This window comes from Chryseobacterium sp. POL2 (assembly GCF_011058315.1).
Classification (GTDB): Bacteria; Bacteroidota; Bacteroidia; order Flavobacteriales; family Weeksellaceae; genus Soonwooa.
Window position 1 is genome coordinate 1845305 of the sequence record NZ_CP049298.1, and the last position, 230686, is coordinate 2075990.

Annotated in this window: 228 protein-coding genes, 4 tRNA genes, 3 rRNA genes and 2 pseudogenes (2 of these 237 cut by a window edge); 120 read left to right on the plus strand and 117 right to left on the minus strand. The window is 35.1% G+C overall.

Features of this window, described 5'->3' with window-relative positions; translation table 11 throughout:
- The 3 genes from G6R40_RS08550 to G6R40_RS15165 all read right to left on the minus strand — a co-directional run.
- Positions 1–468, minus strand: partial view of an RteC domain-containing protein gene (locus G6R40_RS08550; RefSeq protein ID WP_165134111.1) — the 5' portion only. Its footprint begins 378 nt before the window's first position; the window shows 468 of its 846 coding nt (coding positions 1–468); it begins with the start codon at positions 466–468; the stop codon falls past the left edge of the window.
- A 362-nt stretch (positions 469–830) separates the two neighbouring features.
- Positions 831–1529, minus strand: coding sequence for an HlyD family efflux transporter periplasmic adaptor subunit (locus G6R40_RS15160; protein WP_228414506.1), 699 nt, complete (start codon positions 1527–1529; stop codon positions 831–833).
- On the minus strand, positions 1496–2134 hold the full coding sequence (locus G6R40_RS15165; protein WP_214649541.1) for a hypothetical protein: 639 nt from the start codon (positions 2132–2134) through the stop codon (positions 1496–1498). The genes G6R40_RS15160 and G6R40_RS15165 overlap by 34 nt, the downstream gene beginning before the upstream one ends.
- Positions 2135–2751: 617 nt before the next feature.
- On the opposite strand from G6R40_RS15165, the gene G6R40_RS08560 reads away from it, so the two are divergent.
- Positions 2752–3222, plus strand: coding sequence for a GNAT family N-acetyltransferase (locus G6R40_RS08560; RefSeq protein WP_024565583.1), 471 nt, complete (start codon positions 2752–2754; stop codon positions 3220–3222).
- Between the two features lie 30 nt (positions 3223–3252).
- Here G6R40_RS08560 and G6R40_RS08565 read toward each other — a convergent pair whose 3' ends face one another.
- The 3 genes from G6R40_RS08565 to mef(C) all read right to left on the minus strand — a co-directional run bounded on the left by G6R40_RS08565 (position 3253) and on the right by mef(C) (position 6726).
- Positions 3253–4323: a tyrosine-type recombinase/integrase gene (locus G6R40_RS08565; protein WP_024567409.1), complete on the minus strand. Its 1071-nt coding sequence runs from the start codon at positions 4321–4323 to the stop codon at positions 3253–3255.
- Between the two features lie 290 nt (positions 4324–4613).
- Positions 4614–5498: an Mph(E)/Mph(G) family macrolide 2'-phosphotransferase gene (gene mph / locus G6R40_RS08570; protein ID WP_078213155.1), complete on the minus strand. Its 885-nt coding sequence runs from the start codon at positions 5496–5498 to the stop codon at positions 4614–4616.
- A 4-nt stretch (positions 5499–5502) separates the two neighbouring features.
- Positions 5503–6726, minus strand: coding sequence for a macrolide efflux MFS transporter Mef(C) (mef(C), locus tag G6R40_RS08575; protein ID WP_085286200.1), 1224 nt, complete (start codon positions 6724–6726; stop codon positions 5503–5505).
- 376 nt (positions 6727–7102) lie between these two features.
- On the opposite strand from mef(C), the gene G6R40_RS08580 reads away from it, so the two are divergent.
- Genes G6R40_RS08580 through G6R40_RS08590 form a run of 3 tightly spaced genes read left to right on the plus strand, consistent with a single transcriptional unit; the run spans position 7103 to position 9322 of the window.
- Positions 7103–7681, plus strand: coding sequence for an HAD hydrolase-like protein (locus G6R40_RS08580; protein ID WP_165134114.1), 579 nt, complete (start codon positions 7103–7105; stop codon positions 7679–7681).
- 1 nt (position 7682) lies between these two features.
- Complete coding sequence (locus G6R40_RS08585) at positions 7683–8339, plus strand: amidophosphoribosyltransferase (RefSeq protein WP_165134117.1); 657 nt, start codon at positions 7683–7685, stop codon at positions 8337–8339.
- Positions 8336–9322 carry a DNA-processing protein DprA gene (locus G6R40_RS08590; protein ID WP_165134120.1) on the plus strand — a complete coding sequence of 329 codons (987 nt, stop codon included), beginning with the start codon at positions 8336–8338 and terminating at the stop codon, positions 9320–9322. Before G6R40_RS08585 ends, G6R40_RS08590 begins: the two co-directional genes overlap by 4 nt.
- 120 nt (positions 9323–9442) lie before the next feature.
- On the opposite strand, the gene G6R40_RS08595 is transcribed toward G6R40_RS08590, so the two are convergent.
- The gene (locus G6R40_RS08595; protein WP_165131100.1) at positions 9443–11017 is read right to left on the minus strand and encodes an IS1182 family transposase; all 1575 of its coding nucleotides are present in this window, start codon (positions 11015–11017) and stop codon (positions 9443–9445) included.
- A gap of 455 nt (positions 11018–11472) precedes the next feature.
- Here G6R40_RS08595 and G6R40_RS08600 point away from each other — a divergent pair, with 455 nt between their 5' ends.
- The 10 genes and pseudogenes from G6R40_RS08600 to G6R40_RS08645 all read left to right on the plus strand — a co-directional run bounded on the left by G6R40_RS08600 (position 11473) and on the right by G6R40_RS08645 (position 19204).
- Positions 11473–11721: a hypothetical protein gene (locus G6R40_RS08600; protein ID WP_165134123.1), complete on the plus strand. Its 249-nt coding sequence runs from the start codon at positions 11473–11475 to the stop codon at positions 11719–11721.
- A 229-nt stretch (positions 11722–11950) separates the two neighbouring features.
- Positions 11951–12814: an aminoglycoside 6-adenylyltransferase AadS gene (locus tag G6R40_RS08605; RefSeq protein ID WP_003013318.1), complete on the plus strand. Its 864-nt coding sequence runs from the start codon at positions 11951–11953 to the stop codon at positions 12812–12814.
- A 287-nt stretch (positions 12815–13101) separates the two neighbouring features.
- Complete coding sequence (gene lnu(H) / locus G6R40_RS08610) at positions 13102–13872, plus strand: lincosamide nucleotidyltransferase Lnu(H) (RefSeq protein ID WP_165134126.1); 771 nt, start codon at positions 13102–13104, stop codon at positions 13870–13872.
- A gap of 374 nt (positions 13873–14246) precedes the next feature.
- Positions 14247–14828 (plus strand): MliC family protein, encoded by a 582-nt coding sequence (locus tag G6R40_RS08615; RefSeq protein WP_165134129.1) that lies wholly within the window; start codon positions 14247–14249, stop codon positions 14826–14828.
- A 247-nt stretch (positions 14829–15075) separates the two neighbouring features.
- Positions 15076–15540 carry a GNAT family N-acetyltransferase gene (locus tag G6R40_RS08620; RefSeq protein WP_024568394.1) on the plus strand — a complete coding sequence of 155 codons (465 nt, stop codon included), beginning with the start codon at positions 15076–15078 and terminating at the stop codon, positions 15538–15540.
- Between the two features lie 599 nt (positions 15541–16139).
- The gene (aac(6'), locus tag G6R40_RS08625) at positions 16140–16562 is read left to right on the plus strand and encodes an aminoglycoside 6'-N-acetyltransferase (RefSeq protein WP_198923677.1); all 423 of its coding nucleotides are present in this window, start codon (positions 16140–16142) and stop codon (positions 16560–16562) included.
- A gap of 194 nt (positions 16563–16756) precedes the next feature.
- Positions 16757–17614 carry an OXA-1327 family class D beta-lactamase gene (gene blaOXA, locus G6R40_RS08630; protein WP_005938297.1) on the plus strand — a complete coding sequence of 286 codons (858 nt, stop codon included), beginning with the start codon at positions 16757–16759 and terminating at the stop codon, positions 17612–17614.
- Between the two features lie 318 nt (positions 17615–17932).
- Positions 17933–18187: pseudogene (locus G6R40_RS08635) on the plus strand (FAD-dependent oxidoreductase); the annotation flags it as partial.
- Between the two features lie 43 nt (positions 18188–18230).
- Complete coding sequence (locus tag G6R40_RS08640; RefSeq protein WP_165134132.1) at positions 18231–18704, plus strand: hypothetical protein; 474 nt, start codon at positions 18231–18233, stop codon at positions 18702–18704.
- On the plus strand, positions 18701–19204 hold the full coding sequence (locus G6R40_RS08645) for a trimethoprim-resistant dihydrofolate reductase DfrA49 (protein ID WP_038694170.1): 504 nt from the start codon (positions 18701–18703) through the stop codon (positions 19202–19204). Before G6R40_RS08640 ends, G6R40_RS08645 begins: the two co-directional genes overlap by 4 nt.
- 203 nt (positions 19205–19407) lie before the next feature.
- Here G6R40_RS08645 and catB read toward each other — a convergent pair whose 3' ends face one another.
- Entirely contained in the window at positions 19408–20037 is a 630-nt protein-coding gene (gene catB / locus G6R40_RS08650) for a type B chloramphenicol O-acetyltransferase (RefSeq protein WP_010256763.1), read from the minus strand.
- A gap of 240 nt (positions 20038–20277) precedes the next feature.
- On the opposite strand from catB, the gene estT reads away from it, so the two are divergent.
- The 6 genes and pseudogenes from estT to G6R40_RS08680 all read left to right on the plus strand — a co-directional run bounded on the left by estT (position 20278) and on the right by G6R40_RS08680 (position 24293).
- Positions 20278–21192, plus strand: coding sequence for a macrolide hydrolase EstT (gene estT, locus G6R40_RS08655; protein WP_165134135.1), 915 nt, complete (start codon positions 20278–20280; stop codon positions 21190–21192).
- The gene (gene floR / locus G6R40_RS08660) at positions 21185–22408 is read left to right on the plus strand and encodes a chloramphenicol/florfenicol efflux MFS transporter FloR (protein ID WP_165134138.1); all 1224 of its coding nucleotides are present in this window, start codon (positions 21185–21187) and stop codon (positions 22406–22408) included. Before estT ends, floR begins: the two co-directional genes overlap by 8 nt.
- Positions 22409–22435: 27 nt before the next feature.
- Positions 22436–22534 (plus strand): annotated as a pseudogene (locus G6R40_RS15170) (LysR family transcriptional regulator); the annotation flags it as partial.
- A gap of 209 nt (positions 22535–22743) precedes the next feature.
- Positions 22744–23250, plus strand: coding sequence for a DUF1648 domain-containing protein (locus G6R40_RS08670; protein ID WP_077564584.1), 507 nt, complete (start codon positions 22744–22746; stop codon positions 23248–23250).
- Positions 23247–23429, plus strand: a complete 183-nt coding sequence (locus G6R40_RS08675; protein WP_077564585.1) for a hypothetical protein — start codon at positions 23247–23249, stop codon at positions 23427–23429. Before G6R40_RS08670 ends, G6R40_RS08675 begins: the two co-directional genes overlap by 4 nt.
- Positions 23430–23441: 12 nt before the next feature.
- Entirely contained in the window at positions 23442–24293 is an 852-nt protein-coding gene (locus G6R40_RS08680; RefSeq protein WP_077564586.1) for a GNAT family N-acetyltransferase, read from the plus strand.
- Between the two features lie 222 nt (positions 24294–24515).
- Here G6R40_RS08680 and G6R40_RS08685 read toward each other — a convergent pair whose 3' ends face one another.
- The 10 genes from G6R40_RS08685 to G6R40_RS08730 all read right to left on the minus strand — a co-directional run bounded on the left by G6R40_RS08685 (position 24516) and on the right by G6R40_RS08730 (position 31384).
- Positions 24516–25694 carry an IS91 family transposase gene (locus G6R40_RS08685; protein ID WP_077564587.1) on the minus strand — a complete coding sequence of 393 codons (1179 nt, stop codon included), beginning with the start codon at positions 25692–25694 and terminating at the stop codon, positions 24516–24518.
- Positions 25679–26467: a tyrosine-type recombinase/integrase gene (locus tag G6R40_RS08690; protein WP_228455824.1), complete on the minus strand. Its 789-nt coding sequence runs from the start codon at positions 26465–26467 to the stop codon at positions 25679–25681. The genes G6R40_RS08685 and G6R40_RS08690 overlap by 16 nt, the downstream gene beginning before the upstream one ends.
- Before the next feature lie 326 nt (positions 26468–26793).
- Entirely contained in the window at positions 26794–26892 is a 99-nt protein-coding gene (locus G6R40_RS08695) for a single-stranded DNA-binding protein (protein ID WP_228460372.1), read from the minus strand.
- Between the two features lie 534 nt (positions 26893–27426).
- Positions 27427–28266 carry a toprim domain-containing protein gene (locus G6R40_RS08700; RefSeq protein WP_024564046.1) on the minus strand — a complete coding sequence of 280 codons (840 nt, stop codon included), beginning with the start codon at positions 28264–28266 and terminating at the stop codon, positions 27427–27429.
- Between the two features lie 115 nt (positions 28267–28381).
- Positions 28382–28618, minus strand: coding sequence for a hypothetical protein (locus tag G6R40_RS08705; RefSeq protein ID WP_123903502.1), 237 nt, complete (start codon positions 28616–28618; stop codon positions 28382–28384).
- A 63-nt stretch (positions 28619–28681) separates the two neighbouring features.
- Complete coding sequence (locus tag G6R40_RS08710; protein WP_024564044.1) at positions 28682–29806, minus strand: hypothetical protein; 1125 nt, start codon at positions 29804–29806, stop codon at positions 28682–28684.
- A 50-nt stretch (positions 29807–29856) separates the two neighbouring features.
- Entirely contained in the window at positions 29857–30084 is a 228-nt protein-coding gene (locus G6R40_RS08715; protein ID WP_024564043.1) for a hypothetical protein, read from the minus strand.
- Positions 30085–30135: 51 nt separating this feature from the next.
- Complete coding sequence (locus G6R40_RS08720) at positions 30136–30846, minus strand: hypothetical protein (RefSeq protein WP_024564042.1); 711 nt, start codon at positions 30844–30846, stop codon at positions 30136–30138.
- A gap of 2 nt (positions 30847–30848) precedes the next feature.
- Complete coding sequence (locus G6R40_RS08725; RefSeq protein WP_024564041.1) at positions 30849–31100, minus strand: DUF3853 family protein; 252 nt, start codon at positions 31098–31100, stop codon at positions 30849–30851.
- Positions 31100–31384, minus strand: a complete 285-nt coding sequence (locus G6R40_RS08730; RefSeq protein WP_024564040.1) for a DUF3853 family protein — start codon at positions 31382–31384, stop codon at positions 31100–31102. The genes G6R40_RS08725 and G6R40_RS08730 overlap by 1 nt, the downstream gene beginning before the upstream one ends.
- Before the next feature lie 134 nt (positions 31385–31518).
- Between G6R40_RS08730 and G6R40_RS08735 the strand changes: the two genes are divergently transcribed.
- The 6 genes from G6R40_RS08735 (at position 31519) to aroQ (ending at position 38493) form a co-directional block, all read left to right on the plus strand.
- Positions 31519–31968 (plus strand): hypothetical protein, encoded by a 450-nt coding sequence (locus G6R40_RS08735; RefSeq protein WP_133159943.1) that lies wholly within the window; start codon positions 31519–31521, stop codon positions 31966–31968.
- A 2-nt stretch (positions 31969–31970) separates the two neighbouring features.
- Entirely contained in the window at positions 31971–32660 is a 690-nt protein-coding gene (locus G6R40_RS08740) for a hypothetical protein (RefSeq protein ID WP_024564038.1), read from the plus strand.
- A 14-nt stretch (positions 32661–32674) separates the two neighbouring features.
- Positions 32675–33943, plus strand: a complete 1269-nt coding sequence (locus G6R40_RS08745) for a site-specific integrase (protein WP_024564037.1) — start codon at positions 32675–32677, stop codon at positions 33941–33943.
- A gap of 115 nt (positions 33944–34058) precedes the next feature.
- Entirely contained in the window at positions 34059–37082 is a 3024-nt protein-coding gene (locus G6R40_RS08750) for an Eco57I restriction-modification methylase domain-containing protein (RefSeq protein ID WP_228050545.1), read from the plus strand.
- A gap of 61 nt (positions 37083–37143) precedes the next feature.
- Entirely contained in the window at positions 37144–37806 is a 663-nt protein-coding gene (locus tag G6R40_RS08755; RefSeq protein ID WP_139351752.1) for a hypothetical protein, read from the plus strand.
- Between the two features lie 264 nt (positions 37807–38070).
- Positions 38071–38493 (plus strand): type II 3-dehydroquinate dehydratase, encoded by a 423-nt coding sequence (aroQ, locus tag G6R40_RS08760; RefSeq protein ID WP_165134141.1) that lies wholly within the window; start codon positions 38071–38073, stop codon positions 38491–38493.
- 59 nt (positions 38494–38552) lie between these two features.
- On the opposite strand, the gene G6R40_RS08765 is transcribed toward aroQ, so the two are convergent.
- The 6 genes from G6R40_RS08765 to G6R40_RS08790 all read right to left on the minus strand — a co-directional run bounded on the left by G6R40_RS08765 (position 38553) and on the right by G6R40_RS08790 (position 42964).
- A complete protein-coding gene (locus tag G6R40_RS08765) occupies positions 38553–39047 on the minus strand; it encodes a hypothetical protein (protein WP_165134144.1) in 495 nt (164 codons plus the stop codon).
- Complete coding sequence (locus G6R40_RS08770; RefSeq protein WP_165134147.1) at positions 39028–40386, minus strand: DUF4153 domain-containing protein; 1359 nt, start codon at positions 40384–40386, stop codon at positions 39028–39030. The genes G6R40_RS08765 and G6R40_RS08770 overlap by 20 nt, the downstream gene beginning before the upstream one ends.
- A 330-nt stretch (positions 40387–40716) precedes the next feature.
- Positions 40717–41007 (minus strand): winged helix-turn-helix domain-containing protein, encoded by a 291-nt coding sequence (locus tag G6R40_RS08775; protein ID WP_165134150.1) that lies wholly within the window; start codon positions 41005–41007, stop codon positions 40717–40719.
- Between the two features lie 24 nt (positions 41008–41031).
- Positions 41032–41658: a hypothetical protein gene (locus tag G6R40_RS08780; protein ID WP_165134153.1), complete on the minus strand. Its 627-nt coding sequence runs from the start codon at positions 41656–41658 to the stop codon at positions 41032–41034.
- Positions 41659–41743: 85 nt separating this feature from the next.
- Positions 41744–42163 carry a PaaI family thioesterase gene (locus G6R40_RS08785; protein ID WP_165134156.1) on the minus strand — a complete coding sequence of 140 codons (420 nt, stop codon included), beginning with the start codon at positions 42161–42163 and terminating at the stop codon, positions 41744–41746.
- Positions 42164–42964, minus strand: coding sequence for an enoyl-CoA hydratase/isomerase family protein (locus tag G6R40_RS08790; RefSeq protein WP_165134159.1), 801 nt, complete (start codon positions 42962–42964; stop codon positions 42164–42166).
- A gap of 295 nt (positions 42965–43259) precedes the next feature.
- Between G6R40_RS08790 and clpB the strand changes: the two genes are divergently transcribed.
- A complete protein-coding gene (clpB, locus tag G6R40_RS08795) occupies positions 43260–45851 on the plus strand; it encodes an ATP-dependent chaperone ClpB (protein ID WP_165134162.1) in 2592 nt (863 codons plus the stop codon).
- Between the two features lie 118 nt (positions 45852–45969).
- Here clpB and G6R40_RS08800 read toward each other — a convergent pair whose 3' ends face one another.
- From G6R40_RS08800 to G6R40_RS08805, 3 genes are all read right to left on the minus strand, one after another.
- Positions 45970–46815 carry an IS3 family transposase gene (locus G6R40_RS08800; protein WP_262887641.1) on the minus strand — a complete coding sequence of 282 codons (846 nt, stop codon included), beginning with the start codon at positions 46813–46815 and terminating at the stop codon, positions 45970–45972.
- A 14-nt stretch (positions 46816–46829) separates the two neighbouring features.
- Positions 46830–47258 (minus strand): helix-turn-helix domain-containing protein, encoded by a 429-nt coding sequence (locus G6R40_RS15175; protein WP_228455825.1) that lies wholly within the window; start codon positions 47256–47258, stop codon positions 46830–46832.
- A gap of 109 nt (positions 47259–47367) precedes the next feature.
- Positions 47368–48072: an FKBP-type peptidyl-prolyl cis-trans isomerase gene (locus G6R40_RS08805; protein ID WP_165134165.1), complete on the minus strand. Its 705-nt coding sequence runs from the start codon at positions 48070–48072 to the stop codon at positions 47368–47370.
- Between the two features lie 302 nt (positions 48073–48374).
- Here G6R40_RS08805 and G6R40_RS08810 point away from each other — a divergent pair, with 302 nt between their 5' ends.
- Entirely contained in the window at positions 48375–49745 is a 1371-nt protein-coding gene (locus tag G6R40_RS08810) for a phosphatase PAP2 family protein (protein WP_165134169.1), read from the plus strand.
- A gap of 116 nt (positions 49746–49861) precedes the next feature.
- Here G6R40_RS08810 and G6R40_RS08815 read toward each other — a convergent pair whose 3' ends face one another.
- The 8 genes from G6R40_RS08815 to G6R40_RS08850 all read right to left on the minus strand — a co-directional run bounded on the left by G6R40_RS08815 (position 49862) and on the right by G6R40_RS08850 (position 59860).
- On the minus strand, positions 49862–50575 hold the full coding sequence (locus tag G6R40_RS08815) for an AAA family ATPase (protein WP_165134172.1): 714 nt from the start codon (positions 50573–50575) through the stop codon (positions 49862–49864).
- A 96-nt stretch (positions 50576–50671) separates the two neighbouring features.
- Complete coding sequence (locus tag G6R40_RS08820) at positions 50672–52873, minus strand: M1 family metallopeptidase (protein ID WP_165134175.1); 2202 nt, start codon at positions 52871–52873, stop codon at positions 50672–50674.
- Between the two features lie 117 nt (positions 52874–52990).
- Entirely contained in the window at positions 52991–53872 is an 882-nt protein-coding gene (locus G6R40_RS08825) for an SDR family oxidoreductase (RefSeq protein WP_165134178.1), read from the minus strand.
- Positions 53873–53942: 70 nt separating this feature from the next.
- A complete protein-coding gene (locus tag G6R40_RS08830; protein ID WP_228455826.1) occupies positions 53943–54563 on the minus strand; it encodes a lysoplasmalogenase in 621 nt (206 codons plus the stop codon).
- A 202-nt stretch (positions 54564–54765) separates the two neighbouring features.
- Entirely contained in the window at positions 54766–55329 is a 564-nt protein-coding gene (locus G6R40_RS08835; protein WP_165134184.1) for a hypothetical protein, read from the minus strand.
- Between the two features lie 19 nt (positions 55330–55348).
- A complete protein-coding gene (locus tag G6R40_RS08840; RefSeq protein ID WP_165134187.1) occupies positions 55349–57559 on the minus strand; it encodes a hypothetical protein in 2211 nt (736 codons plus the stop codon).
- 120 nt (positions 57560–57679) lie between these two features.
- Positions 57680–58099 carry a hypothetical protein gene (locus G6R40_RS08845; protein ID WP_165134190.1) on the minus strand — a complete coding sequence of 140 codons (420 nt, stop codon included), beginning with the start codon at positions 58097–58099 and terminating at the stop codon, positions 57680–57682.
- Positions 58100–58513: 414 nt separating this feature from the next.
- Entirely contained in the window at positions 58514–59860 is a 1347-nt protein-coding gene (locus tag G6R40_RS08850) for a dihydroorotase (RefSeq protein WP_165134193.1), read from the minus strand.
- A 159-nt stretch (positions 59861–60019) separates the two neighbouring features.
- On the opposite strand from G6R40_RS08850, the gene G6R40_RS08855 reads away from it, so the two are divergent.
- The 8 genes from G6R40_RS08855 (at position 60020) to ribA (ending at position 67030) form a co-directional block, all read left to right on the plus strand.
- Positions 60020–61444, plus strand: a complete 1425-nt coding sequence (locus G6R40_RS08855) for an oligosaccharide flippase family protein (RefSeq protein WP_165134196.1) — start codon at positions 60020–60022, stop codon at positions 61442–61444.
- 148 nt (positions 61445–61592) lie between these two features.
- Positions 61593–62612, plus strand: coding sequence for a sugar phosphate nucleotidyltransferase (locus G6R40_RS08860; protein ID WP_165134199.1), 1020 nt, complete (start codon positions 61593–61595; stop codon positions 62610–62612).
- A gap of 114 nt (positions 62613–62726) precedes the next feature.
- Positions 62727–63536, plus strand: coding sequence for a DUF4292 domain-containing protein (locus tag G6R40_RS08865; protein WP_165134202.1), 810 nt, complete (start codon positions 62727–62729; stop codon positions 63534–63536).
- On the plus strand, positions 63533–65092 hold the full coding sequence (locus tag G6R40_RS08870) for a murein hydrolase activator EnvC family protein (RefSeq protein ID WP_165134204.1): 1560 nt from the start codon (positions 63533–63535) through the stop codon (positions 65090–65092). The genes G6R40_RS08865 and G6R40_RS08870 overlap by 4 nt, the downstream gene beginning before the upstream one ends.
- Before the next feature lie 38 nt (positions 65093–65130).
- Positions 65131–65331 carry a twin-arginine translocase TatA/TatE family subunit gene (gene tatA, locus G6R40_RS08875; protein WP_165134206.1) on the plus strand — a complete coding sequence of 67 codons (201 nt, stop codon included), beginning with the start codon at positions 65131–65133 and terminating at the stop codon, positions 65329–65331.
- A 3-nt stretch (positions 65332–65334) separates the two neighbouring features.
- The gene (locus tag G6R40_RS08880; RefSeq protein ID WP_165134208.1) at positions 65335–65949 is read left to right on the plus strand and encodes a DUF4254 domain-containing protein; all 615 of its coding nucleotides are present in this window, start codon (positions 65335–65337) and stop codon (positions 65947–65949) included.
- Positions 65946–66416, plus strand: a complete 471-nt coding sequence (locus tag G6R40_RS08885) for a hypothetical protein (protein WP_165134210.1) — start codon at positions 65946–65948, stop codon at positions 66414–66416. Before G6R40_RS08880 ends, G6R40_RS08885 begins: the two co-directional genes overlap by 4 nt.
- 17 nt (positions 66417–66433) lie before the next feature.
- Positions 66434–67030: a GTP cyclohydrolase II gene (gene ribA / locus G6R40_RS08890; protein WP_165134212.1), complete on the plus strand. Its 597-nt coding sequence runs from the start codon at positions 66434–66436 to the stop codon at positions 67028–67030.
- A gap of 56 nt (positions 67031–67086) precedes the next feature.
- Here the strand turns inward: ribA and G6R40_RS08895 are convergent, their stop codons facing one another.
- Positions 67087–67611: a hypothetical protein gene (locus tag G6R40_RS08895; protein ID WP_165134214.1), complete on the minus strand. Its 525-nt coding sequence runs from the start codon at positions 67609–67611 to the stop codon at positions 67087–67089.
- Positions 67612–67727: 116 nt separating this feature from the next.
- Between G6R40_RS08895 and G6R40_RS08900 the strand changes: the two genes are divergently transcribed.
- From G6R40_RS08900 to G6R40_RS08915, 4 genes are all read left to right on the plus strand, one after another.
- Positions 67728–69410: a glycoside hydrolase family 3 protein gene (locus G6R40_RS08900; protein ID WP_165134216.1), complete on the plus strand. Its 1683-nt coding sequence runs from the start codon at positions 67728–67730 to the stop codon at positions 69408–69410.
- Between the two features lie 100 nt (positions 69411–69510).
- A complete protein-coding gene (gene bshA / locus G6R40_RS08905) occupies positions 69511–70635 on the plus strand; it encodes an N-acetyl-alpha-D-glucosaminyl L-malate synthase BshA (RefSeq protein ID WP_165134218.1) in 1125 nt (374 codons plus the stop codon).
- 64 nt (positions 70636–70699) lie between these two features.
- Complete coding sequence (locus G6R40_RS08910; protein WP_228455827.1) at positions 70700–71971, plus strand: DUF2851 family protein; 1272 nt, start codon at positions 70700–70702, stop codon at positions 71969–71971.
- Entirely contained in the window at positions 71964–72185 is a 222-nt protein-coding gene (locus G6R40_RS08915) for a PspC family transcriptional regulator (protein WP_165134221.1), read from the plus strand. The genes G6R40_RS08910 and G6R40_RS08915 overlap by 8 nt, the downstream gene beginning before the upstream one ends.
- Before the next feature lie 72 nt (positions 72186–72257).
- Here G6R40_RS08915 and G6R40_RS08920 read toward each other — a convergent pair whose 3' ends face one another.
- The 5 genes from G6R40_RS08920 to lpxB form a co-directional block, all read right to left on the minus strand.
- Positions 72258–73025, minus strand: a complete 768-nt coding sequence (locus G6R40_RS08920) for a succinate dehydrogenase/fumarate reductase iron-sulfur subunit (protein ID WP_165134224.1) — start codon at positions 73023–73025, stop codon at positions 72258–72260.
- A 24-nt stretch (positions 73026–73049) separates the two neighbouring features.
- Positions 73050–75062, minus strand: coding sequence for a fumarate reductase/succinate dehydrogenase flavoprotein subunit (locus G6R40_RS08925; RefSeq protein WP_165134227.1), 2013 nt, complete (start codon positions 75060–75062; stop codon positions 73050–73052).
- Between the two features lie 13 nt (positions 75063–75075).
- Entirely contained in the window at positions 75076–75741 is a 666-nt protein-coding gene (locus tag G6R40_RS08930) for a succinate dehydrogenase cytochrome b subunit (RefSeq protein WP_165134230.1), read from the minus strand.
- A gap of 115 nt (positions 75742–75856) precedes the next feature.
- Complete coding sequence (locus G6R40_RS08935; protein WP_165134233.1) at positions 75857–77644, minus strand: ComEC/Rec2 family competence protein; 1788 nt, start codon at positions 77642–77644, stop codon at positions 75857–75859.
- A 61-nt stretch (positions 77645–77705) separates the two neighbouring features.
- Complete coding sequence (gene lpxB / locus G6R40_RS08940) at positions 77706–78812, minus strand: lipid-A-disaccharide synthase (protein ID WP_165134236.1); 1107 nt, start codon at positions 78810–78812, stop codon at positions 77706–77708.
- A gap of 99 nt (positions 78813–78911) precedes the next feature.
- Between lpxB and G6R40_RS08945 the strand changes: the two genes are divergently transcribed.
- Genes G6R40_RS08945 through G6R40_RS08955 form a run of 3 tightly spaced genes read left to right on the plus strand, consistent with a single transcriptional unit; the run spans position 78912 to position 80610 of the window.
- Positions 78912–79424, plus strand: a complete 513-nt coding sequence (locus tag G6R40_RS08945) for a DUF2480 family protein (RefSeq protein ID WP_165134239.1) — start codon at positions 78912–78914, stop codon at positions 79422–79424.
- 10 nt (positions 79425–79434) lie between these two features.
- Entirely contained in the window at positions 79435–79905 is a 471-nt protein-coding gene (locus tag G6R40_RS08950; protein ID WP_165134242.1) for a nucleoside deaminase, read from the plus strand.
- A gap of 51 nt (positions 79906–79956) precedes the next feature.
- Complete coding sequence (locus G6R40_RS08955; protein ID WP_165134245.1) at positions 79957–80610, plus strand: DUF937 domain-containing protein; 654 nt, start codon at positions 79957–79959, stop codon at positions 80608–80610.
- 29 nt (positions 80611–80639) lie between these two features.
- Here the strand turns inward: G6R40_RS08955 and G6R40_RS15375 are convergent, their stop codons facing one another.
- A complete protein-coding gene (locus G6R40_RS15375) occupies positions 80640–80870 on the minus strand; it encodes a 30S ribosomal protein THX (protein ID WP_165134248.1) in 231 nt (76 codons plus the stop codon).
- Positions 80871–81277: 407 nt separating this feature from the next.
- Here G6R40_RS15375 and aspS point away from each other — a divergent pair, with 407 nt between their 5' ends.
- Together aspS and G6R40_RS08970 are read left to right on the plus strand one after the other, a co-directional pair.
- Positions 81278–83032: an aspartate--tRNA ligase gene (aspS, locus tag G6R40_RS08965; protein ID WP_165134251.1), complete on the plus strand. Its 1755-nt coding sequence runs from the start codon at positions 81278–81280 to the stop codon at positions 83030–83032.
- A gap of 204 nt (positions 83033–83236) precedes the next feature.
- Positions 83237–84925, plus strand: coding sequence for a putative transporter (locus G6R40_RS08970; protein ID WP_165134254.1), 1689 nt, complete (start codon positions 83237–83239; stop codon positions 84923–84925).
- Between the two features lie 36 nt (positions 84926–84961).
- Here the strand turns inward: G6R40_RS08970 and G6R40_RS08975 are convergent, their stop codons facing one another.
- Positions 84962–85681 (minus strand): SDR family NAD(P)-dependent oxidoreductase, encoded by a 720-nt coding sequence (locus G6R40_RS08975; RefSeq protein WP_165134257.1) that lies wholly within the window; start codon positions 85679–85681, stop codon positions 84962–84964.
- A gap of 67 nt (positions 85682–85748) precedes the next feature.
- On the opposite strand from G6R40_RS08975, the gene aroC reads away from it, so the two are divergent.
- The 4 genes from aroC to G6R40_RS08995 all read left to right on the plus strand — a co-directional run bounded on the left by aroC (position 85749) and on the right by G6R40_RS08995 (position 88641).
- Positions 85749–86810 carry a chorismate synthase gene (gene aroC / locus G6R40_RS08980; RefSeq protein ID WP_165134259.1) on the plus strand — a complete coding sequence of 354 codons (1062 nt, stop codon included), beginning with the start codon at positions 85749–85751 and terminating at the stop codon, positions 86808–86810.
- Positions 86811–86876: 66 nt separating this feature from the next.
- On the plus strand, positions 86877–87452 hold the full coding sequence (locus tag G6R40_RS08985) for a thioredoxin family protein (RefSeq protein ID WP_165134262.1): 576 nt from the start codon (positions 86877–86879) through the stop codon (positions 87450–87452).
- A gap of 208 nt (positions 87453–87660) precedes the next feature.
- Positions 87661–88218, plus strand: a complete 558-nt coding sequence (locus G6R40_RS08990) for a TlpA disulfide reductase family protein (protein ID WP_228455828.1) — start codon at positions 87661–87663, stop codon at positions 88216–88218.
- A 90-nt stretch (positions 88219–88308) separates the two neighbouring features.
- Positions 88309–88641 (plus strand): YkvA family protein, encoded by a 333-nt coding sequence (locus G6R40_RS08995; protein WP_228455829.1) that lies wholly within the window; start codon positions 88309–88311, stop codon positions 88639–88641.
- A gap of 72 nt (positions 88642–88713) precedes the next feature.
- Here G6R40_RS08995 and G6R40_RS09000 read toward each other — a convergent pair whose 3' ends face one another.
- The 3 genes from G6R40_RS09000 to G6R40_RS09010 all read right to left on the minus strand — a co-directional run bounded on the left by G6R40_RS09000 (position 88714) and on the right by G6R40_RS09010 (position 91707).
- Positions 88714–88971, minus strand: a complete 258-nt coding sequence (locus G6R40_RS09000) for a NifU family protein (RefSeq protein ID WP_165134268.1) — start codon at positions 88969–88971, stop codon at positions 88714–88716.
- A 3-nt stretch (positions 88972–88974) separates the two neighbouring features.
- Positions 88975–90075, minus strand: coding sequence for an Mrp/NBP35 family ATP-binding protein (locus G6R40_RS09005; RefSeq protein WP_165134271.1), 1101 nt, complete (start codon positions 90073–90075; stop codon positions 88975–88977).
- A gap of 93 nt (positions 90076–90168) precedes the next feature.
- The gene (locus tag G6R40_RS09010; protein ID WP_165134274.1) at positions 90169–91707 is read right to left on the minus strand and encodes a dicarboxylate/amino acid:cation symporter; all 1539 of its coding nucleotides are present in this window, start codon (positions 91705–91707) and stop codon (positions 90169–90171) included.
- A 157-nt stretch (positions 91708–91864) separates the two neighbouring features.
- Here G6R40_RS09010 and G6R40_RS09015 point away from each other — a divergent pair, with 157 nt between their 5' ends.
- Positions 91865–92695: a UDP-2,3-diacylglucosamine diphosphatase gene (locus tag G6R40_RS09015; RefSeq protein ID WP_165134277.1), complete on the plus strand. Its 831-nt coding sequence runs from the start codon at positions 91865–91867 to the stop codon at positions 92693–92695.
- A complete protein-coding gene (locus G6R40_RS09020) occupies positions 92692–93672 on the plus strand; it encodes a glycosyltransferase family protein (protein WP_165134280.1) in 981 nt (326 codons plus the stop codon). Before G6R40_RS09015 ends, G6R40_RS09020 begins: the two co-directional genes overlap by 4 nt.
- 44 nt (positions 93673–93716) lie before the next feature.
- On the opposite strand, the gene G6R40_RS09025 is transcribed toward G6R40_RS09020, so the two are convergent.
- The 12 genes from G6R40_RS09025 to G6R40_RS09080 form a co-directional block, all read right to left on the minus strand.
- A complete protein-coding gene (locus G6R40_RS09025; RefSeq protein ID WP_165134283.1) occupies positions 93717–94133 on the minus strand; it encodes an SH3 domain-containing protein in 417 nt (138 codons plus the stop codon).
- Positions 94134–94138: 5 nt separating this feature from the next.
- Positions 94139–94609: a BON domain-containing protein gene (locus G6R40_RS09030; RefSeq protein WP_165134286.1), complete on the minus strand. Its 471-nt coding sequence runs from the start codon at positions 94607–94609 to the stop codon at positions 94139–94141.
- Between the two features lie 402 nt (positions 94610–95011).
- Positions 95012–95119 (minus strand): 5S ribosomal RNA (gene rrf / locus G6R40_RS09035).
- A 159-nt stretch (positions 95120–95278) separates the two neighbouring features.
- A 23S ribosomal RNA gene (locus tag G6R40_RS09040) occupies positions 95279–98030 on the minus strand.
- 157 nt (positions 98031–98187) lie between these two features.
- Positions 98188–98261: transfer RNA gene (locus G6R40_RS09045), tRNA-Ala, on the minus strand.
- A gap of 83 nt (positions 98262–98344) precedes the next feature.
- Positions 98345–98418, minus strand: a tRNA-Ile gene (locus tag G6R40_RS09050).
- A gap of 210 nt (positions 98419–98628) precedes the next feature.
- Positions 98629–100145 (minus strand): 16S ribosomal RNA (locus G6R40_RS09055).
- Together the 16S, 23S and 5S rRNA genes with 2 tRNA genes alongside form the textbook arrangement of a ribosomal RNA operon.
- Positions 100146–100915: 770 nt before the next feature.
- Positions 100916–101815 (minus strand): MBL fold metallo-hydrolase, encoded by a 900-nt coding sequence (locus G6R40_RS09060; protein WP_165134289.1) that lies wholly within the window; start codon positions 101813–101815, stop codon positions 100916–100918.
- Between the two features lie 89 nt (positions 101816–101904).
- Positions 101905–104463: a type I DNA topoisomerase gene (gene topA, locus G6R40_RS09065; protein WP_165134292.1), complete on the minus strand. Its 2559-nt coding sequence runs from the start codon at positions 104461–104463 to the stop codon at positions 101905–101907.
- A gap of 53 nt (positions 104464–104516) precedes the next feature.
- Positions 104517–105668 carry a hypothetical protein gene (locus tag G6R40_RS09070; RefSeq protein WP_165134295.1) on the minus strand — a complete coding sequence of 384 codons (1152 nt, stop codon included), beginning with the start codon at positions 105666–105668 and terminating at the stop codon, positions 104517–104519.
- A 5-nt stretch (positions 105669–105673) separates the two neighbouring features.
- The gene (locus G6R40_RS09075) at positions 105674–106810 is read right to left on the minus strand and encodes an EpsG family protein (protein ID WP_165134298.1); all 1137 of its coding nucleotides are present in this window, start codon (positions 106808–106810) and stop codon (positions 105674–105676) included.
- Between the two features lie 3 nt (positions 106811–106813).
- Positions 106814–107824, minus strand: coding sequence for a hypothetical protein (locus G6R40_RS09080; RefSeq protein WP_165134301.1), 1011 nt, complete (start codon positions 107822–107824; stop codon positions 106814–106816).
- Positions 107825–108123: 299 nt separating this feature from the next.
- On the opposite strand from G6R40_RS09080, the gene G6R40_RS09085 reads away from it, so the two are divergent.
- From G6R40_RS09085 to G6R40_RS09120, 8 genes are all read left to right on the plus strand, one after another.
- Positions 108124–109749, plus strand: coding sequence for a tetratricopeptide repeat protein (locus G6R40_RS09085; RefSeq protein WP_165134304.1), 1626 nt, complete (start codon positions 108124–108126; stop codon positions 109747–109749).
- Between the two features lie 156 nt (positions 109750–109905).
- Complete coding sequence (locus tag G6R40_RS09090) at positions 109906–111180, plus strand: T9SS type A sorting domain-containing protein (RefSeq protein WP_165134307.1); 1275 nt, start codon at positions 109906–109908, stop codon at positions 111178–111180.
- Positions 111181–111494: 314 nt separating this feature from the next.
- Positions 111495–114986, plus strand: coding sequence for an isoleucine--tRNA ligase (gene ileS / locus G6R40_RS09095; RefSeq protein WP_165134310.1), 3492 nt, complete (start codon positions 111495–111497; stop codon positions 114984–114986).
- Between the two features lie 96 nt (positions 114987–115082).
- Positions 115083–115469 (plus strand): TraR/DksA family transcriptional regulator, encoded by a 387-nt coding sequence (locus tag G6R40_RS09100; RefSeq protein ID WP_165134313.1) that lies wholly within the window; start codon positions 115083–115085, stop codon positions 115467–115469.
- 98 nt (positions 115470–115567) lie between these two features.
- Positions 115568–115810, plus strand: a complete 243-nt coding sequence (locus G6R40_RS15185) for a DUF6576 domain-containing protein (RefSeq protein ID WP_228455830.1) — start codon at positions 115568–115570, stop codon at positions 115808–115810.
- A 9-nt stretch (positions 115811–115819) separates the two neighbouring features.
- Positions 115820–116011, plus strand: coding sequence for a DUF2683 family protein (locus tag G6R40_RS09110; protein ID WP_165134316.1), 192 nt, complete (start codon positions 115820–115822; stop codon positions 116009–116011).
- Complete coding sequence (locus tag G6R40_RS09115; protein WP_165134319.1) at positions 116011–116655, plus strand: lipoprotein signal peptidase; 645 nt, start codon at positions 116011–116013, stop codon at positions 116653–116655. Before G6R40_RS09110 ends, G6R40_RS09115 begins: the two co-directional genes overlap by 1 nt.
- 70 nt (positions 116656–116725) lie before the next feature.
- Positions 116726–117367, plus strand: coding sequence for a vancomycin high temperature exclusion protein (locus G6R40_RS09120; RefSeq protein ID WP_165134322.1), 642 nt, complete (start codon positions 116726–116728; stop codon positions 117365–117367).
- Positions 117368–117478: 111 nt separating this feature from the next.
- Here the strand turns inward: G6R40_RS09120 and G6R40_RS09125 are convergent, their stop codons facing one another.
- Positions 117479–118744, minus strand: coding sequence for a T9SS type A sorting domain-containing protein (locus G6R40_RS09125; RefSeq protein ID WP_165134325.1), 1266 nt, complete (start codon positions 118742–118744; stop codon positions 117479–117481).
- Between the two features lie 200 nt (positions 118745–118944).
- Here G6R40_RS09125 and G6R40_RS09130 point away from each other — a divergent pair, with 200 nt between their 5' ends.
- Both G6R40_RS09130 and trpS read left to right on the plus strand, forming a co-directional pair.
- Complete coding sequence (locus G6R40_RS09130; protein WP_165134328.1) at positions 118945–120087, plus strand: tetratricopeptide repeat protein; 1143 nt, start codon at positions 118945–118947, stop codon at positions 120085–120087.
- 65 nt (positions 120088–120152) lie between these two features.
- Positions 120153–121121 carry a tryptophan--tRNA ligase gene (trpS, locus tag G6R40_RS09135; RefSeq protein ID WP_165134331.1) on the plus strand — a complete coding sequence of 323 codons (969 nt, stop codon included), beginning with the start codon at positions 120153–120155 and terminating at the stop codon, positions 121119–121121.
- A 43-nt stretch (positions 121122–121164) separates the two neighbouring features.
- On the opposite strand, the gene G6R40_RS09140 is transcribed toward trpS, so the two are convergent.
- Together G6R40_RS09140 and G6R40_RS09145 are read right to left on the minus strand one after the other, a co-directional pair.
- Positions 121165–121461 (minus strand): GNAT family N-acetyltransferase, encoded by a 297-nt coding sequence (locus tag G6R40_RS09140; protein ID WP_165134334.1) that lies wholly within the window; start codon positions 121459–121461, stop codon positions 121165–121167.
- Between the two features lie 186 nt (positions 121462–121647).
- Complete coding sequence (locus G6R40_RS09145; protein ID WP_165134337.1) at positions 121648–122859, minus strand: DUF5103 domain-containing protein; 1212 nt, start codon at positions 122857–122859, stop codon at positions 121648–121650.
- 58 nt (positions 122860–122917) lie between these two features.
- Between G6R40_RS09145 and G6R40_RS09150 the strand changes: the two genes are divergently transcribed.
- Complete coding sequence (locus G6R40_RS09150; RefSeq protein ID WP_165134340.1) at positions 122918–123556, plus strand: MBL fold metallo-hydrolase; 639 nt, start codon at positions 122918–122920, stop codon at positions 123554–123556.
- Positions 123557–123589: 33 nt separating this feature from the next.
- On the opposite strand, the gene G6R40_RS09155 is transcribed toward G6R40_RS09150, so the two are convergent.
- Entirely contained in the window at positions 123590–124150 is a 561-nt protein-coding gene (locus G6R40_RS09155) for a thioredoxin family protein (RefSeq protein ID WP_165134343.1), read from the minus strand.
- Positions 124151–124152: 2 nt separating this feature from the next.
- Entirely contained in the window at positions 124153–125055 is a 903-nt protein-coding gene (miaA, locus tag G6R40_RS09160) for a tRNA (adenosine(37)-N6)-dimethylallyltransferase MiaA (RefSeq protein WP_185670508.1), read from the minus strand.
- 67 nt (positions 125056–125122) lie between these two features.
- On the opposite strand from miaA, the gene G6R40_RS09165 reads away from it, so the two are divergent.
- Both G6R40_RS09165 and G6R40_RS09170 read left to right on the plus strand, forming a co-directional pair.
- A complete protein-coding gene (locus G6R40_RS09165; protein ID WP_165134349.1) occupies positions 125123–126277 on the plus strand; it encodes a methionine aminotransferase in 1155 nt (384 codons plus the stop codon).
- Positions 126274–126837 carry a DUF2911 domain-containing protein gene (locus G6R40_RS09170; RefSeq protein WP_165134352.1) on the plus strand — a complete coding sequence of 188 codons (564 nt, stop codon included), beginning with the start codon at positions 126274–126276 and terminating at the stop codon, positions 126835–126837. Before G6R40_RS09165 ends, G6R40_RS09170 begins: the two co-directional genes overlap by 4 nt.
- A gap of 206 nt (positions 126838–127043) precedes the next feature.
- On the opposite strand, the gene hutG is transcribed toward G6R40_RS09170, so the two are convergent.
- The 3 genes from hutG to G6R40_RS09185 form a co-directional block, all read right to left on the minus strand.
- Positions 127044–127961 carry a formimidoylglutamase gene (gene hutG, locus G6R40_RS09175; RefSeq protein WP_165134355.1) on the minus strand — a complete coding sequence of 306 codons (918 nt, stop codon included), beginning with the start codon at positions 127959–127961 and terminating at the stop codon, positions 127044–127046.
- Between the two features lie 2 nt (positions 127962–127963).
- Positions 127964–129187, minus strand: coding sequence for an imidazolonepropionase (gene hutI, locus G6R40_RS09180; RefSeq protein WP_165134358.1), 1224 nt, complete (start codon positions 129185–129187; stop codon positions 127964–127966).
- A gap of 142 nt (positions 129188–129329) precedes the next feature.
- The gene (locus G6R40_RS09185; protein WP_165134361.1) at positions 129330–130817 is read right to left on the minus strand and encodes a catalase; all 1488 of its coding nucleotides are present in this window, start codon (positions 130815–130817) and stop codon (positions 129330–129332) included.
- Between the two features lie 171 nt (positions 130818–130988).
- Between G6R40_RS09185 and G6R40_RS09190 the strand changes: the two genes are divergently transcribed.
- The 5 genes from G6R40_RS09190 to G6R40_RS09210 all read left to right on the plus strand — a co-directional run bounded on the left by G6R40_RS09190 (position 130989) and on the right by G6R40_RS09210 (position 135749).
- Entirely contained in the window at positions 130989–131942 is a 954-nt protein-coding gene (locus tag G6R40_RS09190) for a hydrogen peroxide-inducible genes activator (RefSeq protein WP_165134364.1), read from the plus strand.
- A gap of 189 nt (positions 131943–132131) precedes the next feature.
- Positions 132132–133412: a methionine adenosyltransferase gene (gene metK / locus G6R40_RS09195; protein WP_165134367.1), complete on the plus strand. Its 1281-nt coding sequence runs from the start codon at positions 132132–132134 to the stop codon at positions 133410–133412.
- An 84-nt stretch (positions 133413–133496) separates the two neighbouring features.
- Complete coding sequence (locus G6R40_RS09200; protein WP_165134370.1) at positions 133497–133994, plus strand: hypothetical protein; 498 nt, start codon at positions 133497–133499, stop codon at positions 133992–133994.
- Positions 133995–134173: 179 nt separating this feature from the next.
- Positions 134174–134764 (plus strand): RNA polymerase sigma factor, encoded by a 591-nt coding sequence (locus tag G6R40_RS09205; RefSeq protein ID WP_165134373.1) that lies wholly within the window; start codon positions 134174–134176, stop codon positions 134762–134764.
- 277 nt (positions 134765–135041) lie between these two features.
- Positions 135042–135749, plus strand: coding sequence for a YjjG family noncanonical pyrimidine nucleotidase (locus G6R40_RS09210; RefSeq protein ID WP_165134375.1), 708 nt, complete (start codon positions 135042–135044; stop codon positions 135747–135749).
- A gap of 28 nt (positions 135750–135777) precedes the next feature.
- Here G6R40_RS09210 and G6R40_RS09215 read toward each other — a convergent pair whose 3' ends face one another.
- The 3 genes from G6R40_RS09215 to smpB form a co-directional block, all read right to left on the minus strand.
- Positions 135778–136518: a YebC/PmpR family DNA-binding transcriptional regulator gene (locus G6R40_RS09215; RefSeq protein ID WP_165134378.1), complete on the minus strand. Its 741-nt coding sequence runs from the start codon at positions 136516–136518 to the stop codon at positions 135778–135780.
- 112 nt (positions 136519–136630) lie between these two features.
- Positions 136631–138118 (minus strand): OmpA family protein, encoded by a 1488-nt coding sequence (locus G6R40_RS09220; protein WP_165134381.1) that lies wholly within the window; start codon positions 138116–138118, stop codon positions 136631–136633.
- Positions 138119–138185: 67 nt separating this feature from the next.
- A complete protein-coding gene (gene smpB / locus G6R40_RS09225) occupies positions 138186–138644 on the minus strand; it encodes an SsrA-binding protein SmpB (protein ID WP_165134384.1) in 459 nt (152 codons plus the stop codon).
- 78 nt (positions 138645–138722) lie between these two features.
- Between smpB and G6R40_RS09230 the strand changes: the two genes are divergently transcribed.
- Positions 138723–140345: an ABC-F family ATP-binding cassette domain-containing protein gene (locus G6R40_RS09230; RefSeq protein ID WP_165134387.1), complete on the plus strand. Its 1623-nt coding sequence runs from the start codon at positions 138723–138725 to the stop codon at positions 140343–140345.
- Positions 140346–140400: 55 nt separating this feature from the next.
- Here G6R40_RS09230 and G6R40_RS09235 read toward each other — a convergent pair whose 3' ends face one another.
- The 3 genes from G6R40_RS09235 to G6R40_RS09245 form a co-directional block, all read right to left on the minus strand.
- Complete coding sequence (locus G6R40_RS09235; RefSeq protein WP_165134390.1) at positions 140401–141045, minus strand: response regulator; 645 nt, start codon at positions 141043–141045, stop codon at positions 140401–140403.
- A gap of 12 nt (positions 141046–141057) precedes the next feature.
- Positions 141058–141714, minus strand: a complete 657-nt coding sequence (locus G6R40_RS09240; protein ID WP_165134393.1) for a sensor histidine kinase — start codon at positions 141712–141714, stop codon at positions 141058–141060.
- A gap of 457 nt (positions 141715–142171) precedes the next feature.
- Positions 142172–142924 carry an RDD family protein gene (locus G6R40_RS09245; protein WP_165134396.1) on the minus strand — a complete coding sequence of 251 codons (753 nt, stop codon included), beginning with the start codon at positions 142922–142924 and terminating at the stop codon, positions 142172–142174.
- A 24-nt stretch (positions 142925–142948) separates the two neighbouring features.
- On the opposite strand from G6R40_RS09245, the gene G6R40_RS09250 reads away from it, so the two are divergent.
- From G6R40_RS09250 to G6R40_RS09280, 7 genes are read left to right on the plus strand one after another with little or no spacing between them, the layout of a single operon-like run.
- Complete coding sequence (locus G6R40_RS09250) at positions 142949–143941, plus strand: stage II sporulation protein M (RefSeq protein WP_165134399.1); 993 nt, start codon at positions 142949–142951, stop codon at positions 143939–143941.
- Complete coding sequence (locus G6R40_RS09255; RefSeq protein ID WP_165134402.1) at positions 143910–144878, plus strand: DUF4013 domain-containing protein; 969 nt, start codon at positions 143910–143912, stop codon at positions 144876–144878. The genes G6R40_RS09250 and G6R40_RS09255 overlap by 32 nt, the downstream gene beginning before the upstream one ends.
- A complete protein-coding gene (locus G6R40_RS09260) occupies positions 144871–145644 on the plus strand; it encodes a DUF4129 domain-containing protein (RefSeq protein WP_165134405.1) in 774 nt (257 codons plus the stop codon). The genes G6R40_RS09255 and G6R40_RS09260 overlap by 8 nt, the downstream gene beginning before the upstream one ends.
- Positions 145644–146816, plus strand: a complete 1173-nt coding sequence (locus G6R40_RS09265) for a hypothetical protein (RefSeq protein WP_165134408.1) — start codon at positions 145644–145646, stop codon at positions 146814–146816. Before G6R40_RS09260 ends, G6R40_RS09265 begins: the two co-directional genes overlap by 1 nt.
- A 19-nt stretch (positions 146817–146835) precedes the next feature.
- Positions 146836–147828, plus strand: coding sequence for an AAA family ATPase (locus G6R40_RS09270; protein WP_165134411.1), 993 nt, complete (start codon positions 146836–146838; stop codon positions 147826–147828).
- A 4-nt stretch (positions 147829–147832) separates the two neighbouring features.
- Positions 147833–149155, plus strand: coding sequence for a DUF58 domain-containing protein (locus G6R40_RS09275; protein ID WP_165134414.1), 1323 nt, complete (start codon positions 147833–147835; stop codon positions 149153–149155).
- 25 nt (positions 149156–149180) lie between these two features.
- Positions 149181–149600 carry an OsmC family protein gene (locus tag G6R40_RS09280; RefSeq protein ID WP_165134417.1) on the plus strand — a complete coding sequence of 140 codons (420 nt, stop codon included), beginning with the start codon at positions 149181–149183 and terminating at the stop codon, positions 149598–149600.
- An 87-nt stretch (positions 149601–149687) separates the two neighbouring features.
- On the opposite strand, the gene G6R40_RS09285 is transcribed toward G6R40_RS09280, so the two are convergent.
- Together G6R40_RS09285 and rho are read right to left on the minus strand one after the other, a co-directional pair.
- Positions 149688–150638 (minus strand): isopenicillin N synthase family dioxygenase, encoded by a 951-nt coding sequence (locus G6R40_RS09285; protein WP_165134420.1) that lies wholly within the window; start codon positions 150636–150638, stop codon positions 149688–149690.
- A gap of 103 nt (positions 150639–150741) precedes the next feature.
- A complete protein-coding gene (gene rho / locus G6R40_RS09290; protein WP_165134423.1) occupies positions 150742–152520 on the minus strand; it encodes a transcription termination factor Rho in 1779 nt (592 codons plus the stop codon).
- Positions 152521–152687: 167 nt separating this feature from the next.
- Here rho and G6R40_RS09295 point away from each other — a divergent pair, with 167 nt between their 5' ends.
- Both G6R40_RS09295 and G6R40_RS09300 read left to right on the plus strand, forming a co-directional pair.
- On the plus strand, positions 152688–153077 hold the full coding sequence (locus tag G6R40_RS09295) for a DUF4293 family protein (protein ID WP_165134426.1): 390 nt from the start codon (positions 152688–152690) through the stop codon (positions 153075–153077).
- Positions 153078–153181: 104 nt separating this feature from the next.
- Positions 153182–155020 carry an ABC transporter ATP-binding protein gene (locus tag G6R40_RS09300; RefSeq protein ID WP_165134429.1) on the plus strand — a complete coding sequence of 613 codons (1839 nt, stop codon included), beginning with the start codon at positions 153182–153184 and terminating at the stop codon, positions 155018–155020.
- Positions 155021–155032: 12 nt separating this feature from the next.
- Here G6R40_RS09300 and G6R40_RS09305 read toward each other — a convergent pair whose 3' ends face one another.
- From G6R40_RS09305 to G6R40_RS09345, 9 genes are all read right to left on the minus strand, one after another.
- Entirely contained in the window at positions 155033–155569 is a 537-nt protein-coding gene (locus tag G6R40_RS09305; RefSeq protein ID WP_165134432.1) for a hypothetical protein, read from the minus strand.
- Positions 155570–155601: 32 nt separating this feature from the next.
- A complete protein-coding gene (locus G6R40_RS09310) occupies positions 155602–156075 on the minus strand; it encodes a hypothetical protein (RefSeq protein WP_228455831.1) in 474 nt (157 codons plus the stop codon).
- Positions 156072–156623: a hypothetical protein gene (locus G6R40_RS09315; RefSeq protein ID WP_165134435.1), complete on the minus strand. Its 552-nt coding sequence runs from the start codon at positions 156621–156623 to the stop codon at positions 156072–156074. The genes G6R40_RS09310 and G6R40_RS09315 overlap by 4 nt, the downstream gene beginning before the upstream one ends.
- A 46-nt stretch (positions 156624–156669) precedes the next feature.
- Positions 156670–157977, minus strand: coding sequence for a Fe-S cluster assembly protein SufD (gene sufD / locus G6R40_RS09320; protein WP_165134438.1), 1308 nt, complete (start codon positions 157975–157977; stop codon positions 156670–156672).
- 50 nt (positions 157978–158027) lie between these two features.
- The gene (locus G6R40_RS09325; protein WP_165134441.1) at positions 158028–158402 is read right to left on the minus strand and encodes a four helix bundle protein; all 375 of its coding nucleotides are present in this window, start codon (positions 158400–158402) and stop codon (positions 158028–158030) included.
- 57 nt (positions 158403–158459) lie between these two features.
- Complete coding sequence (sufC, locus tag G6R40_RS09330) at positions 158460–159203, minus strand: Fe-S cluster assembly ATPase SufC (protein WP_165134444.1); 744 nt, start codon at positions 159201–159203, stop codon at positions 158460–158462.
- Between the two features lie 170 nt (positions 159204–159373).
- Entirely contained in the window at positions 159374–159661 is a 288-nt protein-coding gene (locus tag G6R40_RS09335; RefSeq protein WP_165134447.1) for a four helix bundle protein, read from the minus strand.
- A gap of 31 nt (positions 159662–159692) precedes the next feature.
- Positions 159693–161141: a Fe-S cluster assembly protein SufB gene (sufB, locus tag G6R40_RS09340; RefSeq protein ID WP_165134450.1), complete on the minus strand. Its 1449-nt coding sequence runs from the start codon at positions 161139–161141 to the stop codon at positions 159693–159695.
- Between the two features lie 78 nt (positions 161142–161219).
- Complete coding sequence (locus G6R40_RS09345) at positions 161220–161549, minus strand: HesB/IscA family protein (RefSeq protein WP_165134453.1); 330 nt, start codon at positions 161547–161549, stop codon at positions 161220–161222.
- A gap of 327 nt (positions 161550–161876) precedes the next feature.
- On the opposite strand from G6R40_RS09345, the gene G6R40_RS09350 reads away from it, so the two are divergent.
- The gene (locus G6R40_RS09350) at positions 161877–162677 is read left to right on the plus strand and encodes a GLPGLI family protein (RefSeq protein ID WP_165134456.1); all 801 of its coding nucleotides are present in this window, start codon (positions 161877–161879) and stop codon (positions 162675–162677) included.
- Positions 162678–162707: 30 nt separating this feature from the next.
- On the opposite strand, the gene G6R40_RS09355 is transcribed toward G6R40_RS09350, so the two are convergent.
- The 13 genes from G6R40_RS09355 to G6R40_RS09415 form a co-directional block, all read right to left on the minus strand.
- Positions 162708–164441, minus strand: a complete 1734-nt coding sequence (locus G6R40_RS09355; RefSeq protein WP_165134459.1) for a hypothetical protein — start codon at positions 164439–164441, stop codon at positions 162708–162710.
- Between the two features lies 1 nt (position 164442).
- Positions 164443–165009 carry an LPS assembly lipoprotein LptE gene (lptE, locus tag G6R40_RS09360; protein WP_228455832.1) on the minus strand — a complete coding sequence of 189 codons (567 nt, stop codon included), beginning with the start codon at positions 165007–165009 and terminating at the stop codon, positions 164443–164445.
- Position 165010: 1 nt separating this feature from the next.
- Positions 165011–166297: a sigma-54 interaction domain-containing protein gene (locus G6R40_RS09365; RefSeq protein ID WP_165134462.1), complete on the minus strand. Its 1287-nt coding sequence runs from the start codon at positions 166295–166297 to the stop codon at positions 165011–165013.
- 71 nt (positions 166298–166368) lie between these two features.
- Entirely contained in the window at positions 166369–166719 is a 351-nt protein-coding gene (locus G6R40_RS09370) for a hypothetical protein (RefSeq protein ID WP_165134465.1), read from the minus strand.
- A 7-nt stretch (positions 166720–166726) separates the two neighbouring features.
- Positions 166727–167797: a YhcG family protein gene (locus G6R40_RS09375; protein WP_165134468.1), complete on the minus strand. Its 1071-nt coding sequence runs from the start codon at positions 167795–167797 to the stop codon at positions 166727–166729.
- A 21-nt stretch (positions 167798–167818) separates the two neighbouring features.
- On the minus strand, positions 167819–169255 hold the full coding sequence (gene miaB, locus G6R40_RS09380) for a tRNA (N6-isopentenyl adenosine(37)-C2)-methylthiotransferase MiaB (protein ID WP_165134471.1): 1437 nt from the start codon (positions 169253–169255) through the stop codon (positions 167819–167821).
- Between the two features lie 264 nt (positions 169256–169519).
- Positions 169520–170284 carry a hypothetical protein gene (locus tag G6R40_RS09385; RefSeq protein ID WP_228455833.1) on the minus strand — a complete coding sequence of 255 codons (765 nt, stop codon included), beginning with the start codon at positions 170282–170284 and terminating at the stop codon, positions 169520–169522.
- A gap of 54 nt (positions 170285–170338) precedes the next feature.
- On the minus strand, positions 170339–171022 hold the full coding sequence (locus G6R40_RS09390; protein ID WP_165134477.1) for a M15 family metallopeptidase: 684 nt from the start codon (positions 171020–171022) through the stop codon (positions 170339–170341).
- Between the two features lie 29 nt (positions 171023–171051).
- Positions 171052–172281 carry a rod shape-determining protein RodA gene (gene rodA / locus G6R40_RS09395; protein ID WP_165134480.1) on the minus strand — a complete coding sequence of 410 codons (1230 nt, stop codon included), beginning with the start codon at positions 172279–172281 and terminating at the stop codon, positions 171052–171054.
- Positions 172278–174245 (minus strand): peptidoglycan D,D-transpeptidase FtsI family protein, encoded by a 1968-nt coding sequence (locus G6R40_RS09400; RefSeq protein ID WP_165134483.1) that lies wholly within the window; start codon positions 174243–174245, stop codon positions 172278–172280. Before G6R40_RS09400 ends, rodA begins: the two co-directional genes overlap by 4 nt.
- Complete coding sequence (locus tag G6R40_RS09405; protein WP_165134486.1) at positions 174242–174748, minus strand: rod shape-determining protein MreD; 507 nt, start codon at positions 174746–174748, stop codon at positions 174242–174244. The genes G6R40_RS09400 and G6R40_RS09405 overlap by 4 nt, the downstream gene beginning before the upstream one ends.
- Positions 174738–175592 carry a rod shape-determining protein MreC gene (mreC, locus tag G6R40_RS09410; protein ID WP_165134489.1) on the minus strand — a complete coding sequence of 285 codons (855 nt, stop codon included), beginning with the start codon at positions 175590–175592 and terminating at the stop codon, positions 174738–174740. Before mreC ends, G6R40_RS09405 begins: the two co-directional genes overlap by 11 nt.
- Before the next feature lie 26 nt (positions 175593–175618).
- The gene (locus G6R40_RS09415; RefSeq protein WP_165134492.1) at positions 175619–176644 is read right to left on the minus strand and encodes a rod shape-determining protein; all 1026 of its coding nucleotides are present in this window, start codon (positions 176642–176644) and stop codon (positions 175619–175621) included.
- 255 nt (positions 176645–176899) lie between these two features.
- Between G6R40_RS09415 and hemA the strand changes: the two genes are divergently transcribed.
- Genes hemA through hemE form a run of 4 tightly spaced genes read left to right on the plus strand, consistent with a single transcriptional unit; the run spans position 176900 to position 180792 of the window.
- Complete coding sequence (gene hemA, locus G6R40_RS09420) at positions 176900–178189, plus strand: glutamyl-tRNA reductase (RefSeq protein WP_165134495.1); 1290 nt, start codon at positions 176900–176902, stop codon at positions 178187–178189.
- Positions 178164–179078 (plus strand): hydroxymethylbilane synthase, encoded by a 915-nt coding sequence (gene hemC / locus G6R40_RS09425; RefSeq protein WP_165134498.1) that lies wholly within the window; start codon positions 178164–178166, stop codon positions 179076–179078. The genes hemA and hemC overlap by 26 nt, the downstream gene beginning before the upstream one ends.
- A gap of 15 nt (positions 179079–179093) precedes the next feature.
- A complete protein-coding gene (locus G6R40_RS09430) occupies positions 179094–179762 on the plus strand; it encodes a uroporphyrinogen-III synthase (RefSeq protein WP_165134501.1) in 669 nt (222 codons plus the stop codon).
- A 4-nt stretch (positions 179763–179766) separates the two neighbouring features.
- Entirely contained in the window at positions 179767–180792 is a 1026-nt protein-coding gene (gene hemE, locus G6R40_RS09435; RefSeq protein WP_165134504.1) for a uroporphyrinogen decarboxylase, read from the plus strand.
- Positions 180793–180828: 36 nt separating this feature from the next.
- Here the strand turns inward: hemE and G6R40_RS09440 are convergent, their stop codons facing one another.
- The 3 genes from G6R40_RS09440 to G6R40_RS09450 all read right to left on the minus strand — a co-directional run bounded on the left by G6R40_RS09440 (position 180829) and on the right by G6R40_RS09450 (position 182217).
- Complete coding sequence (locus G6R40_RS09440) at positions 180829–181089, minus strand: hypothetical protein (protein WP_165134507.1); 261 nt, start codon at positions 181087–181089, stop codon at positions 180829–180831.
- A 231-nt stretch (positions 181090–181320) separates the two neighbouring features.
- Entirely contained in the window at positions 181321–181620 is a 300-nt protein-coding gene (locus tag G6R40_RS09445) for a hypothetical protein (protein WP_165134510.1), read from the minus strand.
- Positions 181621–181731: 111 nt separating this feature from the next.
- Positions 181732–182217, minus strand: coding sequence for a YkgJ family cysteine cluster protein (locus G6R40_RS09450; RefSeq protein WP_410497360.1), 486 nt, complete (start codon positions 182215–182217; stop codon positions 181732–181734).
- Positions 182218–182447: 230 nt separating this feature from the next.
- Between G6R40_RS09450 and G6R40_RS09455 the strand changes: the two genes are divergently transcribed.
- Positions 182448–182825 carry a group III truncated hemoglobin gene (locus G6R40_RS09455; protein ID WP_165134516.1) on the plus strand — a complete coding sequence of 126 codons (378 nt, stop codon included), beginning with the start codon at positions 182448–182450 and terminating at the stop codon, positions 182823–182825.
- On the opposite strand, the gene G6R40_RS09460 is transcribed toward G6R40_RS09455, so the two are convergent.
- Genes G6R40_RS09460 through hflX form a run of 6 tightly spaced genes read right to left on the minus strand, consistent with a single transcriptional unit; the run spans position 182822 to position 187666 of the window.
- Entirely contained in the window at positions 182822–183148 is a 327-nt protein-coding gene (locus G6R40_RS09460; RefSeq protein ID WP_165134519.1) for a DUF6122 family protein, read from the minus strand. The genes G6R40_RS09455 and G6R40_RS09460 overlap by 4 nt on opposite strands.
- Positions 183148–183867, minus strand: a complete 720-nt coding sequence (locus tag G6R40_RS09465) for a DNA alkylation repair protein (RefSeq protein ID WP_165134522.1) — start codon at positions 183865–183867, stop codon at positions 183148–183150. Before G6R40_RS09465 ends, G6R40_RS09460 begins: the two co-directional genes overlap by 1 nt.
- Positions 183868–184500, minus strand: coding sequence for a chloramphenicol acetyltransferase (locus tag G6R40_RS09470; protein ID WP_165134525.1), 633 nt, complete (start codon positions 184498–184500; stop codon positions 183868–183870).
- Entirely contained in the window at positions 184500–185786 is a 1287-nt protein-coding gene (locus G6R40_RS09475; protein WP_165134528.1) for a cation:proton antiporter, read from the minus strand. Before G6R40_RS09475 ends, G6R40_RS09470 begins: the two co-directional genes overlap by 1 nt.
- A gap of 22 nt (positions 185787–185808) precedes the next feature.
- On the minus strand, positions 185809–186456 hold the full coding sequence (locus tag G6R40_RS09480) for a DUF4919 domain-containing protein (protein WP_165134531.1): 648 nt from the start codon (positions 186454–186456) through the stop codon (positions 185809–185811).
- Positions 186449–187666 (minus strand): GTPase HflX, encoded by a 1218-nt coding sequence (gene hflX, locus G6R40_RS09485; protein WP_165134534.1) that lies wholly within the window; start codon positions 187664–187666, stop codon positions 186449–186451. Before hflX ends, G6R40_RS09480 begins: the two co-directional genes overlap by 8 nt.
- A gap of 95 nt (positions 187667–187761) precedes the next feature.
- On the opposite strand from hflX, the gene G6R40_RS09490 reads away from it, so the two are divergent.
- Positions 187762–188040, plus strand: a complete 279-nt coding sequence (locus G6R40_RS09490) for a hypothetical protein (RefSeq protein ID WP_165134537.1) — start codon at positions 187762–187764, stop codon at positions 188038–188040.
- Positions 188041–188103: 63 nt separating this feature from the next.
- Here G6R40_RS09490 and G6R40_RS09495 read toward each other — a convergent pair whose 3' ends face one another.
- Positions 188104–188538: a hypothetical protein gene (locus G6R40_RS09495; RefSeq protein ID WP_165134540.1), complete on the minus strand. Its 435-nt coding sequence runs from the start codon at positions 188536–188538 to the stop codon at positions 188104–188106.
- Between the two features lie 93 nt (positions 188539–188631).
- Between G6R40_RS09495 and G6R40_RS09500 the strand changes: the two genes are divergently transcribed.
- The 3 genes from G6R40_RS09500 (at position 188632) to G6R40_RS09510 (ending at position 192449) form a co-directional block, all read left to right on the plus strand.
- Positions 188632–190764, plus strand: a complete 2133-nt coding sequence (locus tag G6R40_RS09500) for a S46 family peptidase (protein WP_165134543.1) — start codon at positions 188632–188634, stop codon at positions 190762–190764.
- A 100-nt stretch (positions 190765–190864) separates the two neighbouring features.
- Entirely contained in the window at positions 190865–191932 is a 1068-nt protein-coding gene (locus G6R40_RS09505) for a calcium:proton antiporter (RefSeq protein ID WP_165137617.1), read from the plus strand.
- 1 nt (position 191933) lies between these two features.
- Positions 191934–192449: a GNAT family N-acetyltransferase gene (locus G6R40_RS09510; protein ID WP_165134546.1), complete on the plus strand. Its 516-nt coding sequence runs from the start codon at positions 191934–191936 to the stop codon at positions 192447–192449.
- A gap of 258 nt (positions 192450–192707) precedes the next feature.
- Here G6R40_RS09510 and bcp read toward each other — a convergent pair whose 3' ends face one another.
- A complete protein-coding gene (gene bcp, locus G6R40_RS09515; protein WP_165137620.1) occupies positions 192708–193157 on the minus strand; it encodes a thioredoxin-dependent thiol peroxidase in 450 nt (149 codons plus the stop codon).
- A gap of 28 nt (positions 193158–193185) precedes the next feature.
- On the opposite strand from bcp, the gene nth reads away from it, so the two are divergent.
- Positions 193186–193806 carry an endonuclease III gene (nth, locus tag G6R40_RS09520; RefSeq protein WP_165134549.1) on the plus strand — a complete coding sequence of 207 codons (621 nt, stop codon included), beginning with the start codon at positions 193186–193188 and terminating at the stop codon, positions 193804–193806.
- A 47-nt stretch (positions 193807–193853) separates the two neighbouring features.
- Here nth and G6R40_RS09525 read toward each other — a convergent pair whose 3' ends face one another.
- Entirely contained in the window at positions 193854–195665 is a 1812-nt protein-coding gene (locus tag G6R40_RS09525) for a DUF885 domain-containing protein (RefSeq protein WP_165134552.1), read from the minus strand.
- A gap of 166 nt (positions 195666–195831) precedes the next feature.
- Between G6R40_RS09525 and G6R40_RS09530 the strand changes: the two genes are divergently transcribed.
- The 21 genes from G6R40_RS09530 to G6R40_RS09630 all read left to right on the plus strand — a co-directional run bounded on the left by G6R40_RS09530 (position 195832) and on the right by G6R40_RS09630 (position 217149).
- Positions 195832–196290 carry a hypothetical protein gene (locus G6R40_RS09530; protein WP_165134555.1) on the plus strand — a complete coding sequence of 153 codons (459 nt, stop codon included), beginning with the start codon at positions 195832–195834 and terminating at the stop codon, positions 196288–196290.
- Positions 196291–196387: 97 nt separating this feature from the next.
- Positions 196388–197320 (plus strand): ferric siderophore ABC transporter substrate-binding protein, encoded by a 933-nt coding sequence (locus G6R40_RS09535; protein ID WP_228455834.1) that lies wholly within the window; start codon positions 196388–196390, stop codon positions 197318–197320.
- Positions 197321–197374: 54 nt separating this feature from the next.
- Entirely contained in the window at positions 197375–198013 is a 639-nt protein-coding gene (locus tag G6R40_RS09540) for a MotA/TolQ/ExbB proton channel family protein (protein ID WP_165134558.1), read from the plus strand.
- A 1-nt stretch (position 198014) separates the two neighbouring features.
- A complete protein-coding gene (locus tag G6R40_RS09545) occupies positions 198015–198671 on the plus strand; it encodes a hypothetical protein (protein WP_165134561.1) in 657 nt (218 codons plus the stop codon).
- Positions 198672–198745: 74 nt separating this feature from the next.
- Complete coding sequence (locus tag G6R40_RS09550) at positions 198746–200014, plus strand: bifunctional folylpolyglutamate synthase/dihydrofolate synthase (protein WP_165134564.1); 1269 nt, start codon at positions 198746–198748, stop codon at positions 200012–200014.
- Positions 200015–200061: 47 nt separating this feature from the next.
- Positions 200062–200136, plus strand: a tRNA-Val gene (locus G6R40_RS09555).
- A gap of 32 nt (positions 200137–200168) precedes the next feature.
- Positions 200169–200243: transfer RNA gene (locus G6R40_RS09560), tRNA-Val, on the plus strand.
- Between the two features lie 241 nt (positions 200244–200484).
- Complete coding sequence (locus G6R40_RS09565; protein ID WP_317164499.1) at positions 200485–201735, plus strand: site-specific integrase; 1251 nt, start codon at positions 200485–200487, stop codon at positions 201733–201735.
- Positions 201736–201787: 52 nt separating this feature from the next.
- The gene (locus G6R40_RS09570; RefSeq protein ID WP_165134567.1) at positions 201788–204340 is read left to right on the plus strand and encodes a DEAD/DEAH box helicase family protein; all 2553 of its coding nucleotides are present in this window, start codon (positions 201788–201790) and stop codon (positions 204338–204340) included.
- A gap of 416 nt (positions 204341–204756) precedes the next feature.
- A complete protein-coding gene (locus G6R40_RS09575; protein ID WP_228455835.1) occupies positions 204757–205749 on the plus strand; it encodes an AAA family ATPase in 993 nt (330 codons plus the stop codon).
- Positions 205727–206830 carry a DUF3871 family protein gene (locus G6R40_RS09580; RefSeq protein ID WP_165134570.1) on the plus strand — a complete coding sequence of 368 codons (1104 nt, stop codon included), beginning with the start codon at positions 205727–205729 and terminating at the stop codon, positions 206828–206830. Before G6R40_RS09575 ends, G6R40_RS09580 begins: the two co-directional genes overlap by 23 nt.
- Before the next feature lie 88 nt (positions 206831–206918).
- Complete coding sequence (locus G6R40_RS09585; RefSeq protein ID WP_165134573.1) at positions 206919–207545, plus strand: hypothetical protein; 627 nt, start codon at positions 206919–206921, stop codon at positions 207543–207545.
- Positions 207546–207558: 13 nt separating this feature from the next.
- A complete protein-coding gene (locus tag G6R40_RS09590; protein WP_165134576.1) occupies positions 207559–207951 on the plus strand; it encodes a hypothetical protein in 393 nt (130 codons plus the stop codon).
- Between the two features lie 48 nt (positions 207952–207999).
- The gene (locus G6R40_RS09595) at positions 208000–209460 is read left to right on the plus strand and encodes a class I SAM-dependent DNA methyltransferase (protein ID WP_165134579.1); all 1461 of its coding nucleotides are present in this window, start codon (positions 208000–208002) and stop codon (positions 209458–209460) included.
- Positions 209457–210560 (plus strand): restriction endonuclease subunit S, encoded by a 1104-nt coding sequence (locus G6R40_RS09600; protein ID WP_165134582.1) that lies wholly within the window; start codon positions 209457–209459, stop codon positions 210558–210560. The genes G6R40_RS09595 and G6R40_RS09600 overlap by 4 nt, the downstream gene beginning before the upstream one ends.
- A gap of 19 nt (positions 210561–210579) precedes the next feature.
- Positions 210580–210885, plus strand: a complete 306-nt coding sequence (locus G6R40_RS09605; protein ID WP_165134585.1) for a hypothetical protein — start codon at positions 210580–210582, stop codon at positions 210883–210885.
- Between the two features lie 28 nt (positions 210886–210913).
- Positions 210914–214258 carry a DEAD/DEAH box helicase family protein gene (locus tag G6R40_RS09610; RefSeq protein WP_165134588.1) on the plus strand — a complete coding sequence of 1115 codons (3345 nt, stop codon included), beginning with the start codon at positions 210914–210916 and terminating at the stop codon, positions 214256–214258.
- A gap of 243 nt (positions 214259–214501) precedes the next feature.
- The gene (locus G6R40_RS09615) at positions 214502–214852 is read left to right on the plus strand and encodes a hypothetical protein (protein ID WP_165134591.1); all 351 of its coding nucleotides are present in this window, start codon (positions 214502–214504) and stop codon (positions 214850–214852) included.
- Positions 214853–214904: 52 nt separating this feature from the next.
- Entirely contained in the window at positions 214905–215339 is a 435-nt protein-coding gene (locus tag G6R40_RS09620) for a RadC family protein (protein ID WP_165134594.1), read from the plus strand.
- 229 nt (positions 215340–215568) lie between these two features.
- Entirely contained in the window at positions 215569–216741 is a 1173-nt protein-coding gene (locus G6R40_RS09625) for a hypothetical protein (protein WP_165134597.1), read from the plus strand.
- Between the two features lie 78 nt (positions 216742–216819).
- Positions 216820–217149 (plus strand): hypothetical protein, encoded by a 330-nt coding sequence (locus tag G6R40_RS09630; protein WP_165134600.1) that lies wholly within the window; start codon positions 216820–216822, stop codon positions 217147–217149.
- Here the strand turns inward: G6R40_RS09630 and G6R40_RS09635 are convergent, their stop codons facing one another.
- Complete coding sequence (locus G6R40_RS09635; RefSeq protein WP_165134603.1) at positions 217150–217371, minus strand: helix-turn-helix domain-containing protein; 222 nt, start codon at positions 217369–217371, stop codon at positions 217150–217152. It abuts the gene before it with no gap.
- 212 nt (positions 217372–217583) lie between these two features.
- Here G6R40_RS09635 and G6R40_RS09640 point away from each other — a divergent pair, with 212 nt between their 5' ends.
- The 7 genes from G6R40_RS09640 to G6R40_RS09670 all read left to right on the plus strand — a co-directional run bounded on the left by G6R40_RS09640 (position 217584) and on the right by G6R40_RS09670 (position 222702).
- The gene (locus G6R40_RS09640; protein ID WP_165134606.1) at positions 217584–217958 is read left to right on the plus strand and encodes a hypothetical protein; all 375 of its coding nucleotides are present in this window, start codon (positions 217584–217586) and stop codon (positions 217956–217958) included.
- 55 nt (positions 217959–218013) lie between these two features.
- A complete protein-coding gene (locus tag G6R40_RS09645) occupies positions 218014–218889 on the plus strand; it encodes a hypothetical protein (RefSeq protein WP_165134609.1) in 876 nt (291 codons plus the stop codon).
- Positions 218890–219116: 227 nt separating this feature from the next.
- Complete coding sequence (locus tag G6R40_RS09650) at positions 219117–219551, plus strand: hypothetical protein (RefSeq protein WP_165134612.1); 435 nt, start codon at positions 219117–219119, stop codon at positions 219549–219551.
- A gap of 2 nt (positions 219552–219553) precedes the next feature.
- Entirely contained in the window at positions 219554–219823 is a 270-nt protein-coding gene (locus G6R40_RS09655; protein ID WP_165134615.1) for a hypothetical protein, read from the plus strand.
- A 228-nt stretch (positions 219824–220051) separates the two neighbouring features.
- Entirely contained in the window at positions 220052–220339 is a 288-nt protein-coding gene (locus tag G6R40_RS09660; protein WP_165133128.1) for a transposase, read from the plus strand.
- Between the two features lie 5 nt (positions 220340–220344).
- Positions 220345–221157 carry an IS3 family transposase gene (locus G6R40_RS09665; RefSeq protein ID WP_262887642.1) on the plus strand — a complete coding sequence of 271 codons (813 nt, stop codon included), beginning with the start codon at positions 220345–220347 and terminating at the stop codon, positions 221155–221157.
- Between the two features lie 1098 nt (positions 221158–222255).
- The gene (locus tag G6R40_RS09670) at positions 222256–222702 is read left to right on the plus strand and encodes a VanZ family protein (RefSeq protein ID WP_165134621.1); all 447 of its coding nucleotides are present in this window, start codon (positions 222256–222258) and stop codon (positions 222700–222702) included.
- Here G6R40_RS09670 and G6R40_RS09675 read toward each other — a convergent pair.
- Genes G6R40_RS09675 through pepT form a run of 4 tightly spaced genes read right to left on the minus strand, consistent with a single transcriptional unit; the run spans position 222699 to position 226238 of the window.
- The gene (locus G6R40_RS09675; RefSeq protein WP_165134624.1) at positions 222699–223601 is read right to left on the minus strand and encodes a glycosyltransferase family 2 protein; all 903 of its coding nucleotides are present in this window, start codon (positions 223599–223601) and stop codon (positions 222699–222701) included. The two genes, G6R40_RS09670 and G6R40_RS09675, sit on opposite strands and share 4 nt — an antisense overlap.
- Positions 223598–224563, minus strand: a complete 966-nt coding sequence (locus G6R40_RS09680) for a glycosyltransferase family 9 protein (protein ID WP_228455836.1) — start codon at positions 224561–224563, stop codon at positions 223598–223600. The genes G6R40_RS09675 and G6R40_RS09680 overlap by 4 nt, the downstream gene beginning before the upstream one ends.
- Positions 224560–224979 (minus strand): SufE family protein, encoded by a 420-nt coding sequence (locus G6R40_RS09685; RefSeq protein WP_165134627.1) that lies wholly within the window; start codon positions 224977–224979, stop codon positions 224560–224562. Before G6R40_RS09685 ends, G6R40_RS09680 begins: the two co-directional genes overlap by 4 nt.
- Positions 224980–224987: 8 nt before the next feature.
- A complete protein-coding gene (pepT, locus tag G6R40_RS09690; protein ID WP_165134630.1) occupies positions 224988–226238 on the minus strand; it encodes a peptidase T in 1251 nt (416 codons plus the stop codon).
- A gap of 161 nt (positions 226239–226399) precedes the next feature.
- On the opposite strand from pepT, the gene G6R40_RS09695 reads away from it, so the two are divergent.
- Positions 226400–227248, plus strand: a complete 849-nt coding sequence (locus tag G6R40_RS09695) for a hydroxymethylglutaryl-CoA lyase (protein ID WP_165137631.1) — start codon at positions 226400–226402, stop codon at positions 227246–227248.
- A gap of 81 nt (positions 227249–227329) precedes the next feature.
- Positions 227330–227734 (plus strand): OsmC family protein, encoded by a 405-nt coding sequence (locus G6R40_RS09700; protein ID WP_165134633.1) that lies wholly within the window; start codon positions 227330–227332, stop codon positions 227732–227734.
- A 1-nt stretch (position 227735) separates the two neighbouring features.
- Here G6R40_RS09700 and G6R40_RS09705 read toward each other — a convergent pair whose 3' ends face one another.
- The 4 genes from G6R40_RS09705 to G6R40_RS09720 form a co-directional block, all read right to left on the minus strand.
- Positions 227736–228062, minus strand: a complete 327-nt coding sequence (locus G6R40_RS09705) for an SUF system Fe-S cluster assembly protein (RefSeq protein WP_165134636.1) — start codon at positions 228060–228062, stop codon at positions 227736–227738.
- Position 228063: 1 nt separating this feature from the next.
- On the minus strand, positions 228064–228756 hold the full coding sequence (locus G6R40_RS09710) for a 3'-5' exonuclease (protein WP_165137634.1): 693 nt from the start codon (positions 228754–228756) through the stop codon (positions 228064–228066).
- An 81-nt stretch (positions 228757–228837) separates the two neighbouring features.
- Positions 228838–230172 carry a quinol:cytochrome C oxidoreductase gene (locus G6R40_RS09715; RefSeq protein ID WP_165134639.1) on the minus strand — a complete coding sequence of 445 codons (1335 nt, stop codon included), beginning with the start codon at positions 230170–230172 and terminating at the stop codon, positions 228838–228840.
- 11 nt (positions 230173–230183) lie between these two features.
- A protein-coding gene (locus tag G6R40_RS09720) for a c-type cytochrome (RefSeq protein WP_165134642.1) crosses the window boundary here: on the minus strand, positions 230184–230686 show its 3' portion. 193 nt of this gene lie beyond the right edge of the window; the window shows 503 of its 696 coding nt (coding positions 194–696); its start codon lies beyond the right edge, outside the window; it ends in the stop codon at positions 230184–230186.

A 230686-nucleotide genomic window follows, 5' to 3' on the forward strand; every position in this document is an offset into this window, starting at 1 on the left:
TTCAGGGTCAATTTCAAATACGATACTATTTAATCCGTCGTGATAGTTTATGTTTCCACGTTTGAAATAGGTGTGGTCACGGTCAGTACGCCCCGAACGGTAGTACCTGTAAAAGTCAGAGTTACAAATATGCTCAACGTATTCTCTTTTCAGACTTGCTAATTGGTTTGAAAAATAGCTGTAATACATCTTACCATTGCTGACGGGACAGGTCGTTTCAATCCGATAAATCTTGTTGTAATAAATTAGCTTTCCAAGAATTTGAGGTTTAATGTTTCGGAAGAATTTTATTTCTTCCTCATCATTTTTAAAGCCATTTTCAATAACTTGTTTCTTGACCGAAAATAGGAGGTCTTGAAGATACAAGGTCATTTGATAAGCCTCATCAATTATCCTTTCGCTTTGCGCTGAAATCTTATCCTCCTTATTATGTATCTCTAAAATAATTGTGTGTAAAGAATGTCCCATAGCTAATAATGTTTGTGATGATTGGTAAATTTCAAATTTTGATTATTCCTATTTTACACACAAAAGTCATTAGTATAAATGATAATCTAACCCAAGTTTAACCCACCTGTGGAAATTATTTTATAAAATTTTAGTATGAAGTAGCTTCAAATTTCCATTTAAACACACACAAAATTTAACTGATAAAGGGAGGACTAAGTCTAATGGATTTATTATATTTGCTACTGATTTACAAGGTAATCAAATGAAAGTGAGTGCAGATAGCACCATAACTAAATCGTTACCGATAAGGTTTTCAATTCTTGTAAACTATTCTTTTTGAAATACTTTCAACCTTATTAATCTTTTTCCTAAAAAAAACATCAAGCTTGATACCCCAACAATTTCCTAATTTGATAGAAAAACCTTTCAATTAGCCTTAAATCCTCGGTGACAATCTCGGCACTTCCTTTGAGCTCTCTGTCAAATGGCAACTTTTTCCCAAAAGAAGTCCGCAATCCTTTTGGAAGCAAAACGTCAACATAATAGTTCCCTTTATCATCTGGAGTAAGAGAAATGTTTTGGACCTTGCCTTCAACGATTCCATATTCTTGGTATCGGTAATTATCAAGCTTTACTAAAACCTTTTGATTTGGTTTAACTTTACCGGAATTCACTGATGGAATCAACATCCGACCAACAACTAATTCCTTATCATTGGGTAGAACAGACATCACAATATCACCGGGTTTTACAAATTGGTTCTCGCCCCAAAATTGTTGGAAACTAACTACTCCTTCAGTAGAAGAAATAATGAGATAATTTTGTTCCCATTGTCTCAGTGATTTTCTTAGCTGTTCAAATAATTGGAGCGTTTGGGAGCTGTATGTAATCTTATCTTTCTCAGTATTTATTGATGCACCGCTTTTGGTTTTATTTAGATTTGAAACCGCTTCCTGCATCTGTGACAATGTTATATTGATATTTTTCAAATTTTGTTCTGCCTGTAGAAATTTTGTTTTTTCATTTTCTAGTTCCATCGCGGCAATTACACCTTGATTGAACAATTCTTGGGAGCGCAAGTATTTTTTTTGGTAAGGTCAAATTTTGTAACTTCTAAGTTCCGCTGCTGTTGTAATGTAGCAATCCTTGCCCTGTATTCCCCAAGACTTTGGTTTGCTGCAATATTTTCAGGAGCATAGGGCTTAAGACGAGTAAAAAGTTTTTCATCCTGCAATGCTTTTGCAAAACTATTGTATTCTCCCTGTATTTCGCCAAGTTTGAAGGTTGATGCCTGTTGAGTAGGGAAGTAGAGAACTTGTGATGATGACATTGAATCAACTATATCTTTTAGAGCTAGAATATCCTTGTAATCAGCAGCTGACTGAAGCACCATCATGACTTGATTTTTATTTACAGACTGATGATCTTTCACTAAAATTTTTTCAATTTTAGAATTTGTTCTTGCTTCAAGTTTTTCAGGTGGATTTTTGGAAGTTACGACTATGGGGGCAGGTATAAACTCAGGATATTTAATTACATAACTCATCAAGAGAACCATCAGGAGAATGACGAAAATTACCGTGTTTCCCCATCGAATCATCCAATGTGGCGGCTGCGTGAGAATATCCTGCACGTTTTCTGAACGTAGTTCAAGATTGTCTAATATGTCTTTTTCCTTTTCCAATTTATTATTAAATTTTAAAATGTCCCAAATACGTCATAACAATATCCAAACTCTTTGTATTAACTGTGGAGCCATCATGAATACAATTATCTGTTGGAGCTATATAGTTGGTCCTTAAATCCTCCGTAGATTTTTTTTTTTAGCCATTTCATGAGTTTTTAAAAGGTTAATAAAAACAAAGTTACTAAAACGGCAAATGGGAAAAGCTACCGGAGGTTTAGTTCAACAGCTAAGTTCTTGTTGCGTGCGAATAACGAACAGTGATACCCTATTTAACGGAAGCTTCGGGAGTTTTTTTTCAGCATTATGGGTTTATCGGCGAAGGATTTTAGAGATTTACAGGGGATTTCTGAAAGAGTCTCTTTTTTGGGCGGTTTACCCGTTTTTAGTTAATTTTACAAAGTTACAGATTTAGGCGGTTGTTAAAGCTGCCGAAGCTTTAGTTCAGCGGATCTTTAAGTTATTAATTTCTTTAAAAAAATAGAAAAATCTATAATAAATCTGTTATTTCTCCAATTTATTTTTGGTTTTAAATTGGATCTATACTGTGGAAGAAGTGATGTAAGCAGGGAAGAACAGTCGATTTAAAAAAATCTATAAATGTAATTGTCCGGCAAATGAGTAAAAAAAACTTGGTTGATATCATAGAATTTTCAGAAGAGTTATCTGAACCAATTAAGACACTGAATTACGAGTGGCTTGAAAAATATTTTCGTATAGAAGAAGGTGATGTTGCATCACTTTCAGATCCCCAAAAGCATATCATAGACAAAGGCGGCCATATTTATTATGCTAAACTCAATGGTGAAATTGTTGGTACAGCCTCACTGTTAAAGAAAAGTGAAACGGTTTACGAATTAGGTAAATTGGCTGTCAGCGACAAAGCACAGGGACACGGTATTGGGACAATATTGATTGAACATTGCTTAAATATTGCCAAACAAAAACAAATAACGATACTTATTTTATACTCAAACACAACGTTGCAATCGGCTATTCATTTATTTAGAAAATATGGGTTTGAAGAAGTTGAACTTGAAAGTGGAGTTTACGAAAGAGCAAATATCAAAATGGAGAAACACTTTTAAACAGGAAAGAACAGCCGTTTTAGAAAAAAATTATAAAGAATCCAGCGGACTTTTTATCCTGGACTTTGAAAGGTCTGTCACATGCGTGTAGATTTGGGTGGTTTTAATGGAATTATGCCCAAGGAGCTCCTGAATAAAGCGGATATCGGTTCCTGTTTCCATTAAGTGAGTGGCAAAACTGTGGCGCAATCCGTGAATACCGACTTTCTTGCGAATGCCTGCCTTTTCCATCGCCTTCCTAAATACCGCCTGCGCAGACCGTACAGAATATGCCTCGCCTTCTTTACCCTCGAAAAGGTAAACCTTTGGGCGGTAGCTCAGGTAATATTCCCGCAATTCGGGCAGTAAGCTTTGGGGAAGTACGGCGATGCGGTCTTTTTTACCTTTCCCCTGTTCGATGCGCACCAGCATTTCCGCACTGTCGATATCGGAAAGTTTTAACGCTACCACTTCACTCACACGGAGCCCCATGCCGTAACACACTTTCAGAACAAGTGAATGTTTGAGATTTAGTGTGGCAGCTATTATTTTCTTGATTTCAGCTTTGCTGAGCATTTTGGGAAGCAGCAGCTTTTTCTTTGGGCGCGGAATGTCGAAAAACATTTTTTGGCGGTGGAGCACTTGCTCAAAATAAAACTTTACGGCATTCATGCGGCTGTGGATTTCGCTTTCCGAGAGTTTCAGTTTTTCGTGGCAGTAGAGGAAATAAGACCGCAAACGTTCGGGAGAAAGCTCCTGCACGGGATAACTTTTTAGGATGTAGAGCAACTGTGCAAATTCTATGCTGTAAGTGCGTAAGGTATTTTGACTGTACCGCTTCAGCAGGAGATGTTCCTGGAAACGCTGGAACTCCGGCAAATTGACAAGGTGAATTTTGGAGAGTACTGCCTTGCCGGTTATTTTCTCGGGCAGCCCAAAAAGTTTGCGGTAGTGCCTGTTATCGGTAACATACCATTTTTTTTGTGAGGCGGACCACCGTGCTTTTGTGTGTTCGCGCAGAAAGGAAATGAGCTGCCGGTCTTTTTCAAACTGCACCCAAATAACGTTGGAGCCGTTGTGAGTTCCGGAGGAAAACTGAAATCTTTTGTCTGAAAAATCCATACCACCACTGCGTATTTTTTATATATTAAAAAAAGCTAAAATCAGATGGCGTTGGATGTTATCCGCCGCCAATAATTTAAAATACGCAATCCAAATATAGCTATAAAATATTAATATACAAATACTTAATAAAGATTCAAAAAAAATTACGATTTTATGATGCTTGATTCATAAATATTCATATATTTGAGTGTTAGCTGCAAGGCTACACAACAACGCTAATAGACAAACATCCCTTGAAATAATAGGGAGCTGACCCGATTAAGGTGTCAGCCCCTACTAAAAAAAATCTACTCAACACCTAACTGTAATTTTGCAGAACTAAGATGAATTTCATCTTGTGTTTCTAAAGCAAAATATCCATAAGCTAGAGGTGCGGCAGCAGCTCGTTCAACTGCTTGTTCAAACAGTTTATCCCATACTTCTCCACCTTGTTTTTCGTATGCCGAAATTAAATTTTTCAGACTTTCTTCACCGAAAACAGTAACGTGACCTGAAAAATCTTGTGCTATATCGCTGACTTGTGCAGTTGACCAATCAATAATTCCACAAACTTCTCCATTATGATGAGTAAGTGTATGACCTGCATACAAATCACCGTGAATGAATTTTGTAAAATTCGGCCATAAGGCATCATTATCCAGCCATTTTTGGTACCGAAGTTCTAATTCGGCATTTATCCCTAATTCAGATTTCACCAAAATCAATCTTTCAGAAATCTCATTTCTAACCTGTTCAGGTGTCAAAACTTTTAGATTATTACGAAGTACTTCTTCCGTAGGAATTGAATGAAGTTCTATAAGTGCTTTCGCTAATGATGGTATATAAAGGTCGTTTTCTTTAGACATATTCCAGGTTACTTCATAAGTCTCCGCATCATAAGTAAGTGCAGGTTTTCCATCGAGCAAAGGATAGGCTACCAGTTTTTCATTAGCTATACGCCAATCAGGAACTTGAACCGAAAGGTATTTCGACACCAATTGAAGAATGCGTTTCTCATTCGCAATCTGTTCGCCTAAGGTTGTTCTTCTTGGAATACGCAACAACCACTTTGTGCCATCCCTATCTGTAGCGAAACCAACCTTAAAATCAATTCCCATTTCATTAAAACTCATTTCATCCGAAAGAATTAACCCATTTCTTTCCGCTAATTTTTGAATATCTCTATTTTTCATTTTTTTAAATATTTTTGATTTTACCTAATTGCATTAAGTTGCGAGTGCTAAACGAAAGAATACCCACAAGGATTGCCAAACAACCGCTTATGATAAACGTAATGTTTACACCAATAACTTCTGCAATCAGGCCTGTGAATAATAAACCGATTACACTTGGCAAAACTGCCAAACTATAATAAAGTGAAAATACACGTCCTAATTTTTCAGGACTTACCTCTGTTTGTACAATTGCTGTAAAACAGCCATTGAAAACAGACAGGCTGATACCGCCAATGGCTGTTACCATCACAAATCCTACAAACCAACTTGCAGGTAATACACCACTCAAAATAAATGTAAGTCCCAATAATACATACATAACATTGACTGCGACTACTTTTGAGCCTTTCAATTTGAAAATACTCAGGATGACACCGCCAATAAGCATACCTCCGCCCCAAACCACTTCTACAATTCCTATCTCCCATTTTCCTCCTGCAAAATGCCCTGTTGTGAGCAACGGAAACATAATGGCAGCTGGCATTATAACAAAGGTTATCGCCATTGCATAAAGAAAAAGATAACGCAAACCTTTGTTTTTTGAAACAGTCTGAAACCCTTCCGAAAATTCTGTAGCAATAGAATGTGCAGACGATTTTGACTTCGCAACCACATTGGGAATTTTCACCATCACGAGTGAAAGAATAGCCAGCAATGCTCCAATCAAATCCAAGTACAATACTTTTGAAATAGGAAGATAAGCAATGGCTAATGTGCCAATGGCAGGACCACCAATACTGCAAACCGAATGTAACACCTGATTAATTCCTGCTACCTTTATCAATTCATTTTGGGGTACAATCAGCGGAGCAATTGCCTGTAGTGCCGGAGCGTGAAAAGCATTACCAACAGAGCGTAAACCCAATAAAATGTATATCCATATAAGATTAACATTTTCATTTTGTAAAATGACGAGTAACAAAAGGGCACAGAGAGCTATAAAAGCATCCGAAAAAATCATTACATATTTACGATTGAGACGGTCAACATATACACCTGCTATTAAGCCTATCAATGCTTGAGGCAACATAGCTGCTATTCCTGCGTAGGCTAAAACTTCGGCTGACTTGTACTCCAGACTAAGCCATATAACAATAGCAAACTGAACAGCATAACTTGTAAGCATTGAAGCAAACTGTCCAGCCCATATAAACATATAGGTCTTAAACCATTTACGGTTTTCCATAAAAACTTGATTAAATTATACAACAAAATAATTGTAGCATAATACTAATAGAGTACTATACCATAAAAGTGGGTTTTGAAGAGAATTACCCTAATAATTATTTAATCCAAGGCTTTGCCACGTGTTGTATACTTTTTGGAAGTGAAGCCACAAAAGTACAAATTATTATCTCAAAAAATAAGCTATTTTAGCAAAATTAAGCCCAGCAGCTAACAAGGGTTTTGCAATAGTGGGGCGAAACTGCAAAGTTCAACTGTTGTTCTTCGGTTCAACTTTTGTGCAAAATTGAAGATTTGTGCTTCGATTGCCCCACCATCGCAAAGCCCCAAAACGTTATGTGCAAGCGTATTGCGAAACCGCATAAAAACACGGAAAAATGAAAGAAGAAACGAATGAAATTATTCAAAAAATAAATAGCAACTCAATATTATTTTTTGATTTAGATGGCACTTTGATAGAAACAGATTACGCAAATTATTTATCTTATAAAGATGCTATTAAAAAAATTAAAGACATAGAAATTACTTTTAACGAAAATAAGAGATTTGACCGAAGTTGTTTATTTCAAGCAATTCCAAATTTATCAAACCTTGATGCTGAATTGATAATAAAATTAAAGGAAGAAAATTATCCTGAAAACTTATCGTTCACTAAATTAAATAGTATTCCTTTTGAGATATTAAAGAAATATTGTAAAACTAACACTACAGTTTTAGTAACAAATTGCCGAAAAGAAAGGGCTAAAATTACTCTTGAATATCATAATGTTTTGGATTGCTTTTCACACTTTTTCTATGGAACATTTCGTGATGAGAAAAAAATAAATAAATTTCAAACTACAATTGAAAATTTGAATATCTCACCAAAATCAGTAATTGTTTTTGAAAATGAGGAAAATGAAATCATTGATGCAATTTCTGTGGGAATACCAAAAGAAAATATAATATCTTTGTAATATGAACAGTTTTACAATTTTACCGAGTAAAGATTTTAGAACGGGTAAATTCTTTTTAGATAGAAGTATAGATGCCTTTTATCACACGGATTTTGGAGGTTTTCAACTTCCAAATAATCCAAATTATCTTTATAAATTCAAAAACGACCCACATCACAATTGGTCAGATTACAGACTGCAGGAAGCACAACAAGAATTGATGCAAGTGTTATTGTTAGATTTGCCTCAAATCAATATAAATATTAAGAAAACGCCCTTAACTGTTTGTGTTGTACCGAGGTCAAAAGCCGATAAGAATTATAATGCAAATCAATTATTATTCAAGGCAACAATAAAAAATGCTGTAAATAGATTAGGAAGCAACTATATTGATGGTACAGATTTTATTATAAGACATACGAATACTAAAACAACTCATTTACGAAAACCAATGGAAGGCTTTAATAATGACGGAGCCGAACCTTATGCAGGAATAAGTTTAGATACATGCAATTTTTCAAATCAAATTGCAGGAAAAGATATTTTATTAATTGACGACATTTACACAAAAACAGTGAATATAGATGAAGACATGATTCAAGCACTAATCAATCTTGGTGCTAATTCTGTTACATTTTATGCAATTGGAAATACAATTCAACAAAATATAAACTTATGAAATATACTGATAACGCATTAAATATACTTACTGCAAAAAGCTTTAAAGGAATTGGTAGAGCTTGGATTGTGAAAAATTTAAAAGGGAATGAATCTGTTAATGAAATAATTTCTTTATTAAACAATAACTCCAAACAAGAATCGCTAATATCTTTTGATGATTTTGAGTATAGCAAAAATAAGATTGTAAATAAACTAGATTTATTAGAAGATTGCTGTGATGGATTAACTGCGATTGGAGATAATAATTTCCCAAAATATCGTGGAAATGTTAAAGAAAGCGAACAACCAATATATTTATTTTACAAAGGAAATCTTGAGTTATTAAAATTAGATAATCCTAATATTTCTGTAATTGGACTTCTTAATCCTGATGAAGCGATTGAAAAAAGAGAAAGAAAAATAGTTTCTGAAATCGTAAAAAAAGGCGTTACGATTGTAAGTGGTTTAGCGTTAGGATGCGATAGTATAGCACATATAGAAGCATTAAATGGAGGAAAAACAGTTGCAATCTTACCAAGTGCTTTAAATAACATTATGCCTGCAAAAAATAGAGGTCTTGCTTTTGAAATAGTTGAAGAAGGAGGATTACTAATAACAGAATATTTTGAAGAACATAAATCTTCAATGGAATTAAGTAGTCGTTATAAGGAAAGAGATAGATTACAAGCATTATTTTGTGATGTAATTATTTTAGCAGCAAGTTACGCACAAGATACTGCAAATAGATGGAATTTACACGGACAAAAATTAGACAGCGGAGCAAGATTAGCAATGGAATTTGCAAAAGAATATGAAATTCCACGAGCGGTTATGTATGACGAAAATACGGACCTCAATAATCCGATGTTTGATTTGAATAGACAATTAATCAATGAAAAGAAAAATATTACAATTCTAACACAAAAGAATTTAGACATATTAATTAATCAAACAATGAAAAAAATTGACAACTTATATGTTCAAGCAAATCTTTTTGACTGAAAAAAAAAAACGCCTGCACATAACATGGGTAACTGTTGCACAACTCCTTTTTTTTAGAAAATAGTTTTCAAAAACATGAAATTTTGACCTCTTTAGAAGCAATTTTAGAGAGGTTTTTTTTTAGTTGTAGTTCAAAATTCTAGAATTTGAATAGCTTAAAATCGAGTTTTTATAGACTGAAAAGGCGCGTTTTGAAAAAGCAAAGTTCTTCCCTTGTTTTAGAGATAGAACTTGGGCTAAAATACTTGGTTTTTTAATGGTAAAACGCATGTATTTCTTCAAGTTGTAGGTTAAACTTGCCATCAGTACATGTTTGTTTGCGTTTTTGATGCCTCGAGTGTTGACTCGTTTCATGTTGGTAAAGTTGATCAACGTTCCAATGACGGGTTCTACCGTTTTGCTTCGCACTCTAACCATTTTCTTGGCATATTTCTCGTTTTGGGTGAGTTTTTGATGCATACGGTCGTAATGTTCTTTGTGGATGCTGTCGTCTAGCTTTTTAAACTTGGTGCTTTTGCCACAGCATTGTTCTCTTAGTGGACAGTTTTTGCAATCTGTTTCACTGCTTCGGTACGTTCGTTTGGTGTAGCCTTTACTATCCATTTTTTCGCCTTTGAAAAGCAGTTTAGCTTGCTTACCTTCGGGTTTTGTGCATTGATAATAGTTTTCTTCTTTGTGGTAAGTAAAACCTTCTCGCTCTGATTTGTATTGTCCGAAGTTAGGGATGTAGGCGTTGATGTTTTTTTCGTGCAAATACGCCAATGCTTCGCCACTGCTGTAACCACCATCGGCTAAAAGTTCTTGTAATTCTATTCCGTTTTCCTTTAGGTTTTCTTCTGTGAGTTCTACAATTTGTTCTAAACACTGACTGTCGCGTTTATCCGCAAAATCTGAACACGCTCCTGTAATGACATGGTGCGCATCGTCAACTGCGATTTGTCCAAAATAATTTAATTGTCGCGCTTTGCCGGGTTTTACACTCACTCTAGCATCGCTATCTGTGGGAGAATAATGGGTGTGATTAGATAGGTATTTGGGACGGATGAGATTGCCGTTTTCATCTATCTGTCTACTATTGCTATTTGCTGGCATTCCTTTATACGCTTCTGCTTTCCAATCATGGTGGCGTTCAACGAGTTTCTTGCGGGTGGTAGTTACTTTGTATTCGCTGTTTTCTTCTAGTTCGTTTACAAAAGCACTGGCGTCTTCTAAAACTTCTTTCTCTACCAAGCTATCCATAGAAGCATTAGCTTTGATGAAAACGCTGTCCACCGCTTGTCGTTTACCACGAACCATATTTTTAGAAACGCACATTCTCAAGACTTCTTTAAACAAGTTTAAAAAGACTTCTTCGCCATACAAACCGCGAGTTCGGCTAATGGTACTGTGCCAAGGAAGCTGCTCATGTACATCATAACCTAAAAACAATCTTATCGACAAGCTATCACTACAAAAAGCTATCAACTGTCTATCTGAATTGATATTGTTTAAATATCCCACCAATAATATCTTAAAGAAAACAACAGGATCTATACTCTCCTGTCCTTCCTTACCATAATACTTTTGAGTTGCTTTATAAATGAAATCTAAATTGAGTTCGGATAACATTTTTCTATAAAAATTATCCTCTGGAACTAGGTCTAATAAATTGACCGAAACAAATAATTGTGGTGTAAAACTCTTCTTTCCTTGCATACATCAATTTACGAAATATCCCGTTTTTATACAAGTTTATTTGTATATTTGAGTTGTGCAACAAGCACATGGGTTTGGCAAAAGCGGGGCGGAGAGTTATCATTTAGAAGACTTCAGCACTTTTCGCCGCAAAAAACCTTTTCGTTTTTTTATTTTTTGTAATTTTGAAAAAACGAAAATGGTTTTTGCTCGGTTCGGGTTTAGTTGGAATTTCCCTCTTTCTTATCCCCGCCTTCGCCAAGCCCTTTTCCGTTATGTGCAATGCTATCAAAACAGCGTCATAGAAAGAAAATTTTTATTATATTGCCAAAAAAATTAAAAAAATGAATGGAAAAATAAGATTGAAATTAAATGATAAATCTTCCTTTTTTCTTATTGCTGTTAATATATTCAACTTTGAGAAACCAGAAATTAAACTAAACTTAAAATAAAATAACCTTCAAAAAAAATAAAAAATGGATTTAAAAAAAGTATTTTTATATGTTGCTTGTTTTGTTCTTTTGATAAAAGGCGGAAAAACTATTTGGGAATTAATAAATTTTAATCAGATTATGGAATTAAACGACGTAGCAAATTCAACTGCCTACAAAATTGGCTTTGTTGTGGGAATGCTAGTCGAAGTAGTAGTGTTTTTTGGTCTTATTAAAATCATTTACGATTATTTTTTGAAAGAAAAAGAAATGACCTCAAATACTATAAATTAAAAAGCACTGCACATAACATTGTATTTGCAAAAGGCGGGGTTGAATATATAATAGAAAAACCCGATGCATTTAGTCGCAACTTGCTTTTCATATTACAATTTTTTGTAGATTAGTAATCTGAAAAAGCAATTTGCTTCGTTCGGTCGAAATTGAACTTTCAGTTAAATTTAGCCCGCCCTTCGCAAATACTTTTTCCGTTGTACGACATAGTAAAACCGAACCAAACAAAATGAAAGTCAGAGAAGAAAAGTTAAGAACAATTATAGAATGGTCGGAGAAAAACGAAGATGTAAGAGTTCTTCTTCTGACAAGTTCACTTGTAAATCCTTTAGCACTTGTTGACGAATTTAGTGATTTAGACATTGAATTTGTTTTTGAGGATAATACAAATTACATTTCAGACAAAAGCTGGACGCTTAAATTCGGAAATCCAATTGCTATGATTGAAGAAGACGAAAGTTGTTTTAACCATAAACACGCAATGAAAATGCTACTTTATGAAGACGGTGTGAAAGTAGATTTTAAACTTTACAGCAAATCAAAATTTATAAAGGAAACGCAAGAGAAAGAATTACCAGAAGATTGGGATATTGGTTATAAAATTTTAATTGATAAAGATGGTATTACAAAGCAAATGCTGAAACCAACTTATCAAATTTCCATTATCAAAAAACCGTCTGAAAAAGAGTTTCAAAATCTAATAAACGATTTTTGGTGGGACACAACTTACGTGGCAAAGTGTCTTGTGAGAGATGAAATATTCTATGCGAAATTTATGTCGGAAACCGTTATTCGCACAGAATATTTAATTCCTTTAATTGAATGGCACATTGCAAGTGAACACAATTGGAACATAACGACCAATAAATATGGACGACTTTTCAAAAAGTATCTTAACCAGGAAATGTGGGCTAAAACAGAACAAACATTTTCAGGGAGCGATATAAAGGAAAATTGGACTGCTCTATTTTCAATGACTGATTTAGTTTCAGAAATAGGAACTGAATTGTCAAAAAAATTAGAGTACAAATACCCGGATAAATTAGAAAATGACATACGAAAATATTTAGCTGGACTAAAACCCAAAACATAACTACGTCGTACAACATCGTATTGGCAATAGGCGGGCTGAACGGCTTCGTATCAACGGAAGTGCAAAATTCAACTTCTGTTCTTCGATTAAAGTTCAGTGCTAAAAATCCCGCCCATCGCCAATACGCGGCACGTTAGCGGTAATTTTACCAAACAGAATGTTGAACATAAAAAAATATAATCCGATGAAGCTATAAGTAACTGTCCAAAATATATAAACTTAAACCTTTTCATTGCTTTCAAAAAGTAATGGAATATTCTATTATTAACTTTTAAAAATTAGAAAAAATGACACAGTTACAAATGATTAACAAAACAAAATCTATAGCTCAACAAGACGAAAATATTTCCGCTGTTTTTATGTATGGTTCATTTACCAAAAACGAAGGAGACAAATATTCTGACATCGAATTTTACATCTTTGTAAAAAATAAAGAAAATTTCTCAGCAGAAAAATGGGTAAATCAAATTCATCCTGTGGCTTTATATTTTATAAATGAATATGGAACCGAAGTTGCTATTTTTGAGAATTTGGTCAGAGGAGAATTTCATTTTTTAAAAACAGAGGAAATTGAAATTATCAAATCTTGGGACGGAATAGTTACATTTAGCGATTTTGACCAAATGAACCTAATCGACAAAGACGGACATTTAACGAAAACGCTTAATCAAATCAAAACGAAATCGCCCGAAAGAATAACAAATGAAAATATTTTGTGGTTAAGCCAATCATTACTGAATGTTGTACTGACAACAAGCAACTTGATTAAACGAGAAGAATTTGCTCACGCTCATCACAGTTTATCAAATGTGCAGAAATACTTGCTTTGGCTTATAAGAGCAAGAACAAGCAAAACGCAACATTGGGAAAGTCCGACTAAAAGTCTCGAAAAGGACATTGACACGATTTGGTATTCAGAGTATAAAAAAGTAACATCAGATTTAAATCCCAAAAACATCGTTTTGGCTTTTGAGAACTCATTAAATTTATCGGAAAAACTATTTGATGAACTAAATATTGAACCCAAACTGAAAGAAATCCTACACAAAATAAGATAAAAAAACTACCGCCAACATCGGTTTTGCAAAAGAGCGGGTTAAGTGGTTAATTCAAGGTTTGTGCATTTAATCCGCAAAACCATTTTTTATTTGCTTTTAAAATGTAAATTAGCAAATAGAAAAAATGGTTTTGCTTAAGTTAGTTCAAAATTGAAAGTTTAGTCTTTCTAATCCGCTCCTTCGCAAAGCCGCAAAACGTTAGCGGTAATTTTACCGAGCCAATCGTGTATAAAGGAACACTAACGAATAAATAAATAAATGAAAATAATTAGACGACATTGGTATAATATTTGAAATTCTCTTGCAACAGCAGTTTAACAAAATAGCGACCCCGAAAAGTTTTACGAGTAGGATAATATAAATTTTTAAAAAAAATGAAAAAGCAGATTTTAATCATTACATCATTATCAGTAGGATTAATACTAAGCTCTTGTAATCAACAAACAAAACAAGAGGAAAAAGAAGAAACTAAAACTGAAACAACAGCATCTTCGCCAAATGAAATCGCCAACCAATCACTAACCGACAAACAAGGGAACAAACTTGATATGGTTTTTGATAATGCAAAAGATGTTGTAACTATTTCATTTAATGGTGAATCATCAGAACTTGCAAGTCAAAAACCTGCATCAGGAATTTGGTACAAAAACGACCATTACGAATTAAGTGGAAAAGGGAACGACATCCAACTCTTGAAAGATGACAAAGTAATTTTTGAACATCAAGACGATAAAGTCGAAATAGTTGCGAAGAATGACAAAGGAGATGTATTGAATTTGACGTTCAATAACACGGAAGGAACTGTAAAAGCGTATCTTAACGGAGGGGAACAAATTGATCTTGTAGAACAAAAATCTGCTTCGGGTATTTGGTATAAAAATGAGACCTATGAACTTTCAGGGAAAGGCGACAAATACCAACTAAAAAAGAGCGGAAAAACAGTATTTGAAAATTAAAACTACCGCTAACAAGGTATTGCCAAAAGCGGGGCTGAATGTTCAATACTCAACTTTTGTACCACAATTCCGCAAAAACCATTTTTTATTTGCTTCGAAAAATGTAAATTAGCAAACAAAAAAATGGTTTTGCTAACTGCGGTGCTGAACTCAACATTTGTTCCTTGATTTCCCCGCCTTCGGCAATACCCAAACCGTTAGCGGGCATTGTAAAGGACTACCTCTAAAAAAGAAAACTGAGAAATGTATGAACTTAGAATTGCAAATACTACAATCTGACAATATTAAAGAGTTCAAGGACTTAATAGTTATTTTTGAAAATGTATTTGAAATGAAAAATTTCAATTTGCCAAGTGAATTGCACTTACAGAAACTATTAAACCAAGAAACCTTTTATGTAGTTACGGCTAGGGCAAACAACAAAGTTATAGGTGGGCTGACAGTTTATGTGCTTGACCAGTACTATTCAGATAAACCATTAGCCTATATATATGACCTTGCAGTATTGACGAATTACCAAAGAAAAGGCGTGGGGCGAAAGTTAATAGCGTTTACAAATCAATATTTCAAAGAAAAGGGATTTGAAGAAGTTTTTGTGCAAGCAGATGAAGTTGACAATTATGCTCTTGATTTCTACCGTCTTACAAATCCGACAGAAGAAGAGAAAGTGCGACATTTCTATTACAAATTAACTCTTGACAGTGAAAAGTAAACAAGAACAACGACCCGCTAACACGGGTTTTGCGTCAGGCGGGGTGACGTATCACTTGGAGCTTTGTGCTTCTATTCAAGTTCAGTGCAGGTTGACAGTTTTGTGCTCCGAAACCCGCCCGAACGCAAAGCCCGAAAACGTTAAGCGAAAGACGTTCTAGCAACACTTAAATTTTTATTTGGCATATTATTTGAACAAAACCAAGATGGAAACCAAATTATGATTGATATTTTGAACTATTATAAGGAGTGAGCGTTTTGAAGTTAAGTATATTGGTTGCGTTGATTATTACTTCAATTATTCTCGCTTCAGTTGGAATCATATCAGTATATAGACCAAAGATAATCGGAACAGAATTTGTTTGGAATAAATCTAGCAGATTCTATGTGCTGAAGCCTATTGAGCCAACGAATAACTACTATCTCCGCTATATAAAGATAATCGGAGTCGGATTTATATTATCAGGTTTGATATTATTGATGATTTCAATAATCTATTTCTTTAATCCGTCTATACTAGAAATAACATGATTAAGATATAAAAAGGCTTCATATTTATAAGAGATCAGTACAAAGGTGGACGACAAAATGATAATACAGATGAATAAGGAAACTGTTGAAATAGTAAGCAAACTGGCAAATAAATTATGGTCAGAAGCTGACTATAATGATTTGTATGAGGATTTCCAAGAGATTATTGATAAAAATGATGAGATTTGCTTATTAATATATGAAAATGGAATTCCAGTTGGATTTATACATGCTTCAACGAGATATGATTATGTTGAGGGAAGCCAAGGTTCTCCTGTCGGATATATTGAAGGAATATATGTTGAAGACAACCATAGAAGAAAAGGGTATTCAAAAAGATTGGTAAAAGAAGTTGAAAAATGGGCAAAAAATAAAGGCTATTCCGAACTGGCATCAGATTGTGAACTGGAAAATGAGGACAGTATTGCATTCCATAAAGGTGTAGAATTTGCAGAAGCAAACCGGATAGTATGCTTTATTAAGGAAATATAGACAGCGGCGTTAAGGCGGGAACGTCCTTCGCTTAACTTCGAACTTACGCCATTGCCTAGTTGTCACGCCTTTTGCGGTGGAACTTTGCAAAAGTCCCGCCAAGTCCATTCCTTCGGAACTGGACAGGCAACGGCGTAAGTTCGCCTCTCGTTACCTGCAAGCATAAAAAACCAAACCGTAAATTCAAGAAACTAATGAAATCAAAAAGTTTATTTTCTTTTATTGTAACACTTTTCCTTATTTATGGATGTTCGTCTAACAGACAAGCAGATGGAAAATCAAATATTTTGGCTAAGAACGACATAAATATACGGGGCGACTTCCAAAATTATTTTGACAGTTGCGGAGTTGAAGGCACAATTGCTATTTATGACATTAGAAATGATAAATGGATTGTATCGGACACAGTTGGATTAGAAATTGAAACGCTTCCAGCATCTACATTCAAGATTATAAATTTATTGATTGCTCTTGAAACTAATACTATCAAAGATGAAAACGAAATAATAAAATGGGTTGGTAGTACAGATACAGTTAAGTATGGTTATAGACCCGAAATTTATCACGATATGCCAGTCAAAGAAGCCTTTGAATTATCAGCAGGTTGGGTTTTTGTAGAACTTGCAAAGAAAATCGGAAAAGATACCTATAGAAAACACCTCGCAGAGAGCAAGTATGGAAACAATAATTTATCCCAAACTGAAGCCGATTTTTGGAATTTTGGAGACTTTGCAATTTCGCCTAAAAATCAGGTCGAATTTGTAAAATCTTTTTATGAAGAAAAATTACCCTTTTCTAAGCGAAATATTGACATTGTTAAAAACGTAATGATTACGGAACAAAATGAAGAATATACTATAAGGGCTAAGACAGGTTGGACAAGGGAAAATAACATCAATACAGGTTGGTGGACAGGGTACATTGAGACCAAAAATGGGACTTATATTTTTGCAACAAGACTTTTACAAGACAGAAAAATGAAAAGGTCTGATTTCGGAAGTTGCAGAAAAGAAATTACCAAAAAAGTATTTAAAGACTTGAATATAATTTAAAAGAATGCCAGCAGGTAACAGGCGTTTGGCTCAATGGCGGGTGACGTGGTTAATTGAACATTCTACCTCGCATCAACTTTTGTGGTGTATTGACAGTTTTGTGCTCCAAAATCCGCCACTGCGCCAAGCGCCAAACCGTTGTTAGCAATCCGCTGCGCTCCTTGCTAACAATGGCTCGGCGACTTACGTCGCTTGCCGTAAGCCGCCGCTTCGCGGACTGCTTACAACAAGCGACTTGGCTAAATAGCTCCGCTTTTGTATCTTCGATACAGCTTCGCTACTTCGCCAATTCGCCGAGCCATTATGGGCCATTTTTGAATGACAATGCGAATAGATACAGACAAACAAATGAATTTACTTAGTGATAAGAACGTTGCAATAATTGGTGGTGGACCCGTTGGACTGACTATGGCAAAATTATTACAGCAAAACGGCATAGACGTTTCAGTTTACGAAAGAGACAACGACCGAGAGGCAAGAATTTTTGGTGGAACCCTTGACCTACACAAAGGTTCAGGTCAGGAAGCAATGAAAAAAGCGGGATCGTTACAAGGATGGCGGTATGATTTTGCGGGCTGATTTGGTAAAAAGTAGCGAGGCAGTCAACATTGAACACGTGACACATACCTTCACTTGGGTTTATCCGCGTCAAGAAGCTGCAGTGAAACCATTTTATATTCTACCGGAGTTTGATTATGGCATCCATCGTCCGGATTTTTTCACCCCTGAGGTACAAACCAAAAGCAACTTGTTTTACACCGATTCAAGAGCACTTTTTCAAAGTCATTCGAAAGGATCTGTTGAATATAAGGTAGATGCTGATTCCACGGTTGTGACTCATTACAAATTGCTTTTGTCAGGGTATTATGCCCAAGAGTATTCAGAAGGGATACTTCGCAATCCAATTAATTTCTCAAAAAAATTCACCCCAACGATCCACAAGGTGGTGGCTCCGGATGGAACCTATCATTGGGTAATTGGTTATTTTCTCACGGAAGAAGAGGCCAGGGGAACACAGGTTCACGATGCAGTAATTCCAAATCCCCGCATGGTGTTCATTTCACCTACAATTTACAAAGTACTTCCATGAAAGTAGCATTGATTGTTGCTGTTGATCAGCAATTCGGTATTGGAAAGAACAATGATTTGATGTGGCATTTGCCTGCAGATATGAAATTTTTCAAAGAAACAACCACGGGACATATTGTGGTTACAGGTAGAAAAAACTACGATTCCATTCCGGAACGTTTTCGGCCGTTGCCCAACCGCGAGAATGCGGTCTTAACACGCAATACCGAATATCATGCTCCTGGAGCAGTTGTTTTTTCTTCCTTGGAATCCTGTTTGGATCATTATAAAAATGAAGTGGAACGAACCGTTTTCATAATTGGAGGCGGACAAATTTACCGAGAAGCTTTAGCGCTTGATTGTGTTCAAGAGATGTTTATTACCCATGTGCAGGGCGAATTTGGTGCAGATACCTTCTTCCCGAAATTCGAAGCTGTCGCTTGGAATGTTGAAACGGTAGCAACCCAAGCAGTGGATGAGAAAAATGCCTATGCGTTTGAAGTGAAAAGGTATTGGAGGTAACGTGATTACTTGATGAGAAATAAGAAATCATTGTCTACCTACTTTCGTTATATTTGATCAAATAAAGAAACAAACCTGCACAAAAACATCAAGTATTATGCTGTTTTGTACAGAAAAGCCGTATCAATAAATAAGTTATGTGTAATTTTAGCCGCAAACGCAGTTAAAACAAAAAGGCTCCGAATTTCGGAACCTTCTTTTTATCATTTCATTTTTCTAAAAAACTTGTACAACAAATCGATTTTATTTGAACAAAGAATTGGCATTGCTTCAAAAAGGGTTTCTTCATCCCATTCCCACCATTTCATTTCCTGCAATTTTTGGATGTCATCATCACTAAATCTCTTTTTTATCAATTTGGCTGGATTTCCCCCTACAATTGAATAAGGTTCAACATCTTTTGTAACCAAAGCACGACTGCCAATAACAGCTCCATCTCCTATCTGAACTCCTGGCATTATCATAGCTTCACTACCAATCCAAACATCATTCCCAACAACTGTATCTCCTGCTTTTTGAAATCCATCTTGGCTTTTACTGAAAACATCAAATTCAGACATATAAAAAAATGGAAAACTGGAAATCCAATCATATTTATGACCTTGATTACCTGCCATTATGAAACTTGCACCGCTCCCTATTGAACAATAAGAACCGATAATTAGTTTATCGACATCATTCCTGTCCGGAAACAGATAACGAGCACAATCGTCAAATGAATGACCGTGATAATAACCAGAATAATAAGAATATTTACCCGAAATTATATTGGGATTAGTTATGTGGTCTTTGATTATTTTTCCTTTAAAAGGACTTTCGAAGTAATTTTTCATTATTTAACATATTTAATTTACAATAAGAGACAATAAGGAAACGAAGAATAATACTAAACTATTCTCTTCCTATACGTTGCGTAAAGTAAATTTGCTAATCTGATAATTTCATCTGACAAAGATACTAAAAAACTACACATAAAGGGTTGGTTAAGCGAAATTTTCCGTATATTCGTTTCGTTAAAACAGATGTTAGCGGGCATTGTGAAAGATACCAGCATAACAGTTAAACATTGATAAATGAAAAAAAAACTACTTTGGATATTAATTTTAGGACTGATAATAATCAGTTGCAAACAAAGGAAAACAGAAATGAAAGAGAAAATAATTAAAACAAACGGCATTGAACTCTGTACGGATAGTTTTGGAAATAAGAAAAATCCAGCAATCCTTTTGGTAGCAGGTGCAACCGTATCAATGCTGTATTGGGACACTGAATTTTGCCAACAATTATCTGAAAAAGGATTTTTTGTTATTCGTTACGACAACAGAGATGTAGGAAAATCCACTAATTATGAACCAGGTTCTACTCCATACGATATTGTTGACTTAACTAATGACGCTATTTCAATATTGGATGGCTACAAGATTGACAAAGCACATTTTGTGGGGATTTCTTTGGGCGGACTAATTTCTCAAATAGCATCAATAAAGTTTGCCGACAGAGTTAACTCCTTAACTCTTATGTCATCAGGCCCTTGGGGAGACTCAGACCCAACTATACCTGAAATGGACACGAGTATTTTAGATTTCCATAGTAAAGCAGGTACAGTCAATTGGACAAATGAAGACAGTGTGGTAAACTATTTAATTCAGGGTGCAGAATTAATGAGTGGCAAGAAACAATTTGACAAACAAAGAAGTGAAAAACTGATAAGAGCTGAGTTCAATAGAGCCAACAATTATATAAGTATGTTCAATCACGCTGCATTGCAAGGTGGTGAAGAATATTGGAACAGATTAAACGAAATCAAACAACCCACCTTAATTATCCACGGAACAGACGACAAAATTTGGCATTATAAGAATGCAGGTTTTTTACTAGAAAAAATAAAAGGTTCAAATCTAATCACCCTTGAAGGTACAGGACACGAATTACACGTTGATGATTGGAAATCAATAATTGATGGAATAGAAAAACACATAAATGACTGATAAACAAAAACAACGCCCCGCGTGGGCCTATACGCTGCCGGCAGCACTGCTGCTGATGGCTCCTTTCGACATCCTCGCTTCACTGGCGATGGATATTTATCTCCCTGTCGTTCCAGCGATGCCCGGCATCCTGAACACGACGCCCGCTATGATCCAACTCACGTTGAGCCTCTATATGGTGATGCTCGGCGTGGGCCAGGTGATTTTTGGTCCGCTCTCAGACAGAATCGGGCGACGGCCAATTCTACTTGCGGGCGCAACGGCTTTCGTCATTGCGTCTCTGGGAGCAGCTTGGTCTTCAACTGCACCGGCCTTTGTCGCTTTCCGTCTACTTCAAGCAGTGGGCGCGTCGGCCATGCTGGTGGCGACGTTCGCGACGGTTCGCGACGTTTATGCCAACCGTCCTGAGGGTGTCGTCATCTACGGCCTTTTCAGTTCGATGCTGGCGTTCGTGCCTGCGCTCGGCCCTATCGCCGGAGTATTGATCGGCGAGTTCTTGGGATGGCAGGCGATATTCATTACTTTGGCTATACTGGCGATGCTCGCACTCCTAAATGCGGGTTTCAGGTGGCACGAAACCCGCCCTCTGGATCAAGTCAAGACGCGCCGATCTGTCTTGCCGATCTTCGCGAGTCCGGCTTTTTGGGTTTACACTGTCGGCTTTAGCGCCGGTATGGGCACCTACTTCGTCTTCTTCTCGACGGCTCCCCGTGTGCTCATAGGCCAAGCGGAATATTCCGAGATCGGATTCAGCTTTGCCTTCGCCACTGTCGCGCTTGTAATGATCGTGACAACCCGTTTCGCGAAGTCCTTTATCGCCAGATGGGGCATCGCAGGATGCGTGGCGCGTGGGATGGCGTTGCTTGTTTGCGGAGCGGTCCTGTTGGGGATCGGCGAACTTTACGGCTCGCCGTCATTCCTCACCTTCATCCTACCGATGTGGGTTGTCGCGGTCGGTATTGTCTTCACGGTGTCCGTTACCGCGAACGGCGCTTTGGCAGAGTTCGACGACATCGCGGGATCAGCGGTCGCGTTCTACTTCTGCGTTCAAAGCCTGATAGTCAGCATTGTCGGGACATTGGCGGTGGCACTTTTAAACGGTGACACAGCGTGGCCCGTGATCTGTTACGCCACGGCGATGGCGGTACTGGTTTCGTTGGGGCTGGTGCTCCTTCGGCTCCGTGGGGCTGCCACCGAGAAGTCGCCAGTCGTCTAACCGACGACTGGTAGCAGGCCCGCTCCGATGCGGCGCACTAACCATCGAAACCTCGTGAATGTCGGTATCCTGTCTGGCAGGATACCGCTCATTTCCCTTGTTCAGTTCAACATCGCATTGGCAAAATGGCGGGTTAAGTTCAAAATTCAACTTTTGTGCTTTTTATTCCGCCGAATGTGTCCCACATTCAGCTTTTTTTTAATAATTTAGCTTCTGTGGAAACACATCGGCTACGTCACTGCTAAATTGAACTTTCGGTTCAATTTATCCGCCACTTCGCCAATGCGTTTCCCGTTATAGCCAATGCCACGACCGACCGTGCTAAATTGAAACATATGAACGAAAGACCAAAAATAGAATTAGAACTTACGACAACTGACAAGACATTTGAAATTCTTGGTTGGGTTTCCATTCTTGCGATTTGGGTTTTGACAATCACAAACTATACAAACCTGCCTGACACAATTCCTATACATTACAACAGTTCAGGAGAAGCAGACGGTTTTGGTGGAAAAGGTAATATCTTGACTTTGCCATTAATTGCGACAGTTCTCTTTGTAGGGATGACAATCTTAAACAAATTTCCACACGATTTTAATTATCCGACCAACATAACTGAAGACAACGCATTGCGACAATATACAAATGCGACAAGAATGATTAGATATTTAAAGTTCATTATTGTTGTAATCTTCGGACTAATTGCGTTTAAGACAATCAGAAATGTAAACGGACAAACAACGGGACTTGGTGTTTGGTTTTTACCATTAACATTAGGACTTATTTTTATTCCTATGACATACTTTATTGTGAAATCATTTAAAAAAACAAAAGGCAAATGACAAAAGGCACTGGCTATAACATCGTATTGGCAATAGGCGGGCTGAACGGCTTCGTATCAACGGAAGTGCAAAATTCAACTTCTGTTCTTCGATTAAAGTTCAGTGCTAAAAATCCCGCCCATCGCCAATACGCGGCACGTTATATGCCATTTGGCGACAATGCAGTAAGAACAAATTAAAAATAATACAGAATGGAAATTAAATCACTTGAAAAAACAGATTTTGAAACTATATTCAAAGCATTCAGTCAGTCGTTTGCTGACTATGAAATGCAGGTAAATGCAGAAGAGCTTAAAGCGATGTGGAAAAGGCGTGGTTTTAATCCCAATTTATCGTTTGCAGCATTTGAAGGAGAAAATATTGTAGCATTTACCTTAAACGGAATTGGAGATTTCAATGGGATAAAAATGGCTTATGATACAGGGACAGGAACGCTAAAAGAGTACAGAGGACAAGGCTTGGCAACAAAAATCTTTGAGTATTCAATCCCTTATTTGAAAGAGGCGAATATTAATCATTATCTTTTGGAAGTGTTGCAACATAACACAAAAGCCGTTTCTGTTTATCAAAATATCGGTTTTGAAGTAACACGCGAACTCAACTATTTTGTATGGAGCAATGAAAATTTCAATAATGAAATAAAAGACATTGACACGTCGTGTTTCATTGAAAAAATTGATATTAACAATTATCTTTTCGTTTCAGATTTTTGGGATTTTTATCCTTCGTGGCAGAATAGTTTTGAGTCAATCCAAAGAGCGAGTGAAGACTTTATCAGTCTTGGTGCATTTGTTGACAGGAAACTCGTAGGATATTGCATTTTTGAACCCAATTCGGGAGACATTACACAAATTGCAGTAGACAAACCTTTTAGGAGAAAGGGCATTGCTTCGTTGTTGTTTCACGAAACCAGCAAATTCAATAAGGTAACAAAAACAAAATTGGTAAATTCAGATATTTCCTGTAATTCGATTGTTGATTTTCTCAAATCGAAAGATATTGAATTGTCGGGGAAACAATTTGAAATGATAAAAAAGATATAAACGGCATATAATAACTAAGCTTTCGTCTTGCCCGGAGGGCATGAGATGAAAGCCCGTTGAACGGAACCGTAGGAAGCTAATAAAGTATTATGGAGTTTTCGAAGTGCAGCTTTAAGATATACAAGCAGTAATTTTACGATTACTGCTTTTTTTTGTGTTTGTTTTTACTTTTTAACACTGGTTTTCGATGCAAAAAAGCACAAGTTCCCTTACCCATAAAAGTTAATTCACAAGCGCAAGTTTGTTTTCGATAAGATAGGCTTTCGGTGGTCCTCTTTGTCCAAAAACATGCAGCGTTATTAGATTACCGACTTTACAACAATAGCATTTTTTATGTTGCGTTTTGGGTTCAATTTTGGGACGAACTATCTTTAACTCTTTTTGCAATTGTTGAAGTTTGCCACGTTTCCAACTGCTACTTACTATTCCGTAATGTCTGATGCGTACAAAACGTTTGGGTAAAATATGTAAGCTAAATCGTCTTGCAAATTCTTCGTTTTTTAAGGTAAGTTGCTTGGTTTTACTGCCGTCTTTATAATCTTTATACGCAATAGTAACCTCGTGATCGCTTACATTTTTTATCCGATGATTGCTTATCGCAACTTTGTGGGTGTATCTACCTAAATATTCGATCACTTGCTTGGGGCCACCAAAAGGTCGTTTGGCATAAACCACCCAATTCTTTTCAAACAAACTTTGTAAAACTTGAGCATCTGCCAACTTTTCTTTGCGCAACAAGGCTACATATTTAGCACGAAAAACCTTACTCAACGCTTTTACTGCAAACAAATATTTATCGGTTTTTATCTTGCGTTGCCAATTGCCTTTGCCATCTACACCTCCACCTGGAACAATGCAATGCAAATGCGGATGCAAACTCAAATTTTGTCCCCATGTATGCAGAATGGCGATCATTCCCATCTTTAAACCACGGTTATTTCCAAATGCTTGAAGCGTTTCCCAAGCCGATTCAAACAATATATCATACAACATCTTGGGCTCGTGAAGTACGGTTTTGTTCAATACATCCGGAAGCGTAAAAACCACGTGGAAATAAGGTACCGGAAGCAGTTCGTTTTCCCTCATCCCAATCCATTTTTCACGGTTTTTGCCCTGACATTTTGGGCAGTGACGGTTTCGGCAGGAGTTGTAACTGATGCTTACATTTCCACATTCATCACAAGCATCGATATGACCACCCAAAGCCGAAGTTCTGCACTTTTTTAAGGCAAATAAAGTTCTTAACTGCCAAGAATTAAGTTCTAAATTTTCCAATTTTGAACCTAAAATATTTAAAACATCGGCGACTTCGTATTTCGATTTTAAACTTTGATCCTCATTAAATTTAAACCTTAAATCCTGATTTTCAATAGACTTAAATTCAATCACTTCGACCGACATTCTTCAAACAAAGTATCGAGCGGAGAGAAGAGTTTTTGTGTGGAAAGTTGTGCAATTTGAAGATAAACCAGCGTCGTGTCAATACTTTCGTGACCGAGAAGATTTTTGATGCTCAAAATATCCATCCCATCTTCCAGAAGATGCGTCGCAAAACTGTGCCGAAGCGTATGGACACTCACATCTTTCAGGATGTTTGCCGTTTTTGATGCCTGCTTTACCGCCCACTGAACGCCGCGCTGGGAGTAACGGGAATCGAAATCGCCACCAGCACGCCCTCCACGAGGTTCTCCAAAGAGATAATCTTCCGGTTTTTCCGCTTCGATATACTTTTTGAGCCCACGAATCAGATGTTCGGAAAGTGGCAAATAACGGTCTTTTTTGCCTTTTCCCTGAACCACTTTGAGTTGTTTTCGATCAAAATCTAAGTCGCATAAACGGAGATTTCGAACTTCCATACATCGCAATCCGCAGCCGTAAAGAATGCCGATCAAAATTTTATGCTTTAAAAGCTTACACCCCCAAAGCATTTGCCAAACCTCCTGTTTACTAAGCACTACAGGCAGTTTTTTCTCTTTTTTAATTTCCGGAATACTCAAAAAATCATAACTTAAACCTTCCGATTTTAGCAGAAACCGAAGCCCGTAAACGGTGTGTTTAAAGTACGATTGTGATGGAGATTTAGATTTTTTCTGAAGGTAAAAAAGGTAATCGTGAATTTGCTCGGGATCCAATTCTGTAGGAATTTTTCCGAAATGTAGCGACACCGCAGCCACGTGTCTGGAGTAATTTTGAAAGGTACTTTGGCTTCTTCCCAATACAGAAACCGTACGTTCAAACCTATGCAAAAGCTCCGCAAATCCCGGAACTTCGCGCTTTGCCTGATTGATGATCTTGTTTTCTCTAAGCTCTTCTACACTCTTTTTTTTGTTGCCATTTTACTGATTTTTAATTAGTTTTACAAAGTAACTAAATATAGCGCTGAGAAAGCTACCGAAGGTTTAGTTCAACATTGTATTGGCAAAATGCGGGATGAAGTCTTGAATTGAAAAGCCTAAATATTTAGCCGCATATGCTTTTCAATTCCACTTTTTTTAGTAATTTAGTCATTGGGTGCTACCGAAAAGTTTACGACCTGTTTATCGTTTTTCAAGGTGTTGATTTCTGCATTTTTGGTAATTCTACCTACGATTGTGTTCATAATCTTAAATTTTAAAATGTTAATATTTTGTTAATTTTTGTTTTGTCAAAGGTCAAATGTTGGGAGTGAATTGATTTGGTATCGAGGACACTCGGCATTTTTCTTTTTTTATATTAAGTTAGAAAACAGTATTTTTTGCTGGATTTTTATTGTTTTTCCGTTGATTTCAAAGAACGTCTATGGTTGATTTGATTCGTACAACTGAGGTTCCGGCTTTTTCTTTGCCCATGAACATAGGACGGCACCATCCATACAAAACCCGATTCGGTTCCGCTGGATAAAGGCAGAAAATTCCGAATCGGGCTTGAAATCTTTTTGTCCGAAGGATTTAGGAGTGTCTGGAAAAATTGTTGGAGCTTGTGGAAAGAATTTTTTTAGAAACCCAAAAAGATTTTTTTGTGTGGGTGGTGCCGTCCTACATTTGCAAACGTAAAAGCCCAACCGCAGTTGGGAAACTTAATCAATGGACGTGGTTGTTAATGGAAAACTAAAGGAAATTCATTGGAAAATGGTTTCTCCAATGATTTAAACTGATCAAATATTACAAAACCACTCGTTCAAGTCCTTAAAATTATGATAAATTAAAGAGCAATCCTCTACATTTTTGTATTGACTTTTAATTTTTAATTTAACCGATTTCCCATTCTTATCATTGTCTAGAAAAAGTGAAATTTTCTCATATTGTTTCAGTTTTTCTTCCACCTTGAAAAACATTGCAGTTGAATTTAAAGTCAAGTAATCACAGTTTGAATTATCTGATTTGTCTAAATTTCGGTAGGTCAGATAATCGAAAAAGCCCTCAAATATGAGAATCTCGTTCTTGAGATTGTTATCATTAACAATCAACGTCACATCCTTTTTTCCCAAACATATTTTTGACTGTGGATTGCGAATCTCAAAACCTCCGGACTTATTCTGAAATCCAATTCCGAAATATTTTCTTCCTTTCAATTCGTAGTGAATTTCCTTAACCCTATGCTTTTGCTCAAAAACTCTTCGGGACTTCAGATACTGAATTAATGCAGGATGCTGGATTTCTTTGATTTCTAAAATCTGATTGCATGTTTGACCAGTAGTTTCGTGATATTTTATTTCATTTTGAACTCTAAAATCCAATGTTGAAAGGCATTTCAATGCTTCTGAAACGGAACATTTCTTTATCTGTTGGACAATTGAAATCACATCGTAACTTTTTCCATTTCCAAAATCGAACGCCTTGTTTTTGACAAAATCGACCGCCAGACTTGGAATTTTTTCCTCCCGGTCCAACGCAAAATAAAACGCAGTTTTCGGATTTTCTTTGACCGGAAACAGCCCGAACGACTCCAAAACCGCCCGAATTCCGACGTTTTGCTTGACTTTTTCGCAATTCATTTTTTTTCTTTTAATGCAAATTACTTATCCACATTTCCCTTTTAAATAAAAAAGACTTTTAATTTATTTTTATATTACTTTTAGCAAATGGCATTCTTCTTTTGCCACAAAGGATTTAATGGTGTTTTTCGGTGAGTTCAATTCCGAAAACTAGTGAGTTCAATTCCGAAATTTGGGTGAGTGCAATTCCGAAATAAAGCCTGTTTTGGGGTGAGTGCAATTCCGAATCGATTTTTCCATTTATTCTGATAACCGTAGTTATCCACAAAACAGCTAGGTTATCCACAATTTTTGTGTTTTCTAAATCTTCGGGTGAGTGCAATTCCGAATTCGATGCTGTTATTTTGTTCATTTTTAACATTTCTTTAACTTTAGTGAGTGCAATTCCGAATTGGTGGTGAGTGCAATTCCGAAATCAGACAATCATCGGATAGCCATTAGGGAATATTTCTCCCATTTTTGTATTTCTATACAAATGCTTGATGTGTGCCTGAATTTCAATAAGAAATTTTTGACCTTTAAAGTCGGTCGATGCTATCTTTCTCATTCTGCAGTTCCTAATAAATTCCTTGAAGGCTCTTTCAATCAGTTCCCTTGTCTGCGGTATATTTTCGTATTGATGGAAAAACTGGACTGTTTCGGCTTCGTCTAATCTATATCGTTTTTTGAAATAGAGCAATCTTCGGTTAATTTTATGACTTTGGTTAAAATTCTCTTGGTTTGATTCTATAAGTTTTTTTGCTTCTTCAAATGGATGAGAAAATCCTTTGGTTAAGATAGGAACAATAAATATGGAATCCTTTTCATACCTGTATTGGAAAGAAAAACTATTGTATCTGTCGAGATTGATTTTGATGGGCTTTAGAAATTTGAAGCAGAAATCTTTGGTATTTTTATAATTTAACCCAAACTTTTTATTGAAATTACCCAGCTTCAGCATTGTTCCCGATTCGGGAATTTTTGAAAGCCAGATGGAGAAAATAATGTGTTTGTTGTTTCTGATATTATACACCAGATGATAGAGTACATAATTATATTCGGGAATAACCAATAATTTTTTCAGCCAGTAACTGCTAATTAGAAATGTGGTAAAACCTCTTTGGTCATAGGTTGGCGTAGAAATAAGTCCGCCAAATGTTTTGATTTCTTTCCCTTTTGAATTAAGCGATTTGTACCATCCCATCTTAAATTTGGCGAGAAACTCATAGGCATCCACAACCTGCTTTGTGGAACCACTCGGAGAAATTTTACTGTTCCGGATTTTGATGGAGGCGAAAATGTTATTTTCTGTTTCAAATTCTTCATCAAATAGGGAAAGTTGCTTCGGACGGTCTTCGGGACGAAACTGTTCATTGCCGATAATTGCAACGATATTGAAAATGACTCGAAGCGCATTGATTGGGATGTCCGCCGCTTGTTGGTCATCAAAAATAAAGTCGTCCACGAAATGGTTTCCCAGCCGAATCTTGTCGGGAACTTTTTCTCCCTTGTCCTCAAACTTCTTTCGGACATGGCGCAAATCTTTTTCAGATAAAGACATTTTCTATTCTTAATGTTCCTGATTTCTTATTTCCTGATTTCAGATGGTAATTATTTGGTTCGAACAGTTTTCTTTACTAGTTTTATTTTCTCACTTTTCAGTGTTTTGTCTCCATCAATGAGATTGTAGTGTTTGTAGGAATCAACACCAGTTGCTTTGAACACCCTTTTTTCGGCTTCTCCTATATTGGGGATCCTCACTTTCTGGATACCCAGATATTCGTAAGATATTTTATTGATGGTTACTTTTTGACCAGGTTTTAAGTCAGATATTTTCATTGTTTTAAGTTTTTACGATTTGTTAGAAATGAAATCGACTTTTTATTGATTTCATGATGTTTTCGGTCGTTTGATATTTGGAATGGAATCGACGGAAACTGTATCATCATTTTGACTATTCTTCAAATAGGGCAGGATACTTTTTAATGAGGATTTCCAGTTGGAAATGGGTCTTCCAGAACTATTCCGCCAGTCGTTTTCTAACCACGAATGATATTTTTCTTCAATTACAGAGTCCAAAAGAGGCTGATAATCCTCTAAAGTTGTTGCAAACTGAATAAATTCTTCCAATTCGGGAATAATTTTTGACTTGCTGCTTTTGGAAGTATCAGTAATGGAAACTTTATCACTAGATTTACTGATTTTGGGAACAACTTCCTTGGACGAATCGCTTCTCTTTAAAGTTTCATGTTTTTCAACAATTTCCAAACTTGGTACTTTTTCGATTTTTTCCTTCTCTATTTTCTCCAGTATGGGAATATCAGATAAGTAATTTAACAGAATTCTGTAATTACAAGGAAATCCACTTTTGGACTCAAATTCAACAAGACCCAACTCGCGAAGTTTATCTTTGGTCGGTTTTACGGTTTTTCTAGTTATTCCCAATGCATTACCGAGTGCAACATCGGAAATAACGACCTTATAACTATCGTTGTCCTTTCCTAATTTCAAAAGGTACAGATAGAGCGAAATTGCCGAAGAGCCAAGTCTTGCCTTGTGATTGAAGTCCCAAAATCGGTCGATAAGTTCCAAGTAATACATTTCTAACTGCTTGCAAAAAGTTCTATAGCCTTTTTCTTGTCGATGATGATGATGTTTCCTTTCTGAATGATGGCTTCATCCAAAATTCCTGAAGATTTAATCTTGGATGCTTTTGAAATGGAACAGCCCAGAATTTTTGCCAAACCTTTTAAACCGTATTCATACATATTTTCAGAATTTAAATTTTTAGATATCTCTAAAAATTCTTTTACGGTCAGATTGCAAAGAGGTGTTTGTGGGGTTATGTTTTCCATCAGCTGTTATCTTTAAAAAGTTCTAATGCTTTTTCCGAATCAATGATAATTTTTCTCCCATTTTGAATGATGGCTTCATCAAAAATTCCCTTACTTTTCAATTTTCCTGCATGATTTTTAGAGCATCCCAATATTCTTGCTAATCCAGAAAGACCGTAAACATACTTTTCATTAAATACCTTTTCTTGTGTGGGGTTTTCTGATGATTCTTGTTTTCTGGCATCTAAAATTTCCACAAATTCACCTATGGTCAATTGCCAAATTGGTCTATTATAATCTTCCATTTTGAAATTTTTATTGTAATTTGTTCTAAAAAAATACTTATTTGTATATATTTTACTATATTTGTATTGCAAATATAAAATAAATATTGAAATATATCTATATTTTAATCTCAAAAACAAAAAAAAAATTAAAGATGACTATAACTGAAAGATTGCAAAGTTACATGACCTACAAAGGGTTAAACCCCAATAAAATCACTGTTGAAGCTGGTTTGTCTGTTGGTTTAATTGGCAGAGCTATAAAAAACAACTCGGGACTCAACTCAGATACTATTGAAAAAATACTATACACTTATACCGATTTGAATCCAGAGTGGTTTATTTCGGAATCAGGTGAAATGCTAAAAACCAACAACCAAAACATTAATAATAATGGCTCAGGAAATAATGTAAACAGCAACATTAATGGAAATATTAGTGGAAATGTTACTATTTCGCATAGCGAGTTTTCTAATATGATAGAACTTCAAAAAGGCTATCAAGAAATACAAAAAGAACTAACAGAAAGATTGAAAACCAGTCAAGAGCAACTATCGGATAGCATGAGACAGGTTACTATACTTCTTGAAATTTTAAAAAAATAACTATGAAAAGGATTTTGATAATTAGTGCTATTTTATTTGGGGGAATCGTGATTGCTCAGCAGAAGAAAAATGCTTTGAATAATTGGAAAAGTAGAGATGCAGAAATCGCACAAAAGGTTTTTTCAAAATATCAGGAAAAAGAAAATAAGAAATTAGAAGATGAAAAAGCAGATTTAATAAAAATTCAAAAAAAGTTGAAAATTGAGATAATAAACGAAGGGGACATTGAGAAATACAATCAAAATATATGGCTTCGTATTGTAAAAGTGAATAATGGAAATTTAGAACAGATTGTTGATACGAGAGATAAGGATATTTCAGTTGTTACAAATACAATGGGAACGAACAATTGGAAAGATGAAGCAGGAGGGTTTAATTATACATCTTTCACTGACTTAATGAAGATTTCCCAGGAGCTTACAAGTAATAGAAATGAAACAGGAATATTAGCAAACTCATTAAAGCCCATTGAATCTTTTGAAACCCGCGAACCTGTTTTATATTTTTCTTTAAAAATCTACACACATAAAAACAGTTCAGAACAAACAACTTTACCAACCTTGTCCAAAACAATAAATATTTATGCTGACAACCAACTGATAAAGACTTTAAAATACTCTTTAGATGACTTTATAAAAGCAGAAGGAGTGTCAATACGGGACTTTAAATTGGGTTCTATTGAAAATCGATAATCAATTTTTCTAATATGAATATAAAGTATCACGCTCAATTTCTTCTTGACAGGGAAAAAGACAATCCTACTGCAAAACTGCGATATCGCATTAAGTGGGATGGCAATATTGTGGCTTTCAATTTGGGATATAGAGTAGAAATACAAAAATGGAGCAAGGAAACACAACGCTGTAAGGCCAATACAACTCACGGCGATAAGAAAATTTTCGCAAGCATTATCAACAGGAAAATTCAAGAATTTGAATCGGCTTGTCAAAGAACTTTTCAAAAATTTGAAGTTGATGTAATGTCTCCATGCTCAAAACAATTCCGTGAATCTTTTAATTGCGAAGTTGGGAGAACTTCGAAAACTGAAATTGTAGAAGAAAAGTCTTTTTTTGATGTTTTTGACCTATTTACTCAAGAAGAATCAAGAAACTCATATTGGAAAGATAAAACCTTGATGAAGATGAATACGCTAAAAAACAAGTTAACAGAATTTAATCCCAATTTAAAATTTGACAACTTGGATGAGGAGGGCTATAACAAGTTCCAACATTTTTTGGAATCAAAAAATCATAAAAACTCTACTATTCTGAAAGAGTTTAAGTCTTTAAAGTGGTTTTTAAAATGGGCAAAAAGAAAAGGATATCAAACAAATTCCTATTTCGAACTATTTCAACCAAAACTAAAGAACATTCCGAAAAAAGTTATTTTTCTTTCACAGGATGAATTGAAGAGATTTCGTGAATATGTAATTCCCGAAAACAAAAAACATCTTGAAAAAATTCGGGACGTTTTCTTATTTCAATGCTTTACCGGTCTGCGATATTCTGATGTTTTTAATTTACGGAAATCGGACGTCAAAGAAAAACACATTGAAATAAATTCTATAAAAACATCTGATAATCTCACAATCGACCTTAATGCGCATAGTCGTGAAATTTTGTTAAAATACAAAGATGAAGATTTTGTGCAAAATAGAGCTTTACCCGTTATTAGCAATCAAAAAATGAATGACTACCTAAAGGAGTTGGCAGAGTTAGTAGAAATTGATGAACCTATTACGCAGACTTATTATATGGGAAAAAAAAGAATTGACGAAGTGTTACCGAAATATTCTTTACTTGGAACTCACTGCGGTAGAAGAACATTTATTTGCAATGCATTATCACTTGGGATTCCTCCGCAAGTAGTAATGAAGTGGACTGGACATAGTGATTACAGCGCCATGAAACCCTATATAGATATTGCTGATGAAATAAAAGCAACCGCAATGGAGAAATTTGATTTAATAATTTAAATATTGGGACAAGGGGATTTGGTAATGTTTTTTAATCGGCAAGAATTATATTTTATTGTAACTTTGCAATAAGGTGAAAAATTCTGAACTACATAAACTTCTGATTAAGTTAAACTTGGAAAATACTGTTTTTTATAAAAATGAACAGGATGGCTCTTATGATTTTGATTTTCATCCGGATATCCTAAATAAAATTAAAAGAATTTCTCCCGATGCAGTCTATGTATTCAATAACCAACCTTTATTACTGTTTTTTGATTTAACCAATTCTGATGATTTAAATAAAGAATCTGAGATACATAAAAAAGTTTGGTCTTTTGATAATTCCCCAATCGTTTTTATATTAAAAGACAAAGATATTTCTATCTATAATGCTTTAAATTATATCAAAAATAAAGATGGTAGAGGCGGTTATCTCCAAGAGGTTGAAATATCTGATGAAGAAAGAGACGAGAAATTTTCTTTTTGGAGTTTGCAGTCGGGGGAAACTTGGGCTTGGTTTCAAGATGAATACTTGTCTAAAAAAAACGAAAACCAAACACGGGTTAATCAGAGACTATTTCAAAACATTAAAGATGTACGAAATTATTTAACTGATAAAACAAAATCAAATTTTCTTGATGAGAAATCTGCCAATTCTTTGATTCTAAGATTAATTTTTATTCGATATTTAATTGATAGAGGTATCAAGATTGATGAGGCGTATATTTCAGGCGAATCACTTAATGAAAAAAGAAAAAACTTTATTCTTTTAATTTCAGAACCTGAAAAACTCAATCAATTATTTGAAAGACTTAATGATAATTTCAATGGTGTTCTTTTCAAAGAGACAGATATAAAGTTAAATCAAATTCAAGCAAATTATTTAGCTGATGTTTTTAAAGGAGAGCTTGAGCAACAAGGCTCTTTATTTGAAGGCTCTTTCTTTGAGATTTTTGATTTTTCAATTATTCCTGTTGAAGTAATATCGGGTATTTATGAATCTTTGATTGATGATGAGACTAAAGATTTAGATTCAGCAGTTTATACTCCGTCTTTTTTAGTTGATTATATTTTATCAGATACTGTTGATAAATATCTGAATCAAAATAATGTTTCAGAATGTAAAATTTTTGAGGTTGCAGTTGGCTCGGGAATATTCTTAGTTCAATCTTTGAGAAGAATGATTGAAAAAGAAATTGAACTTAATGGAGATTCAAATAAAAATGAATTTAGTAACAAAATTAGAGAAATTGCTAAAAATAATCTGTTTGGAATTGATATAAATGAAGAGGCTCTAAAAGTTACTTGTTTCTCAATTTATATAGCATTATTGGATTATCAACAGCCAAAAGACATTGATAAGTATCCATTCCCTAATCTTTTAGGGACTAATCTTTTCAAAGCTAATTTCTTTGATAAGTCACATGATTTTAATAAAGTAATAAAAAATAATCCACCAAAATTTATATTGGGGAATCCACCATGGAAAAGCAAAAAAGAAGATGTAGTTCATGTTAAATGGTTAAAGGACAATAAAAAAACAGTTGGCAGATTTGAAATTGCTCAGTCATTTCTTTTGAGAGCTAAAGATTTTATGAGTGATGAAACACAATCGGCACTCATTGTTACTAGTACAATTTTCTATAATGTTTCACAAAAAACTAAAGGATTTAAAAAGGATTTCTTAACTACATTTTGTGTAGAAAAGTTTTTTGATTTATCCCCAGTAAGAAGATTAATTTTTGAGAAGAAAAATAGTCCTGCTAGTATCGTTTATTTTAGACTATCAAAAGATAATGATTGCCAAAAGAATATAATTAATCATCAATCAGTTAAATTTAATCGTTTTATCAAATATTTCAAAATGTTAGTTATTGAAAGGTTTGATCAAAAAGCGTTACCACAGAAATATTTTTTAGAAAATGATTGGATGTTTAAGGTTGCCTTATATGGAAGTTATTTGGATTTTAATTTCTTGAAAGTATTACCTCAAAAAAATATTGGGTCAATTATCAATAATAACACTATCTATAAAGGGGCTGGTATAGAAAGAGGGAAAGATCCGAATTTTTTTCCAGAATTAATTGGAATGAAAATTTTAGAAAACTCTCAGATTGAACAGGGCTACACTAATACCAAAAATTACAAATCTCTAAATAAAGAAGACGTTTATTTGTCGAGGGGGAGAGATAAAAATATTTTTTTGGGCAATAAAGTTTTATTTAAAGAACAGGCTCTTAATGAATCAGAACCACTAATTTCTTTTTCAAGTGAGGATTTTGTTTTTAGAAAAGGGGTGTTTTCTATCTCTTCAAAAACTGAAAATATTATATTATTATTATATTCTTTACTTAAATCTGATTTAAGTCAATACTTTCTTTTTCTAATTTCTGGTGCCTGGGGAGTAGCAACTAGACCCGCTATAAGATTTGATGAAGAATTACTAAGGATGCCATTGCTTGATTTTGATAAATCAGTATTAGAAAAATTGGTTAATAATGCTAAATCAATTATTGAATATTATGCCACTTTTTATGACAAATTTAATCTTGGAAAGCCTTCTGTAAATCATTTTTTGCTCCAAAAAAATAATCAAATAATTAATGACTCTTATGGTGTCAAAGACTACGAGAAGGATTTAATTGATTATGCTTTAAATGTCTCTCGTTATCAGTTTCAACAAAGCAAACAGCATCTTGTTACTAATTTTAATGATTCTGACCACCGTAACCAAAAACAAGTTTTAGAGAAATATGCCGATGTTTACATAAAAGAATTTGAGGAAATATATTATGATGAGTTTGTAAAAGTTGAGATTTTTACAATGAGACATTTCATTGCAATGAATTTCATTATTACAGACAAAAAGCCAAAAGAAAAAATATCATATCCTAAAAATACTGATGAAAAAGATGTTTTGGAGAAACTGGCAAATAATTTGACTATTGAAAGAATAACAGATACCAGCGACCCATCAAAAAATCTATATATTCAAAAGGATATAAAAGGATTTGAAAGTGATTCTTTTTATATTATAAAGCCAAATGAATATAAATGTTGGCATCGTGCAATGGCATGGTATGATGTTGCAGAATTTAAGCAGGCTATTCAAGAAGCAGAATTAAAACGTCTTAATAACATTTCTGCCAATGATTAGTAACGCCGATAATTTTAAAAAGAATAGAAATCGGGTTATAGAATCTCATGTTAGGAAAATAATGAGATATGTAATTGACTGCTATCATCTTATTTTAAAGGATGGAAAGAAATATGATTATGCTACAAGGGGGAAAATAAAGCAAGAAGATTTTTTAAGAAATGGACTTGTTGATGATTATATGAGGGAAAATATCAATCTTTTAAATGACAGCCCCATTAATGAATATTCAATAGAGAATTTTATCAATAAGGAATCTGCTGAATCATATTATGATGCTAAGGATGGTTTAATGCATGACGATAAAATAGATATTAAAATTGATTATCCTTATTTGAAATTAGATTTAGAAGATAAGTTGACTTATTTTGCAATAGAATGTAAAAGAATTAAAACTAATACAGATTCTATTGCTTACATAGGTGATACTATAAAGTTTTCACAGAGAAGCTATGTAAAAGGACGAATACCTTATGAAGGGCAAATCGGATTTATTGAAAACCCCAAAATATCCCATTCTTCAATTTTTCCAATAATAAATAAAAAGTTAAAATCTAATAAAAATTTGACTACTATTAAAGATTTGCAGTCTGAGATTCTTGCACCAAACTTTGAAGGTTCTTACAGGTCTCTACACCAAAAATCAAATGAAACAAAAGACAAGTTTTCAGTCTTTCACTTATTGTTCGATTACTCCAAAATCGTTCTAAATAATTATGACTAAATTAAGAAGGTTGAACTGAATTGATTTTGGTCCCTACTTCAAAAATCAGGGACAAATTCAAGGGATGTTCAATATTGTTTATAACGCTTTAATGTTTCTTAAATATTTGTAAATTATTTAAAATCAACGAAATGAATATTTATTGTGTTTTATTGAAGTATATTAATATTCCCCTACGGGCTACTTAAAACCTTCATATTTTTATGAAGGTTTTTTTGTGTTTCGTACAAAGCTTCTTATCTTTATATCTCAATAATTTCTATAATGAATATTCTCATCATAAACGGTCCCAATCTTAATCTTCTTGGAACACGCGAACCAGAGATCTATGGATCACAAACAATGGATGCTTGCCTATCCGAATTAAAATCTAAACACGCTAACGGCAATATCGACTTTTACCAATCCAACATCGAAGGTGAAATCATCAACCGTTTGCAACAAGATAATTACGACGCACTCGTTATCAACCCTGGCGCATACACGCATTATTCTTACGCCATTGCTGATTGTTTAAAAAACATTTCTAAACCTAAAATTGAAATCCACATCAGTAATATTTACAAACGTGAAGAGTTTAGAAAAAAATCGGTCACGGCAGAGCAATGCGACGCTGTACTTAGCGGCTTCGGAATGTCTGGATATCATTTGGCGATTCAATTTATTTTAAAGCAAATTCAAGAATAAAAAAAACGGGTTCGGTAATAATTACCCAATCCGTTTTTATTTAAAATTAAATCAAAAACTTATTCAACTTTCAAGAAAAACTTGCCCAACGGATTTCCCGAAGCCATATTATTTTTTGAAAGCACCAACCAATATTCTCCTTTTTGTGGTGTTTTATAATCTATTGTTTGCGAGAATGGCCCATCAAAAGTATTATCTGGCATTCGGATCTGGTTAATCCTAATATTCATCTCTTTATCAGATTTAATAAAAGCCTTAAGATTAGATTTATCATAATTAAGAAGACGCACGATAATCTGCTGTTCTGGGTTTTTAATTTCTTCAACCAAACGAATTGGCAAGCTAGTACCATCCACATCCAGAATAAGTTGATTGGCTTCTGTTCTAGTAGCAAGTATCGCCGACAGTGTATCTGCAGGTTTTTCAACAGTTGTTATGGTATCCCGTTTTGTATCTGTGATAATTTTATCTGTTTCTTTTTTACAAGCTACTAAACTTAATATTCCAAATCCGACTAAAAGTAAATTCCATTTTTTATTGAGCATAGATTTCATAATATAATATTTTTGAAAGGAAGCTGGATTGCTTTGTTTCGGTTTTATAATAAATAAGATCTGGACTTTTATACTTCGGATTTTCTTTCGAGAGAATATGGTCGTTGAAATTCAAACTTTTCAAATAAGTCCAGTCCACTTTGTTATTTTTCAAATTGTAATACGTTGCCAAAGCGCCCCAATTGACAATACTGCATGCCAAAACCAGACCATAAACCGCCCAAAGCATTTTGTTAACTAAGAAAAGGTTGGTTTTTCTATTCTTGATTTTATAAAAAGCAAACGACAATCCCAACAAAGCCAAACCTAAAAATGCCAACACACCCAGCCTTTTGTAGGTCAAACCCAACTCGGATATATATTCCAAATTTTTGGTCGCCGCAGACAATACTAATAGCATATTAAGAACAATCCAAATGTAGGCAAGACGCCGAAGCCATGTGACCTTTTCATCAAAATTAAAATTAGATTTAAAATAAAACATAATCACTAAAATCGCCATCACAATACTCAAAATCACCGAATTAACACGCTCATGTGTTGCGCCAGAAAGCTCTTCGGGTGAAGATTCTCCCCGAAAAAATTGTTCATAATTAAAACTTATTAAAAAGAAAACTAGCATTAAATTAAGCACAAGCAAAGAAACAAAGCCACTTTGACGCTCGAGATTGATGTCCAAAAAGTTAAAACTTGCTTTTGCAACTTTGTCCTCGTTTACAAAATCGTCGCGAAAATGATGATTTGAACTAAAAATAAAAGATTCAATTTTAACATTCCAAAAATTAAAAGCGATAAAAAAACCTAAAAAAGAAAGCCCTACCAATTCATAGATATTGAAATCCCAAGAAATGCCACCCAAAAAACCAGCGAAAATATCGCTTCCATAAGTATATATTGCGAAAAAAGTCAAGAATAAAATAGCCGGAATCACAACAACCGCAAAAATCTTTTGTACCGATTTTTGGGCATTCGCCTTAGGAAGCCAATCATTGAATAAAAAAAACCGATACGGGAAACTTATGCCTTGCCATGCGGCCACAGGAAGCACTAGAATTGGTTTTAATTCTGTAGATAATGCAAACAATCGCAGTAATAACACCGAAATCACAATGGCTAAAAACGAAGAAAAATCACCATACCAAGCAAGGGCTAAACCCGAAACTATAGAAAAGAAAGTCATGAATTTAAAAGTCTTTGTCCGATGTAACTTCGGTGCCACAAAATAAGTTGAACACGTGTATAACAAAGCTAAAACAGCAAGATTGATCCCTGGCGTTTCACCATAAAATAAAAGAAGAAACGTTAAAGAAAAAATGAAAATTAATTGTGAAGTTTTCATAATAAAATAGTTATTGTAAAATAATTAGTATTGTCAGAACAAAAAACATGAACATTGGAAAGTTGAACATCAACAACAAGATTTGCTTTTGAAAGTAAAATTTTGCTTCCAAAAAAATCAATGAGTAAATAAAAAACACCATCATAAAAATGAAGTTGATTACGCCATTAAAAGCATGAAGCATTAACGAAACGAAAAAAGCGTCATCGTCACTTGTTAAAAAACAGTAGGCAAATGATAACAAACCACCAATCCAACTTAATATGAAATAAATCTTAAACATAAATCAAAGTACTTTGTATTTCAAAGTTTAAAAATAAAAAAATATAACTATTTCCCCAACATCAACTCCAATCCATCGATATGCTTTTGAAAAGCTTCTCTACCAACTTGAGTTACACGATAGGATGTTTTTGGACGTTTACCAACAAATTCTTTTTTGACTTCGATGTAAGCATTTTTCTCCAAAGCCGAACTATGACTCGCCAGATTCCCATCTGTAACCTTAAGAAGTGTTTTCATTTCATTAAAATCCACCCAATCATTAACCATCAACACCGACATAATGCCGAGCCTAACCCTACTTTCGAATTCCTTATTAAGCAAATTAATATTGAGCATATCTCTTTTACTAAACCAAAATAATTACTTATTGCTGTCGTATTTTTTATACATAATCAATCCATACACGATATGCAAAACTCCAAATCCTATCGCCCAAAATAACAAACCATAACCAAGAAAAAACAACGAAATCAATCCTAAAAAAACTTCAGAAATTCCTAAATATTTAACATCTGTCAAAGTATATTTCTCCGCATTAATCAAAGCCAAACCGTAGAAAACAAGTGTTGCTGGCGCAATCATGACATAGTAATGTTGATAGACCAGACCCATACAAAAAATACCTCCTGCAACCAAAGGAATCCCAAAATTGATTAACAAACGTTTGGTGGTAGCATCCCAAATTTTAAGATCATTTTGTTTACTTTTTCGAGCTGTAAAAAAGTAGCCTGAAAAAACAGCAACAAAAAGTATGATTAAACCAATACCTATTAACTTTTTAATGAAATCAATACTGTAAACTTTATCCGTATTATCAAAATAAAGAACACCTTCACTTTCAAAAACCCGATATACCACAAAAGCACCCACTAATGCAGTTATCCCTGCAAAAATCCCAGACAAACCACTCAGCGAAATAAATCTAGAACTTCGTTCCATCATTTGACGAATATGCTGCAGATCATTTTTAATATGTTTCGATTCCATAAAAGTACTTTGAAATACAAAGTTATAAATAAAAACGAAAGTCCAAAATAAATTTTGGACTTCTTTATTAAAGTTTTACAATCAACTACAAATCAGCAACTTTCTTTCCGATTTTATAAACTGTTCCACGAAAACTCGCCATCAACTCATCATCTTGATTTTTCACAGAAATCTCATAAACCGCTGTTTTTCTGGTTTCATTTAATAAAATACTTTCTGCTGTTAACACATCGCCCAACCGAACTGCTTTCATAAAATTGATGTAACAATTGAGCGCCACCGCTGCATCATCTTTTGTGTTCGAAGAAAATGCCAAAGCCGAATCCGCTAATGCAAACGTAACGCCGCCATGCACGGTTTTCAATCCATTAATCATTTCGTTCTTTATAGGCATTGTTATCAAACAATAATTTTCTTTCGCATCCAACAGCTCAACGCCCATCCATTGTGAAAACGCATCTTGGTTTAAAAGTTTTTGAGCTTCTACTAAATAAGAGTTCTCCATTTATTTCCCGATGTATTCTGGTTTGCGTTTTTCTAAGAAAGCGGTAATACCCTCGCGGAAATCATGAGATTGCGCTGCGGACTGTTGATAGATAGACTCGAGATCCAACTGCTCTTTCAAGGTGTGATGCTCGGACTCAACGAAAGCTTTTTTCGTCAATCCGATTGCTTTTGTCGCAGCGAAACTAAGATGGCTTAATATTTCAAATGATTTTTCAGCAAAATCAGCATCTGGGAAAACATCCGCAATCATACCTAATTTTTTAGCTTCTAAAGCAGGCACTTTTTTTCCAGTAAATGCTAGATAACTCGCTACTTGTCTACCCACCAACTTCGGCAGATAATAAGTTCCTGCGGTATCCGGAATCAAGCCTATATTAGCAAAACCTAAAGATAGATAAGCACTTTCTGTTGCCAATGCAAAATCCGTAATCATCGCCAACATCGCTCCTGCACCAACAGCTGGTCCATTAATTAACGCAACAATTGGTTTTTTAGAATGTGTAATCGCCTCAACCAAAGGATTATAATAATCAATAACAATTCTTTGGATTTCGCGGTCGTCATCAACATGATCTTTAAGATCAACAGCGTCTTTAAGGTTTTGTCCAGCACAGAAAGCCTTTCCCCTACCAGATATTGCAATACAACGCACCACTTCTTCTCTACCAAAGGCTTCAATAACATGTCTTAGCTCTTTGAGCATTGTTTTATTTAGACTGTTAAAAACTTCTGGTTGATTTAGAAATATTACTTTTAATCGTCCGTCAAAATGCGATTCTACTTCAAATTGTGTGTACATACTTATGGGTTTTCCCAAAGATAGGATTTCTCAAGCGAATTTTAAAATGAAGATGAATGCTAGGAATAAGATGCAAACGAGAAATTTTGTCACGTTAAATCTTGGTTAAATTTCAATAATTCGGAAATTTTGGCTTAATTTTTAATAAATTTAACAAATGTATAGTTTTTGAGAACTAAAATTCAGAATTAAATGATTAGATATTCAAGCTTTAGGTTTTGAGAAATAATGGTTTCAACTTAAAACCTGATACTTGAATTAAAAAAAAACTAAAATTTAAATACAATCACACAATATGAATTTAAACCAATATACCGTAAAATCACAAGAAGCCATCCAAGCTGCACAACAAGTCGCTATGGAATTTGGCAACCAACAGATTGAACCTCAACACTTAGTTGAAGGCATCTTTCAAGTGGATGAAAATATATCGCCGTTTTTATTGAAAAAATCGGAAGCAGATGCCAATTTAGTTAGAGAAAGAAACCGCGAATTGTTAGAAAAACTTCCAAAAGTGGAAGGCGGAAACATTTACCTTTCTCAATCGGCGAATAAAATTTTATTAGACGCACCCAATATCGCTAAAAAAATGGGTGACGAATATGTAACCATCGAGCATCTTTGGTTATCACTTCTGGAGATTTCTTCGCCAGTTTCTCAACTTTTGAAAGACATGGGCGTTACCAAGAAATTATTGGAAAGCGGAATTAATGAACTTCGAAAAGGTTCAAAAGCGACTTCGGCAAGTTCTGAGGAAACGTATCAATCTTTAAATAAATATGCTAAAAACTTCAATGAACTCGCTGCTGAAGGGAAGTTAGATCCCGTAATCGGTCGTGATGAAGAAATTAGAAGGGTTTTGCAAATTCTTTCGAGAAGAACTAAAAACAATCCGATTTTGATTGGTGAACCCGGAGTTGGTAAAACCGCCATCGCAGAAGGAATTGCCCATAGAATTATTTCCGGCGACGTTCCTGAAAATTTGATGGACAAAACGCTTTATTCCTTGGATATGGGCGCTTTGATTGCCGGTGCAAAATACAAAGGCGAGTTTGAAGAACGTTTAAAATCTGTTGTGAATGAAGTCACGAAATCCGACGGACAAATTATTCTTTTCATCGATGAAATTCACACTTTGGTAGGAGCTGGAGGTGGCGAAGGTGCGATGGATGCAGCCAATATTTTGAAACCTGCTTTGGCAAGAGGAGAATTAAGAGCAATTGGAGCAACCACTTTGAACGAATATCAAAAATATTTTGAAAAAGATAAAGCCCTAGAAAGACGTTTCCAAAAGGTGATGGTGGAAGAACCCGATACAGAATCGGCGATTTCCATCCTTCGTGGGATTAAAGACAAATACGAAGCTCACCACAAAGTGAGAATTAAAGATGAAGCAATTATCGCAGCGGTAGAAATGTCTCAACGTTATATTTCAGACCGATTTTTACCTGATAAAGCGATTGATTTAATTGATGAAGCATCTGCAAAATTGAGAATGGAAATTAATTCAAAGCCCGAAGAACTGGATGTTTTGGACAGAAAAATCATGCAGATGGAAATTGAATTGGCAGCTATTTCAAGAGAAGGCAATCAAACCAAAATTGATCATTTAAAAGAAGATTTAGCCAAAATCAATGAGCAAAGAAATGAAATCAATGCAAAATGGTTGAAGGAAAAGCAAAAATCTGAAGATTTAACTCAGATTAAAAAAGATATTGAAGCTTTAAAATTAGAAGCTGAACGTGCTTCCAGAGCTGGTGATTACGCGAAAGTGGCGGAAATTCAGTACGGAAAAATCAAGGAGAAGGAAGATGCTTTGCAAACCTTAGAATTGGAAATGCAAAACCATAAAAATGAATTGATTAAAGAAGAAGTGACTTCTGAAAACATCGCCGAAGTCATCGGAAAATGGACAGGAATTCCTGTAACCAAACTCATTCAATCTGAAAGAGAAAAATTATTGCATTTGGAAGACGAACTTCACAAACGTGTTGTTGGTCAAGAAGAAGCTATAGAAGCTGTTTCCGATGCGATTAGAAGAAACAGAGCAGGTTTGAGCGACGACAAAAAACCGATTGGTTCCTTCTTATTTTTAGGAACAACAGGAGTTGGTAAAACCGAGTTGGCAAAGGCTTTAGCAGAACTTCTTTTCGATGATGAAAATAATATGACGAGAATTGATATGAGCGAATATCAGGAAAGACATTCCGTTTCTCGTTTGGTGGGCGCGCCTCCGGGATATGTGGGTTACGATGAAGGCGGACAATTGACCGAAGCGGTGAGAAGAAGACCTTATTCTGTGGTGCTTTTGGACGAAATTGAAAAGGCTCATCCGGATGTTTTCAACACGTTGTTGCAGGTTTTAGATGATGGACGTTTAACCGATAACAAAGGTCGTGTGGTGAATTTCAAAAACTCAATTATCATTATGACTTCGAATTTGGGTTCGCATTTAATCCAGGAGAATTTTGAGAATTTAACGGAAGAAAATCATGACGAAATTGTAGATAAAACCAGAGAAGAAGTTTTTGATCTTTTGAAACAAAGTTTGAGACCAGAATTTTTGAACAGAATTGATGAAATTGTGCTTTTCCAACCTTTAACCAAAAAGAATATTGGAAAAATTGTACAATATCAGTTGCGAGGTTTGAATGAGCTTCTCGCTCAAAGAAATATTATGATGACGGCAACTCAAGACGCTTTGGATTATTTAATGAACAAAGGTTACGACCCCGTTTTTGGAGCAAGACCATTGAAAAGAGTAATTCAGCAAGATGTTTTGAACAAATTATCTAAAGAAATTCTGGCAGGAAACATCAACGATGGCGATAGAATTACGATGGATTATTTCCAAGAAACAGGTTTGGTTTTTAGACCAACAGAGTAATTTTTGAATTTGAGAATGAGATAATTTGAAAATTTAAAAAAGACAAAATACTACACTTTTTTCATATTATGTAACGTCCTGAAAAAATGATACAGGATTAGACCAATAAAATTTTATTTTAAACAGTACATATATTCGTATTTGTACTGTTTTTCTTTTTGTAAGATTTTGGTATTAATTCTTGTTGTTGGTGCATTTGCATCGGTGTTAAATAATAGTTTGACAAATGCGGTCTTAACTCATTATAGACCTTTACGGTTTGTTTGACCAAAATCTTTCTTGTATTCAAATCTACATTAAATTTATCAATATCATATTCCTGTTTTAAAATTCCATTGATTCTTTCGGCTATGGCATTCTCATAAGGATCTGATTCTTGTGTCATACTACAACGGATTTTATGCTTTTTCAATAGCTTTTGATAATCATCGGAACAATATTGTAAACCTTTGTCTGAGTGATGAATAAGACTCTTCGGGTTTTCTTTTTTCAATGCCATTTTTAGAGCATTTAAACAAGATGCTGTAGCCAAAGAATCCGACACATCAAAGCCTACGATTTTCTTAGAATAAGCATCGGTTATCAAGCTTAAATAGGCTGGGTTTTCTCTGTTTCCCAAGTAAGTTATGTCTGATACCCAAACATTATTAGGCTTTTTGTATTGATAATCTTTAATCAAATTTTTATGTTTTTTAAAACGATGATACGAATTGGTAGTTTTGTGATAACTTCTTTTGGGAATGATTAACAAATGGTTAGCCCTTAAGAAGTCAAAGAATTTGTCTCTGCCAATTCTTAAATTTTCAAGTTTCTCTTTCAAAAGAAAATACAACTTCTTTCCACCCATTTTTGGATGAATCATTCGCAGCTCTGCTACCCAATCCACAACCTGCTGTGCATTTTGTTGCCGCTTTGCTTTTCGTTTCAAATGACGATAATAAACCTGTCGGTCAACCCCGAACAATTCACAGGAGAAACTTATGGTTTCTTTTTGTTCCTTTCGGAAAGAGTCGATAGTTCGGGTGGTGAGTTTTTTCGTATATCAATTTGATATTCCTCTTCGGCAAGGTTAATCATCATATCGAAAATAATGGCTTTTTTATCAGCCACATAAGCCTGTTTCTCAAGAAAGGTCTTCTGCTTTTGCAAAAGCTTTACTTGGGCTTCAAGCTCCATGATCTTTTGTTCTGGTGACTTTGGCATATTCGATGGGGATTGGTTCTCCCAGTCAAAGGTACCAAATTTTCTGAGCCAACTCACAACTGTGCTTCGGGCTTGGATGCCATATTTTCGGCAAGCAACAGTGGTAGAGAGTTCTCCAGACTCGATTTCTTTTACAACGTTCAACTTAAAAGACATACTGTAATCGCGCTGAGTACGTTTTACATAATTGCTTCTTTCTTCCATAATAACGATTATTTTTTTTGTATCGCTATTTCAGGACGGGACATTATACTAAAAAAAAGCAACGAGAGAAATTCTTGTTGCTTTTTTAATTTTAAAGTTATAAGTAGGCTTATTTAATTCCCATCAATTCTACATCAAAAATAATGGTAGAACCGCCCGGAATTGCATCTCCAGCGCCTTGATCGCCATATGCCAATTCTGCAGGAATATAAAATCTGTATTTAGCCCCTTTACTCATCAATTGAATACCTTCTGTCCAACCTTTAATGACGGCTCCTAAATTAATATCCGCAGGTGCACCTCCGTTTTTATCCGTAGAATCGAAAACCGTTCCATCTAAAAGTTTTCCAGTATATTTTACTTGTACAACATCCGATGCTTTAGGTTTTGTTTTACCATCGCCTTCCTGCAAAACTTCATATTGCAAACCAGAAGCTGTAGTTTTCACGTTAGGATTTGTTTTATTCTTTGTAAGAAAATCAATTCCTTTTTTCTTATTTCCATCTGCATTCGCCAATGCAGCAGACTGTTTTTTCTCGTTTTGCTTCTGCATAAAGCTCATCATAAAAGCATCCATTTCTTCAGCTGGCAAAGTCTTCTCTTTACCATCCATTTCTTCTTTAATTGCTTTGGCTAAAAGGTCTGCATCTACTTTAAAACCCTCCTGCTTCATGTTTTGCGCAATACTCAAACCTATATAATAAGAAGCTTTTTGGTCATCTTTATATTTAGTGCCGTCTTGCTTATTACTTTCTTTATTACAAGAAACACTCAATAATGCTATGCAAAATAATGCGATAGTCTGTCTTTTCATATGATAATTTTATATTTTTATGATAACTGATTAAATAATGACCGCAAATTTATCATTTATTACAGAAACGGTCTTACTACAAATTTTAAAATTAAATTTTCTAGATTCTAAAGAATAGTTTTATTTTCAAACCTACAATACATTCCTTTAATTTTCATTCATATTCGGCCAAAGCTTAGGAGTTTCCATTTATCAGCACACTTTTTCTTTTATTTTTTTATAAATTCGCACCAACTAAATCATTTGAATTAATAATAATTCATTATTTTCAAATTATACTAAACTAAAACCCTGAAAACCTCATGAAAAAAGCAGTATTCTTTATTAGCTTTTGTCATTGTTTGCTATCGAACGCGCAAGTTAAAGACAGCATCAACAATTCTAATTTTTCAACAAAAAAATTTGATAATTCTTCTAAGAATTTTTTCGAAAACCCTTGGGTAAAACGTTCTATAGCCCCAACAATTTTATTTGTAGCCTCAGCTGCAACTTGGGATCAGCGAGAAAACATCCGCGAATACAGGAACCGCTATCTTCCCAATTTTAAAGTGCCTTATGATGATTATTTACAATACGCTCCTGCCGCAACAGTATATGGATTAAAACTTGCGGGCGTAAAAGGACGCAACAACATCGGTAGAGCTACAATTTCATACGCGACAAGTTTAGCCATTATGGGTGTTTTGGTGAATGCTATAAAATACACCGCGAAAGTAGAGCGTCCCGATGGTTCTAAAAACAACTCTTTCCCATCCGGACACACGGCTATGGCATTCACTAATGCAACTTTTCTACATAAAGAGTATGGACTGGCGAATCCCGCATACAGCATTGCTGGTTACAGCGCGGCAGCTTCAACAGGATTGGGCAGAAGCCTCAACAACCGCCATTGGCTTCCAGACATTCTCACTGGTGCAGGAATCGGAATTTTATCCTCGGAGCTAGCCTATTTTTTCATTAATAAAATTTATAAAAACGAAGGCGACAATATCGGTATCCTAAATCGTATTGAAGGCAATGACAATCCTTCATTTTTGGCTCTTAAATCGGGAGCGTCCATTTCTACCACAAAATTTTTAAAACAATCTGGCCTTAGTCAATCCAAGACAATTGGTTTTGAAGCCGGACTAGAAGGCGCTTATTTTTTTAATAAACATTGGGGTGTGGGTGGCGAAATGTCCTTCAACACATTTCCAGTACGCGCTGTAAGCCTTCCGACTGACGATCCTGACATACAAAACCTAAGCTTGACTACAGAGTCAATTGGTCTACTAAATTTTTCGGTTGGACCTTATTTCGCTTACGATATCAACAAGGATGTTCAGTTAAAACTAAAAGCCAACGCTGGTTATTCTAAAGCGGCAACTGGAAAAATCTATGCAGAGTTCAACGATATGGACGAAACGCCTGAAAAACAAAACCTCCATTTAGCAAGTTATATTCCCTCTAATGCATTTAGATTTGGGACTGGCATAGATTTGACCTATAAATTTAATTCTCAAATTGGTTTAACTGGCTATGCCGATTTTTATAGAACTTCCTCCAAAATCACTTATGAATTTGAAGAACCTGTTCTTGATGAAATTGAATTAGCGAATGAACTGAACAATTCTTCGTCAAGAGAAAATATTTCGTATGTAAGTTTGGGTTTAAAACTTACTGCATATTTTTAAAAATGAAATAAAATAAAGAAACTCGATCTGAATATGGATTGTGCTTCTTTATTAAAAAAACATATAACGCTATTTTTAGGTTAATCTCAACAAAAATCTTATTAACATTAACTTTTTTATTGCAAAATCTCATCTTCCAAATCTGCGATAAGCTTTGATTTTATCGACGTAAAAGTATAATCTTTGGCTTCTGCAAAAGAGATGTTGTATTTCCTGGAAATCTGTTGCAAGCTTTGTGGAAAACGCGCGATAAGCAAATCGTAATATTGATCCAAAACCTCATCAGTCGGCATGTCATACTCGATTCTCACTTGAAACCTTCTGAACAAAGCGATATCCAAAACCTCAACATGATTGGTCGCTGCCACAAGAATCGCCTTTTCTGGGAATTGATCGATCATCTGGATAAGCGCATTAACGAGGCGACGCATTTCGCCAACATCGTTATCATCGTTACCACGCATTTTCCCGACATAATCGAACTCATCCAAAAATAAAACAGCGCGTTCTCGCTCAGCTTTGTCAAAAACCATTTTAATATTTTTCGCGGTTTCGCCAATTCTTGCCGATACAAAAGTACTGAGATCTAAAATAAAAAGCGGCTTATTAAGTTTTGTGGCAATTGCTTTCGCAGTCATCGTCTTCCCACAACCAGAATGCCCATAAAGCAAAATTTTGTTATTGACAGGCAGATTGTATTGTTTAAGAACATCGATGTATCGAAACTCTTTCATCAATTGTTCGATTTCTTTTTTGTTGTCATCGTTCAAAATAACATCGTCCCAATCAATAGGTTCTCGGTCAACAATTAAAAGATCTAAAATGTTCATACGCGTTTTTAGTTTCACAAAATTAATCAATTCCTACAAAGGCTATACAAAAAAAGACAGCCGAAACTGTCTTTAAATATTTGGGGTTTAATCTTGTTAATTTTTAGTAAAAGTAAAAGCTTGGCCTGCCTGTGTGAGATCAAAACTTTTTTTGTCTTTCGCGAATTTAATTTTAATGTCTGCTTCATCAAAGACAAATACATTGTCGCCATCATAACTCAATGGAAAAGATTGTTGTTCTCCCATCTTCGCCGTCAACATATTATTTTGAGAACTCAACACAAATTTCACAGGAATCTGAGGGTTTGTAAAATCGCCAGTAAAATCATTAATATTAATTTTTTCACTAGCCATTTGGCTCATTCTAAAAACATTATTGCTAATATTAATATCTGGCAAAGTCCCGTCAGGGTCGATCGTTATGGAAGCAATTTCTTTTGTTGTAGGCGCTGTAAAAGTCCATTCCACATTTCTTCTCCAGATATCAACCGGCAAATTAATAGCTTCTTTTGTTCCATCTTTATATTTCACCTCCATAAAGACTGGCATCGGCATTTTTTCTAAATTGGCAATTGAAATAATTGCGCCGTTTTTAGCATCACCATTAACATATTTGACATTGGTAATCGCCTGATCCAATCTCCAATTATTCTGAATCCAACTTCTCCAAAACCAACCAAGATCTTCTCCTGATACATTTTCCATTGTCCTATAGAAATCATCTGGCACTGGATGTTTGAAAGCCCAACGATCAATATATTCTCTAAAAGCTTTGTCAAACCTTTCTGTCCCGAGGACACGTTCTCTAAGAACCGTCATTGCCGCGCCAGGTTTGTAATATGCCAAAGCGCCAATACTTGCTTCTTTCATGTTATCTGGCGGTGTTTCTACAGGCTCCAATTTATCACTGAAGAGATAAGACGCCATCGCTCTGAGAGGGCGTTCGCGATGGTATTCGCCTTTATTAAATTCTTTTGTCGAAATATCATTAATAAAGGTATTAAAACCTTCGTCCATCCAAGCGTGTTTTCTCTCATTAGATCCCACAATCATTGGAAACCAATTGTGTCCAAACTCATGATCGGTAACGCCCCAAAGCTCACTTCCTTTCGAGGTGAAATGACAAAATACAATGCCTGGATATTCCATTCCGCCTTCGTTACCCGCAACATTGGTTGCTGCTGGATATGTATATTCATACCATTGTTTAGAATAATGCTCGATAGATGCTTTTGTATATTCTGTAGAACGACTCCATGCTTCGCGCCCATCGCTTTCCACAGGATAAGCGGATATGGCTAAAGATTTTTTCCCGGAAGGCAAATTAATTTTTGCTGCATCAATAATAAACGATGCCGAAGCTGCCCAAGCAAAATCTCTGGTTTGATTAATTTTAAACTTCCACGTTTTGGTTCCTGAAGCTGTTTTAGAAGCAGAATTAACATCTGCTGCGGAACGTATCACCACTGTTTTGTCGCTATTCCTAGCTTGATCCCAAAGTTTATTTTGTTCCACTGAATAGACTTCTTTTTGATTCAGAAGTTCGCCAGAACCGACAACGTAAAAATTAGAAGGCACGGTGATATTCGCTTCCACATTTCCGTATTCTAAATAAAATTCTCCTGCGCCCAAATATGGCCAATTGTTCCAGCCCAAAATATCATCATAAACCGCCATTCTCGGAAACCATTGTGCCATGGTAAAGATTTTACCGTTTTTAGTCTCCAAAACGCCCATTCTGTCCGAGCCATAATCTGGTGAAACAAATGAATAATCGATTGCGATTTTTAATTTACCACCATGTCCTTTAAGATGTTTTGGCAAATCTATTTGCATTCTTGTGTCGGTGATATTGTACTTCACGACTTGCCCATCAACTTTCACAGATTTTATTGTATAACCGCCGTCAAAACTTTGACCTTTGTCGCCATAGCGGGAGTTACTCATCGGGATCATGGCACTTCCTCGCGAATCTTTTTTAAATAAATTTTGGTCTAGCTGCATCCAAACGAATTTCATCTCATCAGGACTGTTGTTAACATATGTTACTTCTTGTGAAGCTGTAATTTCTTTTTTCTCGGGATTGAGTGCAACATTGATGACATAATCTGCCGAATTCTGCCAATATTTCGGCCCAGGCTGTCCACTTGCCGAGCGGAAATCTGTTCCGGTGGATGTATAAAATGGTTCTTTAAAAGCTTCTTTGTAGTCGTAAATACTTTTGGTTTGCGCATTTGTATTAGAACAAATTAAAAAACCTGCAGCTAATACAAGTTTGGAAACAAATCTTATCTTCATATGATTATTTTAAAAAATTGGTCTGTAAAATTCTCTGAAAGTTACAGGAATAAAAGATAAAATAAAAACCTCTTCGTTTCTGAAAAGGTTTTTACTCTAAATTATTATAAATATAATCTAGTTACTTTTTTTAGCTTTAATCATTTGTTCTAACATATCCCACATTTCCGTAGGAATTTGATCGAGCATATTAAATTCACCTGCGCCCTGCAACCATTCGCCACCGTCGATAGTTACCACTTCCCCATTCATATAAGCCGAATAATCTGAGACCAAATAAGCCGCTAGATTGGCTAATTCCTGATGTTCTCCGACTCTTCTTAAAGGAACTTTCTTACGCATATCGAATTTTTCTTGCAAATCGCCAGGAAGAAGTCTATCCCAAGCTCCTTTTGTTGGGAAAGGTCCTGGAGCAATGGCATTAAAACGAATTCCATATTTTGCCCATTCCACTGCTAAACTTCTCGTCATAGCCAAAACACCTGCTTTTGCGCAGGCAGAAGGCACCACATACGCTGAGCCTGTCCAAGAATACGTAGTAACAATATTAAGAACCGTTCCTGGAGATTTGGTATCTATCCAATGTTTCCCGATAGAAAGCGTACAATTTTTGGTTCCTTTTAAAACGATATCCAAAATAGAATCAAAAGCGGAATGCGTTAATCTTTCAGTTGGTGAAATAAAGTTTCCTGCAGCATTATTTAATAGAATATCAATTTTACCAAATTCTTTTAGCGTAGCTTCTTTCATGGCTTCCACTTCGTCCCAATTTCGAACATCACAAGAAACACATAAAACTTTACCGCCCGTTTCTTCTTCTAATTCTTTAGCAGTGGCCTGTAATTTATCTAAATTTCTGGAAGTGATAACTACTTTTGCTCCTAACTGAAGGAAATATTTGGTCATCGCTTTGCCCAAACCGCTTCCACCACCTGTAACAATGGCTACTTTATCTTGTAACGCTCCTTCGCGAAGCATAGGTTGTGTGTATAAATTCATAAGAAAATGTTTTCAGTAAAAATACTTAGAATTTTTTGGAAAGTCCTATAAAATAGAATGTAATGAATATCTATTTTGTAGATTTTAACATTCCAAGAACCAAAAGAAACTGAGCGGCAACATAAGTAAGCATCACCAAAAGTTGGAGAACGACATTCGAATTCACAAATAAGGAAATAGAAAGAATTGAATCGGAAATGACAAACAGCAACGCACTAACTATCAGCAGTGATTTTCCTGTTCTAAGACTGGTAAAAAGCATTGCGGAGATGACGATTCCGTACAAGATAACGGGAATTTTCATTTCGTCTAAATGCGGAAACAAGTAGCAAAACAAACCTAATAAATAAGCGATTATAAATGGTAAAAATCCCCAAGCATTTTTGATTTTAAGCTTGATAAAACAAATCACATAAAATACATGAGCCAATAGAAAACTCCCTAATCCCAAAAGAAATCCCCATTTGAACAGCAGAAATAAATCGCCAAAAAAACTAAAGACTAATCCTGCTACAAACCATGTATTCGGCTTCATTTTTTGGGATTTAACTTCCAATACATAATATAAAGTAAGTAAAGGCAGCAGCATTATTTTGGTGAAAAACCTGAAATTCTCCTGATGTGATCCAACAAAATATAGATCAGCTAAGAAAAATACCAAAAGCAGTATGAGTAAAACCGTGCGCTTCATAATCCGTTTCGTTTCAAGTAAAAATACAAATTATAAACACTCTGTTTTCAATAGACCGAAAACTCCTCATCTTCAAGGATTAAAAAAGAAGCTGTCTCAAAAGGTAAACTAACGCTCTAAGAATCTCCTAAATGACAAAGTCTGTCAGACATGAGTCCAAGAGAAAGGATACTTTTGAGACAGCCTCTTTAAATAAATTTCATTAATATTTCATACGCCAGAAAGACCATACGCTTCCGTTATACACGGCAAGTCTCTTGGCACCTTGTTTTTTTACGTACACCATCATTCCGGGTGATGGACTTGGGATGTTATTCACATCTTCTACAATGGGAAGAATCATGGCTTGGGTATTGGATTCAAGAACAAAAGCCCCTTTTGCGGTGGTTTGGTTATTTCCTACAATTACTTTTGCATCTGCATTTTCGGATTTTCCGTTTTGGATATTTAGCAGAGATGTGATATTAGCATCTTTACCACTAAGATCCACCCATGCTGTTCCGTTATAGAACTTCATTCTGGATTTTGTGCCATTATCTTCAGCATGAAGAAGAATTGTACCTTCGGAAACATTGGTTCCTGTTGGTAGATTTTGTACATAAGGAAGAATCAATCCTTTATTATTTTGTTGCGTATCGCTGTTTTTTGCAAACTCTAACAATACAGATGTTTTGTCTGTAGTGGTTCCGGCATCATCTCCAATAATGACTTGCGCAAAAGCAGATGACGAACAAATTGCAAATAATGCTATAAATAAATTTTTCATTGTTAATTTAATTTAAAAATTAAGGACAAGAAGGTGTTGAAAAACAGCTCCATTTTGTACCATCATAAATTTTAAGACACTTATCTGTGGTATCATAAATCATCATTCCTTCTTGTGGATGCGTTATTTTACTTGGCGTACTTCCGCCATCACCTTCGATCTCAAGTTTGGTCATACGTGTTGGTACAAATCCTTTGTTATTGGACTCGACAACAGTGAAGCCAGAAGTTCTCACCATTGGCCAGTTATCATTTTCTGAACCAGCTCTGTTGAGCAATGTAATACCATGCTTGGTTGGGATACCCGGCGATACATTGACCACCTCGTTGTAACATGCAGTTTGATAGGTAATGATAATCTGTGCAATATTACTTTCGGATCCCGGATAAAACTCATCACCCTGATTGGATCCATTAAGCGCTAAGGTTTTGTCTAAAATAGTGTAGGTAACCGGCGTTGGATTTCCGGTAAATGTAGACAGTGGTGTAAAGGTTACAAAACTAGTTGCCCGATTGTAGCGCCACGTCCCTTCACCTGGAACTGTATAATATGGATCTGTATTTTGCGGGTTATCATATTGTCCCATAACATCTTTTATCCCAAAGAATCTGAAGATAACGTTTCCGGGTGTTGCAGGCGCTCCGTTGTGTAGTTTGTCATTTTCCAAAACATTGATGGTCACAGGACCAGAAGGCTGGTTGTATTTATAATCGGTAACGGCAATTGGTTCTGCTGTAGGATTACAATTCAACAAAACGGAATCGTTTTCATAATAAGAACAACCTAAGTCTTCAAACACAATATCATCAATAGCATAGTCATTATTAGTTGATCCTTTACGACCATTAACTAACGAAACATAATATTTTAGATCACCCGTTGTACATGTTGGTGGCACCCGAAATACCACTTCGTATTTCTTCCAAGTTCTGTCGCCATTACCTGTAAGTTCCATCATTTTTTGTCCAAGAACGGTATTTCCAGAACCGCTCATCATTTGAACATTGATAGAGGCACCATCATAACGTTCGTAAGCGTAGTAGCTCACCTTATAATAATTACCCGGAATAACATCTACTGTACTTTTTCTTTTATAAATAGGTGCGTAAATTTCTCCTGCATTGATAATCATGGCTGCCCCATCGGCATTTCCCGTATGATCGTTAAAGGTATCTCCATTAGCATCTGTCCCCCAAATACTAAATCCGTAATTAAAAATGGAATGCCCATCCTGAATTCTTTTCGGGGCTACTACGGCATAATATCCGTTTTCTATATAGCCCACAACATTAGCCAATTGTGTGTTATACTGACTTGGAGGAATCGCTAAATAATCTGCAAATGTAAAATGCCCAACACCATGAACCATATAGGGCGATGGCTGTCTAACTGTAGTTTGGCCGAAATCTTCGGTGAAGATTACTTCTTGCTTTTCGCAGGGTTTGTAATAAGGCACTGTTCCCAGATCAATATTTAAATAACCAAGACCTGAATACGTTCTTTCTAAAGTTACGATACCATCCGTCATTTTGAATCTTCGAATTTCGACATTACCAGCGTCATTAGTATTATTTAAAGTAGATAAATATACATAACCATTGAGATAGGCCATCCCTTGTATTGCACTTGGGATATCTCCCGAAAGGGTGAGTGCTTTGGAAGCAACTCGTGAAGTTAAATTAATTTTGTATAAATAGGTATTCCCACTTCTTTGGATGAATGTGTATATATTATTATCAACATCAAAAAAGGTATCAGTCCCAAAGATTGCTCCATCAGTCCAATCAGCATCTCCAGTAACGGCTTGAGATGGTGCACTAGGATGAATTCTATACAAGTTTTTTGAACCTGTAGCGAAACCATACACATACCCAAAGTAGGATCCAGGAGCATTGTTTACGGCAATCCCTCCAATTCCTGTAGGCAAGGTACTTCCTGAAGCTGTTCCCGAATAATATACAGCGCTATTATTTGTAGTATTAGAATGTACAAAATAGAGATTCGTATCTGTACTTGGAGCTGGTTTGTACCCAATTCCCAAATTTGAAATATGGTTAGCTGTTGTTTGTGAAAAAACTGATGTTGTAGGAAAAGTACTTGGCAATCCTGTTATATCATATACAGCTCCACGAGAAGCCAATGACAGGTATAATTTCCCATCTTGTTGTGCTGCTGCAAAAAAACACAGAAAGCACGCGACTATACTAGTAAATAGTTTAGTTATATTCATATTTAAATTTTTTGATTAATTAAAATTATTTCTATTTTTCATCATAAAAACGCATAACAAAACCTCGCATCTTGTTTTTGCGTAACTTAATTTATCTGTGTCTAAAACAAATTAAGACTATTATGAAAAGAAATAAGGAGGAGGTCTTACCGCAAAGAAATAGGATAATTTTTGTAAAATATGAAACGAATATTTACTATTTTGTATTTTCTTCTCCACAAAGATTTTTTTTGGAGAAAACGTAAATATAATCTTTGTACCCACTAAATCTTCCGTACGCGGCGAGAAGCTTAAAGATTTAACCTTGCCTCCGGCCGTCATTTGATCGTTAGACATCGGAAGTTTATTTTTAAAAACATATTCAACCGTTTTCGGTTGCTGGTTTTTTATCTTAGGAACTTTAGATTTGGCAAGCTCTTGAATGGTTTTTCCTGCTTGTTTTTCTATTTTCGATTCTTTCTTACTTCTTTCCTCAAAATCTTTAGAAACTATAGTGATGCGATTTCCTTCAGGCGAATCCATATCAGCTATCACAATCATAGCATCGCCCTTCACGTAAATAAAAGCAGAGTCCTTTAGCGTAATATCTTTAGAAAAAAGAAAAGAAAAATTAAAAAGAATAAAGAGCCAAAAAATGCGAAGGACAAAATTCTTCGGAAAAAATAAAGGATTTGCAATCGATAATTTTGGCAGGAAACAACAATATCTTAGCTGATGCTAATCTGCAAAATTACTAAAAAATTACAAATAAACTCATATTTAAAGTGAATAATTATTAATATTAAAATAGCAAAGCCAAATTTAACATATTAAACTCATTATATTATTCTTTTTCATAAAATTAATCAAAACCAAAAAAAACATTATATTTTCCCATCAAAATCTAGCTTTAAACAAAAGAACCACATCTTTTTGATGCGGTTCTTTATGATTTATCAATTCAACTGAGTCATGCTAAATATTTACATTTCTATCAAACAACAATCTTTCTCCATGTTTAATAAGAGAGAAATTACCATTATCGTAAGCTAAATGCCCATTAACAAATGTTTGAGTAATTTTAGATTTCAATTCTGTTCCTTCCAACGGACTCCAACCGCATTTGCTGATAATATTTTCCTTTGCTATTGTCCAAGGATTATCCAAATCTACCAACACCAAGTCTGCTTTATAACCTTCTTTAATAAAACCTCTTTTTTCTACTTGAAATAAAATAGCAGGATTGTGACACATTTTTTCTACAATTCTCTCCAAAGAAATTTTTCCGTTGTGGTAATTTTCCAACATCACCGCTAAAGAATGCTGCACCAAAGGCGCTCCAGAAGGACATTTTGTATAAACATTCTGTTTTTCTTCCCAAGTATGCGGCGCGTGATCTGTAGCCACAACATCTATCCTATCATCCAAAAGAGCTTCCCAAAGTCCATCCTTGTCTTTTTGCGTTTTCACCGCAGGATTCCATTTAATTAAACTTCCTTTGGTCTCGTAATCATCATTGGTAAATGTTAAATGATGAACGCAAACTTCAGCCGTAATTTTTTTGTCTTTTAAAGGAATATCGTTTCTGAACAAAGCCGTTTCCTTCGCTGTTGACAAATGGAAAATATGCAATCTAGCACCTGTTTTCTCCGCCAACTCAACTGCTTTTGAAGACGATTTATAACAAGCTTCTTCACTTCTAATTAAATGATGAAATTTCACTGGAATATCTTCACCATATTCAGCTTTATATTTTTCGGTATTGGCTTTTATAGTATCTTCATCTTCGCAATGAACACAAATCAGCATTTTGGTTTTGCTAAAAATATTCTCCAAAGTTTCGGGATTGTCCACTAGCATATTTCCAGTGGAAGAACCTAAAAACAGTTTAATTGCCGCCACATTTTTCGGATTGGTCTTTAAAACTTCCTCTAAATTATCATTGGTTCCGCCCATTGAGAAAGAATAATTCGCGTAAGATTTTTCTGCACCTAATTGATATTTCTCTTCCAATAATTCCTGAGTTACCGCATTCGGAACCGTGTTTGGTTGATCTATAAAACTGGTAACTCCACCTGCAATTGCTGCTTTAGATTCAGATTCAATATCGCCTTTATGGGTTAAACCTGGCTCACGAAAATGTACCTGATCATCGATAACACCTGGAAGTAAGAATTTTCCTGAAGCATCAATTATTTGTTCAATATTTTCCTCGGAAATATTTTCAGCAATTTTCGAAATAATATCATTTTCTATCAACAAATCGCTTTCGAAAATTTGACCTTCATTGACGATTTGAGCATTTTTAATTAGAATTTTCACTTTTATACTAAAAATTAAAGATTAGACTGAGAAATTAGAAAAACTGATTCCAAATTCTGATTTTCACATTTATTTCATTGCAAATTTAGAGTTTTAAAAAGACTAAAACCGATTTGCCACTATGAAAAACTAAATATTTACATTTGCAAAAAAACAATTTTGTATAAGAAACTTTTAACACAAACCCTCATATATGGTATTGGCGCAATTGCACCGAGAATTATTTTGTTCATCCTGAATCCGCTTCTTATTTACAAAATTCCGAACGAAGGATTTGCAATGTTCACACAGCTTTACGCTATTATTTCGTTTGTGAATATTGTGTTGTCTTTTGGTTTTGAAACGGCTTATTTTAGATTTTCTGCGGAGAAAGGTGAAGAGAAAAAAACATTCAACACCTCCTTTTGGTTTTTGTTTGCAACATCGAGTATGTTTTTAATTCTTTGTTATATTTTCAACCAACCTATTGCCGATTACTGGGGTTACAGCAACAATCCAGAATACATTAGATGGTTTGCCTTAATTGCATTTTTTGACACACTTCTAGTGATTCCTTTTGCTTGGTTAAGGTTTAACAATATGCCGATAAAATATTCGGTAGTGCGGGTTGTGCAATCTGTATTTCAAGCGGTTTTCACTGCGGCTTTATTTTTTTGGATTCCTGAAAGTTTTTCTAAAAGCATCGGGTTGAATAACAATGTTGACTTCCCTTTCTTTAGTAATTTAGCTGGAAGTTTTTTAGGCGTTTTACTCTTATTTCCTATTATTTTAAAAGTAAGATTTCAGTTCGTAGTTTCTTTATTTAAAAGAATGATTACATATTCTTTTCCATTGATGTTAGCTGGACTGGCTTTTATGGTGAACGAAAACTTTGACAAAACTATCCAAAGAAATCACATTTCGGACATGGAGGCTGGCGCTTATGGCGGGTGCTACAAATTAGCAGTTTTGATGACGCTTTTTGTAACCGCTTACAGAATGGGGATTGAACCTTTCTTTTTCAAACAAATGGACAAAGGCGATGCTACAAAAACTTATGCTAAAGTTGCGGAATATTTTGCGTTCTTCGCTTCTATTGTCGCCTTAGGCATCATCGCCAACATTTCTTGGTTGAAGACATTATTTATCCCAAATACCTCCTATTGGATTGCTATTGACATTATCCCGATTATTGTAATAGCTAATCTTTGTTTTGGGATATATTATAATTTTTCAACTTGGTACAAAGTAACTGACAGGACTAGCATGGGAACGATAATCTCTTGGACGGGCGCTGGGATTAATATTGGATTTAATTATTTAGCATTAGTCCATTACCAAAGTATGATTGGTTCTGCCTGGGCAACTTTCGGGGCATATCTTGTGATGATGATTACCTCCTACTTACTCGGTCAAAAATATTATCCAATCCCTTATCGCATAAAAAAAATGACATTATTTTTAGTTATGTTGGGCATTTTCAGTTTCATCATTGTTAAATACTTTGATTATAATGTATGGCTGAGCAATTTATTATTAATTATATTTATCACAAGCATTTTGGTTTCTGAAAAAAAAATGATTCTACAACTAATAAAAAGATAATTTTAATAATCACAATCAACACTTTACTAAATATTAAAGCCAATGATTTGCTTTACAAATCTTATATTTTTACATTTGAAAAATTATCTATTGTGTAAAAACATTTATTACACCTCATAACTTAAAAAAACAAAACACACCTTATATAATGAAAATTATAGTTCCTATGGCTGGACGCGGATCTAGACTTCGCCCACATACACTTACTGTTCCAAAACCATTAATTCCAATTGCAGGCAAGCCTATTGTACAAAGACTTGTTGAAGATATCACCAAAGTTGCTGGAGAATCTATTGATGAAATCGCTTTCATTATCGGCGATTTTGGCGACGAAGTAAAGGAATCATTAATAAAAATTGCCGAGAGCCTTGGCGCCAAAGGCAGCGTATATGTACAAGATGAACCTCTAGGAACGGCACATGCCATAAAATGTGCGGAAGCTTCTATGAAAGGCGATGTTGTCGTGGCTTTTGCAGACACTTTATTCCGTGCAGATTTTGTTTTAGATAAAAACTCGGACGGCGTTATTTGGGTGAAAAAAGTTGAAGACCCATCCGCATTTGGCGTTGTAAAATTGGACGAATATGGCTTCATCACAGATTTTGTAGAAAAACCAAAAGAATTTGTTTCTGACCTTGCGATCATTGGTATTTATTATTTTAGCAATGCTGAAAAGTTGATGGAAGAAATCAACTTCATCATGGATAATGATATAAAATTTGGTGGCGAATACCAATTAACAACTGCTTTGGAAAATCTCCGTCAAAAAGGCGCGAAATTCACGCTTGGGAAAGTTGACGATTGGATGGATTGTGGTAACAAAAACGCTACTGTAGAAACCAATAGCAAAATTCTTGAATACGAAAAAGAATGTATGGCGCAATATCCAAGCAGTGCCAAAATCGAAAACTCATTGATTATCCAACCTTGTTTCATTGGTGAGAATGTTGAGATCAGCAATTCTAAAATAGGCCCCAATGTATCTGTTGGAAATGGAACCAAAGTTATTAATTCCAATATAGACAATTCTTTAATACAAGAAAAAACAATTATCGATCACGGCAATCTTTCCAACTCGATGATTGGTAACTCGGCACAATATTTTGGTGTTGCCAGAGAGATTTCTTTGGGGGACTATTCCGTTTTGGATTTCTTTTCAAAAGATTAACAAAATCAACATTTTTATTATTTTGAGATTTAGTTTCTGAAAAACAAGAGACTGAATCTCAAAATATTTATCGCCATCTGGCGTTAATTTTGCAAAGCCTATTAAAAATTCAAAATGAAAAAGTTAGGAATTATCATACTTGCAGCTTCGGTATTATCCGCTTGCCATACTCAAAAAACGGCAACAGAGACGACAGCCACCACGCCCATAAGCACTACAAAACCTATTAAATCCAACAAAGTATTTTTCAATAAAATTGCTGAAAAACCCGCTTTTGAGCAAGTAAAAATTAATAGCAAAATTAATGTTGAAAACGGCAGTTTTATTCCACCAATTTCAGCAACTATTTATATCGAGAACGGGCAAAAAGTCTGGATGAATATGGCTGCACTTTTCATAAATGTTGCACGCGGTATAGCAACGCCCGATGGAGTCAAAGCCTACGAAAGTTATAATAAAACCTACATCGATTCGGATTTTTCGTATTTAAATGATTTATTAAAAGTCAACTTTATCGATTATACATCTCTGCAAAATTTATTAATTGGTAAAACCTTCACACCAATCAACGAACAAGATTTTGAACTAACTCAAAATGCAAAAGGTTTTAGCCTTAATTCAAAAAAAAATATCAAAATCGAGGTTGACGGTATCCTTAATGAATATGCTATCCAAAATGATTATTCCGAAGATTTGAATCTTATTAAAGTGAGTCTAAATAATCTAACGAATAAGGATCTATTAGAAGTTTATTATAATAACTGGGGAAAAGTTGAAGAAATCGCTTTCCCAAAAAATGTTAAAATAATTATAAAAGGAAAGAAAACCGACCAAATCTTAATCGAAAACACGAAATTTGATTTTTCCAAAATGGCAACGCCATATTCGGTGCCTAATAATTATAAAAAGACCGCGATTAAATGATAAAGAAGATTAGTTTTCTATTAAGCATCTTATTTTTCGGAAGCATTTTCGGCCAAAATACAAAAGAACAGCTACAAAAGCAAAACGCTGATATCAAAAAGCAAATTGCAAATATCAATGCAGATCTTGCTAAAACCAAAAACGAGTCCAAGCTGTCACTCGCATACCTCAATGCCGTTAATCAAAAAATTTCTTTACGAGAAAAATCTTATAACAATACCCAAAAAGAAAAACGTTTTATAGAAGACGACATCTATAGATCGCAACTCGAAATCAATAAAAACAAACGAGAACTTAGCAAACTTCGTAAAGATTATGCCGAAATTCTTGTTAAAGCCTATAAAAATAAAGGTGTACAAAATAAAGTTACTTTCATTTTGTCATCCAAAAACATTGGTGAAGCACTTCGTCGTATTCAGTATTTAAAACAATATTCTGAGTATCAAGATCGTAAAGCGGCAGAAATCACCAACAAAGCCACTGAAATTCAAAAAAACATTGCTAAAAAACAACAATCTGTAAACGAAAAAGACAAGCTTCTTATCAACCAGAAAAAAGAATTAGCAACCATCGAAGTGGAGCGTAAGCAAAAAGAAGATCTTTTGGTTGAGTTTAAGAAAAACGAAACGCAATTAACGACAGAACTAAAACAAAAACAAGCGCAACAACGTTCTTTGGAAGGGCAAATCCGTGCAATTATTAATGAAGAAATTCGCGCTGCTAAAGCCAAAGCCGAAGCTGAGAAAAAAGCCGAAGAAGAAAGAAAAAGACAAGCTCTAATTGCTGCAGCAAAAGAAAAAGCAAGAATCGATGCCGAAAATAAAGCTAAAGCCGAAGCCCTTGAAAAAGAGCGAAAAGCATTAGAAGAAGAAACACGAAAAGCCAGAGAACTCGCTGCAAAAAAAGCAGCTGATGAAAAAAAACGTGCTGATGAAGCTGCCAAAGCAGAAACAGATGCAAAAGCAGAAGCCAGAAGAATCCTTGCAGAAAGAGAATCGAACGATGCAAAAGCACGAGCAAAAGCCGCTGAAGAGCGTTTAGCCGCTGCCAAAGCCGCTGAAGCTGCATTAAATAAGAAAAAGGAAGAAGAGAAAAAAGAAGCAGAAACCAAAACCATGAAAGCTTTTGGAGTCGGAAGTGTAACCGCCGGCAGTAATTTTGCTGAAAGCAAAGGGCGAATCGGTTTCCCTGTAGAACGTGGAAATATCACCCACAGATTCGGACGTCAACAACACCCAGTTTTCAAAAATATTTGGGAAGAAAACAATGGTATCAAAATCGCTGTTAGCCCAGGTTCAAAAGCACGTTGTGTTTTCCCTGGCGTTGTATCAACAATTATCGTAGATGGCGGAACCAAAACAGTGATGGTAAAACATGGTAACTATTTTACAGTTTACTCTAATCTTTCTAACGTCAATGTAAAATCCAACCAAACGGTTTCTGCAGGAACTCAGATTGGCGAGATTACTACAAGTCTAGACGGTTCTTACACATTAGATTTTCAAATTTGGAATGGGACAAGTCCTGTTGATCCAATGGGTTGGGTTTCGTATTAAAAAATAATGTAACTTTGTCGAATTAAAAAATGTAAATAATGTATCAGTCATTAAGCATATTAGCAATTTCTTGGCAACATATTTTAATCGTTGCTTTAGTACTCTTATTATTATTTGGAGGTAAGAAAATCCCTGAGTTGATGAAAGGTTTGGGATCAGGCATCAAAGAATTTAAAGATGCTGTGAAAGAAGAAGATAAAAAGGGTGAAAACAACAATAACTCTTCTACCAACAATTAATAGATGGGTTTTACAGAACAGGCTTGGGATATCTTTAATCAGTCGATTGAAGACTATCATCAACTAGATCATGTCGACACTTTAGAAAATAATCCGTTCCAAACTAACAGCTTGGAACATTTTTTGTATAGAAAGAATTGGATTGACACCGTACAATGGCATTTGGAGGATATTATCCGTGATGAAAATATCAATCCGGCAGAAGCTCTTCAACTCAAACGTAGAATAGACTTATCCAATCAAAAAAGAACTGATTTGGTAGAAAATATTGACGATTGGTTTTTAGATAAATTCAAAAATATTACTCCAAAAGATAATGCTAGGATTAATTCTGAAACAATAGCTTGGGCAATTGACAGACTTTCAATTTTAGCTTTAAAAATATATCACATGAACCAAGAAGTTGTTCGTAAAGACGCTTCAGAAGAACATGTCGCCAAATGTTCTGTAAAGCTAAATGTACTTTTAGAACAGCAGAAAGATCTCATGACAGCGATTGACCAATTGATAATTGATATTGAAAACGGTAATGTTAAGATGAAAACGTATAAACAGATGAAAATGTATAATGACGAATCTCTTAACCCAATCCTTTATCAAAAAACGCAAAAAAAATGATTCGCTGGGCTGGAGTTAGACTTTTTATTTTTCTGTTAATACTTTCTTCTTTTGCATCTTGCACTACGGAGACAAGTTTTTATTCTGAAAATACTTTATCCAATGATTTTGCATTGGCAACGGAAAGAAATTTCTCTCCAGAAAGAATTTCTTATAGTTCTACTATTTCCAATTTGGTGTCAACTTTTCCTAAGTTCAAAAACGTTGCTGTTAACAATCAAGTCGCTGAACTGAAGCAAAACTTAACCAATTATCTGTATGCGATACAGTCTTCTAATGAGAAAGAAAAAAAGAAATCTTTTAAACAATTCGAAGACAGTTACAAAAATATCCAAAGACTTAGAAAATATCTGAAAAGTGATGACGACCAGGTCCTTAATCGCTATTTGGTAAATCTTAAAACCAATGTGAGCCTTTTGGAAGCGGTGGAAAAAAATGAATCCAAAAACATTATTAGTACCAAATAATTAATTTTCAAAATTTAATGCTCAAAATACAAGCTGAAGCCCATGTGCCAACAGAGTTGGGCAATTTCAGAATTATCGCTTTTTCTGACCGCGAAGACGACTGGATGCCTCACATGGCGATTATTGCAGAACATACGGATTTTTCAAAAGATGTCAACGTAAGATTCCATTCGGAGTGTATTACTGGAGAAGTTTTTCATTCCAAAAAGTGCGAGTGTGGTCCACAGCTAGATGCGGCCCTTTCTTACATTAACAACAATGGTGGCGTGGTTGTCTATCTTCGTCAAGAAGGTAGAAATATTGGCATTATTAACAAATTGAAAGCTTATTCTTTACAGGAAAAAGGCTTGGATACAGTTGAGGCTAATTTAAAATTAGGACTTCCTGCAGATGGAAGAAAATTCGATGTAGCTATTGATATTTTAAATATGTTAGGCGTTAAGGCAGTCAATTTGATGACCAATAATCCTGAAAAATTAAAATATGTTGAAAATAGCAATATCAAACTTAACTCCAGAATTCCTTTACAGATAAAAGCGACCGAAATAAGTTCGTCTTATCTTAAAACAAAAAAAGATTTTTTCGGTCATCTTCTAAACGACCAAGATTTATAACAAAAAAGCGAGAACATTTTCTCGCTTTTTTTATTTTATAAGTATTTTAATTTTCTCTATTTTAAAGATACTGGTTTAGAATCGTCGATTTTATAACGCTGGATAACTTCATCATAACTCATTTTTGACAAGTTAGAATTAACGCCTTTTCCAAATTCTGCAGGTACAAGAATTACTCTGAAAGTTTGGTTTTGAGAAAACTCTGGTGTTGTCGTCACATCATAAGTCCCTTGCAACGAAATGGAAAAATCTACCACCGAATAGTCATAGTCATAGTCAATCTCTTCGCCGTTATCTAAATAAATAGTTTTAGGAATCGGCTCCCATATTGGTTTACCATTGTTTAAGTTTCCTTTTTTTCTGTAAATCAATACAAAATCTTGATCCAGCAATGGCGCATTAAAGCCTTGAATATATGTAAAACTATTAGCAGGTGTAAAATTAACTCCTTTTAAATCATAAACTTGTGGATAATCTACTGGAGCAGGAACCTCATGGACAATCTCTCGATCTGTTGTACAACTAACAACAGCGCCCAGACCCAAGATTGCCATTGCTGATATAGTCAAATATTTTTTCATAGTTTTAAAATTTTATTTGTTAATCTTTTTGCGTTCAAAATATATACCACATTTCTTTTTTAATAAAAAATGAAGATATATCTTTATAGTCACTTAATATTTTAGATAAGTAAAACATGAAAAGGTTAATTCTGGCAGTTACAATTTTTAGCTCAATTTTCTATAAAGCACAATACACACCGAAAAACATTAGCGAAGAACAAACAAAAATTGCTAAAGAATGGGTTGATAAAACTTATAACGAACTCTCGGAAGATCAAAAGTTAGGACAACTTTTCATTGTTGCATTGTACACCAACAAAGGTATTGATCATATTAATGAAATTCGGAATTTAGTTTCGAAAGAGCAAATCGGTGGTTTAATTTTGATGCAAGATGATGCCGCTATGGAGGTAAACCTTGTCAACGAATTCCAGACGCGCTCTAAAGTTCCGATGATGATTGGTATGGACGCAGAATGGGGAATTTTCCAAAGAATTGCTAAAGCTTACAAATTTCCTTGGGCGATAACATTGGGTGCTATCCAAGACGAAAAACTCGTTTATGAGATGGCCACAAAAATTGCCGCAGACTGCAAAAGAATGGGCATCAATTGGGATTTTGCGCCAGTTGTCGATGTTAATACCAATCCTAATAATCCTATTATCGGGAATCGTTCTTTTGGATCCGATGTTCAAAATGTCATTTCTAAAGCAAATGCTTATTCTCAGGGTTTACAAGACAATAATATCTTGGCCGCCATCAAACATTTCCCAGGACATGGCGACACAAGCGCAGATTCTCATTATGATTTACCATTGGTAGACCACGATATAAAACGACTCAACGACATTGAATTAGCACCTTACAGAGCTTTAATAAAAGAAGGAATTGGTGGCGTAATGGTTGCGCATCTTTATGTCCCAACATTAGAAAAAGAACAAAATATTCCCGCTTCAATATCAAAAAGTATTATCACAGATTTACTAAAAAACCAATTGGGTTACAAAGGTTTGATTATCACAGATGCGCTGAATATGGGCGCAGTTGCCGATAGTTACCAACCTGGACAATTGGACGCTTTAGCCTTTAAAGCAGGCAATGACATTATGCTTTTCTCACAAGGTGTGAAAGAGGGCAAGAGATTAATTGCTGAAAGCATCAAAAAAGGTGATATATCTAATGAACGTTTGGAAGAAAGTGTGAAGAAAATTTTGCTTACCAAATATTATTTAGGTTTAAACAAATACGACAACAAAAACCCAAATAATATTCTTGAAGATATCAACAATGCATCGCATCAACAATTGGTACAAAAACTTTATGAAAATGCGTTGACATTATTAAAAGATGACAAAGCGCTACTTCCCCTAAACGCTCAAGAAAAAATATATTATTTAGGTCTTGAAGAAGCGCCCTATCAAACTTTTCAAAATCTATTGAAAAACAACTTAAATATTGAAATAATATCGTCAAAAGAACTTTCGAAACTTCCAAAAAATAGCAAATTGATTATCGGCGTTCATAAAGATAACAGTACCGCTTACAAGCCTTACAAAATTTCGGAAACATCAAAAAAAATAATTGCTGAGGCATCGAAAAAACACCAAGTTATTTTGAATATTTTTGGAAGTCCTTATGCACTTCGTGACCTGGACACCGATAATATTTCTACACTTTTGGTTTCCTATGAAAACAATGATGACTCTCAAAAAGCAACGGTGAATGGCTTAACAGGAAAAACAAAAATCTCTGGAAAGCTTCCAGTATTGGTAAATGATACTTGGCAATTTGGCGCCGGAAAAACATTAGACAAATAATAATTTTAAATGAAATTTAGAATTTTCAAATAATAGAAATTGTGTAAACCAATTATATTATGTTAATAAATTCAATAAATTGTCACCTCAAAATAATACAATGAAAATAGGAATTTTATGTTATCCAACTTACGGCGGAAGCGGCATTGTGGCCACAGAACTGGGAATGATTCTCGCAAATCAGGGTCATGAGGTTCATTTCATAAGTTCAAATCTTCCTGCAAGATTGGACATGACGCGCGCCAATATTTTCTTTCATAAAGTTCAGGTTGAGAATTATCCGCTTTTCAAATTTCCACCTTACGACATTGCATTATCATCGACGATTTACCAAGTTGTAAGTCTTTACAATCTGGATATTTTGCATGCACATTATGCCATTCCGTTTGCATATTCTGCGTTTTATGCCAAACAAATGCTGAAGGAAGACGGAAAAGATATTCCGTTGATTACCACACTCCACGGCACGGACATCACTTTGGTTGGGCAACATCCTAGTTATAACAAAGCAGTTGAATTTTCTATTAATCAATCCGATGCCATTACCTCGGTTTCGGAAAGTTTAAAACAAGATACCCTCAAAAATTTCAATATTAAAAAAGAAATCAAGGTTATCACCAACTTTATCGACAATCGTCTTTTTTTAGATAAAAACATTTGTTGTCGCGACCAATTTGCAGAGCCTCGCGAAAAGATTTTGATACATGTTTCCAACCTACGTTCGGTTAAAAGAATTCAAGATGTTTTGGCTGTTTTTAAAAATGTTCAAAAAGAAATTGACAGCAAGCTCATCATTATCGGGGAAGGGCCCGATATGGAAAAGATAAATTCGTTCTTGACAAAAAATCCAGAATTGATTAATAAGGTTCGGCTCCTCGGAAAAGTGGACGAGCTTTACAGAATTTTGAAACTGTCAGACGTTTTTTTACTTCCTTCCGAGCAAGAAAGTTTTGGTCTTGCGGCTTTGGAAGCTATGGCTGCCGGAACGCCTGTTATCAGCAGTAATGCCGGCGGAATCCCGGAAGTTAACATCCATGGAAAAACAGGATTTGTTGCCAATATCGGCGATGTTGATGCGATGACAACATATACCAAACAACTTCTTTCTGACGAAAAACTATTGGCAGAAATGAAACGCAATGCCAAAGAAAACGCGGAACTTTTTGACATCGACAAAATAATTCCCCAATATATAGAACTTTATAACGAGGTTTTAAAAAAATAAATTATTTCTGTGTTTAATTGATAATTAAATTTTAATTTTATTTATCAAACTAAAAAACACCGTGATGATTAAAGAAGATTTTCTACAATATTTGTGGAGTAAAAAGCTATTCGAAAATTATGACTTTGTTTCTACAAAAGGCTTTCCTATCGAAATTTTAAATTACGGACAGTGGAATCACAATCAAGGTCCAGATTTTCTATTTGCACAAATTAAATACCAAGACACAATTTTCGCGGGACATATTGAACTACATGTAAAGTCGTCTGATTGGTATTTTCACAAACATTCTCAGCAAGAAGATTATCAAAACATTATTCTGCATGTTGTTTACCAAGACGACTGCGACATCGATTTGTTAGTAGAAAAGAATATCCCAACTTTAGAAATAAAACAATATATCGATAATAAAAAATTAAGCACTTTCAATCAAATGGATTTGGAACATTTTAAATTCATTCCTTGTGAGGAGCTGATTACTCAGGAGAAAGTTCCACTGTTTTTTCATGAAGAAAAGCTTTTAGAAAAGCTTAGCCAAAAATCTGAATCGACAAAAAATCAACTTTCTGAAACCAAAAACGATTACGAAGCCGTGTTGTTCATCAATCTTGCTTACGCCTTCGGATTAAAAATAAATGCGGACATCTTCAAACAATTGGCTGAAAGTATCGATTATTCGGTTATAAAAAAAATACGGCAAAACCCAACGGCTTTAGAAGCTTTATTTTTCGGTCTTTGTGGCTGGTTGGAAAAGCCTAAAGATGAAATGATGACAACTTGGGCTCGTGAGTTTCAGTTTTTAAAATCTAAATTTGACATAGCAAATATTAGTTTAAATCCAAAGTTTTCAAAACTTCGTCCACCGAATTTCCCTAATATAAGATTATCCCAATTGGCGCAACTTCTTTCCCGAGAACCTCATCTTTTTTCAAAAATTAAAACCGCAAAAAACATTACGGAATTAAAGACTATTTTTTTGGATATAAAAGCCTCCGAGTATTGGGATACCCATTTCAACTTTGGGAAAATATCGTCAGAAAATTCATTGAAAAAACTAAGTGACGAATTTGTTGAACGCCTCCTTATTAATACTATTCTTCCTACAAAATACTGCTTGGAATTAGAATGTAACGAAAATATCAACGATGAAATTATTAAGTTTTACCAGGACTTAAAGGCTGAGAGAAATTCGGTTATCGACACTTGGGAAAGTTTCGGCATTATCTCGAAATCGGCTTTGGAAACCCAATCTTTGCTGCAACATTATAAAACTTTTTGCAACGAAAAAAAATGCCTAAATTGCGGCATTGGATATAATATTTTAAAACATGATTAACAATATACGTCACCGTTTTGAGAGAGAGTGGTTTGGAGTTTTGACGAGAATGGGAAGTAAGTTGGGGATACCCGTTTCGAAACTTCGCGTATTTTTTATATACTCAACTTTTGCAACGGCAGGAATATTTTTTCTATTCTATTTGGGTTTAGCTTTTACACTTTGGATAAAAGATTGTATCGTTGTTAAAAGACCGAATGTCTTTGATCTTTAAAAAAAAATAATTTTTAAAATAAAAAAAGCTTTCAGAAATTCTGAAAGCTTTTTATGTATATAAGATTTTGTCTTATCCTTTATCCGCAAAAGCAGACATATATTCTCTGTTCATTCTAGCGATCGTTTCTAGAGAAATACCTTTAGGACATTCTACTTCACAAGCACCAGTGTTGGAACAGTTCCCAAATCCTTCTTCGTCCATAGCTGCTACCATGTTCAGAACTCTTCTTTTAGCTTCTACTCTACCTTGTGGTAATAATGCATATTGAGAAACTTTTGCACCTACAAATAACATTGCAGATCCGTTTTTACACGTTGCTACACAAGCACCACAACCGATACAAGCCGCTGCATCCATTGCTCTGTCTGAATCTTCTTTTGGAACAAGGATATTGTTAGCGTCTGTTGTTCTCCCCGATGTATTTACAGAAATAAATCCACCTGCAGCCATTACTCTATCGAAAGCACTTCTATCCACAACCAAATCTTTGATTACAGGGAAAGCCGCACTTCTCCAAGGTTCGATAACGATAGTTTCTCCATCTTTGAAGTGACGCATGTGTAACTGACAAGTTGTGATACCTGTATCGGGACCGTGCGCACGACCGTTGATGTATAAAGAACACATTCCGCAAATCCCTTCACGACAGTCGTGATCGAAAGCGATAGGTTCTTTACCTTCGTTAATTAAGTTTTCGTTCAGAATGTCTAACATTTCTAAGAATGAAGAATCTGTAGAAACGTCAGATATTTTATAGGTCTCAAATTGACCTTTGGATTTATTATTTTTTTGTCTCCAAATTTTCAGCGTAAGATTTAAGCCTTTTTTTGCACTCATAATTATATATTTATTGGTTGGAGATTATTTGTAACTTCTTGTTTTAACTTCGATGTTATCGTACACAAGCTCTTCTTTGTGCATTACTTCTTGGTTTATATCGTTTCCTTTATATTCCCAAGCTGCAACATACTTGTAGTTAACATCATCACGTTCTGCTTCACCATCTGGCGTAGAGTGATCTTCACGGAAGTGACCTCCACAAGATTCGTTTCTGTTCAATGCATCAATTGCCATTAATTGACCTAATTCTAGGAAATCTGCTACACGAAGTGCTTTCTCCAATTCTGGATTCATTTCATCATTAGAACCAGGAACTTTTACATTCTTCCAGAAATCGTTTCTTACTTCTTCAATTTCTTTAATTGCTTCACTAAGACCTTCTGGTGTTCTTCCCATACCCACTTTGTTCCACATAATGTGACCCAATTTTTTATGGAAATAATCTACAGAATGCGTTCCTTTATTATTCAATAAATAGTCAATTCTATCTTTAACTTCTTTCTCAACCTGGTTGAAAGCTTCAGAATCTGTTGGAATCTGTCCTGTTCTAATATCAGCAGAAAGATAATCTGCAATAGTATAAGGAAGAACGAAATATCCGTCTGCTAAACCTTGCATCAAAGCAGAAGCACCCAGTCTGTTAGCGCCGTGATCTGAGAAGTTAGCTTCTCCAATTACGAAACATCCAGGGATTGTAGATTGTAAGTTATAATCTACCCAAACACCACCCATTGTGTAGTGAACAGCAGGGTAAATCTTCATTGGCGTTTCATAAGGATTGTCAGCAGTAATTTTCTCGTACATTACGAAAAGGTTACCATACTTCTCCTCAATCCAAGCTTTACCAAGATCGTAAATTTGTTGTTCTGTAGGATTGTGAATATGCTTTTCAATAGCAGCTTCTCTACCTTTTTTCATAATTTCTGTAGAGAAATCTAAGAACACACCTTCTTTAGTATCGTTATTTTCGATACCGAAACCAGCATCACATCTTTCTTTACCTGCTCTAGAAGCAACGTCTCTAGGAACTAGGTTACCGAAAGCTGGATATCTTCTTTCCAAATAGTAATCTCTATCGGCTTCAGGGATATCTTTTGCTTTTTTCTTACCTTCTCTAATTGCTACCGAATCTTCAATATTTTTAGGAACCCAGATTCTTCCAGAGTTTCTAAGAGATTCAGACATCAAAGTTAGTTTAGACTGTTGCGTTCCGTGAACTGGAATACAAGTTGGGTGAATCTGTACATAGCAAGGGTTTGCGAAATACGCTCCTTTTTTGTGAATTTTCCAAGCTGCAGAAACGTTAGATCCCATCGCGTTAGTCGATAAGAAATAAACATTTCCGTAACCTCCAGAAGCAATAACCACTGCGTGAGCAGAATGTCTTTCAATTTCTCCTGTTACAAGGTTTCTTGCGATGATTCCTCTTGCTTTTCCATCTACGATTACTAAATCTAGCATTTCGTGACGGTTGTACATTTTAATTCTACCTTTACCAATTTGGCGGCTCATTGCAGAATACGCCCCTAATAATAACTGTTGACCAGTTTGCCCTTTTGCGTAGAAAGTTCTTTTTACCTGAACCCCACCGAAAGAACGGTTATCTAACTGACCGCCGTAATCGCGCCCAAAAGGAACCCCTTGAGCAACACATTGGTCAATAATATTTGCTGAAACTTCCGCTAAACGATAAACGTTAGCCTCTCTTGCACGGTAATCTCCACCTTTAATAGTATCGTAAAACAATCTATAAGTTGAATCCCCATCTCCTTGATAATTTTTAGCAGCGTTAATACCTCCCTGAGCCGCAATAGAGTGCGCTCTTCTTGGAGAATCTTGATAACAAAATGCTTTTACGTTATAACCTTGCTCAGCTAAAGTAGCTGCAGCAGAACCACCCGCTAAACCTGTACCAACAACAATAATATCAATTTTATCACGGTTGTTAGGCGCAACAAGGTTCATGTGATCTTTATGATGACTCCATTTGTCCTTCAGTGGACCAGCTGGAATTTTAGAATCTAAATTACTCATTTTATTTATGATATTATTGAGTTATGAAATGATAAACCGCGATAAAAATAAATCCTAGCGGAATAAGAATTGAATACCAAGTTCCGAAAGCCTTAATAAAAGGCGTATACTTTGGATGTCTAGCTCCAACAGATTGGAATGCAGATTGGAAACCATGTGCTAAATGTAATCCTAACAAAACAAAAGCTACAACATATATTGCCACCTTAATAGGATCAGCAAATTTAGCATGTAGTTCTATCCAAAACCTGTCTGTACCCATAGCATCTACGTTCCCTTCGATGTATTTGAAATTCATTTCATGAACCCAAAAGTCATACATGTGAAGTCCTAAAAATGCTAAAATTACCAATCCAGAAATAATCATATTTCTAGACATCCATGAAGAATTTGCTGCAGCACCGCTAACATCGTACTTTACTGGTCTCGCCTTGTTATTTTTTGCTTCTAAAATGAATCCCATAATAAAATGGAAAAACACTGCAAAAATCAATACAGGTTGCATCAGATATTGGATAAATGGATTATAACCCATAAAATAAGATGCCTGATTAAACCCTGTCTCACTAAATACCGATAGCATATTAGTGAAAAGATGCATCACCAAGAAAACCAGCAAAAAAAACGCCGATAGTGCCATTGCATATTTTCTTCCTATTGAAGATGAAAATCCTGCCATAATCTAATTTTATTTTTTTTTGAATACGCACAAAGTTAAAAAAATGTTAATTGCAGTCCTCGTGAGATATGTCAGAATTTAGTAGTTTGTAATCTTTCTAAATAAATAAAAGATTTTATGGATCAATTTTATAATATTTCCCTTGATAATTAATTCCCGAAACCGCTTCAGAAATCATTATAATTTTACATTCTTTAATACGTCGAAATGACAAGTAAGGATTAACTAAAAACTTCTTAACAGACTCTATATCAGAACCTTCTTTTAACAAAACCAATACATTCGATTTTTCCTTTATGAGAACAATATTATTTTTAAACAACTCGATTTTTAAAACTTCATCCTTTTTAAAATGATAAAAATTAACACTTAAATTAATCAGCCAAAATAAAAGTATTGTAAAACCAAAATTCAAAAGATGTCTCAAATCTCTTTTAATCAAAACAAATCGTAAAAAATAGACTACAATTAATGCCAAAACAACTTCTAATAAGGAAAAACCAATGTTTTCAAACATTAAAAAATCTAAAGTGGCAAACCAATGAATAAACTTTAATAAAATATCGACAAAAGTATCATACAAGATATTTAGCCAAGAATATTCAAGATTAAAAGCAAATAAAACCACCATTAATAAGGAGAAAACAATAATAATTTCAGAAAACGGAATCACGCAAAGATTCGCAAAAATCGACACCAAAGAATATTGATGAAAATAATACAAAACAAGTGGTAAAGTTGCCAATTGTGCCGACATTGACAAGCTAAAAATCGCCACGATAAATTTGTAAATTTTATAATTCTTCTTTGGAAAACAATTTAAAATAGGTTGATACAGCCAATAAATCCCAAGCACTGCAACATAACTCAATTGGAAACCAACGTCAAATAATTGTTGCGTATCCCAACACAAAATAAGAAATGCTGAAACGGCTAAACTTTGCAACAAATGCGGTTTTCGATTGAGCAAACCCGAAATGTAATAAACGCTAATCATAATACAGGAACGCACAACCGAACTTCCGTAATCGATAAATATCGCAAAAGTCCAAATCGCAACTAGAGCAGTGACAACTCCAATTTTTCTGTATTTCACAGGGAAAGTTTTGTTTAAAACCAATAAAACCAACCAAAATATAATCAACATGTGAGATCCAGAAATCGCTAAAAGATGCACCAGGCCAGATCTATTAAAATCCGAAACTGTGACATCGTCCATGCCTGTGCGATCGGCAAGAATAATTCCTTTCAGAAATTCCTGATTTTTTGTTTGAAGATTCGATTGACCAATTCTTTGCAAAGTCTCTAATCGAAGTTGTTTGATTTGATATTTAAAAGAAATTTGAGGTTTTAGCGTTCCCAAAATCTCTGAATTTGCAAATGCCAAAGCCGAAACTTTTTGCCGTTCCAGATATTTTGGATAGTCAAACTGAAATGCGAATTTTGGTGATTTTAAACTAGAAAAATAAACTTCCGACTTGTAAATATGCCGAAAATCCAAGTCTGCTTTTTGTCTAGGAATTTGTAAAACAGCTTTGAATTGTGTGTCTTTATTATTAGAAACAGACAAGACATCGATTTGATATTTTTTATATTTTTCGTTGGAATTAAGCTTTTTATCAATTTTAAAAACAATATGTTTCTTTGTATCAAAATTGATTTTTTCAAAATCTTTAATATTAAAATCGTGAAATAGAAAGCCTAAACAAAAAAAGGCAAAACCCAACAACCATTGTCGCTTTTTGACAAAGAAATAGGTTTTAACCTTAAAAGAAAATCCAACAATTAGATTACAATATAAAAAAAGGAATAAGATAAACCCAAAATACAAATCAACATAATCTCGAAGAATAATTCCAAGACAAAATGTCGACAACATCACAAATAAAGGCTGGCGAGACATAAGGCACCATTTTAATGTTTTGCATTAAAAGTAATAAATTTTGGAATTACAAAAGACGATATTATATTATGTTAACTACCACATCAGCAGCGTGTTGACTCGCGCCTTTCCCACCAAGCTTTTCACGTAATTGGGAAAAATCATTCAACATTTTTTCTCGGTCAGTACCGGACAAAATCCTATTGAGTTCTTTCACTAAATTTTGGGTGTTCAACTCATCCTGAATCAATTCTGTAACAATTTCGCGATCCATAATTAGATTAACCAGAGAAATATATTTGATGTGTTTAACAAGACGTTTAGCAATTTCATAGGAAATCTTACTGCTTTTGTAGCACACAACTTCGGGTGTATTCAGCAATGCCGTTTCCAAAGTCGCCGTCCCAGAAGTCACCAAAGCTGCCCGAGAACATCTCAACAAATCGTAAGTTTTATTAGAAACGAAATGCACATTTTCATCCACATATTGCTCATAAAAATCTTTTACCAAACTTGGCGCACCAGCTATAACGAATTGATATTCTTTAAAATACGAGCGAACCGACAACATCAGTTCCAACATTTTTTTGACTTCCTGCTCGCGACTTCCTGGCAACAAAGCGATGATGGGCTGGCTATTAAGATTGTTTTCTTTTTTAAATAATTCTGCGTCGACGTTTGGCAAATCCGAAATCGCATCTAACAAAGGATGACCAACGAAATGTGCATCAACCTGATGTTTTTTATAGAAATCTTTCTCGAAAGGAAGAATTAAGAGCATGTCATCTACATATTTTTTAATCGTTTCTACACGACCTTCCTTCCAAGCCCAAAGTTGAGGCGAAATATAATAAACCACCCGAATACCCAAAGATTTTGCAAATTTTGCAATACGAAGATTAAACCCAGGATAATCTACAAGCACCAAAACATCAGGTTTGTAAGTCGCAATATCTTTTTTACACAACTTGATATTTTTAAGAATCGTTCCTAAATTCTGAACAACCTCAACAAATCCCATAAAAGCCAAATCACGATAATGCTTGACCATAGTTCCGCCTTGCGCCTGCATCAGATCGCCACCCCAAAACCGAAAATCAGCATTGGGATCTTTTTCTTTTATCGCTTTCATTAAGTTGCTTGCGTGGAGATCTCCAGAAGCTTCGCCTGCTATAATGTAATATTTCAAAATAAATTTGAGATTTGAGATTTGAGATTTGAGATTTTAAAATCCGCCACCAAATCAAATATTTGACTTAATTTTGTGTAAAGATAAATATTAATTGAAATGTCGGAAGAATTCGAAATTAGAAATAAAGTTGCAGAGAACACGAGTTTGGTAAATTTTGATTTGTCGAGTCTTATGCCGAGAGGGAAGAAACTGGGAATAGATTTAAAAGACTTCCTTTACCAAGGTCTTATTCTCCGCGAAAAGGAATATCGTGAGATGGTTGCCAATCTTAATCCTGAAGATTATCGCGATGCTTATGTCTATATCTATTGTTCGGAAGATGCGATTATTCCGTTATGGGCCTATTTTTTAATCACAGCAAAATTAACCGATGTTACCAAAAAAATCGTCTTTGGGAGCTTAGAAGATCTCAATATTCTTTTGATGCACAATGCGATTAAAACCTATGATTATTCTGAATTAAAGGACAAACGCGTCCTTGTAAAAGGCTGCTCAGATATAGAAATGCCCAATAACGCTTATATCGAACTTGTAGAACAACTGAAACCCATTGTCAAATCTTTGATGTTTGGGGAAGCTTGTAGCAACGTTCCTATTTTTAAAAACTAAACAAAATCCCATGTCGAATCACGAAAACTTTATGCAAAGAGCCATCGAGTGCTCTTGCGAAAATCTTGACTTAGGCGGTGGCCCTTTCGGTGCTGTCATTGTAAAAAACGGAAAAATAATTGCTGAAGGCAGCAACAAAGTAACTCTTAATAACGATCCTACAGCACATGCGGAAGTTGTTGCCATTAGAAATGCGGCGAAACATCTTGATGATTTTAATCTTTCTGGTTGCGAAATCTACACGTCGTGCGAACCTTGTCCTATGTGTTTAAGCGCCATCTATTGGGCTAGAATCGACAAAATATATTATGCCAACACCAGAAACGACGCCAAAGATATAGGTTTTGACGATTCTTTAATTTATGATGAAATACCTTTAGCTATTGAGGATCGAAAAATCCCGATGGTGCAACTTCTTCGTGATGAAGCGCAAAGCACCTTTCAAAAATGGACAAAAAAGGCAGATAAAACAGAATATTAATTACCAGAAAAAAACTATATTCGTTTAATCAAAAATAAATTTAAAAACACTATGAGCTTACTAGACCTATTAACAGGAAACACTAGCAACCAAGTTGCAGAACAGGCCGAAAACAAATTCGGAATCAGTAAAAATCAAATTATTGCATTACTTGCAGTAGCCACACCTTTGGTTATTTCTTATCTTAAAAACAAATCTCAAGACGCCAAAGAAGCAGAGGCGCTCAACAACGCACTAGACAAAGACCATGACGGAAGCATTCTTAACGACCCGTCTCAGGCCATCAACAGACAATCCGAAGGCAATTCAATACTTGATCACATTTTTGGAGGAAATAAAGCCAACGTCGAAAATCAGCTTTCTCAGAATACAGGGATTTCTATGGACAAAATTGGTCCTGTTCTAGCCATGTTAGCACCAATTATCATGGGATACATTGGAAAAGAAAAGCAAGCTAACAATGTAAACGCAGGTGGATTAGGCGATTTATTAGGAGGTATTCTTGGTGGTGCTTCTCAACAAGCCCAAACGCAACAATCCAATCCTTTGAATGATATTTTGGGAAGTGTATTAGGCGGCGGACAAAGTCAAGGTTCTGGAAACCCTCTTAACGACATTCTTGGAAGCGTTCTCGGCGGAGGCAATCAACAAAAATCTCAGCAAGGCGGCCTTGGAGGTTTGCTAGGAAGTATTTTTGGAAAATAAGCTTTTTTTAAAATATAAAAAACCGAAGATTATTCTTCGGTTTTTTTCTTTCTTGTGGTTTTGGGTTTTGCCTCAGCAACTTTAGTTTCTTCTTTCTCCACTTTCTTTTCTGCCTTAGGTTTTGTCGCTTTTACCTTGGTTTCTTTATCAGCATTTACTGTTGTTACAACTTTTGCAACATTGGATTTTTTAGGTCTTCTTTTTCCATAAGAACCATTTGTTATCTTGCCTCTGCGAGACTTCTGATCTCCTTTTCCCATATCAAAAAATATTAAGTATTTGGTTATTACGAATTTATGAAAATTTAATTTAACATTCAAAAGCACAATATTATTTTGGCGTGTCCCATTGTTCCTCCAAAACAAATTCCAAAGCGAAAAAAATGGGTCGCTACGTCCGCTTCTATCTTTGGGCTCGACGCTCGGATGGCTCCGCTATCGCTCCGCCACCTCGCGCCAAGCCCAAAGGATATCCGCTATCATCGCTCACGCAGATTCAGCAACAAACGAAAAATTGGCAAAAATTTGAACACAACCCAAATCCTATCTACACAAAAAATTTAAAACTAATATTAAGAACTATCATTGTAACAGATTTTTTATTCCAAATCAGTATCTTTGCACTTTGAAAATTTCAAATTTCAAACCTCAAATTTTAAATTAAAATTATGTTCCGTACACACACCAACGGCGAATTATCGCTGAAAAACCTTAATGAAGAAGTAACACTTTCAGGATGGGTACAAACCATTCGTGACAAAGGATTTATGATTTGGATCGATTTGCGAGATCGTTACGGAATTACACAGTTGATGTTCGACCAAGACCGTTCTTCGGTTGAATTAATGGAAAACGCTAAGAAATTAGGTCGTGAATTTGTAGTTCAGGTGAAAGGTCAGGTGATTGAAAGAGCATCCAAAAACCCCAATATTCCAACTGGAGAAATAGAAATTTTAGTAAAAGAATTAACGATTTTAAACGAATCTCAACTTCCTCCATTTACCATTGAAGACGAAACCGATGGGGGTGAAGAGCTGAGAATGAAATACAGATACTTGGACATCCGTAGAAATCCTGTGAAAGATAAACTGATCTTCCGTCATAAAATGGCACAAAAAGTGAGAAATTATCTTTCAGAAGAAGGTTTCATCGAGGTGGAAACGCCAGTTTTAATTAAATCTACGCCAGAAGGAGCTAGAGATTTTGTGGTGCCAAGCAGAATGAATCCTGGACAGTTTTATGCACTTCCTCAATCGCCACAAACCTTCAAACAATTATTGATGGTAGGTGGAATGGATAAATATTTCCAAATTGTGAAATGTTTCCGCGATGAGGATTTAAGAGCCGACAGACAGCCAGAATTCACGCAAATAGATTGCGAAATGGCTTTCGTAGAGCAAGAAGACATTATGAATGTTTTTGAAGGCATGACGAAAAACCTTTTGAAAGATATTACAGGAAAAGAATTCGGTGATTTCCCAAGAATGACTTTCGCAGATGCGATGCAAAAATATGGAAACGACAAACCAGACATTCGTTTCGGAATGGAGTTCGTGGAGCTGAATGATTTAGTGAAAGGAAAAGATTTCAAAATTTTCGACGAAGCTGAATTGGTAGTCGGAATTAGTGTTGAAGGCTGTGCAGACTACACCAGAAAACAAATTGATGAGTTAATTGACTGGGTAAAAAGACCACAAATTGGTGCAACAGGAATGGTTTGGGTGAAATTCCAAAACGATGGTATTGTCACTTCATCCGTGAATAAATTCTACAACGAGGAGGACTTAAAAGCCATTGCAGAGAAATTCGGAGCTAAAGCAGGTGATTTAATGTTGGTGATGAGCGGTAATGCTGATAAAGTAAGAACGCAACTTTCTGCTTTAAGAATGGAACTTGGGAACCGCTTAGGTTTAAGAAAAGGAAACGAATTTGCTCCACTTTGGGTAATCGACTTCCCACTTTTAGAATGGGACGAAGAAACAGGAAGATACCACGCAATGCACCACCCATTCACGTCTCCGAAAACCGAAGATTTTAGTTTATTGGAAACCGACCCTGGAAAAGCAAGAGCCAACGCTTACGATTTAGTTTTAAATGGTAACGAAATTGGGGGTGGTTCTATCAGAATTTTCGATAAAGATTTACAGTCAAAAATGTTTGATTTATTAGGATTCACAAAAGAAGAAGCGGAAGCGCAGTTCGGATTCTTAATGAACGCCTTTAAATACGGAGCGCCGCCACACGGAGGTTTGGCTTTCGGTTTTGATAGATTGGTAGCCATTTTAGATGGAAATGAAGTGATTAGAGATTATATCGCCTTCCCAAAAAATAATTCTGGGCGTGATGTAATGATTGATGCTCCTTCGCCAATCGCCAATGAGCAATTAGACGAACTGGAATTAAAACTGAATTTGAAAGACTAATTTTTCATTACAAAGAAAGTTAATCAAAAATTATAAAAATAAGCAAACTCCATTTTGAGTTTGCTTATTTTTTATGGATATGTCCAAACAGTTTTCGTACACAACTGATTTATCTCACCACGTAAAAAAAGAGATATTATCAACAAAATACCATGAATCCACATTCTTTGTTGTAGTTTTGAGAAAAACATTAAGAAATTAATTATGCTAGACTGGTTACACGCATTATTGCTGCCTGCGGAAAATCCAACAATTGTACAATCCATGATTAGCATCATGCTAGCAATAGGTGCTGGAGTTTTTTTTGGAAGATTAAAATTAGGAAAAATTACTTTCGGCGTTTCTGCGGTTATGTTTACGGGCTTATTATTAGGCCATTTAGGATATAGGATAAATCCAGAAATTCTGGATTTCATAAGAGATTTTGGTCTTATCTTATTCGTTTATGGGATTGGGCTTCAAGTAGGACCATCCTTCTTTTCATCTTTTCGAAGTGAAGGCATGAAATTTAACATTCTCGCCGTTTCTACAGTTTTGCTCGGCGGAGTTATCACCATTATTCTTCATAAATCGACAGGTCTTAGCATGGAAAATCTTGTCGGAATTATGAGTGGTTCCGTAACCAATACACCAGGATTAGGTGCTGCAAAAAACACCATCGAAGAGCTTGGTGCACAATTTCCTAGTAAAAAATTTGATGATCCAGCCATTGGTTATGCTATAACTTATCCTTTGGGCGTTTTCGGAATTATTCTTACTATAATTTTATCAAAAATATTTCTGAAAATCGATCCGCAAGAAGAAATGATTAAATTCAGAAAATCAAAAATCAACCGAGAACAACCTCTTATTCATAAAAAAATGAGAGTTACCAATCTTGATTTTGTTGGAATGCCTATCAAAAAAGTGATTAAAGAAATTAATCCGAATATTATCATCTCCAGACTAAAACACAGCGGAACCGAATCTGTATTTTCGCCAAGATTAGACACTTTACTCCAAGAGCGCGATGTGCTGATGATTGTAGGAACAGAAAATGATGTCGATGATTTTATCAAAAAATTGGGACGACCATCCACCGATCAATTCATTGAATCGGATGAAGAGATCCAAATAAGAAATATCTTTGTAACACGCCGTTCCGCAATGCGCAAAAAACTTTCAGAACTTGATCTATACAATATTTATGATTTAAAGGTCACCCGGATTTTTCGCGCTGGCAAAGAAATGATTCCTCGTCCGTCGTTGGAACTCTTTTATGGTGACAAACTAAGAATTATCGGCACAAAAGAAGCTTTGGATGAAGCAGAAAAAATCATTGGTAATCAAGAAAAAAAACTAATAGAACCCGATTTTTTATCATTGTTTGCCGGGATACTTTTAGGCGTCATCGTTGGATCTATACCCATTGCGCTTCCTGGACTTCCTATTCCTATTAAACTAGGTTTTGCAGCGGGACCATTAATCGTAGCATTACTAATTTCGAGATATGGCGGCATCGCTTTTATTCATTCGTATATTAATAATGGAGCGACTTATTTTATGAAAGACCTCGGCATTTGTTTGTTCTTTGCCGCGGTAGGAATACATGCTGGCGAAAATTTTTATGATAATTTTATTGAATATAATGGCTGGCTTTGGTTATTATATGGTTCTGCGATAACCTTTATTCCTTTAATTTTTATGCTAATCGTGGGACATTTTTTCATGAAAATCAACTTCTTGCAATTGGCTGGAATTATGAGCGGAAGTTATACCGATCCTGCGGCTTTATCTTTCAGCGAAAATTATTTAAAAAATGATGTTCCCATACAAAGTTATGCCCAAGTCTATCCTTTGGTTACGATTTTCAGAATTTTTGTTGCCAGTCTGTTGATTCTTATATTTGGATAAAGATATTTTCTAAGCGAGGTTTTCACTTCGCTTTTTTTATGGTAATTTAGAAACTAAAGACTCTGGAAGAACTTTAAGAATCTGATAAATAATTTTCCATTTCCAATTGGGAACAATTACGAAAGAATGTCCAGCATTTACAATACGTTTTGCAACATAATCGGGCTCCATAATAAGGTTTTTATTTAAGTCTAATCCCTCATTAATTTTGGTGTTAATGTAGCCAATCACCAAAACATTTACCTTAATATTCCGTTGAGAAAGTTCTTGCCGAAGTCCAGCCAGATATTGCGTGAAAGCCGATTTTGTACTTCCATAGATAAAGTTGGACTTTCTACCGCGCACGCCAGAAAGCGACGACAAACCGATAATTCTCTCCAAATTTTCATTCTCTTTATCAAAAGCAATAATATTGAGAATAGAAACTGCTCCTGCATAATTCACCTTCATCATTTGGAAGGTAGATTCAAAATCATAAAAAGCCTTTTCATTCTGAACCAAAAAACCTGCGGCATAAACAACAATGTTTGGTTTTTCAGGAAGATCATGATAAAATTTTTGATGAGAAGAAAAATCTGTTGCATCGAAATAAATCAATTTAACATTTGACTGCTCTATTCTATTTTCTTCAATAAAACTTTCTAATGACAATAAATCTCGGGAAGCCGCTACTACAAAATAGCCTTGTTGCACGTACAATTTTAAAGCTTGTTTTGCCACATCAGAATTGGCTCCAAGAATGAGAACATTTTTCATATGCCAAAGATAAAAAAGCCTATTTATTAAAGTATGAAAAGCCATTTAAAAATCTTAAATTTGTACTATGTTCAATGTCTTAGGAAATTTTTTGACGCTTTCCTCATTTGGAGAAAGTCATGGTGAAGCATACGGCGGTACGATAACCAACTTCCCGGCGGGATTAGATGTTAATCTGGAAGCAGTTCAACAAGATTTGGATCGTCGAAAACCTGGTCAATCTTCTATCGTTACACAACGTAAAGAAAGCGATACTGTCCGTTTCTTATCTGGAATTTTTGAGGGAAAATCAACAGGAACACCTATTGGTTTTATTGTAGAAAACGAAAACCAACGTTCCAAAGATTATGACCATATCTCTGGCGCCTATCGTCCTAGTCATGCCGATTACACTTACGATCAAAAATTTGGATTTCGTGATCACCGCGGTGGCGGAAAATCCTCTGCTCGAGAAACGCTCAACTGGGTTGTCGCAGGAAGTCTTGCCAAGCAACTTATTCCAGAAGTTGAAATTAATGCTTACGTATCCTCTGTTGGCGACATTTTTTGTAAAAAACCATATCAGGATTTAGATTTTACTAAAACCGAAACCAATATGGTGCGTTGTCCCGATGAGGAAACTGCAAAAAAAATGATTGAACGTATTAAAGAAATTAAAAAAGACGGCAACACCATAGGAGGAACCATAACGTGTGTTATCAAAAACGTTCCCGCCGGTTGGGGCGAACCTATATTTAACAAATTACATGCAGAGCTTGGAAAAGCCATGCTCAACATCAACGCTTGTAAAGCTTTTGAATATGGAAGTGGTTTTTGTGGTGCAAAGATGACTGGGAAAGAACACAATGACTTGTTCAATCCAGATGGCACAACCCAGTCCAATCTTTCGGGAGGCATACAAGGGGGAATTTCTAACGGGATGGATATCTATTTCCGTGTAGGTTTTAAGCCCATTGCTACCATTCTGCGCCCGCAAGAAAGTATTAACAAAGAAGGCGAAATAGTCATTGTAGAAGGCAAAGGCCGCCACGATCCATGCGTTTTGCCTCGTGCGGTTCCTGTTGTAGAAAGTTTGGCAGCCTTTGTATTGGCGGACATGTTTTTAATTAATAAAATAAGAAGAATATAATTGCTGATATGTAATATTTGTTACAGTCATTGATAATAAATAAACTGAGATTTGTAAAAAAAAGAAATGGAAATAAAAAAATTTTGGGATAACGGCGTAAGTTATCAAGACTATCTAAGCAATGCAGCGGAACGTCTAGAACATCCACAAACAGACGAAGACAAAGATTACGAGGAGTATTATAAATTAGGGATTCAGCGTATGAATCGTATGAATGAAAAATTTCATCCTAATGAGCAACAGCTTGAACGCTTGGCTCAAAAAAAATTTGATGGTAAAATATTAATTATTTCTGAAGCATGGTGTGGTGACGCAAGCCAAGTGGTGCCTGTTGTTTCTAATTTTTTTGGAACAGAAAAGGTTAAAATAAGTTATCGCGACCAAGACCCCTCTTTAATTGATGATTTTTTAACAAATGGAAGTAAATCTATTCCTGTTGTAATCATTTTGGATAAAGATTTTAATTACATTAACCATTGGGGACCGCGTCCTAAACATGGAAAAGAACTTTTAGAAATGCACAAAGCTGATCCAGAAGGATTTTCGAAAGAAGACTTCTATGTCAAGCTACAAACTTATTATGCAAAAAACAGAGGTCTTGATACCATTGAGGAGCTTTTGGAATTGATCCCAAATCAGTAACTTGCGTGAGGGCGCAGTGCATTGTCGGAGCTCGTTTTATCGGGCGGCGGAGCGAAGCGGAAGCCGTCCGATAAAACAGCGACTGCACGGAGACCGACCCGCTTGTTTTGACGTTGGAAAATGCGCGACGTTTTTTTAAAAAAACGTCGCGTATTATAGCAAAGGAAAACAAAGGGGCACGCCCAAAATAAATTTATAAATAAAAATTATGGCTTTTTTGAAAAAGAATTTGGTGTATGTCATTCTGTTGCTGGTTGTTTTGGCTTTTGCCTTGATAAAACCTTTGCGCGAATTCGTTAGTTCTCAGTTTGCGATGACTGCAACGGTGGACAAAGTGGTGGCGGAAAGCAGTTTCTCGGACGAAGATTTTGATATTGACCTAAAAGGGATTAATACGCCAAACGCTAAATTGAGCGACTTTAAAGGTCAAATTGTTTTTCTTAATTTTTGGGGAACTTGGTGCGCACCTTGCCGTACAGAATGGCCGAGTATCGAAGCTCTATACCAATCAAAAAATTCTAAAATGGCATTTGTACTAATTGCGATGCAAGATAAGGAAGATGATGTGAAAAGATTTGTTACCGAAAACCATTACACAGCTCCTGTCTATATTGCGGAAAGTCCTTTGACGTCCAAAATGTTGCCTAATGTTTTCCCTACAACTTATATTGTTGGTCGTAATTTGCAGATTTTGAAAAAGGAAGACAGTACACTGGACTGGAATTCTGACAGTAGCCAAGCTTTCGTTGATAGCGTAACTAAATAATTTATAATTTGTTAAGACAGTCTTGGAATGTTATTTGCAAACTGAATGATGAAAAAATTTTATTAGCACACACCGATGAAATATTCTAAAATGAAACTTGCACAAGAAGCCCTGAAGCACAAAGGCTTTATGCAAAAAATCCCAGCCGTCTATCGTATGATAAAAGCCTGGCGCTCTGGAAGCTATAGTATGAAATTAACGGACATTTTGTTCCCTGCCTTGGCATTAATCTACGTTTTGTCACCTATTGATATTATTCCTGATTTTGTACCTTTTGTTGGGGCTTTGGATGATTTAGCAATTTTAGCTTTTGCAATCCCCATGCTTTTGAAAGAGGTGGACAAATATCTGATTTGGGAGTTTCAACAGAAGAATCCCGATTCTCCAGAGAAAAAAATTATCGATGCTGAGATTGTAGAGTAAGATATAATTACATATAATTACGCCGGGCAACTTTGTTGCCCGGCGTAATTATTTACAAAAAGACGTAATGTCTTAGACCTCGTCTATATTAATAACTTCCAAAATTTCTGGAGCATATTGCTTAATGGTAGTTTCTACACCCAACTTCATCGTAGATTGGCTGATGTGACAACTAGAACATGTTCCTAACAATTTCACGTAAGCTTTGCTTTCTTTAACATCAATCAACTCTATATCGCCACCATCTTTATTCAAAAAAGGGCGAATACTTTCTAGAGCTTCCATAACCTTGGTTACCAATTCTTCATGTGTAAGATTTGTGTTTTCCATATTTTACTTTTTCTTTGGCGAACATCCCGCCATGGTTGTGATTTTTACAGCTTCTGTCGGTGGTAAATTTTTATTTCTTTCTACAAGACTTTCGATCATTCTTTGTGCCGTTTCTACATAGATAGCAGCAATTTTTGAATCTTCTTGCAAAGCTGCGGGACGTCCAACATCACCAGCTTCTCTGATGCTTTGGATCAACGGAATCTCTCCTAAAACAGGAATTCCTAAATCTTCTGCCATATATTGCGCACCTTGTTTTCCAAAGATATAATATTTGTTATCTGGCAATTCTTCTGGTGTAAAATACGCCATGTTTTCTATTAAACCAAGAACTGGAATATTAATACTTTCCATATTAAACATAGCGATTCCTTTTCTAACATCTGCCAAAGCAACATGTTGGGGCGTACTTACAATAACTGAACCTGTAACAGGAACTTCTTGGATAATGGACAAATGAATATCACCTGTGCCTGGAGGAAGATCGATTAATAAGAAATCCAATTCTCCCCAGTTAGCATCACGAAGCATTTGGTTAAGCGCCTTACTTGCCATTGGTCCTCTCCAAACTACCGCTTGATTAGCGCCAGAAAAATAACCTATGGACAACATTTTAACACCGTAATTTTCGACAGGCTGCATCAGGTTTTTTCCATTAACTTCTACAGAAATTGGTTTTTGACCTTCTGTATCAAACATAGTAGGAACAGATGGTCCATAGATATCTGCGTCCAACAATCCTACTTTGAATCCCATTTTTGCTAAAGTCACTGCCAAGTTAGCAGATACTGTTGATTTTCCTACGCCTCCTTTTCCAGAAGCAATTGCAATAATGTTTTGGATTCCGGGAATTTGTTTCCCTTTTATTTCGGGCTGAGCAGGTAACTCTGGAGAAGCAATTTTTAATTTCAACTGAATTTCTTCGCCAAATTCTGAAGCAAAAGCTTGCTTCATGGCTACTTCTAATTTTTTCTTCTCATGCATCGCAGGAGAATGTGCTATCATATCGATATATACGTCGTTACCGACAATCTGTAGATTGGTAACTAAATCGTCTACTTCTATTTCTTTTAAAAAGTCCTGAACTCTTTCTTTCGTCAACATAAAAATTTGATATCTTTTATAAATACAAAAATACGGAAATTAAACCAATTTCCGTATTCAAATAATGTTTGCTAACTATAAGTATTATAGAAATTAACTTTCTATGACAGCGCCTTCACCTTCCAATTGCCCTTCCCATTTGCTAACAGCTGAAGTTGCCAACGCATTTCCTAAAACATTGGTCATACTTCTTCCCATATCACAAAAATGGTCAATCGGCAAGATTAAAGCAATACCTTCTGGTGGAATCCCAAACATAGAACAAGTTGCAACGATAATCACTAAACTCGCTCTTGGCACTCCCGCAATTCCTTTACTGGTCAACATCAATACTAAAAGCATAATGACTTGTTGACCGATGCTCATTTCTATACCATAAATTTGGGCGATGAAAATAGAAGCAAATGTCATATACATCATACTTCCATCTAAATTGAATGAATAGCCTAATGGCAATATAAAAGATACAATTCTCTTATTACAACCAAAGCGTTCTAATTCTTCTACCAATTTTGGAAAAACAGCTTCCGAACTTGTCGTTGAAAATGCTATAAGTAATGGTTCTTTAATTCTTCTAATTAAACTAAATAATCGCTTTCCTAAAATAATATAGCCTACTAAAAGTAATACTAGCCAAAGCACAGCCAAGGCAAAGAAGAAATCCCGTAGATATATTGCATATACCAAAAATATCTCAAAACCATTGGTCGCAACAACAGCGGCAATAGCCCCGAGAACCCCTAGAGGTGCCACCCACATAATATATCCTACCATTTTTAAAATGGCATGAGCACAAATATCCAAAGCCTTTACAATTGGTTTGGTATAATCTTCACCCATCGCTGACAAAGCAATTCCGAACATTACTGAGAAGACGACAATCTGTAAAACCTCATTGGTTGCAAATGCTTCGAACAAACTTTTTGGGACCATATGATTAACAAATTGCTCTAGAGAAAGTCCACTATGCGCACTTTTCATCAGATCTCCGGCGGCTTCGGCAGCAGGCTTTTCTAGTTGCATAACTTTGCCAGGCTCCATCCAGTTCACTAAAACAAGACCTATGACTAAAGATACAAGTGACGCACTGATAAACCAAATCATCGCCTTACTACCAACACGACCAATCATCGCAATGTCGCTCATTTTCGCAATACCAACCACCAAAGTTGTGAATACCAAAGGCGCAATAATCATCTGTACCAGCCGGATAAAAATAGTTCCTAAAAGTTTTATCATGTCCGAAAACGAGGTGATATTGTCTAAAGAAGTTACACGCCCAGCATTAGACTTTTCAACTTTTTCGATTTGAATATCTTGGTGGGCTAGTTGTGTCGGTTCAAAAACAGTTTTTGCACTTTGTCCTATTACAAGAACATCTTGACCTTTGTAAAGACTGGTTAAAGAATCTTTTTTCTTATCATTTTCAGCAATTACAAATTTCTGACTCAAAGATTGACCATCACTTGTTGTGAATTTCACTTCGTCCAAAAGCGGATGTTTAGCATCTACAATTTCTGTATTAATACGAATACTGGTTCCTCTTTCAAATTTATTAACAACGCCGCCAAGCACAACACCGATTATTAAAGCAATAATAATGGCAATAAAAAGCTTATTCTGTCCTTTCATAATTTATTCTAATCTTGCAAATATAAAATTTTGAAACGAATAAATACGGATTATCACTTTCTTGTTAATCTTTAGGAAACAATTTCGTTCTAAACAAATAACAATCGCTTTACATCTACGTAAAACTAAAATGCGTTTTTTGTGAAAACCAAATCCTATGACAAGAAATCCTGAAATGGTCGTAATCTCTGACATCCATTTAGGCACTTACGGTTGCAAAGCCAAAGAATTGATGAAATATCTGCAAGTGATAAAACCAAAAGTTTTGATTCTTAATGGCGACATTATCGACGTTTGGCAATTTAAAAAAAGTTATTTCCCAAAATCGCATCTCAAAGTGGTGAAAAAACTCATCAACTTCGCTACCAAAGGAACAAAAGTCTATTACATCACGGGAAATCACGATGAAAGTTTTAGAAAATTTACAGATCTCGAATTAGGAAATTTGAAATTATGCAACAAACTCAATCTTGAAATCGATAACAAAAAAGCATGGTTTTTTCATGGCGATGTTTTTGATGCGTCGGTACAACACTCCAAATGGATTGCTAAACTTGGCGGAAAAGGCTATGATCTTTTGATTCAAATTAATAATGCTGTGAATTGGGTTTTAATAAAAATGGGACGCGAAAAATATTCGTTTTCAAAAAAAATTAAAAATAATGTCAAAAAAGCCGTTAAATATATTGGCGATTTTGAATTGACAGCCTCAGAATTAGCCATCGAAAATCAATACGATTACGTGATTTGTGGACACATCCATCAGCCACAAATCCGAAAAATAGAAACTAAAAAAGGAAGCTGTATGTATCTCAACTCTGGTGATTGGATAGAAAATCTGAGTGCGTTAGAATACGACAATGGTGTATGGAAAATCGTCTATTTTGACGAGATAAAAGACCAATTAGAAACTAATAACGAGGTAGAAGAAGAGCTTTTAGATCTAGAAATTAAAGATCTTTTCCTCATGAAAAATATCGTGTTATGAAACTATTGTATGCACTACAAGGCACTGGAAATGGCCATATTGCTCGAGCCCAAGAGATTGTTCCCATTCTTAAAAAGCATGCCTTAGTCGATGTTCTCATAAGCGGGCATCAAAGCCAGTTAAAGCCCAAAATTGATATTGATTTTAGGTTCGATGGCGTGTCATTACTTTATGATAACCATGGAGGTTTGTCGTATTGGGAAACCTTATTCAGAAACAATTATTGTAGCGCTTTACAACTTATCAATAATTTTGATTTAAGTAATTATGATCTCATTATCAATGATTTTGAACCCATAACAGCTTGGGCAGCAAAATTAAAAAACCATCCCATTATTGCATTGAGCCATCAGGCTGCATTATCTTTTCAAGGCGTTCCTAAACCCGATTCTAAAAATTGGTTGGGAGAACAGATTCTGAACTATTATGCACCTTGCAAAGACAAAATTGGTTTTCATTTTGAAACTTTTCATCCTAATATAAAAACGCCTGTTATTAGAAAAGAAATCAGAAACCTAGATGCAGTGCAAAAGGACTTCTATTTGGTATATTTACCTAGCTATTCGGATGAAAACATTTACGAAATATTATCTCAAATAGATGTTAATTGGAAAGTTTTTTCAAAAAAAGCAAATGAAACCTACCGCAAAAGCAATGTGGAATTTTATCCAATTGATCAAAATAAGTTTCTAGAAATTTTCGCTAACTGCGAAGGTGTTCTTTGTAATGCAGGTTTCGAAATGCCAGCAGAAGCTCTTTTCCTGCAAAAAAAATTGTTTGTAATTCCTATACAAAACCAATATGAACAGGCCTACAATACATCTTCTCTCAAAAATCTCGGCATTAATAGTTCTGATAAACTTGAAAAAAATCACATTCAAAATTGGGTTAATGATCCTTTTAATGTTAAAGTTAATTACCCAGATAATATCGAAAATATAATAAAAAATGATATTATTAAAAAGGTTAATAAATAAAAAAACCTCCAAAAAGGAGGTTATATAATATTCTTAATTAAAAATTAAGCTTTCAAATATCTTGCATAAGCATAACCTTCTACGCCATCAGCAGTTTTCACTTTCCACCATTCGTTCGAAGATTGTTCTAAAAGGCTCACGGAAGAACCTTTGGCAGCTTTTCCCACAATGGATGCGTCCGTTGAAGGCTCTTGACGGATATTAAGATTTGACTCTTCAGTAGCTACTATAAGATTAGCGCCAGCACCCAAACCTTTTACTTGTACATCGATATTAATATCAGAAGCTGTAAAAGAAGGATCAATCGCTCCTAATGCGTCCCAAACTTTATCTTTCGAAGCACTACTTGCTGCATCGCCAGTAATATAAAGAATACCATCTTGCTCTTGAACGTTAAGATTTCCTAACTCCGCAGAGTGTGCTGCAGAAATTACACCTGCATATTTATCCTGTAAACTCATAACTACTATTTTACAACTATTTTGTTATCGTATTTTCCAATTTTCAAAGCATCAACCGACTCTTTAACTTTTCTAGCGTCCGAAGCGGAAGCTGTCCCAGTCAAAGTTAATATACCGCCAATATCTTCAGCTTTTACACCTTTGATATCTTTAATAGCCTCGCCCACTTTTTGTAGAACTAAAGCGTCAACCATATTAACTTCTACAGGCGGAGCAACTGTTGCCATATCATGAACATCTTTAATTCCTTCAACAGTTTTTAAGCTAGCAATTGCGGCATCTTTATCTGCCTGTGATGCAAATACACCACTTAGGTGAGCTTGCCCATCTTTTACTTCAACAGAAGTTCCAGGATAAGTTGTTACAATAGTTGTAGCCTTACTTGTCAAATCTGCATCAGAAACTTTTTTCTTACAAGAAACTGCAGTCATTGAAATCATTAAAGCCAAAGCTGCCATCTTTAGTGTTTTTTTCATTTGTATAAATTATTTTATTTATCAAATGTAGAAAAAAGAAAACAAATGAGCCCCAGTTAAATCCTAAAATTTTCTTAAATAATCAATAAATACACTTCTTTATTAAAAATTAATCAGTTAAAACAAAATTTATTCTTCTTCAAATCAATAAAAGCAAAAATTTTAGATTAAATATAAAATATCAAGATTTCAATTTAAATAAAAGAAATAAGCAAGAAACAACTGGCTAAAATTTTGCCATAATAATACTTAATAAATGCTATTAAAATAAAACCAAATTTCAATTTTAATAGCATCAAAATTTTGTTTTTAAAGCAGCTTTGTTTTATTCACTTTCTCCATTTATATTATATTCTAAAACAAAAAAAGCTCATCAACAATGTTGATGAGCTTTCTAATAAAAACTGGCGGCGACCTACTCTCCCGCGTTAGCAGTACCATCGGCGCTAGAGGGCTTAACTTCTGTGTTCGGAATGGGAACAGGTGAGCCCCTCTGCTAAAACCACCCTAAATAAGGTATATAGCTGTAGGCAGTAGGCTATAAGCTCTAGGCTTACAGCGTAAAGCATACTGCTTTTTATCGGTAATATACATCACAAAGGCAAAACCTTTAGCGCACTTATAAGAACTTGTCTTTAAATATTAATTTTAAGATTATAGCAACCAATAGGCTATAAATCTACGGGTAATTAGTACTACTCGGCTATGACATTACTGCCTTTACACCTATAGCCTATCAACGTGGTCATCTCCCACGACCCTTAAAAGATGTCTAATCTTGCGGCGAGTTTCGCACTTATATGCTTTCAGTGCTTATCTCATCCAAACATAGCTACTCAGCGGTGCACCTGGCGGTACAACTGATACACCAGAGGTTTGTTCAACACGGTCCTCTCGTACTAGAGTCAACTCCGCGCAAACATCTAACGCCCGCAATAGATAGAGACCGAACTGTCTCACGACGTTCTGAACCCAGCTCGCGTGCCACTTTAATGGGCGAACAGCCCAACCCTTGGGACCTTCTCCAGCCCCAGGATGTGACGAGCCGACATCGAGGTGCCGAACCTCCCCGTCGATGTGAGCTCTTGGGGGAGACTAGCCTGTTATCCCCGGAGTACCTTTTATCCTATGAGCGATGGCCCTTCCATACGGAACCACCGGATCACTATGTCCTGCTTTCGCACCTGATCGACTTGTTGGTCTCACAGTCAAGCACCCTTATGCCATTACACTCTACGCACGGTTACCAAGCGTGCTGAGGGTACCTTTGAAAGCCTCCGTTACTCTTTTGGAGGCGACCACCCCAGTCAAACTACCCACCACGCAATGTCCTTCTAAAAGAAGTTAGGCTCCAAGTAAGTAAAGGGTGGTATTTCAACGTTGACTCCACAAACACTAGCGTGCCTGCTTCATAGTCTCCCACCTATCCTACACATTACTTACTCAAAGTCAATACGAAGTTATAGTAAAGGTTCACAGGGTCTTTTCGTCCCATTGCGGGTAATCGGCATCTTCACCGATACTACAATTTCACCGAGCTCGTGGCTGAGACAGTGCCCAGATCGTTACACCATTCGTGCAGGTCGGAACTTACCCGACAAGGAATTTCGCTACCTTAGGACCGTTATAGTTACGGCCGCCGTTTACTGGGGCTTCAGTTAATGCCTTCGAGTTACCTCTAAGCACCTTCCTTAACCTTCCAGCACCGGGCAGGTGTCAGACCCTATACAGCATCTTTCGATTTAGCAGAGTCCTGTGTTTTTGATAAACAGTCGCCTGGGCCTCTTCACTGCGGCCACCATTGCTGATGGCGTCTCTTCTTCCGAAGTTACGAGACTATTTTGCCTAGTTCCTTAGCCACGACTCACTCGAGCACCTTAGGATTCTCTCCTCGACTACCTGTGTCGGTTTTGGTACGGGTTGCTTCACTTCGGCTTTTCTTGGAACCGCTTTCCCTACAGCAGCTTCGCCCGAAGGCTAGGCCTTGACTATTCCGTCAGTCTCCAGTAAGTACGGCAATCCGTCCCCTTTTTAGTGTGAGCAAGTATGGGAATATTAACCCATTGTCCATCCACTTCCCCTTTCGGGTGCGCGTTAGGTCCCGACTAACCCTCAGCTGATTAGCATGGCTGAGGAAACCTTAGTCTTTCGGTGAGGGGGTTTCTCGCCCCCTTTATCGTTACTTATGCCTACATTTTCTTTTCTATCCGCTCCACAAAGCCTCACGACTCTGCTTCAGCGCAAATAGAATGCTCTCCTACCGATTATTAAATAATCCCATAGCTTCGGTACTATACTTATGCCCGATTATTATCCATGCCGGACCGCTCGACTAGTGAGCTGTTACGCACTCTTTAAATGAATGGCTGCTTCCAAGCCAACATCCTAGCTGTCAATGCAGTCCAACCGCGTTGTTTCAACTTAGTATAGATTTAGGGACCTTAGCTGTTGGTCCGGGTTCTTTCCCTCTCGGACATGGACCTTAGCACCCATGCCCTCACTGCCGTAAAACATTTATTAGCATTCGGAGTTTGTCAGGAATTGGTAGGATTTGACTCCCCCGCATCCAATCAGTAGCTCTACCTCTAATAAACTTATATACGACGCTGCACCTAAATGCATTTCGGAGAGTACGAGCTATCTCCCAGTTTGATTGGCCTTTCACCCCTACCCACAAGTCATCCCAAGACTTTTCAACGTCAACGGGTTCGGTCCTCCACTTTGTGTTACCAAAGCTTCAACCTGCCCATGGGTAGATCACAAGGTTTCGCGTCTAATCCTACTAACTAACCGCCCTATTCAGACTCGCTTTCGCTCCGGCTCCGGACCTGAAGTCCTTAACCTCGCTAGTAAAATTAACTCGTAGGCTCATTATGCAAAAGGCACGCCGTCACTGGACTTGCCAGCTCCGACCGCTTGTAGGCGTACGGTTTCAGGTTCTATTTCACCCTTCTATTCGAAGTGCTTTTCACCTTTCCTTCACAGTACTTGTTCACTATCGGTCTTTCAGGAGTATTTAGCCTTGGAGGATGGTCCCCCCATATTCAGACAGGATTTCACGTGTCCCGCCCTACTCATTTATCACTTAAATATGCCTTTCATATACCGGGCTATCACCGTCTATGGCTGTTCTTTCCAGAACATTCTATTAAACATATAAAAGCTTTTGGGCTAATCCGCTTTCGCTCGCCACTACTTACGGAATCTCTTCGATTTCTTTTCCTCCGGGTACTTAGATGTTTCAGTTCTCCGGGTTTGCTCCTCTTGCGAGGTGACATGTCTTCAACATGCCGGGTTGCCCCATTCGGACATCTCGGGATCAATTCGTGTGTGCCAATCCCCCGAGCTTTTCGCAGCTTACCACGTCCTTCGTCGCCTCTGAAAGCCTAGGCATCCGCCATACGCCCTTAACGATTTCTTTCCTATTTTTAGGTTACTCAAGCACTTATAAGTGCTCGGTTTTCTCTTTGTGATGTCTTTACCGTTAATGTCAATGATCTTTTGTCTTATTTATCCTCTGATGAACAGATATTGTTTTTGGCTCTATCCGTAACTTTTAAATCAAATTCAAAATACTGTGGAGAATAAGGGAGTCGAACCCTTGACCTCCTGCGTGCAAGGCAGGCGCTCTAGCCAGCTGAGCTAATTCCCCCTCTAGGTGCTGTACGCTATATGCTATATGCTTTAAGCTAAATGCTTACTGCCTATCGCTTAACAGCTTACCGCTTTAATTAGTAGTCTCGGGCAGGCTCGAACTGCCGACCTCTACATTATCAGTGTAGCGCTCTAACCAGCTGAGCTACGAGACTGTCTTTTTAGACTTATAGATTCAAGATCCTAGATACAAGACTTTCTTTCGTCTTGATTCTTGGCTCTCGGCTCTTGTATCTCTTCCCTGTACTAATTTCTAGTGGGTATATTTTAATATTTACAACCGAGTAAAAAAAACCAAAGCTATGCTTTGTTTAAGGTAAGTGTCATATAAATGACTTATTTGTTTTACGTTCTTCAACGCTCTAAAATGAGATGTTCCAGCCGCACCTTCCGGTACGGCTACCTTGTTACGACTTAGCCCTAGTTACTTGTTTTACCCTAGGCAGCTCCTGTTACGGTCACCGACTTCAGGTACCCCAAACTTCCATGGCTTGACGGGCGGTGTGTACAAGGCCCGGGAACGTATTCACCGCGCCATGGCTGATGCGCGATTACTAGCGATTCCAGCTTCATAGAGTCGAGTTGCAGACTCCAATCCGAACTGAGATAGGCTTTCGAGATTTGCATCACATCGCTGTGTAGCTGCCCTCTGTACCTACCATTGTAGCACGTGTGTGGCCCAAGGCGTAAGGGCCGTGATGATTTGACGTCATCCCCACCTTCCTCTCTACTTGCGTAGGCAGTCTCACTAGAGTCCTCAACTAAATGTTAGCAACTAGTGACAGGGGTTGCGCTCGTTGCAGGACTTAACCTAACACCTCACGGCACGAGCTGACGACAACCATGCAGCACCTTGAAAATTGTCCGAAGAAAAGTCTATTTCTAAACCTGTCAATTCCCATTTAAGCCTTGGTAAGGTTCCTCGCGTATCATCGAATTAAACCACATGCTCCACCGCTTGTGCGGGCCCCCGTCAATTCCTTTGAGTTTCATTCTTGCGAACGTACTCCCCAGGTGGATTACTTATCACTTTCGCTTAGTCTCTGAAGATAAATCCCCAAAAACGAGTAATCATCGTTTACGGCGTGGACTACCAGGGTATCTAATCCTGTTCGCTACCCACGCTTTCGTCCATCAGCGTCAGTTAAAACATAGTGACCTGCCTTCGCAATTGGTGTTCTAAGTAATATCTATGCATTTCACCGCTACACTACTTATTCCAGCCACTTCTACTTTACTCAAGACTTGCAGTATCAATGGCAGTTCGACAGTTGAGCTGCCGGATTTCACCACTGACTTACAAGCCCGCCTACGGACCCTTTAAACCCAATAAATCCGGATAACGCTTGCACCCTCCGTATTACCGCGGCTGCTGGCACGGAGTTAGCCGGTGCTTATTCATATAGTACCTTCAGCTACTCTCACGAGAGTAGGTTTATCCCTATATAAAAGAAGTTTACAATCCATAGAACCGTCGTCCTTCACGCGGGATGGCTGGATCAGGCGCTAACCCATTGTCCAATATTCCTCACTGCTGCCTCCCGTAGGAGTCTGGTCCGTGTCTCAGTACCAGTGTGGGGGATCACCCTCTCAGGCCCCCTAAAGATCATCGGCTTGGTAGGCCGTTACCCTACCAACTACCTAATCTTGCGCGTGCCCATCCTTATCCGATAAATCTTTCAATATAAACTGAGGCCAGTCAATATATTATAGAGTATTAATCCGAATTTCTCCGGGCTATCCTCTTGATAAGGGCAGGTTGCACACGTGTTACGCACCCGTACGCCGCTCTCAAAATCCCGAAAGATTTCTACCGCTCAGCTTGCATGTGTTAGGCCTCCCGCTAGCGTTCATCCTGAGCCAGGATCAAACTCTCCATTGTATGTTTGTTTGTCCTTAAACTCTAACTCAATTTAAAATTGACGCTTTGGTTTTTTTCCTTACTTGGTTGTTATATTTATGTCAATGAACTTCGTTCTTTTCGCATAAATCAGCATACTGTTTTCTGTCATCTTTCAGCCGATTTGCGAGTGCAAAAGTAAAAACTTTTTCCAAACTGACCAAATGTTTTTGAAAGTTTTTTTAAAATTTTTTTCAAAAACCTATAATCAATCTATTAATTTATTTCTATCCCTCTTCTGCGCTGCAAAACACTTCTGATTTGCGAGTGCAAAAGTAGAGGCTTTTTTATTATCACACAAACTTATCGGAACTTATTTTTTAATTATATCCTAACTTGCTTGTTTTCAAGTTCGTTTTTTTTTAGAATCAAGAACCGAAAACAAAGAATAAACATGAAACAATGGTATAAAAGGATTTAATGAACAATTGAACGGTTGAACGGTTGAACGGTTGAACGGTTGAACAATTGTACGATTAAACGATTAAACAATTCAACAATTATACAGCTTAACAATTGAACGTTTTTAAAAATTTTAAATTCATAGAAGTCCTTATCATTCATAATCTACAAATCTCTCCCATCGCAATAGGGATGGAAGCGGCATCCTTGCCGAGCGCAGCGAGGCGACCGTCTTCGAAAGGCGAAGCCTTGAGAAGATAGACGTCCGAGCGAAGCAAGCAAGATACAGCGAACAGCCCGGCCGCCGAAAAGAATTAGAAAAGGAGGCGGATTGCCAGGAAAAAGAAAAACTATATTCTTCCTTGTTGTTTTAGCTTCCAATATCTTAAAAGTCCAGAAACCGACATCCAAGAAGGATTAGCGTATTCATAAACTTGAATTTCATCGGCAGATAAACCTTTTTCCTGAAGTTGTTGTTTGGTATAAGCCATAAATTTTGGAACAATTTCCTCAGCTGGAACATTCTCATCAAAATAAGGTTGAATCCAATTTGCCCAATCGTCCAAAATTAATCTAAGTTCATGGGTAAGTTGCTTAACGTTTTCTTGTCGACCGAAATGCGTCAAATAAAAAGCTTCGGCGTTTTCAGCATCCAATTTATCCAAAGAAGATTTCCATAATTCTATATTGATATCTGGCGGCGGACAAGGCGGAACAACAGGATGATTCCCGATTTTAACACCACCAACATCTCCCGTGAATATAACATTTCCTAATTTATAAGAATTGTGATGAACAGCGTGTCCAGGTGTATAAATGGTTTTAAACTCATGCTCACCAATTTTAATGATATCGTTATCATCCACTTTTACAAGCAGGTTTTCTGGAATGGGTTTCATCTCACCCCAAAGTCGATCCATATCGTCTCCATAAATCATTTTTGCGGAGTTCCAAAGTTTTTCTGGGTTCAGCATATGTGGATAACCGATAGGATGAACGTAAATTTTCGCTCCAAGTTCTGCAAACTTCCAAGCTGCACCAGCATGATCAAAGTGAATATGCGTTAACAAAACGTGTTTTATATCTTCAATTTTGAAACCTGCATTTTCGATAGCAGATTTTAAATGAAGAAAGGTAGATTCTGGACCAGATTCAATAAGCAGCAAACCATCCTTACTTGGAATTAAAAAGGAACCTATCGCATGTGGTGTATCTTGAAATTGTAAATCAAGGATTTTGATTTCGGACATAATTGAGATTTTTTTGAACAAGACAATTTACAATAAAAAAGCCATCTACAAAATCTTGCAGAGGGCTGAATTTATATTTTCAAGAAAAATTATTTCTTTTTCGTGGTTGTCGTTTTTTTAGCTGCTGGCTTTTTTGCGGCAGCTTTTTTAGCAGGAGCTTTTTTCTTTTCTTCAAAAGCTTTTGGATCTTGTTCTTTAATCCATGCTTTTACAGTTTCCAAATCAATTTCTTTAAGCTCTTCGGCGTCGTATTTTTCGCCATCGGCTCTTTTCGGAATTTTAAGATTGGTTTTTCCGAATTTAATAAATGGTCCCCAACGTCCGTTTTCAAGAGCGATTTTCTCTTTTTCCCATTGTTGAATATAACGGTTGGCTTCTTTTTCAAGTTTAGCTTCTATTAATTCAACAATATCGTTTTGAGAAAGATTATTGAAATCATATTTCTTAGGAACATTAATGAAAATGGATTGGTATTTGATAAATGGACCAAATCTTCCCGTTCCTTTGGTTACAGGTTCTCCTTTATAACTCGCAATTGGCGCATCGGCTTTTTGCTTTTCTCTAATAATTTCTTCGGCACGCTCCTGATTTACAGATAGTGGATCTTCACCTTTTGGAATTGAAATATAAGTTTCGCCCCATTTCACGTAAGGCCCAAAACGTCCAACACCGATAGTTACACCTTGACCTTCAAAATCATTAAGATCAAAAGGAAGTTTGAACAATTCCAAAGCCTCTTCTAAAGTAATGGTTGCGATATTTTGACCACTCATCAATGAGGCGAAAATTGGTTTTTCTTCATCTTCCACTTCACCAATTTGAATCATCGCTCCAAAACGGCCAATTCTTGCGTGAACATTTTTACCCGATTTAGGATCAATTCCTAACAAACGGTCTCCAGTAGCGCGTTCTGCATGTTCTTCAACATCTTCAATTCTCGGATGGAAAACACCGTAGAAATCTGTCATTAAGTTTTTCCATTCTTTTCCGCCATTGGCAACATCATCAAATTCTTGCTCCACTCTTGCTGTAAAACCAAAATCTAGGATTTCTGCAAAATTAGACGTCAGGAAATCATTCACCACTTCACCAATATCTGTAGGAACGAATTTATTTTTATCGCCACCGAATTTTTCGTCAAGAACTTCTTTTTTAATATTTCCTTTCGCTAAAGAAATACGTACAACTTCTCTAGTTTGTGGCTCTATCTCACGCTTGTCAACATATTCACGATTCTGAATCGTTTGTATAGTTGGTGCATAAGTAGAAGGACGACCGATGCCCAATTCCTCCAGTTTTCTTACCAAACCCGCTTCCGTGTATCTTGCAGAAGGTCTTGTAAATTTCTCCGAAGCAACAATTGATTTATACTCTAAAACTTCACCAACTTTTACTTTTGGAAGCAGTTTTTCGTTGTTTTCTTCGTCATCATCCTCCGTTTTTACAATGCCGTAAGCTTTTAAGAAACCATCAAAAATAATAACTTCTCCTTGAGCTTCAAAATGTTGTGGCAAACTTGGATTTCCGATTTCGATAACCGTTTTCTCAATTTTAGCATTCGCCATCTGAGAGGCTAAAGTTCTACGGTAAATCAATTGATATAATTTATTAAGCTGTGCATCGCCAATACTTTTCACAGAAAAATCTGTTGGACGAATAGCTTCGTGAGCTTCCTGTGCAGAAGCAGATTTTGTAGTATAATTTCTTGGAGAAGAATATTCTTTTCCGTATTCTGATAGAATTTGAGATTTAGCGCCTTCGATAGCTTCTTGAGATAAATTCACGGAGTCGGTTCTCATATAGGTTATAAAACCTTCTTCGTAAAGTCGTTGCGCTAAACGCATGGTTGTGGTTACATTATAACCCAATCTTGAAGACGCTTCCTGCTGAAGTGTAGATGTTGTAAAAGGTGCCGAAGCCGAACGCGTACCTGGTTTTGTTTCTACATTTAGAACTTTAAACTCGGTGTTTTTTGCTTGTTCTAAAAATTGTTCTGCTTCAGATTCTTTAGCGAAATCTTTTTTAAGTCTTGCTGCAATATCCTGTTTTGAATCATTCAAAAAAACAGCATCTACTTTGAAACTCGCCGTTGGAGTAAAATTTCGGATTTCCTTTTCTCTTTCCACAACAAGTCTTACGGCAACCGATTGTACTCTACCCGCAGAAAGTCCTGGTTTTACTTTTTTCCAAAGAACGGGTGACATTTCGAAACCTACAATTCTATCCAAAACACGTCTTGCTTGTTGTGCATCGACTAAATTTTGATCGATATCGCGTGGATTTTCAATAGCTTTTAAAATTGCATTCTTGGTAATTTCATGAAAAACAATTCTTTTTCTGTTTTCGGGCTTCAATTTTAATTCTTGAGCCAAATGCCATGCAATAGCTTCTCCTTCGCGGTCTTCATCGGAAGCCAACCAAACCATTTCGGCTTTTTTAACTGCGGCTTTCAGTTCTGTTACCAATTTCTTTTTATCGGCAGAAACTTCGTAATCTGGCGTAAAATTACTCAAATCTATCCCCATCCCTTTTTTAGGCAAATCCCTTATGTGACCGAAGCTAGATTTAACTTCGAAATCTTTCCCCAGATATTTCTGGATGGTTTTTGCTTTTGCAGGTGACTCTACGATAACTAGATTTTTGGACATTCTGAAATTTTCTGCAAAAGTAGAGGTTTTTTTTTAAAATGAAATTTATTGCATCAAATCATTTTATGAATCAGCTCAAGAGGAACAAAAAACAATCTGTAAAACAAGCCTTCGCAGGTGAAGCCTTTTCCGGACATTTCTACTCTATATATTAATGATATAAGAATTATTAGCACACTTATTATATGGGTTTTGTTCAACTGAATCGGAGTATATTCCCAAATAGATTTTGTGGTCTTTTGAAACATTGGAAAAAGGATAATTAAAAACATCATGTGGATGTACATCCATCTACCCCAGTCGATTGCTAAAACAAATAGTGGCAACGAAAACAAAAAGGTACCGAGTAGTAAATAGGATAAAATCTTCTTAAAGTTTTCGACTTTTAAATAAAATAAAATATGGAAAACACTAATAGCAAAACTTAAAAAATACCATCGATAATCATCAAAAGCATTTTTGATATAGTCTCTTTCGTTGATATCCCAAAAGAAAATACCACGCGTCATAACAACGTCACGCTCTTTGAGAATCACCAAAGACTGTCCTTCGTTGATATTTCCGCCAAACACGACAATCAGAATTGCGGGAACAAAAACTGCAACAAAAAATTTAAAATAGCGTCTATATTCAAATTTACCTTCCTTTAGATACAAGGCCATTACAAAATAAGGAACAAAGAACAAGGTAACTTCATGCAAAAACATGGTCACAAATAATCCCAATGTTATCAGCCACTCTTTAGGTCGTGTTAATCTATTGTTAATTAAGAAATAAACCAGAAAAGAAAACAAAAGAAAGACAATAAATTCTTTTTTTCCGGCATAATCAACAGTGTTAAAGAGCCCAACAAAGCCGACCGATGATAACATCAGCGATATATATGGCAAGTCGATTTTCTTATGTTTTATAATTTTAAAATAATTAAAAAAGAATAAGAAAATGATAACAAACTGAAATCCAAAAACGATAAAGTTTAGTTTTAACCCTGTAATATCTTGGATCAAAAAAAAGAAACTTCCGGATAATCCACGTCTTTTGAAACCGCCATCTTGATAGTTAATCAACCAATCTCCGAGAATATAACCATCGAATTTAGCATTATGAAACCACGTAAAAACCAAAGTATAAAGTGCCGTCGCTAGCGTAATAATATAGGCTAACGCTTTGAGATTTATTTTTTCTAAAGCTTTTTCCAGTTTCATTAACTTTAAGGAAGGATCCAGTTTTTATAGGTATCAATTGTAAATCGCCCTTTAATAATATTATTAAAAGTCGAGAAAACGAAAAAGTTGAACACCACCAGAAATAAAATAAACAAATGGATTAATCTTTTAGTCCCCTCATTAACAACATACATCGCATTTGGGATAAGAATGTAAGCAAATCCCACAAATACACCTGCTAATCTAGACGAGAAAATCGGATTATTTCTGAATATAAAATAGAAACAAATTCCGATTACAGCATAATTCCGATGGTATTCGTAATAAGGATATTTCTTTTTCATCGGCGTGTCAAAAACAAACAAAAAGAAGGTAATAATAAGCATCATGGCTTCTGGAATTCCAAAACCTCCTCTTTGGCGGACAATCTCTTCATTCATATAACCATTAAAACCTACAACCATGGAAATATCCGTTGTCATAGAATCTAGCCAACTTCCAAAAATTCTGTACACTTCAAAAGGCGAAGCAATAATGGATGCGATAATTAATAATATCATCCACATTTTGTTGAGCGGAATTCTTGCCACCCAATACATTGGCAATAGAATATAACAAACATTGTGTATGCCTCCAGCAATATGAATGAATAGCAAGTACATCCAAACTCTACGTTCTTTGATATATCGAATCGCAAAATAAGCGATGAAAGAACCTAAATTTTGTCGCATTTGACCACTTTCTCCAATAAAATATCCTGGAATAAATAGTAATAGTAACAACGTGAAAGGATAAACGGTATTTTCCTCCACAAATTTATTTTTGAAGGTAATAGCCAATATCGCAACGACAAAGGTCAACATATAAAATGGTGCCTTAAATCCTACTATTATTTTGTTAATCAAAACATAACCCCATTCCAACTCAACAGGCGTGGGCGGATCCAAGGTCAAAGCTTTAAGAAAAATACTCCAATAGTCTTTTGAAGCAGACCAATAGTAAATCCCCATATAACTTCCATAATCGGCACCTACATTATTTCTAAAACCTGCTAATACAATAAGATAAGCACCAAAATAATACAGATATTTTCGATTAACTTTTCCAGCATAGACTTCATGAAAACTAAAAATTATCATGATAATCAGCGCTACGATAAAATACGGATGCAGAATACTCATATCTTATACGGATAGTTTTAGATCGGTTTTAGAACTAGATGCTAAGCAAATGGCAGCTACGAAAATCGGCAAAAATAGTCTTGTTTCCCAAAACAAACCTACCAACACAATCATTAAAAAATAAGGCAAAGATAAAATCAAAAACCGATTAAAAATATCTTTCCGACTTTTATCCACAACTAATTTCCTAAGAATCCCTATCCCAATTATACCGAACAATAATCCCAGCAAATTAAATGGACTTGTGAAATTCTGTCTCAGATACACACCTTCAAAGAAAGTTGTTTCTTGTTGTATAATAACTGTTCTTAACAAAATATAAGGAATGATAAAGGCCAAAACTAAAATGATAAGATTGGTAAAATCCTTTGTTTTTAAAGATTTTAAACTTTTAAAATCGATAAATAAAGCACCGAAAAACGCAATATTAAGACAGGCTGTTTCCCGAACAAAGGTTGAAATAAAAATAACAAAAGCCGTTAAAAAAACATAATTTAACTTTCTTGATTCCTGATGTTTTAAACTAAAAAAAATACCCATCAAAAAAAACATCAACGCGATAGAATCGCCATTTGTAGGAACATATTGCGTCATGCAAACCAACAATACACCAACCAAAAACAACAACAAATTCTTCTGATTGGAAAAACCTAAATTCTTACTCAGTAGATTAATAACCCGTTCAAAAAGAACAAATGAAACACCAAAGAATATCGCATTAGTAAGGAAAATACTATGATAATACACCGTCCCGCTTTTCAGCAAAATAGGTTTTAGCATCAATAGATAATTTTCAATAATATAATGGAGGCCGTTGTTCATCTCAACACTGACATAGTTGGGAATAATGCGATAAGCATAGACCGACGAAAAAATAAAATCGGGCGGTTCTTCCAGATATTTTATTTTGACGTAAGATGACTCAAAGCCATAATAGGTCATGAAAAGCAAAAGAAAAGGAAAGACAATCACTATCAAAAAATAATTCAGGCTTCCTTTCAGTAGATCAGGCATGGGGATTTTGTGTTTTTAACTTTTGCAAAATAATTATATATTTTGACATTAATGCAAATGTAAAAGTTTTTTTAGTCTTAGGAAAAATATACAAAAATAAACTGCCAACACTCCTAATATAAAAATACCTATTAAACAAAGTAAAATTTTAGGATTGAGAATAATTTAATGATAAAATCTACCAACGTGCTAAAAATTAGATTTTTTATTTCAAAAGCTTTCAACATTCAGCAATATTCAATATTATTGTTAATAATTTAATAATTATAGACTATCAACATCAAATCACCACTTTGTACATGTCAAAATTTATATTTTTAGTAAAGAAAAGCATTTATATCGGCATGCTTTTCATTTCTGCATCATTATTTTCTCAAGACAAAGTGGCTGTTCTTACCGACAGCCTACTCCAAAGTAAAGATCCCCAAAAAAATGTTGAACTGAGCCTTAAAATTGCTGACCAACTCAAATTTAAAAATTTTGAAAGAGCCAAATATTACATCAACCTGTCCAAAGACAACACCCAAAAAATTGATACCGACGAGGCCTGGATCAACTTTTATAAAAAATCAGGGAAAATTTATTTTGATGTTGACGCGCTCGATCTCTTTGGAGAATCTCTTCTCAAACAATACGAATATTATAAAAATACCACACACGAGCGGCGCTATAAGCTAGAAAACCAACTTGCTATTTTGTACGCAAGACTCAACGACAAAGATTTGGCATTGTATTATTTCAATAAACTTTGGGAACATTATAAGAAACAGAAAAACTACCCAATGATGGCACAGACGAAAACCAATATTGGAAATCTGCATCTTAATTATGACTTTCCCAAAAAAGCTTTATCCTACTTCGAAGAAGCTTTGGTGTATTTAGAAAAAAGCCAGGACAAAAGTTTAGAACAAGAACTCTTAACCAACATTGGCAGAACATATACCAAGCTCTCCCAAAATGAAAAAGCACTTGATTTTCTTACAAAAGCAAAATCAAAAACCAACGATACAACAGATAAAGAAACACAAAGCTGGATAAGCCAAAACATTGCCGATGTCTATATCCAAATGAAAAATGCCGACCAAGCTATTCTCTATGCGCGCCACGCCGAAAAACTAGACAACACCCAGAATACTTTTTCACAAAGAGATCTTTTAGAAACACTTTACAAAGCTTATCTTCTTAAAAAGAATTACAAAACCGCCTCGGAATATTTTGTAAAATATGACAATGCCAGGAAAAACCTCAACATAGAATCGAAAGCTGTGAATGTTGAAAAAATAAAGATTGATTACAACAATAAAATAAAAAACCAAGAACTAGAAATCGCCAACAACAAAAAACGCTCATCACTCATCATTGCCATTTGCAGTCTTGTAATATTATTGCTCATCTTTTTCATCATTATTATTAAATACAAAAACAAATTGCTAAAAGCAAAACTAGACAACCAACTGAAAGAATATAAAGAAACACAACTGAAACAAGAACTCGAAATCCGAAATAAAGAACTGACCATAAAAACCATTAAAGAAACAGAGCAAAAAGAACTTTATCAATTTCTGATGAACGACCTCAAAAAAATACAATCCGACGCTGTAAAAACCGACGTAAAAAACACTTTAAACCATGTCATTAAAACAATGACACAAAACGACGCCTATAATAATTGGGAAGAATTTGAACTTAGATTTTCTAATGTATATGAATCTTTTTATAAAAAACTAGACGCATTACATCCTAATCTCAGCGCACTAGACAAAAGAATTTGCGCACTCATAAAACTTAACCTTTCTACCAAAGAAATTGCAAATATTACCAAATCTTCTATTCGATCAATAGAAAATATCCGAACCAGATTGAGAAAAAAAATAGGATTAACCAATAGCAAAACCGATCTCAACAAATATTTGTTAGAATTATAAACACCATACAAAACCCTGATTTACAACAAAGTAAAACCAAATGAGTATATAATGAGTACTCACAAATCTCGAGTTGAGCATATATAACGCACCATAAAGTTTGCCCGAATTTTTCATAATCCTAAAATTTGCCGAACAATCATTAAAATTTTAAACATGAAAAAAATCGCTCTTTTAGGCTTGCTCTTTCTCTCACAATTGAGCTTCTCTCAAAAAGCCCAAAACTTTGAAAGCAAAATCACCTTTCAAAAAACAAATCCAGAAGGTTGTCTCAATTTTTATTATGGCCCTTTCCCCGAAGAAACTTTCACCCCAGAATGTCGAGGAAGAGAAGAACAAATCTTCACAGCCTCGCGCTACAACACGTACTCCAACGTCAATGTTAGCGCAGGAGTAGCCTACACTTTCATTACATATTCCGAATACAACAGTGTAAAAAAGGCTTTCATAACAATTTCCAACGAAGAAGGAACCGAAGTCTATGCTTCAGGAACAGACAGAATAACTTGGACCTCAACAAAAGATGAAGTTGTAAGATTTTATGTGCACCCAGATAATCAATGTGGAGATTCTGACGAAAGCGTGAAAAAATATATCCTCTGCGGCGCTGTTCCTCCAGAACCCACATACGGTTGCGACCAATCTTACAATGGCCCGTTCTGGGTCGCGTGCTCGGTAAGCGGAGAAGCTGGATACTTAACAGCTGATGACTTTTTTGTCCCGAAAGATTCTGAGGCTTTCAAATTAAACTCTTTAAAATTTCTTTTGGTGCCTTTAGCCGGAACAGAAGATTTTCTAAAATATAAAATCGAAATCCGAAAAGACAACAATAATTCTCCAGGTGATGTGATAATAGCCTACGACAATCCCGATGTAGAAGTTATACAAAACACAGAAGAAATTATGGGATTCCCAACTTATTGGGCTAATGTCACAATCCCTAACAATGGACTAGAACTTCCTGTAAACCAACAAGAAAACACCAGATATTGGGTAACTATACAAGTTTGGTCCAAGTCCAACAATAACATTGGAATCCTAAATTTCCACCGAATCAACGGATGGCTTACCTCTCCAACTTTTCAAAGTCTGGACGATAGAGCAACATGGATTACCACAACTTGGCAAGAAGATCCAGGCTTAGAAAGCATTTGGTCTTTTGATGCGGATTGTAGCTTGATGGCTGTCGACGACGCCAATGCTGACAAAATCACATTTTATCCAAATCCTGTAAAACACATCCTGAATATTTCTTCTACAAAATCAATTAAAGAAGTCAATATCCTTAGTTATACAGGACAAAAACTGATGACCATTAAAGATGTGAAAAACAATCAAATCAACATTTCTTCTTTAACATCAGGAAATTATTTAGTAAACATTAAACTGGAAAGCGGAAGTATCAAAACTTTCAAAATACAAAAAAAATAAAATCATTTACAGAAGAATTTTAAAGGCGACTAGGCAACTAAGTCGTCTTTTGTTTTCAGAAATACTAACATCGTTTTTTTCTAAATCTCAATATCATTTACTTTAATTTTTCCTATAAAAACAAAACCAGAGCTAGTCTCTCTCCTTTTAAAATTTCTATTCCCAGCTTATAGATTTTTAAATATTTTAATTTCTCAGCACATTTTTATATTTAGGTGCAACAATTCTCAGCATACATCTCACAATTTTCTCCTATATTTTCACTAAATTCGCAAACTTAATCATTTAGTATAAAAGAACTTGAGACTAAGAAAATGAGTCAATTTAAAGAATATAAAAACCTCAATCTCACCCAAGTTGCAGAAAATATCGCTGCCAATTGGAAAGATAACGATACATTCAAAAAATCTGTGGAAATCCGCCAAGGGCATCCAGAATTTGTATTTTATGAAGGACCGCCTTCTGCAAATGGATTACCAGGAATTCACCACGTTATGGCGAGAGCAATTAAGGATATTTTTTGTCGTTTTCAAACTCAAAACGGGAAACAAGTTTTCCGTAAAGCAGGTTGGGACACACACGGACTTCCCGTAGAATTGGGCGTTGAAAAAGAACTAGACATCACCAAAGAAGATATCGGCAGAAAAATTACGATTGAAGATTACAACAAAGCCTGTCGCGAAGCGGTAATGCGCTACACCGATGTGTGGAATGACCTTACCGAAAAAATTGGTTATTGGGTAGATCTTGAAGATCCGTACATCACCTACAAACCAAAATACATGGAAACAGTTTGGTGGTTATTGAAACAATTGCACAACAAAGAACTTTTGTACAAAGGTTACACCATTCAGCCGTATTCGCCAAAAGCGGGAACAGGTTTATCTTCTCACGAATTGAACCAACCCGGAACTTATCGTGATGTTTCGGATACGACGATTGTTGCTCAGTTTAAAGTAAAAAATCTTTCTGAAAAAACCGCTTCTAAAATTGCTGGCATTTCAAAAATTGAAAGTTGCGATATTGCCGAAAACACTTGCGGAGGCGCTTTACATTGGGCTGAATTCGATAATGAAAAACAAGCACCTATCTACATTTTAGCTTGGACGACAACGCCTTGGACTTTACCTTCCAACACGGCGTTAACGGTTGGTCCAAAAATCGATTATGTTTTAGTAAAAACTTTCAATCAATATACTTTTGAACCGATTAATATTATCTTGGCGAAAGCTTTGGTAACAAAACAATTCGGGAAAAAATTTGTGGAAGGAACCGATGAAGATTTTGCGAATTACACTTCAGAATCCAAAACCATTCCTTATCAAATTTTAGCAGAATTTAAAGGTTCAGATTTGGTGGGAACAACTTATGAACAGCTTGTTCCTTGGTTTTTACCTGCTGAAAATCCTGAAGAAGCTTTCCGTGTAATTCCTGGAGATTTCGTAACGACGGAAGACGGAACAGGAATTGTACACACGGCGCCAACTTTTGGTGCAGATGATGCGAAAGTAGCTAAAGATGCTGGCGTTCCGCCAATGTTGGTGAAAGACGAGCACGACAATTTAGTTCCTTTGGTGGATTTGCAAGGAAAATTCATTCATGGAGCAAATGTTCCTGAAGTTTTCGCTGGAAAATATATTAAAAACGAATATTACGACGAAGGAAAAGCACCAGAAAAATCTTGGGATGTTCATTTGGCGATTCAGCTGAAAGAAGAAAACAGAGCTTTCAAGGTGGAAAAATACGTTCACTCCTATCCGCATTGCTGGAGAACCGACAAACCGGTTTTATATTATCCTTTGGATTCTTGGTTTGTGAAAATGTCTCAAGTGAAAAACCGTTTGGTAGAGCTGAACGAAACCATCAATTGGAAACCAAAATCTACTGGAGAAGGGCGTTTTGCGAATTGGTTAGAAAACGTAAACGATTGGAATCTTTCCCGTTCAAGATATTGGGGAATTCCGTTGCCAATTTGGCGTACCGACCCTTCCACAAGCTCAGGACAGGTTGAAGAAAAAGTTATTGGTTCTGTTGAAGAATTATACAACGAAATCGAAAAATCTATTGCTGCAGGACAAATGCACGAAAATCCGTTCAAAGGATTTGAAATCGGGAATATGTCCGAAGAAAATTATGACTTAATCGATCTTCATAAAAATGTGGTGGATAAAATTGTCTTGGTTTCCGATTCTGGAAAACCAATGAAGCGTGAAAGCGACTTGATCGACGTTTGGTTCGATTCGGGCTCTATGCCTTACGCACAGCTGCATTATCCGTTTGAAAACAAAGAATTAATCGACGATAAAAAAGCATATCCTGCGGATTTCATTGCGGAAGGCGTTGACCAAACTCGTGGGTGGTTCTATACGCTTCATGCGATTGCGACGACGGTTTTCGATTCTGTGGCGTACAAAAATGTGGTTTCTAACGGTTTGGTTTTGGACAAAAATGGCCAAAAAATGTCTAAACGTCTCGGAAATGCGGTCGATCCTTTCGAAACGCTTTCTGTGTACGGTCCAGACGCTACGCGTTGGTATATGATTTCAAATGCGAATCCTTGGGAAAACTTGAAATTTGATATTGAAGGAATTGATGAAGTTCGTAGAAAATTCTTCGGAACGCTTTACAACACCTATTCTTTCTTCGCTTTGTACGCGAATGTTGACGGTTTCAACTATTCAGAAGCGGAAGTTAAAAACAGACCAGAAATCGACAGATGGATTTTATCTGAATTGAATCTTCTCATTAAAGATGTAAAAGCATTCTACGAAGATTATGAACCAACGAAAGTGGCAAGAGCCATCAATACTTTTGTGAACGATAATTTGTCAAACTGGTACGTTCGACTTTGTCGCCGAAGATTTTGGAAAGGCGATTACAGCGAAGATAAAATTTCGGCTTACCAAACTTTATACACTTGTTTGGAAACAGTGGCGAAACTTTCCGCTCCAATTGCGCCATTCTTCATGGATCAGTTGTATCAGGATTTGAACGCTATTACCGGAAAAAACAATGCAAATTCAATTCACTTAACAGACTTCCCAGTTGCAGATGAAAGCTTAATCGATACCGATTTGGTGGAAAAAACGCATTTGGCTCAAAATATTACGTCGATGGTTTTCTCATTGAGAAAAAAGGAAAACGTAAAAGTTCGTCAACCGCTTCAAAAAGTGATGATTCCTGTTTTGGATAAGAAAACCGAGGAGCAAATTTTAGCGGTTTCGGAACTCATTAAGCAAGAAGTAAACGTAAAAGAACTTCAATTGATTAACGCTGAAGAAGCTTCACATCTCATTGTGAAACAAATCAAGCCGAATTTCAAAGCTTTAGGTTCTAAGCTTGGAAAAGACATGAAAACTGTCGCTGGAGCAATTTCTCAATTAAGTTCAGAGCAAATTACCCAGTTGGAAAAAGACGGAAAAATGACGATTGCAGGTTATGAAATCGGAATTGAAGATGTTGAAATTTCCACCAAAGACATTCCGGGTTGGACAGTGGCAAGCGACGGAAAAACAACTGTGGCATTAGATTTGACGCTAACGGAAGAATTAAAATCCGAAGGAGTTGCCAGAGAATTCATCAATAGAATTCAGAATCTTAGAAAAGAAAAAGATTTCGAATTAACGGATAAAATCTCAATTGGTTTAGAAAACAACAATCCTTTCGCAGAGGACATCAATAAAAATAAAAATTATATCACGGCAGAAGTTTTGGCAGAAGAAATTGCGATTGTAGAAAGCCTTGATAGTTTTGATGAAATCGAAATAGAAGAAGTGACATTTAAAGTAAAAGTTAAGAAAGCTTAAATAAAAATTAAAATTTGTTGATTTTTTTTCATCATCATATCGATTTTTTTTTCTTATCTTTAAATTTATATATCAAATCAAACAATAAACATAGTTATGAATACAGCAGAAGAAAAGTTGCGTTATAGTGATGCCGAGTTGCAGGAATTTAGAGAATTAATCCAAGAAAAAATCAATAAAGCCGAAAAAGACTTATTACTTATAAAAGAGAGTTTTATCAATGACCAAAACAATGGTACAGACGACACTTCACCAACCTTTAAGGCTTTTGAAGAAGGTGCTGAAACCTTGAGCAAAGAGCAAAATGCTTTGTTGGCTGGGCGTCAAGAAAAATTTATTCGTGATCTAAAAAATGCATTGATCAGAATACAAAACAAAACCTACGGCATCTGTCGTGTTACAGGAAAGTTAATCTCAAAAGAAAGGCTGAAAGCTGTACCACACGCCACATTAAGCATTGAAGCTAAAAATATGCAACGATAAAATTAAAATCTATATTATGTAAATTGTACAGCCTACAATTTTCAATAACCAATCAAAAGGTTTACAAAAATTTGTAAACCTTTTTTTGAATATAAGTTATGACAATAGTTAGCATCATTCTCATTATTATCGTTATTTTTGCCTTTGTTTTTAGAAAGAAAATAACATCGACGGTTTCGTCTCAGGAAGAAAAATATATCAGTATTGACGATAGGTTCAACGAGAGAAAACGAGAACGCGAAAAAGAAATCGACCAACTTCTCAGCAAAATGGGAAAAAACGGCATCGATGATTTGAGTTCTAAAGACCGAAAAAGATTAGAAGAATTGTCCAAAAATTAAATTAAAATTATGGAATCTATTATTGTACATACAAAAAATACAACAGAATTGGCCGCACTGAAAAGTGTGCTAAAAGATATGAATATCGAGTTCGAAAAATTTCATACCAGAAACCATTTTCACAACAAAAAAACGATTACAAAAATCAATGATAAAACGTCGGAAAAAATTAATCGACCGTCAAAACCTAAAGGCTTATAATGAAGAAGATTGCTTTAATAACGTTTTTAATTTTATTAATTGATCAAGCGTCAAAAATCTATATTAAAACCCATTTTCATCTTGGTGAAAGCGTTGAAGTTTTCGGTCTTAGCTGGTTCCGATTAACATTTGTTGAAAATCCAGGCATGGCGTACGGACTACATTTTGGCGGACTTTGGGGCAAATATATTTTGATTATTCTGAGAGTTGCTCTCGCCATCGGTATGGTGGTGCTTTTCAAAAAATGGTTAAAAGAAGGTGCTTCCAATTACCTCATCATCCCGATGGCGATGATCTTTGCTGGCGCGCTTGGAAATGTTATCGATGGCATGTTCTACGGAATGATTTTCGATTCTGGAACCATGTATGAAGAAAGCATTGGACGTTGGATCGATTATGATGGTATTTCCCAGTTGACACCTTTGGGACAAGGTTATTCGCAGTTTATGCGTGGTTGCGTGGTTGACATGCTACATTTCCCTTTGGTTGATACAACTTGGCCAGATTGGGTTCCTATTTTTGGAGGAAAACATATTGAGTTTTTCAAGTATATTTTTAATGTTGCGGATTCTGCAATTACGGTAGGCGCTTTATTCTTGTATATTTTCAGAAAAAAAGCATTCCCTAATGGTTTAGATTTTTAGATTAAAACCTTGACAAGCCAGAAATAAATATTATTTTTAAAATTCAATAAAAAACTCGCGAATTTTAGAAATGAAAATATTCAAAAAAATATTGATAATTGGACTGATACTCGCAGTAGTGTCAGCCTTTTTTGTTTGGGGTAGCAATTTTAAAATAGAAAAGGATACCAAGGATTTTGTAACATCCGATCTCTCAAAAATTCCTAATGAAAAAGTAGGTTTGGTTTTGGGCACTGGAAAAACATTAGCCAATGGAACACCCAACTTGTACTTTACTTATAGGATGGATGCTGCGGCAGAATTATACCACGCTGGAAAAATCAAATATCTTATTGTAAGTGGCGACAACTCTCGAAAAAATTACAATGAACCCGAAGATATGAAGCTTGCACTTATTGAAAAAGGAATTCCTGAACATCACATTTTTGAGGATTTTGCAGGATTCCGCACATTAGATTCGGTGGTACGCGCAAAGGAGATTTTCGGTCAGTCTTCTTACATTATCATTTCGCAGCGTTTCCATAACGAGCGTGCTGTATTTTTAGCGCAACAAAACGGCATCGACGCTTTTGGCTATAATGCAAAAGATGTCAATAGAGCTGCTGGCTTCAAAACCAATCTACGAGAGAAGTTTGCAAGAGCCAAAGTTTATTTGGATTTATGGTTTGGTATAGAGCCGAAATTTGGTGGCGAAAAGATTTCGATTTTTTAATTCTATTTAAAAAAAAATCTTTTTTTACTTTAAAATTACATTCTGTTTATAAAAAAAGAAAACCGTCGCAATGACGGTTTTCTCTTTCATTAACCTAACTTAATATAGAAATTACTCTTTTACAAATTTGATGCTTTCTGTTACACCATTCTTTGTTACTTTAAGAATGTATGCACCTTTCGCTAATTGAGAAACGTTCAGCTTATTATCTTTAATTGTTTTTGTTGCTAGAACTTTTTGACCTGCAAAATTGTAAACTTCAAGATTTTCCAATTTGTCTGCATTGGTAATATTCAATACGTCAACAACAGGGTTTGGATAGATTGCAGATTTTGAAACTTTAACATTATTTGTGGCTAATGCTGAGTCTGGTAATTTGATTACGAAACCTAAATTTTCATCATTTTTAGTCCCAATTCCTACGATATATTTTCCGTTTGGCGACATACCTAATGGTAATGAAAATGTCATTCCTTCGGCATCGACTCCTAGACTTTGTACATAATCATTAAGATCAACAACTCCATTTTCTTTAGTCCAGATAAATCCGTTTCCAGAAAATGCGCTTTGTCCCCAAGGTCTATAGAAACCTAGCACTTTTTTTCCATCGTCTGTAACAGCAATAGAGCCACCAATATACATTGGGTCTTCGTGTGGTAATTCTAGATAACCGTCTGTCTCTTTCCAGATATAGGGCCAGTCATAGTTGGCACCAATCATGGTTTTACCATCTGGCGTTACAGCGAAGATTTCTCCAACATTTTCGCCATCGTTATTTTTCAATAAATGTTGCACGCCATTTTTCCAATAAGCACCAAAACGATCAAAATCGTCATCTTGACATCCTACGATAATTGTCCCATCATCATTAATTCCGTTAGCTCTAGAACTCGTTTCTGGAAAAGTACTTCCCAAATCAACAAGGCCACCTTCTTGTGTCCATTTAACAGCGTGAGCTTCCATGTCGCTAACAAATCCAAGTCCTACAACAGTAGAGCCATCGCTAGTCATTCCCCACGCTGACACCTCTTGTCCGGGAACTAGTGCGCCTAGGTATTTCCATTGTCCTGTTTCAACGTTACAGAGCGCCATTTCTTCTACCATTGTGTTAGTGTTGGTCACGGTACCAGAGATGAATTTTCCATCGATTGTTACATTTGTCGTCCCACCTATTTGCGCTCCACTTGCTGGCTCGCCAATTACAACTGTACCTCCAGCCTCTCTCCACATAATATGACTGCCGTACATTATATTTCCAACAGCTACGCCATTGTTAGATACGTCTGTCATAAATCCCATATCTACCGTTTCATAAACTTGAGATTTTGCTAATCCTAAACTACAAATTACAAGTGCTGCTGTGTAAATTTTCTTCATAATAATAATTAATTGCTCACTAAACATAGTGTAAAAATTGTAGAAACAAAGCATATATGATTTTGGATATTCGAGAAAAAAGAAAATTTTATTTTACAAAAAACTCATTGTCAAATAATTACAAATTATAACATTTTAAAACCAACAAGATTTATTTTTAGTAAAATCTTCAATAGATGAAAAAACGTAAAATTTTGTAGATGATGACCAAGCTGCTTTACATCTTACTTATTTTTCCACTAATGCTTTTATCGCAGAGTATTAGCGATGATTCTTTGTTGAAACGCGCTCATGCGGTAATGTATGACAGTCCCGAAGAAACGATAAAAATTACAAAAGGTCTAACAAAAAAAACAAAAAGCAGCGAAAAAACAGCCCATTATTATATGTTGCTGTCCAATGCCTATATTGCTAAACGCGACATCGATAGCTCGTTATATTATATTAACCAGACCAGCAACCTCATCAACAATTCGGATATAAAAATAGCTACAAAAGTTAGAATTCTCAATCATATTGCGGTACAATATCAGCAAATGGAATTGTATGACAAAGCTTTGGAAACGCTGGATCGTTCTCAGGAATTATGCAACCAAATTCCGGCTGGTCGATACCATCGAAATTATTATTGGGAATTTATCAATATTGTGCGAGGCATGGTTTATCGTGCCCAGTCCAATCCAGAGATGGCTTTAGAAAAATTCAAATCTGCTTTAAAATATTACAAAACTATACCTGCCGACAAAAGCCTTCTGGCCAACATGAGCGTCATCGCTTACAATATTGGGAATTGTTATTTAGATCTCAAACAATTTGGTCCAGCAGAAATTTATTTTAACGAGTCAACAGACTACGCCAAAAAAGCGCAAAGTAAAAGCTTAGAATCTTTCGCTTACAAAGGTATGGCTGAAAAATTCTATCTCATTCACCAATACGACAAATCTTTAGAACTCCTAAAAAAAGCTGAAGATTTGGCGATTCCTGTTGGCGATTTAACACTCAAAGAAGGCATCTACAAGCTAATGTCCGATAATTATTTAGTATTAAATGATTGGCAAGATTACCAAACTTACAATCAAAAATACCAAGAAGTTCGACAAACAAAAGAAGCGTCTGAGTTGAAGTCGCTCAACCGCTACATCAATCTTCACAGTGATGAAATTTCGAAAAAAAAGGAAGAAACTTCAAAGCGTTTTGGTATTTATCAAATTATCTTAGTTGCTACAAGTCTTATTCTGTTGTTGTTTTTAATTAACCTGATAAAAAAAACGCGACAAATCAATAAGTATCAGCAAGAAAAAATTTCTGAATTTTTAAATACTGACCGCGAAACAAAAATCTAAAAAGCATCATTCTAAAAGTCTTGTGTAATGCTGATTCTTTCGTAATTTTGTAACAAATCAAAATAATGTCAAGAATTTTAACAGGTATACAAGCTACAGGAACTCCACATTTGGGAAATCTTTTAGGAGCGATTATTCCCGCAATCGAATTGTCAAAAAAAGAAGAAAACGAATCTTTTTTATTTATTGCTAATCTCCACACGTTAACATTGATAAAAGATGCGGAAACCTTACGACAAAACACTTACGAGATTGCAGCGGCCTGGCTGGCTTGTGGCTTGGACACAGAGAAAACTTTTTTCTACAGACAAAGCGACATTCCTGAAACTTGTGAATTAACTTGGTATCTTGATTGTTTCTTTCCTTTCCAAAGACTACAATTGGCCCATTCTTTCAAAGATAAATCGGATAGGCTTGCAGATGTTAACGTAGGACTTTTCAATTATCCGATTTTGATGGCGGCTGATATTTTATTGTACGATGCAGAGATTGTTCCTGTTGGGAAAGATCAGCTTCAGCATTTAGAAATTACAAGAGATGTCGCAGAAAAATTCAACCGTCAAATGGGTGATGTCTTGACTTTACCATCAGCAGAACTACAAAAAGACACCATGTATGTTCCCGGTACCGATGGTCGAAAAATGTCAAAATCTATTGGAAACATCATCAATGTTTTTGCACCTCAAAAAGAACTAAAAAAACAAATAATGTCTATCGAAACTGATTCTAAATCTTTGGAAGAACCAAAAGATCCAGAAACCGACAAAGTATTTGCAATATATCAATTGATTGCTACACCAGAACAAACTGAAGAATTAAGAGCCAAATATTTGGCGGGAAATTTTGGTTATGGTCATGCAAAAACAGAATTGCTAAATCTTATCTTAAATCGTTTTGAAAAAGAAAGAGAACTTTTCGATTATTATATGACGCATCTCGACGAATTGGAAGCCAAGCTCCAAGAAGGTGCAGCCAAAACAAAACCTATTGCGCAAGCGACATTAGCAAAAGTGAGACAAAGCCTCGGCTTTTAACAACAGAAGCGACTCGTTTGAGTCGCTTCTGTTGTTATAAAAATTAAGATTTCAAAAGGAGATCTTGTACATCGTCCATTTTTGTCATCACAGTTCTGGCATAAGAGCAATGTGGATAGACCTTCCAATTGTTTTGCCTTGCAAAATCGATGGCTTCTTTTACCATGAGTTTTCCTAAACCTTGACCTTCGAATTTCGGGTAAATATTAACAAAAGAAATGACAAACCGACTTTCTTCTGGCATAATGGTGTAAGTGAGTCGTCCAACTTCTTCGGTATCATTTTGCATGGTGAAAAAACCGCCGTTTCCGGATTGTTGATTTTGGTATGTATAAGTCATATCTAAATATTTTTGTTTGGTTGTCAAAATTTGTTCCAAATATTCTTTGGTTAGCGATAGGGATAGTAGCGGATATCCTTTTGCAATGCGGCTGAGCGGAGCCGAAGCCCATTGTAAAAGATAGAAGCGGATAGCCCGGTCCCGAACGCTTTGGCAAAAAGCCTGGCTCGGGAATCGCCCAAAATATTACCTTACAGGGGTACGATATTCGCCGTAACCCAATAATCCATCATAGTTTCTGCCAAATGGTCTGTAATAAATCATGGCTTGATAGAGGTTTTCGGTTTGCCAAAAATTACCATTAATTTCTCCATAGTTTAAGCTTCCATCGGGATTTTTTGTAGCCAACATGTAGTTGTAAAAACCTTGTTTTAGAAAGATATCCGCAATATACATTTTGTTGGCGTCGTCATATTTCATGATGCTTTTATCATCGGCTTTGTAATCGTTAAACATTCCTAAAACATAGATGTCTTTGTCCATTTTCAGACTTTCTAAAGCGAAATGTACCCAAGAATAATCGCCTTCTTTGTTGGCATCTCTTTCAATTCCTAAGTCGTTTCTTCGGAAATAATACGCGCCATTGACATCGGGATAGGGTTGATAAGTGTCTGGATAGGCCCATACTGGGAAAAGATAAGTTTGATTTTGTCCATTCTCGGTGCTGACATTGGCGACCATATCATAAGCCTGGTTGAGGACTTTGTTATCGAAATAATAAAATTCACTATTTCCCGGAAAGGCTAAACTGAGTTGTTGAAAGAGCATTTTGTTTCCCAAAGTTGACGTTGGTCTTTGGTTCGACATAAGGCTGTTCCAATTGTTATTTTGCATGAGAGAAAGTGTGATCGACGTAATATTATTGGTCACACTGGTTCCGCTACCAACCGCCTGAACCTCGATGCGTTGACGCAAATCTGGTTTTTTAGCATCTTGAAATCTTGAGAGTTGCAAACCGACATTCGCACCTTCTTCATACATCATAAATCTTTTGGTAAATAATGGTTTCTCAGCCGAGTCTTTGTAAACTATCAATTCAAAATTCCCAGAAATTTTAGGACTTATTTTTTCATTTGGAAAAGTCAAAGTATAATGGGTATAAGCCTGAACTGTGTTAAAAGAATATTGGAAATTGTCGATTAATCCATTGAGACTTCCATTGGCATATTCTGTAAAAAATAAGCCGTCGTCTTGCCAATTGCGGTCATAATGTTTGATGGTATAGCGATAAACCTGGCTGCTATTCGTTAAATCATCAAATCTTAAAATAAGTTGTTGATTAAAACCTATTATGGGAGTCTCATCGTTGGTCTGAGGATTAAACAATTGTATGCCAGCAATCTTTTGGGCTTGAAAATTGATGATTATCAAAAGGAAAACAAAACTTAATTTCTTCATTTCACGAATATAAGAAATTAGAATCGATTTGGTATTTTTGTAGGACTAAGAATTAAATATGTTACACATCAAGAATTTTGCTTTCAATCCGTTTTCGGAGAATACTTATGTTATTTATAATGACGACAAAGAAGCATTCATCATCGACCCTGGCAACTTCCAAGTTCATGAAACGCAACAAATAGAAAGTTTTATCACAGAACAACAATTAAAAATTAAGAATATACTTCTAACACATGCACATATCGATCATGTTTTGGGATTGCAATGGGCATTTGACAAATACAATGTTCCTGTGTTGTTACATAAAAATGATAAAGAACTACTTGACCGTGCACCACTTAGCGCCATGCAATTTGGATTTCAGTTCACGCCATTTGTTGGAAATTTAGAATTTTTGAATGAAGGCGACATTCTAAAATTAGGCGAGGAAGAATTTAAAATTTTGTTTGTTCCTGGGCATTCGCCGGGAAGTATTGCTTTTTATAATGAAAAGGAAAAATTTGTGATTTCTGGAGATGTTTTATTTTATGGAAGTATCGGAAGAACAGATTTGTACAAAGCCAATTACGAGCAACTTATCGATAGCATCAAAACAAAGCTTCTGATAATGGATCCTGCAACGCAAGTCTATAGCGGACATGGCAATCCTACAAGTATCGGTTTTGAAAAAGACTACAATCCATTTTTGAAATAAAAAACGCTCTCAGTTTTGAGAGCGTTTATATTTTTAAGCTTTCCATTTGATATTGCAACCCATACTAGGCATTTGCATATCTTCTTGAGGTTGATCTGCTAAAAGGTTTTCAAAAGCTATAATCAAATCTTCACCCGTAACTTCTTTATGATTTCCTGGTCGAGAGTCGTCCATTTGTCCGCGATATACGAGTTTCAGATCTTTATCAAATAAGAAGAAATCTGGCGTGCATGCTGCTTGATAAGCTTTAGCAATCTCTTGCGATTCGTCATAAAGGTATGAAAAATTAACACCGTGTTCGTCAGCAAAATCCGCCATTAGCTCTGGACTATCAGCAGGATAAGCTACGGCATCGTTGGCGCTTATCGCAACGAATTCGATACCTTGAGTTTTGTAATCGTCATACAGTTCTGCAATTTTTTCAATAACATTTAATACAAATGGGCAATGGTTACAGATAAACATTACCAAAGTCGCTTTTTCGCCTTTAAGAGTATTTAGCGTTTCTATTTTATTTTCTTTAGACGGATTAGGAAGTGCAAAATCTGGAGCAAGAGTTCCTAAAGCCAACATATTAGAAGGTGTATTAGACATAATTATAAAATTTGTTGTAGCAAAGATAAGCTTTCTTCGACAGAATTTTCGTAGTTAACCCAATTAAGCTGTTGTAGTTTTTTGTTCCAAGTTACTTGACGTTTGGCATAGCGTCGCGAATTTTTCTTGATTTCCTCAATTGCAAAATCCAAAGTCCATTCGCCGTCCATATATCGAAACAACTCGGTGTAACCTACGGTTTGCAAAGCCACTTTATCACGATGAGCAAGCAGACCAGTTGCTTCTTGCAAGAGACCTTGTGCCATCATAATATCGACACGCTGGTTGATACGGTCATAGATAACTTCTCTCGGCGCATCTATGCCTATTCGGAAAGTTTCAAAATTCCGTTTGTCTTTGGGAGAAACCAGATTTTCGGTATAAGATTTTCCAGTTTGAAAAATGATATCCAAAGACCTGAAAAGACGTCTTGGATTTTCGAGATCGACATTCGAATAATATTCTGGATCTAAATTTTTTAAAAGATGTTGAAGCGGCTCAATACCTTCATGTTCAAAAATATATTGTAAGAGTTTTTGGTGTTCTTCATCTGCTTCGGGCAAGTCGTTCATACCTTCGACCACTGCTTTTTCGTACATTCCGCTTCCTCCCACCATGACAACATAATCATGATCCACAAACAATTCGTCCAATTTTACAAGCGCTTCTTTCTCAAATTGCCCAATTGAATAGTAATCGTCAATGCTTAAGTTCCCGATAAAATGATGCGGCACGGCAGCTAATTCTTCATCAGAAGGCACGGCAGTTCCTATTTTCATTTCTTTGTAAAACTGTCGAGAGTCACAAGAAATGATTTCGGTTTTCAGAAACTTTGCAATTTCGATTGCCAATTTTGTTTTTCCGATTCCCGTAGGTCCTACAACAGAGATAAGCCGCTTCACAATTTTATTTTTTTGCTAAAATACAAAATCGAATAATTATTATTAATTTTATTCAACTTTCAAAATATTTATGACTCCAAAAATCAAATCCAAATTGCCAAAAGTTGGGGTGAGCATTTTCACAGAAATGAGCGCCTTGGCAGCCAAAGAAAATGCGGTTAACCTTTCACAAGGATTCCCAGATTTCCCAATCGATCCAAAACTCACACAATATCTCGAAGAAGCTTCAGCAAAAGGTTTTAACCAATATCTTCCCATGGCTGGTTTTATAGATCTAAGAGAAGCTATTGCCAAAAAAATAATCGACGCGCATGATTCGGAATATGATATTGACACCGAAATAACTGTAACTTCTGGCGCTACCCAAGCTATTTTTACAACAATCGCTACTTTAATAAGCCCCGGCGACGAAGTGATTATTATAGAGCCCGCATACGATTGTTACGAACCAGCAATTGAGCTTTTCGGTGGAATTGTTAAACGATTGAGTCTTCATAAACCTGATTATAAAATAGATTGGCAGCAACTCAAGAATTTGATTTCGAGCAAAACCAAATTGATGATTTTTAACAATCCAAATAATCCTTCGGGGCAGATCCTAAGAGAAACTGACATCCAAGAACTTATCAAATTGATAAAAGACACCAATATTATTTTGTTAAGTGATGAAGTTTACGAAAATATCACTTTTGATAATCAACAACATTTAAGTTTTGTACGATATCCCGAACTTAAAGAACGAAGTTTCGTTATCGCTTCTTTTGGGAAATTGCTTCATATTACAGGTTGGAAACTCGGATATATTTTGGCTCCCAAAAACCTAATGACCGAATACAACAAAGCTCACCAATTCAATGTTTTTTGTGCCAATGCTCCAGCACAATACGCTGTTGCAAAATATATGAAACAAACAACAGATTATACCGAAATCGCGACAATGTATCAATCCAAACGCGATTATTTTAGAAAAGCAATTTCAGAAACTGGATTCAAATTATTAAACTGTGAATCCACCTACTTCCAGTCGGTAGATTTTTCTGCAATATCAGATCTAGGCGATAAGGAATTTTGTTATAATTTAACACAAAATTATAATGTTGCGGGTATTCCTTTCTCGGCCTTTTATCATAATTTTATAGACGAAAAGGTCATCCGTTTTTGTTTTGCCAAAAAACAAGAAACTTTAGACCAAGCAATCGAAAATTTACTTAAACTTAAAATATGAAAAAATTAATTGGTATTAGCTTTTTATGCGTTGGACTATTAGGAATTGCCCAAACCAAACAAGATCCAAAAGAATTAAAATTTGCAAAAGTAGATGTTAGCCCTTTAGATATTGTGTATTATCCTCTGGATGCAGCAACTGGGAAAAATGTAAATCCAGTGATGAAGGTTATCTATTCTAGACCACAAAGTAAAGGACGCTCCATCTTCGGAAACCTTATCAAATACAACGAAGTTTGGCGTTTTGGCGCCAACGAAAATACAGAACTCAAAGTTTACAAACCAATCAACATTGACGGAAAAGAAGTTTCTGTTGGGACATATAGTATTTTTGCAATTCCTGGAGAAACCGAATGGACCATAATCATCAACAAAACAACCGACGTCTGGGGCGCTTATAGTTACAATTCCGCTAACGACGTTGTTCGCATGAAAGTTCCTGCTACAAAATTGGCAGCTCCTATCGAGAACTTTTCGATTAGCTTTGTAAAAACCGATAATGGCGCGAATATGGTGGCCGCTTGGGATACAGCACAAGTAAGCCTTCCTGTTAGTTTTTAAAATATGGGCGTGTCCCAACACCCCGCCTGAAAAATATTTTTGGATTTCTAAGAAATAGTCTAGCAGTCGGGGCGCTGGGTCGGTCTTCTACGGACTACACTTCGTTTCGGTCCACAATATAAGGCGAAGCCTGCGGCTTCGCCTTATATTGTGGACTTTGTCTTTCAGACAAATCCTTCGTCCACCTCACGCACCACAACAGTCCATTATACCATAAACACTTCATTAACAAGACAAGCAGCCAATCTCGCGGTACGCTCCTGAATATCAAATTCAGGATTCACCTCTGCAACATCCAAAGCTTTCAATTTTTGACTCGCCAAAATATGACGATACAAACTCATAAAAGCAGGATCAGCAAAAATACCGTTATAAGCCGCAGCGCTCACGCCTGGCGCAATCGCCACATTAAAAACATCCATACAAATCGTAACATACAAGACATCTATACTTTCTAAAAACCGATTAACCTCGATATAAAGTCTTGGAAGGTTTTCAAAAAACAATTCTTCTGCCAAGATATAATTCATTCCGAGTTGGTGTGCGGTATCAAAAAGTTTTAACGTATTGCTATTCCTTTGTATCCCAATATGCAAACTATTAAGCACTCCTTCTTGAGCAATTTGCCAAAATCCAGTCCCGGAAGTTGCTAATCCATTTTCAGGTTCTCTATTATCAAAATGAGCATCAAAATTTATAATACCAATTTTGGCATCAGGAAAAGCCTTTCTCATGCCAGAATAATGCGCAAAAGTAATTTCGTGTCCACCGCCCAATCCAATTGACTTTCCACCAGATTTTAAAATATCAGAAACATTTTCCGCAAAATTATCTTGTGCCAATTCTAAATTCCCATCTAGACATTCTAAATTCCCAAAATCCAACAAGTTAAAATCGGCTTGTACAACAGGAAAATTTGCCATATTTTTTCTAATAACATCGGGCGCTTTCGAAGCGCCAACTCTACCTTTGTTACGCTTTACACCTTCGTCAACAGCAAAACCTTGTAAAGCAAAATCCCCTTCTTTAATATCAGAAAATTGTGTCCCACTTTTAACTTTTTGAAAAATTCTCTGGTACAAAGCCTCATCGCCATCGTAACGTCCTTGCCAATCAAAATTCATATTTAAACTATTTCTGCATTTATAAAAGTGTGTTTTGCTGTCAATCGACCTTGATAATACAAAACATTCTGGAAATTATCCGTTTCGAAACTTACAAAGTCAGCTCTTTTGCCAATGGCAATTTGGCCACGATCTTCAAAACCTAGTGCGTAAGCGGCACGATAAGTCAAAGCTGCCAAGACTTCTGCACTTGTTAATTTCTGGAAAGTTGCTAAAATTGAAGCTTGTGTTATCAAATTCCCCATTGGCGCAGATCCCGGATTCCAATCGCTGGCAATTGCAAAAATGGCTCCCGCATCTAGTAGTTTTCTTGCTGGCGCAAAACGATCCCCCAAGCCAATGCTTGCCCCTGGAAGTGCAATGGCAACAGTATTTGATTTTGCAAGGAAGTCTATGTCTTCATCTGCTGTAGCTTCTAGATGATCTGCGGATTGCGCACCAACCTCTACTGCGACACGAGAACTTCCTGGCGTAAACTGATCAGCATGAACTGTTAACAAAAAGCCCATTGTTTTTGCTTTTTCTAAAAACTCTTTAGATTCCTCTGGTTGAAATGCTGATTTCTCAATAAAAACATCTACGCGTTTGGCTAAATTTTCTTCTTTAACTCTCGGTAGAATTTCATTTAAAATATAATCAAGATAAGCCTTATTATCTCCAACGAAATCTTTCGGTTTAAGATGTGCTGCTAGACAAGTAGGGACTAAAGTAGCTTTGGTTTTAGCTTGAGCTTTTTTAATAATTCTAAGCATTTTTAATTCTTCATCAACATTAAGCCCATAGCCACTTTTAATCTCAATCGTAGTGATACCAAGGCTTAAGAGGTAATTAATCCGCTCCAATGTCAACTCCAACAACGCGTTTTCCGAAGCATCTCTTGTATGTTGTACACTACTCCAAATGCCCCCTCCCGCTTCTGCTATTTCAAGATAAGTCTTGCCTGCATTTCTCATAGCAAAGTCGTTGGCTCTGTTCCCCCCAAAACAGATATGTGTATGTGCATCTACAAAAGCTGGCAACAAAACTTGTGTGCCTTCAATTTTTTGGGTAGCGATGTCTTTATACTTTATGCTTAAATCATCAAAACTTCCAAGATCAACAATCTTGTCATGATTTACAACAACGGCTGCATCTTCAAGAATTTCTAAAGCCTCATCCTGGATTTTTCCTCTAAGAGGCATTTTATTTAAAGTGACAATTTGTTTAAATGGTCCTATTAATTTCATGTAAAAAATTTTGTGCAATAAAATTAAGAATAATGTTTCATCTTGTAATTGTAAAAAGCGAAAAGTATTTTGGACATAATAAAAAATGCAGTTTTCCCATTTGTGAAGAACTGCATTTTTTATTTTTTAAAATTTACTAAACCTACTTTGCGTGGGTCATCATATTGGCGTCAATATTAACATTAAGGCTTTGTGCGATTTTCATTCCCAACTCAATATTTGCTCTGAAAAAATGACAAAGTTGACGGTTGATGATTGTGGCACGCATTGGCCCATCAATAGCACGCATCGAAGAAACAATATTATTAACCAAAGCAGAGCGATCATCATCGTTCATCGCTTTTGTATATAAAAGTCCTGGCTGCGTGTAATGGTCGTCATCATTTTCGTTTCGATCAAAATTTGAAATACGCGTGTTATCCAAATCATATTCAAAACTTCTGTATGCTGGATCTGGTTTTATATTATCAAAACTATTTGGGTAATAATTGGGTTTGTCCTGATATTGGCTAGAATCCGCCATACGGCCATCTCGTTGATAATTGTTAGCGGCAAAAGGACATCTGTTAACCTCCAAAAGATGCGAGTTAGTGCCTAGTCTATAACGATGTGCATCAGGATAAGAAAATAATCTGCCTTGCAACATTTTATCTGGCGAAAAACTAATTCCGTCAACTAAATTGCTCGGTGAAAAAGCTGCTTGTTCTACATGTGCAAAGTAATTGATAGGAATTTCATTAAGTTCCATCTCACCGACTTCCAAAAGGGGAAATTCTGAATGTGGCCAAATTTTAGTTACGTCAAAAGGATTCCAACGAAACGCTTTGGCTTCATCATCTGTCATCACTTGGATGTATAGTGTCCATTTCGGAAAATCTCCATTCTCAATAGCTTTTACCAAATCTTCTTGCGCAAAATCAGGATTTTCTCCTTTCATTTTGTTGGCATCTTCTTGGTTAAAATTTTTAATGCCTTGTTTGGTTTTAAAATGAAACTTAACCCAAACCCTTTCATTATTTGCATTTATCATTGAAAACGTGTGTGATCCAAAACCGTGCATGTGTCGATAACCATAAGGCGTGCCACGATCTGACATCAAAATCATAACTTGATGCAATGACTCTGGATTAAGACTCCAAAAATCCCACATCATGGTTGCGCTTTTCAGATTGGTTTTGGGTTGACGCTTTTGAGTATGAATAAAATCTGGAAATTTTTTTGAATCTTTTATAAAAAAAACAGGCGTATTATTACCTACCAAATCCCAATTCCCGTCTTCTGTATAAAATTTCAATGCGAATCCGCGTGGATCCCTTTCGGTATCTGCACTTCCTTTCTCGCCTCCAACCGTCGAAAAACGAGCAAACATACGGCATGAATTTCCAAGTTTTGAAAACAATTTCGCACGGGTATATTGGCTAATATCATTTGTGACCGTGAATTTCCCATAGGCCCCCGTGCCTTTCGCATGCACGACACGTTCGGGAATACGTTCCCGCACGAAATGAGCCAAGTTCTCCTGAAGAATAAAATCTTGCAATAAAACAGGCCCTCGCGGCCCAACTGTTTGAGAATCTTGGTGATTATAATAAGGTGAACCTACAGCATTGGTTAACTTTTCCGAACTCATAAAAGCTACATTTTTGAACTATAAAGTTACGCATTATCCTTGATAATTTTTAGCTTAAAAACATAATTATTCGTTAAAAAGATTATTATATTTTGACACTTAATACATTTGAAAAAATATATTTATGATACAAATTAATAGCTATATTTGTAATAGATAAAGTATATTAAAGTGAACATTCAACAACTCGAATATCTTATTGCTGTCGATAAGTATAAACATTTTGGAAAAGCTGCACAAGCTTGTTTCATTACACAACCTACGCTGAGTGCAATGATTCAGAAATTTGAGGAGGAACTTGACCTTAAAATTTTTGACCGTACAACCCATCCGATACGTACAACAGATGCAGGAAGTGTTATTATTGATCAAGCTAAAGAAATTGTTGACGCTGTCAACGAATTAAGAAATAAAGCGCATCAACTCAACAATATTTTAGCTGGGAAAATTAATATCGGGATAATACCAACTGTTGCTGGGTATATTCTTCCAAACGAAATTTTTAGTTTTATATCCAAAAATCAACAAATTGATTTAAATATCAAAGAAATGACGACGGACAATATCATAAAAGCTTTGAAATCGGGAGAGCTTGACGCTGGCATTATCTCCACACCTTATGATGCTGCCAATGAATTTTATCACGACTTCCTATTTAATGAAGAACTAATGCTTTATATTTCTGATGAAGATTGCCAAAAGAAGGAAGAGCGTTTTGTTGTCCCAGAAGAAATCGATGTTAACAAAGTGTGGTTGCTAGAAGAAGGCAACTGTCTGAGAACGCAATTTGAAAACATTTGCCATCTTAAAGAGAACAAATTAAAGCCTAAAAATTTGGATTTTGCAGCTTCTAATGTTTCAACTTTAATCCAAATGGTTGATAAGTTAGGCGGTATCAGTATTATTCCAGAAATGGGTGTTGACCAACTAGCACCAGAACAAAAATGCAAGGTTTCCCGTTTTAGAAAACCCTTCCCTTATCGTGAAGTTAGTTTAATTTATTATAAACCGACTTACAAACAGAGAATTATTGATGAACTTATCGTACAAATAAAAACATCGATAGAAAAAAAACTTAATTTTTATAAAGCTCCCAACGATTATAACAATGTAAAACCTCAGTAAATGAGGTTTTTATTTTTATTGGATACATTATTTTGATTTAATAAAAATACTTAATAACTTTGCATAATTAAATCTGAGGAAAAATTTGTAACTGATTGCAACCTCCATAAAAAATGCTAAAACAGAAATTTCTTTTTAGTTCCTTTATGTGTTGACCACAATTTTTTTCTAATTAAAAAAAGGAATATTATGCCATATTTATTTACATCCGAATCCGTTTCGGAAGGACATCCTGACAAAGTTGCAGATCAAATTTCTGACGCCCTAATAGACAATTTTTTAGCTAATGACAAAGACTCTAAAGTAGCTTGCGAAACACTAGTAACAACCGGTCAAGTCGTGTTAGCTGGTGAAGTTAAATCTAAAGCTTATCTTGATGTACAATCTATTGCTAGAGATATTATCAACCGTATTGGTTATACGAAAAGCGAATACATGTTCAATGGAGACTCTTGTGGAGTTATCTCTGCAATCCACGAACAATCTTCTGATATTAACCAAGGTGTCGATCGCGCCGTTTCAGCAGGCGATTTTGATTCTAAAGCCAATGCACAAGGCGCTGGCGACCAAGGTATGATGTTTGGTTACGCGACTAACGAGACCGAAAACTACATGCCTTTGGCTCTAGATCTAGCGCATCAAATCCTTAAAGAACTTGCAGTTCTCAGAAGAGAAAATGATGCGATCAAATATCTAAGACCCGACGCAAAAAGCCAAGTCACTATTGAATATTCTGATGACCACAAACCTATTAGAATTGACAGTATTGTTGTATCGACACAACACGATGATTTCGGGTCAGAAGAAGCAATGCTTGCCAAAATCAAAAAAGACATCATCGAAATTTTGATTCCAAAGGTTCGAGAAACTCAAAAACCAGAAATTCAGGCTTTATTTAATGATAAAATCAAATACCACATCAACCCAACTGGGAAATTTGTAATTGGTGGACCACATGGTGATACAGGTCTTACAGGAAGAAAAATTATCGTGGACACTTATGGGGGAAAAGGTGCACATGGTGGTGGCGCTTTCTCTGGAAAAGACCCTTCAAAAGTTGACCGTAGCGCAGCTTATGCTACAAGACATATTGCTAAAAACCTTGTTGCAGCAGGCGTTGCTGACGAAGTTTTGGTACAAGTTTCTTATGCTATTGGTGTGGCGGAACCTTGTGGACTATACATCAATACGTATGGAACATCAAAAGTTAACCTTCATGATGGAGAAATCGCAAATCGTGTATCAAAATTATTTGATTTGAGACCTTATGCGATTGAGCAAAATCTTAAACTGCGCAACCCAATTTATCAAGAAACAGCCGCCTATGGCCACATGGGACGTGAGCATTATATTGGCTCAAAAACATTCAAAAAATCCGATGGCAGTACAAAAACCATCGACAACTTAGAATTCTTCACTTGGGAAAAACTTGACCGAGTAGATGATATTAAAAAAGAATTCGGTTTATAATCGAAACTTTAAAATCTTTAGCAGCTTTATTCGTTTGGATAAAGCTGTTTTTATTTAATTTTGACATTCATTAAAACTATTTAAATGAAATTAAAAGCCATAATACTAACGCTTACAATTGTATGCATCACCCAAATTTCGACGAGCCTAAAAGCGCAATCAACCACACATACTTTGCTAAATATCGGTTATGCATATCAAAACCAAAGTTTTGCAGATGTTGGGCTTAAGTTTTTATTTTTAAAGAATGATGATGTATTGTATCGCGTTGGTGCTTCCGCCCTGATGGGATCTACTAATAACGACTTCGCAATTATGCCAAAGCTACAGGCTGATATATTACTAAACTTTCAAAAAGATGTCGATCTATTCCATTCCCATTATTTCTTAATTGGTGCGGAAGCGACAAGCAAGTACATAGCTCCAAAAGTCGGTGTTAGTCTTTTGGGAATTATAGACCTGACTGCAGGATACGGATTTGGGTTTTCAGGACAAGATCTCAATGGCAAAAGCTTAAAAGGTTTCAACTTAAATTTTGGCATCAACCTACCTTTCGTAATGATTAATGATTTTTTGAAATAGTTGGAGTCTTCAAAAGTGTTAAAATTTAAAATTTAAGACTTCATTAACTTTTTTTTAGTATATTTACCAACACCAAATTACTAATCTATCGACAAAAATTTTATCTCTTTTTTAGACAAACATCGTTGAAATTACGAAATGCACAAGCATTTTGCCGAATCCATGTGAGAGATAAAGTTATGAAAACACAAACCGATAGTCAACTAATCAGCTATTACCAAAACGGCTGCGAAGGGTCTTTATCAAGACTTATACAACGCCATCAAAAAGAATTATTTAGCTTTATATTTTATAAAGTTCTGGATGAAGAGCTAGCCAATGACCTTTTCCAAGAGACTTTTATGAAAATAATTGTTACCCTTAAAGAAGGGCGTTATAAGGAGGAAAATAAGTTTATCCTTTGGGCGAAACGAATTGCCCACAATCTAATAATCGATCATTATCGCTTAAAGGCAAAACACATTAAGGTTTCCGAATCTTCCTATCAAGATGAAGAATTCAGCATTTTTGATATCATTAAAGAACCCGAAGACAATATCGAAGACTTTTTGATTAATCAACAAATAAACACTGATTTATTCAGAATACTTGGGATGCTTCCAGAGAATCAGCAAGAAGTTATCAAACTAAGATTTTTTGATGGTTTAAGTTTTAAAGAAATTGCTGAACACACAAACTCTAGTATTAATACGACTTTGGGACGTGTTCGATATGCGCTAATTAATCTTCGTAAAATAATGGAAGACAATAACATAATTTTAACAAAATAATAAATAATAAATAGAGACTGAATTGCGTTCTGTAGGTATAAGATAAATCGCCTATGAAAAAAAACGACACTTTAGCACTTAAAACATTGAAGCCTAAAAAGGAAACTATCGCATTTTTACTAAATTTTTCCAAGACTTTGGAAATAGTAAGATTAAAAGATAAAAGTCCAATTAGGATTATCAAGAATTAAGATAAAACCTTTTCAAATACTATTAAAGTTTTAGATTAATGATTACAGTCATTTTGTATGGTTAAAATTGATTATTTTTGTGCCTTATGAACAATATAAGGCACATTTTTTTTGATTTAGATAATACATTGTGGGACCATCGTAAAAACGCCTACCTTACTATAAAAGATTTATTCATCAAAACGAATATTTCTGAAGAATACAACATCGACTTCGAAATTTTCCACAAGACTTATAACCGAATTAACGAAAATCTTTGGGAATTAATTCGTGACGAAAAAATTGATAAAGAATATTTGCGCAAACACAGATTTTATGATACTTTTTTAGAATTTGGAATTGACAATTATAATCTTTCACAATATTTTGAAGCCCATTTTCTTGACCAAATATTGTCTTACAACCATTTAATGGATGGCACTCAAGAATGTCTTGATTATTTAAAATCCAAAGAATATAAACTTCACATCATATCCAACGGCTTTCAAGAGGTTACAGAACGAAAATGCATATTGTCTGGAATTTCAAACTATTTTGAAAGCATAACCAGCGCAGATTCTATCGGTAAAAGAAAACCAAACACCGAAATTTTTGCTTATGCTTTAGATAAAGAGAATGCAAATATTGGAAATAGTTTAATGATTGGTGACGACTGGATTGCCGATATAATAGGTGCGACAAATTACGGAATGAAAGCAATCTATTTCAATGTTCTTGATGAAGACATTCCCTATTCTGAAAATCTAGACTTTAAAACGATTTCTAACCTAAAAGAACTTCAAAATATCTTATAAAAAAAGCCGCAAATGCGGCTTTTTAATTTTATAAAGATTCTAAGTGTTCATCTGTAATTTCCATATTATGGAAAACATTTTGCACATCATCATCATCTTCAAAACGTTCTAGCATTTTCATATTGGTAGCAAATTGCTCAGCTGTAACTTCCTTAGTATTATTCGGGATACGCTGTAATTCGGCACTTTTAACCTCAATGTTGATTTCATCTAATTTGTGAGACAACATTCCAAAATCTTCAAAAGCTGTGGTAACAATAACCTCCGTTTCATCTTGGTCAATATCTTCTGCCCCACCATCAATCAATTCCATCTCAAAATCATCCCAAGGCATAGAAATATTAACCTTATCAATAGTGAAGATTCCTTTTCTATCAAATAAAAAAGACAACTCTCCATTTTTTCCTAAGTTTCCATCGAACTTATTAAAAATAGCACGAACATTTGCAACCGTTCTTGTAGAATTATTGGTTGTACATTCCACAAAAAATGCTACACCACCCTGTCCATAGCCTTCATAAGTAATCTCTTCATAGTTTTCTGCCTCTGCCCCCGAAGCTTTCTTAATGGCTCTTTCGACATTATCTTTCGGCATATTAGCACCTTTAGCATTCTGAATGCAACGACGTAATGCTGGATTAGATTCTGGATCTGGACCTCCAGCTTTTACAGCTAAAGCTATATCTTTCCCTATTTTCGAAAAGGTTTTGGCCATCTTATCCCAGCGTGCCATTTTCGAAGCTTTTCTATATTCAAATGCTCTTCCCATTGTGTATTGAAAATTTATTTACAAAAGTACTTTCAATTCGTGAAATATGAAAGTATTTAAATAAAAAACACCCTCAAAAATGAGGGTGTTTATATTTAGAAAAATAAGTTAATTATTTTTTCTTTTTAGCTGGAGCTTTTTTCTTAGCTGGCGCTTTTTTAACTACCTTCTTAGTTACTACTGGAAGGTCAGATTTTTGCATTGACTGCCAAGCATCTTTATTAACAGCTGTAACAACTACAACTCTGTCAACTTGTCTATCTGCATCTGAAGCTTTTTCATCAACAGTAGCTTTTTGCTCACCAACACCAATTGATTTCAATTGATTATCGCTAACACCTCTAGCCTCTAAAGCTCTTACTACTGAAGCAGCTCTTTCTCTAGAAAGTTTTAAGTTGTAAGCCTCAGAACCTTTCTTATCTGTACGACCTTCTACTAAGAATAATCCGTCTTTAGCATCTTTAATGATTGTAGCAGCTTGGTCTAATTTAGCATTAGATTCAGCTTTTATAGTTGATTTGTTGAAATCAAATAAGATTCCTTTAAGAGCACCTGTAGCTTCTAAAGCATAAGCTTCAGCTGGTTTTGGACAACCGTTGTATTCTTTAAGACCGAATACTGTAGGACAAGCATCGTCTTTGTCTAATACACCGTCACCATCCGTATCTGGCCAAGGACAACCGTTGTTTTCAGCTGGACCAGGAACAGTAGGACATTGATCATCTTTATCTAATACACCATCTCCGTCAGTATCTGGCCAAGGACAACCGTTGTTCTCTTTTGGACCAGCAACATCTGGACATTGGTCATCAATATCAGGAATACCGTCTCCATCTGTATCAGGACAACCTTGGAATTCTGCTAAACCTGGAGTATCTGGACATCTGTCTTCTTTATCAGGGATACCATCTTTATCTCTATCCGTGTTACCAAATCTAAATAAAATTGAAGCAGAAGCTTGCCAGAAGTTAGCAATGTTAGATTTGTCTCCAGGTGTAGAAACATAATCACCCTGAACACCTAAACCGAAGTTTTTAGTCACCCAAAGATTAAGACCTGCACCCGTAGCAACTGTGAAGTGATTAGCTTTTCCATCTCCTCCTTCATTATCCCAACCATTATAAGTTGCACCACCACGTCCTCCAGACACTGCAGGGAAATTCATTCCACTATAATCATGTCTTAGGTAGTTAGCACCAACTCTTAAGTAAGGATCAAACCAAGACTCTTCATTCCAAAGACCATTGAATTTGAATTGTAAACCAAGACCTGTTTGTAAGAAGAATTCTTTATCAAGACCAAATCTCTTGTTATCAACATTACCTACAGTTGTTTGCCAGTCTAATACCAAATACTTGTTTAAGTTTCTAGCAACTGTTAATTTAGATAATGGTGGAGTAATTGAGTATTTTGAAACTCCGAATAAATTTTGTTTAAAATTCCACGCAGAGAACGTACCACTAAACTGGCTTCTTTGCGCTACGTGGTTTACGCCATGCATACCTACACCGATAACCCATGGGTTACTTGTAGTCTGCGCGAAAACAGTAGAGGCAATAGTAAGTGCCAATGCTGAAATTCCTAATTTTAGATTTTTCATAGAATTAAATGATTAAATAATTGATAATGCAAAATAAATATAATTTTTCGTTATAAACAAAGTTTTTTTAACTTTTCTTTAATAGTCTTTGAAGGTTAACTTTATTCTCTCGGTCTTTAATTGCCTCTCTTTTATCATAAAGTTTTTTTCCTCTAGCCGATGCAATCAGGAGTTTTGCTTTTCCTCTATCGTTAATATATAACTTTAAAGGTATTATCGTATTACCAACATCCTTTAACTTTTTTTTAAGTTTTTGCAATTCGTATTTATGCAGTAACAACTTCCGTGCCCTTTTAACTTGATGATTATAAAAAGTCCCGAGTTTATATTCATCTATCTGCATATTAATAATATAAAGTTCATCACCCTGGAATTCACAAAAACTTTCTGTGATGGAAGCTTTTGAAGATCGTAAGGATTTAATTTCTGTACCAGTCAAGACAATACCAGCCTCATACTCATCAAGAATCTCGTACTCAAAACGAGCGCGCTTGTTAAAAATATTAACTGTTTTTTCTATTTTCATAGGCTTTTATATAGAGTAACGGAGACAATTTATTATCCCAACTAAATTTCGTATTTTTGCACAAATTTACAAAACTCTATGTTAACAGTATCTAATTTATCACTTCAGTTCGGAAAAAGAGTACTTTTCGATGAAGTCAACATAAAATTCACTAAAGGAAATTGCTACGGAATTATTGGTGCAAATGGCGCTGGAAAATCTACTTTTTTGAAAATACTTAGTGGAAAACAAGACGCAACAACAGGGAATGTATCGCTAGAAACAGGTAAAAGAATGTCCGTTCTTGAGCAGGATCACTTTGCTTATGATAATTTCACCGTTTTGGAAACAGTTCTTCGTGGAAACAAAAAACTTTTCGAAATCAAAGAAGAGATGGATGCGCTTTATGCAAAACCAGATTTCTCTGATGAAGACGGCATCAAAGCTGGAGAGCTAGGGGTTATATATGATGAAATGGGTGGTTGGAATGCCGAGTCTGATGCGCAAACTATGTTGTCAAACGTGGGCATCAAAGATGAAATACACTACCAAATGATGTCCGAATTAGAAAACAAAGACAAGGTAAGAGTTTTGCTTGCGCAGGCTTTGTTTGGAAATCCAGATGTTTTGATTCTCGATGAGCCTACCAACGATTTGGACATAGACACTATTGCTTGGTTAGAAGACTTCTTAGCAGGTTATGAAAATACAGTTATTGTAGTGTCGCACGACCGCCACTTCTTAGATGCTGTTTGTACACACATCGGTGACTTAGATTATTCTAAACTTAACCTATATACAGGTAATTATAGCTTTTGGTATCAAGCTTCACAATTAGCAACAAGACAAAGAGCACAAGCTAACAAAAAAGCAGAGGAAAAGAAAAAAGAGCTCCAAGACTTTATCGCAAGATTTAGTTCTAACGTCGCAAAAGCGAAACAAGCGACTGCACGTAAGAAGATGATTGACAAATTAAACATTGAGGACATCAAACCTTCTTCTCGTCGTTATCCAGCAATTATTTTTGACCAAGAAAGAGAAGTTGGAGATCAAATTCTTGAAGTTAAAAATCTTGAAAAAACAAAAGACGGCGAATTATTATTCTCAAATATTGACATCAACCTTAAAAAGAATGACAAGGTAGCTATCATTTCGAAAAGCTCATTAGCAATTACTGAGTTTTTCCAAATTATCACAGGAAATACAGAAGCCGATAAAGGATCTTTCCAATGGGGTGTGACGACAAAACAAAGTTATATGCCTCTTGATAATGCCACTTTCTTCCAAGATGATATTAATCTAGTAGACTGGCTGCGTCAATTCGTTTTAACAGACGAAGAAAGACACGAAGAGTATGTAAGAGGCTTCTTAGGCAGAATGCTTTTCTCAGGCGATGAAGCTTTGAAATCTTGTACAGTCCTTTCTGGAGGAGAAAAAATGCGTTGCATGTTCTCTAGAATGATGTTGCAAAAAGCCAATGTTTTAGTATTAGACGAACCAACCAACCACTTAGACTTGGAAAGCATTACAACTCTGAATAACTCTTTATCGAACTTCAAAGGGAATATTTTATTATCTTCTCATGACCACGAAATGTTACAAACAGTCTGTAACCGTATTATCGAATTAACACCAAAAGGTGTCATTGATAGAGATATGTCATACGATGAGTATCTTGAAGATAAAAAGATCAAAGAATTAAGAGATCAAATGTATTCTTAAAATAAACAAAGACCACTGATTTTCGGTGGTCTTTGCTTTTATTAACAATTAAAATTTAGTTTACTTCTATCAATTTATGCTTAATCGCATATATAACCAGTCCTATTCTTGTTTTAACATCTAGCTTTTGAAAGATATTTTCTCTATACCCATCAATAGTTTTGGGACTTAGGCACATTTCATCAGCAATTTCTTTGTAGGTTTTTTCTGTACAAGCTAATTTAATAAATTCGAGTTCTTTGTCTTTTAGAACAATCGTTTCGTTGCTTTTATTAAGAGAATGAATCAAAAAATTGGAGACCATTTCAGAGTAATAGAAGCCTTTTTCATAGACCTCATCTAGTGCTTGTTTAAAAAGATTCGGACTTGTATCTTTTAATATGTAGCCTTTGGCACCATTGGTCAACATTTTCAAAACTGTTTCTTCCTCATTATTAACGGACAATGCCAAGACTTTAACATCAAAATAGTTAACATTAAGATACTTCATCGTTTCCACACCGTTCATTATCGGCATATTGACATCCAGCAATACCAAATCTGGTTTTTCCATATCATTATCCAAAGCATTGATAAAATCTTTCCCATTTACAAAATGTCCAACTACGGCATAATTTCCAAAAGTCCCTATTAAATAACTTAAGGATTGTGCAAACAATTGGTGATCATCAACAATTACTATCTTCAGCTTTTCTTTCATAAAATAATCTACTTATAAATATGGATAATCGATTGTCATCAAAGTTCCTTCTCCTAATTTCGAATCAATCGCATATTTAGCATTAATAAGCTTGGCTCTGGTTTTGATGGTTTTAAGACCAGCTCCAGACATTTCTTTACCTTTTACAACAAAACCTTTACCGTAATCTCGCACGCTTATAAAGCAGTTTTGAAGGTTATTTTTAATTTCAAGTTCAATTTTTACACTTTGCGAATGTTTCAAAATATTGTTAATAATCTCTTGAAGCATTCTGTATATAATAACCTGATGCGCTATGGAAATATTGTTCGGGGCACTTCCAATTAGCTTAAAATCGCATTTTATGTTTTTTAGAAATTCTATTCTTTGCAAGTCCTTTTCTAATAAATCTGTGAAAACTACTTCGTTTTGCACTTCAGAAAGACTGGCTTTGGAAATATAGCGTATTTCTTCCAAAGACTTTTCTATTAATTTTTTTACGGCAAGACTATTTTCTTTTTCGGTTTCGTTGTCTTGACAACTAATTTGCATATTAAGTTGCATAAGCGCAGCGGAAAGAATTTGCCCGACATTGTCATACAATTCTCGGGTAAAGGCCAAAGTTCTTTCTTCTTTTATCTCCAGCAAAGAATTTTGTAAAGCGGATTGAAATTTAATTTTTCTTTCCAATTGTTTAATACGCAATTTGGCTTTTCTTCTTTTAAAAAAAACCAATACCATGATAAGCAAAATCAAAAAAAACAAAATGCCAGTAAGCCAATTAACCAGCTGCAAATTAATCCAAAGCATGTCTAAAATTTAAGAAATTGATTTTACACAATCTACAACAACTATTTTAAGCCTTATTTTAAGAAATATGAATGTTTCCCATAAAACAATCCAACAAAAGTAATCCCTCGTCCAAACATACAAAAGGGGAAATTTCCCCTTAATTTTTAAGGCATTTTCCTGATTGACTTTATATAAATATATTCTACATTTGTTCCAACAAAAACACTAATTATATAAAACCAATAACCATTAAGACCAAAAAAGAGACTACCAAAAATGATAGTCTCTTTCTTATGGAAGAATTCTTCATCATTCACTTTTTCGAAAAACTCTGAAGATTAATTAGACATAAATTTTAAGATATTTTCCCAGTGTAGAAATTATAATCTTTAATTACAATATTAATGAATTGCAAATCGGTATAGGTAAGATTATCCGCATCCAGCTTGATAGTTTGTTTTATTTTATCTGCTAATTTTTTAACAAGCATTGTATCTTTAGCTTTTATAGCACGTTGATAATTTTCTTTAATAATTCGGATATCATTGTCATTCAACAAAATAACTTGAGGAAATACCGGAATATAATCCTCCTTTAACTCCTCCAAAATGGTATGCGACATATTAACATCACTTTTTAAAGAAATAACCGCGCATCCGGCAACTACATCGCCCAAACGTTGATTGTATTTTGAAGTCACCATACTTATCAAACCAACCACGCCAAAATTAGAATAAACATCAATAAGTCGCATAAACCAACGCATGAGATAATCTCCAAAGCTTGCTTGGTAACCATCTATTTTGACCACACGAATTTTCATTAATTTTTTACCAGGTGTTTGGCCTTCGAAAAAACTTTCCAGAACAAAAGTATAAACAATCGCTGGCAAATACATAATTGCCATAAAAGCACCATAGGACCAATTATCCCACCCGCTCATAAAACTACCAATACGCAAAACATCAAAAAGAATCCAAGCTGCTGCAAAAGCATACGCTAGCTTTATCAACACATCAATTACAAAAGCAAAAAACCGCTCTCCAACGCTTGCAATTTTGAAATCGATGTTGACATTTTGAGATGTATTGATACCTATTTGATTCATTTTTTTTGTTACATTAGCAAAATCATGAGAGAAATCGCTTTCATTAAGCAAAATAAAGAAAAATGGTTGGAAATCGACCAAGTCATTCAGGGAAAAGTCAAAAAAAATCCTGATGATTTGTCATCTTTATATATTAGCATTGTTAACGACCTCTCTTTTGCACAAACTTATTATCCTAAAAGTAAGACGACGGTTTATCTTAATTTTTTGTCCTCTCAAATATTTCAAAAAATCTATAAGACCAAACGTGTAGAAGACAATAAAATTAAATCTTTTTTTTTAGCAGAAGTTCCTCTTATTGCCTATCAATACAGAAGATACTTGTTATATTCGATTTGTTTTTTCTTAATATTCACGGGTATTGGCGTTTTATCATCAATTTATGATAAAGAATTTGCTCGACTTATTTTGGGTGATGATTACATTAACCAAACTTTAGAAAACATCAAAAAAGGCGATCCCACCGCGATCTATGGACAAGGCTCAACTTGGGGAACCTCGCTTGTTATTATTCTGAACAACATCTATGTCGGTGCCAGATTGTATGTTTACGGAATATTCGGTGGTGTCGGAACTATTTATGCTTTATTTCAAAATAGTGTTATGCTAGGTGCTTTTCAGTATTTTTTTAAAGACCAAAGTGTTTTATTAGAAAGTGCAAAAGGCATATGGCTCCACGGTACTTTTGAGATTATAGCTATGATTATCGAAGCTGCTGCAGGACTTATTTTAGGCGCTTCTATTCTGTTTCCAAAAACCTATTCGAGATTTGAGTCTTTCAAGTTTGGTTTTAAAACGAGTATGAAGCTTTTCCTAAGCACACTACCTTTTACAATTGTCGCAGGAATCATCGAAGGTTATGTTACAAGGCACGCGCAGGTAATGCCCACCTGGATCAACTTATTAATCATAATTATTAGTCTATCTACAATAGGATTCTATTACGGAATTTATCCAAGAATAATTTATAAAAAACACATAAACGATGCAAATTTTCCAGGAGCGAAACTTTGGTAATTTGGTAAGCGATACTTTTAATTTTTTCCGAATTTATGGTAAAGATTATTTCAAAAGCTACTTCATTATCAACGGAGCTTTATTGCTCATCATGACCTTGTTGTCGATCTTTTTTTATCGTGAATTTTTCATGCAGATTTTCGTTGCTAATGCTGGTGGCGAAAGCTATCTGTTCGAAAGTTATTTTAGCAACAACTGGCCAATTTTGGTTTTGGTGGGCGGCATCGCTTTTATTTTATTATTCATAATCGCTGTCGTTGTTTATACTTTTCCAATTTTCTATATGAAACGACTTGGTGAAAATCAAACCAAAATATCAACAGACAATCTCCTGACGGATATGCGAAAAAATGTGGGGAAGTTTTTCATGTTCTGTTTGCTTACGGTAATTATTGTAATGCCTGTGATGATGATTTTTATAGCGATATCATCTTTTTTGATGATGATTCTCATTGGATTCTTCTTATTCATTTTAATGATGCCTGCTTTTTATAATGTTTTATATTTGACGTTATACGATTATATGAGCACCGACAAAGGCTACTTCGCAGCTTTGAGCTATTCGGCAAGAAGCGTTTTTGGAAATATGTTCGATAGTTCACGGACTAGGTTTTGGAAATATTGGGGATCAACTTTAGTTCTTGGGATTATCATTTATATCATCAGTATGGCCTTTTCGATGATTCCGTATTTTATGATAATCGGCAATATGAGTCTTAATCCAAACTATGACCAAATCAACGATCCGAGTACTATTTTTTCGGGCGTTATGGGTATTGTATTTTTTGTCTCTTATGGCATTTCGGTTTTAATAAGCTCCATTGTCTACAATCTTATGGCTGTTAACGCAGGATTTATGTATTATGATAGCAGAAAAGACCTTCATCGCGAATTGGATATTAACGAAATTGATACAATTGGACAAGTTGATGCGTAATCTGTTTTCTATATTTATATTTTTAGTTGTCACACCGATTTTCGCTCAAGAACAATCGCCTGTTGTTGCGGAAAAATTGGTGATGGAATCCAACGAAAAATTAGTAGAAACCGATTCTATCCTTAAAACAAATTATCAAACCGAAAACCAAATTACACCGCGAAAATTTAGCCCAAACTACCAGAAAAAATACCGTGATGAAGATTTTGATTATCGTTTGACAAAACCGCGAGAATCGATTTTTGCAAAATTCGAAAGATGGCTTTCCAAAATCCTTCAAACGCTTTTTGGAGAATTTGACACCAATAAAACAGGTAAATACACCAGCCTTGTTATCCGAATTTTTGTGATTTTACTCGTTGGATTTTTACTGTATTTTATCATCACCAAATTCTTTTTGAAAGAAGGCAATTTCTTCTTCAGCAAAAAGAATGAAAAACTGAAAATCGCCACCGAAGATCTTCATGAAAACATCCATGAAATTAATTTTGAAAAAAGCATTTCCGAGTTTGAGTTGCAACAGAATTACCGTTCGGCGATACGCTATCAGTTTTTGTATTTGCTAAAAAAACTTTCTGATCAAAAACGTATCGATTGGAACATCGAAAAAACCAACCGAGATTACAGCCGCGAGTTGAAAAATAAAGACCAAAAAACACAGTTCGATCGATTGACTTATATTTTTGAAAATGTTTGGTACGGCGAAATCAATCTGGATCACAATCGATATAACAGTTTCAAAACCTATTTTAATAACTTTAAATAATGAGCAAGAATTTCAAAATATATCTTGGTGTTTTTCTCGTTATTTTGGTGATAATGGGAGTTTTCCAAATCAATAAAAAACCTTTGTTGGATTGGCGAAAAAACTTCGATCCCAATTCCAAAACGCCTTTCGGATTATTTGTTTTCAACTCAGAAGCGGATCAACTTTTTGGCAATCAATTAAAACGTATTGACCAATCGCCTTACGATTATTATACTTCGAAAAAAGAAAATAGAAATCACAATATTTTAGTCATCGAAAAAAGCTTGGACCAAGAATCTTGGAACCAAATTTTTGACCAAGTAAAAGCTGGATCCAACGCAATTTTTATTGGACGAAGCTTACCAAACAACATCGAAGACAGTCTCAAAATTAGACTTTGGAATATTAATTCTGATGATACTTACACCTTAGAATTTACGGATAAAAATCTAGCCAAAGACACCTTGTACATCAACAGACTTCCTGACAGAAAAGGTTTTACAAGGATTGATCCCAAACACGAAATTCTCGGCTATAACAAGACCACAGATTTTCAGAACAATTATTACAAAAATGCCAACTTTATAAAAATCAATTTTGGAAAAGGTCATTTCTACTTTTATTCGGAACCCATAGCCATTTCCAATTATTATTTGCTAAAAAGCAGATCCAATTATCCTGCTAAGTTATTTTCGTTCTTACCTCAACAAAAAACCATTTGGTTTACCGAAAGCCAATCGGTGGGCAATTCGCAATCTAACATGCGTTTTATACTGGCGAATCCGGCCTTGCGTTATGCACTTTATCTCGCAATAATTGGTCTTGCTTTATTTATGTTTTTCAATGCAAAACGCAAGCAACGCATCGTTCCAATTATTGAACCTCTGAAAAACACCTCTTTGGATTTCGTAAAAAGCATCGGAAACCTATATCTCCAAGAAGGCGATTTCCATGATATGATGGCGAAAAAAGCACAATATTTTTTAAATAAAGTTAGACTGGACTTACTCATCGATACGCACAAATTGGATGAGGATTTCATCAAAAAATTACAATTAAAAACAGGTGTTCCTGTAGAACATATTCAAGAAGCGGTATCTTTAATCAAGAAAGCACAAGATCCTTATTCTAGCGTTATGAAAGAAGATTTTATAAAAATGAATAGCCTACTCAACAACATCATCAAATAGATTTTGAAAATTAAAAATTATGGAAAACCAAGAGCAACAAAGCAACGACTTCCAATCCAGAATCGACATGTCAGAGCTTAGCAATAGTTTGCACAATATAAAACGAGAAATTTCTAAAGTTATCGTGGGGCAAGACAAAATGATCGAACATCTTTTGGCGGCACTATTGTCCAACGGTCATGTTTTGATAGAAGGTGTGCCAGGCGTTGCCAAGACAATTACGTCGAAACTTCTCGCCAAAACCATCGATGTCGATTTCAGCAGAATACAATTTACGCCCGATTTGATGCCTTCCGACATTTTGGGGACTTCCGTTTTCAATGTCAAAGACTCGGATTTTAATTTTAAAAAAGGACCCATCTTCTCAAATTTTGTTTTGATTGATGAGATCAACCGTTCACCAGCTAAGACACAATCGGCACTTTTCGAAGTTATGGAAGAACGCCAGATAACAATGGACGGCCTAACCTATCCTATGGAAGAGCCTTTTCTGGTAATCGCCACTCAAAACCCAATAGAACACGAAGGCACTTATCGTCTTCCGGAAGCGCAACTCGATCGTTTTTTATTCAAAATTGAAGTTGGCTATCCAGAACTTGCTCAAGAGATCGAAATTATTAAAAACCAACATTATAGTAAAGTTGATGACAAAACCGAAGTTGTAAATCCTGTGGTTTCTGGCGCACAACTGAAAAGTTACCAAACTTTAGTAAAATCCGTCGTGGTTGAAGAAAATCTTCTAGAATATATTGCTAAAATTATTGTTAACACAAGAGAAAACCAATTCTTATATCTTGGCGCTTCACCAAGAGCGAGTTTGGCGTTATTAACGGCGAGTAAAGCTTTTGCTGCCATCCGAGGACGCGATTTTGTTACGCCTGACGATATTAAAGAAGCCGCTTTTGCAGTTTTGCGTCACCGAGTTATTGTTGCGCCAGAACGCGAAATGGAAGGCTTTACTGCTGACGAAATTATCAAACAAATTCTCGATACGATAGAAATCCCTCGATAGATCCATGAAAAATCTACATCTTAACAACCGATTTTTTTTCGCGCTAATCCTAGCGGGCGTTGTCTATGTGTTAGCATTTTTCTTCCCGATTTTGATGTGGTTAGCGCATCTTATTTTAATTGCAATTTTAGTTTTAATTTTTTCGGATTATCTCATTTTATTCAAAGTTAAAGATGGAATAAAAGCCAACAGAATCCTTCCCGAAAAATTATCGAATGGCGATCAAAATCCTGTAAAACTCAATATTAAAAGCAATTTCCCATTCAAAACGAATATTAAAATTATTGACGAAATTCCATTTCAGTTTCAAAAAAGAGATTTTTTTATTTCTAAAAAACTTCAGGCTAAAGGCGATTTGTCATTACAATACAAGCTTGAGCCGAAAGAACGCGGTGAATATAATTTCGGAAACCTCAATATTTTTGTGAGTTCAGTTATAGGATTTGTGTCAAAGCATTTCCAATTTCAAAACGGAGCAACTTTGCCAAGTTATCCATCTTTTATACATCTAAGAAAATATGAATTGATGGCACTTCAAAACGAATTTCTTCTAGGTGGAATTAAAAAAATTCGGAAATTGGGACATACGATGGAGTTTGAACAAATCCGAGAATATGTACAAGGCGACGACATCCGAAGCATCAATTGGAAAGCCACATCCAAGACCAATCGTCTTATGATTAATCAATATCAAGATGAAAAATCGCAACGCATTGTCATGCTTATCGACAAAGGTCGCACGATGAAAATGCCGTTCAATGGATTGAGTCTTTTAGATTACTCGATTAATGCGACGATGGCGCTTTCTCATATTATTCTTAAAAAGGGGGATCGCGCAGGAATGATGTCATTTTCTAAAAAAATGGAAAATCGTGTGGCGCCAGATAACAAATCGGGACAACTTCGTAAGATATCAGAAGCTCTATACAACATTCAAACTAATTTTTTCGAGAGCGATTTTAATCGATTATATCAAGACGTAAAATTTAGTCTTAATCAACGAAGTCTAATTCTGTTATTTACAAATTTCGAGACTTTAGACGCGCTAAATCGTCAAATAAAATATCTACGAGGAATCGCCAAACAGCATTTGTTGGTCGTGGTTTTCTTTAAAAACTCAGAAATTCATAGCTTGTTAAAAACGAATCCTGAAAACATACAAGAAATTTATGATGAAATCATCGCTGAAAAATTCGAGTATGAAAAAAAATTGATTATCCAAGAACTTAAAAAGTATGGAATCTTTTCGGTTTATACACTTCCTGAAAATCTCAACATTGATGTTATCAATAAATATTTGGAAATAAAAGCACGAGGAATTTTGTAATTTTACTTGGTAAAATAAATTTAAAATGAATATACAACTTAATAGAATTAACGACGATTATTTATTCGAATGCACGAATCAAAATGGACATTCGATTTTGCTTGACAACACTTCAAAAGAAGGCGCAACAGGCGTTTCTCCAATGGAGACCATCTTGATGGCGGTTGCTGGTTGTAGTGGAATCGACGTTGTTTCTATTCTAAAAAAACAACGTCAGACGATAACCGATTTCAAAGCGGAAGTGGAAGGCGATCGTATACAGGTTGAAGATGCTAAACCTTTTAAACACATCAAAGTGATCTTCAAACTCGAAGGCGATATAGATCCTAAAAAAGCACAAAAAGCCGCCGAATTATCTTTTGAAAAATATTGTTCTGTTTCTAAAACTTTGGAACCAAATGTTGAAGTGACTTACGAAGTTTTTGTAAATGGTGAAAAAGCTTAATCCAAAACTTAACTAAATAATTAAACAAAATAAAAGTCAGCAAAATTTGCTGACTTTCTTTTAATCAAATGAGAATTTGTACAAATTTTATTTTTTTATCAAGCCCAATTCTATCAATCTTTCTGTTAAAAATTCTCCTGCTGTAATGTCTTCGTAAGCTTTTGGATGATCTTCATCAATTGTGTTCTCTAATACATTAAGAGGCATTTCGCTAATGGGATGCATAAAAAATGGAATAGAAAAACGTGATGTTCCCCACAATTCTCTCGGCGGATTTACCACTTGATGAATCGTCGATTTCAGTTTGTTGTTAGAATGTCTGGACAACATATCACCTACGTTAATTACCAATTCGTCATCTTCTGCAATCGCGTCAATCCATTCACCATTATGGTTTTGGACTTGCAGCCCTTTGCCTTGTGCCCCCATCAACAATGTAATCAAATTAATATCGCCGTGTGCCGCTGCTCTTACCGCATCTTTTGGCTCTTCGGTAATTGGCGGATAATGGATTGGTCGAAGAATAGAGTTTCCGTTTTTCGCATACTTGTCAAAATAGAACTCATCCAAACCAAGATAAATCGCTAATGCGCGAAGCACATATACGCCTGTTTTTTCCAACATTTGGTAAGCTTCTTTACCGACGTCGTTGAACTTTGGAAGTTCTTCAACAATAACATTTTCTGGGTATTCAGCTTTTAATTTCGGATCATCTTCAACATATTGCCCGAAGTGCCAAAACTCTTTTAGGTCGCCCGTTGTACGTCCTTTTGCAGATTCTTTACCAAACGAAACATAACCACGTTGTCCACCGATACCGGGAATTTCGTATTTAGCTTTAGTTTCTAAAGGAAGATTGAAAAAGCTACGAACTTCGCCGTAAAGATCTTCAACCAATTGGTCAGCAAGAAAGTGACCTTTGAGTGCTACAAAGCCGATGTCTTCGTAGGCTTTTCCGATTTCATTTACAAATTTTTGTTTACGTACCGGATCATCCGATAGGAAATCACGCAAGTCAACACTAGGAATGTTTTGCATTTTTGTAATTTTTAATACGGTTTAAAATTAATAAAATTTGAGAAACAAAATTACTTTTCATAAAAAAAGCAGAACTTTTTCGGTTCTGCTTTTAATACTCAAATTATTTATTCATGGACATCAAGAATTCTTCATTATTTCTTGTGTTTTTAATATTCTTCATAACGAACTCCATGGCTTCCATAGGATTCATATCTGACAAATACTTTCTCATAATCCACATTCTTTGTTGTGTGACCTCATCTTGAAGAAGATCATCACGACGCGTACTAGATGCAACTAGATCTACTGCTGGATAAATACGTTTGTTTGCAATTTTTCTATCCAATTGCAATTCCATATTACCTGTTCCTTTAAATTCTTCGAAAATCACTTCGTCCATTTTGGAACCTGTATCGATCAAGGCTGTTGCTATAATAGTTAAAGAACCGCCTCCTTCAATTTTTCTGGCCGCTCCGAAGAAACGTTTTGGCTTATGAAGCGCATTGGCATCAACACCACCAGAAAGAATTTTTCCCGAAGCGGGCGTTACGGTATTATAAGCTCTCGCCAAACGCGTAATGGAATCTAACAAAATAACAACATCATGACCACATTCTACCATACGTTGTGCTTTTGACAAGACCAAATTGGCAACTTTAACATGTTTTTCCGCTGCTTCGTCAAATGTGGATGCGATAACTTCTGCATTCACGCTACGTTGCATGTCAGTAACTTCTTCTGGGCGCTCGTCAATTAAAAGTACTATCATGTAAGCTTCTGGATGATTGGCAGAGATAGCATTGGCGATATCTTTTAACAAAATCGTTTTACCCGTTTTGGGTTGTGCCACAATCATCGCACGTTGTCCTTTACCAATGGGCGCAAAAAGATCCACAATTCTTGTTGAAATGGTTGAATTTCGTCCAGCCAAATTAAACTTCTCTTGTGGGAAAAGTGGCGTGAGATATTCGAATGCTACACGATCTTTAATAAATTCTAAATCGCGACCATTGACTTCTGTCGGTTTTTGAAGTGAGAAATATTTTTCACCTTCTTTTGGAAGTCTTACAATACCTTTTACAGAATCTCCCGTTTTCAAACCATAATTACGAATTTGATTGGTCGAAACGTAAACATCATCTGGTGAAGAAATATAACTAAAATCCGATGAACGTAGGAATCCGTAATTGTCTGGGAGTATTTCCAAAACCCCCTCTATTGTTACCAAACCATCAAAATTGAACTCTTTCTTCGCTGGCACTTCTTCCTGCTGAGTATTTTGTTCTTTATTTTGATTGTTGTTATTATTTTGTTGTTGGCTACCGCGATTCTGGTGTTGTTGACCTTGGGAATTTTTGTGTTGATTTTGCGGTTTTGGAGTATGTTGTTGTTTTGGAGTAACCTCTTCAGTAGGCTTATCCGTTGGAGTAGCTTCTATACTACTCTCTTCTTTTACTAGCTCTTCAGATTGGTTCTCTGTAGGTTTTGCCATTCTCTTGCGAGGTTTTTTATCTTGCAGGTTTGCATTTCCTTCTGCTTTTGGCTTTGTTTCGGCAACAACCTCTTCTTTGGAAGCTTCTGGGGCTAATTCTATCTTCACCTCTTCTTTTGAAAGCTCTTCAGAAGCTAGTACATCTGGTTTTGCTTTGGGCTTTCTACCAGGCTTTTTTGCTGCTGGCTTTTGTTCTGGTTGTATTTCTTTATTTTCCACTTCCTTCATTGGTTGGTTGTTGGCTTCTAGATAAGATTTTATTTCGTTGGGATGGGTCGACTGATAATCTAAAATCGCAAAAACCACTTGTTCGTGTTCTGGTTTTCTACCGATTTTAACGCCTAACTCTTTAGAAATATGAGTCAATTCGTCGAGCGACTTTGACTTCAGCGTATCAATGTTAAACATAAATGTTGTAAAAAATTGTATTTTAAAACTTTGTAAGTAAGACAGTTAAACCAGGTGGTTTATGATTTTCTGAATGATTACTATGCAAATCTACATTAATTTTTGAAATACGCAAAAATTATTTTAAATTTGCCTAATCTTTTAAAGATAAAGTAGATACTAAAAGTATGATCCAAAGAATACAGTCTGTAACAATGTTCTTTGCTGTGTTATCAGCAGTCTTTTTATTTATAACATCTCAAGATGTTATTCTTATTGAAGGCATCCCTGTGATGATGTTAATATGTATCGCACTAGTCCTTCTAGGACTTCTAAGCATTTTTAGCTTTAAAAATAGAAAAAGACAAATACTGCTGAATAACGTCAGTATGATTATAAACGCTTTGTTGATCGGTTTATTAGGGTATTGGTTACTAAGTTTATCCGGAGGAATTAACTTTCCTGAGAAGGGTATTGAGCCTATTTTTCCAATCATGGATATTGTATTTTTGCTCATGAGCAATTTATACATTCGTCGCGATGAGAAGCTCGTAAAATCTGTAGACAGACTTCGATAGACGTAACAACGATTTTTTTGAGTTTGAAACAGTTCCTTTTTTTTAAGGAGCTGTTTTTTTGTTATTGGTGAAATACATTACATTTGTAGCTTAATATAATATTAATGAATTTATATCGACGAATTCTAAAATTTGCCGCTCCTCATCAAAAATACATCTACGCGAGTTTATTTTTTAACATTCTATATTCATTATTCCAGATTGCATCACTAGGAACAATCCTTCCAGTTTTGGGTATGCTTTTCGGAACAATCAAAATGGATAAGGTCTTAGACAAGCCAATATACGACGGCCATATTACGCATTATTTTGGTTATCTTAAAGATTATTCTTATTACTTTATTCAATCTCAAGTTATAGAAAAAGGTGCGCTCCAAGTATTATTTTGGCTGTGTATTATCACAGCATTTATGTTTTTGCTAAGAAACATTTTCCGTTATCTAGGCGCTTTTACATTAATCTACTACAGAGTTGGCGTTACCAAAGATTTGCGAAGTGCGATGTATAATAAAGTCTTGGCTTTACCAGTTTCCTTTTTTACAGAACAAAGAAAAGGCGACATGATGTCGAGAATGTCCAATGATGTTGGCGAAGTTGAAAACAACATTCTTGGAAGTTTGGTAGATCTCATCAACTCACCATTTATGCTAATTAGCACTTTGGTAACATTGTTTTATCTAAGTCCGCAATTAACTTTATTTAGTCTCATTGTCCTTCCTATCATGGGAACTTTGATATCTTTTCTTGGTAAAAGTCTTAAAAGACATTCTCATGACGCACAAAACGAATTAGGGAATATCTTTTCTATCGTTGATGAAACTTTAAAATCTTCAAAAATCATTAAAATTTTCAATGCTGACAAGCTGCTGAGTTCCCGTTTCTCCAACTCGATGACCAATTGGATCAACTACTCTGTAAAACTCGGACGCAAAAAAGAACTAGCGTCACCAATGAGTGAATTTTTAGGCGCCGTAACTTTTCTTATTATCACTTGGTATGGGGGAAAAGAAATTATTGTTAACAAAAGCATCAGCCCAGAAGATTTCTTAGTTTTCTTGGGAATATTCTTCCAAATTTTAGCGCCTATCAAAAGTCTTTCTTCATCTATATCGAATGTACAAAAAGCAGAAGCTTCTCTGGTGCGCGTTATGGATATTTTGGATGCCGATGTTAAGGTTGATGAAATCCCAAATCCAGTTCCTATTTCTGAACTTAAACATAAAATCTCTTTTGAAAATGTTGGCTTTTACTACAACCAAGAACATTTAATTTTAAAGAATTTCAACCTCGAAATTAAGAAAGGACAAACCGTCGCTTTGGTCGGACAAAGTGGAAGCGGGAAAACAACTATTGCTAACTTGTTAACGCGATTCTATGACGTTTCTGAAGGCAGTATTAATATTGATGATGTTAATATTAAAAACCTCAATCTCAAACAATACCGCTCCATTCTCGGTATGGTCACACAAGAGTCGGTTTTGTTTAACGATAGTATTTACAACAATATCGCGATGGGCAAAGAAAACGCCACGCGAGAAGAAATTATCGAAGCTGCAAAAATTGCCAATGCCCATAACTTCATAGAAAGCCTCCCAAATGGCTACGAAACCAATATTGGCGATGATGGCAACAAACTATCAGGTGGCCAAAAACAACGTGTGTCTATCGCGCGTGCCGTTCTTAAAAACCCACCAATTATGATTCTCGATGAAGCAACTTCTGCTTTGGATACCGAGTCTGAGCGTTTTGTACAAGATGCTTTAGAAAAAATGATGGAAAACCGAACTTCATTGGTTATTGCGCACAGACTATCAACCATCCAAAAAGCAGATCACATCGTCGTTATGGAAAAAGGAGAAATTGTGGAGCAAGGCACCCACCACGATCTTATGGAAAAAAATGGCGTCTATCACAAGTTGGTAGAACTACAAAATTTTGAGTAAGATTTTTCAAAGCTACTTAGGCCCTATTATTTTTTCTGTATTATCTAAAACTTTTAAAAAATCTAAAAGACGTTCTTTTTCTTCAGCATATTTTAGTTGAAGTACAGATCCATCGCCCATTCTTTTATAATATTCTAAAGCTTTTTCGCCAAAGAATTTTTTGTGATAGTCGCTAACATCGGGGACATTGGGGAAGTTCGTATGAAATAACATTTCGTTATAAGCTTGCCATTCGCGTTCGTTTTTGTCCTCGAGTTTTACTTCTGGTGATTTTTGTCGAACATGCAACATCTCATGCGCTAACATATTAATCACCAAATTAAAATCAAAATCAAATAAATTGCGAGGTATCATCACCATTTGACGCTCACCAATATCGCCGTTTGCCGTTAGTAAAATTGAATTTTTCTCCAACTCATCTCGAAAACCAAAACCTTCTAAATTAGGATGATCTAAGCCAAATTCATACACCAGAAAATTAGCCAAATCCAGAATTTGATTATTCGATTTATAAGCATTAATATTGAACATAAGCTGATCGTGGGTCATCTCAAAATTTTCACTAAAATAAAAAACTTCGTTTACAATTTGGATTTTTTGTAAGTTTTAAAAATTCTCTCTCTCCGTAACGTCATCACTTTAACTTTTCGAAAAGGTTTAATCACTCTTTTAACTGGACTTAGCGTTCGTAGATAGATTGTAACCACCAAAGAAATGCAGGCTGCAGTTCCCAAAGCGCCACCAAAGCCTTTAAACTCTTTGGAAATGTTATTGTAAATTAATACAAATAAAATAGGCGCAATAAAAAGATTGAAATTTTTATAATGTTTGCGCGACGAAATCATCCCAATGAAGCTTGATCCAATCACGATAAAAGGAATATCTTTCGGAAAATCAAAATGCCAAAACCAAGTATTGAGTTGGTAAATTCCGCCCGTAATGGTTGCAATTAAACCTGATGCTCGAACGGGGCCTAATTTCAAATTCTTATTCAGAAAATAAGTTAGCCAAGTGGCAGAAATTGCCAAAATAATACTGAAAACAAGCAACATCATGGCAAAATCAGTTTATAGATTAAATAAGCATAAAAAACGCCCATAAAAGCTAATGTTCCCAGTTTTCCGCCAATTCCGTGAAAATAATGTTGCGAAAAAGAGTAAAAAATTCCCGTTAAAAAAGTGGCTAAAAAAATAAAAACATATCCATACGGAAGTTGCGTCATCCCAATGAAAGCACCACAATAAATGACAATTGGCCAATGCGAAGCAGATTCGAATTTCTTATTGAGATTTCTCGTGAAACTTCCCACAAAACCCACCAAACCTGCCGACAAAACGGTATTGAAGCCTAATTGAGATTGTAGAAAATAAGTCGTACAACTTCCTATTAAAAACCAAATAAAAATAACAAAATGAAAATCATTTTTCTGAGAAATGTGAAGGCGATGCCTTTTTCTGTACGATAAAAACATTCCCAAAACGACTAATGAAAAAGCAATGACAAACCACGATTTCAATGGTTTTTCCTTGATAATAGCTACCACAAAATACACTTGGGCAGCAACAAAAAGCAATAGTAATATTCGAGGTAAAAGCTTCTTCAATTTATTTAATAAAAAAAGGGCGAAAATGCCCTTTCAAATTTTTATGTTATTCAACAACCAAATCCACTCCCAATTTCTCTGCTAAAAGCGAGGAAACCTTTTGTTTCAATGGCTCTATGTCGATATTTTGCATGGCATCATGAGCAAAAGCATATAACAATAAAGCTCTAGCTTCTTTCTCAGAAATTCCACGTGCACGAAGATAAAATAAAGCTTCACTATCCAATTGTCCAACTGTGCAACCGTGAGAACATTTTACATCATCTGCGAAAATTTCCAATTGCGGTTTGGTATCAATTGTTGCACCTTCGTTCAACAAAACATTGTTATTTTGCTGATAAGCATTGGTTTTTTGAGCAATTTTATCAACAAAAACTTTTCCGTTGAAAACACCATGAGATTTCCCACCAAAAATTCCTTTATAGTTTTGGTAAGACTCACAATGAGGGGTTTTGTGATGAACAGCGGTGTGATGATCCACCAACTGCTCGTGATCAATCACCGTAATTCCGTTCATAAAAGAATTGATATTTTCTCCATTATGAATGAAATCTAAGTTATTACGAACCAATTTTCCACCAAAAGAAAACGTATTTACCGTCGCTAAACTGTCTCTTTCTTGTTTTGCGTAAGTGCTATCAATTAAATACGATGTATCGCTATCATTTTGAAGTTTATGCCAATCCGCTTTTGCATTTGAATATGCAAAAATCTCAGTTACTGAATTCGTGAACACAAAACTTTCATCAAAATTATGGTGACTTTCAATGATTTCTACTTTTGAACCTTCTTCAACAATTAATAAATTTCGCGTGTTGTAAAATGTATTTTCTTGCTGATTTTGAGAAAGATAAAACACATGAATTGGCCTTTCAATCACCGTATTTTTGGGAACATGAAGGAAGAATCCGAATTTGCAATACGCTTCATTCAAATCCACAAAAGGATTGTTTTCTAAAGCGATGGTATTGAAATATTTTTCGAAAACGCTCTTATGTTTTTCGTCATTCAAAGCATAATTGAAAGAAAGCATCTCTACATTTCCGATGGAAATTTTAGACAGTTCCTTATGCAATTCACCATTTACAAAAACGATGTAATCGAAATTTTCTTCCCCCAAATGCAACTCATCAATCTGTTCTTTGGCGATATGATGCTCTTTGGTTGCGAAAAAATTGTAGTTTTTTTCGGTAATTTCCTTAAGGTTGGTATATTTATATTCTTCGTCTTTCTTCGTTGGAAAGCCAATTTCCTCAAACTTTTTCAAAGCCTGAATTCTGTTGTCATCCAAAAAACGATGACTTAGAGTTCCTAAAAAATCCGAATGATTATTTGTAATTTGTTCTAATATCATATTTGAAATTTGAGGTTTGAGATTTGAAATTCATGATGTTAAACCTTAGTTTATTCACCATTATTACTATTGAATTTATTTCCTTTATGAGTTGAATTTTTCAGATAGTTAATAAATCCCGAAAGTTTTTTTGAAATCTCTAAACTCTCATTTTTTAGTTTTAAATAAGTTTCTTCGTCTAAATATTTTCTATCAAATGTTCTTATAAGTTGCGATCGAACTTCTCCCGCAGACCCTTTGGATATTGCTAAAAAATTAACAAATTCACGATTGCCTTCTCTTTCGAAACCTTCAGCGATATTATCCATTATCGACCAAGAAGCTCTGTCAATTTGTGTTTTATCATACCTTTGAAATCTATCATTGAGCAAACAATTTTGATGAATAGACTCGCAAAATTTTCTAGCATTTTGCCAAATTTCCAAATCTTAAAAATTATTTATCGTTCCCACAATTTCAAATTTCAAATATCGAATCTCGAATTATTTTAGTAGCCAATCGTAGCCTTTATCTTCTAATTCTAAAGCCAAAGATTTGTCGCCTGTTTTAATGATTTTCCCGTCCGCTAAAACGTGTACAAAATCTGGTTGTATATAATTCAAAAGTCTTTGATAATGCGTAATCAAAAGGACTGCATTGCCTTCGTTTCTGAATTTATTCACGCCATCAGCAACAATTCTTAAGGCGTCGATATCCAAACCTGAATCGGTTTCGTCCAAAATAGCTAATTTCGGATTGAGCATCATCATTTGGAAAATCTCGTTTCTTTTCTTTTCACCACCCGAAAAACCTTCGTTTAATGAACGAGAAAGGAAATCTTTTTTAATTTCCAAAAGCTCAGATTTTTCACGAATTAAAGCCAACATTTCTTTTGCAGGCATTTCTTCTAATCCGTTTGCTTTACGAGTTTCATTCAAAGCTGCTTTGATGAAATTGGTCACCGAAACTCCCGGAATTTCCACTGGATATTGGAAAGACAAGAAAATTCCTTTGTGAGCTCTTTCTTCGGGAGCATCTTCGTTGATGTTTTCACCTTCGAAAAGGATTTCACCATCGGTCACTTCATAATCTTCTTTCCCTGCAATTACAGACGAAAGTGTAGATTTACCAGCGCCGTTCGGGCCCATAATAGCGTGAACTTCACCTGGTTTTATTTCTAAATTAATTCCTTTTAAAATTTCTGCGCCATCTTCAATTTTGGCGTGGAGATTATTTATTTTTAACATAATTCTAATGTGGTAATTTGAGAATGTGATAATGTGGTAATTTGAGAATGTGGTAATTATTGATTTGAGATTTAAAAAAAATATCTCGCTATTTAATTACCTGATTATCTCATTATTCTATCTCATTTTAGATGTTATAATTATTTTATTTATAATATTTTCTATTTCTTTTAATTCTGAATTAAATCCTCACAATTGGGATAACTTTCAGAATGTTGACAAAGCAAAAGCCAATAATTAGTTTCTTCTATTTCTTTCGCAGCGATTTTAAATTTATGTATAAAATCGTTTTTACTTTCAGAGTTCTGAGCTTCTCGGGTATTCGCTCCAATCGAAGTTCCAGATCTGAGAAGTTGATTGGAAATCACAAATTTCTTTTGTCCATGTAGTAATTCGCAATATTTGATAACATTTAATGAAAAATCAAAAGTCTTTTTTAATATAACATTCTCTTTCATTATCTAATTATCACATTTTCAAATTAACTAATTATCCTACCGATCCCTCAAGTGAAATTTCTAATAATTTCTGAGCTTCGATGGCGAATTCCATTGGCAGTTTGTTTAAAACTTCTTTTGAGAATCCGTTAACGATTAATGCAATAGCTCTTTCGGTATCAATTCCTCTTTGGTTACAATAGAAAATTTGATCTTCACCAATTTTTGAAGTCGTTGCTTCGTGTTCCAATTGTGCTGAAGGATCTTTTATTTCAATATAGGGGAAAGTATGCGCTCCACAATCATTACCCATCAACAAAGAGTCACACTGAGAGAAATTTCTCGCTCCTTTTGCAGAAGGCATCACTTTTACCAATCCACGATAAGAATTGTTAGATTTTCCAGCAGAAATACCTTTCGAAATAATCGTCGATTTGGTATTTTTTCCGATGTGAATCATTTTCGTTCCTGTATCGGCGTATTGGTGATTATTGGTCACCGCAATCGAATAAAATTCGCCTACAGAATTGTCACCTTTCAAAATACATGAAGGATATTTCCACGTTACTGCAGAACCGGTTTCTACTTGTGTCCAAGAGATTTTTGCATTTTTCTCGCACATTCCTCTTTTGGTTACAAAATTGAAAACACCTCCTTTTCCTTCTTCATTTCCTGGATACCAGTTTTGAACCGTAGAATATTTAATTTCTGCACCATCCATTGCAATAAGCTCTACAACGGCTGCATGAAGCTGATTTTCATCTCTTGAAGGCGCTGTGCAACCTTCCAAATAAGAAACGTAAGAACCTTCATCAGCAATTAACAGCGTTCTTTCGAACTGACCAGTTCCTGCCTGATTGATACGGAAATAAGTAGAAAGTTCCATTGGACATCTCACGCCTTTTGGAATATAACAGAATGATCCATCAGAAAATACCGCTGAATTTAAAGCTGCATAAAAATTATCACCTCTCGGAACCACTGTTCCCAAGTATTTTTTAACTAAATCTGGGTGATTTTTGATGGCTTCCGAAATGGAACAGAAAATAATTCCTTTTTCCATCAAGGTTTCTTGGAAAGTGGTTTTCACAGAAACCGAATCCATTACGATATCTACCGCAACACCTGTTAAACGCTTCTGTTCTTCGATATTAATACCTAACTTTTCGAAAGTTTTCAAAAGTTCAGGATCCACCTCATCCAAACTTGCCAATTCTGGTTTTACTTTTGGAGCAGCATAATAACGAATCGCCTGAAAATCTGGCTTTTCGTATTTGATATTTGCCCATGTTGGTTCTTCCATTTTTTGCCAAATTCTGAAAGATTCCAAACGCCAATTGGTCATCCATTCTGGCTCTTCTTTCTTTTCAGAAATTGCACGAACGATATCTTCATTCAGTCCAGTAGGGAAATCTTCATAATCGATTTTGGTTTCCCAACCGAATTCGTATTTTTTATTTTCTAGATCAACCCTTAGGTCGTCTTCTGTATATTTATTCATATTTTTTTTAGATTTCAGATTTCAGATTTCAGATTTTCAGACCAAAAAGTCTAGAATCTAATGTCTTTAATCTAGTGTCTATAAAGAAAAACTCTCTCCGCAACCGCAAGTTCTTGCAGCATTTGGATTATTAAAAACGAAACCTTTACCGTTCAAACCTCCAGAATACTCCAAAATGGTTCCCGCTAGATAAAGAATAGATTTTTTATCGATTATGACTTTAACGCCATTATCTTCAAAAACCTGATCGGCTTCTTCTTTTTTGTCATCAAACTTTAGGACATATTCAAGTCCAGAGCAACCTCCACTCTTAACGCCCACTCTTATATAATCGGTTTCAGGATTGAAGCCTTCCTCAGTCATTAACTGTGCCGCTTTGGCTTTTGCCTGATCTGAAACTTTAATCATTTTTATTTAGAATTAATTTAGACTACAAAAATACAACATATATTCCGCAATCTCAAATCGATAGATTCTATTTTAATAATTTAAGATTTACTTAAAGAATTAAACGAAACCTTCAAGTCATTTAACCTATTCAATTCTAAGGTAAAATTAACAATAAATGATTATTCTGATAAAAACATCAAAATAAATCACTTTAAAATATTGAATTAAAAATAAATCTATTTTTGTATGGCTTGTAAAATGGAAACTTAAAAATCATCATTCTTTACATGTTAATAATACAGATTTAACTTTTCAAATTTTAACTTGTCTAAAACAAAAAACAATATGAAATATATTTTTAGCATACTATGCTTTACTATTTTCCAATTTGGATATTCTCAAGCAACACGATTTATTTATCAGGCTACCATGACACCCGATTCTACTAATGTTTCAAAAAAAACCGAACGTGTTTATCTTGATATTGACGGACAAAACTCTACTTTTTACTCAGAAAATCGTGCAAAGCGAGATTCCGTAATGAATCGTATGCGACAAACTCGGAATTTCGATCGTAGCCAAATGCAAGATTTAAGATCGGGTATCGATTTTACAGTTGAAAAAAATCTAGTACAGCAGAATATAAATTTTAAACAACGCCTTGGCAGAGATCAATATACATACACCGAAAACATCCCTAATAATTGGACAATTTTATCAGAAACTATAAAGATTGGAAATTATCAAACGCAAAAGGCCCAAATCCAATATGGTGGCCGAATTTGGTATGCGTGGTTCACGCCAGAAGTGCCTTTGCAAGATGGTCCGTATAAATTTGGTGGATTACCTGGTTTGATTATAAAACTCGAAGACAGCAAAGGCGATTACAGTTTTGATTTGATGGAAAGCAAGAAAATCCCAAACCTACAATCACCACAAAGTCGAAGTCAAGACATCAGAATTACTAAAGAAAAATTCATGGTGACGCAGAAAAAATTCATGGAAGACCCAAGTAGCTTTATGGGTAATATGACCGGAAACAATCGTCGGTCTGCGCAAGGTACAAATCCTCGCCAAATGCAAGATGCACAAAAAAAACGACTAGAAGAATTGGCATCACGCAATAATCCTATTGAACTAAAATAAAAATAACCGAGTGACAAACTCGGTTATTTTTTATGCTTTTCTTTGTTCTTTAATATCTTTAATTTTGGCTTCAAAGTAGTCTGTTTTTTCAGGATATTTTAATTTCAAAATTTCAAAAGCTTTAATGGCTTTGGAATACAGTTTTTGCTCCAAATAAAGATTCGCCAAAGTCTCGGTCATCAGATGCGAGATATCTTCTTTTTTCTCTTTTATTATGAAATTCGGTTCATCTTTCAACTGCGAAATCTTTGGTTGATTTTCGATAAATTGGTCAATCGCTTTTTGCTTTTTAATTTCTTTATCTTTTTCAATTTCTTCTGAGCGATCGATCTTTAACCAACTTTGCCACGTATTGATAAACTGACTAACATTACTTTTTTCTGTTTTATTTTCTAAAACATTTTCCTCAATATTATCCTCAGAGACTAAAATTTGTTCTGGAGTTATTTCTTCTTTATCTTGTAAAACTTCTTTTACACCAGAATCTTCATCTTTCACAATAGAAACCGATTCTCCAAAAAATGACACATTGAAAATAGGACGTTTGTCCTCCATAATTTCTGTTGATTCTTCTAGATTTGAATGGTCTGTTTCTAAAATCTCAGCCGCTTGATTTTCCTGCAAGTGAGCCACTTCCTCAGTTTGTATGGTTTCCGTTTTATCTAAAACTTGTTGTGAAACTGGATCGGAAACCACTTTCCCAATTAAAGCATCGGGCTGATGTGTATCGATTGACATTGGCTTCCAAGTTGAATTTTCTATTTTTTCAATAATTTCTGGAACTGTATTATCTTCTTGAACGCTTGTTTCAACGACTGTTTTTTCAGCATTTTCTATTTTAGACCCTTCTAATGCTGACACATCAACTTCTTCGTTGAAAGGTCCAAAGTCCAGATTTTTTTCAGAAGTTTCTTCAACTTCGTCTAGAACAGGAAGATTTTGTTTTTGAGTTTTTTTCCCAAAAGCAATATCAACATCTTTGTGCTCCTTAACTTCAAACTTTGGTGGATTCAGAAATTGATGATGATTTTTAGGAACCGAAAATTTAACTTCTGGCAGAAAGTCATCAATTGCTTCAAAACTTACATCTTTGTTAACTTCTTCTTTAATTTCGGGCACAGTCAGCTCTTCAGTAATAGTATCTTCTTTAGAAGTTTCCTCGACAATTATTTCAGTTTCTTCTGTTGATGTTTGTATGCTAGACGGATTAGAGTTATCAATAAATTCTTTTTGATTGTCGTTGAAGACATCTTTTTCCTTTTGAGATAGAGTTTCTTTTTCGTCATTATTAACAACGACATCACTACTATCTTCCTTAGTCGAATCCCGCTTTATGTGCTGTTCAAGATTTTCTTCAATCGGTTTGTCTGTCTTGATAATTTCTGTTAGAAGAGTTCCTTCATCTTGTGTTTCAGCAGGATCGCTAGCTTTTACTTCTTCAATTTTATCTTCAGAAATGGGCTTCATGATTTCTGAAGCTTTCTCTTTTTCATCTTCTAAAATAGGTGCCGAAATCGCCTGAGATTCTTCTAGACTTTTTTTATTAATAAATTGATACAGAATTTTCTTGTCCGTTGTATAGGCTGCCGTTGTTGTCAAAACGTCCTTATAACGCTCTGGCATGTAAAGATGAATCCCATACAAATAAAGCGCTCGTACATTTTGGATGTACGGCGTATGTTCGATTTGTTTTTCGAGAAGTTGAAGGTCTGTATTCTGTATCAGCGACGGTTGCTGAAGAAGTTCTATAATTCTTGCATTCATATTACCAATCTGCTACAATATCATTAAAAATTTTGGTGATAATTCTGTCTGTCACAATCTTGACTTGCGAAGATTCTATCGTCATCAAATCCATATCGCTATTGAAAGTTACCTCATCTGTATAAGTTCTGTCAAAACTTTTTTTCTCTTCGCCCACGACGTGATTTTCATAATGCACTTTCACTGTCATTGTAAGTTTGTTTTGCGCCGCTTGTATCATATTTCCTGTAGAGCTGCTTTCTATCGGCGACGAAATCGTGGTGGGCGTTATGTTATAATCTATAATCTCTCCTTCAATAAGAATATCTGGTTTTTCAACAGCCCCCTTCAAAGTAGTTCTTTGCAAAAAACGATTCTGAATTGCCACAGTAAAATCCTGACTCAAATTCGGGTTATTGTTCGCTGCATTATTTGGGAAAGAGCGGATAAGAATGGTTTGTGTCTCTGGACTCAATGACGAGCCAGTAAAACTATAACAACTTTGCATCATTAAAAATGCTGCAAAAAGTGAAAAGAAAAACAAGTTTTTCAAGCTTGAGATTCTGGTATTTGAAGTTCGAAATTTCATTTTAATCCTCTAGATTATACTGTTTTATTTTTCTATAAAGTGTACGTTGCGAAATTCCCAATTCATCCGCTGCTTTGTTACGTCTGCCGCGATGCTTTTCCAAAGCCTTTATAATCAAATCTTTTTCATTGTTTTGAAGCGACAAAGATTCTGGTTTAGATTCTTCAACTTCAATATCCAAAACATCTTCGTAAGGATTATCGTCCTCAACATTCATCACATTTGCAGATTGTACATTGGGTTGATCCTTGGATTCAAAATACAAAAGTGAGTTCGGGTTATGTACAGGTGTGGGTTCTGGCGTATAAATTCTATTAATTAAATTCTTTTCCTGATTGCTCAAATCACCATTTCCACGGTTTTTTATCAACTCCGAAGTTAAAGATTTTAAATCATTTATATCGTTTCGCATATCGAAAAGTACTTTGTACATAATCTCTCTTTCGGAACCAAAATCAGCAGAATTTCCGCTTCCACTTTTCTGAATAACCGCTGGAAGGTGCGTTTGTGTCGGAATATATTCGGCAAGTTTTACAGAATTTATTTCTCTATTTTGCTCTACAACCGTCATTTGTTCTACCAAATTTCTGAGCTGACGAACGTTTCCAGGAAATGGATAATTTTCCAAATACTGAACAGCATCGTCTGTTAATTTCAGTTCTGGCATTCTGTATTTTTCAGCGAAATCGATGGCAAATTTCCTGAAAAGCAAATGAATATCACCTTTTCTTTCTCTCAAAGCAGGCATATCGATTTGCACCGTATTCAGACGATAATATAAATCTTCACGAAAACGCCCATCTTGGATCGCGTTCATCATATTCACGTTGGTTGCGGCAACAATTCTTACATTGGTTTTCTGAATTTGAGAAGATCCCACTTTCATAAATTCACCACTTTCTAAAACTCTTAGTAATCTAACCTGCGTTTGCAAAGGCAATTCACCCACTTCATCCAAGAAAATAGTTCCACCATCAGCGACTTCAAAATAACCTTTTCTGGTAGCTGTTGCGCCGGTAAAAGCGCCTTTTTCGTGACCGAAAAGCTCAGAATCTATTGTTCCTTCCGGAATTGCACCGCAGTTCACTACAATATAAGGTTGGTGTTTTCTTTTAGATTCGGCATGAATAATTTTCGGAATATGTTCTTTCCCAACACCAGATTCTCCGATGACAAGCACGGAAATATCGGTGGGAGCGACTTGTATGGCTTTTTCGATGGCGCGGTTAAGTGCAGGGAAATTCCCGATGATGCCGAAGCGGTTTTTTATGTTTTGTAATTCGTTCATTTGAATGATTTAATTTAAAGATTAAGAAATTGAGAGATTAAGAAATTATTTGAATTTATTAATCATCATTATTAAGCTAAAAATCTTATTTCTAAATCGTCTTTATTACGAACTTTTGAAGTTTTTTTCTGAATTTTTGAAACCTCATCAAAAGACCAGTTTTCAAATTGGTTTTTAGGTTGCGGAAAAGAAATCGTTTTTGAAAAAGATTCTACAAAAACATGCTGTTTCTTAAACTTCTGATTGTATTTGGAAATAAAGTGTCCAAAGTCTTTTAGAAGCTGTTTTGCGTCTTCATTAGAAACTTTATCAACCGATTTTTCTGAACAGAAATTCAGTTTATTTTCGACACAAAAAACCTTTCCTGATTGGGAATTTCCAATCAAGCTCATTAAAATAATGATGTACGAAAGACTTTTCATCTTTGTTTTATTCTTTCAATAAATTCTTAAATTCTTCTTTTGACGGAAGAACGGTTTTATATTTACTGGCAAAAATTTGGTCGTTATTTTCTGGCAAAGTATATTCTACTAAAGCTTCATTTTTGTCTTGACAAAGAATAATTCCAATGGTTTTATTCTCATCTTCTAAACGTTTTTCACGATCAAAATAATTAACATACATCTGCATTTGACCGATATCTTGATGTTTCAATTCGCCGATTTTTAAGTCAATTAATACAAAACATTTTAAAATTCGGTTATAAAAAACCAAATCTACACGAAAATGCTTTTCATCAAAGGAAATTCTTTCTTGTCGAGCCACAAAAGTAAATCCTGTCCCCAATTCAAGAAGAAAATGCTCTAACTTATTGATTAATGCAGTTTCTAAATCGTTTTCAGAATAATTTGACTTCTCTTCTAACCCCAAAAACTCTAAAATATAAGGATCTTTTACAGCATCTTGGGGTTTTTCAAAAACTTGCCCTTTTTCTGAAAGTTTCAAAATTTCTTCCTTATCCTTACTTAAACTCAATCTCGAATACAATGCAGAATCGTATTGTCTTTGCAGTTCTCTTAAGCTCCAATTGTTTTTAAAAGATTCTATTTCGTAAAATTTTCTTTCATTAAGATCATTAATTCTCATTAATTTGAGATAATGTGACCATGAAAGATAAAAATTTATTTCATGATTTTTTGATTTTGAATCTTCAGTTTTCCCAAGCTCTGTTTGTTCTTTCGATAACTTTTTATTTTCTAAAAGGACAGACAGTGTTTGTCCTTTTGAATAAGCCAAAAAAAACTGTCGTATTTGTTTTAAATTTGAATAAGAAAAACCTTTTCCAAATTTTTCAGTTAACAAAATAGACAAATCTTTCAAAATAGCTTTTCCGTATTCTGCTCGGTTTTCTCCTTTTTGTTCATCTTCTACAATCATCCTTCCGATTTCAAAATAAGTTAGAACCATCGCTTGGTTAACAGTTGCGACAACTCTTTTTCTTGAATTCTCGAGTAATTCAGAAATATTTTGAAATAATATGTGAGATTGCAAATCGTTCATACAACTAAAAAAGAAGAATTTCTATTTCGCTGTTTCTCCCAAAAGCGTTCCTTGCGTATTTCCGTGAACAAAAACAGACACAATGTCGCCAATTTTTTGTCCGTCTAACTTATCGAAAACGCAAACAGCATTCTGAGAATTACGCCCTTTCCATTGATTTTCGTTCTTTTTGGAAGTTCCTTCAATTAAAATTTCATGAACCCTTCCCACATAACCTGCCATTCTTTTTCGGGATAGTTCACCTTGCAGAGCGATAATTTCCGCTAAACGTCTTTGCTTAACATCTGCAGGAATATCGTCTTCCATTTTTTTGTGCGCTGGTGTTCCTGGTCTTTCAGAATACGCAAACATATAACCGTAATCGTACTCCACTTCACGCATTAACGATAAAGTATCTTGGTGATCTTCTTCAGTTTCTGTACAGAAACCAACAATCATATCTTGAGAAAATGCCACTTCGGGAACAATTTCTTTGGCTTTTTTAATCAGATCCAAATATTCTTCACGAGTGTGTTGACGGTTCATTAATTCTAAAACTCTGTTGCTTCCACTTTGCACCGGAAGGTGAACATATTTGCAGATATTATCGTGTTTCGCCATCATTTCGAACACGGAAGTCGTCATGTCATGCGGATTGGAAGTCGAGAAACGAATTCTCATTTCCGGAACAGCTTTCGCCACCAAATCCAACAATTGCGCAAAATCTACAGCCGTTGCTTTCTGCATTTCACTTGCTTTGGCGAAATCTTTTTTCGGACCGCCACCGTACCATAAATACGAATCTACATTCTGGCCTAAAAGCGTGATTTCTTTATAACCATTTGCAGCTAATTCTTTACATTCTTCAAGAATAGAATGCGGATCACGACTTCTCTCGCGACCTCTAGTAAATGGAACTACGCAAAATGTACACATATTATCGCAACCTCTGGTGATGGTTACAAACGCGGTAACGCCGTTTCCGCCCAAACGAACTGGATTGATATCGGCATAAGTTTCTTCCTTAGACAAAATCACGTTGATGGCATCTCTACCGTCTTCGGTTTCTTTTAAAAGATTGGGTAAATCTCTGTAAGCATCGGGACCAACGACCAAATCCACCAAATGCTCTTCTTCTAAAAATTTGGTTTTCAAACGTTCAGCCATACAGCCCAAAACGCCAACGGTAAGACTGGGATTGGATTTTTTCTGGTTTTTGAATTGCGAAAGTCGCATTCTCACGGTTTGTTCCGCTTTTTCACGAATGGAGCAAGTATTTAAGAGAATTAAATCCGCTTCTTCCACATTTAAAGTGGTGTTGTAACCTTGTTCATTAAGAATGGAAGCTACAATTTCAGAATCGGAAAAGTTCATTTGGCAGCCATAACTTTCCAGGAATAATTTCTTAGAATTTTCTGGTTTTTCGGCTATTGCAAAAGCTTCTCCTTGTTTGGTTTCGTCTATATATTTTTCTTGCACGGTCTCGGGATTTAAGATTCGAGATTTGAGATTCGATTCTTCGACTTCGCTCAGAATGAAGACAGTCAAATACCGAAAATTAAATTTCAAATCAGTTTAGTGTGCAAAGATACGAATTTTGATGACAGAATGGCAGATAAAACCACAGCATTGTACAACTAATTAAATATACGGTTCTAGAACCACACCTCCTTTTACCCTTGTTTTTAAAGGGATTCTGTTAAATGTAGCAGGTTTCCATTTCTTTTATAAATCTCTTTAAAATCATTCAAAAGATAGCGTGATTGGTAAAGTATAAAAAGATTTTTTAGGTACTCCTTTCTTTGTTGCAGATGTAAATTTATTCAGTTTTTTTATATTTCGAAACAATTGCTCAACTTGGGAAGTGCTTAGTTGATAATTCGCTTCAATAATACTCAGGTTTTGAATACTACCTAATTCATCAACATCGAATTTTATTTTAAAAAAATAAGTTCCATCCTGCATCGATTTTTTACTTACTATTTTCATTAACACATTGGCAACATCTATACGAAATTTACTTAGCCCTCCTGGATATTGAGGTTCGGTAAGGTTTCTATTCGTGAACATTTTAACACCAGCCGGACTGGTTTTAAATTCGTAATCTAGAATGTCACTTGGATTAATCTCTGCGCTTGCCACGGCAGGAACAATAGTGTTATTATATACAGCAGGATTCCAATTTTTTAATTTTGGGAAAACTTTCTTAATAATATCATAAGCACATTGGTTGTTTTTAATACTTAAAGTATCAAAATCTTTAACATATTTAACTTTTTTATCAGGATAAACAATAAATCCAATTTTGTATTTTTCCTCTGGATTTTCACAGGCTTTAATATTATCCTCTAACATCATTTTTTGAAAATCCTCAAAAAAATCAGCTACTCCATTTTGATAAAAAAATTGGTTGGCAGGGTAAGCCTCTAAAACCTGAGCTTGTATAGCTTGGGATTTAAAGTTTACAAAAAAGAAAAATAATGATACTATTAATAATCGATTTATCATATAAATTTAATATTTGCAAAAATGCATTAAAATTTTTAAATTCCTAAAAAAACATTATTTAATCACAAAATCAAAATAAGTCTCAGGAAAAGGCTCGTCTTTCAGCGTAAAATGCCACCATTCTTCTTGATATTCTTTAAAATTAAATTGCAACATCGCTTGTTTAAGTATCAATCGATTGGCTTGCTGTTGTACGGTAATTTGTGAAGCATCTTGATGCGAAATCGTTCCAAAAAAATCAAACGGACTTCCCATATCCACGTCTTTTCCTGTTATAAGATCGACCAAACTCAAATCGATTGTGCTTCCTCGCGTGTGTCCAGATTTGGAAGCAATATATCCTAATGTGAAAAGATCACGTTTGTCAACTTGTGGATAGAATTCGGCTTTGGCAATCGTGTCGTTAATATCTTTTGCCCACACTTCAAAACTCGTCACCGACCGTTGTGGTCGATAAGCATCAAAAACCTTTAGAGCATAGCCTTTTTTCTTTAGTTCTTTTTGAACTTTCGCTAAAGCTTGAGTTGCTTTTTTGCTCATTATTAAAACAGGTTTCTCGTAACCGACAACAGGACGCCCCGTGAAATTATTGGACCCAAAATAACGCAAATCCACGATAATATCAGGAATTTCTCGTTGTACATAAACAAAAGATTCTGGTAAATTTTCTTCTCGCGAAGTACAAGAATTTAGTCCTAAAAAAAAGATGAAACAATAGAAAATAATTTTGAAATTCATGGTTTTAATTTGACCACAAATTACAACATCTAAACAAGACTGTTTTTATCAGCGTAATTAAGTTTGAAAAAAATAAAAGTCATTATTGAAAAGGCCAACAACGAACTTCCACCATAACTAAAATAAGGCAACGGAATCCCAACAGTCGGGAACAAGCCCATAACCATCCCAATATTCATACAAAAATGCATCAACAAAATGGAGGCGAAACAATAGCCAAAAACCCTGTTGAAAGTGGATTTTTGATTTTCTGCGAGATAATAAATCCGTCCTATATATAAGGCATAGCACAAGACCAAAAGTGTACTTCCTACAAAGCCCCATTCCTCGCCAACGGTACAGAAAATATAATCTGTACTTTGCTCCGGAACGAATTTTCCTTGTGTAACCGAACCTTCTTTATAGCCTTTTCCTAAAAGTCCTCCCGAGCCAATGGCTGTTTTGGAATATAATAAATTGTAGCCCGATGTATCACGAAAAGCACGTTCGCCTTTATACAAAACCTCGATTCTTTCGCGTTGGTGTTTGGGAAGTTTTTCTAAAACCATTGGCGTTACATACGAAAAAGCCGACAACACACCGACTATTAAAACCACTGCGGAAATACTCATGACATTCCAATGGATTCGATAAAAATTAAAGAAAATATAAATGGCTGTTATTAAGACAATTCCTCCAATAACATACAAAGGATTAATAGCTATCGAAATAAGAAAAACAGCGATAAAGACAAACATTATGCTAAAGAATTTCCCCGAAAAACCTTCTCTATAAATCGCAATAATAAACGCCAAAAACACCATAAGAGATCCCACATCAGGAATCATCAAAACAACAATTCCTGGAATGCCGATAATTGCCAAACAAGTGATTACATCGCGCTGACGTTTGATATCAAAATCAGGATTAGAAACATAATTGGCTAACATCAAAGAAACAGCAATTTTTGCAAACTCTACTGGTTGCAAACTGATTGGCCCGAATTTGTACCAATTTTTTTGGCCCATAATTTCTTTTCCGAAAGGAAATAACCCAACCAAAAGTAACACGCCCATCACATAAAAAACGAAAGACATATTCTCAAAAAATTTGGTTCTCATTACGAAAATAACAAGTCCTACAAAAACACTTATCCCGAACCACATCAACTGTCGCGCACCACTATCTGGATCCACACTCCCAATATTGAGAATTGCGAATATACAAATCACAAAATAAAGACCAAGCCCTAGTTTGTCTATGCCTTCTGCCCACTTCATGGTTTTGCTGTTTTTTTAGTTGAAGTATTTATGCTCGTTTGCTTTTTAGCATTTAGATTTTTTAAACTGTCTTTTATTTTTTGAAGTTTAATAGAATCTGGTTTTGGCGGCACATACTTTCCTATTTTTTTTAGATACTCGTTCCATTGGCGGCGATATTCTGGTTGAAAACTAGACGTTACCATCTTTTTATAAAGATGTTCTCTTTTAATCTCTCCTAGCAAATAACGCTCAGCAATAACTGTACAAGCTGGCCCTGCCCAAGTCGCACCAAAACCGGCATGTTCCATAACAGATGCTACAACAATTTTGGGCTTGTCAGCCGGAGCAATTAATACGAAAATAGAATTATCTTTCCCTTGCGGGACTTGTGCCGTACCTGTTTTTGCCAATTGTGTAAAGTCATTAGATTTCAATCCGCGTCCTGTACCACGAAGCATTACTGCTTCCATACCTTGAATAACTGGATCGAAATATTTCTTATCGACTTTCGTGTATTTTTTTTGTTTAAATAAAGGATTAGGGTTTGGCTTTCCATCAATATTTTTCACGATGTGAGGCGTAATATACCAACCACGATTGGCAATTGCCGCTGTAAAATTTGCTAACTGCATCGGCGTTGTCAAAATATCTCCTTGTCCCATTCCGTTAAAAACAGCATTAATTGGTTTCCAATTTTTACCATTTCTACGGAGGTAAGTTTCCTCACTCGGCATATAACCTTTGCTACCTGTTGCAAGATCATTGTTCATATAAACGCCAAGTCCAAAACTCGCCATGATGTCTTTCCACTCATGCATTCCTTTGGATGGATTGCCCGGATATTTATTTAAAATCGCTAAATAAGCATATGAAAAATAGCAGTTACTCGACACTTGGATAGAAGGAATTAAAGGATCTGCACCACCGTGGCCTTTGATACGAACGCCCATATAACTAAAACCACCACCGCAAGGAAAGATGGTCTTTTCCGTCATTACACCCATTTCCATTGCAGCAAGTGCCGTTACCAATTTGAATGTGGAGCCTGGAGGATAAGCCGCCTGGATAGACCTATCGAACATGGGTTGATTGATACTGTCATTAACCAAGCGATAGATATTTTTCATCTTATCTGGACCTGTGAAAAGATTGGGGTCAACATCTGGACCTGTTGCCATCGTCAAAATCTCACCATTATTAGGATCCAAGGCTACAATAGCGCCACGTTTGTTCACCAACATTTCTTCAGCGATACGTTGTAAATCGTAATCAATGGTAAGTGTTAAATCCTTTCCTGTGACAACATCCTTGTCCAACTCTCCATTTTTGTAAGAACCAATGCTACGCTGACGAATATCTTTCTGAATGTACTTAATACCTTTTTCGCCTCTTAATTCTTTTTCATAAGATTTTTCAACACCACTTTTCCCAATGATATCCCCTGGAAGATAATACAAAGAATCTTTTTTAATATCCGCATCGTTCACCTGATTGGTATAGCCTAAAAGATTGCCCGAAGTATTGATTTCATATTGTCTTTGTGGACGCGAAACAATATTAAATGCAGGGAACTTAAACAAAATCTCTTGTATGCGCGCCATATCTTCACGGCTCAGATTTTTCATAAAAGTCATTGGCGTCAGACGAGAATAGTATTTTTCTTTTTTAAGCGCATCTATCGTTTGGACGAACTGTGGTTTTGTCATTTTCATCAAATTACAAAAACCAATTGTATCAAAGTCTGGACGCATCAAAGCTGCGGTGTAAGAAATTTCAAAAGACGGTTGGTTGCCCACCAAGATTTTTCCATTTCGGTCAAAAATAACCCCACGTTGCGGAATTTCGTATTCGATTTTAATAGAAGTATTTGCAGCATTTAGCGCATATCTGTCAGTAAACAATTGCAAATAAGCTAGCCTAGCAATAAAAATTATTGCCACCACAAACAACACGACAATGAGTTTGAGATACTGAGGCTTCAAATTTTCTGTTTAATTTTAAATGCTAATGCGTAAGCAATGATGAATACAAAGGATATAAGACTGGTAAATACTACATTGAGTAAAATTTCAAAAAAACGATCGAATTTAAAAAACTCAACATACTGAACGATTAACTGATGTATGAAAATACTTGTTAATATAAAGACTACAAACTGTAACCATTGCAAAGATTGGAACGAAAAGAAATCCGTAGATGTATCGGTTGATGTTCTGAAAATTATCATTCTAAAATAGGCAATCGTAGTTGTCGCCAAAGCATTAATCCCCCAAGTACCAAGAAATGCATCAATGGACAAACCTAGCAGAAAACTTAGTGCTAAAAAATGAAAATTATTTCTAAAAAAGGGATAGAACAACACAAAAACAGGATACAAAACTGGAATATATTTCCCAAAAAGCGTAATGCGATTCAGTAAAAATACCTGAACCGCAACCAAAATTGCAATCAATGCGATATCGGAAAATACGTTTCTACTGACCATCTTTATTAATCTGTACTTGTAATGTATCTTGGATTTTCTGTACTTCCACTTTTTTAAGGTTTTTCACAACGTAGACTTTACTCAGAGGACCCATTTTTTCATTTAACTCAACCGAAATATCCCAAAATCCTGTTTTGGTATCAACTTCATAACCTGCAATTTTTCCCACCATAATACCTTTCGGGAAAATCGCCGAACGACCATCTGTAATAACTGTGTCGCCAACTTTTAATGGTACATATTTCGGAATGTCTGAAAGATGCATCATACGAGAGTCGTCACCACGCCAGCTAAGCGTTCCGAAATATCCGGAATTTTTTAGCGCGGCACTTATTTTAATTTTATTCACACTTAATACAGATTGTACCAATGCATAATGATCGGTTGTATTAATAACGATTCCCGCAATACCATTAGGCGCTATAACGCCCATTTTTGTAGCAACACCTTGGAGTTTTCCTCGGTTAATAGTGAAGTAATTATTCTGACGGTTGATACTGTTATAAACAATTTCTCCGTCTACAAAAGTGTAAATCTGGCCACCACCAATTGTATCATGCACTCTACGGAACTGTGGATTTTCAGCACCTTCCTTCCCATAAAGTTGTTGAAGCAGTGCCTTATTTTGCACGACAAGATTTTCATTAATCTGCTTTAACTTAAGATACGAAGTTCCCTCATCGATGTAACCAGACACCCAAGCATTGAACGCGGTTGTCTGTGCAGCTAAAAAAGATTGCTGCATGGCGTTTTTCGAGAAAATTAATACTACTGCAATGATTTGCAAGAATATAAAGAAGACGAACAAAGCGTTCTTCGAAAATAATCTCAGCAAATATCCCATCCGTTATGTTACCTGAAAATTAGTAATTACTTAATTAAGAAATTGAATTTATCCATGTTTTTTAGCGCGATACCTGTACCACGAACAACTGCTCTCAACGGGTCTTCTGCTACAAAAACTGGCAATCCTGTTTTTCTGTGAATACGATCTGCCAAGCCTCTCAACAAAGCACCACCACCAGCCAGATAAATACCTGTTTTGTAGATATCCGCGGCCAATTCTGGAGGTGTCAAAGAAAGTGTTTCCATCACCGCATCTTCAATACGGATAATCGACTTGTCTAAGGCTTTAGCAATTTCTTTATAATTCACCATAATTTCTTTTGGCTTACCCGTAATCAAATCACGACCTTGAACTGGAATATCTTCAATATCAACATCCAGTTCTTCCACAGCTGAGCCAACTTCGATTTTCACACGTTCCGCAGTTCTTTCACCAATATATAAATTATGATGTGTTCGTAAATAATATGCTATATCACCCGTGAAAACATCACCCGCAATTTTTACAGATTTATCACAAACGATACCTCCTAAGGCCACAACCGCAATTTCTGTAGTCCCACCTCCTATGTCAATCACCATATTACCTTCTGGCTTCTGAACATCAATACCAACACCAATAGCAGCTGCCATTGGCTCATATATCAGTCGAACTTCTTTTGCATTTACTTTTTGCGCCGAGTCGCGCACCGCTCTTTTTTCTACTTCCGTAATTCCTGAAGGAATACAAATCACAATTCTCAAAGCTGGCTGAAACAATTTCCCTTTAATCCCAGGAATTTGTTTGATGAATTCTTTAATCATATGCTCGGAAGCATGAAAATCTGCAATAACCCCATCCTTCAAAGGACGGATTGTTTTGATATCCTCATGGGTTTTCCCTTGCATGTGTTTCGCTTGCTCTCCAACAGCAATCGGCTTTCCACTTTGTCTTTCAATCGCCACGATAGATGGCTGATCTATAACAATTTTATTATTGTGAATTATTAATGTATTGGCAGTACCTAAGTCAATCGCAATTTCTTGCGTGAACATATCTAATAAACCCATTTTTACCTGTCTATTTTAATTTACAAAGATATAAATTAAACGCAGAATTTTAGATTTTATCTATTAGCAAAAAGGTTAAATTTTTATTAAAATCTAAAAACTTATCCACAAGCACACCTCCAAATAAAAACAAGTTTCACTAAAGTCTGACTACTAAAAAGTTAAGCCATTTCAAAACTGAGCATTATCATAGAACAAGTCACAGCTTGAATCTGTCAAAATTCATTTTAAAAGCTTAACTTTGTGCTTGCAAAAATGAGTCATAACAACGATATTTTGAAGACGTCTAATTTCGCTGTACTTAGCATCAGTTACGAGAAAGCCGATGCCGAAGTTCGGGGAAAATTTGCGTTTTTTGATGAACATATCAAATCTTTTGTTAACCAAATTCACGACAAGGAATTTGGTGATGCTTTCGTTGTGTCCACTTGTAACAGGACGGAAATCTACACCACGACTTCCAATTATTTATTAATTGCAGAGCAATATTGCAAAACTATCGGCGTTAACTTATCAGAATTTTTACAATATGTTAACATTATCAAACGAGAAGACGCTGTACTGCATCTTTTCCGCGTTGCTGCTGGATTAGAAAGTCAAATCATTGGTGATTTCGAAATTGTCTCTCAAATTAAAAATGCTTACAACCGTTTCAAAAAACATAAAGAAAGCTCGAATCCATATTTGGAACGCGCTATCAACTCAGCGATTCAAATTTCGAAAAGAATTAAAACAGAAACTAGCATTAGCAATGGTGCCGCGTCTGTTTCTTATGCCGCTGTTCATTATATTTTAAACAATGTCAAAGCTGTTTCTGACAAAAACATTCTGTTGCTTGGCGTTGGCGAAATTGGACAAAACACAATCGAAAATCTCGTAAAACATGTTTATCAACCAAAGATAAAAATTGCGAACCGCTCTTTTGAGAAAGCTGAGAAAATTGCTGAAAAGTATAACATTCAACAAATTGCTTTTGAAGATTTCCCCGAAGAACTGAAACAAACCGATATTTTGATTGTTGCAACTGGCGCACAAAAATTCATTGTAAATCCAGAAAACTTCCCCGCGGACAAAGAAATGTTGGTTATAGATCTGTCAATTCCCAATAACGTCGCAAAAGAAATTGGAAATCTCAACAGCGTGGATCTTATCGATGTGGATGAACTTTCTCAGCAAATTTCGGAAACCATGGAACAACGCAAACGCGAAATTCCAAAAGCCGAAGCCATCATCAAAGAGATGAGCAAAGATTTTACAGAGTGGGAACGAAAAAGAAAATTTGCACCGAGTATTACCAATTTTAAAAACTCATTAAAAAACATAGAAGCCCACGAGCTCCACAACATACACAAGCGTCATCAATACGCTAAAGTTGAAGACATGGAACTTTCTGATAAATTAATACAGAAAATAACCAACCGCTTTGCAAAATACATTCTTGAAAACCCTTGGAAAGCAGAGGAAGTTTCAAAATTAATGGAAGACATCTTAGTGCTTCACCAACCCAAAAAGACCGATAATGAAGACGATAAAAATAGGAACTAGAAACAGTCCATTAGCATTATGGCAAGCTAACGAAGTTGCTTCAAAACTACAAACGGCTGGCAAACTAACCGAAATCGTCCCAATCGTGTCGTCTGGTGACAAAAACCTTACGCAACCACTTTACGCAATGGGCATTACAGGTGTTTTCACCAAAGATCTTGACATAGCTTTGCTTAACAAAGAGATTGACATCGCCGTACATTCTTTAAAAGATGTCCCTACGCAATTACCAACAGGCGTACAGATAAGTGCCGTTTTGGAAAGAGATTTCCCACAAGACGTATTGGTTAGAAAAAGTGATGCCAAAAACAAAGACTTTAAAGATTTAAAAATAGCAACAAGTAGCTTGAGAAGACGCGCATTTTGGTCGCACACTTTCCCTAACACTGACTTTGCGGACATTAGAGGAAACGTACAAACAAGACTTAGAAAATTGGAAGAAGGCGTTGCGGATGCGACACTTTTCTCTTTGGCAGGTCTTAAACGCATGAATCTTAACATCAGCTACGAAGAAGTTGACTTCCTTTTGCAAGCTCCATCACAAGGGGTTGTTGGTATCGCGAGCCTTTCTGAAAATGCGGAACTTAATGAGATTTTAAATCAGATTAACCATGCAGAAACTCAAAAATGCATCCATATCGAAAGAGAATTTCTAAAAACTTTGGAAGGTGGTTGTACAGCGCCAATTGGTGCCCACGCCGAATTTATTGGTGACAAAATCCGTTTCTTAGGAAGACTATGTTCTTTGGACGGAAAAGACTGCATCAACGTTGATGAGACAATAGACTGGAACCCAGAACAAAACTTCGGCGCAGAGTTAGCACAACAAGTTCTGAAGCGTGGCGGCAAAGACATGATGGCTCTCATAAAATATCAAATAAACTCCTAATTAAAACCTTCAAAAATGCGCCTATTGTTAACCAAACATCTCAATGACGCAGACATTTCCAAATTGGGAAGTGATATTGTCGTGGATTTTGTAGAAGTCATTTCGATTGAGAAAATTGCGTTTAAAATTCAGGATTTAAAAAATAAATCTTTGATTTTTACAAGCATTAATGCCGTTAAGAGTTTTTTTGAAAACGACACTTCTCACCAATTAACAAAACTACACCCAATCTATTGTGTTGGAGAACAGTCTGAAAAATTTTTAAACCAAAAAGGCTTCGAAGTTCTTGCTACAAAAAAGAATGCTGAAGAACTTTCCAAGTATTTTATAGAACAAAGTAAAGACGAAGATTATCTTCATTTCTGTGGCGATATCGCTTTAGAAACTTTAGGGAAAACTTTTACTAAACTTGGAAAAAATTACACTAAAGTCGTTTCTTACGCCACCAATTTGACTTATCCAAAGTTTAATAAAGAATATGATGCTGTGGCATTCTTCAGTCCTAGTGGCGTTAGAAGTTTTACTAAATTCAATTCTTTAGAAGCGAAAATTATTTTTTCAATTGGACAAACAACCACCAATGAAATCCTTAATTCAACAAAGAAATCCGCTATAACGAGTGCGGAGAATACAACCGAAGATTTACTAAATCTGATTCGTCAGCACGCGTCAGAAAAAAAATAAGAATATGATTAAAAACGATTTATATCTAAGAGCTTTGCGCGGCGAGATTGTGGAAAGACCTCCTGTGTGGATGATGAGACAAGCTGGGCGCTATTTACCAGAGTTTATTGAACTTCGCAATCAATATGATTTTTTCACACGTTGCCAAACGCCAGAGTTAGCTGCTGAAATTACCGTTCAGCCAATTCGCAGATTCCCTTTAGACGCAGCGATTTTGTTTTCAGACATTTTGGTGGTTCCGCAGGCCATGGGTATTGATTTTAAAATGAAAGAATCCGTTGGTCCTTGGCTAGACAATCCTATACGAACTAAAGAACAAGTTGACGCCATCGAAGTTCCGAATGTTGACGATACGCTAAGCTATGTTTTTGACGCCATCGAATTGACCCTTCAAAAGCTCGATAACGACATTCCATTGATTGGTTTTGCAGGAAGCCCATGGACAATACTTTGCTATTGTGTGGAAGGCAAAGGCTCTAAAGCTTTTGATATTGCTAAGTCATTTTGTTTTACACATCCTGAAGCAGCACACTCATTGTTGCAAAAAATCACCGATACCACCATTGCTTATCTAAAACGAAAAGTTGAAAAAGGCGTTTCTGCGGTACAGATTTTTGACTCTTGGGGAGGCATGTTGTCACCAACAGACTATCAGGAATTTTCTTGGCAATACATCAACCAAATTGTTGAAGCACTAAGTCTGGTTTCCCCAGTTGTTGTTTTCGGAAAAGGATGCTGGTTTGCGCTTGAAGAAATGTCAAAATCCAAAGTTTCCGCTTTGGGGGTTGACTGGACTATTACACCAGAATTTGCAAGACAATTGACAAATAACAACATCACACTTCAAGGAAATTTTGATCCCGCAAGACTACATTCTTCACCGGAAGTTATCCGAAAAATGGTTCACGAAATGATTAATCGTTTTGGAAAAGACAAATATATCGCCAACCTCGGCCATGGTATCCTTCCAAACATTCCAGTAGAAAATGCGGAAGCATTTATCCGCGCTGTTGTTGAGTGGAAAGCATAAAAAAACAAACCCCAAGTTTTAACTTGGGGTTTGTTTTTAATTTTTCTTTCTTGCGTGAGCCGCTGGTACTGCTTCGCCATTTTCACGCTTTCTTTGTAGCGTTTTTTCTTGCTCTACAGTTTTTGCATCAACCTCTTGCATTTTGACAGCGCCCATCTGGACTTGCTGTTTTGGTGCTTCTGCTTTTGGTTTAATACGTTCTGTTTTTGCTTTTCCTGTATTCGCTTTTGAAGACTGAGCACTCATCATTGCAGCACCTCCAACAAAGAAAACTGCGCATAGTAAAACTTTTTTCATAACAATATTTGGATTTAGTGAACACTAATTAACGAATATTATTCCATTAAAAAATCAATTTATATGTTTTTTAACATTTTTTAACGTTTTTAAATCAAAAATGTATTATTTTTTATTTAAACAAAACGCCTAATATAACAAATTATTAGTTATTTCATTTTAAATAATAAAACCTAATATCCAATCACATTAGGTTTTAATACTATTCTACTATTAATTCTATAAAATAATCTATTCTACTTTTGGCATTTTTTTCTTTGGTTCTTCAGTTTTTACAGCTTTGTTTTCTTGAAGTACAGCAGAATGATTCATATTTTCTTTTGCTAATTTAGCCTGCACCTTTTTATCATTAGCAATAATTTCTGATTTTTCTGTAGTCGCATTCTCTTTCTTTGTTAGCTTTTCAGCTTTCGGCGCCACTTCCATAGTTTCGGTTTTAGCAGACATTGTCTTTTTAGCCTCTGTGGTTTGCGCTGTTGCAACTACAAATCCCGCCGTTATAAATAGTGTTGCAAATATTAACTTTTTCATAATAATAATTTTAATGTTACATAGCTAAAACGCTAAAAAACAATTGCTATTATAAAAAATTAAAAACTTTAATAGACTTTAAAACACTTTATGAAAGCTTTTGATTTTCAACTACTTCTCCAAATTTTTTCTTAATTTTTCAACAAAAACATAAGCCGCTGGACAAATCAAGGTATTCTTCAAAGTCAGGTTATTAATCTGATAAATTTTCTTGCGATCTGTGTGTGGATACTCGCGACAGGCTTTTGGACGTACATCATAAATATTACATTTGTTATCATTTGGATCCAAAAAGAAACATGGCGTCGATTGCAAGACCCAGTCATTATCTTCGTCTAGTCGCAAAAATTTAGTCTCAAAATCCGAAATTTTCATCCGTAGATGCTTGGCTATGCGTTCTTTATCTTTCTCTGTAAATAGCGGCCCTGTCGTCTTACAGCAATTTGCACAAGCTAAACAGTCGATTTCTTCAAAAGTCTCCTCATGCAGATCTTCCACCAAATAATCGAGATTTTTGGGTGGTTTCTTTTTTATTTGCTCCAAAAATTTTTGATGTTCTTTCGATTTTTGTTGCGCTTGTTGATTATAATGATTGATATCCAAAACTAAATTTTTAAGAATGCAAATTTACATTTTTTGGGCGCCATTTCCAGCTTTCGCTACTCGCAGTCTTTGGTTTGGGTTGCGCTTCGCGCAACCCAAACCAAAGACGAGCTCAAACACGCCGCTCTATCTGGGGCGCAATTTCCCCTATCGAAAGAAACAAAATGACAAATATCAAAATTCCATTTAACAATCAATAAGTTATAAAGCTTAACTTTGTTAGCATGAAAAATCTAGAAAGCAGAACTGATATTGAAGAACTCGTAAACAAATTTTATGATAAAGTCATCAAAGACGATATTATTGGCTTTTTCTTTACTGATATTGCCCAAATAGATTTGCAAAAACACCTCCCAAAAATGTATAATTTTTGGGAAAGCATACTTCTTGGCAATTCAGTATACGAAGGAAATCCCATGCGCGTACACTTTCCGCTTAACCAAGTTGTCGCGTTAGAACAACATCATTTCGAGCGTTGGCTAGAGCTTTGGCAAGATACTTTAGAACAAAACTTCGAAGGCGAAAATGTAGATACAGCCATACTTCGCGCCCAAAATATCGCCCGAATTATGTCTTATAAAATGAAAATTGCACGGTCTTAAAGATTAGGATTTAGCCACATGTCGATATAATCTGTCAACATATGAAACAACAATCCTACGCTAACAATCCTAAGTTTTCCTTTGAAAAATAATAGTAGGAAATAAATGCCTATCGCATAATAAGAATGCAAAAAGTGAAAGCCAATACTTGCGCGATTAGGATCAAAAATAGGAGTTGCAAAAAGATGGTCAACATCCACCAACATCGTCAAAAGCATAATGAAATAAGCTTTCTTCCATTCGCTTCGGAAAAACAACCACGCCAAAACTACAGGAAATACAAAATGCAAAACATAATGGATTATCGGTCTTAAAATCTCCATTATATTCTGGATTTTAAATAATCTTGTCGCAAATCTTCATCCAGTTTTTCTATCGCATAACGCAAGCATGTTCTCGGCATTTCTTTATAATATAGATTAAAAAAATTCAAAAGCGCGGACTCATCTTGTCCTCCCATTTCGCGAAGAAGCCAGCCATTGGCCTTGTGCATCAAATCACGTGGATGTTTTAGATTTCTAACGACAAAATCCTTAGTCAAATCGAAACGTTTCTTTTTAACATAAAACATGGTTCCAACAACAGCAATTCTTTTATGCCACATTTCATTAGATTTTGACAGATTAATGAGTAAATCATCCCGCTTTTGTTCGAATGCGAATCGTCCCAGAATTTTGTAACAAGAACTATCCACCAAATCCCAATTGTTAACATACTGAAGATGATTGAGATAGAATTCTACAATTTGCTCTTGTAACACGATATCCTTTTTTGACTTCTCAAATTTGTTTATCAAAATAAAGAGTGCCGTTAAACGTTCTTCATGGTATTTTGAAGCAATAAGCTGTGCCAATTCTTTCAAACTAATTTTTTCAGTAAAGGCTTTAGCAATCAGTCGTTGATCTGGAACTATAACACCCAAAAACAAATCGCCTTCACCATATTCGCAAGGTCCAGTTTTGAAAAACCGTGGAAAAAATTCCGCTTTTTCGGGAATCGCCAAATCGCGAAGCGCCGCTTTCAACTCATCAACAACAGTCATTTATTTCTGATTTAATTCTTTCTGAAAAGCTTCTAGATACATCGCAATATGCCGTCCATCCATCAACGCATGATGTGCTTCCACAGAAATGGGCATCATCTTTCGACCATTTTTTTCGAGGAATTTTCCAAAAACAATTCTCGGAATACTTTCTTTATTATTAATATTGGTAGGATGCAAAATCGCAGAGAATTGCTGCCACGGAAATGTAGAATGTCTTATGAGATTAACATCCAATTCTTCGTTGCTCAATCGCAAACCTGTGGAATTGTGCACAGCTTCAATCTCTTTTTGTAAACGCGAATTAAAGATTTGAAAATCTTCTGAAAATTCCATAAAAGCAAATCCAAAAGTTCCATCTTCCCGCGCAATCGTAGAGCCTGCGTCTATCACATCGTATTGAAAAACTTTATCTCCAACAAGTCTCAATTTGAAAGCTTCTACACTATTAACCGCCAACATCGACTTATGAAGATAATGTGCAAAAAAGGATTCTTTGCGCTCTTTTGCCAAACGATAAGTTTCGGTACAATTGACTTCTGTAACAATTCCAAAAGAAGGTTGATCCATTTTGGAAAAGAATTCATAATGTTCTTTTCGGTTCCAATTTTCAATATTTATTTCAGATCTCATCAATGCAATTTTTCTTCAATAATTTCTTCTTGCAATTCTTCTTCGGTTGCAATTTTCTTTGGATTAGCAACTTTCCCAATGCTCAAACCTTGGACAATAATCGAGAAAACCACCACACAATAAGTAATACTCAAAATAATAGTACTGTACTCACTTTTCGGAATAGACATGGCCAAGGCAATAGACACACCGCCGCGAATACCGCCCCAGACAAGAACTTTAACGGTTTGCGGTGTAAATCGATTTTTGGAAGACATCAACTTTGTAGGCCCCCAAATGGAGACAAATCGGGCTACTAAAACGATACAAATGGCAACAAGACCAGGAATCATGTAATGATCTAAATCTTCAATCATTAAAAGTTCGAAACCGATGAACAAGAATAAAACCGCATTTAGGATTTCATCAATTAATTCCCAAAATTTAATCAAATAATCTTGCGTGATAGATTTCATTTTAAAATTTTTATTAAAATTCCCCATGAATAATCCCGCAGCAACCATGGTTAATGGACCAGAAATATGCAATTGTTTAGCAATGAGATAACCGCCCATAACCACAGAAAGTGTTACCAAAACTGAAATGATATAATCGTCAACTTCACGCATCAACCTCGATGTAAAATAGCCCAGTAAGACACCTAATAAAAGTCCGCCTCCAGCTTCATGAAGTAATAACAACCCGATACTTTCAGCATTAACATCTACATCCACACCAATTGCCAATTGTAACAATACTGCAAAAACAACAACCGCCATACCATCATTAAACAATGATTCGCCGGCAACTTTCGTTTCCAGAGATTTTGAAACTTTTGCTTGTTTCAGAATACTTAAAACCGCAACAGGATCGGTCGGAGAAATCAAAGCTCCAAAAACCAAGCAATATAACAAAGGCATCTCTACCCCAACCAAAGGCAAAAGATAAAACACCCCAAAACCTACAATAAAAGTAGAAATAACAACGCCAACGGTTGAAAAAACAACAACTGGCCAAATCTGTTCTTTGAGATCGTTGATGTTAATATGGATTCCTCCGGCAAAAAGCAGAAAATTAAGCATCGCACCCATGAGGACTTCGGTAAAGTTGATGCTGTTCATAAGGTCATGAAGATGACCAAAAGTACGAGGCAAAACAGCCTCTCCAAAAAACACTAAAAATGTAGAAACGGCAATCGCAATTACCATAATACCAATGGTGCTCGGCAGTTTTAGAAATCGATAATTAATGTACGAAAATATCGACGCGAGAACGATTAAGATAGAAAATGAGTAATATAACTCCATTTGTTTTATTTAAATTAAAATTTTATTCCGGGGCATAGCCCACAACATTGATGTAGATATTTTCTTTTCCATTTCCCCACACATCCATCATCCCGTCTTGCGAGGCTTGGGAAAATCTTTGGTAATCATGAAACGGAATTTTTAATAAATTGAGTAAAACATATTCTTCGCCAACTGTATTTACCAAGTATGGAGAATCTGGTGTATTGCCAGCGCCAGAAGCAAGAACCGTCGCAGAAACCATTCGAAATTTTTGTAACGTGAGCATAAATTTGTTTTGGTTTTGTACGTTTTCAAAACATTGTAATAACAACAACAAAACTTCAAGATTGCTCGGATCTTTAAAATGCAAATCTTCGCCAAGTTTGATAGCATCATCAAATTTACTTTGCTGAAACTTTTCTCCAAACTTCTGAAAATCTGTACCAAAAGGGCTTAACTTATGCGCTGTAAATCTCTTTCCGTAATACAAATGAAAAGCCTCTGCACTATCGATAGCCTGAGGCATGCCACGGAATTTAAAAAGTAAACGCTCATAGAAATATGGTGACTTTTTATCTTCAATATTTTTTTTGATTTCTATAAAATCGGGCTTGTTTTGACCAAAAGATAAAAATCCAAACATCAAAACAAAGAGAAAAAACACGCTTCTTTTGACAACTTTATTCATCTTCTTGCTCATCATCAAAATATTCAAACAAGAAATCGTTGTAAGGGAAACGAGAAATATGAATTTTCATGACCTCATCGTAAATCATTTTTTTCATTTCAGGAAAATTTTCTTTCGTTAAAGCAGAAATAAAAACAGTCGGGAATTTTGACTTTGCCATCCATGTTTTTTTCCATTCTTCCAAAGAAATATTCTTGCGCGTGGAAGGTGTCAAATCATCATCAGCTTTTCTTTCATAAGAAAAATCATCGATCTTGTTAAACACCATTATCATTGGTTTTTGATGTGCATTAATCTCCATCAAAATCTGATTGACAGAATCGATATGATCTTCAAAACTTTCGTGCGAAATATCCACCACATGGATTAAAAGATCTGCCTCGCGCACCTCATCCAAAGTGGATTTAAAAGATTCCACCAACTGCGTTGGCAATTTTCTAATAAAACCAACGGTATCGGTCAAAAGAAAAGGAAGATTTCCAATTACAACCTTACGAACCGTGGTGTCCAGAGTTGCAAAAAGTTTGTTTTCGGCAAAAACCTCCGATTTTGACAAAGCATTCATCAAAGTAGATTTCCCCACGTTGGTATAACCCACCAAAGCAGCACGCACCATTTTTCCGCGGTTGTTACGCTGTGTCGCCATCTGCTTATCAATCGTTTTCAGTTTATCTTTCAAAAGTGAAATTCGGTCGCGGATAATACGTCTATCGGTTTCTATTTCGGTTTCTCCAGGACCGCGCATCCCGATTCCACCGCGTTGTCTTTCCAAGTGTGTCCACATTCTGGTCAATCGAGGCAAAAGATATTCGTATTGTGCCAATTCTACCTGAGTTCTTGCATAAGACGTCTGGGCGCGCTGTGCGAAAATATCAAGAATAAGATTGGTTCTGTCCAAGATTTTCACCTCCAGCTCGCGTTCAAGATTTTTGAGTTGCGAAGGCGAAAGTTCGTCATCAAAAATAACGGTTCCGATTTCGTTTTCTTTAACGTAAGCTTTTATTTCTTCAGCTTTTCCGCTTCCTACAAAGGTTTTGGAATCTGGTTGTGATAGTTTTTGGGTAAATCTTTTTTCGACGCTTGCACCAGCTGTATAAGCCAAAAACTCCAACTCGTCCATATATTCTTGCAGCTTATCTTCATCCTGATCTCGTGTAACAAGACCTACTAATACAGATTTTTCGTATTGATGTTCTTTCTTTTCTAGCATTAAATAAGTGTTCTATTTGTAAGATTGACAAGGTAGTTTTTTTGAGTAAAAAATGCAAAAATTAGTTTTAATTTTATTTAAATTTAATTTAAAAAATGAACGACTTAGAGATTTTTAAAAAATATCTGGAACAAGAACTGAAATTAGAATTAATAAATCCAGATTCTAATAATGTTTGCTTTGCCTTTAATAATTATGAATTAAGAGATGATTTCAAAATCAGCTTTAGCATTGGGGATGTTGAAAAATATTTAGAAAACATCAAAAAATACCCTGCTCTTGCCGAGAATAAAAATGATTTTATATTAAGAGAAAATTCTACAATTCTTTTCCCCAAAAGCACAGAATCATTTTGGAAAATTGTTCAATTCTAAAAACAGATTTCTAAGATCTTCGCCTTCATGACCATTTATATTTACTAAGAACAATTGTCATCTTTAATCCCAATCCGAAGCTACAAATTTTAATAAAAGTTGATCGTTATGATATAATTTCAAAAAGTGACCTCCGATTTCGTAACGGTTAACTTTAGCCATCTCGTTTCGGAAAACATATTCTATAGCCTCTGTTTTGATACAATTTTTGAAAGGATTGTCTTTGGTTTTAAATTTAATTTTATCATCAACAATTCCCGAAACCTCAACTGAAAAATTGCCACAACCGAGATTGGCTATGTTTCCAGAATGAAGCGTCAAATCCAGTTGTGCTTTATTTTTCATTAATTGTTCTTTGGTATAGCCGACTATCGAGGTCAGCATCCATTGTCTTTGCAATTCGACTGGTAAACTTTGTTTTGACACCAAAGCTTTGCAACCAAAAAGCAAGAATAACGTTGAGAGAATTAAAAAATATTTAAAAAACAATGATTTCATTTTATAATAAATTATCAAAAACTGCATTTTACCACACTAAAATTAAGACTTTCTAGAATAATTTGATTAATTTAGCCAGCAAAATTTTACTCTATGAAAAGAATATTTTTAGCACTTACTTTCTTGCTAAGTTTTGCTCAGATGAGAGCAGATGAAGGAATGTGGCTATTAATGCTTATCAAACGTCTTAACGGCGTAGATATGCAAAAAGAAGGCCTAAAATTGACACCTGAAGAAATCTACTCTGTTAACAACTCTAGCTTAAAAGATGCTATTGTACAATTCGGAGGTGGATGTACTGCAGAAATTGTATCAAAAGAAGGCTTGTTATTTACTAATCACCATTGTGGTTACGGAAATATTGCAGCACTTTCTACTCCAGAAAAAGATTATCTTACCAACGGATTCTGGGCGATGAAGAGAAGCGAAGAGCTTCCTGCAAAAGGGCTTTCTGTAAGATTCATGGTAAGAATGGATGACGCAACACAAAGAATTACTTCTAAGTTGAACAACACAATGTCTCCTGAAGAAAGAAAAAAAATCATCGATGCAGAATATAAAGCAATCCAAACTGAAAACAGCGACAATGGAAAATACACAGTTGTTGTAAAAGATTTCTTCAACGGTAACGAGTTTTATTATTTTGTATATCAAGACTTCAAAGACGTTAGATTGGTTGGTACACCGCCTAACTCTTTAGGAAAATTTGGTGGTGACACAGACAACTGGGAATGGCCAAGACATACGGCTGACTTCTCTGTATTCCGTGTTTATTCTGACGCTAACGGAAATCCAGCTGAATATTCTTTGAATAACGTTCCGATGAAGCCTAAACACTCTTTGCCAGTTTCTCTTAAAGGTTACAAACCTGGAGATTTCGCAATGATCATGGGTTATCCTGGTAGAACCAACCGTTATTTAACATCTTATGGTATCAAACAAATGGTAGAAAAAGACTATCCAGCTTGGGTAGAAGCTTCTAAAGTTGCTATGGATGTGATGAAAAAACACATGGATAAAGACCAAGCTGTTAAATTAGGTTATGCCTCTCAATATGCTTCTGTGGCTAATTATTGGAAAAATAGACAAGGTACAATTGACGCTGTTATCAAAAACGGAACAATTGCTGACAAACAAAAAGTAGAAGAAGCCTATAACCAATGGGCAGCAATGCCAGGAAACTCTGAAACTTATTTCGGTGTTCTTCCAAATATTGATGCATATTACAAACAAGTATCCAACAGAAATGTTGAGAGAAACTATATGTCTCAACTTTCTAGAAATGCTAAATATGTAGGTGTTGCTGCTTCGTTAGGAAGTTTGTTCAAAACTTATGCAGATCAAGACGAAAGTGGAAAAGCGCAAATGAAACAAAAAGTTACAGATGCGATTAACAGAGTTTATGAAACTTTTAATCCAAAATTAGAAGGTAATATGCTAACAGCTATGTTTAACCTTTACCAACTAAGAGTTAACAAAGATGTTGCATCTCCTACAATTATGAAGACTGAAATCTCTTCTCTTGCTAACGTAGCATTTGCTTCAATCTTTGCTAACAAAGAATCTGCTATGAAATTCTTAAACAACCCAGATAGATTAGCTATCGATGCGGATCCACTTAAGAAAATCGCTGATGCTATTGTTACTGAACAAAAATTAGCTAGCGAAACTTACGAGAAAGTTGATGACAACTTTGCAGACAACACAAGATTATTCTTAGACGGTCTTAGAAAATCTCAACCTAACAAAAGCTTCTATCCAGATGCTAACTCGACAATGAGATTAACTTATGGATCTATCGACATCCTTCCAAAAAGAGCTGATAGAAACTACAAAGGCATCAAAGAAAACTACTACACAACTATCGATGGTATGGTTGCTAAGTACAAAAAAGGAGATGAAGAGTTTGATCTTCCAAAAAAATTAATGGATCAAGCTAAGAAAAAAGACTATGGTCAATATGCTGACAAAGACGGAAACCTTTATGTTAACTTCTTATCAAACAATGATATTACAGGTGGTAACTCTGGTTCTCCAATATTGGATGCTCGTGGTAACCTTATCGGACTTGCTTTCGATGGTAACAGCGAAGCATTGAGTGGCGATATCGTTTTCGAACCAGCATTACAAAGAACCATCAACGTAGATGCTAGATTTGTACTTTGGGTAATCGACAAATTCGCTGGAGCTGGACACCTTATCAGCGAAATGGAACTTGTAAAATAATACCTATTAAATATAATATTTTCAAAGAGATGCTAAATTTAGCATCTCTTTTTTTGTTTTTTTTTCAAAAAAATTGTACTTTGTGAAAAATAGAATTTTGATGAAACTCAAACTACACTGGACACACGTATTCCCAATTTTAGCATGGATCTATTATTTTACGGGAATTACAGACAATAACAGTTGGTTTAGCTTTATCGGAGCAATTTTATTAATCACAAGTGTCCTTTCTGCAGTACATCATGCCGAAATCGTCGCTCTAAAAGTTGGCGAACCTTTCGGGACAATTATCCTTGCACTTGCTATTACAATTATCGAAGTGGCTTTAATTATTTCCTTAATGATTGCGGGAGGCGATTCCGCAGTGACACTTGCCAGAGACACTGTATTCGCAGCTATTATGTTAATTTTAAACGGAATTCTCGGTGCTTGCCTTTTGGTTGGTGGCGCCAAATTTCATGAGCAATATTTCGCAAGATCATCTGCCAATACAGCTATGGTAAGCTTGGTTGCCATTTTAGTATTGACTTTGGTTCTTCCAAATTACACAACGAGCATTAATGCACCCTTGTTCAACAATGCACAATTAATATTTTTCGCGGTTGCCTCTTTAGTTATTTACGGAGCCTTTCTTATGGTACAAACCGTACGTCACCGCAATTACTTTTTAGCTGAAGGCGAAGGCGAGCACGACAACGCTATTCCACCAACAAACACAAACACAATCGTGAGTTTGATTTACTTATTAATATGCCTCGGAATTGTTGTTTTAATGGCGAAAGCTCTATCTCCAAAAATTGAGGAAATTGTCCACAACATTGGCGCACCAAAATCCTTAGTCGGTGTTATCATTGCCGCAGTTGTATTATTACCAGAAGGTTTTGCGGCGATAAAAGCTGCACGAAGAAACCATTTGCAAACGAGTCTTAATCTGGCTTTGGGTTCTGCTTTAGCGAGCATCGGACTAACAATCCCCGCTGTGGCTATTGTTTGTTTAATCTACGATTTTCCTTTGGTACTCGGTCTTGACATCAAATCTATGGTGCTAATGGCTTTATCGCTATACATCGTGATGCTATCACTTAACCGAGGAAAAACCAATGTCTTATATGGCGTTGTACTTTTGGTTGTTCTTATGGCTTACATATTCACAGTTATTGTTCCTTAATATGACATTTAAAAGTTTTGAAACCGAAAGACTTATTCTAAAACCAACGGATTTGGAAGATGTTGATTTGATATTTGAATTGATGAACAGTCCAAAATGGCTAGAATACATCGGCGATAGAAACATCAAAACCAAAGAAGATGCGCGACAATACATTCTCGATAAACATCTTCCAAATTTTGAAAACAATGGCTACGGAAGCTATACGGTAATTTTGAAAGAAAATGGTAACAAAGTTGGCTCTAGCGGGCTTTTTAAAAGAGATGTCCTAGAAGTTGTCGATATTGGATTTGCTTTTTTACCAGAATACGAAGAAAAGGGCTATGGCTACGAATCTTCAAAGAAAATTTTGGAAGTTGCAAAAGCAGAATTTGGATTAAATAAAGTTTCTGCAATTACACTTCCCAACAATATCGCATCACAAAAACTAATTGAAAAGCTTGGCCTTACGTATCAAAAAATGATACAACTTTCCCAAGATGACGATGCGTTGATGTATTACGAAGGCAATTTGTAAATTATTTGTTTAAAATATCCGAATTAAAAAACAGAGCCTTGTTAGGGCTTAAAGCCCTAACAAGGCTTCTCTATCTACATCCAAAATCTTATAAAAAGCCCCAATCTGCGTGAGGGCGAAGCGCACTGTTGGAGCTCGTTTTTATGAGGTGGCTTCCGCTGCGCGAAGCCACCTCATAAAAACAGCGACTGCGCGAAGACCGACCCGCTTGTTTTTGCAATGACAAAGCTAGGAAAAACAAAGGGGCACGCCCAAATTTTACTTTTCTAAAATCTGAGCGGCGTGATCTTTTGTTTTTACTTTTTCAATTATATTGGTGCAAATAGAATTCTCGTCGAACACAAAAGTGGTGCGAACGATTCCCATAAACTCGCGACCCATAAATTTTTTCAACTGCCAAACGCCAAATTTATTGATAACATCGTGATCTTCATCTGCCAAAAGATCGAAAGGCAATTCGTTTTTCGTAGCGAAATTAAGCTGTCTTTTTTCCGAATCTGAACTCACACCAAGAAGTTGATAGCCTTGTTTTTTCAGAACCGAATAATTGTCTCGCAAATTACAAGCTTCCATCGTACAACCAGGCGTACTGGCTTTTGGATAGAAAAAAACCACTAATTTTTTCCCTTTAAAATTTGATGATTTTATAACCTTTCCGTCTTGATTCTTTGCTTCGAACTCAGGAAGCGCTTCACCAATCTGTAACATATCTTTTTTCTGTAAATTTACAGTCATTATGACGAAAAAACAAAGAGCCCAAATAATACTCGACGAGTTGGAAAAGTTGTATCCAGCCCAACCCATCCCATTACACCATACCGACCCTTTTACTTTATTGGTTGCTGTCGCACTTTCTGCACAAACGACCGATAAAAAAGTCAATGAAATTTCGCCGAATCTTTTCGAAGTTGCAGGAACGCCTCAACGAATGGCCAAGTTGGAAGAATGGGAAATAAAAGAACTTATCAAAGAAATCGGTCTTAGCAATACCAAAGCTAAAAACCTCAAAAAAATGTCCCAACTTCTTTTGGAACGCCACAATGGCGAGGTTCCCAAAAGCTTTGAAGAATTGGAAGCATTACCTGGTGTTGGACACAAAACAGCATCTGTAGTGATGAGTCAGGCTTTTGGTGTACCAGCTTTTCCTGTAGATACGCACATCCATCGCTTGATGAAACAATGGAAATTAACAGAAGGCAAAAATGTTGTTCAAACAGAAGCTGATGCCAAGAAACTTTGGCCCAAAGATACTTGGAACAAACTTCATCTTCAAATTATTTTCTATGGACGAGAATATTCGCCAGCTAGAGGGAAAGGTGATAAAGATTTTTTAACTAAAATGTTATTTGAAAAATAAAAAGTTCGGCGCATCATAGATGCGCCGAGCTTTGTTTATCATAAGATTTATTTTTGCTTTTTAGCCCACAGTTCCATTTTTCTATCTAGAACATCCAAAGGCAAACAACCTTGACTAAGGACTTCGTTGTGGAATGAAGCGATATTAAATTTCTTCTTCAAATCTTTTTGATACTTATCACGAAGCTCTCGGATTTTTATCGCACCTATTTTATAACTTAAAGCCTGACCTGGAATTGCCATATAACGCTCTACTTCGGCAGTGGCGCCAGCCTCATCATAAGCGACATTACTTAAGAAATATTTAATGGCTTCCTCACGAGTCATCTGCCCAGTATGCAAACCAGTATCAATTACCAAACGCACCGCACGCAGCATCTCATCACTCAAAGAACCCATTTTTTGATAAGGATCCGTGTACAGTCCAAATTCAGGGCCTAAAGACTCACAATAAAGCGCCCAGCCTTCGCCATAAGCGCCTAACCATCCGAATCTCATAAATCTCGGAAGTTTGGTATTTTCTTGTTGTAGTGATACCTGATAATGATGTCCTGGAATAGCCTCGTGCAGAAACAAAGATTCCATACCGGATGTAACATTGAATTTTTTGGGATCAGGAATAGGCATATAGAAAATACCAGGGCGTTTTCCATCTGGCGTCCCTTGGATATATTCTGCACTGGCACTAGCCTCACGAAACTTTTCAGTTTGGCGGATTTCGAAAGGGGTTTTTGGTGTTACCGAAAACATCGTTTCTAGTTTCGGTGTTATTTTATCTAAAATCGATTGAAATGCGTCCAAAATTTCTTGCGATGAATGATAAGGCATTGCTTTTGGGTCTTGTTTAACGAAATTTAAAAACTCTTCCAAATTTCCTTTGAAACCAATTTTATTTTTAACCTGCTCCATTTCTTTACGAATACGAGCAACTTCTTTAAGCCCTAATTCATGAATTTCGTCTGGTGTTTTGCTTGTTGTTGTCCAACTTTTAACATAATAATTGTACGTATTAGCTCCATTTGGCAATGCATTGTAACCATCTGTCAATCTCGCTTTTGGGAGATATTCGTTTTTAAGAAAATCGTGCATTTTGGTGTAAGAAGGGATAATTTTACTTTTAATAGCATCCTGATAAAGCTTTGCATATTTGTTCGCTGAAACAGGTTTAAAGTTTTTAGGAAGACTTTTGATAGGTCCGTAAAAAATATTCTTCCCAAAATCCAAAGAATTAATTTCCTCGGCAGCCATCTGCTCAACCATTTTTACAACCAAACTTTTCGGTAAAACAACGTCTTTTGACATCCCTATTTTAAAATTTGCAATGGCGGCATCCATCCATGCAGGAAACAGTTCCATTCTTTTCAGCCAATTTTCATAATCTTTTTCGGTTCTAAAAGGTTGACTTCCTTTGCCACTTCCTAACAATGGAAAATCCAATGGCAATCCCGAAAACTGAGTGAAAGGTATATATTCTGGATGATAAGCGTAACGCTCTTGTCGATCTTTCAATGTATAATCCAAGACATCATAAACGGTTTTGTCATCATCAGAAAGCCCTTCGTAATCAACTTGTTTTAATTGTTTTTGGACATCATTATAAAAAGAAACCTCTTTAGAAATAAAGTCTTGAGAAATATTTACCGGTAATTGATCATTATACACACTATCGCCTTGTGTGGTAGCTTCTAGCGGATAAAGTTTAAGATATTCTGCGTAGTATTTTTCTGCAATATCGTACAGATTTTCGGCTTTACTAGAGTCATTGGCCGTCTTTAACATTGGTGAGTCGTTTTTTTTGCAAGCACTTGCAATACACGCCACCAAAATGCCAAGGCTAATGCTTATTATTATTTTTTTCATATTCTCTTAAGACTTATAGCTAACAAAATTAAAGAAATATCATAAAACATTGTTCATAACTTCCTATTTAAAATTTTAAATTAAATATTTTCTCAATTAAATCAATTTTTTATCTTTGTTCTAATTCAAGAATATTTAAAAACAAGAAACATTAGTACACCTTGCTATGAAAGGGCTATTAAAAATTTATCATCCGGATGAAACTTTGAAATATCACATCCAGAACACTTACTGCAAAGCAGTTTACAACAATTCTTTGAACACTTTAGAAGTGGAAATTATCACCAGCGACACTTTGGATCATGTAGATGACGACTCGTTACAATACAATTTTCCGCAACTATCGTTAAAGGTTTCCGACTTTCCTATTAACTCGGATGAGCTTCAAAATCAAAGTTTTAAAATCGAAGACAATGACGAAGATCAATATACAGAGGTTGACTTACATGACGATGAAGAAGCTTTTCTTTATGAAAATGAGCTAAGCTTTGAACTTAATGAGAAGGGCGAACTTCAACTGTTTTGGCAAGGCGAAATCGATGATTTCTATACAAAGGGTGACGAACCAATTCCTTTTAAACTAAAATGTCATTTCAAACAAGATGATATTGAGGTTGACGAATAATCTCTGATTTAACCAAATAATATAAAACCTATCTAATTCGTTATAGTACCAGACTTATAATGAGAGATAGGCTTTTCTTTAATAAAACCATTAGTAGATGTATCAAGATTTAGACGATATTGTATTTGAAGACCGACATAAAGCTTACGGCGCTTATGCTTTTCGCAAACATTATGAGCATACACTTACTAAAGCTTTATTAATTGGTGTTGCTATATTTTTATTATTGTTTTTACTATTTATAACCAATGTAAAAGCGCTTGATGATAAAAAAACTACCAACGAAGACATGGTCCAAATGGATATTACCAACATGCTCATCAACTTTGGTGACGAAACCAACGGAAAAGGCATCGAAGAACCCAAACAAGAAGAGCCCAGCGCAGCCCCTTTAGAATCAAAAATTTTGGAGGAAACGATTGTAGAAATAGCAAAGCCAAGTTTGGAAAAAATAGAAAAACCTCTTCCAGAAAATACCGTTCCGACGCCGACACGTGAGAAAGCAGCAACCGTAACACCCAAAGCTTCTAAAGCAGATAAAAAGGCAACAAATGTCACAATGGCAAGTACCACAAAAAAAGCAGATGCAACGCCAAATGCAAAAGGCAACATCAAAAAAGATGGTGGCACAGGCGATGGACGAGGCAATGCCGCTATAGGAAGCCTTTTGGCAGGCCGAGGCGCCAAGGGCAGAAGCCAAGGTACTGGCACAGGAGATGGCAACACTGGAGATCCTTTGGGTGGCGCAGGAGATGGCGATAGCCGAATTGGTATTGACAGAAAATTAATTGGTTTTATACCAGGAACCATGGGACGCGGCGGCAACCAACCCCAACAAGAATGTACAGCTTCTGGAAGCATTAGCATTGCTTACACAGTTGACAAAGCTGGGAATGTTGTTTCTGCAAGTCGCGCATCTGGTATTTCGGACGCATGTGTTGTCGCAACATCTATCAAATGGGTGAAGCAATATGTAAAAGCAGAAAAATCGTCTGTTTCTTCAAAAGGCACCTACAAAATCGTCTTTTAGATTTCTTTTAAACCTAATAAAAACCTAACTTTAACGACACAAATTTTTAATCAAATGGCAGACAAACATATTTCTGTATTAGAATTTCTTTTTGGTGGCGGACTTATCGAAACACTTATCGTTATCTTATTATTTATCATTGGATTAGCAGCTTGCTATTTTTTTATAGTTCGTGTTTTAAAACTAAATCAAGAGAATAAAGTTGACCCTTATTTGATTAAAAACATTAATGACATGCTCAGCGAAGCGCGCGTTGACGCAGCAGTTGACTTTTGTAGAAGAGACAACTCTCCAGAAGCTCGTTGTATCGAAAAAGGACTTTCTCGCGTTGGACGACCTATCAGCGAAATTTCTAACGCCATGGAAACCCAAGCGCAGGTAGAAGTTCATTACGCTGAAAAATATGTTAATTATCTAGCAAGCATTTCTGGCATTGCCCCTATTTTGGGAAGCATCGGTAGTGTTATCGCATTTGCTGGAATCTTTTCTGGACTGTCACATACTGCCGTAGATTCTCAACAACTATTATCGGCATCTTTCTACAAAGCTTTGTCACCAGCATTAGTTGGTTTAATTATTGGCTTTTTAGCATACCTATTCAATAATTATTTGGTAGCTAAAATCGATTATATGGTGATGAAAATTCAATACCATACTAACGAGTTTTTAGACATCATCAACAAACCCGCTTAACATGGAATTTCGCAGAAAAACCAAAACATTAAAAGGTGTTCCTCTTGGGATGTATACCGTATTGGCCCTTTTGGTTATCAGTTTGTTTTGGGCAAACTCAAGTTTTGTCAACCTTGAACAACTCGAAGATTCTTCATTAAAAAAAGATAGTTTAGATATTGTACCTCAAACTGTTGAAGAACCCGAAGTCGACAGCCTTTCCAAACCCGAAATCTATATTCCAGAAGTTGCTGTAAAACCTTTGGAAGACAGCCTTACAACAGCACCTGCAGTAAAAGAGGAAATACCTCAAGAAAAAATAAACGAAAAAACTGCCGACAAAAAGAAAGACGATTTAAAACCTAAAAAAGAAGAAGAAACCAAGAAAACCTCCGAACCGAAGAAGACAAAAATCGGCACGGAAAGAAAATTGACAGCTTTTATCCCAGGCACAATGGGAAAACCAGGAAAACTTCCAAGTAGCAATTGCAAAACCAAAGGCGAACTGGTTATGTTCATCACCATTGACGAAACAGGCAAGGTTATTTCTGCCGGACGCAGCAAAGGCATTTCGGATCCATGTAACATTACGGCAGCGGTTATTTGGCTTAAAAAATATGTGAAAGCCAATAAAAAACCAAACGAAACCTCGACCGGAACCTACACCATTAAGTTTTAAATTTTTATTAAACTTTTTAATCTTGAACGATTAAAGAACTCTGACACTTAATTTTGCATTATAATTTTTTTATTATGCCTTTCAAATCACCTACAGAATTTACAGAAAGCAATTATAAAGAAGCCATTGACTGGCTTTTTGCACAAGTGCCTAACTATCAACACGACGGTGAATCTGCCTACAAGCCAGGTTTGCAAAATATCACAAAACTGTGTGCGTACTTTGGAAATCCACACAACAGCCTAAAATGCATACACATCGGCGGCACCAACGGAAAAGGCTCTACCAGCAATATGTTGGCATCTATCTTACAAGAAGCTGGATACAAAATAGGGCTTTACAATTCGCCACATTTGGTACACTTTACAGAACGAATAAAAGTCAATGGAGCGCAATGCGACAAAGCCTTTGTCTATGACATGATTCTTAAATTACAAGACTTGCCAGAAGACATCCAACCTTCTTTCTTTGAGTTTACCACGGTGATGGCTTTTGAATATTTTAAAAGACAACAGGTCGATTACGCCGTTATAGAAGTTGGACTCGGTGGACGATTGGACGCCACTAATATTATTTCGCCTTTAGTTACCGCTATTACCAATGTACAGCTCGATCATCAAAATATTTTAGGAAATACAATAGAGGAAATTTCTTATGAAAAAGCAGGCATTATTAAATCCAGCATTCCAATAATTTCGGGTGACGATAATCTTGTTGTAAAAAGTATTATTAAAGAAAAAGCATCAGAAATTGACGCAAGCTTTCTCGATGCTACCCAAATAGATGCAAACTACTCATCTGACCTTGAAGGGCTTTATCAAAATAAAAACAAAAAAGTCGTTATCGGAATCATCCATGAATTACAAAAAATAGGATTAAACATTTCCGAAAACAATATAAAAGATGGATTCCTAAATGTGCATAAAAACACAGGATTCATAGGACGTTGGTTTATCTTTTCCAAAGAGCCTTTGACGATTTGCGATACAGGGCATAATCAAGCTGGATTGGAAAACGTTTTTCAACAGCTTAATTCTTACAATCAAAAAAAACATATTGTTTTAGGTTTTGTAAATGATAAAAAGATTGATGATGTCACAAAAATTCTTCCAGAAAATGCAAGCTATTATTTTGTAAAACCAAGCATCAGCAGGGGCCGACACCCAGAAGAATATCAAAATCTACTCGAAGAAGCTAAAATTTCTTATAAAATTTTCGAAACCGTCCAAGAAGGCTATCTCGCTGCAAAACAAGAAGCTACAGATGACGAAATTATTTTTATTGGTGGAAGCAACTTTGTAGTTGGAGAATTTTTAGAAAAAAATTTGGAGACTAAAGAATAAGTTGTATATTTGCACCACTCAAAACGAGAAAATAAATCTCGAAAAGAGGGTTCTTAGCTCAGTTGGTTCAGAGCATCTCGTTTACACCGAGAGGGTCGGGGGTTCGAATCCCTCAGGACCCACACAAAAGGAACGAAACCTTTCAAAAAAATTCGGGTTCTTAGCTCAGTTGGTTCAGAGCATCTCGTTTACACCGAGAGGGTCGGGGGTTCGAATCCCTCAGGACCCACACAAAATCCCAAGTTGAAAGATTTGGGATTTTTTATTTCTATACACTTCCCTATTTATAAGCTTTTACAGAAATTCTAATTTTAGGAACGAAATTTTTAAAACCTCAATTTTTGAAATTAGAGGCATACTTTTAGGTGGCCTAATTTTATTCTAGGTGGCCTTTCTATATTTTAATACAAAATCACTTTGTATAACTTCTGAAATTTAATTCAAAATTTCTTCACAAAATCCTCTTCTAGGTGTCCCATCAGGTGTCCCACAAAAACCTAGGTGTCCCATTCCAAAACCCCATTAATACTAGAAAAATGAAAACCTTATTTTACATCCGAAAATCAAAAATGAATGTGAGTAACCTATGTCCTTTGACATGTAGAATCACCTTAGACAACCAAAGAAAAGAGTTCTCAACTGGTATATTTATTAATCCAGATTATTGGAATGCTGCTAAACAAAAAGCTTATCCTCCTAACAAAGGAAATAACCAAATCAATACACAACTAAGCCTGATTAAACAAGAAATTAATCAGGCTTTTTTATTGCTACAAGTTCAAGGAAAACAATATGATGTAAATGACATCTACAGCCTTTACAAAGGTGAAAACATTAAAGAAGAAAAATCCTTAATGGAAATGTTTAAGCTTCATATTGCAAAACAAGAAAAACTAATAGGAATTTCAACTTCTGCAGTTTCCCTAGCTAAGTTTAATCAAACACAAACACATGTAAAATCCTTTATCAAATACAAGTACAATAGAGCAGATTTCCTACTAAAGGATTTAACCATGGCTTTTATAACAGAATTTGAGTTCTATTTAAAAGCTGAAAAGTTGTTTATGCAAAATACAATACATAAAACCATCCAAAGATTGAAGCATGTTGTTAGACTAGCAGTTGGTTTAGATTATTTGGCAAAAGATCCTTTCATGTTATTCAAAAACAAGAAACCAAAGAAACAAGTTATATTCCTAACTAAAGAAGAGCTAGAAGCACTAGAGAAGCACAAATTTGCATCTCAAAGGCTTCAACAGGTTGCAGATATGTTTGTGTTTTGTAGTTATACAGGATTAGCATATTCAGAAATGGTTAACTTAAAAGAAGAAGATATCTACATTGGTTATGATGGTAATAAGTGGCTACATATCTACAGGCAAAAGACTAAAAGAAATTATGACATTCCTCTATTATCCAAAGCAGGATCTATTATTAATAAATACAAAACAGATAAACAGCTATTACCAATAATTAGTAATCAAAGATTCAATTCTTATTTAAAGGAAATAGCTGAAATTGTAGGTATCAATAAGACCTTAACTCATCACACAGGAAGAAAAACTTTTGCTTCTACTATCCTACTCTATAATGATGTACCCATGGAAATTGTATCAGAACTGCTAGGGCATTCTGATATTGGTATCACACAAGAACATTATGCTAAAGTTGTTAAAGAAAAGGTTGGTGAACAAATGAGCAAACTAAATTCCATCCTGTAAATACTGCATTTTAACTGCTTTGTATTATTTTTACAAAGCAGTTATATAAATTATGGAGTTACCTACAAGATTATTCAATGACTATCCCATTGAATTCAAAAAAATTAAAAGTAAAAACATTAGTGGATTTGAAAAGCCAAAATTTGGAAAAACTAAAAACCCCAATGGTTTTAATGTAAAGAAAAGTACTTTTGAAACAGGTACAAGTAAATACATTAATGAAGACCTACAACCCTTAATAGATCTAAAGAAAAAAAACACTACAGTTATAAATGCCCCTGTAGGAAATGGTAAATCTTATGCTATAATTCAAACTATTAAAAGATTCTATGAATCTAAAGAACAAGATTATCTTATAGTTGTAGCTACTCCATTTGTAAGTTTAGTTGAGCAATACGTAACTGACATCCATGATGATGGTAAAATACCTACTGAACAGATTTACAATTATAGCAACTTAGGAAGAAATGAAGTTTCATATCTAAATAAAAAGATCCAAGTTGTTACAATCAATACTCTACTTGGAAATGCTGGAGAAGACAGCTACAAAAACTCTAGGGTGAAAAGAGAATATTTAGATTCTTTAATTGACGATTGTGAAAAAAAGGGGAGAAAGGTTGTATTTATATATGATGAAATTCATGATTCAATACAAAACTTCAAGGAGGAGTATGTATTTAATTTATGGAAATGGAAAAATGTTATTCACAAAAACTTTATTATCAGTGCAACTTTTACAGAATCTTCTTACATAGTAATAGAATATCTAGCAGAGTTGACTGATAAACAAGTACACATTATTGAATTTCCTAGGATAAAAAGAAGAGAAAATCAGAGCAAATTATTTATTCACTATAGTTCATCTTATAGATTTACCAATGATACTCCAGAAATACAAAGCTTAACAGCAGAATTACTAAAAAAGGGGAAGAACATTGATATTCTCTGCTATTCCAAAACTTTAGCTAAATCTCTTATTTCTGATAAAAATATTGGAGGAAAGCTTGAAAAGAAATTTGGTAAGATAAATGATTGCACCTCAGAAAACATAAGCAATCAAAGACTGATAAATGAAGCGCCACAAAATAGGTTTGATAATGCAAAATGCAACATAGGAACCAACTTTAAATCTGGTGTAAGTATCACAAAAGAAAACCATGCTTATATCATTATCTTACCTCCTAGGAGCACACAAGGAAAATTCAAAAATCACTATGGAATTTTTTCTAGTGGTATTACTTCTATTATACAAGCTATTGCAAGACAAAGAAAGTTTGGAGAAATACACATTATTTCTCCTAGACCAAAAGAGTTTGATTATAAGACTCTAAAAGATATGAGTCCAAAGCAGGAAGAAACATTTATTGAATTTTACAATAAGGTGAAACATCATGACTCTAATCTAAAAGAAGAAGATAAAGTCAAATATTTTGATCTTAGAAAACAAAGAACACTGATTGAATCTTTTTATGTAAATGAACTTCATGGCAATGTAGTTAATGGTATTACTTTAAGTAAAGCTACTGAAAGAGCAGATTTAGCAAGATTAGATTTCCCACCATATAAAAACTTTCAACTTAATGAAGGAGAAAAATATCTTGCTTCAACATATGATTTTTTTGGAAGTGACCTATCTGCATATGTGACTTATTGTGCAATAACAGATCAATTTGTAAACTGTCACCTTGAAGGCTTTACTTATAAAAGTACTCTATTTTTTGAAGAAGGAAAGATTCAGAAACAACTAAACAAATACTATGAAGAGTATTTTACAGATGCATTTAAGCCTTGGTACTTTACTGATATGAATTTCTACATGAATTTTGAAAACTTTAGAAATAGACTTTTTAGTGAGTTTGAAATAAAGCTAAAGAAAAAAGATACTCATGATTTTGAGACTGTAACAAAAGGTAAAAACTCATTATTTGAACAACAGCTTATTAGGTTTGGTGCATTCAAGAGCTATGGAACAGATTATTATTATACAGCTGATTATGCAAATAGAAATAAAGATAGAGAATACACTAGAGGACAATACTTTAGAGATTGTATAGCTATTGCAAGTACTTTTGAAGCAAATCCCCTTATAAATTATCCAGAAGAATTCCTAGAAAGAATAAATATTTTTAAAGACCTAAGTTACTTTAGAGATAAGATGATTGCTAAAATAGCACAACATACAAAAGGTCAAAATACATATTCTTACTTGCCATGTAAACCATTTACAAACTTTATTGATAGATCGGAAATATCTAAATTTGAAAATATTATAGATTACTTTACCAGAAAAGATCAGTTATTATCAAATGGAATCAATACAATTTCAACTAGGCTAACTGGATCATTTGAAAAAAAGGTCAACTCCTTCTATAAAATACTAATAGAGGACTTTTTTACATATGAAATCCGTAATACTACTCCAAGAATTACAATTGGAACAACACCTAACAATCAGGTGTTCCCTAATATTGAAGCAATCAACCTCTCTACAACCAAGAATATTGCAAATCTAATTTTTTCTGCGGAGATAGCAGAATTAGAATATGATAATCACCCTGAAAGAGACTACTACTTTACTCTATTAGAATCTTATAATTTAGAATAAAAACTGCACAAAATTTATGAGTATATATAATAAAATAAATTTTGTGCAGTTTTTTTTTAAAAAAAAATATAAAAAAAGGTCACCTAACAACTAAAAACCCTTTCATATTTTAATGAAAGGGTTTTAATTTTATTCTGAAATACTTTTAATAGCTCTTTGAATCTAGAGTACTGATCAAACATTTCTCTAAACAAATAGGGGGTTCTTTTTAATCTCCCCCATCTTAAAAATCTATGATTTAACAACGCACGAATTCAGAGGAGGACAACTCTGTTGTAAGTTTTTGTTCCAAAACTTTTGGTACACAAAGTTACAAAATTTCCAGCACAATATCAAGTGTTTAACCATATACATAGCACTTTGTAGCTAATAGCCAAAATGAGTTTTTTCTATAATTATTTTTAAATTTTTTAACTATGCAATTAAGACAATCTGAAAGAAAGCAAGCCAGAATCAAAATGGCTTTACAAGGATCTGCAGGATCTGGAAAAACCTACTCCTCTTTAATCCTAGCAAAAGGAATGACAAATGGTGACTTTTCAAAAGTTGCTATTATAGACACTGAAAATGGAAGTGCTGATTTGTATGCACATTTAGGAACTTACAATGTTCTTTCTTTAAAACCACTTTTCACACCTCAGCAATATGTTGATGCAATCAATATTTGTGAAGAAGCTGGCATGGAAGTAATTATTCTTGATAGTATCTCGCATTGTTGGGACTACTTACTGGATTACCATAGTTCTCTAGCAGGAAACAGCTTTACCAATTGGGCTAAAATTAAACCTTTGGAGAAGCTCTTCATTGACAAAATCCTACAATGCAAAGCACATGTTATAGCAACAATGCGAACTAAACAGGATTATGTCCTAAATCAAAAAGATGGCAAGTTTGTGCCTGAGAAAGTGGGTTTAAAATCAGTACAAAGAGATGGGTTAGATTATGAATTTACTCTTGTCTTTGATATTGATATTAAACATTTTGCTGCAGCAAGCAAAGATAGAACAGGTTTATTTATGGGAAAACCTGAATTTAAAATTACTGAAAAAATTGGTGAAGAAATTTTAAAATGGTGTAATTCAGGAACTATATCTGATAAATCTACTCCATTAACTAACCCCAATTACTTTAGATCAGAAAAGGCTAGCAAAATTCCTAGAATAGAGCCTATGGAGGTTTTTAACACAGTTAAACAAGAGAGCTATATTCCAAATCAAAACTTAGGAAATACTTCCGAAGAAGAGGTATATGATGCTATGCAGAAATGTTGCAGTGTTCAAGAATTATATGCTCTTTATAAAGCTTTTCCTCAATTTCAAGGAAGTCTAAGACTAGATTTCGAAGCAAAAAAATCACTACTTATCAACCAAAATAATCTTTCAAGAAATGGAAACAACAGAATTCAGTAACACAATTAACAATAATCATCTAAAGCCACTGCGAGATGCATTTCTAGAAAACATAAATGAAGACACTCTATACTTAGATAAAATTCAAGAAAAGCCTGCTATAGAAAAGAATGTACAGGCTTTTTTTATGCATGAAAATGAAAATAAACTAAAAGATGCTTCTGAACATAAACCCTTTATTGTAGCTAACACAATAAGAGCTGAACTAGAACATCTAAGGAATGATTGCATTATTCCTGTATTTAGTAAGGACAATGAAAAAACTATAGCACATCAGGAGTTTATTGATGTTGTTTTAGAAGCTACAAAAAAGTCCTTTTCTAGACATGTCATATCACAACCTGAAATCAGGGTATCACACCAAATCAAAGGTAGAACTCCTGATGCAATACATCTAAATGCAAAAGATCTTCTAGAAAATCAAAAGACTATTTATTATGAAAGAATGGCTTTTATAATTCAGATTCCAAGCATTAGAGACACTATCAATGGAAATGAGCTATCCTTAACCTTAGGAGGTGTAAGGAGTTATAATCTAGAGAACCTTTACAATAAAAAGTCCATGGAAAAGTTTAAGTTTTTTATTGGATTTCAGAATAAGGTATGTATGAATATGTGTATTTCAACAGATGGTTTTCTAGCTGATTTGAAAGCTACTAGCACACAAGATCTCTATTCTAAAATTCTAGAAACCATTACCAATTATAATGCAGAGTTGCACCTAATGGAAATGAAAGAACTAACCCAAGATTATCTCTCAGAGCATCAATTTGCACAATTAATTGGTAGGAGTAGATTGTATCAGCATCTTCCTAAAAAAGAAAAATTGGAGATACCTCAGCTTAATTTTAATGATAGTCATATTAATACCATGGCAAAGGATTATTATGAAGACCAAAACTTCTCAAGATTAGAGGATGGTAGGATCAACTTATGGAATGTATTTAACCTTTTTACCCAAGCTAATAAATCCTCTTATATAGATACTTTCCTAGATAGGAATTTGAATGCCTTTGAAATAACCAAAGGACTTCAAAAAACTCTCAATGGTGATAGTAATTATCATTGGTTTTTGAGTTAGTTTTTCCACCCTGCATTTGTGGGGTGGATTTTTTAATGTTTTATTAATAATTCAGAAAAAATGTTAAATTTACCTAAATATCAAAACTATGAAAAAAGCACTATTGGCACTTTTATTAAGTGCCTCTCTACTTACTAATGCACAAAGAAATAATGATGCAGCTATTGCAGGTGCATTTGTTGCTGCAACAGCACTAACCTTTCTTACAGCCAATCTGCAAAAGAAGGAAATGGCTAAACAAATTTCTCAGTTTAGATCTAAAGAATATATTATTAACAAAATCATTGGAGATGCTGGAGAACGAGAAATAAAATTTGAAACAGAAAGTTTAGCTTCTGATGACAGTGGAGGACTTATTTCAGTTGCATTCAATTGTGATGAAGTTAATGAAAGAGGCTTACTTCTAGCATTTTTTGGAGAAAACAGAGACCCATATGGAAACCTTGGCAATGCTTATGCTTTTAGATATTTACCTTTAGCAGAGGCTCAAAGTGTATTGGAAAGACTTGAAAAAGTTCGTGAATCTAATAATAAATATCTCTCAGAATCTTCTAATGTTAACAATGTATATGTTCAACATAAAGATTTAAAATTTGTATTCTATAGAGATATGGGAAATCAAATTAGAGTTTTTTGGAATGGTTTTGAAGTAATCTGGGAACAAACAGCTTTTGATAGAACCAAAAGAAGATTAAATAAATGGTTTAACAAGTAGAGAATATCGCAATATGAAAAAAATTTTATTATTTAGTTTACTTTTTCTTTCATTCTATAACTTATTCGCACAAAACGTTCTTAAATTTAATGCTTATTCAATAAGTTTTTTTGATAAAAATACTAGTAAATGGGAAGAAGAGATAGAGCCAGTAAATATGCTTGTATCGTTGAATTTTGATGATGGAAAAATAAAAATCTACTCTAAAGAAACACAAATATTTGATATTATTGAAATTTATAAAGAGGAAAAGATCCAGCGAGGTATTAAATTCAGATTTTATTGTGAAGATAAAAGTGGTAAAAATTGCTATGTGGACCTTGTTTCTTATGATGATGGAGAAAAACAGCTATATGTAAGATACATTGACTTAATGTATTATTATAGCCTTGAGTTTTCTCAATAAGTTTTATCCCATATTTATAAAAACTATCTTTGCTCCTCAAAAACTCACATGTTCACACAAGACCTACAAGCTAAAATAGACCAAGTTTGGTTAGCATTTCATAGTGGAGGATTATCTAATCCTCTTTCTGTTATAGAGCAGATTACTTTCTTATTATTTATCAAGCAGTTAGATGAATTACAAAACAGGATAGACCAAGAAGCTATTATTACTGGAGAAGTAGTAAACCCTATTTATTCTGAGTTTGATAAAAACCTAAGATGGAGTCATTTTAAAAACCTTTCTCCAGAAGAAATGTACAAACTCTTCCAAAAAGAAGGAGGTGTATTTGATTTTATGAAATCCTATGGAGGTAGAAGTTCTTCCTTTAGCAAGTTCATGAAAAATGCCAACTTTATTATTCCTACAGCTAGATTATTAGCTCAAGTTGTAGAAATGTTGGATAAGATAGACATGCAAGATAAAGACACTAAAGGTGATGTTTATGAATACATGTTGAGTAAAATTGCTACTTCTGGAAGTAATGGACAGTTCAGAACACCTAGACACATTATTAAAATGATGGTGGATATGATGCAGCCTACTTTGGAAGATGTAATATGTGATCCTTCAGCAGGAAGTTGTGGCTTTTTGGTAGGTGGAGCAGAATATGTACAAACCCATTACAAACAAGAACTTCTAAAACCTAGTGTACAAGAACATTATCTAAATGATATGTTTATTGGAATGGAGTTTGACCCTACCATGATAAGAATTGGAGCTATGAATCTTATTCTGCATGGTATAGAAAACCCACAATTAAAAGATGTAGATTCTTTATCCCAAGCCAACTCAGATTTTGAGGAAAAAGCAAGTTTAATCTTGGCTAATCCTCCTTTTAAAGGAAGTTTAGATAAAGATGCAGTTGATGAAAAGGTTATAGCCTTAGTAGATTCTAAAAAGACAGAATTATTATTTTTAGGATTAATGCTAAAAGGTCTAAAACTAGGTGGTAGATGTGCTGTTATTATACCAGATGGAGTATTATTTGGCTCTACAGGAGCCCATAAAAAGATTAGAAAAGAATTAGTAGAAAACCAAACTCTAGAAGCTGTAATCTCTATGCCTAGTGGAGTTTTTAGACCTTATGCAGGAGTATCTACTGCTGTACTTATCTTTACTAAAACCAATGCAGGTGGTACAGATAAGGTTTGGTTTTATGATATGAAAGCAGATGGTTTTAGTTTAGATGATAAAAGAACTCCTACCAAAGAAAATGATATACCAGATGCTGTTACAAGATTCTTAAATAGAGCTAATGAAGTAGATAGAGCTAGAACAGAACAAAGTTTTGTAGTACCTAAACAAGAAATAGCAGATAATGACTATGACCTTAGCATTAATAAATACAAGGAAGTAGAATATGAACAAAAGGTATATGCTACACCAGTAGATATTATTGCAAATATTCAGAAATTGGATGAAGAGAGAAAAACATTACTAGATCATCTAAAATTAATTTTGCTATGATTATTGATGTTGTAAAACTTGGTAAAGTTGCAAATATTTCATCTGGAAAAAATGCTCCAAAAGATGATTTATTTAATCATTCTGAAGGTCTCCCTTTTATTAGAGCATCACACTTAAATCAATTGTTGCAAGAAAAATGTGACTATAACAACTTCCCTAAAGTAAATAAAGAAGAATCACAAAAATTAAAGCTTTTAATTGCACCAAAAAACTCAATTCTATTTGCAAAAAGTGGCATGAGTGCCACAATGAATAGAATAGTGAAACTAAAACAAGATTGCTATTTTGTAAATCATTTGGCATGTGTCACACCAAAAAGTGACAATTTAAACTCTAATTTTCTAAAGCATTATTTGTTTTACTATAATCCAACTAATCTAATACAAGGAGAGGCATATCCTAGTATTAATTTAAGTGCAATTTCTGATTTACAAATCCCACTCCCTCCTTTAGAAATCCAAAAAGCTATTGCAGAAAAGCTAGATAAAGCTGATGCATTAAGAAAAAAAGACCAAGAACTTTTAACTCAATATGATGAACTAGCTCAAGCCATCTTTATAGATATGTTTGGAGATCCTGTGAAAAATGAAAAGGGCTGGAAACTTGTCAATTTTGAAAAAATAATGCAACTCAAAAGAGGATATGATTTACCTACTCAAGACAGAAATCCTGAAGGTAAAATTCATGTATTTGGCTCTAATGGTGTATTAGACTTACATGATAAAAGCAAAACTACAAAACCATGTTTAATAACAGGAAGATCTGGAACAATAGGAAAAGTTCATAGAAGTGAAACTAATTGTTGGCCTTTAAACACAACACTATATAGTTTTGAAATATATAATAACAATTTAATTTTCTTAGAATACTTACTCAAAAACTTTAAAATAGAAAGATTTGCTCATGGAGCTGGTGTTCCTACATTAGATAGAAAAATTGTACACAAAGAAAAATTACCCTTGATAAATCTTGATTTCCAAAACCAATTTGCAGAGAAAATAAAAAATATAGAAGCTCAAAAAACTCTAGTAAAACAACAAGCAGAAGAGTCTGAGAATTTATTTCAAGCTTTATTGCAAGAAAGTTTTAACTTTAACTAATCACTAAATCACAAATATTATGTCTGAAAAATTACTACAAGCTATATTAGATGAACTAAAATCTATAAATGAATCTGTTACAGAAGTGCAAATAAACTCAATGAACATAGATCATAAATTAAATATGCTTATTGAATATGTCGATGAAAGTAATATGGACAGTATTTTTGATGGTGTTAAAAGTCTGAGAAATGATGTTTCAGAATTAGAAAAAAATATCACTCCTAAAATCCCTAATTTGGGTAATTTAGAATACATCCTAGAAAAAGCTGATTTGGGACTAATTTCTAAAACTCTAAATCAAATAGAGAAAAACACTAGATAAATTCCTATTTTTATAAAAAGTAATATTAGTGAGTAATTTCTACAATTATCCAACTCAATTTGAACCTATTATTAGTTCTGCTAAACTAGCAGAGCAATTTTTGTATGATAATTTAGAAGTTACAGGCTTATACCTTAGAAAAACTTTAGAACAATGGGTACATTTCATCTATGAAAATGAACCTAGTCTAAGACTTCCTTATGATACTAGTATTAACTCTTTAATGAAAGATAATGCTTTTCAAGAAATCCTAGACAATCCTACTTTGCTCAATATGATGCATGCTATTAGGCAACTAGGTAATAAAGCTGTACATAATACTGGTAGGACCAAAATTACAGAGTCTCAAGCTGTACATAGTCTTAATCTACTCCATAATATTAGTTACTACCTAATGTCACTTTACAATAGTGAACATGTGGTAAAACCTAAGTTTGAGGAAAGTCTAATTCCTATTTCTCAAACTCAACAAAATAAAAAGCAAGAAGAGCTTATTAATAAACTTCAAGCAGAGCTTCAACAAAAAGCTGAACTAGAAAAGCAACTTTTAGAAGTTCAAAAAGAAAGAGAAGCTCATAGAATAGAAACTCAAAAAGTTATTCTTCCACCTGTAGATCCTAATGAAGCTAAAACTAGAGAGCTACTCATAGATTATATGCTAGAAGAAGCAGGATGGGATTTATCTCAACCCAATGTAAAGGAATTTAAGGTTAAAGGAATGCCTAACAACCAAGAAGAAGGCTTTGCAGATTATGTACTTTGGGGTAATGATGGTAAACCTCTAGCTGTAGTAGAAGCTAAAAGAACTTCTAGAGATCATAACTCTGGAAGACATCAAGCTGAACTGTATGCTAAATGTCTAGAAAAAGAGTTTGGACAACTACCCAATGTCTTTTTAACCAATGGCTATGAAATTTCTTTTTATGATTGGAATTATCCTATAAGACCTGTAAATGGGTATTATACCAAAGATGAATTAAGCTTAAATATCCAAAGAAGAACTTCTAGACATCATCTTAATGACATCACTATAGATGAAGATATCACAAACAGATATTATCAAATAGAAGCATTAAAAGCTGTTGCAGAAAGATTTGAAGCTAGACATAGAGGAGCCTTACTGGTTATGGCAACAGGTACAGGTAAAACTAGAACTTCTGCATCATTAATAGATGTATTATCTAAGGCTAACTGGGCTAAAAGAATCCTTTTCTTAGCAGATAGAACTGCATTAGTTAATCAAGCTAAAAACAACTTAAATGATTACTTACCTAATCTCCCATCTGTAAACCTAGTTAATGAGAAAGAAGATATAGGAAGTAGAATAGTTTTTTCAACCTATCAAACCCTCATTAATATTATAGATAATGAGAAAACTGATAACTTAAAAACTTATGGAGTTGGACATTTTGATGTCATTATTTTTGATGAAATCCATAGGTCTGTTTATAATAAATACAAAGCTATCTTTAATTACTTTGATGGTTTAAAAATAGGTCTTACTGCTACTCCTGTAGATTTTGCAGATAAAAATACTTATGAGTTATTTGGACTTACTACAGGTAACCCAACCTACAATTATGACTTAACTAAAGCTGTAGATGATGGATATTTAGTACCTTATAAATCCTATTCTGTACAAACTAAGTTTCAAAGAGAAGGCATTAAATATGCAGATTTAACAGAGGAAGAAAAGTTAGAATATGAAGAGAAGTTTGGAGATCCTATTACAGGAGATTTTCCAGATGAAATAGAATCTACTGCATTAGACCAATGGATATATAATACCAATACAGCAGATGCCATACTAGAATATCTCATGGAAAATGGGATAAAGGTAGATAATGGAAGTAAGCTAGGAAAGACCATCATTTTTGCAAAGAAACATGAACATGCAGAATTCTTGAGAAAAAGGTTTAATGCCAATTACCCAGAATATCAAGACAACTTCTTAAAGGTAATAGATTATCAAACTGAATATAGACATGACTTATTAAGTGATTTTAAAATAAAACATAAAAGTCCACAAATAGCTTGTTCTGTAGATATGTTAGATACAGGTATAGATGTACCAGAGGTAGTAAATCTTGTATTCTTGAAGCCTGTAAAAAGTAGAGTTAAATTCTGGCAAATGATAGGTAGAGGTACTAGATTATGCCATAATTTATTTGGACATGAAGAGCATAAAGAAGATTTCTTAATACTAGATTTTTGTCAAAACTTTGAATTCTTTTTAGAAAATCCTAAAGGAGCTGATGCACCCAAACAAAAGTCTTTAGCAGAAAAACTCTTTACATTCAGATTAAAACTAAGTCAGATTCTTGTAGAACAAAAAGATGAAGAATCTTTAGAACTAGGACAAAAAATCACCAATTATTTACACCACCAAGTAACTAGTTTATACAATGAAAAGAAAACTAGTTTTATAGTTAGACCACATCTTAAATACATTGAGAAATACCTAGATAGAACTCAGTGGAATTCTATTTCTACAGTAGAATATCAAGATATTTTAGAACATATTGCTCATTTAGTCTTTGAGAAAGATACAGATAATTCTGCTCTATCATTTGACTTGATGATGTATGATTTTATGCTAGCCAATCTCAATGGAGAGAAAAAGCAAGTTTCTTTAATCAGTAGAATGATTAATATTTCTAATAAGCTAAAAAAACAATCTAATATTCCACAAGTAAACTCTAAAATAAGCACTATTAAAGCTATTTCAGATGAATCTTACTGGAAAGATATTAATCCATCACAACTAGAACATTTAAGAGTTGAATTAAGGGATTTAATTAAATTCTTGAGTGAAGAAAGTAAAGGTATTATTTATACTAGCCTTACAGATAATATTACTTCTGTAGCAGAATCTCCAGAAATTTATGAAAGTAGAAGTTTTGACAAAGAAGCTTACAAAGTAAAACTAGAGCAATTTGTTAAGGAAAACCAATATGACCTAATCATAGATAAGATTAGAAAAAATATTAAGATAACACCTGCAGATTTAGAGTACATAGAAAAGTTCTTATTTGAACAAGGTTCTTTAGGCTCAAAAGAGGTTTTCAAAGAAGTGTATGGAGATAAACCTTTAGGAGAATTTATTAGGTCTGTGGTAGGTTTAGATAAGGTAGAAGCTAAAAATTCCTTTTCTAAATTAGTAAACTTTGCAAGTCTTAATTCCCACCAAATTCAGTTCATGGATTTAATTATAGACTACTTCTCTGTAAATGGTGTAATGGATGTAAAACAACTTTTTAACCCACCTTTCTCAGATATATATGCAGGAGGTATCATAAAACTCTTCGATACAGATATAGCTGTAAAAATAGCTAATACAGTAAAGGAAATTAATGCAAATTGTGTGGCTTAGAATCTCAGAATTCTAAGAAGTGTAGAAAAAAAATTTATAAAATTTTTTTTCTGTTTGCTCATTACTCACGCAGACTCCCCTATATTAACCACCCCCACCTATTCTTGACATCAGGGATTCCCCCTGTCCTTTTGCTACAACAAAAATATTTTCAGGCAAGATTATCTTTTCTAGATTCTCAAACCTGAATTTCATGATTGTTTGTAGTAAAAGACCATTACCTAACTCAAAAACTTTAAAACAATGGTAAGAATTATCAACTACAAAACAAGACAAAAAGAAGATGGAACAGAATTTTATGTTCTAGAAGTTCAAGGTGGTATAGAAATGATTAAGTCCAAAACCTCAGGACAGTATTATGCTACTGCTAAAAAAGCTTTAGTTCCAACTACCTTTGATGAAGCTACATGCAAAGGACTTATTGGCACTGAGTTTCCAGGCTCTATTACCAAGATTACAACTGAGCCTTATCAATACTCTATTAAAGAAACAGGTGAGGTTATTTCTCTAGAGCACAGATACATCTATCTTCCAGAAGATGTTGAAACTGATGAAGCTAAACTTGCAAAGAGTTTAGAACAAGCCTTTAACTAATTTTAACTGCACATCCATAACAAAAATATGGATGTGCTTTATTTTTTATACAATGAAAGTATCAGAAATACAAATAAATTACTATCCTAGCATTCTTGACAATGCTAAAATAACAAATAGCGAATCAGCTGTTACCCTTATTAAAAACCATTGGAATCTAGGCACTTTAGAGCTATATGAAGAGGTTAAAATCATGTTGTTAAATCAGGGAAATTATGTTCTAGGAATACATCATCTTTCTAAAGGTGGCATTACAGGAAGTATTGTTGATACTAGATTAATACTATCAATTGCTTTAAAAACATTAGCAACAGGAATAATCCTAGTTCACAATCATCCTAGTGGTAATACAAATCCTAGTAAAGCAGACAAAGACATTACAACAAAACTTAAATCTTGCTGTGACATGATGAATATTCAATTATTAGATCATCTTATTGTAACTAAAGAATCTTACTTTAGTTTTGCAGATGAAGGATTGCTTTAATTTTTTAAAAATACTCAGACTCGCACGTATCAAATGATGAGTATAAAACTGCATAATAATCTGAATTGAAAAAGTTGTAGATATTATTAATATAGCTTTTTTATAACATCTTTATTTCATAAAATTACAATAGTTCTATTTTAAATACTTTTTACCAGAAAAAACTGAGGTATTATTGTTGAGAAAGATACAGAGTTAAGTAATTCATTATCTTTGAAAGAAAACAATAATGAACAGCTTTATAAATCTAATACGTGAAAATGGATTTGAAATTGAATTTGTAAAACCAAATTTGACAGAGTTTACTAGCAATTTTGCTCTTCAAGATAAAATGATTCTTTTCTTTGATCTAGAAAATGACTACCCATTAAGAAACTTCTTGGATTATTGCTATAAAGAAGATGTAGAAGCTTATTCAAAAGAAGGTTTGCAATATATTTTACTACATAGAAAAAATCTAAGTCTAGAGTCAAAAAATGTTATTGATTACTTTTTACCTCAAATAAAATCTATTAGCAACTTTAGTTCAGAATTTTTAAAACTTACGAGCACATTAAACGAATATAACCTAGGAGATGGTTATGAAGATTTTAGTAATACATACCATTCTCTTTATAAGGAGATACTTTACCACAATGGGTATAGTGGAGATATTAAATCAGGTTTTGTTTTCAAAAAAAACCACAAAGTTTATGTAGTAGGATTTAGCTATGATAATTTTTTTCAAAACCCCAAAACTCCACTAGAGCTAATTGCAGATTTTATTGGCAAAGAAGATCAAGTTCTTAATTCAAGACATAATGTTGATCCAAAGCAAAATATTTATTCTGAACTGGATGATGAAACTAAAGAACAGGTTAAAGCTTTTGAGTTACAATTAGAAGATTTGAAAAACAGTGGAAAATTATTGCTAGTACTTCCAATCCTAAAAAAAATGATGGAAAAAAAGGTCAATAATCTTGACCTTAATTTAGTTAGCAGCATTTTTATAGATTTTGAATACAGAATCACTCTTCCATATTTCAATAATTTAGAAGTTAAAATGAGCAATCTAACTAAAGCTGTCTATATCTTGTTTTACGAAAATCCAGATGGTATCAATCTAAATAATTTGCATAATTATAAAGAACAACTTAGAAAGATATATTTTGATATTTGTTTATTTGATGATGTAGACAAAATGAATCAAAGTATCACAGATTTAGTTGATATTCGAACAAAAGCTATCTACACGCATATTTCTAGAATAAAATCTGCCTTTCAGAAAGTCATGGATTATGATATTGCCCAGAACTACATTATCAAAAGTGATTATCATGGAGGAAGTCTGAAGTATATTCCAATATTAAGAACAGTAGATGATTCTGATTATGACCTAGATGCTTTACAAGCTTTAATGTAAAAATAGTCCTTGCAAATTTGCAACTTTTAATAATGTTAAGTTCCTAATCATAAATTTGCAGTATTAAATCAACATACAATGAAAAAAGCATTTTTATTTTTAGGATTATTGACAGGCACATGTTTTACATTTAGTCAAAGTATAAAGCTTCAAAATGGCTATTATAAACCTAGCACAGGAACCTATGTAGCACCACATTATAAAACAGAAAGCAATAATACCAATGTTGACAATTTTTCAACAAAAGGAAATACAAATTACTTAACTGGCAAAACAGGAACAGTAGCAAAAGATTATTCTACTCAAGCACTAAATTATGGTAATGGTCAAACTATACAAACAGGAACTCGTGGTGGACAATATTACATAAATAGCAATGGTAACAAAACCTATGTACCTAAAAGATAATTAAATTTTCAATAATTCATTTAAAGAAACTTCTAGAGCCTCAGAAATTCTAAACAAGGTAAATACAGTAGGATTAGTTCTACCAGATTCGATACGAGAAATATTAGTAGGATCAATTTCTCCATTCATTCTGCCAACAAGTTCAACCTGAGAGATTCCTTTAGATTCTCTTAGTTCTTTGATTCTTTTACCTACAAGTTTAAGAATTTCAGCTTTATCCAACTTGACTTATTTGACAAGTCAAAGTTGTTGATTATATTTGCTTAACTAAATGCCATATATGGCAATAATATTTTATTCATTTTATGGTTTCCCGTAATTTAGAATCAAACTAGCTTCATAAATTTGCCTACTAATAGCAATACAAGTCAATCAATAAACTTTAGTTCAGAAGAACAAAAATATCTTAACTACATCTCAACATGAAAAAAAACATGAAAAAAATTATAATCATTGGAATTACTCTCTGCAGTCTCAGTGTATTTTCTCAAAAAAGCAAACAAAAAACAAAACAGAATACAAAAAAGACATTTGCTCAAAATAGCAATAATTTAACAGAAGCTGAATTACAAGTATTGCAATTCAGGAAAGATAATCCAGAATTTTATAAAAATCATAAAGAAGGACTATCTGAATCATTAGTTAGATCTAACATTGACTACTCTAATCTAAATGGCAAAAATTGTTCTGAAATTGCTGAAAAAGAAAATTGGAGTAAGTGGACATTACCATCTAATGCAGATGCTAGATGTTCTAAATACTTAAAAATGAAAAAAATAAAAAAAATCGCAATTTATCCATTAAATTAACAATATTATGATTTGGATCGCAATTTTAATCATTGGATTGATAATTTACTTTTCAATGAGTAACAAAGAGAAAACTAATAATAAAATAAATCCGATACATCCTGTTGAGAAGTTGGTGTTAGTTCCATGTGATCAAGTTATCAAAACATTAGATGAGCAAACGAAAATAAACTATTTTGCAGCACTTCTAGATAACACATCAAAACAAAGAACATATAAAATTCCATATAAGCAAGACAAGGAATTAATGGAGTTAGTTAAACATTTTTATCAAGGCATCTACTATATTGCTATTTCAAAAATAGAAGACGATGCTGTAAGAAAAAAATATGGTTCTGATAAAGATTTAAACTTTGTTAATGTTGATGACTTTATGAAAATGGCTTCTCAACTAGTAAATGACAAAAGGTCACTTCCTGAAATTAGAATAAGTATAGAAGATTGGCTAATTAAACTTTATAGTCAAGCAATAAAAAGCTCTAACAGTCAAAATTACTCTACGAATACTAAAGCTAATATAAGCTTAAATTTGATATATAAAGATTTAATAGCTCATATCATGAAAAGAAATCCTCTTTACAAATTACGTGAGCTAAATTTAAATGAAGTAGAAATCACAAACACAGGTATGTCATTCAGTTTAAGAAAGATTAATGATGTTTTAAAAATTACTTGGTACTGGGATTCATTTTCATCTGGAAAAAACCACGTAGTAGAATGGCAGTTCCACGAATCAGAAAATCAAGATTTAATGTACCAAAAAATCAGTAATGATATGACCATTCAAAATTTAATAGATGAGGGTATGACAAAAATACAAGCAATCGAATGGGTAAAAATCATTAACACAACAGATGAAGAGGAATCAGAAAAATTGGTTGAAATATTTTCAAAAAAACACCCATCACTATGGGCAAAAATAACATCATAACAAATTTATTAATTTTAAAACTATGGAAAAAAAGAGCTCAACTTGGACAACAATCTTTTGGGTTGTTACAATCTTATGTATTTTACAATATGTATTTATGACAATTCCTAGAATTTCTTCAAATCCGAACAATGCTAATGGAGCTTATATATTAGGAAGCCTTCTACCTAATGCTCTAATAATATTTATTTTTTGGCTAATTAAAAGAAAAGCAGAAAAATAAAAATATGGAAATAGTCATTGGTTTATTAGTAGTTATTCTTTTTTTAGTTTATAATTTCACAAAAGATATGAAAGAAAAGAATGTAGAACTTAATCAAACAGGAGGTATTAGTAAAAAATATTCAGAGCTAATAGCAAGTTTTGATAATTTTGACAATACTCAACCTCCAAAAGTATTAGTTAATGACACTAATTTTTATCAAATGGGCTGGGCAGGTCCAACTACATTAGCATCAGTCAGTATTTTCGAAGTTTTAGGTAATGTTAACATTGAGTTTGAACTTCAATATAACAAGCAAGGTTTGGAAAGGATGGGTGTAGATATCTCAAGCCTTAAACCTCTTCATAAAAAAGAAAAATGGAGTTACAATAGTAATTCTGATCAATTTGACATATTCATGTCTGTAGCAAAGAAAATCGAAAACTTGTGTAATTTATAATAATGTCAGTAGAATTATTAACAGAAGTGGAAATTTCATATTTCCAAAACCTTCACAAAAAATATAAGATTACTCAAATTTCTGTAGAGCAAGATGGAGTAACATTCAAGGATGAAGAACTTCAGGCTTTTATGGATCCAAATGACTCTCCAGAAATGGGCTTAGAAAAATTTTTGGAGCTAAATAAAGTGACAAGTCAAATTTATCAGCGCATTAGCTTCAATTATTTAGTGAAAATAAATAACAATTTGATAAACCTTGAATTCTACTAAATGGATAAAATAGAATTCATTTACTACAGAAATTTTAAAAGCAAACAATATTTCATAAATTTCTAAAATAAAAACAATTTAACCACTTTTCAAAAAAGTGGTTTTTTATATTCATATCCTATAAATAACCTTAATAAATTTATTCAAATTGGCACATAATATAATACCCTCACAAAACTGGACCAATATTTAAGTTGAAAAACATTAACTTTAAACAAGTCTAGAATTATGAAAACAGGGAGACGCAAATTCGATTCTGCATTTAAGGCAAAAGTAGCCCTTGAAGCATTAAAAGAGAGAGAAACTCTACAACAATTAGCTCTAAAATATGAGTTACATCCCAATCAAATCTCACAGTGGAAGCAGGAGTTTATAGAAAAATCTGCTCAGGTTTTTGAAAGTAAAGTTCTTAAAGAAAGTAGTGATGAGAGTGTTTCGGAGCTTTATCAAAAAATTGGCAAGCTAGAGATGGAGAAAGAATTTCTAAAAAAAAACTTGAAACGCTTCGGACTATGATAGATATGCGATTATTGATCGATAAAAACGATCAATTTAGTATTCGAGAGCAGTGTGACCTTTTGGAGATTAATCGTTCAGGATTCTATTATCGAGCTAAAGCAGAGCGTAAAGAGAATTTAGAAGCCATGCAACTTATGGATAAACATATTCTCGAAGAACCCACCGCAGGAGTTATCACGATGCAGAGTATGCTGGAGGAATGTGGTATGAAAATGAGTTATGAAAGAGTCCGTAGGTTGATGCGTAAAGCAGAGATAATGCCTATTTATCCTCGTCGTATGCTTACTCAAAAAGGGGAAAATAAATATATTTATCCCTATTTATTGAGAGGGATGAACATTACCAAGCCCAATGAAGTTTGGCAAATAGACATCACCTACCTACCCATGAAAAACGGATTTATGTATCTCACAGCCATTATTGATGTGTATAGCCGATACATCGTTGGTTGGGGATTGAGTAATAGTTTGGAGGCCTTGGAATCTTTAAAAGTAGTACAACAAGCGGTAGCAACTTATGGAAAACCTGAAATAATCAATTCCGACCAAGGCTCGCAGTTTACCTGTTATGAGTATGTAAACTACCTTAAAAACGAGCGTATAAAAATCTCAATGGATGGTAAAGGAAGAGCTTTGGACAATATTTTTATTGAAAGATTTTGGAGAACTTTAAAATATCAATACATTTACCTCAATCCCAAAGACAATGGTTTAGACCTTTATTTAGGAATTAAACAATGGCTAGAAAAATACCATTATCGTAAACACCAAGGAATAAACAACAAACCCAAAAATAGATACTGCAAAGCAGCTTAATACTCAACTAAGAAACAACTATTTTTGGTCTAGAGAATCGAGGGTAACTTATAATATGTAGAATGGGAGTTTCAGCTAGACCCCTTAGAACACGAGATTAGTAATGGTATAGATTAATACTTATATCTTGTTAAACTCTTATTTCTAGGAGCAATAGTCTAGAAGAAAAGCTACATTTCAACCTAGATATCCTTGTATTTGTACAATTACATATTATAGAAAACATATTTTCACAATCTAAAAATTTCGCAGTCTTTTTTTGTCCAAATTTGTATTTAAATATCATGTAGGTGATGTAAATAAGATATGTGTTCTTAAAAATAATAAATGTGACATACAGGTTATATATGGACATTCTACTAATCTAGAAGTAATAGAAAAAACTGCATAAAATAAACATCATATATTATACCACTAGATTTTGTGTAGATAAAAAGTGCACAAATTAGAAAACATATTATATAAACATACGATTTGTGCACTTTTATATGCCAAAATATTTCAGAAAAGGCATCTTTTTAGGCATACCCTAATTTAGGAAACCTTTGTAACACCTATTAATAAAAGAAAAGCAAGAATTTTGGAGAATCCCTCAGGACCCACACAAAATCCCAAGTCGAAAGATTTGGGATTTTTTTTATTTCAGCCATTTACTTCTTACAAACGGATCAGGGATCAAGGGCTGGATCAGTAACAAAAGTTGGGGAGAATGATTAGAATCCTACATTTGCACTATGTACAACGATCACGAATTATTGAAGTTTTTACGGATCAAGCAAAGTCTTAATTTAACATTTCTTTTGAAATAACAGCTCTTCAAAACTTCGATTACAAACTATAATACCAAAATAACAACCTTACACAAAAGCCATATAATCAAATATTTACATTTTAAATATTCTTTATTTGACTATTTAATACACTAGTTTAAAAGCAAAATTCTATTTATCATAATATTAAAAATTCATAAAAGTTTAGATTTTTTATCTTTTTAACACGCCTGAGGAATCATATTTGTACACAAAATTCGCGTTTAAACAAATAAAAAATCTTTTGTCATTTTATTCGCTATAAAGACAGCAAAAAATTGTGAAGTTTATGAAGAGATATTATGCGCCTTTGCTTGGTTTTTATACCATTTTTCTATTGTATATGATGTTTTACGGCTCGGGTAGAGAAGCCGGACCAATCGGCTACTTACAATTACAGCCTTTTGAGACTATTAATATGTTTTTTAAGTCTAAAGTTGAGGCTCAGCACTTTGCGGTTAATATTATTGGGAACATCGTTGTATTCATGCCATTTGGTTGGATGGGACTTATTTCTCAGAAGTATTTTTCTTTCCCAAAATTACTAATTGGTTTTCCAATTGCCATTGCAATTATAGAATTAACCCAATATTGGAGCCATCGTGGTACGGCAGATGTTGATGATCTTTTCCTAAATACATTAGGAATGATTTTGGGTTTTGTAACCTACAGTATAACTAAATATTTCTACGAAGATTGGATGTTCGAAAATGAACCGAACCTCGAATACGCTTAGGCTTTTGACATTTCGCGTGATAAAATGCCGAGTTTGTAAAAATCAAGAATTCTAAGATGTGCTTTTCCTGTTTTTAATCGGGCTTTAAGAAAAGGTTCAACAATATAAAAACAAAGATTAAACAAAATATCCAAGTAGAAATTATTAAGCTTTTGATAGGCTTTGCTTAACCTAAGATCGACCACTTTATCTTTTGTTTTGGGATCTTTTAAAATACAGGCCAAACTTTGTGCAGCTTCTGCTGCTTTGCTTGTAAAGACAATATTGGATTCGATATCGTTGTTGAAAATTGGATTTTCTAGGTGACGAATATGGATATTTGCTGCTTTCAATTCCATAGCGAAGAGCAAATCTTCATAACCATAATTCTTTAATTTTTCATCAAAACGAAATTTTTTAAAAATCTCTTTTTTAATTACAAAATTATTCGTCTGAAAGCCCAAATATGGTCGTTGCTGTCTTTTTTTTAAATTAAGATTTTCTCTTTTTGTAGCATAATTCCATCTCAATTGATAGGTTTTTTCTGGTTTTGTACGGGATACGGTTCTGCCTCCATACATAACATCAGGCTGTTGAGATTGGATGTATTCCAAATAATCGCTGATAAAGTTTTTAGAAATAATCTTTCCGTCGCAATCTAAAAACATTAAATAATCACCGTTTGCATATTTTAAAAACAAATTCCGAATTGCCGAACGACCTATGTTTTCTTCTAAACTTTTAAAAAAATCAACAGAATGTATTGCAGGAGAATTGATATTTAAAAACTCTGGTTTTGAAGCGTCATCAATTAGTAAAATTTCTGCATCGAGTTGCCTGGTTTCAATTTCTTCTTTTAGGTTTGAAATTAAAACATTGACATCAAAATTATGAATCGGTATGCAAATCGACAGCTTCATATTTTATCTAAAATCTGCTGGATATGAAGTTCTTCTAAACAAGCATAGTCGCCACGATAACAGTCTTTATCTCCAAAAACAGAACAAGGCCTACAGCTAAGGTCTTTAACCTGAACCACATCATTTTCGGATTGTCCATAGCCTAAAAACCCAGCATAGGTATGCGTTGAGCCCCAAATGGAAAGACATCGCGTTCCCATAAGACTTGCCAAATGCATATTGGCAGAATCCATGCAAATCATTAATTCTAAGCTCGCTATAATATCCAATTCTTGTTTTAAACTTAGCTTTCCTGCAAGACTATGTGTGTTAGGAATCTCGGTTTCCCAGCGCTGGAGGATATCCGACTCTTCTTTGCCGCCTCCAAAGAAATAAACTTTTTGACGTTTCGCAAGTTGCTTAACAAGCTCATAAGATTTCTCGAGAGGAAGCATTTTCCCTTTATGCTGGGCAAATGGAGCGAAACCAATGCCGTGTCTTTCTGCTACCCTACTTCGTAACTCATAAGACAATTCAAGCTTGTAGCCCATTCTTCGAAGTACGCCCGCATAGCGATCGACAGTTCGCCGAAGCTGAACTTTATTAAGATTCCAAACATCGGTAAGATGCTCTTTCTCTTCTTTACCTTTATTAATTTTAAAAACCTTGTAACCGTGCCTTCTCGCAATAGAATCAATTAGTTTGGTCCGAATGACATCGTGAAAATCTGCAACAAAATCGGGTTTATAAAGCTTTAAAATTTCGCGCCCTAATTTTCTAATACCTAAAATACCTTTATAGTTATCGAAGTCAACACCATGGAACTTAAGATTAGGAACATCATCAAACAAATCCGCAAAATTCTGGCGGCTAACAAAAATAACTTCCACATCTTTATTTTGCTCCAGAAATTCTCTGAAAACAGGGACAGTCATGGCCACATCTCCAAAAGCTGAAAAACGGTATGCTAGGATTCTTTTCACTTTTTTAATTGATATGCAACGGCATAGAATTTAATTTGTTTTGTCATCGCCATAAGTCCATTGGCTCTGGAGGGTGACAAAAACTCTTGTAAACCTATTTCTGATATAAATTCAAAATCAGAATCCACAATCTCTTGTGTGGCATGTCCACTGTAGATGCTTACCAACATAGACACAATCCCTTTGGGTAGTATCCCATCTGAATCGGCATCGAAATAAAGTTTTCCATCTTCAAAACGTGCATCTATCCACACTTTGGATTGACAGCCACGAATGAGATTTTCGTCTATTTTTTTATCATCAGGAAGAGGTATCAGAGATTTTCCTAGGTCAATAATATATTCATATTTTTCTTCCCAGTCGCCTAAAAAAGCGAACTCGTCCACCAACTCCTTTTGTTTCTCTTTAATTGTCATCAGCTAAGTTATTTAACAGATTGAGCGATGTTTACAATAACTTTAACAGCGGCTTCCATATTTTCTATTGGAACAAACTCGTATGGTCCATGGAAATAATGTCCACCAGCAAAAATGTTGGGACAAGGCAGCCCCATATACGAAAGCTGCGCACCATCTGTACCACCACGGATGGCTTTTATTTTAGGCTCAACACCAGCATCTTTCATTGCTTGTTCTGCAATTTCAACGATATGCATTTTACCTTCAAACTGTTTTTTCATATTAAGATACTGCGATTTTATTTCTAAAGTTGCAGTGCCTTCACCATATTTCTCGTTGATAGCATCCACTTTTTGTTGCATTAAGACTTTACGAGCTTCAAACTTAGCATCATCGTGATCTCTAATAATATATAGAAGTTTCGCTGCAGCTACATCTCCTGTAAAATCTGTTAAATGGAAAAAACCATCGTACCCTTTTGTTGTAGCTGGCGTTTCGTTACTTGGAAGCGATTGGATAAATTCTGAAGCGACCAATCCTGCATTCAACATTTTACCAAACGAATATCCTGGATGTACAGACACCCCTGTAATTTTGATAACAGCGCCTGCAGCATTGAAATTTTCATACTCCAATTCTCCAATCTCGCCGCCATCCATCGTATAAGCCCATTCGGCACCAAATTTCTCAACATCGAACTTGTGTGCGCCACGACCTATTTCTTCATCAGGATTGAATCCAACTGAAATACGACCGTGCTTAAGCTCTGGATGTGCCAAAAGATACTCTGCAGCCGTTACAATCTCAGCAATGCCTGCCTTATCATCAGCACTCAACAATGTTGTACCATCTGTTGTGATAATGGTTTGACCAATATATTTTTTAAGATCAGTAAATTTTTTAGGAGATAAAACAAATCCTGTTTCTTTATTTAAAAGTAAATCCTCACCATCGTAATTTTCCCAAATCTGAGGTTTAACATCAACTCCATTGAAATCTGGCGTGCTATCGTAATGCGCAATGAAACCAACCTGAGGTACTTTTTCTTCAATATTTGAAGGTATAAATCCAAATACATAACCATGCTCATCCATGCTTACATCTTCCAGACCCAATGTTTGCAATTCGTTATAAAGATATTTTGCCATGTCCCATTGTTGCGGCGTGGACGGCGTTGTCTCACTTTCAGGATCACTGGTTGAAAAAATCTTAACGTATGTAATAAATCGGTCGACCAATTTTTTGCGCCATTCCGATGTAAATTCTATTGACTTCATCTTTTTTGGTATAATTAAAGCAAAGTTATATATTTATGCATGGAATGGCAAATGCTTATACGCTTTTCTAAACAGCATTTTTGATGACAATTGTCTTTTAATTCTTTAAAAAATATCGTCATCTCCAGAATTTGGTAGAATAAAAATAGTAAATGAAAGAACTGTTTCTAACAGAATGTCCACGGGACGCTATGCAAGGTTGGGGCGAATTTATCCCAACTCAAAAAAAAATTGATTACATCAACGCCTTAATGGATGTCGGTTTTGATGTATTAGATTGTGCAAGTTTTGTAAATCCTCGCACCATGCCGCAAATGGCAGACTCAGGAGATGTCGTTGATGAGATTGATAAATCTTTGTCCAATACAAAATTATCTGTCATTGTTGCCAATCTTCGCGGTGCCGAAAAAGCTTTGGAACATGATAATGTTGACATTTTGGGATTTCCTTTCTCGATTTCGGAGACATTTCAACATCGTAATACCAACAAAAGCCGAGAAGATGCTTTTGAAGAAATTATCAAAATTCTAGATTTAGCAAACGCACAAGGAAAACAGCTAAATTTGTATTTCTCTATGGCTTTTGGAAATCCTTATGGCGAAAGCTGGGCTTGGGAAGATGTGGATTTTTGGGCAAAGCGTTTTGATGAAGTTGGAATTAAAGAAATACTTTTATCGGACACAACAGGTGTTGGTGATACCGAGCGCATCAGTCTTTTGTTTAATAAAATCCCTTTCAAATATCCTAATATCAACTTCGGGGCACATCTACATAATCGTTACGAAGATTCTTATAAAAAGCTAAAAGCAGCTTACGACCAGGGATGTCGACGATTTGACAGTGCAATTAAAGGAATTGGCGGTTGCCCTATGGCGAAAGATGATCTTGTGGGAAATATGCCTACAGAGCAGGTTTTCAACTTTATGGCTGTTGAAAAAATTGATGTTCATCAAAACATGTTAAATTTTGAAAGCGCTTATAATAAAGCTAAAGATATTTTTCATTTTTAATATTTTTGCAAAATATTACTTTATATTCTAACATATTTAGCAAAATAATGATTAAATTTATAATACATTAATACTAAAACTATGACTTCTAAAACAACTTATTTAGGCAATAACGAGATGGATTCTGTTCATGAAGATTCTGGCAATACCATGCACATCGGGATTCCACAAGATAACTTTAACAAGAGAGATAACTTCTCGCCTACTGATCTTTTCGCAACCTCTTTAGCACAAAGTATTTTTGCAGCGATAAGTGTGCTTGGAAAAGATAGGAATATCGACATTACAGGAGCAACTTGCGAATTGAAAAAAACCATGTATTTCCAACCAAGAAGAATTGGAGAAATATTCTGCGTTTTAAAATTTCCGCAAAAGCATTCTGAAGACGAAAAGAAATTTATCGAAGATACTGCACACAATTGTCCTGTGTATTTGAGTCTTCACCCCGATATCAAGAAAATTTTGATATTCGAATACGCAGACTAGTTTATAACATTCCGAGTTCGAAGCGCGCTTCCTCACTCATCATATCTTTTGTCCATGTAGGTTCGAAAGTCAAGTTAATTTTAGCAGCGGTAACGCCTTCTACAGCTTTCACTTTTTCTTCAACCTCCATGGGCAAAGATTCTGCTACCGGGCAATTCGGAGATGTTAGCGTCATCACCACAACCACTTGTCCTTCGTCCGAAATTTGCACATCGTACACCAATCCCAACTCATAAATATCTACTGGGATTTCTGGATCATAGATACTTTTAAGCTCTCTGATGATGTTCTCTCCGATGTCTGCAATTTGTTCGTCTGTATATTTCATTTTAATCTAAACGTTTTATAATATCTTCCTGTCTCATACGTCGGAAAATATTACACAAAGTTAAGACATCTTTTTCACAATATTTAACTATTCTTAATAAGTCTTTCTCCTCGTAATAAATTTGAGCGACTTGTGAACCATCAATATCGTCTTTCGGGGTTGGAATATTAAAAATGTGGGCTAATAATTCTAAAGATACATAAGACTTCCAATCACCGAATTTCCAAAGCTCCATCGTATCGATATGTGGAATTTCCCAGGGTTTTTTACCAAACATTTGAAAAACTTTGGGAGGTTCAATGCCATTTATTAAAAGTCGGCGCGCTATGTAGGGAAAATCAAATTCTTTTCCGTTGTGTGCACAAAGTATAACATCGCGAAGTCTTGCGCTGTTGAAAATTTGGCAAAATTCTAATAATAAGTCTTTTTCATTATCATTATAAAAAGATTTAATTTTAAGTTTAGCTTGATCTACTATCCCGATAGAAATACAAATAATCTTTCCAAATTCTGCCATAATACCTGCTCTTTCACCGTAGAAATCATCGGCAGTAATGTCATCCTTACGTTGATTTTTAGTTTTCTTATCCCACAGCATTTGCGTCGCTTCATCATTATCGGTATAACTCGGATTCTGTGGTACAGTTTCTATATCTAAAAAGAGGACCTTTTCAATGGAAATTGCCTTTATCATCATTTTTTATTTTAATATTAAATATACAAAAAAAAGAAGCCCGAAAAATATCGGGCTTCAAATTCTAAATAACAATATCTCTTAAAAAGGATATTCGTAAATCTCTGATTCGTGGAAGAATGGGTTTCCAGTTGGCATTAATTTTAATTTTGTTAATGCTGTAAATACTACAAAAACAAATAAACCAACAACCGCTGCGAACGATCCAACTGTTAATAATAGCGTTGGAATGTTGTTCCAATAAGGGCCTACTGTTCCTGGCATTACCATGTTGAAATAATCAACCCAGTGTCCAAAGATAACAATAACAGCCATAGTTGTAACCACTTTGTAATTACGTTTTATGCTACTACTTACTAGAATTAACAATGGTAGTAGGAAGTTAATAATTAACATTGGTAAGAATGTTGGACCGTAATACTCGAATCTACCGAAGAAGTAGTTAACCTCTTCTGGAACGTTTGCATACCAATAAAGCATGAACTGACAGAACCAAAGGTATGTCCAAAGCATACTTGTTGCGAACAAATACTTACCTAAATCGTGTAAGTGGTTATCATTGAACTGAGGATAAAATCCTTTTTTCTTTAAATAAACAGCTACCAAGATAATTGCAGCTACAGCAGTTGCTAAACAACTCACCATAGAATACCAAATATACAATGTAGAATACCAGTGAGGGTCTATTGACATCAACCAATCCCAAGCCCACGCTGCAGAAGCAAATCCGAAGAATGCGATGTATCCTACGCTCCAGTTGTATAGACTAGCATATACTTTTCTGTCGCCGTTAGTATCGTCCACTTTCTTAGAAGTTTGTTTAAGCTTCCATGCAAAGAAGCTCGCTCCTAATACATAGATAAATGTTCTAATAATATAAGACGGAATATTTAAGAACAATTTCTTCTCATAAATAATCACATCGAAATGTGGGTCATTAGGATCTGTTAATGCTGGATCCATCCAGTGGAACAAATGTCCCATGTGGAATGCATTTAGCAAAACAATTATAATAAGAATAGCGCCTCCGTATGGGATAAAAGAAGCCACAGCTTCCATAACTCTTGTTACAATAATAGACCAACCTGCATGTGCCGCATGCTGAATACTATAAAAGAATAAAGCAGCACAACTAACTCCGAATAAGAATACCGCAGCAACATGAAGCGCAGCCAACGGCTGGTTTCCAACTTGCATTTTAGCGTGATCTAAATGCGCTTGGTGGTCTTGTGGACCTACCATTTCGCTAGAGTGTGTTGGGTTATCATGACCACCTGAATGAACAGCTTCCATCCAGTGGGTAATAGTAGTATCATCAATTCCTTTATTTAAGGCAAATCCAGCCGCAAATAACACTAATCCTACAACAATCAGTATAATGGAATATAATCTTAACTTAGGTGAAAAACTATACATGTTCTTACTTTTTATTTTTTAGTATTAGTATTAGTTTCAGTAGCTGTTGCAGCCGCAGCATCGCTTGAGTTAGCTGTTTCAGCAGGAGCAGCAGCACCTTTGAACGCGTTCATCACATATAGCGCCACTCTCCAACGGTCACCAGCATTAAGCTGACCTGCGTAAGAACCCATGGCATTTCTACCATTAGTTAATACATAGTGTACAGAGCCAATTGTGATTTCTCTATCTTTATAATTTGGAACTCCCGAATAAGCGCCTGATTGAACAATTGAACCTTGTCCATCTCCTCCCACACCATGGCAAGCAGCACAAGTCTGGTCATATAAATGTTTGCCTCTTTCAAGATCTTTCTCAAGATTTTTAGCGACAAGAGGGGAAGTAGTCATTGTTTTTGAAGCATCGTAACCTGCATTGTATTCGTCTACATTTTTAGGCAATGCTTGGTCTTCAATAATACCGTCTGCATTCTGAGGAACCGAACCTTCTACAGGTTTTAATCCTGTTGCGCCAT

Excerpts from the sequence above, each read along its gene's own strand:
- G6R40_RS09130 (WP_165134328.1), top strand. The coding sequence starts at position 118,945 with ATGATGACCAAGCTGCTTTACATCTTACTTATTTTTCCACTAATGCTT.
- G6R40_RS08730 (WP_024564040.1), bottom strand. The coding sequence starts at position 31,384 with ATGGAAGATTATAATAGACCAATTTGGCAATTGACCATAGGTGAATTT.
- G6R40_RS09640 (WP_165134606.1), top strand. The coding sequence starts at position 217,584 with ATGAAAAAAATTATAATCATTGGAATTACTCTCTGCAGTCTCAGTGTA.
- G6R40_RS09210 (WP_165134375.1), top strand. The coding sequence starts at position 135,042 with ATGAACAATATAAGGCACATTTTTTTTGATTTAGATAATACATTGTGG.
- nth (WP_165134549.1), top strand. The coding sequence starts at position 193,186 with ATGACGAAAAAACAAAGAGCCCAAATAATACTCGACGAGTTGGAAAAG.
- G6R40_RS15175 (WP_228455825.1), bottom strand. The coding sequence starts at position 47,258 with ATGGAAGAAAGAAGCAATTATGTAAAACGTACTCAGCGCGATTACAGT.
- G6R40_RS09165 (WP_165134349.1), top strand. The coding sequence starts at position 125,123 with ATGACTCCAAAAATCAAATCCAAATTGCCAAAAGTTGGGGTGAGCATT.
- G6R40_RS09385 (WP_228455833.1), bottom strand. The coding sequence starts at position 170,284 with ATGATAAATCGATTATTAATAGTATCATTATTTTTCTTTTTTGTAAAC.
- tatA (WP_165134206.1), top strand. The coding sequence starts at position 65,131 with ATGTATCAGTCATTAAGCATATTAGCAATTTCTTGGCAACATATTTTA.
- G6R40_RS09230 (WP_165134387.1), top strand. The coding sequence starts at position 138,723 with ATGTTAACAGTATCTAATTTATCACTTCAGTTCGGAAAAAGAGTACTT.
- G6R40_RS09170 (WP_165134352.1), top strand. The coding sequence starts at position 126,274 with ATGAAAAAATTAATTGGTATTAGCTTTTTATGCGTTGGACTATTAGGA.
- G6R40_RS08820 (WP_165134175.1), bottom strand. The coding sequence starts at position 52,873 with ATGAAGATAAGATTTGTTTCCAAACTTGTATTAGCTGCAGGTTTTTTA.
- G6R40_RS09600 (WP_165134582.1), top strand. The coding sequence starts at position 209,457 with ATGATTATTGATGTTGTAAAACTTGGTAAAGTTGCAAATATTTCATCT.
- G6R40_RS09625 (WP_165134597.1), top strand. The coding sequence starts at position 215,569 with ATGAACAGCTTTATAAATCTAATACGTGAAAATGGATTTGAAATTGAA.
- blaOXA (WP_005938297.1), top strand. The coding sequence starts at position 16,757 with ATGAAATCAAAAAGTTTATTTTCTTTTATTGTAACACTTTTCCTTATT.
- G6R40_RS09120 (WP_165134322.1), top strand. The coding sequence starts at position 116,726 with ATGAAAATATTCAAAAAAATATTGATAATTGGACTGATACTCGCAGTA.
- G6R40_RS09365 (WP_165134462.1), bottom strand. The coding sequence starts at position 166,297 with ATGAACGAATTACAAAACATAAAAAACCGCTTCGGCATCATCGGGAAT.
- estT (WP_165134135.1), top strand. The coding sequence starts at position 20,278 with ATGAAAAAAAAACTACTTTGGATATTAATTTTAGGACTGATAATAATC.
- G6R40_RS08990 (WP_228455828.1), top strand. The coding sequence starts at position 87,661 with ATGGCTTTTTTGAAAAAGAATTTGGTGTATGTCATTCTGTTGCTGGTT.
- floR (WP_165134138.1), top strand. The coding sequence starts at position 21,185 with ATGACTGATAAACAAAAACAACGCCCCGCGTGGGCCTATACGCTGCCG.
- G6R40_RS09505 (WP_165137617.1), top strand. The coding sequence starts at position 190,865 with ATGAAACTCAAACTACACTGGACACACGTATTCCCAATTTTAGCATGG.
- G6R40_RS08885 (WP_165134210.1), top strand. The coding sequence starts at position 65,946 with ATGATTCGCTGGGCTGGAGTTAGACTTTTTATTTTTCTGTTAATACTT.
- G6R40_RS09335 (WP_165134447.1), bottom strand. The coding sequence starts at position 159,661 with ATGAAAGAGAATGTTATATTAAAAAAGACTTTTGATTTTTCATTAAAT.
- G6R40_RS08685 (WP_077564587.1), bottom strand. The coding sequence starts at position 25,694 with ATGTCGGTCGAAGTGATTGAATTTAAGTCTATTGAAAATCAGGATTTA.
- G6R40_RS09075 (WP_165134298.1), bottom strand. The coding sequence starts at position 106,810 with ATGAGTATTCTGCATCCGTATTTTATCGTAGCGCTGATTATCATGATA.
- hemE (WP_165134504.1), top strand. The coding sequence starts at position 179,767 with ATGATTAAAAACGATTTATATCTAAGAGCTTTGCGCGGCGAGATTGTG.
- G6R40_RS09490 (WP_165134537.1), top strand. The coding sequence starts at position 187,762 with ATGAACGACTTAGAGATTTTTAAAAAATATCTGGAACAAGAACTGAAA.
- G6R40_RS08780 (WP_165134153.1), bottom strand. The coding sequence starts at position 41,658 with ATGGAATCGAAACATATTAAAAATGATCTGCAGCATATTCGTCAAATG.
- G6R40_RS08970 (WP_165134254.1), top strand. The coding sequence starts at position 83,237 with ATGCTAGACTGGTTACACGCATTATTGCTGCCTGCGGAAAATCCAACA.
- G6R40_RS09020 (WP_165134280.1), top strand. The coding sequence starts at position 92,692 with ATGAAACTATTGTATGCACTACAAGGCACTGGAAATGGCCATATTGCT.
- G6R40_RS08595 (WP_165131100.1), bottom strand. The coding sequence starts at position 11,017 with ATGCAAGGAAAGAAGAGTTTTACACCACAATTATTTGTTTCGGTCAAT.
- G6R40_RS09675 (WP_165134624.1), bottom strand. The coding sequence starts at position 223,601 with ATGAAGCTGTCGATTTGCATACCGATTCATAATTTTGATGTCAATGTT.
- G6R40_RS08705 (WP_123903502.1), bottom strand. The coding sequence starts at position 28,618 with ATGAACAAAATAACAGCATCGAATTCGGAATTGCACTCACCCGAAGAT.
- G6R40_RS08725 (WP_024564041.1), bottom strand. The coding sequence starts at position 31,100 with ATGGAAAACATAACCCCACAAACACCTCTTTGCAATCTGACCGTAAAA.
- G6R40_RS09480 (WP_165134531.1), bottom strand. The coding sequence starts at position 186,456 with ATGAATAAAGTTGTCAAAAGAAGCGTGTTTTTTCTCTTTGTTTTGATG.
- sufB (WP_165134450.1), bottom strand. The coding sequence starts at position 161,141 with ATGAATAAATATACAGAAGACGACCTAAGGGTTGATCTAGAAAATAAA.
- G6R40_RS08955 (WP_165134245.1), top strand. The coding sequence starts at position 79,957 with ATGAGCTTACTAGACCTATTAACAGGAAACACTAGCAACCAAGTTGCA.
- G6R40_RS08755 (WP_139351752.1), top strand. The coding sequence starts at position 37,144 with ATGAGATATGTAATTGACTGCTATCATCTTATTTTAAAGGATGGAAAG.
- G6R40_RS08770 (WP_165134147.1), bottom strand. The coding sequence starts at position 40,386 with ATGAAAACTTCACAATTAATTTTCATTTTTTCTTTAACGTTTCTTCTT.
- G6R40_RS09285 (WP_165134420.1), bottom strand. The coding sequence starts at position 150,638 with ATGCAAAACATTCCTAGTGTTGACTTGCGTGATTTCCTATCGGATGAT.
- G6R40_RS08675 (WP_077564585.1), top strand. The coding sequence starts at position 23,247 with ATGACAAAAGGCACTGGCTATAACATCGTATTGGCAATAGGCGGGCTG.
- G6R40_RS09685 (WP_165134627.1), bottom strand. The coding sequence starts at position 224,979 with ATGACAATTAAAGAGAAACAAAAGGAGTTGGTGGACGAGTTCGCTTTT.
- G6R40_RS08790 (WP_165134159.1), bottom strand. The coding sequence starts at position 42,964 with ATGTACACACAATTTGAAGTAGAATCGCATTTTGACGGACGATTAAAA.
- G6R40_RS09540 (WP_165134558.1), top strand. The coding sequence starts at position 197,375 with ATGGCAGACAAACATATTTCTGTATTAGAATTTCTTTTTGGTGGCGGA.
- G6R40_RS09265 (WP_165134408.1), top strand. The coding sequence starts at position 145,644 with ATGAGCAAGAATTTCAAAATATATCTTGGTGTTTTTCTCGTTATTTTG.
- G6R40_RS09390 (WP_165134477.1), bottom strand. The coding sequence starts at position 171,022 with ATGAATTTCAAAATTATTTTCTATTGTTTCATCTTTTTTTTAGGACTA.
- ribA (WP_165134212.1), top strand. The coding sequence starts at position 66,434 with ATGCTCAAAATACAAGCTGAAGCCCATGTGCCAACAGAGTTGGGCAAT.
- G6R40_RS09310 (WP_228455831.1), bottom strand. The coding sequence starts at position 156,075 with ATGATGTTGCTTGTTTTCAGTATTATTTTGGCAATTTCTGCCACTTGG.
- hemC (WP_165134498.1), top strand. The coding sequence starts at position 178,164 with ATGAAGACGATAAAAATAGGAACTAGAAACAGTCCATTAGCATTATGG.
- catB (WP_010256763.1), bottom strand. The coding sequence starts at position 20,037 with ATGAAAAATTACTTCGAAAGTCCTTTTAAAGGAAAAATAATCAAAGAC.
- G6R40_RS08825 (WP_165134178.1), bottom strand. The coding sequence starts at position 53,872 with ATGAATTTATACACACAACCTATGCTTCGCGAAGGAGCGTTACAAGAT.
- G6R40_RS09155 (WP_165134343.1), bottom strand. The coding sequence starts at position 124,150 with ATGTCTAATACACCTTCTAATATGTTGGCTTTAGGAACTCTTGCTCCA.
- G6R40_RS15185 (WP_228455830.1), top strand. The coding sequence starts at position 115,568 with ATGACAATAGTTAGCATCATTCTCATTATTATCGTTATTTTTGCCTTT.
- G6R40_RS08925 (WP_165134227.1), bottom strand. The coding sequence starts at position 75,062 with ATGAGTAATTTAGATTCTAAAATTCCAGCTGGTCCACTGAAGGACAAA.
- G6R40_RS08930 (WP_165134230.1), bottom strand. The coding sequence starts at position 75,741 with ATGGCAGGATTTTCATCTTCAATAGGAAGAAAATATGCAATGGCACTA.
- G6R40_RS09145 (WP_165134337.1), bottom strand. The coding sequence starts at position 122,859 with ATGAAGAAATTAAGTTTTGTTTTCCTTTTGATAATCATCAATTTTCAA.
- G6R40_RS08870 (WP_165134204.1), top strand. The coding sequence starts at position 63,533 with ATGATAAAGAAGATTAGTTTTCTATTAAGCATCTTATTTTTCGGAAGC.
- G6R40_RS09005 (WP_165134271.1), bottom strand. The coding sequence starts at position 90,075 with ATGTTGACGAAAGAAAGAGTTCAGGACTTTTTAAAAGAAATAGAAGTA.
- G6R40_RS09115 (WP_165134319.1), top strand. The coding sequence starts at position 116,011 with ATGAAGAAGATTGCTTTAATAACGTTTTTAATTTTATTAATTGATCAA.
- G6R40_RS09245 (WP_165134396.1), bottom strand. The coding sequence starts at position 142,924 with ATGAATCAAATAGGTATCAATACATCTCAAAATGTCAACATCGATTTC.
- G6R40_RS08830 (WP_228455826.1), bottom strand. The coding sequence starts at position 54,563 with ATGAAGCGCACGGTTTTACTCATACTGCTTTTGGTATTTTTCTTAGCT.
- G6R40_RS09345 (WP_165134453.1), bottom strand. The coding sequence starts at position 161,549 with ATGATTAAAGTTTCAGATCAGGCAAAAGCCAAAGCGGCACAGTTAATG.
- G6R40_RS08710 (WP_024564044.1), bottom strand. The coding sequence starts at position 29,806 with ATGTCTTTATCTGAAAAAGATTTGCGCCATGTCCGAAAGAAGTTTGAG.
- aroC (WP_165134259.1), top strand. The coding sequence starts at position 85,749 with ATGTTCAATGTCTTAGGAAATTTTTTGACGCTTTCCTCATTTGGAGAA.
- G6R40_RS08805 (WP_165134165.1), bottom strand. The coding sequence starts at position 48,072 with ATGAAAAGACAGACTATCGCATTATTTTGCATAGCATTATTGAGTGTT.
- G6R40_RS09125 (WP_165134325.1), bottom strand. The coding sequence starts at position 118,744 with ATGAAGAAAATTTACACAGCAGCACTTGTAATTTGTAGTTTAGGATTA.
- G6R40_RS08765 (WP_165134144.1), bottom strand. The coding sequence starts at position 39,047 with ATGAAATCTATGCTCAATAAAAAATGGAATTTACTTTTAGTCGGATTT.
- G6R40_RS08950 (WP_165134242.1), top strand. The coding sequence starts at position 79,435 with ATGTCGAATCACGAAAACTTTATGCAAAGAGCCATCGAGTGCTCTTGC.
- G6R40_RS08975 (WP_165134257.1), bottom strand. The coding sequence starts at position 85,681 with ATGAAAAATGTTCTCATTCTTGGAGCCAATTCTGATGTGGCAAAACAA.
- G6R40_RS09670 (WP_165134621.1), top strand. The coding sequence starts at position 222,256 with ATGAAGAGATATTATGCGCCTTTGCTTGGTTTTTATACCATTTTTCTA.
- G6R40_RS09010 (WP_165134274.1), bottom strand. The coding sequence starts at position 91,707 with ATGAAAGGACAGAATAAGCTTTTTATTGCCATTATTATTGCTTTAATA.
- G6R40_RS09580 (WP_165134570.1), top strand. The coding sequence starts at position 205,727 with ATGGAAACAACAGAATTCAGTAACACAATTAACAATAATCATCTAAAG.
- G6R40_RS09460 (WP_165134519.1), bottom strand. The coding sequence starts at position 183,148 with ATGGAGATTTTAAGACCGATAATCCATTATGTTTTGCATTTTGTATTT.
- G6R40_RS08745 (WP_024564037.1), top strand. The coding sequence starts at position 32,675 with ATGAATATAAAGTATCACGCTCAATTTCTTCTTGACAGGGAAAAAGAC.
- G6R40_RS08580 (WP_165134114.1), top strand. The coding sequence starts at position 7,103 with ATGAAAGAAGAAACGAATGAAATTATTCAAAAAATAAATAGCAACTCA.
- G6R40_RS09650 (WP_165134612.1), top strand. The coding sequence starts at position 219,117 with ATGGAAATAGTCATTGGTTTATTAGTAGTTATTCTTTTTTTAGTTTAT.
- G6R40_RS08815 (WP_165134172.1), bottom strand. The coding sequence starts at position 50,575 with ATGAACATTTTAGATCTTTTAATTGTTGACCGAGAACCTATTGATTGG.
- G6R40_RS08775 (WP_165134150.1), bottom strand. The coding sequence starts at position 41,007 with ATGCTCAATATTAATTTGCTTAATAAGGAATTCGAAAGTAGGGTTAGG.
- sufC (WP_165134444.1), bottom strand. The coding sequence starts at position 159,203 with ATGTTAAAAATAAATAATCTCCACGCCAAAATTGAAGATGGCGCAGAA.
- G6R40_RS09455 (WP_165134516.1), top strand. The coding sequence starts at position 182,448 with ATGAAAAATCTAGAAAGCAGAACTGATATTGAAGAACTCGTAAACAAA.
- G6R40_RS09705 (WP_165134636.1), bottom strand. The coding sequence starts at position 228,062 with ATGAAATATACAGACGAACAAATTGCAGACATCGGAGAGAACATCATC.
- G6R40_RS09015 (WP_165134277.1), top strand. The coding sequence starts at position 91,865 with ATGACAAGAAATCCTGAAATGGTCGTAATCTCTGACATCCATTTAGGC.
- G6R40_RS08740 (WP_024564038.1), top strand. The coding sequence starts at position 31,971 with ATGAAAAGGATTTTGATAATTAGTGCTATTTTATTTGGGGGAATCGTG.
- rho (WP_165134423.1), bottom strand. The coding sequence starts at position 152,520 with ATGTTTAACATTGATACGCTGAAGTCAAAGTCGCTCGACGAATTGACT.
- G6R40_RS09605 (WP_165134585.1), top strand. The coding sequence starts at position 210,580 with ATGTCTGAAAAATTACTACAAGCTATATTAGATGAACTAAAATCTATA.
- hemA (WP_165134495.1), top strand. The coding sequence starts at position 176,900 with ATGAGTCATAACAACGATATTTTGAAGACGTCTAATTTCGCTGTACTT.
- G6R40_RS08935 (WP_165134233.1), bottom strand. The coding sequence starts at position 77,644 with ATGTCTCGCCAGCCTTTATTTGTGATGTTGTCGACATTTTGTCTTGGA.
- G6R40_RS09470 (WP_165134525.1), bottom strand. The coding sequence starts at position 184,500 with ATGAGATCTGAAATAAATATTGAAAATTGGAACCGAAAAGAACATTAT.
- G6R40_RS08985 (WP_165134262.1), top strand. The coding sequence starts at position 86,877 with ATGGAAATAAAAAAATTTTGGGATAACGGCGTAAGTTATCAAGACTAT.
- G6R40_RS08605 (WP_003013318.1), top strand. The coding sequence starts at position 11,951 with ATGAAAGTCAGAGAAGAAAAGTTAAGAACAATTATAGAATGGTCGGAG.
- G6R40_RS08680 (WP_077564586.1), top strand. The coding sequence starts at position 23,442 with ATGGAAATTAAATCACTTGAAAAAACAGATTTTGAAACTATATTCAAA.
- G6R40_RS08565 (WP_024567409.1), bottom strand. The coding sequence starts at position 4,323 with ATGGATTTTTCAGACAAAAGATTTCAGTTTTCCTCCGGAACTCACAAC.
- G6R40_RS08560 (WP_024565583.1), top strand. The coding sequence starts at position 2,752 with ATGAGTAAAAAAAACTTGGTTGATATCATAGAATTTTCAGAAGAGTTA.
- G6R40_RS09070 (WP_165134295.1), bottom strand. The coding sequence starts at position 105,668 with ATGAAACTGGAAAAAGCTTTAGAAAAAATAAATCTCAAAGCGTTAGCC.
- G6R40_RS09085 (WP_165134304.1), top strand. The coding sequence starts at position 108,124 with ATGTCAAAATTTATATTTTTAGTAAAGAAAAGCATTTATATCGGCATG.
- G6R40_RS08915 (WP_165134221.1), top strand. The coding sequence starts at position 71,964 with ATGATTAACAATATACGTCACCGTTTTGAGAGAGAGTGGTTTGGAGTT.
- G6R40_RS09595 (WP_165134579.1), top strand. The coding sequence starts at position 208,000 with ATGTTCACACAAGACCTACAAGCTAAAATAGACCAAGTTTGGTTAGCA.
- G6R40_RS09255 (WP_165134402.1), top strand. The coding sequence starts at position 143,910 with ATGCAAATTTTCCAGGAGCGAAACTTTGGTAATTTGGTAAGCGATACT.
- clpB (WP_165134162.1), top strand. The coding sequence starts at position 43,260 with ATGAATTTAAACCAATATACCGTAAAATCACAAGAAGCCATCCAAGCT.
- G6R40_RS08880 (WP_165134208.1), top strand. The coding sequence starts at position 65,335 with ATGGGTTTTACAGAACAGGCTTGGGATATCTTTAATCAGTCGATTGAA.
- topA (WP_165134292.1), bottom strand. The coding sequence starts at position 104,463 with ATGTCCAAAAATCTAGTTATCGTAGAGTCACCTGCAAAAGCAAAAACC.
- ileS (WP_165134310.1), top strand. The coding sequence starts at position 111,495 with ATGAGTCAATTTAAAGAATATAAAAACCTCAATCTCACCCAAGTTGCA.
- G6R40_RS09475 (WP_165134528.1), bottom strand. The coding sequence starts at position 185,786 with ATGGAGTTATATTACTCATTTTCTATCTTAATCGTTCTCGCGTCGATA.
- G6R40_RS15375 (WP_165134248.1), bottom strand. The coding sequence starts at position 80,870 with ATGGGAAAAGGAGATCAGAAGTCTCGCAGAGGCAAGATAACAAATGGT.
- aspS (WP_165134251.1), top strand. The coding sequence starts at position 81,278 with ATGTTCCGTACACACACCAACGGCGAATTATCGCTGAAAAACCTTAAT.
- G6R40_RS09465 (WP_165134522.1), bottom strand. The coding sequence starts at position 183,867 with ATGACTGTTGTTGATGAGTTGAAAGCGGCGCTTCGCGATTTGGCGATT.
- pepT (WP_165134630.1), bottom strand. The coding sequence starts at position 226,238 with ATGAAGTCAATAGAATTTACATCGGAATGGCGCAAAAAATTGGTCGAC.
- G6R40_RS09355 (WP_165134459.1), bottom strand. The coding sequence starts at position 164,441 with ATGAATGCAAGAATTATAGAACTTCTTCAGCAACCGTCGCTGATACAG.
- G6R40_RS08920 (WP_165134224.1), bottom strand. The coding sequence starts at position 73,025 with ATGAGTGCAAAAAAAGGCTTAAATCTTACGCTGAAAATTTGGAGACAA.
- G6R40_RS09305 (WP_165134432.1), bottom strand. The coding sequence starts at position 155,569 with ATGACCCACGATCAGCTTATGTTCAATATTAATGCTTATAAATCGAAT.
- hutI (WP_165134358.1), bottom strand. The coding sequence starts at position 129,187 with ATGAAATTAATAGGACCATTTAAACAAATTGTCACTTTAAATAAAATG.
- G6R40_RS09090 (WP_165134307.1), top strand. The coding sequence starts at position 109,906 with ATGAAAAAAATCGCTCTTTTAGGCTTGCTCTTTCTCTCACAATTGAGC.
- G6R40_RS08895 (WP_165134214.1), bottom strand. The coding sequence starts at position 67,611 with ATGAAAAAATATTTGACTATATCAGCAATGGCAATCTTGGGTCTGGGC.
- G6R40_RS09150 (WP_165134340.1), top strand. The coding sequence starts at position 122,918 with ATGTTACACATCAAGAATTTTGCTTTCAATCCGTTTTCGGAGAATACT.
- G6R40_RS08715 (WP_024564043.1), bottom strand. The coding sequence starts at position 30,084 with ATGAAAATATCTGACTTAAAACCTGGTCAAAAAGTAACCATCAATAAA.
- G6R40_RS08615 (WP_165134129.1), top strand. The coding sequence starts at position 14,247 with ATGAAAAAGCAGATTTTAATCATTACATCATTATCAGTAGGATTAATA.
- G6R40_RS08860 (WP_165134199.1), top strand. The coding sequence starts at position 61,593 with ATGAAAATTATAGTTCCTATGGCTGGACGCGGATCTAGACTTCGCCCA.
- G6R40_RS09500 (WP_165134543.1), top strand. The coding sequence starts at position 188,632 with ATGAAAAGAATATTTTTAGCACTTACTTTCTTGCTAAGTTTTGCTCAG.
- bcp (WP_165137620.1), bottom strand. The coding sequence starts at position 193,157 with ATGTTACAGATTGGTGAAGCGCTTCCTGAGTTCGAAGCAAAGAATCAA.
- sufD (WP_165134438.1), bottom strand. The coding sequence starts at position 157,977 with ATGATATTAGAACAAATTACAAATAATCATTCGGATTTTTTAGGAACT.
- G6R40_RS08620 (WP_024568394.1), top strand. The coding sequence starts at position 15,076 with ATGAACTTAGAATTGCAAATACTACAATCTGACAATATTAAAGAGTTC.
- G6R40_RS09080 (WP_165134301.1), bottom strand. The coding sequence starts at position 107,824 with ATGCCTGATCTACTGAAAGGAAGCCTGAATTATTTTTTGATAGTGATT.
- G6R40_RS09665 (WP_262887642.1), top strand. The coding sequence starts at position 220,345 with ATGCGATTATTGATCGATAAAAACGATCAATTTAGTATTCGAGAGCAG.
- G6R40_RS09545 (WP_165134561.1), top strand. The coding sequence starts at position 198,015 with ATGGAATTTCGCAGAAAAACCAAAACATTAAAAGGTGTTCCTCTTGGG.
- G6R40_RS09110 (WP_165134316.1), top strand. The coding sequence starts at position 115,820 with ATGGAATCTATTATTGTACATACAAAAAATACAACAGAATTGGCCGCA.
- G6R40_RS08785 (WP_165134156.1), bottom strand. The coding sequence starts at position 42,163 with ATGGAGAACTCTTATTTAGTAGAAGCTCAAAAACTTTTAAACCAAGAT.
- metK (WP_165134367.1), top strand. The coding sequence starts at position 132,132 with ATGCCATATTTATTTACATCCGAATCCGTTTCGGAAGGACATCCTGAC.
- G6R40_RS09405 (WP_165134486.1), bottom strand. The coding sequence starts at position 174,748 with ATGGTCAGTAGAAACGTATTTTCCGATATCGCATTGATTGCAATTTTG.
- G6R40_RS09575 (WP_228455835.1), top strand. The coding sequence starts at position 204,757 with ATGCAATTAAGACAATCTGAAAGAAAGCAAGCCAGAATCAAAATGGCT.
- G6R40_RS09140 (WP_165134334.1), bottom strand. The coding sequence starts at position 121,461 with ATGACTTATACATACCAAAATCAACAATCCGGAAACGGCGGTTTTTTC.
- G6R40_RS09495 (WP_165134540.1), bottom strand. The coding sequence starts at position 188,538 with ATGAAATCATTGTTTTTTAAATATTTTTTAATTCTCTCAACGTTATTC.
- G6R40_RS08900 (WP_165134216.1), top strand. The coding sequence starts at position 67,728 with ATGAAAAGGTTAATTCTGGCAGTTACAATTTTTAGCTCAATTTTCTAT.
- G6R40_RS09185 (WP_165134361.1), bottom strand. The coding sequence starts at position 130,817 with ATGAGTTCGGAAAAGTTAACCAATGCTGTAGGTTCACCTTATTATAAT.
- G6R40_RS08720 (WP_024564042.1), bottom strand. The coding sequence starts at position 30,846 with ATGTATTACTTGGAACTTATCGACCGATTTTGGGACTTCAATCACAAG.
- G6R40_RS09715 (WP_165134639.1), bottom strand. The coding sequence starts at position 230,172 with ATGTATAGTTTTTCACCTAAGTTAAGATTATATTCCATTATACTGATT.
- G6R40_RS09300 (WP_165134429.1), top strand. The coding sequence starts at position 153,182 with ATGAATTTATATCGACGAATTCTAAAATTTGCCGCTCCTCATCAAAAA.
- G6R40_RS09100 (WP_165134313.1), top strand. The coding sequence starts at position 115,083 with ATGAATACAGCAGAAGAAAAGTTGCGTTATAGTGATGCCGAGTTGCAG.
- G6R40_RS09510 (WP_165134546.1), top strand. The coding sequence starts at position 191,934 with ATGACATTTAAAAGTTTTGAAACCGAAAGACTTATTCTAAAACCAACG.
- G6R40_RS09025 (WP_165134283.1), bottom strand. The coding sequence starts at position 94,133 with ATGAGTTTACAGGATAAATATGCAGGTGTAATTTCTGCAGCACACTCT.
- G6R40_RS09280 (WP_165134417.1), top strand. The coding sequence starts at position 149,181 with ATGAATATACAACTTAATAGAATTAACGACGATTATTTATTCGAATGC.
- G6R40_RS08600 (WP_165134123.1), top strand. The coding sequence starts at position 11,473 with ATGGATTTAAAAAAAGTATTTTTATATGTTGCTTGTTTTGTTCTTTTG.
- G6R40_RS09445 (WP_165134510.1), bottom strand. The coding sequence starts at position 181,620 with ATGAAAAAGTTAATATTTGCAACACTATTTATAACGGCGGGATTTGTA.
- G6R40_RS08585 (WP_165134117.1), top strand. The coding sequence starts at position 7,683 with ATGAACAGTTTTACAATTTTACCGAGTAAAGATTTTAGAACGGGTAAA.
- G6R40_RS09060 (WP_165134289.1), bottom strand. The coding sequence starts at position 101,815 with ATGTCCGAAATCAAAATCCTTGATTTACAATTTCAAGATACACCACAT.
- G6R40_RS09235 (WP_165134390.1), bottom strand. The coding sequence starts at position 141,045 with ATGAAAGAAAAGCTGAAGATAGTAATTGTTGATGATCACCAATTGTTT.
- G6R40_RS09620 (WP_165134594.1), top strand. The coding sequence starts at position 214,905 with ATGAAAGTATCAGAAATACAAATAAATTACTATCCTAGCATTCTTGAC.
- G6R40_RS08845 (WP_165134190.1), bottom strand. The coding sequence starts at position 58,099 with ATGATTGTGATAGCTGATATGGATTCGCCTGAAGGAAATCGCATCACT.
- G6R40_RS09030 (WP_165134286.1), bottom strand. The coding sequence starts at position 94,609 with ATGAAAAAAACACTAAAGATGGCAGCTTTGGCTTTAATGATTTCAATG.
- G6R40_RS09250 (WP_165134399.1), top strand. The coding sequence starts at position 142,949 with ATGAGAGAAATCGCTTTCATTAAGCAAAATAAAGAAAAATGGTTGGAA.
- G6R40_RS09660 (WP_165133128.1), top strand. The coding sequence starts at position 220,052 with ATGAAAACAGGGAGACGCAAATTCGATTCTGCATTTAAGGCAAAAGTA.
- G6R40_RS09270 (WP_165134411.1), top strand. The coding sequence starts at position 146,836 with ATGGAAAACCAAGAGCAACAAAGCAACGACTTCCAATCCAGAATCGAC.
- G6R40_RS08835 (WP_165134184.1), bottom strand. The coding sequence starts at position 55,329 with ATGAAAAATTTATTTATAGCATTATTTGCAATTTGTTCGTCATCTGCT.
- G6R40_RS09295 (WP_165134426.1), top strand. The coding sequence starts at position 152,688 with ATGATCCAAAGAATACAGTCTGTAACAATGTTCTTTGCTGTGTTATCA.
- G6R40_RS08840 (WP_165134187.1), bottom strand. The coding sequence starts at position 57,559 with ATGAATATAACTAAACTATTTACTAGTATAGTCGCGTGCTTTCTGTGT.
- G6R40_RS08810 (WP_165134169.1), top strand. The coding sequence starts at position 48,375 with ATGAAAAAAGCAGTATTCTTTATTAGCTTTTGTCATTGTTTGCTATCG.
- G6R40_RS09370 (WP_165134465.1), bottom strand. The coding sequence starts at position 166,719 with ATGAAAAGTCTTTCGTACATCATTATTTTAATGAGCTTGATTGGAAAT.
- G6R40_RS09205 (WP_165134373.1), top strand. The coding sequence starts at position 134,174 with ATGAAAACACAAACCGATAGTCAACTAATCAGCTATTACCAAAACGGC.
- G6R40_RS09615 (WP_165134591.1), top strand. The coding sequence starts at position 214,502 with ATGGTAAGAATTATCAACTACAAAACAAGACAAAAAGAAGATGGAACA.
- G6R40_RS09440 (WP_165134507.1), bottom strand. The coding sequence starts at position 181,089 with ATGAAAAAAGTTTTACTATGCGCAGTTTTCTTTGTTGGAGGTGCTGCA.
- G6R40_RS09700 (WP_165134633.1), top strand. The coding sequence starts at position 227,330 with ATGACTTCTAAAACAACTTATTTAGGCAATAACGAGATGGATTCTGTT.
- G6R40_RS09655 (WP_165134615.1), top strand. The coding sequence starts at position 219,554 with ATGTCAGTAGAATTATTAACAGAAGTGGAAATTTCATATTTCCAAAAC.
- G6R40_RS09535 (WP_228455834.1), top strand. The coding sequence starts at position 196,388 with ATGTATCAAGATTTAGACGATATTGTATTTGAAGACCGACATAAAGCT.
- hflX (WP_165134534.1), bottom strand. The coding sequence starts at position 187,666 with ATGCTAGAAAAGAAAGAACATCAATACGAAAAATCTGTATTAGTAGGT.
- G6R40_RS08700 (WP_024564046.1), bottom strand. The coding sequence starts at position 28,266 with ATGAATTGCGAAAAAGTCAAGCAAAACGTCGGAATTCGGGCGGTTTTG.
- G6R40_RS09530 (WP_165134555.1), top strand. The coding sequence starts at position 195,832 with ATGAAAGGGCTATTAAAAATTTATCATCCGGATGAAACTTTGAAATAT.
- rodA (WP_165134480.1), bottom strand. The coding sequence starts at position 172,281 with ATGAAGTGGGCAGAAGGCATAGACAAACTAGGGCTTGGTCTTTATTTT.
- G6R40_RS09275 (WP_165134414.1), top strand. The coding sequence starts at position 147,833 with ATGAAAAATCTACATCTTAACAACCGATTTTTTTTCGCGCTAATCCTA.
- G6R40_RS08645 (WP_038694170.1), top strand. The coding sequence starts at position 18,701 with ATGAAAGTAGCATTGATTGTTGCTGTTGATCAGCAATTCGGTATTGGA.
- trpS (WP_165134331.1), top strand. The coding sequence starts at position 120,153 with ATGTCAAGAATTTTAACAGGTATACAAGCTACAGGAACTCCACATTTG.
- mph (WP_078213155.1), bottom strand. The coding sequence starts at position 5,498 with ATGAAAAATAGAGATATTCAAAAATTAGCGGAAAGAAATGGGTTAATT.
- G6R40_RS09220 (WP_165134381.1), bottom strand. The coding sequence starts at position 138,118 with ATGAAAAATCTAAAATTAGGAATTTCAGCATTGGCACTTACTATTGCC.
- G6R40_RS09525 (WP_165134552.1), bottom strand. The coding sequence starts at position 195,665 with ATGAAAAAAATAATAATAAGCATTAGCCTTGGCATTTTGGTGGCGTGT.
- hutG (WP_165134355.1), bottom strand. The coding sequence starts at position 127,961 with ATGAATTTTGATTGGCAAGGACGTTACGATGGCGATGAGGCTTTGTAC.
- G6R40_RS08695 (WP_228460372.1), bottom strand. The coding sequence starts at position 26,892 with ATGAACACAATCGTAGGTAGAATTACCAAAAATGCAGAAATCAACACC.
- G6R40_RS08865 (WP_165134202.1), top strand. The coding sequence starts at position 62,727 with ATGAAAAAGTTAGGAATTATCATACTTGCAGCTTCGGTATTATCCGCT.
- G6R40_RS09200 (WP_165134370.1), top strand. The coding sequence starts at position 133,497 with ATGAAATTAAAAGCCATAATACTAACGCTTACAATTGTATGCATCACC.
- G6R40_RS09415 (WP_165134492.1), bottom strand. The coding sequence starts at position 176,644 with ATGGGTTTATTAGATATGTTCACGCAAGAAATTGCGATTGACTTAGGT.
- G6R40_RS09585 (WP_165134573.1), top strand. The coding sequence starts at position 206,919 with ATGAAAAAAGCACTATTGGCACTTTTATTAAGTGCCTCTCTACTTACT.
- G6R40_RS09710 (WP_165137634.1), bottom strand. The coding sequence starts at position 228,756 with ATGATAAAGGCAATTTCCATTGAAAAGGTCCTCTTTTTAGATATAGAA.
- aroQ (WP_165134141.1), top strand. The coding sequence starts at position 38,071 with ATGAATATTCTCATCATAAACGGTCCCAATCTTAATCTTCTTGGAACA.
- G6R40_RS08910 (WP_228455827.1), top strand. The coding sequence starts at position 70,700 with ATGATTAAAGAAGATTTTCTACAATATTTGTGGAGTAAAAAGCTATTC.
- G6R40_RS09215 (WP_165134378.1), bottom strand. The coding sequence starts at position 136,518 with ATGGGAAGAGCATTTGAATATAGAAAAGCTTCGAAAATGGCACGCTGG.
- G6R40_RS08670 (WP_077564584.1), top strand. The coding sequence starts at position 22,744 with ATGAACGAAAGACCAAAAATAGAATTAGAACTTACGACAACTGACAAG.
- G6R40_RS09630 (WP_165134600.1), top strand. The coding sequence starts at position 216,820 with ATGAAAAAAGCATTTTTATTTTTAGGATTATTGACAGGCACATGTTTT.
- G6R40_RS09570 (WP_165134567.1), top strand. The coding sequence starts at position 201,788 with ATGGAGTTACCTACAAGATTATTCAATGACTATCCCATTGAATTCAAA.
- G6R40_RS08590 (WP_165134120.1), top strand. The coding sequence starts at position 8,336 with ATGAAATATACTGATAACGCATTAAATATACTTACTGCAAAAAGCTTT.
- G6R40_RS09260 (WP_165134405.1), top strand. The coding sequence starts at position 144,871 with ATGCGTAATCTGTTTTCTATATTTATATTTTTAGTTGTCACACCGATT.
- G6R40_RS09590 (WP_165134576.1), top strand. The coding sequence starts at position 207,559 with ATGAAAAAAATTTTATTATTTAGTTTACTTTTTCTTTCATTCTATAAC.
- G6R40_RS09430 (WP_165134501.1), top strand. The coding sequence starts at position 179,094 with ATGCGCCTATTGTTAACCAAACATCTCAATGACGCAGACATTTCCAAA.
- smpB (WP_165134384.1), bottom strand. The coding sequence starts at position 138,644 with ATGAAAATAGAAAAAACAGTTAATATTTTTAACAAGCGCGCTCGTTTT.
- bshA (WP_165134218.1), top strand. The coding sequence starts at position 69,511 with ATGAAAATAGGAATTTTATGTTATCCAACTTACGGCGGAAGCGGCATT.
- G6R40_RS08995 (WP_228455829.1), top strand. The coding sequence starts at position 88,309 with ATGAAACTTGCACAAGAAGCCCTGAAGCACAAAGGCTTTATGCAAAAA.
- G6R40_RS09550 (WP_165134564.1), top strand. The coding sequence starts at position 198,746 with ATGCCTTTCAAATCACCTACAGAATTTACAGAAAGCAATTATAAAGAA.
- G6R40_RS09000 (WP_165134268.1), bottom strand. The coding sequence starts at position 88,971 with ATGGAAAACACAAATCTTACACATGAAGAATTGGTAACCAAGGTTATG.
- G6R40_RS08945 (WP_165134239.1), top strand. The coding sequence starts at position 78,912 with ATGTCGGAAGAATTCGAAATTAGAAATAAAGTTGCAGAGAACACGAGT.
- G6R40_RS09375 (WP_165134468.1), bottom strand. The coding sequence starts at position 167,797 with ATGAACGATTTGCAATCTCACATATTATTTCAAAATATTTCTGAATTA.
- G6R40_RS09350 (WP_165134456.1), top strand. The coding sequence starts at position 161,877 with ATGAAATATATTTTTAGCATACTATGCTTTACTATTTTCCAATTTGGA.
- G6R40_RS08735 (WP_133159943.1), top strand. The coding sequence starts at position 31,519 with ATGACTATAACTGAAAGATTGCAAAGTTACATGACCTACAAAGGGTTA.
- mreC (WP_165134489.1), bottom strand. The coding sequence starts at position 175,592 with ATGGGATATTTGCTGAGATTATTTTCGAAGAACGCTTTGTTCGTCTTC.
- lptE (WP_228455832.1), bottom strand. The coding sequence starts at position 165,009 with ATGAAATTTCGAACTTCAAATACCAGAATCTCAAGCTTGAAAAACTTG.
- G6R40_RS09645 (WP_165134609.1), top strand. The coding sequence starts at position 218,014 with ATGAGTAACAAAGAGAAAACTAATAATAAAATAAATCCGATACATCCT.